General features: G+C 72.4%; 212 protein-coding genes, 3 pseudogenes and 2 riboswitches (2 of these 217 running past the window's edge). Of the genes and pseudogenes, 125 read left to right on the top strand and 90 right to left on the bottom strand.

The window, feature by feature from the left end; translation table 11 throughout:
• Both ACQPZK_RS29400 and ACQPZK_RS29395 read left to right on the top strand, forming a co-directional pair.
• Positions 1-2,217, top strand: partial view of a M4 family metallopeptidase gene (locus tag ACQPZK_RS29400; protein ID WP_433535994.1) — the 3' portion only. The gene continues 171 nt to the left of window position 1, outside the view; only the last 2,217 of its 2,388 coding nucleotides appear in the window; the start codon falls outside the window, past its left edge; its stop codon occupies positions 2,215-2,217.
• Positions 2,218-2,328: 111 nt separating this feature from the next.
• Positions 2,329-3,096, top strand: a complete 768-nt coding sequence (locus ACQPZK_RS29395) for an enoyl-CoA hydratase/isomerase family protein (RefSeq protein ID WP_433535993.1) — start codon at positions 2,329-2,331, stop codon at positions 3,094-3,096.
• A gap of 136 nt (positions 3,097-3,232) precedes the next feature.
• On the opposite strand, the gene ACQPZK_RS29390 is transcribed toward ACQPZK_RS29395, so the two are convergent.
• Positions 3,233-3,442, bottom strand: coding sequence for a helix-turn-helix transcriptional regulator (locus ACQPZK_RS29390; protein WP_433535992.1), 210 nt, complete (start codon positions 3,440-3,442; stop codon positions 3,233-3,235).
• A 133-nt stretch (positions 3,443-3,575) separates the two neighbouring features.
• Here ACQPZK_RS29390 and ACQPZK_RS29385 point away from each other — a divergent pair, with 133 nt between their 5' ends.
• The 3 genes from ACQPZK_RS29385 to ACQPZK_RS29375 all read left to right on the top strand — a co-directional run bounded on the left by ACQPZK_RS29385 (position 3,576) and on the right by ACQPZK_RS29375 (position 6,451).
• Positions 3,576-3,836: a hypothetical protein gene (locus ACQPZK_RS29385; protein ID WP_433535991.1), complete on the top strand. Its 261-nt coding sequence runs from the start codon at positions 3,576-3,578 to the stop codon at positions 3,834-3,836.
• 392 nt (positions 3,837-4,228) lie between these two features.
• Positions 4,229-4,801 (top strand): hypothetical protein, encoded by a 573-nt coding sequence (locus ACQPZK_RS29380; protein WP_433535990.1) that lies wholly within the window; start codon positions 4,229-4,231, stop codon positions 4,799-4,801.
• A gap of 78 nt (positions 4,802-4,879) precedes the next feature.
• Positions 4,880-6,451 (top strand): serine/threonine-protein kinase, encoded by a 1,572-nt coding sequence (locus ACQPZK_RS29375; protein ID WP_433535989.1) that lies wholly within the window; start codon positions 4,880-4,882, stop codon positions 6,449-6,451.
• A 68-nt stretch (positions 6,452-6,519) separates the two neighbouring features.
• Here ACQPZK_RS29375 and ACQPZK_RS29370 read toward each other — a convergent pair whose 3' ends face one another.
• The 4 genes from ACQPZK_RS29370 to ACQPZK_RS29355 form a co-directional block, all read right to left on the bottom strand.
• Positions 6,520-6,963, bottom strand: a complete 444-nt coding sequence (locus tag ACQPZK_RS29370; protein ID WP_433535988.1) for an HNH endonuclease — start codon at positions 6,961-6,963, stop codon at positions 6,520-6,522.
• Positions 6,964-7,202: 239 nt separating this feature from the next.
• Positions 7,203-8,459: a hypothetical protein gene (locus tag ACQPZK_RS29365; RefSeq protein WP_433535987.1), complete on the bottom strand. Its 1,257-nt coding sequence runs from the start codon at positions 8,457-8,459 to the stop codon at positions 7,203-7,205.
• A gap of 67 nt (positions 8,460-8,526) precedes the next feature.
• Complete coding sequence (locus ACQPZK_RS29360) at positions 8,527-10,080, bottom strand: FAD-dependent oxidoreductase (RefSeq protein WP_433535986.1); 1,554 nt, start codon at positions 10,078-10,080, stop codon at positions 8,527-8,529.
• A 30-nt stretch (positions 10,081-10,110) separates the two neighbouring features.
• Positions 10,111-10,593: an MSMEG_6728 family protein gene (locus ACQPZK_RS29355; RefSeq protein ID WP_433535985.1), complete on the bottom strand. Its 483-nt coding sequence runs from the start codon at positions 10,591-10,593 to the stop codon at positions 10,111-10,113.
• 95 nt (positions 10,594-10,688) lie between these two features.
• Between ACQPZK_RS29355 and ACQPZK_RS29350 the strand changes: the two are divergent.
• Positions 10,689-12,563, top strand: a pseudogene (locus tag ACQPZK_RS29350) (potassium channel family protein); the annotation flags it as partial.
• Here ACQPZK_RS29350 and ACQPZK_RS29345 read toward each other — a convergent pair.
• Both ACQPZK_RS29345 and ACQPZK_RS29340 read right to left on the bottom strand, forming a co-directional pair.
• Entirely contained in the window at positions 12,528-13,766 is a 1,239-nt protein-coding gene (locus tag ACQPZK_RS29345; RefSeq protein WP_433535984.1) for an APC family permease, read from the bottom strand. The pseudogene ACQPZK_RS29350 and the gene ACQPZK_RS29345 sit on opposite strands and share 36 nt — an antisense overlap.
• 11 nt (positions 13,767-13,777) lie before the next feature.
• A complete protein-coding gene (locus tag ACQPZK_RS29340; protein ID WP_433539352.1) occupies positions 13,778-14,494 on the bottom strand; it encodes a phosphatase PAP2 family protein in 717 nt (238 codons plus the stop codon).
• A 120-nt stretch (positions 14,495-14,614) separates the two neighbouring features.
• Between ACQPZK_RS29340 and ACQPZK_RS29335 the strand changes: the two genes are divergently transcribed.
• Positions 14,615-15,838 carry a DUF4032 domain-containing protein gene (locus ACQPZK_RS29335; RefSeq protein ID WP_433535983.1) on the top strand — a complete coding sequence of 408 codons (1,224 nt, stop codon included), beginning with the start codon at positions 14,615-14,617 and terminating at the stop codon, positions 15,836-15,838.
• Between the two features lie 265 nt (positions 15,839-16,103).
• Here the strand turns inward: ACQPZK_RS29335 and nagA are convergent, their stop codons facing one another.
• From nagA to ACQPZK_RS29320, 3 genes are read right to left on the bottom strand one after another with little or no spacing between them, the layout of a single operon-like run.
• On the bottom strand, positions 16,104-17,213 hold the full coding sequence (nagA, locus tag ACQPZK_RS29330; RefSeq protein WP_433535982.1) for an N-acetylglucosamine-6-phosphate deacetylase: 1,110 nt from the start codon (positions 17,211-17,213) through the stop codon (positions 16,104-16,106).
• Positions 17,214-17,231: 18 nt separating this feature from the next.
• On the bottom strand, positions 17,232-18,125 hold the full coding sequence (locus ACQPZK_RS29325; protein WP_433539351.1) for an ROK family protein: 894 nt from the start codon (positions 18,123-18,125) through the stop codon (positions 17,232-17,234).
• Positions 18,126-18,181: 56 nt separating this feature from the next.
• Positions 18,182-19,111 carry an SIS domain-containing protein gene (locus ACQPZK_RS29320; protein WP_433535981.1) on the bottom strand — a complete coding sequence of 310 codons (930 nt, stop codon included), beginning with the start codon at positions 19,109-19,111 and terminating at the stop codon, positions 18,182-18,184.
• Between the two features lie 202 nt (positions 19,112-19,313).
• Between ACQPZK_RS29320 and ACQPZK_RS29315 the strand changes: the two genes are divergently transcribed.
• The 16 genes from ACQPZK_RS29315 (at position 19,314) to ACQPZK_RS29240 (ending at position 29,918) form a co-directional block, all read left to right on the top strand.
• On the top strand, positions 19,314-20,099 hold the full coding sequence (locus ACQPZK_RS29315; protein WP_433535980.1) for a DeoR/GlpR family DNA-binding transcription regulator: 786 nt from the start codon (positions 19,314-19,316) through the stop codon (positions 20,097-20,099).
• Between the two features lie 207 nt (positions 20,100-20,306).
• A complete protein-coding gene (locus ACQPZK_RS29310) occupies positions 20,307-21,230 on the top strand; it encodes an ATP-binding cassette domain-containing protein (protein WP_433539350.1) in 924 nt (307 codons plus the stop codon).
• Positions 21,227-22,243 carry an ABC transporter permease subunit gene (locus ACQPZK_RS29305; protein ID WP_433535979.1) on the top strand — a complete coding sequence of 339 codons (1,017 nt, stop codon included), beginning with the start codon at positions 21,227-21,229 and terminating at the stop codon, positions 22,241-22,243. Before ACQPZK_RS29310 ends, ACQPZK_RS29305 begins: the two co-directional genes overlap by 4 nt.
• 111 nt (positions 22,244-22,354) lie before the next feature.
• Entirely contained in the window at positions 22,355-22,777 is a 423-nt protein-coding gene (locus tag ACQPZK_RS29300) for a DUF3263 domain-containing protein (protein WP_433535978.1), read from the top strand.
• Positions 22,778-22,955: 178 nt separating this feature from the next.
• Entirely contained in the window at positions 22,956-23,786 is an 831-nt protein-coding gene (locus ACQPZK_RS29295; RefSeq protein WP_433535977.1) for a hypothetical protein, read from the top strand.
• Between the two features lie 126 nt (positions 23,787-23,912).
• Entirely contained in the window at positions 23,913-24,422 is a 510-nt protein-coding gene (locus tag ACQPZK_RS29290; RefSeq protein ID WP_433535976.1) for a GNAT family N-acetyltransferase, read from the top strand.
• A gap of 274 nt (positions 24,423-24,696) precedes the next feature.
• Positions 24,697-25,188, top strand: coding sequence for a hypothetical protein (locus tag ACQPZK_RS29285; RefSeq protein WP_433535975.1), 492 nt, complete (start codon positions 24,697-24,699; stop codon positions 25,186-25,188).
• Between the two features lie 2 nt (positions 25,189-25,190).
• Entirely contained in the window at positions 25,191-26,402 is a 1,212-nt protein-coding gene (locus tag ACQPZK_RS29280) for an SRPBCC family protein (protein WP_433539349.1), read from the top strand.
• Positions 26,399-26,803 (top strand): gas vesicle protein GvpJ, encoded by a 405-nt coding sequence (gvpJ, locus tag ACQPZK_RS29275; protein WP_433535974.1) that lies wholly within the window; start codon positions 26,399-26,401, stop codon positions 26,801-26,803. Before ACQPZK_RS29280 ends, gvpJ (ACQPZK_RS29275) begins: the two co-directional genes overlap by 4 nt.
• 1 nt (position 26,804) lies before the next feature.
• Positions 26,805-27,560, top strand: a complete 756-nt coding sequence (locus ACQPZK_RS29270) for a GvpL/GvpF family gas vesicle protein (protein WP_433535973.1) — start codon at positions 26,805-26,807, stop codon at positions 27,558-27,560.
• Between the two features lie 2 nt (positions 27,561-27,562).
• A complete protein-coding gene (locus ACQPZK_RS29265; protein ID WP_433535972.1) occupies positions 27,563-27,892 on the top strand; it encodes a gas vesicle protein GvpG in 330 nt (109 codons plus the stop codon).
• Positions 27,861-28,175, top strand: coding sequence for a gas vesicle protein (locus ACQPZK_RS29260; RefSeq protein WP_433535971.1), 315 nt, complete (start codon positions 27,861-27,863; stop codon positions 28,173-28,175). Before ACQPZK_RS29265 ends, ACQPZK_RS29260 begins: the two co-directional genes overlap by 32 nt.
• Position 28,176: 1 nt before the next feature.
• The gene (gene gvpJ / locus ACQPZK_RS29255) at positions 28,177-28,560 is read left to right on the top strand and encodes a gas vesicle protein GvpJ (RefSeq protein WP_433535970.1); all 384 of its coding nucleotides are present in this window, start codon (positions 28,177-28,179) and stop codon (positions 28,558-28,560) included.
• Entirely contained in the window at positions 28,544-29,362 is an 819-nt protein-coding gene (locus ACQPZK_RS29250; RefSeq protein ID WP_433535969.1) for a GvpL/GvpF family gas vesicle protein, read from the top strand. Before gvpJ (ACQPZK_RS29255) ends, ACQPZK_RS29250 begins: the two co-directional genes overlap by 17 nt.
• Positions 29,359-29,568 carry a gas vesicle protein gene (locus ACQPZK_RS29245; protein ID WP_396800027.1) on the top strand — a complete coding sequence of 70 codons (210 nt, stop codon included), beginning with the start codon at positions 29,359-29,361 and terminating at the stop codon, positions 29,566-29,568. Before ACQPZK_RS29250 ends, ACQPZK_RS29245 begins: the two co-directional genes overlap by 4 nt.
• On the top strand, positions 29,565-29,918 hold the full coding sequence (locus ACQPZK_RS29240) for a gas vesicle protein K (protein ID WP_433535968.1): 354 nt from the start codon (positions 29,565-29,567) through the stop codon (positions 29,916-29,918). The genes ACQPZK_RS29245 and ACQPZK_RS29240 overlap by 4 nt, the downstream gene beginning before the upstream one ends.
• A gap of 41 nt (positions 29,919-29,959) precedes the next feature.
• Here ACQPZK_RS29240 and ACQPZK_RS29235 read toward each other — a convergent pair whose 3' ends face one another.
• The 8 genes and pseudogenes from ACQPZK_RS29235 to ACQPZK_RS29200 all read right to left on the bottom strand — a co-directional run bounded on the left by ACQPZK_RS29235 (position 29,960) and on the right by ACQPZK_RS29200 (position 39,324).
• Positions 29,960-30,901, bottom strand: a complete 942-nt coding sequence (locus ACQPZK_RS29235; RefSeq protein ID WP_433535967.1) for an SMP-30/gluconolactonase/LRE family protein — start codon at positions 30,899-30,901, stop codon at positions 29,960-29,962.
• A gap of 84 nt (positions 30,902-30,985) precedes the next feature.
• Positions 30,986-33,220: pseudogene (locus tag ACQPZK_RS29230) on the bottom strand (AAA family ATPase).
• Positions 33,221-33,256: 36 nt separating this feature from the next.
• Positions 33,257-33,751 (bottom strand): hypothetical protein, encoded by a 495-nt coding sequence (locus ACQPZK_RS29225; RefSeq protein WP_433535966.1) that lies wholly within the window; start codon positions 33,749-33,751, stop codon positions 33,257-33,259.
• Positions 33,752-33,789: 38 nt separating this feature from the next.
• A complete protein-coding gene (locus tag ACQPZK_RS29220; RefSeq protein ID WP_433535965.1) occupies positions 33,790-34,545 on the bottom strand; it encodes a GTP-binding protein in 756 nt (251 codons plus the stop codon).
• Positions 34,523-34,999, bottom strand: a complete 477-nt coding sequence (locus ACQPZK_RS29215; protein ID WP_433535964.1) for a DUF742 domain-containing protein — start codon at positions 34,997-34,999, stop codon at positions 34,523-34,525. The genes ACQPZK_RS29220 and ACQPZK_RS29215 overlap by 23 nt, the downstream gene beginning before the upstream one ends.
• Positions 34,996-35,472 (bottom strand): roadblock/LC7 domain-containing protein, encoded by a 477-nt coding sequence (locus ACQPZK_RS29210; RefSeq protein WP_433535963.1) that lies wholly within the window; start codon positions 35,470-35,472, stop codon positions 34,996-34,998. Before ACQPZK_RS29210 ends, ACQPZK_RS29215 begins: the two co-directional genes overlap by 4 nt.
• On the bottom strand, positions 35,469-38,165 hold the full coding sequence (locus ACQPZK_RS29205; protein ID WP_433535962.1) for a nitrate- and nitrite sensing domain-containing protein: 2,697 nt from the start codon (positions 38,163-38,165) through the stop codon (positions 35,469-35,471). The genes ACQPZK_RS29210 and ACQPZK_RS29205 overlap by 4 nt, the downstream gene beginning before the upstream one ends.
• The gene (locus tag ACQPZK_RS29200) at positions 38,152-39,324 is read right to left on the bottom strand and encodes a hypothetical protein (RefSeq protein WP_433535961.1); all 1,173 of its coding nucleotides are present in this window, start codon (positions 39,322-39,324) and stop codon (positions 38,152-38,154) included. The genes ACQPZK_RS29205 and ACQPZK_RS29200 overlap by 14 nt, the downstream gene beginning before the upstream one ends.
• Positions 39,325-39,700: 376 nt before the next feature.
• Here ACQPZK_RS29200 and ACQPZK_RS29195 point away from each other — a divergent pair, with 376 nt between their 5' ends.
• Complete coding sequence (locus ACQPZK_RS29195; protein ID WP_433535960.1) at positions 39,701-42,565, top strand: alpha/beta fold hydrolase; 2,865 nt, start codon at positions 39,701-39,703, stop codon at positions 42,563-42,565.
• Positions 42,565-43,431 carry an ABC transporter permease gene (locus tag ACQPZK_RS29190; protein WP_433535959.1) on the top strand — a complete coding sequence of 289 codons (867 nt, stop codon included), beginning with the start codon at positions 42,565-42,567 and terminating at the stop codon, positions 43,429-43,431. Before ACQPZK_RS29195 ends, ACQPZK_RS29190 begins: the two co-directional genes overlap by 1 nt.
• Here ACQPZK_RS29190 and ACQPZK_RS29185 read toward each other — a convergent pair.
• Complete coding sequence (locus ACQPZK_RS29185; protein ID WP_433535958.1) at positions 43,421-44,023, bottom strand: DUF4232 domain-containing protein; 603 nt, start codon at positions 44,021-44,023, stop codon at positions 43,421-43,423. The two genes, ACQPZK_RS29190 and ACQPZK_RS29185, sit on opposite strands and share 11 nt — an antisense overlap.
• Before the next feature lie 502 nt (positions 44,024-44,525).
• On the opposite strand from ACQPZK_RS29185, the gene ACQPZK_RS29180 reads away from it, so the two are divergent.
• Positions 44,526-44,975, top strand: a complete 450-nt coding sequence (locus tag ACQPZK_RS29180) for a DoxX family protein (protein ID WP_433535957.1) — start codon at positions 44,526-44,528, stop codon at positions 44,973-44,975.
• A 161-nt stretch (positions 44,976-45,136) separates the two neighbouring features.
• Here the strand turns inward: ACQPZK_RS29180 and ACQPZK_RS29175 are convergent, their stop codons facing one another.
• On the bottom strand, positions 45,137-45,442 hold the full coding sequence (locus ACQPZK_RS29175) for an ArsR/SmtB family transcription factor (protein ID WP_433535956.1): 306 nt from the start codon (positions 45,440-45,442) through the stop codon (positions 45,137-45,139).
• A 91-nt stretch (positions 45,443-45,533) separates the two neighbouring features.
• Here ACQPZK_RS29175 and ACQPZK_RS29170 point away from each other — a divergent pair, with 91 nt between their 5' ends.
• From ACQPZK_RS29170 to paaN, 4 genes are all read left to right on the top strand, one after another.
• Positions 45,534-46,502: a DMT family transporter gene (locus tag ACQPZK_RS29170; protein ID WP_433535955.1), complete on the top strand. Its 969-nt coding sequence runs from the start codon at positions 45,534-45,536 to the stop codon at positions 46,500-46,502.
• Between the two features lie 67 nt (positions 46,503-46,569).
• Positions 46,570-46,705: riboswitch (SAM riboswitch) on the top strand.
• A 10-nt stretch (positions 46,706-46,715) separates the two neighbouring features.
• On the top strand, positions 46,716-48,002 hold the full coding sequence (gene thrC, locus ACQPZK_RS29165) for a threonine synthase (RefSeq protein WP_433535954.1): 1,287 nt from the start codon (positions 46,716-46,718) through the stop codon (positions 48,000-48,002).
• 236 nt (positions 48,003-48,238) lie between these two features.
• Positions 48,239-49,258: an N-acetyltransferase family protein gene (locus ACQPZK_RS29160; protein ID WP_433535953.1), complete on the top strand. Its 1,020-nt coding sequence runs from the start codon at positions 48,239-48,241 to the stop codon at positions 49,256-49,258.
• 50 nt (positions 49,259-49,308) lie between these two features.
• Positions 49,309-50,982 carry a phenylacetic acid degradation protein PaaN gene (gene paaN, locus ACQPZK_RS29155; protein ID WP_433535952.1) on the top strand — a complete coding sequence of 558 codons (1,674 nt, stop codon included), beginning with the start codon at positions 49,309-49,311 and terminating at the stop codon, positions 50,980-50,982.
• A 171-nt stretch (positions 50,983-51,153) separates the two neighbouring features.
• Here paaN and ACQPZK_RS29150 read toward each other — a convergent pair whose 3' ends face one another.
• Positions 51,154-51,684 (bottom strand): N-acetyltransferase family protein, encoded by a 531-nt coding sequence (locus tag ACQPZK_RS29150; RefSeq protein ID WP_433535951.1) that lies wholly within the window; start codon positions 51,682-51,684, stop codon positions 51,154-51,156.
• Positions 51,685-51,968: 284 nt separating this feature from the next.
• Between ACQPZK_RS29150 and ACQPZK_RS29145 the strand changes: the two genes are divergently transcribed.
• The 3 genes from ACQPZK_RS29145 (at position 51,969) to groL (ending at position 55,505) form a co-directional block, all read left to right on the top strand.
• Complete coding sequence (locus ACQPZK_RS29145; protein WP_124815530.1) at positions 51,969-52,172, top strand: cold-shock protein; 204 nt, start codon at positions 51,969-51,971, stop codon at positions 52,170-52,172.
• A gap of 407 nt (positions 52,173-52,579) precedes the next feature.
• Entirely contained in the window at positions 52,580-53,611 is a 1,032-nt protein-coding gene (locus tag ACQPZK_RS29140) for a hypothetical protein (RefSeq protein ID WP_433535950.1), read from the top strand.
• A gap of 271 nt (positions 53,612-53,882) precedes the next feature.
• Positions 53,883-55,505, top strand: a complete 1,623-nt coding sequence (gene groL / locus ACQPZK_RS29135; protein ID WP_433535949.1) for a chaperonin GroEL — start codon at positions 53,883-53,885, stop codon at positions 55,503-55,505.
• 58 nt (positions 55,506-55,563) lie between these two features.
• On the opposite strand, the gene ACQPZK_RS29130 is transcribed toward groL, so the two are convergent.
• From ACQPZK_RS29130 to ACQPZK_RS29120, 3 genes are all read right to left on the bottom strand, one after another.
• Positions 55,564-55,809 carry a hypothetical protein gene (locus ACQPZK_RS29130; protein WP_433535948.1) on the bottom strand — a complete coding sequence of 82 codons (246 nt, stop codon included), beginning with the start codon at positions 55,807-55,809 and terminating at the stop codon, positions 55,564-55,566.
• A gap of 76 nt (positions 55,810-55,885) precedes the next feature.
• Positions 55,886-56,821, bottom strand: coding sequence for a GNAT family N-acetyltransferase (locus ACQPZK_RS29125; protein WP_433535947.1), 936 nt, complete (start codon positions 56,819-56,821; stop codon positions 55,886-55,888).
• Positions 56,822-56,860: 39 nt separating this feature from the next.
• Entirely contained in the window at positions 56,861-59,527 is a 2,667-nt protein-coding gene (locus ACQPZK_RS29120; RefSeq protein WP_433535946.1) for a S8 family serine peptidase, read from the bottom strand.
• 153 nt (positions 59,528-59,680) lie between these two features.
• Between ACQPZK_RS29120 and ACQPZK_RS29115 the strand changes: the two genes are divergently transcribed.
• Positions 59,681-61,510 (top strand): glycerol-3-phosphate dehydrogenase/oxidase, encoded by a 1,830-nt coding sequence (locus ACQPZK_RS29115; protein WP_433535945.1) that lies wholly within the window; start codon positions 59,681-59,683, stop codon positions 61,508-61,510.
• An 89-nt stretch (positions 61,511-61,599) separates the two neighbouring features.
• Positions 61,600-62,139, top strand: a complete 540-nt coding sequence (locus ACQPZK_RS29110) for a hypothetical protein (RefSeq protein ID WP_433535944.1) — start codon at positions 61,600-61,602, stop codon at positions 62,137-62,139.
• 9 nt (positions 62,140-62,148) lie between these two features.
• On the opposite strand, the gene ACQPZK_RS29105 is transcribed toward ACQPZK_RS29110, so the two are convergent.
• Positions 62,149-63,549, bottom strand: coding sequence for an FAD-binding oxidoreductase (locus tag ACQPZK_RS29105; protein WP_433535943.1), 1,401 nt, complete (start codon positions 63,547-63,549; stop codon positions 62,149-62,151).
• A gap of 56 nt (positions 63,550-63,605) precedes the next feature.
• On the opposite strand from ACQPZK_RS29105, the gene ACQPZK_RS29100 reads away from it, so the two are divergent.
• Complete coding sequence (locus ACQPZK_RS29100) at positions 63,606-63,881, top strand: DUF4031 domain-containing protein (protein ID WP_433535942.1); 276 nt, start codon at positions 63,606-63,608, stop codon at positions 63,879-63,881.
• On the opposite strand, the gene ACQPZK_RS29095 is transcribed toward ACQPZK_RS29100, so the two are convergent.
• Entirely contained in the window at positions 63,871-64,509 is a 639-nt protein-coding gene (locus tag ACQPZK_RS29095; protein WP_433535941.1) for an HD domain-containing protein, read from the bottom strand. The genes ACQPZK_RS29100 and ACQPZK_RS29095 overlap by 11 nt on opposite strands.
• Before the next feature lie 107 nt (positions 64,510-64,616).
• On the opposite strand from ACQPZK_RS29095, the gene ACQPZK_RS29090 reads away from it, so the two are divergent.
• Positions 64,617-65,852: an FUSC family protein gene (locus tag ACQPZK_RS29090; protein WP_433535940.1), complete on the top strand. Its 1,236-nt coding sequence runs from the start codon at positions 64,617-64,619 to the stop codon at positions 65,850-65,852.
• A gap of 9 nt (positions 65,853-65,861) precedes the next feature.
• Here ACQPZK_RS29090 and ACQPZK_RS29085 read toward each other — a convergent pair whose 3' ends face one another.
• Positions 65,862-67,097, bottom strand: coding sequence for an aminotransferase class V-fold PLP-dependent enzyme (locus tag ACQPZK_RS29085; RefSeq protein WP_433539348.1), 1,236 nt, complete (start codon positions 67,095-67,097; stop codon positions 65,862-65,864).
• A gap of 79 nt (positions 67,098-67,176) precedes the next feature.
• Positions 67,177-67,297, bottom strand: a riboswitch (SAM riboswitch).
• A 23-nt stretch (positions 67,298-67,320) separates the two neighbouring features.
• Between ACQPZK_RS29085 and ACQPZK_RS29080 the strand changes: the two genes are divergently transcribed.
• Positions 67,321-68,799 carry a PrsW family intramembrane metalloprotease gene (locus tag ACQPZK_RS29080; RefSeq protein WP_433535939.1) on the top strand — a complete coding sequence of 493 codons (1,479 nt, stop codon included), beginning with the start codon at positions 67,321-67,323 and terminating at the stop codon, positions 68,797-68,799.
• A gap of 31 nt (positions 68,800-68,830) precedes the next feature.
• Here ACQPZK_RS29080 and ACQPZK_RS29075 read toward each other — a convergent pair whose 3' ends face one another.
• The gene (locus ACQPZK_RS29075) at positions 68,831-68,998 is read right to left on the bottom strand and encodes a hypothetical protein (protein WP_234588321.1); all 168 of its coding nucleotides are present in this window, start codon (positions 68,996-68,998) and stop codon (positions 68,831-68,833) included.
• A gap of 80 nt (positions 68,999-69,078) precedes the next feature.
• Positions 69,079-69,417, bottom strand: a complete 339-nt coding sequence (locus ACQPZK_RS29070) for a GroES family chaperonin (RefSeq protein WP_425892494.1) — start codon at positions 69,415-69,417, stop codon at positions 69,079-69,081.
• 158 nt (positions 69,418-69,575) lie between these two features.
• Between ACQPZK_RS29070 and ACQPZK_RS29065 the strand changes: the two genes are divergently transcribed.
• Positions 69,576-70,874, top strand: coding sequence for an AI-2E family transporter (locus tag ACQPZK_RS29065; RefSeq protein ID WP_433535938.1), 1,299 nt, complete (start codon positions 69,576-69,578; stop codon positions 70,872-70,874).
• A gap of 117 nt (positions 70,875-70,991) precedes the next feature.
• On the opposite strand, the gene ACQPZK_RS29060 is transcribed toward ACQPZK_RS29065, so the two are convergent.
• On the bottom strand, positions 70,992-73,181 hold the full coding sequence (locus tag ACQPZK_RS29060) for an ATP-dependent DNA helicase (protein WP_433535937.1): 2,190 nt from the start codon (positions 73,179-73,181) through the stop codon (positions 70,992-70,994).
• Between the two features lie 101 nt (positions 73,182-73,282).
• On the opposite strand from ACQPZK_RS29060, the gene ACQPZK_RS29055 reads away from it, so the two are divergent.
• The 4 genes from ACQPZK_RS29055 (at position 73,283) to ACQPZK_RS29040 (ending at position 76,589) form a co-directional block, all read left to right on the top strand.
• On the top strand, positions 73,283-73,789 hold the full coding sequence (locus ACQPZK_RS29055) for a DUF402 domain-containing protein (protein ID WP_433535936.1): 507 nt from the start codon (positions 73,283-73,285) through the stop codon (positions 73,787-73,789).
• An 83-nt stretch (positions 73,790-73,872) separates the two neighbouring features.
• Positions 73,873-74,823, top strand: a complete 951-nt coding sequence (locus ACQPZK_RS29050; RefSeq protein ID WP_433535935.1) for a PPK2 family polyphosphate kinase — start codon at positions 73,873-73,875, stop codon at positions 74,821-74,823.
• Between the two features lie 127 nt (positions 74,824-74,950).
• On the top strand, positions 74,951-75,577 hold the full coding sequence (locus ACQPZK_RS29045) for a DUF47 domain-containing protein (protein ID WP_355050883.1): 627 nt from the start codon (positions 74,951-74,953) through the stop codon (positions 75,575-75,577).
• Positions 75,578-75,581: 4 nt separating this feature from the next.
• Positions 75,582-76,589, top strand: a complete 1,008-nt coding sequence (locus ACQPZK_RS29040; RefSeq protein ID WP_433535934.1) for an anion permease — start codon at positions 75,582-75,584, stop codon at positions 76,587-76,589.
• Between the two features lie 54 nt (positions 76,590-76,643).
• Here the strand turns inward: ACQPZK_RS29040 and ACQPZK_RS29035 are convergent, their stop codons facing one another.
• Positions 76,644-77,612 (bottom strand): Gfo/Idh/MocA family protein, encoded by a 969-nt coding sequence (locus ACQPZK_RS29035; protein ID WP_433535933.1) that lies wholly within the window; start codon positions 77,610-77,612, stop codon positions 76,644-76,646.
• A gap of 349 nt (positions 77,613-77,961) precedes the next feature.
• Between ACQPZK_RS29035 and ACQPZK_RS29030 the strand changes: the two genes are divergently transcribed.
• Positions 77,962-78,795 carry an NUDIX hydrolase gene (locus ACQPZK_RS29030; protein WP_433535932.1) on the top strand — a complete coding sequence of 278 codons (834 nt, stop codon included), beginning with the start codon at positions 77,962-77,964 and terminating at the stop codon, positions 78,793-78,795.
• A gap of 108 nt (positions 78,796-78,903) precedes the next feature.
• Here ACQPZK_RS29030 and pstB read toward each other — a convergent pair whose 3' ends face one another.
• From pstB to ACQPZK_RS28995, 7 genes are all read right to left on the bottom strand, one after another.
• The gene (gene pstB, locus ACQPZK_RS29025; RefSeq protein WP_421473411.1) at positions 78,904-79,680 is read right to left on the bottom strand and encodes a phosphate ABC transporter ATP-binding protein PstB; all 777 of its coding nucleotides are present in this window, start codon (positions 79,678-79,680) and stop codon (positions 78,904-78,906) included.
• A gap of 17 nt (positions 79,681-79,697) precedes the next feature.
• The gene (pstA, locus tag ACQPZK_RS29020) at positions 79,698-80,786 is read right to left on the bottom strand and encodes a phosphate ABC transporter permease PstA (protein WP_433535931.1); all 1,089 of its coding nucleotides are present in this window, start codon (positions 80,784-80,786) and stop codon (positions 79,698-79,700) included.
• Complete coding sequence (pstC, locus tag ACQPZK_RS29015; RefSeq protein WP_433535930.1) at positions 80,783-81,874, bottom strand: phosphate ABC transporter permease subunit PstC; 1,092 nt, start codon at positions 81,872-81,874, stop codon at positions 80,783-80,785. Before pstC ends, pstA begins: the two co-directional genes overlap by 4 nt.
• 39 nt (positions 81,875-81,913) lie before the next feature.
• Complete coding sequence (gene pstS, locus ACQPZK_RS29010; RefSeq protein WP_433535929.1) at positions 81,914-83,020, bottom strand: phosphate ABC transporter substrate-binding protein PstS; 1,107 nt, start codon at positions 83,018-83,020, stop codon at positions 81,914-81,916.
• A gap of 213 nt (positions 83,021-83,233) precedes the next feature.
• A complete protein-coding gene (mshD, locus tag ACQPZK_RS29005) occupies positions 83,234-84,160 on the bottom strand; it encodes a mycothiol synthase (RefSeq protein WP_433535928.1) in 927 nt (308 codons plus the stop codon).
• An 87-nt stretch (positions 84,161-84,247) separates the two neighbouring features.
• A complete protein-coding gene (locus tag ACQPZK_RS29000; protein WP_433535927.1) occupies positions 84,248-85,129 on the bottom strand; it encodes a polysaccharide deacetylase family protein in 882 nt (293 codons plus the stop codon).
• 134 nt (positions 85,130-85,263) lie between these two features.
• Positions 85,264-85,983 (bottom strand): winged helix-turn-helix transcriptional regulator, encoded by a 720-nt coding sequence (locus ACQPZK_RS28995; RefSeq protein WP_357129003.1) that lies wholly within the window; start codon positions 85,981-85,983, stop codon positions 85,264-85,266.
• 241 nt (positions 85,984-86,224) lie between these two features.
• Between ACQPZK_RS28995 and ACQPZK_RS28990 the strand changes: the two genes are divergently transcribed.
• From ACQPZK_RS28990 to ACQPZK_RS28970, 5 genes are all read left to right on the top strand, one after another.
• Positions 86,225-87,277: a hypothetical protein gene (locus ACQPZK_RS28990; protein WP_433535926.1), complete on the top strand. Its 1,053-nt coding sequence runs from the start codon at positions 86,225-86,227 to the stop codon at positions 87,275-87,277.
• Positions 87,278-87,382: 105 nt separating this feature from the next.
• Positions 87,383-88,171: an LmeA family phospholipid-binding protein gene (locus ACQPZK_RS28985; protein WP_433535925.1), complete on the top strand. Its 789-nt coding sequence runs from the start codon at positions 87,383-87,385 to the stop codon at positions 88,169-88,171.
• A 117-nt stretch (positions 88,172-88,288) separates the two neighbouring features.
• Entirely contained in the window at positions 88,289-88,366 is a 78-nt protein-coding gene (locus ACQPZK_RS28980) for an Ms5788A family Cys-rich leader peptide (RefSeq protein WP_433539347.1), read from the top strand.
• Positions 88,367-88,575: 209 nt separating this feature from the next.
• Positions 88,576-89,424, top strand: a complete 849-nt coding sequence (locus ACQPZK_RS28975) for a sulfurtransferase (RefSeq protein ID WP_433535924.1) — start codon at positions 88,576-88,578, stop codon at positions 89,422-89,424.
• A 2-nt stretch (positions 89,425-89,426) separates the two neighbouring features.
• Positions 89,427-89,756 (top strand): DUF1416 domain-containing protein, encoded by a 330-nt coding sequence (locus ACQPZK_RS28970; protein WP_355050871.1) that lies wholly within the window; start codon positions 89,427-89,429, stop codon positions 89,754-89,756.
• A gap of 68 nt (positions 89,757-89,824) precedes the next feature.
• Here the strand turns inward: ACQPZK_RS28970 and ACQPZK_RS28965 are convergent, their stop codons facing one another.
• The gene (locus tag ACQPZK_RS28965; protein ID WP_433535923.1) at positions 89,825-94,201 is read right to left on the bottom strand and encodes a S8 family serine peptidase; all 4,377 of its coding nucleotides are present in this window, start codon (positions 94,199-94,201) and stop codon (positions 89,825-89,827) included.
• Positions 94,202-94,367: 166 nt separating this feature from the next.
• Here ACQPZK_RS28965 and ACQPZK_RS28960 point away from each other — a divergent pair, with 166 nt between their 5' ends.
• Entirely contained in the window at positions 94,368-95,228 is an 861-nt protein-coding gene (locus ACQPZK_RS28960; RefSeq protein WP_433535922.1) for a hypothetical protein, read from the top strand.
• 9 nt (positions 95,229-95,237) lie between these two features.
• On the opposite strand, the gene ACQPZK_RS28955 is transcribed toward ACQPZK_RS28960, so the two are convergent.
• The 3 genes from ACQPZK_RS28955 to ACQPZK_RS28945 all read right to left on the bottom strand — a co-directional run bounded on the left by ACQPZK_RS28955 (position 95,238) and on the right by ACQPZK_RS28945 (position 98,112).
• A complete protein-coding gene (locus tag ACQPZK_RS28955; RefSeq protein WP_433535921.1) occupies positions 95,238-97,289 on the bottom strand; it encodes an amylo-alpha-1,6-glucosidase in 2,052 nt (683 codons plus the stop codon).
• Positions 97,286-97,666 carry an SCP2 sterol-binding domain-containing protein gene (locus ACQPZK_RS28950; protein WP_433535920.1) on the bottom strand — a complete coding sequence of 127 codons (381 nt, stop codon included), beginning with the start codon at positions 97,664-97,666 and terminating at the stop codon, positions 97,286-97,288. The genes ACQPZK_RS28955 and ACQPZK_RS28950 overlap by 4 nt, the downstream gene beginning before the upstream one ends.
• Before the next feature lie 71 nt (positions 97,667-97,737).
• Positions 97,738-98,112, bottom strand: a complete 375-nt coding sequence (locus ACQPZK_RS28945) for a DsrE family protein (RefSeq protein ID WP_355050866.1) — start codon at positions 98,110-98,112, stop codon at positions 97,738-97,740.
• A gap of 12 nt (positions 98,113-98,124) precedes the next feature.
• On the opposite strand from ACQPZK_RS28945, the gene mtfM reads away from it, so the two are divergent.
• The gene (gene mtfM, locus ACQPZK_RS28940) at positions 98,125-98,229 is read left to right on the top strand and encodes a small membrane protein MtfM (protein ID WP_305076120.1); all 105 of its coding nucleotides are present in this window, start codon (positions 98,125-98,127) and stop codon (positions 98,227-98,229) included.
• A gap of 58 nt (positions 98,230-98,287) precedes the next feature.
• Positions 98,288-98,878 carry an FABP family protein gene (locus ACQPZK_RS28935; RefSeq protein WP_433535919.1) on the top strand — a complete coding sequence of 197 codons (591 nt, stop codon included), beginning with the start codon at positions 98,288-98,290 and terminating at the stop codon, positions 98,876-98,878.
• A 4-nt stretch (positions 98,879-98,882) separates the two neighbouring features.
• Here the strand turns inward: ACQPZK_RS28935 and ACQPZK_RS28930 are convergent, their stop codons facing one another.
• The gene (locus tag ACQPZK_RS28930) at positions 98,883-99,764 is read right to left on the bottom strand and encodes an aminotransferase class IV (protein WP_433535918.1); all 882 of its coding nucleotides are present in this window, start codon (positions 99,762-99,764) and stop codon (positions 98,883-98,885) included.
• Positions 99,765-99,833: 69 nt separating this feature from the next.
• Here ACQPZK_RS28930 and ACQPZK_RS28925 point away from each other — a divergent pair, with 69 nt between their 5' ends.
• From ACQPZK_RS28925 to ACQPZK_RS28910, 4 genes are all read left to right on the top strand, one after another.
• Positions 99,834-100,262 (top strand): Fur family transcriptional regulator, encoded by a 429-nt coding sequence (locus ACQPZK_RS28925; protein ID WP_355050863.1) that lies wholly within the window; start codon positions 99,834-99,836, stop codon positions 100,260-100,262.
• Positions 100,259-101,371 carry a YgfZ/GcvT domain-containing protein gene (locus ACQPZK_RS28920; RefSeq protein WP_433535917.1) on the top strand — a complete coding sequence of 371 codons (1,113 nt, stop codon included), beginning with the start codon at positions 100,259-100,261 and terminating at the stop codon, positions 101,369-101,371. The genes ACQPZK_RS28925 and ACQPZK_RS28920 overlap by 4 nt, the downstream gene beginning before the upstream one ends.
• Positions 101,372-101,394: 23 nt before the next feature.
• Positions 101,395-102,222 carry a 3-keto-5-aminohexanoate cleavage protein gene (locus ACQPZK_RS28915; protein WP_433535916.1) on the top strand — a complete coding sequence of 276 codons (828 nt, stop codon included), beginning with the start codon at positions 101,395-101,397 and terminating at the stop codon, positions 102,220-102,222.
• A 94-nt stretch (positions 102,223-102,316) separates the two neighbouring features.
• The gene (locus tag ACQPZK_RS28910) at positions 102,317-103,276 is read left to right on the top strand and encodes an asparaginase (RefSeq protein ID WP_433535915.1); all 960 of its coding nucleotides are present in this window, start codon (positions 102,317-102,319) and stop codon (positions 103,274-103,276) included.
• A 311-nt stretch (positions 103,277-103,587) separates the two neighbouring features.
• Here the strand turns inward: ACQPZK_RS28910 and ACQPZK_RS28905 are convergent, their stop codons facing one another.
• Positions 103,588-104,385, bottom strand: a complete 798-nt coding sequence (locus ACQPZK_RS28905) for an alpha/beta fold hydrolase (RefSeq protein ID WP_433535914.1) — start codon at positions 104,383-104,385, stop codon at positions 103,588-103,590.
• 113 nt (positions 104,386-104,498) lie between these two features.
• Between ACQPZK_RS28905 and ACQPZK_RS28900 the strand changes: the two are divergent.
• From ACQPZK_RS28900 to ACQPZK_RS28875, 6 genes and pseudogenes are all read left to right on the top strand, one after another.
• A pseudogene (locus ACQPZK_RS28900) lies at positions 104,499-104,993 on the top strand (helix-turn-helix domain-containing protein); the annotation flags it as partial.
• Between the two features lie 215 nt (positions 104,994-105,208).
• A complete protein-coding gene (locus tag ACQPZK_RS28895) occupies positions 105,209-105,958 on the top strand; it encodes a hypothetical protein (protein ID WP_433535913.1) in 750 nt (249 codons plus the stop codon).
• Positions 105,959-106,029: 71 nt separating this feature from the next.
• Complete coding sequence (locus tag ACQPZK_RS28890) at positions 106,030-106,350, top strand: DUF2516 family protein (protein ID WP_355050857.1); 321 nt, start codon at positions 106,030-106,032, stop codon at positions 106,348-106,350.
• Positions 106,347-107,234 (top strand): alpha/beta fold hydrolase, encoded by an 888-nt coding sequence (locus ACQPZK_RS28885; protein WP_433535912.1) that lies wholly within the window; start codon positions 106,347-106,349, stop codon positions 107,232-107,234. The genes ACQPZK_RS28890 and ACQPZK_RS28885 overlap by 4 nt, the downstream gene beginning before the upstream one ends.
• Before the next feature lie 11 nt (positions 107,235-107,245).
• Positions 107,246-107,983, top strand: coding sequence for an alanyl-tRNA editing protein (locus tag ACQPZK_RS28880; protein WP_151488505.1), 738 nt, complete (start codon positions 107,246-107,248; stop codon positions 107,981-107,983).
• Between the two features lie 46 nt (positions 107,984-108,029).
• A complete protein-coding gene (locus ACQPZK_RS28875; protein ID WP_433535911.1) occupies positions 108,030-108,944 on the top strand; it encodes an SDR family oxidoreductase in 915 nt (304 codons plus the stop codon).
• Here ACQPZK_RS28875 and ACQPZK_RS28870 read toward each other — a convergent pair.
• Entirely contained in the window at positions 108,928-109,932 is a 1,005-nt protein-coding gene (locus ACQPZK_RS28870; protein ID WP_433535910.1) for a helix-turn-helix transcriptional regulator, read from the bottom strand. The genes ACQPZK_RS28875 and ACQPZK_RS28870 overlap by 17 nt on opposite strands.
• Before the next feature lie 68 nt (positions 109,933-110,000).
• On the opposite strand from ACQPZK_RS28870, the gene ACQPZK_RS28865 reads away from it, so the two are divergent.
• From ACQPZK_RS28865 to ACQPZK_RS28855, 3 genes are all read left to right on the top strand, one after another.
• Complete coding sequence (locus ACQPZK_RS28865; protein ID WP_433535909.1) at positions 110,001-110,792, top strand: EI24 domain-containing protein; 792 nt, start codon at positions 110,001-110,003, stop codon at positions 110,790-110,792.
• Between the two features lies 1 nt (position 110,793).
• The gene (locus tag ACQPZK_RS28860) at positions 110,794-111,309 is read left to right on the top strand and encodes an O-acetyl-ADP-ribose deacetylase (RefSeq protein ID WP_433535908.1); all 516 of its coding nucleotides are present in this window, start codon (positions 110,794-110,796) and stop codon (positions 111,307-111,309) included.
• Between the two features lie 285 nt (positions 111,310-111,594).
• Positions 111,595-112,014 (top strand): VOC family protein, encoded by a 420-nt coding sequence (locus ACQPZK_RS28855; protein ID WP_433535907.1) that lies wholly within the window; start codon positions 111,595-111,597, stop codon positions 112,012-112,014.
• 232 nt (positions 112,015-112,246) lie between these two features.
• On the opposite strand, the gene ACQPZK_RS28850 is transcribed toward ACQPZK_RS28855, so the two are convergent.
• The 9 genes from ACQPZK_RS28850 to ACQPZK_RS28810 form a co-directional block, all read right to left on the bottom strand.
• Positions 112,247-112,423, bottom strand: a complete 177-nt coding sequence (locus tag ACQPZK_RS28850; RefSeq protein WP_433535906.1) for a hypothetical protein — start codon at positions 112,421-112,423, stop codon at positions 112,247-112,249.
• 301 nt (positions 112,424-112,724) lie between these two features.
• Complete coding sequence (locus tag ACQPZK_RS28845) at positions 112,725-113,621, bottom strand: N-acetyltransferase family protein (RefSeq protein ID WP_433535905.1); 897 nt, start codon at positions 113,619-113,621, stop codon at positions 112,725-112,727.
• A gap of 1 nt (position 113,622) precedes the next feature.
• Positions 113,623-114,036, bottom strand: a complete 414-nt coding sequence (locus ACQPZK_RS28840; protein ID WP_433535904.1) for a RidA family protein — start codon at positions 114,034-114,036, stop codon at positions 113,623-113,625.
• A 137-nt stretch (positions 114,037-114,173) separates the two neighbouring features.
• Positions 114,174-115,181, bottom strand: a complete 1,008-nt coding sequence (locus ACQPZK_RS28835) for a LacI family DNA-binding transcriptional regulator (protein ID WP_433535903.1) — start codon at positions 115,179-115,181, stop codon at positions 114,174-114,176.
• Positions 115,182-115,200: 19 nt separating this feature from the next.
• Entirely contained in the window at positions 115,201-116,580 is a 1,380-nt protein-coding gene (locus ACQPZK_RS28830; protein ID WP_433535902.1) for a GH1 family beta-glucosidase, read from the bottom strand.
• Positions 116,577-117,410, bottom strand: coding sequence for a carbohydrate ABC transporter permease (locus ACQPZK_RS28825; RefSeq protein WP_433535901.1), 834 nt, complete (start codon positions 117,408-117,410; stop codon positions 116,577-116,579). Before ACQPZK_RS28825 ends, ACQPZK_RS28830 begins: the two co-directional genes overlap by 4 nt.
• Positions 117,407-118,447: a carbohydrate ABC transporter permease gene (locus ACQPZK_RS28820; RefSeq protein WP_433535900.1), complete on the bottom strand. Its 1,041-nt coding sequence runs from the start codon at positions 118,445-118,447 to the stop codon at positions 117,407-117,409. The genes ACQPZK_RS28825 and ACQPZK_RS28820 overlap by 4 nt, the downstream gene beginning before the upstream one ends.
• Positions 118,448-118,516: 69 nt before the next feature.
• Positions 118,517-119,824 carry an ABC transporter substrate-binding protein gene (locus tag ACQPZK_RS28815; protein WP_433535899.1) on the bottom strand — a complete coding sequence of 436 codons (1,308 nt, stop codon included), beginning with the start codon at positions 119,822-119,824 and terminating at the stop codon, positions 118,517-118,519.
• Between the two features lie 183 nt (positions 119,825-120,007).
• Entirely contained in the window at positions 120,008-120,766 is a 759-nt protein-coding gene (locus ACQPZK_RS28810) for a maleylpyruvate isomerase family mycothiol-dependent enzyme (protein ID WP_433535898.1), read from the bottom strand.
• A gap of 150 nt (positions 120,767-120,916) precedes the next feature.
• Between ACQPZK_RS28810 and ACQPZK_RS28805 the strand changes: the two genes are divergently transcribed.
• The gene (locus ACQPZK_RS28805) at positions 120,917-121,918 is read left to right on the top strand and encodes a UDP-N-acetylmuramate dehydrogenase (protein WP_433539346.1); all 1,002 of its coding nucleotides are present in this window, start codon (positions 120,917-120,919) and stop codon (positions 121,916-121,918) included.
• 106 nt (positions 121,919-122,024) lie between these two features.
• Here the strand turns inward: ACQPZK_RS28805 and ACQPZK_RS28800 are convergent, their stop codons facing one another.
• Both ACQPZK_RS28800 and ACQPZK_RS28795 read right to left on the bottom strand, forming a co-directional pair.
• Complete coding sequence (locus ACQPZK_RS28800) at positions 122,025-122,837, bottom strand: class I SAM-dependent methyltransferase (protein ID WP_433535897.1); 813 nt, start codon at positions 122,835-122,837, stop codon at positions 122,025-122,027.
• Between the two features lie 32 nt (positions 122,838-122,869).
• Entirely contained in the window at positions 122,870-123,634 is a 765-nt protein-coding gene (locus tag ACQPZK_RS28795; RefSeq protein WP_433535896.1) for an SDR family oxidoreductase, read from the bottom strand.
• A gap of 204 nt (positions 123,635-123,838) precedes the next feature.
• Between ACQPZK_RS28795 and mshA the strand changes: the two genes are divergently transcribed.
• From mshA to ACQPZK_RS28780, 3 genes are all read left to right on the top strand, one after another.
• Entirely contained in the window at positions 123,839-125,203 is a 1,365-nt protein-coding gene (gene mshA, locus ACQPZK_RS28790; protein WP_433535895.1) for a D-inositol-3-phosphate glycosyltransferase, read from the top strand.
• A 54-nt stretch (positions 125,204-125,257) separates the two neighbouring features.
• Positions 125,258-125,767 carry a YbjN domain-containing protein gene (locus ACQPZK_RS28785; protein ID WP_433535894.1) on the top strand — a complete coding sequence of 170 codons (510 nt, stop codon included), beginning with the start codon at positions 125,258-125,260 and terminating at the stop codon, positions 125,765-125,767.
• A 569-nt stretch (positions 125,768-126,336) separates the two neighbouring features.
• Positions 126,337-127,131 carry a hypothetical protein gene (locus ACQPZK_RS28780; RefSeq protein WP_433539345.1) on the top strand — a complete coding sequence of 265 codons (795 nt, stop codon included), beginning with the start codon at positions 126,337-126,339 and terminating at the stop codon, positions 127,129-127,131.
• A gap of 371 nt (positions 127,132-127,502) precedes the next feature.
• Here the strand turns inward: ACQPZK_RS28780 and ACQPZK_RS28775 are convergent, their stop codons facing one another.
• A complete protein-coding gene (locus ACQPZK_RS28775; RefSeq protein WP_433535893.1) occupies positions 127,503-128,765 on the bottom strand; it encodes an MFS transporter in 1,263 nt (420 codons plus the stop codon).
• A 77-nt stretch (positions 128,766-128,842) separates the two neighbouring features.
• Entirely contained in the window at positions 128,843-130,120 is a 1,278-nt protein-coding gene (locus ACQPZK_RS28770; protein ID WP_433535892.1) for an MDR family MFS transporter, read from the bottom strand.
• Between the two features lie 153 nt (positions 130,121-130,273).
• Here ACQPZK_RS28770 and ACQPZK_RS28765 point away from each other — a divergent pair, with 153 nt between their 5' ends.
• Positions 130,274-131,041, top strand: coding sequence for a phosphoglyceromutase (locus ACQPZK_RS28765; RefSeq protein WP_007465667.1), 768 nt, complete (start codon positions 130,274-130,276; stop codon positions 131,039-131,041).
• 50 nt (positions 131,042-131,091) lie between these two features.
• On the opposite strand, the gene phoU is transcribed toward ACQPZK_RS28765, so the two are convergent.
• Positions 131,092-131,745 carry a phosphate signaling complex protein PhoU gene (phoU, locus tag ACQPZK_RS28760; protein ID WP_433535891.1) on the bottom strand — a complete coding sequence of 218 codons (654 nt, stop codon included), beginning with the start codon at positions 131,743-131,745 and terminating at the stop codon, positions 131,092-131,094.
• 224 nt (positions 131,746-131,969) lie between these two features.
• On the opposite strand from phoU, the gene ACQPZK_RS28755 reads away from it, so the two are divergent.
• Together ACQPZK_RS28755 and ACQPZK_RS28750 are read left to right on the top strand one after the other, a co-directional pair.
• Positions 131,970-133,229 carry a sensor histidine kinase gene (locus ACQPZK_RS28755; RefSeq protein WP_433539344.1) on the top strand — a complete coding sequence of 420 codons (1,260 nt, stop codon included), beginning with the start codon at positions 131,970-131,972 and terminating at the stop codon, positions 133,227-133,229.
• Positions 133,230-133,252: 23 nt separating this feature from the next.
• Positions 133,253-133,936, top strand: a complete 684-nt coding sequence (locus tag ACQPZK_RS28750; protein ID WP_039906992.1) for a response regulator transcription factor — start codon at positions 133,253-133,255, stop codon at positions 133,934-133,936.
• Between the two features lie 61 nt (positions 133,937-133,997).
• Here the strand turns inward: ACQPZK_RS28750 and ACQPZK_RS28745 are convergent, their stop codons facing one another.
• On the bottom strand, positions 133,998-134,651 hold the full coding sequence (locus ACQPZK_RS28745; protein ID WP_433535890.1) for an NADPH-dependent F420 reductase: 654 nt from the start codon (positions 134,649-134,651) through the stop codon (positions 133,998-134,000).
• Positions 134,652-134,967: 316 nt separating this feature from the next.
• Here ACQPZK_RS28745 and ACQPZK_RS28740 point away from each other — a divergent pair, with 316 nt between their 5' ends.
• Entirely contained in the window at positions 134,968-135,546 is a 579-nt protein-coding gene (locus ACQPZK_RS28740; protein WP_433535889.1) for a TetR/AcrR family transcriptional regulator, read from the top strand.
• Positions 135,547-135,556: 10 nt separating this feature from the next.
• Here ACQPZK_RS28740 and ACQPZK_RS28735 read toward each other — a convergent pair whose 3' ends face one another.
• The 3 genes from ACQPZK_RS28735 to ACQPZK_RS28725 are packed head-to-tail and all read right to left on the bottom strand — an operon-like array spanning position 135,557 to position 136,972.
• Positions 135,557-135,943, bottom strand: a complete 387-nt coding sequence (locus ACQPZK_RS28735) for a type II toxin-antitoxin system death-on-curing family toxin (RefSeq protein ID WP_433535888.1) — start codon at positions 135,941-135,943, stop codon at positions 135,557-135,559.
• Positions 135,940-136,140, bottom strand: coding sequence for a hypothetical protein (locus tag ACQPZK_RS28730; RefSeq protein WP_355050827.1), 201 nt, complete (start codon positions 136,138-136,140; stop codon positions 135,940-135,942). The genes ACQPZK_RS28735 and ACQPZK_RS28730 overlap by 4 nt, the downstream gene beginning before the upstream one ends.
• Before the next feature lie 34 nt (positions 136,141-136,174).
• Positions 136,175-136,972 carry a hypothetical protein gene (locus tag ACQPZK_RS28725; RefSeq protein ID WP_355051020.1) on the bottom strand — a complete coding sequence of 266 codons (798 nt, stop codon included), beginning with the start codon at positions 136,970-136,972 and terminating at the stop codon, positions 136,175-136,177.
• 80 nt (positions 136,973-137,052) lie between these two features.
• Here ACQPZK_RS28725 and ACQPZK_RS28720 point away from each other — a divergent pair, with 80 nt between their 5' ends.
• On the top strand, positions 137,053-137,997 hold the full coding sequence (locus ACQPZK_RS28720) for a Ppx/GppA phosphatase family protein (protein WP_433535887.1): 945 nt from the start codon (positions 137,053-137,055) through the stop codon (positions 137,995-137,997).
• A 75-nt stretch (positions 137,998-138,072) separates the two neighbouring features.
• Positions 138,073-138,879 carry a sugar phosphate isomerase/epimerase family protein gene (locus ACQPZK_RS28715; RefSeq protein ID WP_433535886.1) on the top strand — a complete coding sequence of 269 codons (807 nt, stop codon included), beginning with the start codon at positions 138,073-138,075 and terminating at the stop codon, positions 138,877-138,879.
• A gap of 15 nt (positions 138,880-138,894) precedes the next feature.
• On the opposite strand, the gene ACQPZK_RS28710 is transcribed toward ACQPZK_RS28715, so the two are convergent.
• The 3 genes from ACQPZK_RS28710 to ACQPZK_RS28700 are packed head-to-tail and all read right to left on the bottom strand — an operon-like array spanning position 138,895 to position 141,025.
• Positions 138,895-139,482, bottom strand: coding sequence for a CGNR zinc finger domain-containing protein (locus ACQPZK_RS28710; RefSeq protein ID WP_433535885.1), 588 nt, complete (start codon positions 139,480-139,482; stop codon positions 138,895-138,897).
• Between the two features lie 18 nt (positions 139,483-139,500).
• A complete protein-coding gene (locus tag ACQPZK_RS28705; RefSeq protein WP_433535884.1) occupies positions 139,501-140,667 on the bottom strand; it encodes a glutathionylspermidine synthase family protein in 1,167 nt (388 codons plus the stop codon).
• A gap of 1 nt (position 140,668) precedes the next feature.
• Positions 140,669-141,025: a hypothetical protein gene (locus ACQPZK_RS28700; protein WP_433535883.1), complete on the bottom strand. Its 357-nt coding sequence runs from the start codon at positions 141,023-141,025 to the stop codon at positions 140,669-140,671.
• Between ACQPZK_RS28700 and ACQPZK_RS28695 the strand changes: the two genes are divergently transcribed.
• The 10 genes from ACQPZK_RS28695 (at position 141,024) to ACQPZK_RS28650 (ending at position 150,549) form a co-directional block, all read left to right on the top strand.
• Entirely contained in the window at positions 141,024-141,944 is a 921-nt protein-coding gene (locus tag ACQPZK_RS28695) for a proline dehydrogenase family protein (protein ID WP_433535882.1), read from the top strand. The two genes, ACQPZK_RS28700 and ACQPZK_RS28695, sit on opposite strands and share 2 nt — an antisense overlap.
• Positions 141,945-142,012: 68 nt before the next feature.
• Complete coding sequence (locus ACQPZK_RS28690) at positions 142,013-142,588, top strand: TetR/AcrR family transcriptional regulator (protein WP_433535881.1); 576 nt, start codon at positions 142,013-142,015, stop codon at positions 142,586-142,588.
• Positions 142,589-142,658: 70 nt separating this feature from the next.
• Positions 142,659-143,948 carry a hypothetical protein gene (locus ACQPZK_RS28685; RefSeq protein ID WP_433535880.1) on the top strand — a complete coding sequence of 430 codons (1,290 nt, stop codon included), beginning with the start codon at positions 142,659-142,661 and terminating at the stop codon, positions 143,946-143,948.
• A gap of 22 nt (positions 143,949-143,970) precedes the next feature.
• A complete protein-coding gene (locus ACQPZK_RS28680; RefSeq protein ID WP_433535879.1) occupies positions 143,971-145,353 on the top strand; it encodes an efflux RND transporter periplasmic adaptor subunit in 1,383 nt (460 codons plus the stop codon).
• Positions 145,350-146,282, top strand: a complete 933-nt coding sequence (locus ACQPZK_RS28675; protein WP_433535878.1) for an ABC transporter ATP-binding protein — start codon at positions 145,350-145,352, stop codon at positions 146,280-146,282. The genes ACQPZK_RS28680 and ACQPZK_RS28675 overlap by 4 nt, the downstream gene beginning before the upstream one ends.
• Entirely contained in the window at positions 146,279-147,463 is a 1,185-nt protein-coding gene (locus ACQPZK_RS28670) for an ABC transporter permease (protein ID WP_433535877.1), read from the top strand. The genes ACQPZK_RS28675 and ACQPZK_RS28670 overlap by 4 nt, the downstream gene beginning before the upstream one ends.
• A gap of 231 nt (positions 147,464-147,694) precedes the next feature.
• On the top strand, positions 147,695-147,904 hold the full coding sequence (locus ACQPZK_RS28665; protein WP_007465625.1) for a helix-turn-helix domain-containing protein: 210 nt from the start codon (positions 147,695-147,697) through the stop codon (positions 147,902-147,904).
• Between the two features lie 214 nt (positions 147,905-148,118).
• Positions 148,119-148,220, top strand: a complete 102-nt coding sequence (locus ACQPZK_RS28660) for a 30S ribosomal protein bS22 (RefSeq protein WP_007465623.1) — start codon at positions 148,119-148,121, stop codon at positions 148,218-148,220.
• A 119-nt stretch (positions 148,221-148,339) separates the two neighbouring features.
• A complete protein-coding gene (locus tag ACQPZK_RS28655) occupies positions 148,340-149,416 on the top strand; it encodes an NAD-dependent epimerase/dehydratase family protein (protein WP_433535876.1) in 1,077 nt (358 codons plus the stop codon).
• 275 nt (positions 149,417-149,691) lie between these two features.
• A complete protein-coding gene (locus ACQPZK_RS28650; RefSeq protein ID WP_433539343.1) occupies positions 149,692-150,549 on the top strand; it encodes a lysophospholipid acyltransferase family protein in 858 nt (285 codons plus the stop codon).
• Between the two features lie 3 nt (positions 150,550-150,552).
• On the opposite strand, the gene ACQPZK_RS28645 is transcribed toward ACQPZK_RS28650, so the two are convergent.
• The 3 genes from ACQPZK_RS28645 to ACQPZK_RS28635 form a co-directional block, all read right to left on the bottom strand.
• On the bottom strand, positions 150,553-151,428 hold the full coding sequence (locus tag ACQPZK_RS28645; protein WP_433535875.1) for an HAD family hydrolase: 876 nt from the start codon (positions 151,426-151,428) through the stop codon (positions 150,553-150,555).
• Between the two features lie 180 nt (positions 151,429-151,608).
• A complete protein-coding gene (locus ACQPZK_RS28640; RefSeq protein WP_433535874.1) occupies positions 151,609-152,475 on the bottom strand; it encodes a DUF5667 domain-containing protein in 867 nt (288 codons plus the stop codon).
• A 289-nt stretch (positions 152,476-152,764) separates the two neighbouring features.
• Positions 152,765-153,718 (bottom strand): ECF subfamily RNA polymerase sigma factor, BldN family, encoded by a 954-nt coding sequence (locus ACQPZK_RS28635; RefSeq protein WP_433535873.1) that lies wholly within the window; start codon positions 153,716-153,718, stop codon positions 152,765-152,767.
• Positions 153,719-154,305: 587 nt separating this feature from the next.
• Between ACQPZK_RS28635 and ACQPZK_RS28630 the strand changes: the two genes are divergently transcribed.
• From ACQPZK_RS28630 to ACQPZK_RS28620, 3 genes are read left to right on the top strand one after another with little or no spacing between them, the layout of a single operon-like run.
• Positions 154,306-155,937, top strand: coding sequence for an AMP-binding protein (locus tag ACQPZK_RS28630; RefSeq protein ID WP_433535872.1), 1,632 nt, complete (start codon positions 154,306-154,308; stop codon positions 155,935-155,937).
• Complete coding sequence (locus ACQPZK_RS28625) at positions 155,927-156,181, top strand: glutaredoxin family protein (protein ID WP_355050810.1); 255 nt, start codon at positions 155,927-155,929, stop codon at positions 156,179-156,181. Before ACQPZK_RS28630 ends, ACQPZK_RS28625 begins: the two co-directional genes overlap by 11 nt.
• 25 nt (positions 156,182-156,206) lie before the next feature.
• Entirely contained in the window at positions 156,207-156,872 is a 666-nt protein-coding gene (locus ACQPZK_RS28620) for an HAD family hydrolase (protein WP_433535871.1), read from the top strand.
• Here ACQPZK_RS28620 and ACQPZK_RS28615 read toward each other — a convergent pair.
• Both ACQPZK_RS28615 and ACQPZK_RS28610 read right to left on the bottom strand, forming a co-directional pair.
• Complete coding sequence (locus tag ACQPZK_RS28615; RefSeq protein WP_433535870.1) at positions 156,853-157,509, bottom strand: response regulator; 657 nt, start codon at positions 157,507-157,509, stop codon at positions 156,853-156,855. The genes ACQPZK_RS28620 and ACQPZK_RS28615 overlap by 20 nt on opposite strands.
• 41 nt (positions 157,510-157,550) lie before the next feature.
• On the bottom strand, positions 157,551-158,852 hold the full coding sequence (locus ACQPZK_RS28610) for a sensor histidine kinase (RefSeq protein WP_433535869.1): 1,302 nt from the start codon (positions 158,850-158,852) through the stop codon (positions 157,551-157,553).
• 567 nt (positions 158,853-159,419) lie between these two features.
• On the opposite strand from ACQPZK_RS28610, the gene ACQPZK_RS28605 reads away from it, so the two are divergent.
• The 5 genes from ACQPZK_RS28605 to hemB are packed head-to-tail and all read left to right on the top strand — an operon-like array spanning position 159,420 to position 165,133.
• A complete protein-coding gene (locus ACQPZK_RS28605; protein WP_433535868.1) occupies positions 159,420-160,190 on the top strand; it encodes a redox-sensing transcriptional repressor Rex in 771 nt (256 codons plus the stop codon).
• The gene (locus tag ACQPZK_RS28600; RefSeq protein WP_433535867.1) at positions 160,187-161,584 is read left to right on the top strand and encodes a glutamyl-tRNA reductase; all 1,398 of its coding nucleotides are present in this window, start codon (positions 160,187-160,189) and stop codon (positions 161,582-161,584) included. The genes ACQPZK_RS28605 and ACQPZK_RS28600 overlap by 4 nt, the downstream gene beginning before the upstream one ends.
• Entirely contained in the window at positions 161,581-162,549 is a 969-nt protein-coding gene (gene hemC, locus ACQPZK_RS28595) for a hydroxymethylbilane synthase (RefSeq protein ID WP_433535866.1), read from the top strand. The genes ACQPZK_RS28600 and hemC overlap by 4 nt, the downstream gene beginning before the upstream one ends.
• Positions 162,546-164,126 (top strand): uroporphyrinogen-III synthase, encoded by a 1,581-nt coding sequence (locus ACQPZK_RS28590; RefSeq protein WP_357129203.1) that lies wholly within the window; start codon positions 162,546-162,548, stop codon positions 164,124-164,126. Before hemC ends, ACQPZK_RS28590 begins: the two co-directional genes overlap by 4 nt.
• Positions 164,127-164,149: 23 nt before the next feature.
• Complete coding sequence (hemB, locus tag ACQPZK_RS28585) at positions 164,150-165,133, top strand: porphobilinogen synthase (RefSeq protein WP_433535865.1); 984 nt, start codon at positions 164,150-164,152, stop codon at positions 165,131-165,133.
• On the opposite strand, the gene ACQPZK_RS28580 is transcribed toward hemB, so the two are convergent.
• Entirely contained in the window at positions 165,084-166,610 is a 1,527-nt protein-coding gene (locus ACQPZK_RS28580; protein WP_433535864.1) for a DHA2 family efflux MFS transporter permease subunit, read from the bottom strand. The genes hemB and ACQPZK_RS28580 overlap by 50 nt on opposite strands.
• Positions 166,611-166,619: 9 nt before the next feature.
• Positions 166,620-167,192 (bottom strand): NADPH-dependent FMN reductase, encoded by a 573-nt coding sequence (locus ACQPZK_RS28575; RefSeq protein WP_433535863.1) that lies wholly within the window; start codon positions 167,190-167,192, stop codon positions 166,620-166,622.
• Between the two features lie 57 nt (positions 167,193-167,249).
• Between ACQPZK_RS28575 and ACQPZK_RS28570 the strand changes: the two genes are divergently transcribed.
• Together ACQPZK_RS28570 and ACQPZK_RS28565 are read left to right on the top strand one after the other, a co-directional pair.
• The gene (locus ACQPZK_RS28570) at positions 167,250-167,597 is read left to right on the top strand and encodes a MerR family transcriptional regulator (RefSeq protein ID WP_433535862.1); all 348 of its coding nucleotides are present in this window, start codon (positions 167,250-167,252) and stop codon (positions 167,595-167,597) included.
• Between the two features lie 349 nt (positions 167,598-167,946).
• A complete protein-coding gene (locus ACQPZK_RS28565; RefSeq protein WP_433535861.1) occupies positions 167,947-168,450 on the top strand; it encodes a helix-turn-helix domain-containing protein in 504 nt (167 codons plus the stop codon).
• 55 nt (positions 168,451-168,505) lie between these two features.
• On the opposite strand, the gene ACQPZK_RS28560 is transcribed toward ACQPZK_RS28565, so the two are convergent.
• The 3 genes from ACQPZK_RS28560 to ACQPZK_RS28550 form a co-directional block, all read right to left on the bottom strand.
• Complete coding sequence (locus ACQPZK_RS28560) at positions 168,506-171,784, bottom strand: lamin tail domain-containing protein (RefSeq protein ID WP_433535860.1); 3,279 nt, start codon at positions 171,782-171,784, stop codon at positions 168,506-168,508.
• A gap of 91 nt (positions 171,785-171,875) precedes the next feature.
• Positions 171,876-172,892 carry a GNAT family N-acetyltransferase gene (locus tag ACQPZK_RS28555; RefSeq protein WP_433539342.1) on the bottom strand — a complete coding sequence of 339 codons (1,017 nt, stop codon included), beginning with the start codon at positions 172,890-172,892 and terminating at the stop codon, positions 171,876-171,878.
• 67 nt (positions 172,893-172,959) lie between these two features.
• The gene (locus ACQPZK_RS28550; RefSeq protein WP_433539341.1) at positions 172,960-173,988 is read right to left on the bottom strand and encodes a lytic murein transglycosylase; all 1,029 of its coding nucleotides are present in this window, start codon (positions 173,986-173,988) and stop codon (positions 172,960-172,962) included.
• A 755-nt stretch (positions 173,989-174,743) separates the two neighbouring features.
• Here ACQPZK_RS28550 and ACQPZK_RS28545 point away from each other — a divergent pair.
• On the top strand, positions 174,744-174,956 hold the full coding sequence (locus ACQPZK_RS28545; RefSeq protein ID WP_433535859.1) for an FmdB family zinc ribbon protein: 213 nt from the start codon (positions 174,744-174,746) through the stop codon (positions 174,954-174,956).
• A 153-nt stretch (positions 174,957-175,109) separates the two neighbouring features.
• On the top strand, positions 175,110-177,932 hold the full coding sequence (locus ACQPZK_RS28540; protein ID WP_433535858.1) for an ATP-binding protein: 2,823 nt from the start codon (positions 175,110-175,112) through the stop codon (positions 177,930-177,932).
• 125 nt (positions 177,933-178,057) lie between these two features.
• Here the strand turns inward: ACQPZK_RS28540 and ACQPZK_RS28535 are convergent, their stop codons facing one another.
• The gene (locus tag ACQPZK_RS28535) at positions 178,058-178,597 is read right to left on the bottom strand and encodes a phospholipase (RefSeq protein WP_433535857.1); all 540 of its coding nucleotides are present in this window, start codon (positions 178,595-178,597) and stop codon (positions 178,058-178,060) included.
• Positions 178,598-178,774: 177 nt separating this feature from the next.
• Complete coding sequence (locus tag ACQPZK_RS28530; RefSeq protein ID WP_433535856.1) at positions 178,775-180,421, bottom strand: family 10 glycosylhydrolase; 1,647 nt, start codon at positions 180,419-180,421, stop codon at positions 178,775-178,777.
• 198 nt (positions 180,422-180,619) lie between these two features.
• Here ACQPZK_RS28530 and ACQPZK_RS28525 point away from each other — a divergent pair, with 198 nt between their 5' ends.
• On the top strand, positions 180,620-182,116 hold the full coding sequence (locus ACQPZK_RS28525) for an amino acid permease (RefSeq protein WP_433535855.1): 1,497 nt from the start codon (positions 180,620-180,622) through the stop codon (positions 182,114-182,116).
• Positions 182,117-182,235: 119 nt separating this feature from the next.
• The gene (locus ACQPZK_RS28520) at positions 182,236-183,243 is read left to right on the top strand and encodes a LacI family DNA-binding transcriptional regulator (RefSeq protein WP_433535854.1); all 1,008 of its coding nucleotides are present in this window, start codon (positions 182,236-182,238) and stop codon (positions 183,241-183,243) included.
• Here ACQPZK_RS28520 and ACQPZK_RS28515 read toward each other — a convergent pair.
• The 3 genes from ACQPZK_RS28515 to ACQPZK_RS28505 all read right to left on the bottom strand — a co-directional run bounded on the left by ACQPZK_RS28515 (position 183,240) and on the right by ACQPZK_RS28505 (position 186,441).
• Positions 183,240-183,965 carry a methyltransferase domain-containing protein gene (locus ACQPZK_RS28515; protein ID WP_433535853.1) on the bottom strand — a complete coding sequence of 242 codons (726 nt, stop codon included), beginning with the start codon at positions 183,963-183,965 and terminating at the stop codon, positions 183,240-183,242. The genes ACQPZK_RS28520 and ACQPZK_RS28515 overlap by 4 nt on opposite strands.
• Before the next feature lie 491 nt (positions 183,966-184,456).
• Entirely contained in the window at positions 184,457-184,804 is a 348-nt protein-coding gene (locus ACQPZK_RS28510) for a hypothetical protein (protein WP_421473319.1), read from the bottom strand.
• Positions 184,804-186,441, bottom strand: a complete 1,638-nt coding sequence (locus ACQPZK_RS28505) for an ABC-F family ATP-binding cassette domain-containing protein (protein WP_433535852.1) — start codon at positions 186,439-186,441, stop codon at positions 184,804-184,806. The genes ACQPZK_RS28510 and ACQPZK_RS28505 overlap by 1 nt, the downstream gene beginning before the upstream one ends.
• A gap of 62 nt (positions 186,442-186,503) precedes the next feature.
• Here ACQPZK_RS28505 and ACQPZK_RS28500 point away from each other — a divergent pair, with 62 nt between their 5' ends.
• From ACQPZK_RS28500 to ACQPZK_RS28480, 5 genes are all read left to right on the top strand, one after another.
• Positions 186,504-187,274: an ROK family protein gene (locus ACQPZK_RS28500; RefSeq protein ID WP_393215924.1), complete on the top strand. Its 771-nt coding sequence runs from the start codon at positions 186,504-186,506 to the stop codon at positions 187,272-187,274.
• Between the two features lie 89 nt (positions 187,275-187,363).
• On the top strand, positions 187,364-187,732 hold the full coding sequence (locus ACQPZK_RS28495; RefSeq protein ID WP_433535851.1) for a tetratricopeptide repeat protein: 369 nt from the start codon (positions 187,364-187,366) through the stop codon (positions 187,730-187,732).
• Between the two features lie 122 nt (positions 187,733-187,854).
• Positions 187,855-188,109, top strand: coding sequence for a Smr/MutS family protein (locus ACQPZK_RS28490; RefSeq protein ID WP_088987488.1), 255 nt, complete (start codon positions 187,855-187,857; stop codon positions 188,107-188,109).
• A gap of 63 nt (positions 188,110-188,172) precedes the next feature.
• A complete protein-coding gene (locus ACQPZK_RS28485; RefSeq protein WP_433535850.1) occupies positions 188,173-188,490 on the top strand; it encodes an ArsR/SmtB family transcription factor in 318 nt (105 codons plus the stop codon).
• Positions 188,490-188,972: an SRPBCC family protein gene (locus tag ACQPZK_RS28480; RefSeq protein WP_433535849.1), complete on the top strand. Its 483-nt coding sequence runs from the start codon at positions 188,490-188,492 to the stop codon at positions 188,970-188,972. Before ACQPZK_RS28485 ends, ACQPZK_RS28480 begins: the two co-directional genes overlap by 1 nt.
• Before the next feature lie 42 nt (positions 188,973-189,014).
• Here the strand turns inward: ACQPZK_RS28480 and ACQPZK_RS28475 are convergent, their stop codons facing one another.
• Positions 189,015-189,191, bottom strand: coding sequence for a hypothetical protein (locus ACQPZK_RS28475; RefSeq protein ID WP_433535848.1), 177 nt, complete (start codon positions 189,189-189,191; stop codon positions 189,015-189,017).
• A gap of 293 nt (positions 189,192-189,484) precedes the next feature.
• Between ACQPZK_RS28475 and ACQPZK_RS28470 the strand changes: the two genes are divergently transcribed.
• Positions 189,485-190,285 (top strand): 2OG-Fe(II)-dependent halogenase WelO5 family protein, encoded by an 801-nt coding sequence (locus ACQPZK_RS28470; protein ID WP_433535847.1) that lies wholly within the window; start codon positions 189,485-189,487, stop codon positions 190,283-190,285.
• A 16-nt stretch (positions 190,286-190,301) separates the two neighbouring features.
• Complete coding sequence (locus ACQPZK_RS28465) at positions 190,302-191,243, top strand: threonine/serine dehydratase (RefSeq protein ID WP_433535846.1); 942 nt, start codon at positions 190,302-190,304, stop codon at positions 191,241-191,243.
• Between the two features lie 4 nt (positions 191,244-191,247).
• On the opposite strand, the gene ACQPZK_RS28460 is transcribed toward ACQPZK_RS28465, so the two are convergent.
• A complete protein-coding gene (locus tag ACQPZK_RS28460; protein WP_433535845.1) occupies positions 191,248-193,395 on the bottom strand; it encodes a tetratricopeptide repeat protein in 2,148 nt (715 codons plus the stop codon).
• A gap of 284 nt (positions 193,396-193,679) precedes the next feature.
• On the opposite strand from ACQPZK_RS28460, the gene ACQPZK_RS28455 reads away from it, so the two are divergent.
• Positions 193,680-194,171: a hypothetical protein gene (locus ACQPZK_RS28455; protein WP_433535844.1), complete on the top strand. Its 492-nt coding sequence runs from the start codon at positions 193,680-193,682 to the stop codon at positions 194,169-194,171.
• 68 nt (positions 194,172-194,239) lie between these two features.
• Here ACQPZK_RS28455 and ACQPZK_RS28450 read toward each other — a convergent pair whose 3' ends face one another.
• Entirely contained in the window at positions 194,240-196,660 is a 2,421-nt protein-coding gene (locus ACQPZK_RS28450; protein WP_433535843.1) for a M28 family peptidase, read from the bottom strand.
• A gap of 160 nt (positions 196,661-196,820) precedes the next feature.
• Between ACQPZK_RS28450 and ACQPZK_RS28445 the strand changes: the two genes are divergently transcribed.
• The 7 genes from ACQPZK_RS28445 to ACQPZK_RS28415 all read left to right on the top strand — a co-directional run bounded on the left by ACQPZK_RS28445 (position 196,821) and on the right by ACQPZK_RS28415 (position 205,570).
• Positions 196,821-198,065, top strand: coding sequence for a PP2C family protein-serine/threonine phosphatase (locus tag ACQPZK_RS28445; protein WP_433535842.1), 1,245 nt, complete (start codon positions 196,821-196,823; stop codon positions 198,063-198,065).
• A 5-nt stretch (positions 198,066-198,070) separates the two neighbouring features.
• A complete protein-coding gene (locus tag ACQPZK_RS28440) occupies positions 198,071-199,795 on the top strand; it encodes a sensor histidine kinase (protein WP_433539340.1) in 1,725 nt (574 codons plus the stop codon).
• Positions 199,792-200,244: a response regulator gene (locus ACQPZK_RS28435; RefSeq protein WP_091594776.1), complete on the top strand. Its 453-nt coding sequence runs from the start codon at positions 199,792-199,794 to the stop codon at positions 200,242-200,244. Before ACQPZK_RS28440 ends, ACQPZK_RS28435 begins: the two co-directional genes overlap by 4 nt.
• On the top strand, positions 200,237-201,046 hold the full coding sequence (locus ACQPZK_RS28430; RefSeq protein ID WP_433535841.1) for an inositol monophosphatase family protein: 810 nt from the start codon (positions 200,237-200,239) through the stop codon (positions 201,044-201,046). Before ACQPZK_RS28435 ends, ACQPZK_RS28430 begins: the two co-directional genes overlap by 8 nt.
• Positions 201,047-201,209: 163 nt before the next feature.
• Positions 201,210-202,265, top strand: coding sequence for a coiled-coil domain-containing protein (locus ACQPZK_RS28425; protein WP_433535840.1), 1,056 nt, complete (start codon positions 201,210-201,212; stop codon positions 202,263-202,265).
• Positions 202,266-202,301: 36 nt separating this feature from the next.
• Complete coding sequence (locus tag ACQPZK_RS28420; RefSeq protein ID WP_433535839.1) at positions 202,302-203,855, top strand: fused MFS/spermidine synthase; 1,554 nt, start codon at positions 202,302-202,304, stop codon at positions 203,853-203,855.
• A 71-nt stretch (positions 203,856-203,926) separates the two neighbouring features.
• Entirely contained in the window at positions 203,927-205,570 is a 1,644-nt protein-coding gene (locus tag ACQPZK_RS28415) for a protein kinase domain-containing protein (protein ID WP_433535838.1), read from the top strand.
• A gap of 42 nt (positions 205,571-205,612) precedes the next feature.
• Here the strand turns inward: ACQPZK_RS28415 and ACQPZK_RS28410 are convergent, their stop codons facing one another.
• Together ACQPZK_RS28410 and ACQPZK_RS28405 are read right to left on the bottom strand one after the other, a co-directional pair.
• Positions 205,613-206,281 (bottom strand): potassium channel family protein, encoded by a 669-nt coding sequence (locus tag ACQPZK_RS28410; protein WP_433535837.1) that lies wholly within the window; start codon positions 206,279-206,281, stop codon positions 205,613-205,615.
• A 16-nt stretch (positions 206,282-206,297) separates the two neighbouring features.
• Positions 206,298-207,632: a TrkH family potassium uptake protein gene (locus tag ACQPZK_RS28405; RefSeq protein ID WP_433535836.1), complete on the bottom strand. Its 1,335-nt coding sequence runs from the start codon at positions 207,630-207,632 to the stop codon at positions 206,298-206,300.
• 142 nt (positions 207,633-207,774) lie between these two features.
• Between ACQPZK_RS28405 and ACQPZK_RS28400 the strand changes: the two genes are divergently transcribed.
• The 7 genes from ACQPZK_RS28400 to ACQPZK_RS28370 all read left to right on the top strand — a co-directional run bounded on the left by ACQPZK_RS28400 (position 207,775) and on the right by ACQPZK_RS28370 (position 215,495).
• On the top strand, positions 207,775-208,890 hold the full coding sequence (locus tag ACQPZK_RS28400) for a glycerophosphodiester phosphodiesterase (RefSeq protein WP_433535835.1): 1,116 nt from the start codon (positions 207,775-207,777) through the stop codon (positions 208,888-208,890).
• A 965-nt stretch (positions 208,891-209,855) separates the two neighbouring features.
• A complete protein-coding gene (locus ACQPZK_RS28395; protein ID WP_433535834.1) occupies positions 209,856-211,055 on the top strand; it encodes a substrate-binding domain-containing protein in 1,200 nt (399 codons plus the stop codon).
• Positions 211,056-211,058: 3 nt separating this feature from the next.
• Positions 211,059-211,802 carry an ABC transporter ATP-binding protein gene (locus ACQPZK_RS28390; protein WP_433535833.1) on the top strand — a complete coding sequence of 248 codons (744 nt, stop codon included), beginning with the start codon at positions 211,059-211,061 and terminating at the stop codon, positions 211,800-211,802.
• The gene (locus tag ACQPZK_RS28385) at positions 211,802-212,584 is read left to right on the top strand and encodes an ABC transporter ATP-binding protein (protein ID WP_433535832.1); all 783 of its coding nucleotides are present in this window, start codon (positions 211,802-211,804) and stop codon (positions 212,582-212,584) included. Before ACQPZK_RS28390 ends, ACQPZK_RS28385 begins: the two co-directional genes overlap by 1 nt.
• A complete protein-coding gene (locus ACQPZK_RS28380; RefSeq protein ID WP_357134380.1) occupies positions 212,581-213,471 on the top strand; it encodes a branched-chain amino acid ABC transporter permease in 891 nt (296 codons plus the stop codon). Before ACQPZK_RS28385 ends, ACQPZK_RS28380 begins: the two co-directional genes overlap by 4 nt.
• Entirely contained in the window at positions 213,468-214,577 is a 1,110-nt protein-coding gene (locus ACQPZK_RS28375) for a branched-chain amino acid ABC transporter permease (protein WP_433535831.1), read from the top strand. The genes ACQPZK_RS28380 and ACQPZK_RS28375 overlap by 4 nt, the downstream gene beginning before the upstream one ends.
• Before the next feature lie 171 nt (positions 214,578-214,748).
• On the top strand, positions 214,749-215,495 hold the full coding sequence (locus tag ACQPZK_RS28370) for an SDR family NAD(P)-dependent oxidoreductase (RefSeq protein WP_433535830.1): 747 nt from the start codon (positions 214,749-214,751) through the stop codon (positions 215,493-215,495).
• A 195-nt stretch (positions 215,496-215,690) separates the two neighbouring features.
• Here the strand turns inward: ACQPZK_RS28370 and ACQPZK_RS28365 are convergent, their stop codons facing one another.
• Positions 215,691-216,497, bottom strand: a complete 807-nt coding sequence (locus ACQPZK_RS28365; protein ID WP_433535829.1) for a hypothetical protein — start codon at positions 216,495-216,497, stop codon at positions 215,691-215,693.
• A 142-nt stretch (positions 216,498-216,639) separates the two neighbouring features.
• On the opposite strand from ACQPZK_RS28365, the gene ACQPZK_RS28360 reads away from it, so the two are divergent.
• The 3 genes from ACQPZK_RS28360 to ACQPZK_RS28350 all read left to right on the top strand — a co-directional run bounded on the left by ACQPZK_RS28360 (position 216,640) and on the right by ACQPZK_RS28350 (position 221,993).
• A complete protein-coding gene (locus tag ACQPZK_RS28360; RefSeq protein WP_433535828.1) occupies positions 216,640-218,580 on the top strand; it encodes a BTAD domain-containing putative transcriptional regulator in 1,941 nt (646 codons plus the stop codon).
• Positions 218,581-218,636: 56 nt separating this feature from the next.
• A complete protein-coding gene (locus ACQPZK_RS28355; RefSeq protein WP_433535827.1) occupies positions 218,637-220,775 on the top strand; it encodes a DEAD/DEAH box helicase in 2,139 nt (712 codons plus the stop codon).
• Between the two features lie 252 nt (positions 220,776-221,027).
• Positions 221,028-221,993, top strand: coding sequence for a hypothetical protein (locus ACQPZK_RS28350; RefSeq protein ID WP_433535826.1), 966 nt, complete (start codon positions 221,028-221,030; stop codon positions 221,991-221,993).
• 147 nt (positions 221,994-222,140) lie between these two features.
• Here ACQPZK_RS28350 and ACQPZK_RS28345 read toward each other — a convergent pair whose 3' ends face one another.
• Positions 222,141-222,557 carry a helix-turn-helix domain-containing protein gene (locus ACQPZK_RS28345; RefSeq protein WP_433535825.1) on the bottom strand — a complete coding sequence of 139 codons (417 nt, stop codon included), beginning with the start codon at positions 222,555-222,557 and terminating at the stop codon, positions 222,141-222,143.
• A 239-nt stretch (positions 222,558-222,796) separates the two neighbouring features.
• On the opposite strand from ACQPZK_RS28345, the gene ACQPZK_RS28340 reads away from it, so the two are divergent.
• Entirely contained in the window at positions 222,797-223,237 is a 441-nt protein-coding gene (locus ACQPZK_RS28340; protein ID WP_433535824.1) for a hypothetical protein, read from the top strand.
• A gap of 32 nt (positions 223,238-223,269) precedes the next feature.
• On the opposite strand, the gene ACQPZK_RS28335 is transcribed toward ACQPZK_RS28340, so the two are convergent.
• Both ACQPZK_RS28335 and ACQPZK_RS28330 read right to left on the bottom strand, forming a co-directional pair.
• Complete coding sequence (locus ACQPZK_RS28335) at positions 223,270-224,424, bottom strand: class I SAM-dependent methyltransferase (RefSeq protein WP_433535823.1); 1,155 nt, start codon at positions 224,422-224,424, stop codon at positions 223,270-223,272.
• 89 nt (positions 224,425-224,513) lie between these two features.
• On the bottom strand, positions 224,514-226,000 hold the 3' portion of the coding sequence (locus ACQPZK_RS28330) for a DEAD/DEAH box helicase (protein ID WP_433535822.1). 190 nt of this gene lie beyond the right edge of the window; the window shows 1,487 of its 1,677 coding nt (coding positions 191-1,677); its start codon lies beyond the right edge, outside the window; the stop codon is at positions 224,514-224,516.

Genomic DNA, 226,000 nt, shown 5'->3' with positions numbered 1-226,000 from the left:
AGCGCCGAGTCCTACCAGGTGCAGAGCACCCGGGTGGACGCCTCCGGCGCGGCGCACACCCGCTACACCCGCACCTACCAGGGCCTGCGGGTGTACGGCGGTGACTTCGTCATCCACACCGCGCCGAACGGCACCTACGCCGGCAGTTCGGTCGGACTCGCCGCACCGCTGACCCTCCTCACCACGGCCAAGGTCAGCGCCGACGCGGCGAAGAAGACGGCCCGCGCCGAGTTCACCGGCAAGGCCGAGACCGTGGGCGCTCCGGAACTGTTCGTCGACGCCAGCTCGGGCAAGGGCCGACTGGCCTGGGAGACGGTGGTCGGCGGCTGGCAGCCGGACGGGCAGACGCCGTCGCGGCTGCACGTCATCACCGACGCCACCTCCGGCGCGACGATCGGGTCGTACGACGAGATCGAATCGGTCACCGGCACCGGCCAGGGCATCTACACCGGCTCGGTGAGCATCGACACGACGCTCTCCGGCAGCACGTACCAGATGATCGATCCGGTGCGCGGCAACGGCCGTACCTGCGACATGAACAACGGCACGTCGTCCTGCACCACGTTCACCGACGCCGACAACGCGTGGGGCAACGGCGCCAACTCGAATCGGCAGTCGGCCGGCGTGGACGCGCACTTCGGCGCCGCCAAGACGTTCGACTACTTCAAGAACGTCCACGGCCGCAACGGGATCTTCGGCAACGGCCAGGGCGTTCCGAGCCGGGTCCACTACGGCAACAACTACGTCAACGCCTTCTGGGACGGCGCCCAGATGACCTACGGCGACGGCTCAAGCAACGCTCGCCCGCTGGTCGCGCTGGACGTGGCCGGGCACGAGATGAGCCACGGCGTCACCGAGGCGCTGGCCGGTCTGGTCTACTCGGGTGAGTCCGGTGGCCTCAACGAGTCCACCAGCGACATCTTCGGCAACATGGTGGAGTTCTACGCCGCCGCGCCGAGCGACCCGGGTGACTACCAGGTCGGTGAGAAGATCAACATCAACGGCAACAACACGCCGCTGCGCTACATGTACAACCCGTCGCTGGACGGCGCGTCCGACTCCTGCTGGTCCACCAGCACGAAGAACAAGGACGTGCACTACTCCTCCGGCGTCGGCAACCACTTCTACTTCAACCTCGCCGAGGGCACCGGCTCCACCTCGTACGGCACCTCGCCGGTCTGCGGCTCCGCCCCGGCGGTGACCGGCATCGGTCGTACCAAGGCGGAGAAGATCTGGTACCGGGCCCTGGACGTCTACTTCACCTCCAACACGTCGTACGTCAACACCAGCAACCCGGCGAACACCGCCCGCGCGTACACCCTGCGGGCGGCCACCGACCTGTACGGCAGCTGCTCGACCGAGTACAAGGCCGTGCAGGCCGCCTGGACGGCGGTCAACGTGGCCGGCAACGACTCCACCTGCTCCACCGGCAACGACTTCTCCGTGTCGCTGTCGCCGACCGCCGGCTCGGTGAACCCGGGCAGCGCGGTCTCCACCACCGTGTCGACCGCCACCACGAGCGGTTCGGCGCAGACCGTGACGTTCTCCGCGTCCGGCCTGCCCAGCGGCGCGAGCGCCGCGTTCAGCCCCGCCTCGGTGACCTCGGGCGGCTCGTCGACCCTCACCATCAGCACCTCGTCCAGCACCTCGCCGGGCACCTACTCGGTCACCGTGAACGGCGCGGGGTCGGTCACCCGCAGCGCCACCTACACGCTGACCGTGAACGGCTCCGGCGGCGGCTGCACCTCGCCGGGGCAGAAGCTGGCCAACCCGGGCTTCGAGTCCGGGTCGACCGGCTGGACGGCCACCTCCGGGGTGATCACCAGCTCCAGCGGGCAGGCGGCCCACGGCGGGTCGTACAAGGCCTGGCTGGACGGGTACGGCAGCACCCACACCGACACGCTCGCCCAGTCGGTGGCCCTCCCGGCCGGCTGCTCGTCGTACACGCTGAGCTTCTGGCTGCACATCGACTCGGCCGAGACCACCACCTCCGTGGCGTACGACAAGCTCAACGTGCAGGTGCTCAACTCGGGCGGGACGGTGCTGGCCACGCTGGCGACCTACTCCAACCTGAACAAGGCCTCCGGCTACAGCCAGAAGTCGTTCTCCCTGGCCGGGTACGCCGGTCAGACCGTCACCCTGAAGTTCACCGGCACCGAGGACTCCTCGCTCCAGACGTCCTTCGTGGTCGACGACACGGCGGTCAACGTCTCCTGACCTGACCGGCACCTCGGACCCGGCGGCCACCTGCACGGTGGTCGCCGGGTTCGCGTCCGGGCCGTTCTGGCAGTCTGGGTCGGCTCGGGTTGCGTGGGAAGAGGGGTTTGCGTGTCGGACGCGGAGTTGACTGTCGCGGTGGCCGGTCCGGTGGCGACCGTCGTGATCCACAATCCGGCTCGCCGGAACGCGATGACGGCGGCCATGTGGCGGCAGCTCCCCGAACTGCTCGACCGGCTGGAGCCCGACCCTGAGGTACGGGCCCTGGTGCTCACCGGCGCGGGCGACGCCTTCTGCGCGGGCGCCGACCTGGGTGATCTGGCCGAGCTGCTGGACGCCGGCGACACCAGCATCGCGGTCGCCGCCGAGGAGCGGCTGGCACGCTTCGCCAAGCCGACGATCGCCGCGATCCGGGGCGCCTGCGTCGGGGGCGGCGCGCAGCTCGCGGTCGCCTGTGACCTGCGGATCGCGTCGGACGACGCCCGGTTCGGCGTACCCCCGGCCCGGCTCGGGCTGGTCTACCCGGCGCCGACGACCCGCCGGCTGGCCCGGCTGGTCGGCCCGTCGGCGGCGAAGCACCTGCTGTTCACCGCCGAGCTGATCGACGCCGACCGCGCCCTGCGGATCGGCCTGGTCGACGAGGTGCTGCCGGGCGACCGGCTCGCCGCACGGGTGGACGACCTCACCGCGACGATCGCCCAACGGTCACCGCTGAGCGTCGTCGCCGCCAAGGAGATCGTCGACGATCGCGCCGGGCCGGCCCGGATCGCCTGGTGGCACCGGAAGGTGGTGGACAGCGGCGAGGCCCGCGAGGGCGTGGCCGCCATGGCCGAGCGCCGTACGCCCCGCTTCGCCTGGCGGCCGCCGACCGAAGGCTGAGGCTCGTGGCTTGATCCACTCGGCTTCCCGGAAGGCGGGGTGTCCGGTTCGCTGGGACACGCCGACTTCATGAAACTCGAGTCGATCTAGGCCACCTGCGTCCCGGCTGCCTGCCGCCTCCGAGGTGTCGCGTCGCCTACGCCTCGTCGTCGCCGTCGGTCGGGCGGGGCGGGCGGTTGTGCCGCGCCCACTCGTCCACCTCGTCCGCATCCCAGACGGTCATGCCGATGAGCCGGGCGAGTGGTTCGGGGAAGCCGGGCCGGCGAGTGATCTGCAAGACCCTCTGTCGCGACACGTTGAACAAGGCGGCCAGCTCGCCGGGTCCGTACAGGCGCGGTCGCCTCATGAAACCGAACGTATGCGCGTCGTAGCGTGTGCATTTGTCACTTACAGATTGACAACTAGGTCGAGCTGGGGTGGAGTAGTTGCAGCACTTCACACGGAGTGCCCGCACTCCATCCCCAAGCTCGGAGGTTGATGTGGAACCGGACAGCGAGTTGGAGCGGTTGCGTGAGCGGGTGTGCCGTCTGGAGGGATCGTTGTGGGCCGCCCGGCGCGAACTGTTCGACGCGCGGGTTCGTCTGGCCGCCATCGCACGCATCGCCGGGGACCTGGACCGGGCCCAGCGGGCGCCCGGGGTGATCTTCGGGATGGTCAACTCGGTGATCTACGGTCAGCCGTCCACCCTGCGTCGAGTGAGCCGGCGGTCGCCGGTCCGGCACCGGGGGATACGGCGGTGAGCGGCCAACGGCATGCACCGATCCGGCCGCTGTGGGGATGCGCGGCGTGCGCCCGGACCTGGCCGTGCGAGCAGGCTCGGGCCGAGTTGACCGCCGACTATGCCGACGAGCCGAGACTCCTCACGCTCGACATGGCCTCGTGCCTGTGTGAGGCGAGCGTCGATCTGGCCCTCCTTCTGCCAGCCCCACCCGACCCCGTCGAGCTGTACAGCCGTTTTATGGGCTTCGCTCGCCAATTCGCCCTGAACCCGTCCCGCAATCCGGGTCGCTCCCGCGACGACCAACCCAGACCCCCTGGCTTCGATCGGCGGCCTCCCGCCAAGGGTTAGGGGCGTTTCAGCCAGACCCGTCGATGGGTACCTCGCGGGGGTGTCGGCGACGAGGGGGCCACCGTGGACGAATCGGTGACGCGTTCGAACCGGGCGGGACGGAAGCCGCGCCACCGCATCCGATGGCTTTTGCTGCTGGGAGGCTTGTGCGGGGCGCTGACGGTAGGCGTGGCACTGGGCAGCGAGAACACGGGTGTCTTCGACGGTGACCCGCCATCGTGGGCGACCAACCTCGGTGGATTCCTGTTGCTCGCCGGGCTCGTGATCGAGATCGTCACCATCGTCTGGCTGGTGCGCCGTGGCGGTTCCCGCGCCGACCGTACGTCGACGTTGTGGCGATTGAGTTGGTCCCGACGCTGGACCCTGAGCCGACAGGTGCGACGAGATGATCCGGCGCCGGGTGAGGACGTTGTTCTGCTCGGGGAAACCGCGCGAGCGATGATCGAGCAGCGTCGGTCCTCGATGATCCTGATCGGCGTCATGATCATGAGCGTGGGGCAGGCGTTCCTGACCTTCGCGCCGTTCTTCACCGTGACCTTCGCGCTCCTGGCCCTGCTGGCCATCTGGCTGTACGTATTCGCGATACTCGCTGCGCGTCGGGCCGAGGTGTTCCTGCGAACTCATCCGGACCTGTAGTCGCCACGAGGTTCCACCCATTGCGAAACCTCGATCCCGGGTGGTGCCGAACCTGAGTCGTACGGCAGTCTGTCGGTCGTGCAGCGTGATCAGTTGCTCGCGGGCCGCTACCGGCTCCTGGAGCGTCTCGGCAGCGGTGGCATGTCCGCGGTGTACCGGGCGTACGACGAGGTGCTCGAACGGGACGTGGCGGTGAAGGTGCTCGTCGCCGCGGATCCGAACGCCCGGCAGCGGATCCGGGCCGAGGCCAAGGCTGCGGCCCGGTTGTCGCACCCGCACGTCACAAACGTCTACGACTTCGGCGAGTCGCCTCTCGACGGTGTCCAGGTGCCGTTCGTGGTGCTGGAACTGCTCAACGGCGACACCCTCGAGAGGCGGCTGGCCGTCGGGCCGTTGCCACCGCGCGCCGCGCTACGGGTCTGTGCCGAGGTGGCGTCGGCCATCTCGGCAGCACACGCCCAAGGGCTGGTGCACCGGGACGTGAAGCCGGGCAACGTGATGCTCACCCCCACCGGAGCGAAGGTGCTCGACTTCGGTATCGCGGCGGCCGCCGGTGACTCCGAGATCGATTTCGACGGTCGGCTGCTCGGTACGCCCGCGTACCTCGCCCCGGAGCGACTGGCGGCCGGCGAGGTCCTGCCGGCCTCCGACGTGTACGCACTCGGTCTGCTCCTGCACCGGACGCTCACCGGTCGGCTGCCGTGGGCCGCCGAGACGCAGACCGGGATGCTCCGCGCCCACGTCCACGTCGATCCGGACCCGCTACCCGAGATCGACCGGGTGCCCGCCGAGGTCCACCGGCTCTACCACTGGTGTCTGGCCCGCAACCCCGACGACCGGCCCCCGGCGGCCGAGGTGGCCCGCATCCTGCTCACGGTCGTCTCCGGACTGGCCGGCGAAACCGCCGCTTCCGGGTCGGTCGCCGCAGATGAGGCTGCGGCCCCGGAGCCTGAAGGCCCAGCCGCCCCGGAGCGTGTCGACGCAGCGGGTGCGGACCCGAAGGTGGGTGACGGCGCGTCGGCCCGGGAGACCGACGGCGTGAACCGCGCCAGCTCCGGCGTACCCCGGCGACGGTCCTGGCGTCGGCAACGGGTGGCGCTGGTGGTCGGCGGCGCGGTGATCGCCGCGGTGGCGGTGGCCGGGTCGCTCGGCGACTACGGAACGCGGCGGCACGAGGGAACGACCCCGCGAACCGGGATCGGGACGGGCGGCACCACCACGGTGGGCCTGCCGGAGACCGTCGCGCAGCCCGAACCGTCCACTGTGCGCCCACCCGCCGAACCGTCGGCGGGCGCCACGTCGGCGGCACCCCGCCCTGGTCCCGGGGCGGGCCCGGGTCGCCCGTCGGCCACGGTACAGCCCTCGCCGACGGTCGCGCCGACGGTCGGGCCCACTGGCGCGTCTCCGACTGCCGAATCCCCGGGTGTCCCGGTGCGCGCCCAGGGCGGGACGGTCACCGTCCGCTGTGTCGGAGGTTCGGCCGAACTGCTCACGGTCACCCCCGCGTCGGGTTATGAGGTGACGCCGTACGACGCGGGGCCGGCGAAGCAGGTGACTGTCGAGTTGACCTCACCCGAGCACAGCAGCGAGATCCGGGTGCACTGCGCCGCCGGGCGGCCGAAGCCGAAGGTCACCGAGCGCGACGCCTGACCGGGGCCGACGGGTGCCGCGCCGGGGCGTACCCCGGACGCGGCCCCCCGTTCCCGCCGGCCGGTCGGTCACCGCCCGGCCAGCGCCGACCAGCCCGGGTTGACCGGCTCGCGGCGCAGCGGCATGCCCGCCTCCGCCGGCGTCCGGTCGCCCTTGCGCTGGTTGCAGCCGTAGCAGGCGGCGGTGGTGTTTCGCCACGTGTTCCGGCCACCCCGGGAACGCGGCAGGACGTGGTCGATGGTCGACGCCGGGCCACCGCAGTACGCGCAGCAGCGCTCGTCGCGGCGCAGCACCCCGGCCCGGGACCAGGCCGGCCCGGAGTTGAACCGCCACCGGGTAACCACGAAGCGGACCAGCCGCACCACCCGGGGCAGCGGGAAGACACCGATCACCCGATCGGGCTCGGCCTCGTGGATCTCGGCCACCCGTCGGCAGAGCATCCGGACGGCGTGCTGAACGGTGACCCGGTGCAACGGGCCGAGGTCGGCGTTGACGACGAGGACGGCGTCCACCGGGACTCCTTTCGACAGTGGCGACGGACAGCGAAGAGCCGCCCGGTCCGGCGTTCGGACGGGCGGCTCGGCGCGTACGGGTACGCGTCAGTCGGGCCGGCCCGCCCGGGGGACTTCCGCAGGCCAACCGCGGCCGGCGAGCAGCAGACAACCGCCACCGGACAGCAGAGACGACAGCACGGTGGTGGCGTGCGACATCGTCATGACCTGCTCCCGCGGTGGTGGTTGACCTTGCGTGATCACGGTAGGTCCGCACGGGAGAGGGGGGCAACGTATTTCGATCGGCCGCCCGGCTCCTCGGGGGCGCGCTGACGCCGGGTGCGTGGTGTGCTCCCCGCCGTGCGGCGGGCGTTCGTCAGTGGCCGGTCCAGCCGCAGTGCCATCCGTACGGTGAGTTCGCTGTCCAGCAGCGGCCGGTTGACCTCGCCGGCCACCGCCAACGCCGGTCCCGAGACGGAGCGCCAGATGGCGGCCAGCCCGGCGCCCAGACCGAGGAGGGCCACGGCGGCCCGCGTGGTGGGCGAACCGGCGGCAGCTGCCGCGCTCACGCCGACCAGCGCGAAGAGCACCACCAGCAGGGGCACCAGCACCGGCCAGAAGATGCCCCGGGCGGCCTGGGCCACCAGCCGCCGATCCCTGATGATCAGGTTGCGGGCGACCACCGCGTAGTCCTCCTCGTCGAGCAGGTCCCGCGGGTGCAGGCCGCCGGTGAGGACGCCGCGCCACAGGTCGCCCTGGTTGCGTAGTTCGCGGCTCAACTCGGCGGGCTCCGGTTCGGTCGGGTCACCCCGGCCGACCCCTTCCACGGCCACCGCCCACGCGGCCAGCGAGCGGCGCACCACCGCGGCCGAGTACGGCGGCAGCACGCTGGCCAACTCGTCCAACCACCGGGTGATCTGGATCTGTCGGCCGTCGAAACGGCGCAGGAGTTGGGCGGCGTCTCCGGGCCGGACGGTGTCGGCCAGGGACCGGCCCAGCCGGTAGGCCAGTCCGACCCGGAGGTTGGTGGCCATCGCCCAGCGCAGCACGTCCACGTTGAGGTCGTCGAGGGCGAGCAGCAGCGGTTCGGTGTCGACCGGGTGCGGCTGTTCCAGGTCGGGACGGCGGTCCAGGTCGGGCAGGCGGTCCAGATCGGGGAGCCGATCCAGGTCAGGTAGCCGTGCGCGGGCGGCGGACGTGTCGGGCGGCGACCCGGTGTGTCGGGTGAGCGCCGAGATCTGGGCCAGCGCGACGTCGACGCCGTCGAGGTACATCCGCATCCGGCGGGGAAGTGACATCTCGGTCAGGTTGGAGAGCTTGGCCGGTGGGTGGACCGGCGTGGTCGGCCCCGGCTCGGCGTGCTGCCCGTGGTGGTAGGCGTCCGCCATCCACCAGCCCAGGCGCAGGGCGGTGACGACGCAGGCGCGCTCGTCGCGGATCAACGGGTACGCGTCGTCCCGGGTGGCCTCCTCGGCCGGTCGTACATCCGCTGCCCCGGCGCGGTGCAGTGGTGACATCGCCGCTGCCCTCCCGCCCGGTCGATCGAGGAGATGATCAACCGAGCGTACGGCAGCGTACCGTCGCTTATGTGGCTTTTTGTCGGTTTGAGGCGGATCGCCTGGCCAGCAGGCCCCGCGGGCGGACCGAGCGCACCGGCTCGGTCGCGGCGCCGTGCGCCCGCAGGATGTGGTTCGCCGCGACGATCCCGGTGGCCGCGGAGCGTTCCATCAGGGCGCTCGGGAAGTCCGTCGCGATGCCGTCGCCGGCCAGATAGACACCGGGTGCCTCGGTGCGGACCCCCGGACGCCAGGCGTGGCTGCCCGGCGTGAACGCGGGCGCCTGCGCCTCCACCCGTGCGCGCAGCTCGCGGACCCGCAGTGCCGCGGCCTCCGGCCAGAGCGCCACCAGCTCGCGGCGCATCCGTTCGGCCAACTCCTCGGCGGGCACACCGGGCTCGCAGGCGTACGCGTGCAACTCGATCACCGAACCGCCGGTCCTGCGCGCCCAGCGCCGCGGCTCGTTCTCCAACCGGTGGTACAGCGTCACCGAGTCCAGTGTGGGCTGCCGGGACACCCCGCTGAACACCGCCCGGTCGGCGGCGACGTCGCCGTCGCACCAGTACCGCGCCACCGCGTACGGCGGGCCTGGCCGGCCGAAGCGGGGCATCCGCTCCGCCAGCTCCGGTGCCCGCGCGACCAGGTCGGGGGAGGCCGCCACCAGCGCGGCGAGCGCCGGCGGGTCGACGGCCAGCACCACGTGGGCCGCCCGGTGTTCACCGCCGTCGGTGGTCGTCACCCGCCAATCGTCGCCGTCGCGGTGCACCCCCGTCACGCCGGAGCGGGTCAGCACGCGACCGCCGTGCTTCTCCACGTGCCGGGTCAGCGGCTGCCAGATCGCCGTCGCATAGTCCTCGTCCGGGCAGTCGAAGGCCAGCCCCTCCGGATTGCCGAGCAGGTAGAAGTGGAACTGGGCGACCATCTCGGCCGCCGACATCTCCGCCTCGTGGTTGAAGAACGAGTGGGAGAAGACCTCGAACAGCATCGCCCGCGCCCGGTCCGGCAGCCGCAGCGACGCCAGCAACTCGTCGGCGGTGGTGTCGTCCAGCTCGGCGTAGGTGCGGACCGGATCGTAGGTGAGCAGCGGCAACGCCGCGTCCCGGTCCATCGACCGCAGGTCCGCGAGGCGCAGGCTGGGACTGCGCAGCAGCAGCGCGAGCAGGTTCGCCGGCGGTGCGGGAGGCAGCCTCCCGAACTCCTCGGTCGGCCACTGTGCGCTCAGGATCGGATAGCCCGGGATCGGTTTGAGAAAGCCCAGGCCGGGCTCGACGCGGCGGAGGATGGACCGCCAGTTGTAGTACTGCCGGAAGAACGCGTGGAAGCCGTGCTCGTTCTGCTGCTCCCCGTCCGGCAGAGCCTCCGGCCAGGCGCCCAGCCGTCCACCGATGGTCGGCGCCGCCTCCAGCACGGTCACGTCCACGCCCCGCTCGGCGAGCACCACGGCCGCCGACATGCCGGCGATGCCACCGCCCACCACGACCGCCGCGACCGGTTGCGGCACGCGGGCGGCGCCACCGCCGCCGGGGTCCACCTCATGCTGGCGTACGCCGATGAGCCGACCCACCACACGCGACAGCGCCACGGGGCACCTCCCTCGTCTGCCGCCAGTCTCCTACGGCAGGCAGCGCCGCGCCCGGTCGGACGCGGGCCAGACGTACTCCAGGTCGTCCGGCGTGTCGACGCCGAAGATCGGGCCGTAGTGCGTCGGGTCCTTGCGCAGCAGGGAGGAACGGTGGCTCAGGTGCAGGTCGTCGCGGCCGAGCCAGGGCGGCAGGTCCCCGGCGTGGGCCAGCTCGTCCTGGGTGCGTACGACACCTGCGCCGCAGGCGGCGGCCAGGTCGACGGTGAGCGTGGTGGCGCAGGTGTCCGCCCGGCCCGGCTCGGTCCACACGGCGCACATGTCCAGCCCGTACCGGGTCAGCGCCTCCTCGTACCCGGCCCACATCTTCACGGCCGGGTGGTTGCGCCACCCGTACCCCGGCCAGGTGAGCCCGCGCAGCACCTGGATGGCCTCCACCCGCTGCTTGCCCAGCCGCTTCTGGTCGAGCGCGCGGGCGCTGGCCAGAAAGTCCGGGTACGGGAGGAAGGTCTGCATGGCAGGTGCTCTACCCACGGCCCGGGTCGCCATGCCTGCGGTGGGACGATCCGGGTCGGGTCGCCCAGGGTGATCGTGCTGGTTACGATCCGGGCATGGCGGAGCCGTGGCGGGACCGGGCGCGACGGGCGGTCGAGTGGAACTGGCGGCTCCGCTCCGCCGGCGACCCGCGCCCGCACTACGTGATCTGTGGCCGGGACGCCCTGGCCTACTACGTGGCCCGCGCGCTGCTCGAATCCGACCTTCCCGTCGGCGGCGCACGGGTGACGGTCGTGGTGCCGGAGCGCTACCGCAGCACCGGTCCGGACGTGGCGGGTCTGCGTGGCGTCCGCGTGATCCGCTCGGAACGCCTGGACGTGGCGACCTTCGAGGCCGCCGGGCTGGCCGGGGCGACCGGGCTGGCCCTGCTCCACCAGGACGACGTGGGCAACCTGCACGCCGCGCTCTGCGCGCAGGCCGTCGACCAGCGCGTCCGGCAGGTGCTGCGCATGTTCAACGGCACCCTCGCCGACGGCGTCCGCAAGCTGATCAAGGCGCCCGTCGAGGTGCTCTCCGACGCCGAGATGGCCGCCCCGGCGTTCGTGGCCGCCGCGCTCGGCGAGGTCGACCCCAGCTCGTTCCAACACCGGGACAAGACGTTGCGGGTGGCGCGGCGGGCCGACGTCCGGACGCAGGACGTGGTGTGCGCGCTGGCCCGCCCCGACGGGCGGCAGGGGATGGAGCTGCTCCCGGCCGAGCAGGCCGGCGCTGACCTGGTGCTCGCCGAGGCGACCGGTCAGCCGCCGGGCACCGAGGTCGCCGCGCGGCGGCTGGTCCGGGCCAGACGTCGACGCCGTCCGGTCGCGGTGCTGGTGCGGGCCGTACGGGGCTTCGCCACCAGAAAGATCGGCATCGCGGTGATGCTGGTGCTGGCCGTGATCGCGGTGCTGGGCGCGCTGATCTCGCGCGCCGAGAACGTCTCGCCGTTGGAGGCGCTGTACCTGACGCTGGTCACCACGCTCAGCGGCGCCGATCCGGACACCGGCAAGGCCGCCGACGCCCAGATCATGCAGGTGGTGCTCAACCTGGCCGGGCTCGCGCTGATCCCGTTGATCACCGCCGTCGTGGTGGACGGCATCGTCAACGCCCGCCTCGCCCTGCACACCGGTCTGCTGCAACCGGCCCGCGCCGGGCACGTCGTGGTGATCGGCCTCGGCAACGTCGGTACGCGGGTGATGGCCCAACTGCGCGAGTACGACGTCGAGGTCGTGGCGATCGACAAGGACCCGGCGCCACGTGGCGCGGCCCTGGCCCGCCAGTTGGAGGTGCCGCTGGTCGTCGGCGATGCCGCGCTGCCCGAGACCCTGGCCGCCGCGTCGGTGGCGAACTGTCAGGCGTTGGTGGTGGCGTCCACCGACGACGTCGCCAACCTGGAGGCGGCGTTGGCCGCCCGCGACCTCCGCGACGACCTGCGGGTGGTGCTGCGGCTCTTCGACGGTGACTTCGCCGAGCGGGTCGAGGAGACCTTCGCGCTCGGGGTGTCCCGATCGGTGTCCTACCTGGCTGCGCCGGCCTTCATCGGCGCGCTCACGGAACGCGCGGTCATCACCACCATCCCGGTCGACCGGCACGCGCTGCCGGTCGCCGAGGTGCCGGTCGCCGCCGGCTCCGAGCTGGACGGTCGGCCGCTGGACACCGTCAACCGGGACGGGCAGGTCCGGCTGATCGCCCGGACCCCGGCCGGCGCGGCGAAGACGATCTGGTGGAAGGACCTCGACCCCCGCCAGGTGATCTTCGCGGGCGACCGGCTGACGGTCGTCGCCCGCCGGCGCGGGTTGGACTGGCTGACCCGGCAGGCCGCCCCGCCCGCCGGCTCGCTCCCGATGCCACGGGGCGTCGGCGGCGAGTCGGCTCCGCCGATGGTGACCAGGTCGGTGCCGCGCTCCGGGGACCTCTCAGCGACCCCGCTGCCGCAGGCCGTGCCACCCGGCGCCGGCGGCGAGTACGCCGAGGCCGGCGAGGACACTGCCCAACGGCAGGTTGAGCGCGAGCAGCAGGCAACCGACCAGCCCGAGCCCGGCGAGCACCTGCACCGGTAGCCGTCGAGCCGGGTCCCGGCCCAACGTGAGCGCCGCCGCGTTGGTGATCGCGTAGTAGACCAGCACCGTGCAGCTCGAGAAGCCGATCGCCTGCCGTACGTCGCCGAGCAGCACCACCACGATCACCACGGCGGCGACGGCCAGCTCGGCGCGGTGCGGTACCCGGCGCACCGGGTGGACGGCGGCCAACGCACCGGGCAGGTCGCGTCGGCGGGCCATCGCGAGCGTGGTCCGGCCGACCCCGGCGACCAGGGAGAGCAGCACCCCGACGACGGCGATGGTCGCCCCGGCGCGGACCACCCAGGCGAGGCCGGGCAGCCCGGCGGCGGTCACCACGTCGACCAGGGGCGCTGCCGACCCGGCCAGCCGGTCGGCGCCCAGCACGCCGAGCGTGATCACGGCCAGGGCCAGGTAGATCGCGAGCACCGCCCCGAGCGCCAGCGGTACCGCCCGGGGGATGGTCCGCTCCGGGTCGCGGACCTCCTCGCCGAGCGTGGCGATCCGTGCATATCCGGCGAAGGCGAAGAACAGCAACCCGGCGGCGGTGAGCACACCCCGCGCGGAGCCGCCCGCATCGGTCAGCCGGTCCAGGTGCACCGGCCCGCCCACCAGACCGACGGCCGCGACGAGCACCAGCACGGCGAGCACCAGCGCGACGAGCGCCTTCGTGGCGGTGGCCGTCTTGCCGATGCCGCGCAGGTTCACGGCGGTCACCGCGAGCACTGCGCCGACGGCGACCAGGCGGGTCTGCCCCGGCCACAGGTACGCCCCGATGGTCAGCGCCATCGCCGCGCAGCTCGCCGTCTTGCCGACCACGAACCCCCAGCCCGCCACGAATCCCGCCAGCGGGCCGAGGCGTTCCCGCCCGTAGACGTAGGTGCCGCCGGACTCCGGGTAACGGGCCGCCAGTCGCGCGGAGCTGGTCGCGTTGCAGAAGGCGACGAAGCCCGCGAGCACCAGCGCGGGCAGCAGGCCCGCCCCGCCGGCCGCCGCCGCGGCCGGGGCGAAGACCACGAAGACGCCTGCGCCGAGCATCGAGCCCAACCCGATGACAACCGCATCGCGTACGCCCAACCGCCGCGCCAGTCGATCCATGAACCGAGACCCTAGGGGTACGACGTGAACGGGCGATCCCATTCCCGTAGCCGGCCGGGGAGGGGCAGATCGTCCCAGGGCACCCGGTGCAGCAGCCGGTCCAGGAAGAGGCCGAGCAGCAGGGCCGCGACGCCGTCGGTGAGCCAGTGGAAGTTCAGGTACGTCGTGGTGACCAGCAGGATCGCCGGCGGTGCGAAACGGATCAGGCGGTACACGCTCGGGTGCAGTCGCCCGGCCGTCAGCGCGGTGAGCAGCACGGCGATCACCCCGTACCAGACGATCGCGTTGGCGACGTGCCCCGACGGATAGGAGAGGTCGTACTCGGTGGGCGGCAGGTCGTTGAAGATCCGGACGGACTCGGCCGGCGGCAGGTCCGAGCTGGGCGCTGCCCGATCGGTCACGATCTTGAGCGGGCCGACCGTGAGGTACAGCAGCACGAACGCCGCCGCCAGCAGCAGCAGTGGCCGAACCGTGCGGGAACGCCACGCGACCGCCACCCCGAGCGCCCCGGCGATCGGCATCAGCAGCCAGCCGCCCTGCCCGAGGAAGTTCAACACCCGCGCCGTCCAGTAGATCGGCGCCGGGTGGTGGGCGTAGGCCCACTCCCGGACCGCGAGGTCCAGCCCGAGCAGCGCCCCGTTGGCCAGCGCCAGGGTCACCGCCCCGAAACCGACCAGCAGCAGCGCGTCGAACCACCAGCCGGCCGGGCGGACGGGCCGAAGCCGCAGGTCACGTCGTACACCCGTGGGTTTGAGCACGCGACCACGCTACCGGCCCGGCGCGAGACCGGGAGGTGCGGCGCTGTGGGCCCAGCCACGATGTGCGGCGGAGGCGGGGGGTTACCCGTCATGCTTGTCCCCGTGCGGATCACGTCTGCCCTCGTCGACCCGGCGCTGCTCGACCTGCCCTGGTCGACGCCGCTGGAGGAGTGGCCTGCCCAGCACCTGGTGGCGCTGCCGCAGGGCATCTCACGGCACATCGTCCGGTTCGTCCGGTTGGGCGACTACGTGTACGCCTTCAAGGAGACCCGCGAGCGGATCGCCGAGCGGGAGTACGACCTGCTGCGGGCGTTGGAGCGGATCGACTTCCCCTCGGTCGAGGCGGTGGCGGTCGTCGCCGACCGACAGACCGACGACGGGGAGCCCCTCGAATCGGTGCTGATCACCCGGCACCTCCAGTTCTCGCTGCCCTACCGGGCGCTCTTCTCGCACACCCTGCGGCCGGAGACGATGAGCCGCCTGCTCGACGCGCTCGCCGCGCTGATCGTGCGGATGCACCTGACCGGTTTCTTCTGGGGCGACTGCTCGCTGTCGAACACGCTGTTCCGCCGGGACGCGGGGGCCTTCGCCGCCTACCTGGTCGACGCGGAGACGGGCGCGCTGCACCAGTCGCTCTCCAACGGGCAGCGCGGCGAGGACCTGGAGATCGCCCGGGTGAACATCTTCGGGGAGGCGCTGGACCTGCAGGCCGCCGGCCTGCTGCACGAGTCCATCGACCCGGAGGTGGTCTGCGAGGAGGTCGTGCAGCGCTACGAGCGGCTGTGGCACGAGATCACCTACGAGCAGGCGATCGAGCGGCAGGCGCGGCACGACATCGAGGGCCGGATCCGTCGCCTCAACGACCTGGGGTTCGACGTGGCCGAGGTGGCCATGTCGAGCGCCGCGGACGGGCGTTACCTGGTCCGGCCGAAGGTCGTCGACGCCGGCTACCACACGCGGCGGCTGCTCCGGCTCACCGGCCTGGACGCCGAGGAGAACCAGGCCCGCAAGCTGCTCAACGACCTGGACGCCTACCGCGCGGAGAGCGATCTGACCGACGAGCAGCAGGCGGCGCACCGCTGGCTCACCGAGGTCTTCGAGCCGGTGGTCCGGGCCGTACCCGCCCACCTGCGGCGCAAGCTGGAACCGCAGGAGCTGTTCGCGCAGATCATCGAGCACAAGTGGCTGCTCTCCGAGCGGGCCGGTCGGGACGTGGGGATGCGCCACGCGGTCCAGTCGTACCTGACCGACGTGCTGGTGCACCGCCCCGACGAACAGGCCATCCTCGGCGTCGACGTTCCCGCCCTCGGCTGACGGACCGGCGGATCCCACGGGATGCCCGGACGCGGCGGCCGGTCCGTGCCGCCGTCGCCCGGGCGCGGTACTGGTGCGGTAGCCGCCCGACTGCGGTACTGGTGGCCGCATCCTTTGGAGTTGATGTCGTAAACGAATCGGCTCGTCCGAGCCAACGCTGCTGACTGTGCCGCGTCGAGTCCTCGGCTGGGAGGCCGATGTCGTAAACGATTCAGCTCCAAAGCGTCCGGGTGGCAATAGGCGGGTCGGGGTTGCGCGGGGTGTGTCACTCCACCCAGGAACCGCCGCGCAGCACCCGTACCACGTTGAGGTCGTCGTCGAGCACGACCAGATCGGAGCGCAGGCCCACCTGGAGGGCGCCGACGCGGTCGCCCAGGCCGATCGCGCGGGCCGGGGTGGTCGCCGCCATCCGGGCGGCGTCGGCCATCGGGATTCCGGCGTGCACAGCATGGCGAAGCGCCGCGTCCATGGTCAGCGTGCTGCCGGCGATCGCGCCGTCGCGGGCGAGCCGGGCCACCCCGTCGGTCACCGTGACGTCCTGACCGCCCAGCTCGTATGCGCCGTCGGCCATCCCGGCGGCGGCCATCGCGTCGGTGATCAGCGCGGCCCGGTCGGGCCCGGCGGTCGTGGTGGTGAAGGCCAGCATGCCGTCGTGCAGGTGTACGCCGTCGGCGACCAGTTCGCAGACCACGGTGGACGCGTCGAGCAGGGCCACCACCGGGCCCGGCTCGCGGTGGTGCACCGGGCGCATGCCGTTGAACAGGTGGGTACCCACGCTCGCCCCGGCGGCGATCGCGGCCTGGGTCTGCTCGAAGGTGGCGTCGGTGTGACCCACGGCGGCCACCACGCGCCGCGCGGTGAGCAGCTTGATCGCCTCCAGCGCGCCGTCGCGTTCCGGAGCGAGGGTGACCATGCGGACCGCGCCGCGGCCCAGCTCGATCAGCTCGGCCAGTTCGTCGGTGGAGGGGTCACGCAGGTACTCGGGGTTCTGCGCGCCGCAGCGGGCGGCGGAGAGGTAGGGGCCCTCGAAGTGGACCCCCGCCAGCACACCCTCGTCGACGAGCGGCGCGAACGCCTCGGTGGCCGAGCGCATCACCGCGAAGGGCGCGCTGACCAGGCTGGCCAGCAGCGTGGTGGTGCCGTGTCCCAGGTGGAAGGCGGCCGCCGCGCGGGCCTGGTCGGCGTCACCGGTGGTGAAGGTGTGCCCGCCGCCGCCGTGCGTGTGCATGTCGACGAAGCCCGGCAGGATCCAGTGCCCGTCGCGGACCGACGGATACTCGGCCACCGCGGTGATCCGATCACCGCCCCACTCGACGCAGCCCTGCCGGATGACACCGGTCGGGGTCACCACTCGGCCGTTCACCCGTTCGGTCATCGTTCCTCCTGTTGGTGGTCAAGCACGGTCGGCGGTCAGGGTGTCCAGCGCGAGCAGAGCGGCACCCAGGCAGCCCGCCTCGTCGCCGAGAGCTGCCGCGACGAGCTGCGGCTCACGGTGGAAGGTCATCCGCTCGTGCATCGCCTCCCGCAGGGGGACGAGCAGCAGGTCGCCCGCCTGGGCGAGACCGCCGCCGAGCACGATCGTCGTCACGTCGAACAGCGCCTGCCCGGTGGCCAGGCCGTCGGCGAGCGCCTCGACAGCCGACCGCCACACCTGGGCGGCGAGCGGTTCGCCGGCCGCCGCCCGTTCGGCCACGGCGGCAGCCGTCACGGGAGCGTCGAGCCGGACGTCGGCCAGCTCCGCGTAGCGCCGGCCGATCGCGGACGCCGACGCTATCGCCTCCAGGCAGCCGGGCCGCCCACATCCACAGCGCGGGCCGTCGGGCCGGACCATGATGTGGCCGATCTCGCCGGCCGCGCCGTGCGCGCCGACGGCGGCCCCGCCGTCGACGACGTGTGCGGCGGCGATGCCGGTGCCGATCGCCACGAAGAGCACGTGGTCGGCGCCGCGCCCGGCCCCGAGCCGGGCCTCGGCGAGACCACCGACGCGCACGTCGTGACCGAGCGCGGTGGGCAGTCCGAGCCGTCGCACCGCCAGGTCCCGCAGCGGTACGTCCCGGAAGCCCACGTTCGCCGACCACACCGCCACCCCGCGCGCCTCGTCCACCACCCCGGGGACCGCGATGCCGGTGGCGACCGGGGTGAGGCCGTCGGCGCGGGCCTTGGCGGCCAGCCCTTCGGCGATGCCGAGGATGGTGTCGACCACGGCGGCCGGCCCGCGCGCGGCGTCGGTGGGGTGTCGTTCGGTGCGTACGGCGACGCCGTCCGGCCGGACCAGGGCGCACTTCATGCCGGTGCCGCCGACGTCCAGCGCCACGACCACCTGGTCGTCGTGCACGGCACCGCTCACGCCAGTACCACTGACCGGGACAGGTGCCGGGGTGCGTCCGGGTCGAGGCCACGGCTGGTCGCCAGGGCGACCGCGAACCGCTGGGCCAGGATCAGGTCGGCCATCGGGTCGACCGGGGTACGACCGGCCGACCAGCTTCCGAGCACCGTGCGCCAACCGTGCGTGCGACTGTGCACGAAGGCGGCCCCGGTAGCGGCCACGTCCTCGGGCAGCCCGTCGGGCAGTTCGCCGAACGCCCAGACCAGCCGGCCCGGCGCGGCGACCGAGATCGGACCGTGTCGGTAGTCCATCGCCGGGTACGCCTCGGCCCAGAAGGTGGCCGCCTCCCGGCACTTGAGCGCGGCCTCCTGAGCGAGGCCGATCGTCCACCCGCGACCGAGGAAGGTGGCCTGCTCGATGGTGGCCGGGTCGATCGGCAGCGGGGAGCGCACCGCCACCTCGGCGTCGGCGGCGAGCGCGGTCACCGGGTCGCCGAGGTGCGCCCGGAGCAGGGCCAGCGCCGTCGTCGCGAAACGGGTCTGCACCACCGACCGCTCGTCGGCGAAGGCCAGGGTCACCGCGGCGGCGGCCAGGTCGACGGCGGGCGCCGCCGGGTCACCGACGATGACGGTGGTGGGCGTACGCCCGCGCAGCGCGGCGAGCAGTTCCAGCACCTCGGTCGTCGTGCCGGAGCGGGTGATGGCGATGAGCCGGTCGTAGTGGCGGCCGGTGGGGAACTCGGACGCCTGGAACGCGTCGGTCTCGCCCTGGCCGGCCTGCTCACGGCGGGCCGCGTACGCCATGGCCATGAACCACGACGTGCCGCAACCGACGACGGCGACCCGCTCGCCGGGGCGCGGAAGGTGGTCGCGTACGGCGGTGGACAGCGATGCGGCCTCCCGCCAACAGTCGGGTTGGCTCGCGATCTCCGCGTCCACGTACGCCATGGGCAACTCCTCGCAGGGCCGACCTGTCTGCGCAATACGGCTCGTAAGGGCCGTATTTCGCGCGTTATTCTGCGCGAACCGGGGTGGTCGTGGCAACCGGCCGGCCGATCGCGCAGGCCAGCCTTTTGCGCGAGCCTAGTTTCGCGCACTAGTGTGCACGCAATCAATCACCGAACGTGCAGTTACTGGGAGGGCCCCCGCGGTGGACCGGTACGCCAGATGGAACGCCCTGCTGGAGATGCTGACCGACAACGGTCGGGTCAGCGTCGAGGCGGCCGCCGAGCGGCTGGACGTCTCCCAGGCGACCATCCGGCGTGACTTCGACCAGCTCGCCCAGCAGCAGATGATCACCAGGACCCGGGGTGGCGCGGTCGCCAACGGTGTCTCGTACGACCTGCCGCTGCGCTACAAGACGGCCAAGCACTCGGCGGAGAAGCAGCGGATCGGCGCCGCCGCCGCCGCGCTCGTCACGCCCGGGACCGTGGTCGGCCTGAACGGCGGCACCACCAGCACGGAGGTTGCCCGGGCGCTGGCCGTCCGGCCGGACCTCAACACCAATGCCGAGGGTGCCCAGCTCACCGTGGTGACCAACGCGCTGAACATCGCCAACGAGCTTCTCGTGCGGTCCCGGATGAAGGTGGTGGTGGCCGGCGGGGTGGTGCGTCCGAAGTCGTTCGAGCTGGTCGGCCCGCTGGGCGGCGCGTTGCTGCGGGAGGTCACCCTGGACGTCGCCCTGCTCGGCGTGGACGCGATCGACCCGCAGCTCGGGGCCGCCGCCCACCACGAGGGGGAGGCGGCCATGAACAACCTCATGGTCGCCCGCGCCAAGCGGGTCGTGATCATCGCGGACTCGTCCAAGCTGGGCGGTCACGCCTTCGCCCGGATCTGCCCGGTCGAGCGGGTCGAGACGCTGGTGACCGACTCCGGGGCCGCTCCCGAGGTGGTGGAGGCCTTCCGGGCGGCCGGCGTGCAGGTCGTCTGCGCCTGAGCCGTCACGCTCTGTCGATGAAATGCATCGACCGGCGTGTCACTGCATACCGGGTATTGCGCACTGCTGCATACCGCGTATGGTGTCGGCTGTCACGCCCACCATCGGGGGAGGTGCAGCTTGCCAGCTGTCCTGGAGATCGAAGGTCTACGTAAGACGTACAAGAGTCGTCGACGCGGCACTCGCAACGCGCTCGACGGCTTCGACATGCGGGTCGACGCGGGGCAGGTGCACGGCTTCCTGGGCCCCAACGGGTCCGGCAAGACCACCACGCTGCGTACGCTTCTCGGTCTGATCCGGCCCGACGGCGGACGGATGACGCTGCTGGGGCACGAGGTTCCCGCGGCGCTGCCCAGCGTCGCCGGCCTGGTCGGCGCGATCGTCGAGAGCCCGCAGTTCTTTCCGCACTTCACCGCACGGGACACGCTGTCCCTGCTGGCCGGGGCGGGCGAGGTGCCCGCCACCCGGGTCGACGAGGTCCTGGAGCTCGTCGGGTTGCGCGACCGGGCCGGCGAGCGGGTCAAGACGTACTCGCTGGGCATGAAGCAGCGGCTCGCCGTCGCGTCCGCCCTGCTGAAGAACCCGACGCTGCTCATCCTCGACGAGCCGGCCAACGGCCTGGACCCGGGCGGCATCCGGGAGATGCGCACGCTGATGCGCACTCTCGCCGAGTCCGGGATGACCGTGGTGCTGTCCAGCCACATCCTCGGCGAGATCCAGCTCATCTGCGACTCCGTCACCATCATCTCGCTCGGCCGACGGGTCGCGTTCGGCCCGGTCGACGAGGTGCTCGCCCAGCACTCGTCCGGTGCGGTCCGCGTACGCCTGGAGGCCGTCAGCGACCTGCCGACCGCCACCGAGGCTCTCACCCGGGCCGGCATCCGCGTCACCGGGCACCCGGACCACCTGATGCTGACCGGAGTCGACAAGCCGGCTTCGGTGACCCGGCTGCTCGCCGAACAGAACCTGTACGTCAGCGAACTGGCTCCGATCGCGGTCGACCTGGAGAGTGTCTTCCTCGAACTGACCGCCACCGCGCCGGTCCCCGGCCAGCACCGGCAGGTCGACGAGTCCACGAAGGTCGGTGGGACGGGTCAGCCCGGCGCCACCGGAGGAGGGTGGGGCGCGTGAGCCTCTATCGGACGGAGCTGCGCCGGCTGACCAAGCGGCGCTTCACCCGCTACATGACGCTGCTCGGCCTGCTGGTGCTGGCCGCCGTCGTGGTCGGCGTCTTCTTCACCAACCAGAAGATCGACGCCGGTCAGCTCGCCAAGGCCGAGCGGCAGGCCGACCAGCAGTACCAGGAGCAGGTCCGCTGGAGCGAGCAGGAGCGGATCAACTGCCAGGAGGCCAAGAAGGCCGGCACCTCGAACGACGGCCGCTACCCCGACGACTGTTCGGTGATCACGCCGCCGCCGCGCGAGCAGATCGAGGCGGAGTGGTTCCTTCCGTCGACGTTCAACTTCCGTAAGACGTTCGACGAGACACTGGTCCCGTTCGCCGCGATCCTCGCCCTGGTCGGGTTCGTGATCGGCGCGTCCTTCGTCGGGGCCGAGTGGAGCACCGGCGGCATGATGAACCTGCTGCTCTGGCGGCCGAAGCGACTCACCGTACTGCTCACCAAGCTGGCCGCGCTGCTCACCGGCATCCTGGCGGTGACGCTGCCCGCCGCGGTGCTGTGGTTCGCCGGCTTCTGGGCGGTCGCCAGCTTCCGGGGCAGCACCGAGAAGATGACCTCGGGGGCCTGGCAGTCGTTCGTCCTGACCGGGATACGCGGCGTGGCGCTGGTGCTGGTCATCACCACGATCGGCTTCGCGCTGGCCTCGCTGGGCCGGCACACCGCGATGGCCCTCGGCGGCGTCGTGGCGCTGATGGTGGTCGGCCAGTTCGGCCTCGGCATCCTGCTGGCGATGGCGAACGTCAAGTTCGCCGAGGCGTGGCTGCTGCCCACGTACGCGCTGGCCTGGATGACGAAGACGGTCAAGTTGGAGAACTGGCAGTCCTGCGAGGCGACCTACTTCGGCGAGTGCAAGCCGGAGACGATGGACATCACCTGGCAGCAGTCCTCCGTGCTGTTCTCGGTCGGGCTCGTCGTGATCCTCGGCGCGGCGATCTGGGCGATGCGCCGCCGCGACATCTCCTGACCGACACCTCAGCGGCCCGGTGCGGCCGGCTTCGACCGTCGGAACTTTGACGGGCGGGGCCGGCCGCGCCGGCTGCTGCGACCATGGCCCGCCCTGACTAGGCTGAACGTCATGCCCGCCGACGCCACCCCGGCCGCCCCCGAGCCGTCCACCGACGCTCGTCGCGGCGAGGCGGCCGGCGGTGTCGCGCCGAGCGTGCCGACCCCGCGAGCGGCGCCCCTCGTCGAGAACACCGACGACGGCGAGCCGGACGACATCTCGGCGTCGCGCGACGCCACGGCCACCGCGTCGCCCCCGCCGGAGGCGGGCCTGACCGAACGCGAACGGGCGATCCTCGCCTTCGAGCAGCAGTGGTGGCGGCATGCCGGCGCCAAGGAGCAGGCCGTGCGGGACACCTTCGGCGTCTCCTCGACCCGGTACTACCAACTGCTCAACGGCCTGCTCGACAATCCGGCGGCGCTCGCCGCCGATCCGGTGCTGATCGGCCGGCTCCGCCGGCTGCGCTCGTCGCGGGCCCGCAACCGCCGCCGCTGACGGTGTCGCTGGCACCTTCGAGCCGACGGTCGCCGACGGGCGACTGGGCCGCCGCGACGCCCGGCAGCGCAGGAATGGAGCCCGGGCGCGCGGGTACGCGACGTCGGTCTCGCCACCGTGGCGCGGGTCGACGGAGGGAGCGGGCAATGAGGGGTACGACCGCGGCAGGACCCTGCTGATGATGCGGGTGTGTTCCGCGTCCACGCCGGCCCCCGGTCGGCCGGTCAACGAGGACCTGGTCTTCCAGTTCGGTCCGCTGGTCGGTGTCCTGGACGGCGCCACCGTGCCGGACGGGTTCGACACGGGCTGTGTCCACGGCCCGGAGTGGTACGTCCGACACCTGGCAGCCCGGCTCGCGGTGGCGGAGGCGGCCCGACCGGCGGCCCGCCTGACGAGCAACCTGGCCGCAGCCATCCTCGCCGTCCGCGCCGACCACGGCGGGCAGTGCGACCTCGACCACCCCGGCACCCCGTCGAGCACCGTCTGCCTGCTGCGCGACTGCGGCGATCAGGTCGACTACCTGGTGCTCTGCGACAGTCCCCTGGTGCTGGACGTGGACGGTCACATCAGTGTGGTGACCGACGACCGGCTGGACACGGCGATGGCCGAGCTGCGGCAGACCCTCGCCACCGTGCCGGCGGGCTCGTCGGACCCGGTCGCGCGCTTCCGGCACGCGGTGGGCGTCCAGCGGGAGCGGATGAACCGTACGCACGGCTACTGGGTCGCGGCTGCCGCCCCGGACGCGGCCTTCCACGCGGTGACCGGGACGGCGCCCCGGCGCGGTTCGGCGGCCCTGCGCCGTGCGGCGCTGCTCAGTGACGGCGCGTCCAGCGCGGTGGAGCAGTTCGGGCTGACCGACTGGGTGGGACTGCTCGACCTGTTGAGCGCCGAGGGGCCGACCGCACTGCTCGGCCGGGTGCGCGACGCCGAGCGCGATCATCCTGACCGGCTCCGCCGGCACAAGTCGACGGACGACGCCTCGGTGGTGTTCTGCGAGTTCGGACCATAGGCCAAATGACGACGGAGCGTGAGGAGAAACACGCGAACCGCCCGACCGGCCGGTACCCGTGGCCGGACCGCCATCCGCTGCCCAATGGGGTGGACTTCGGCCGATGAGGCCGGCAGACTGCGGCACGTGGCGAGTGCGGTCCGGCTGGAGCCGGTGGACGAGCGGAACCTGGAGCCGTTGCTCTCCGTAGCGGCTGCCGAGGCCGAGCCGGGTGAGGTGATGCCTCCGGTGGAGGCGCCCGCCGGCTGGTCGCTCGCCCGCCGGGAGGCCTTCCGCGAGTTCCACCGGGCGAGCTTCGCCGGCCTGGACGGCCCGACCGGCTCCCAGATGTACGCGATCCTCGTCGGCGGCGAGGTGGTCGGCATGATCCGGATGACCCGCTGTGACGAGCCGGGCACGGTGGAGACCGGCATGTGGCTCGGCCTCTCGGCGCGGGGCCAGGGCGTCGGCGCGGCCGCCCTGCGCGAGTTGCTCAACGTCGCCGCTCGCGCCGGAATGCGGGCCGTCGTCGCGGAGACGACGCCGGACAATGTCGGCGCGCTGGCCATCCTCGAGAAATGCGGTGCGAAACTGCGTGAGGATGGCGGAAAGGTGCACGCCGAAATCTGCTTGGATTCGACACCCCCGGCTCTCTGAGCCGCGATTCCGCCTTTTGGTTTCACAGGCGTTCTCCCTGCTCAAAACCGCCCCCCTGTCCCGTCTGTGCCGTCCAGCGTCGCTCTTTCCGAATAACTCTGGCCGCCGTCGACGGAAAATGTCCAGACGGTTTCGCGGCAATTCCGCCGGGTACTGCCCGCCGGGTCCGCAAATACGGGACGTCTGATCCAGGGCGTGGTGTGCGCTGTTCCCCGGTAGCCCTCTGCCCTGAGCCCGCAGACGTCCCGGACCCCCGGGGAGCGAGGGAGACCTGATGAAGACCGGAACACGAATCGGGCTGGCGGTCGGCTTCGGCTACCTGCTGGGCCGGCGTCGCAAACTGCGTACCGCGCTGACCCTGGCGGCCGCGGTGGCGGCCGGGCGCGCGAGCCGCGACCCGGGCGGCCTGCTGAAGCGGGGCGGTGACCTGCTCCAGTCGTCCCCACAGTTGAGCAACCTCAGCCGACTCGGCGGACCACTGGTCAACGCCGGTCGGTCCGCCGCGACCGCTGCGGCCGGCAGCGGCGTCGACGCGCTCACCGGCCGGCTGCGCGGCTCCGCCGACGCGCTGCGCCGCCGCAGCGGCAACAAGGGCGCCAACGGCGACCAGGGCGGCGATGGCGACCAGGGCGGCAGTGGCGACCAGGGCGGCGATCGCGACCAGGGCGGTAACGGCGACCAGCGCGCCAACCGCGACCAGGGCGGCGACCGTGATCGCGCAAGCGGTCGGGACGACGCGGCGGCCGGGCAGCGGCGGGGGCGGTGACCATGGCGGCAAACAGCAGCCCGGGCGGCCTCGGCGACAAGATCCGCGGCCAGTTGACGGACGAGGTGCGCAACCTCGCCGGTGCCATCGGCGAACGCGCGGTGAGCGTGGTGACGGAGCGGATCACCGGCGCGACCGGTCGCCTCAGCGAGTACGCGCGCCAGGGCGGTGGACCCGGCCTGGTCGCCGCCGCCACCGGAGCGCAGAAGCTGGCCGAGGGCGGCTCACCGATGAAGGCGATGCTGCACGCCGGAGTGGCCGGCGGTAAGGAGCGGGTGATGTCGGCTCTCGGCCGCGTGAGCGGTAAGGGCGGTAAGGGCGGCGGCAAGAACAAGGTCACCAACATCGTCGAGACGATCGAGGTCGGTGTCCCGGTGCGGGCCGCGTACAACCAGTGGACGCAGTTCGGCGACTTCCCGAGCTTCATGAAGAAGGTCGAGCAGGCCGACAACGACGAGGACGTCAAGATGACCTGGAAGGCGCAGGTCTTCTGGTCGCACCGGACGTGGGAGTCGACGATCGTCCGCCAGGTGCCGGACAAGCTCATCCACTGGCGGTCCAAGGGAGAGAAGGGGTCGGTCGACGGCACCGTCAGCTTCCACGAGCTGACCCCGGACCTGACCCGCATCCTGGTGGTGCTCGAGTACCACCCGCAGGGCCTCTTCGAGCACACCGGCAACCTGTGGCGGGCCCAGGGTCGGCGCGTACGGCTGGAGTTGAAGCACTTCGTCCGGCACGTGATGACCGAGGTGGCGCTCGACCCGGACCAGGTCGAGGGCTGGCGCGGCGAGATCCGCGACTCCCAGGTGGTCAAGGACCACGAGACCGGCCTGCGCGAGGAGCGGGAGCAGCGGGAGCAGCGGGAACGCGGCGGCCGCGAGCAGAACGAGCCCGAGGACGAGGAGTACGACGAGGAGCCCGCCGAGGAGCAGCCGCGCCGCCGGCCCGCCGGGCGACTGCGCCAGCGCCCGCCACGGCGACCGGCCGAGCCGGAGTACGACGAGGAGTACGAGGCGTACGAGGACGGCTACGACGAGGGGTACGAGGACGAGGCCGACGAGGAGCCGCCGCCCCCGCCGCGCCGTCGCGTTCCGGAGCGGGCACGCCGCTCCCAGCCCCGTGAGGAGCCGCAGCGGCCGCGACCGCCCGTCCGGCGGGGGTCGGAGCCGGCGCGACGGCCCGTGGTGCGCCGCCGTCGGGGGGAGGACGAGTGACGCTGGTTTCCGGTGGTGACGCCGTCGGTGGTGCCCTCGAGCAGGTCGGTTCCGGCGGCGGCCTGGCCGACGTGGTGGAGACGGTGCTCGACAAGGGCGTCGTGATCGACGCGCAGGTGTCGATCGGGGTCGTCGGCATCCCCCTCGTGGAGATCAACGCCCGGGTGGTGGTGGCGAGCATCGAGACGTACCTGCGGTTCGCCGAACTGGTGGACCGGCTCGACATCACCCCGGACGAGGGCGAGGGGTTGGCCGGTCTCGTCGGCGGTGTCACCGGCGCGGTCCGCGAGGTCACCGGTTCGGTCCGGGACGTCACCGGCACGGCGCGGGACGTCACCGGCTCCGTGCGGGACGTCACCGGCGATGCCACCGGCACGGTGCGGGACCTCGGGAGGGGCTGACATGGCGGACGAGACGGGACTGTTCATCTACGGGCTGGTGCCGTCGGACGTCGAGGCGACGCCCGACGCGGCCGGAGTGGGAGACCCTCCCGGGGAGGTGACGGTCGTCCGGCACGGCGACCTCGCGGCGCTGGTCAGCGAGGTGCCACTGGACGCGCCGCTGGGCCGCGCGGCGGACCTGCGGGCGTACCAGGAGCTGCTGGACGGTACCGCGGCCGTGGCCCCGGTGCTGCCGGTGCGCTTCGGCACCGTCGTCACCGGTCCGGATGCGGTGCTCGACCTGCTGCGGCCGCACCACGACCGGTTCGCGGCCGCGCTCGCGGAGTTCGAGGGTCGGGTGCAGTACGTGGTGCAGGGACGCTTCGACGAGCGGGCGTTGCTGCGCGCCGTCCTCGACGAGAACCCGGCTGCCGCCCAGCTCGCCGAGCAGGTCCGGGGGCGGGCCGAGGCGGCCAGCAGGGAGCCTCGGATCCGGCTCGGCGAGCTGATCAGCCAGGCGGTGGAGCTGCGCCGCGAGGCGGAGAACCGGCGGCTGCTCGATGTCACGGCCGAGTACGTGGTGACCACGCAACTGCGTCCGCCCACCCACGAGATGGACGCGGGGCACGTCGCGCTGCTGGTGGACACCGACCGCGAGGCCGACCTGGTCGACGTGCTGGAGCAGTACGCCCAGGACCGGCGAGGTCTGCTGCGGCTGCGGCTGCTCGGGCCCCTCGCCCCGTACGACTTCGTCTCCGCGCACCAGTTGGCGGGCTGACCGTGGACCTGCTCTGGGCGCTGTTGACCCTGCCGTACGCCCCCGTGCGGGGGTTGACCGCCGTGGTCGGGGTGGTGGCCCGGGAGGCCGAGGCGCGACAGCACAACCCGGTCAACGTCCGGCGCGAGCTGGAGGAGTTGGACGCCGCTGTGGCCGCCGGTGAGCTCAGCGCCGAGGAACGCGATCGGGCCGAGCAGCGGGTGCTGGACCGGCTAACCGGGGGTGCGGGGCGGCGTGCCGGTGGCACGCCGCCCACCACCGGGCGGTCTCGTGGTCCGGGTCGGGAGAGGGGAGTGCGTCATGACCGACGACGCGAGGGCCCGCGGGCGTGAGCAGGTCGACGAGGAGTACCTGGAGCCGGTGTCGGCGGCCGAGGCGGCGCGTGCGGGCCTGCGGCAGCTCGTCGAGTTGACCGGTCGCGAACCGTCGGTGACCACGTCGTTGGAGGCCACCCAGGACGGTTGGCTGGTCGGGGTGGAGGTGGTGGAGGCACGCCGGATCCCCGACTCGACGGACCTGCTCGGCCTCTACGAGGTGGAGTTGGACATCGAGGGGGGCCTGCTCGGCTATCGGCGGGTACGGCGCTACCAGCGCGGGAAGGGTGAGGTGGGCTGAGATGACCGTCGGGCAGCCGCCCTCGGTGGTGCAGAACTCGGGTCAGGTGCTGCCCGCTGGGCACGAGCCGGCCAATCTGGGCGACATCCTGGAGCGGGTGCTCGACCGGGGCATCGTGATCGCCGGTGACATCCGCGTCAGCCTGCTCGACATCGAGCTGCTGACGTTGAAGCTGCGCCTGGTCATCGCATCGGTGGACACCGCACGCCAGATCGGCATCGACTGGTGGGAGCACGACCCGTGGCTCAGCTCGCGGGCCCGCCCTCCGGTGGAGCCGGGGCCGCGCGACCCGGAGCAGGTCGAGGCGGAACGGCGTCCCCGGGTGGCGGCCCGGGCCCGCCGTCGCGACGCCGAGCGGGAGGAGTGGGATGAGTTCGACGGCTGAGGTCGCGCCCGAGGAGTCCGCCCCGGCGACCGGGGTGTGGCTGCACGGTGTGGTGCGCCACGTCGAGCCGGCGGCGCTGGCGGGGCTCGCCGGAATGGGTGGCGTCCCGGTCCGCGCGGTCGCGGCCGCCGGGCTGGTCGCCGTGGTCAGCCCCGCACCCCTCGACGAGTACGGCGAGGAGCCGTTGCGCCACAACCTGGAGGATCTGGCCTGGTTGGAGCGGGCCGCGCGGGCGCACCACGCCGTGGTGGACGCGCTCGCCCGACAGGGGCCGGTGGTGCCGGCCCGGCTCGCCACCGTGCACACCGACGACGAGCGGGTGGCGGTGTCGCTCGCCGACCGGCGGGCCGAACTGTCCGCGACCCTGGCGCGACTGAACGGACGTGGCGAGTGGGGCGTCAAGGGTTACCTGGTGCCGGGCGTGCCCGTCGAGAGCGTCGCCCAGGACGGCGGCGGGGTGGGCACGGCGTACCTGCGCCGCAGGCGCGCCCAGTTGACCGCCCGCGACGCACAACAGCAGGTGGCGAGCGTTGCCGCCGACGCCGTACACACCGCTCTCCGCGAGGCGGCCGTTGCGGGCCGGCGGCACGCTCCGCAGGACCGGCGGCTCTCCGGCGCGTCCGCACCGATGGCGCTCAACGGCGCGTACCTCGTCGACGTCGCGGCGCTGCCCCACTTCACCGAACTGGTCGACGCGTTGGGCGACCGTCATCCGAACCTCCGGTTGGAGCTGACCGGGCCGTGGCCGGCGTACTCCTTCGTGGCGGAACCGTCGGCCGACGTCGCCGGGGAGCCACGGTGACCACCGCGCTCGCGCCGAGCAGCGCGGATGATCCGCTGGCGTACCGGCCCGTCGCCCTGGTCGACCTGCTCGACCGGGTGCTCGCCACCGGCGTGGTGATCAGCGGTGACATCACCCTGGCCATCGCCGACGTCGACCTGGTCCGGATCTCGCTGCGCGCGCTGGTGGCGTCGGTCGGTGCGCTGGCGGCGGAGGACGCCGGATGACCGGCCGGGACGACGCCAGCGAGCTGGTCGCCGCGCTCGACGCGCGGTCCTGGCAGGCACCCCGGGTCACCCCGCTGGACGGTCGGATCTCGGTGGACCGTGACTCGGTCGAACGGGGGCTGGCCAGCCTGGTGCTGACCGTCGTCGAGCTGCTGCGCCAGCTCATGGAGCGGCAGGCGCTGCGTCGGGTCGACCTCGGCGACCTCACCGAGGAGCAGGTCGAACGCATCGGGGTCACGCTGATGGCGTTGGAGGAGCAGATGGCGGGGCTGCGGGAGCACTTCGGCCTGGCTCCGGAGGACCTGAACGTGGACCTCGGACCGCTCGGCCCGCTCCTGCCCACGGACTGAAGGTCGGCGGCGACGTGCCGGGGCCGCCGCCGACCGTCCGATCAGGCCGGGAGGCGTACGACGTCGTAGTCGATGGTGGGGCCGGGCTCGACGTCGAACCGGCCGTTCACCACGTAGAGCGCCGAGCCGAGCAGGTCCCCGGTCGCCGGCGATCGCAGCGCCGGGCTGGTGATCTCCCGCCGTACCACCCCGGCCGTTCCGCCGGCGTTCAGCTCGACGACCGCGACGACGTTCGTGAGGTTCCGGATCACGTAGAGGGTGCGGCCGCGCAGCACCAGCCCGTCCGCCCGGTCCACCGAGTAGCCGCCCAGGTCGACGACCCGGCTGGCGCCGGTGCGCGCGTCGACGCGTACCAGCCGGCCGGTCAACATCTGGGCGACGAGCAGGTCCCCGTCGGGAAGCGCCACGATCCCGTTGTTGAACGCGTCCGGCGTGGCGGCCGGACCGCTGAGCGGCAGCACCCGGGCAGCGGCGGCGGCGGGCAGCCGACCACCCGGAAGCAGCGGTACGACGTACAGCGCCGGCCGGGCCGAGTCGGTGAAGTAGACGGCGCGCGGGGTGATCACGAGGTCGTTGACGATGCTGCCCGGCTCGTCGGTGAACCGGTAGTGGGCCAGTTGCATGCCGGTCGCGCCGTCGTGGACGCTCGCCGATCCGGCCGAGAAGTCGGCGGTCCACAGCCGGCCCTGCGGGTCGAGCTTGAGACCTGCCTTCTGCCGGCCCGGAGCGCCGGGGATGAACACCGAACCGCGTCCGGTGCGGAGGTCGCCCCGCCAGACGGCCCCGTCGCCGACGGACCCGACGTAGACGGTGCTGCCCCGGCCGATCGTCAACCCTTCGGGGGCGTACCCGTCGGGCAGGGCGATCCGGGACGGGAACGACGTCGTCGGACGGGCGTTGGCGGGCGAGCCGACCGTGGCGAGGGTGGCCGCCGCGACCAGCGGCACGGCGAGTAGAGAGAGCAGCCTGCGCAAGAGGGTCACCGCCTGTCGTCGAGTGGATCTCTCCACTGGGGAACGTTTCGCTTCGACAACGCTCCTCGTACGGCAAAAGGTTGGACCCGGCGTTCAGGCCCGCTCGGCGGCGTACGCGGCCAGCCAGGCGACCTGGGCCGGGTCCAGCGACGGGCGGACCCGCTCGCGCGCGGCGGCCACGTGCGCGGCGGTGACGGTGGCCGCGGCCAGGGACTCCCGCATCGCCGCGAGCGCCGCCTCCCGGATCACCGCGGCGCAGTCCGCGGCCGAGAAGCCGGTGAGTTCCTCGCCGAGGGCGGCCAGGTCGACGTCCGACGCCAGCGGGACGTTCCGGGACGCGGCCCGCAGGATCTCCGCGCGCGCCGGACCGTCCGGTGGCGGCACGTAGACCAGCCGCCCCAGCCGGCCGGGCCGCAGCAGCGCCGGGTCGACCAGGTCCGGCCGGTTCGTGGCGCCGACGACCACCACGTTGCGCAGCGCCTCCACCCCGTCCAGCTCGGTGAGCAGCGCCGCGACGACCCGATCCGTGGTGCCGCCGTCGGTGGCCTGCCCGCGTACCGGCACCAACGCGTCGACCTCGTCCAGGAAGATCAGTGTCGGCGCGGCCTCCCGGGCCCGGCGGAACAGTTCGCGTACGGCGCGTTCGCTCTCGCCCACCCACTTGGAGAGCAGTTCCGCGCCCTTGACCGAGAGCACATTCGCCCGGCCCGAGCCCGCGAGCGCGGTGACCAGGTAGGTCTTGCCGCAGCCGGGCGGTCCGTAGAGCAGCACGCCGCGCGGTGGCTGCACGCCGAGGCGGGCGAAGGTGTCCGGGTAGGTCAACGGCCACAGCACCGACTCGGTCAACGTCTGCTTGACCTCGTCCAGTCCGCCGACGTCGTCGAGCGTCACCGACGCCAACTCCAGCGTCGACGCGGCCATCGTCGTGGGCCGGACCACCTCCAGCGCGGCGGTGAAGTCGGCCATCGACACCGTGGGCGTCGACGCGGACTTCTGCCGCAGCGCCGCGCGTACCCCGGCCTCCCGGACGAGCGCCGCCAGGTCCGCCGCGACGAACCCGGGGGTACGGCCGGCCACCTCGTCCAGCCGCACGTCGTCGGCGAGCGGGACCTGCCGGGTCAGCACGGTGAGCTGTTCGCGGCGCAGGGCCGCGTCGGGCAGCGGCACGCTGATCCGCAGCGACAGCAGGTCCGGAGCGCGCAGCGCCACGTCGACGGCCTCCGGCCGGCTGGTGGTGCAGACCACGGCGACCCCCGCCCGGACGACCTCCGCGAGCACCTGCCGGAACACCGTGGCCAGCGGGCCGGGTTCCTCCGCCGGGGCCAGTGCCTCCACATCGGTGACCAGCAGCACCGCCGGCCCGCCGGCCCGGGCCGCCCTCGCGGAGGCGCGCAGCCGGTCGGCGGCGGCCTGGTCGGCCAGCGCGGCCACCTCGGGCGCCCACAGCGGGTGTACGCGGGCACCCACCCGGGCCGCGACCGCCCGGACGAGCGCCGACTTCCCGGAGCCGGCCGGCCCGGAGAGCAGCACGCCCAGCGAGATGGTGGTGCCCAGCCGGCCCAGCACCTCCCGGTGGTGGAAGCCGAGGTCGAGGAGTTCGGTCAACTCGTCCGCCTGGGCGCGCAGCCCCGGCAGCTCGTCCACGTCCGGCGCGTCCGCCTCGGTGACGGCGTCGACCACCCCGGGCGCGTCCGCTTCGGTGACGGCGTCGACCGCCCCGGGCCGTCTGGCCGTTGGTGGCGCGCCGTGGGTAGCCGGGCCGTGCTCCCAGCCGACCACGGTGTCCATGGTGACCAGCGACCCGGCGGACTCCTCGACGGCGACCACGGTGAGCAGGGTGCTCGTCCAGGCGAAGCCGACGCTGGTGGCGAGGCTGCGCCGGGCCGCCTCGACGAGGCTGCGCGTCGACGCGTCCGGCAGCACGTCCTGCGGCAGCAGCGACACGTCGTCGCCCGCGGTGACCACCTTGCCGAGCAGGGCGAGCCGGAGCATCTCCGGGCTGACCGCCGCGATCACCTCCACCGGTCCGGCCAGGGTGACCCGGGCCGCCGGGGTCAGCGGTAGCGGCGACACGCGCACGGACGCGCCGTCCCGCACGCCCAGGTTGCCGAGCGTGAGGTCGTCGGCGTAGAGCAGGGCGCTGCTCGCGCCCGCCCCGGCCACCGCCGCGATCCCGGCGGTCTCCCGGCGGCCCGTCAGCCGCACCGGCGCGCCCGGGCGCAGGCCCAGCGCGGTCAGCGCCTCCGGGTGAAGTCGCACGATGCCCCGTCGGGCGTCCAGCGCGGCCGGCCGGAGGCTCGCCGTCAGGGTCAGGTCGGGTTGGGCCACCGACCGACCGTAGTACCCGTCAGCCGGTCACGGCGTTCAGCGCCGCGGATCCAACTCGTCCAGCAGCGACGGGTCGCGCCGGATCAACTCGGCGAGGCGGGCCGCCGGGTCCGGCGTCAACCCGTCCGGGCCGGGCGCCCACGCCGGCACCGTCCGCCCGGAGAGCGGCCAGGACGGCGGGGGTTCCACGGGGGCCGTCGGTGGCTCCGGGCCGACCGTCACGTCCGGGCCGTCCCAGGAAACCCGCAGCGGGTACGTCCGACCGTCGTGCTCGATGCGGACGGTCACCACCAGCCCGGGGTGGACGCCGACGACCTGGCGTACCGCCTCGGTCACCTCCTCGACCGGCCCCCACCCGGCGGTGTCGGCGGGGTCGTGCGGTTCCGCGTGCCGGGCCTGGCCGGCGTTGCGGGCCGGCGCGGCGGTCGGGCCCGGCGGCGGCAGGGAATCGTCACGGTCGTCGGCCCGCCGGCGCAGCGCCTCCTCGCGCCGGGCCAATCGGGCCAGCGTCTCGTCCAGGTCGCCCCTCACCAGATCACCCCTTCCCGCCACGGCCGGAGCCGGTCGGCTCAGGCCTTCCTGTCCCGGGTGGCCCGGTCCAACGCACGGTCCAGGACTACCAGCAGAGCGTCCCGCACCGAGAGTCGGTCCCGGGCGTCGAACTGCACCAGAGGTACGTGGTCGCCGATCGCCAGTGCCCAGCGGATCTCGCCGAGTTCCAGCGCGAGCCGCCCGTCGAACGCGTTCACCCCCACCACGAACGGCAACCCGGCCCGCTCGAAGAAGTCGATCGCCGGGAAGCAGTCGTCGAGTCGTGCGCTGTCGACGACCACCAGCGCGCCGAGCGCGCCCCGGGCGAGGTCGTCCCACATGAAGCCGAAGCGCGACTGCCCCGGTGTGCCGAAGAGGTAGAGCTTCAGGCTGCGGTCGATGGTCACACAACCGAAGTCCATCGCCACCGTGGTGGTGGTCTTGCTCGACCGTACGCCCGGGTCGTCCACGCCGATGCCGGCGCTGGTCATCTCGGCCTCGGTGGTCAGCGGCGCGATCTCCGAGATCGCGCCGACCGTGGTGGTCTTGCCCACCCCGAACCCACCGGCGACGAGGATCTTGACCGGTACGGGTGGCGCGGCCGACGGACGGCTGGTCGGTCCCGTGTCGGCCGGCGGCCGGTACGGAGGCGGTGGCGGGGCCGGCGGCGGCGCGCTGGCACGCCCGGACGTCGGACCGGTGCCCGGGGCCGCGCCGTAGCGGGCGGTGGCGCTGTTGCCGGCGAGACCCCCGATCGGGACGACCGGCCATTCAGGAGATCGCACGAAGTCCATCAATCACTCGCAGGATGAGGTCGGGGTCGTAGGCGTCGTTGACGTCGGTGACGTGCACGTCCAGGTGCCCGGCGGCCCGCAGGTCGCCCACCAGCACCCGGGTCACGCCGAACTGGAGCCGGGCCCGGGCGGAGATCTCGGCCACCGAGATCGGATCGGCGCAGAGCGCGATGATCGCCTGAAGCTCCGGCGCCAGCAGGGTGACCGGTGTGCCCGTCCACCGGCCACCGTCGGAGCGGGTCACCTGCGTCTCGAGCCCGATCGCCGGGTCGGCGCCGGCCACCCGCCCGGCGGTGAGCACGAACGGCCGCAGGCCGGCCGGGCCGCTGTCGTCCGGCGCCGACTCCGGCGCCGCCGGCGCGCCGCCCCCACCCGGGTGCGGCGTGCGCAGGTAGGGGCGGATCCGTACCCCGGGCTCCGGGTCCGGATCCTCGCCGGCGACGTCGGGAGTCACTGCTGAACGGCGTTCTTCAGCTCGGCGATGAGGCGCGGGGTGAGCGCGCCGCCGGCCCGGCCGGCGAAGAGCGTCATCTCGTACGCGACGGTGCCCAGGTTCGCCGATCGGTCGGCGACGACGCCCAGGACGGAACCGCTGCTGATGGCGCTGATCAACAGGTACCCGTCGGCCATGTCGACGATCACCCGGTTGAGGCCGCCGAGCGCGTACCAACTGGCCGCGCCCCCGGCGAGGCTGGTCATGCCGGAGACCACGGCGGCCAGACGCTCCGCGTTGGAGCGGTCCTTGATGGCCGACATGGCCATCAGCAGCCCGTCCGAGGAGACCGCGATCGCCTCCAACACCCCGGCGGTGCTGGAGGTGAAGGAGTCCAGCAGCCAGTTGAACGTGCGGGCCTCGGGGCTGAGGTCCCCGGCGGCTCCCGGCTGGGTCTGGTGGTCGACGTTGTCGTGCAGGAAGGGGCTGGTCACCGTGATGATCCTTCTTCGTTCCGACGATCTGGGCTGACTTCGCGGAGAGCACGGGCGACGCCCGCCTCGAACTCGGTGATGAGGCTGCGCACCTCGGCCGGATCGCCGAGCTGCGGGCTGACTGGTTGGCTGGGCGGTGAGACCGTCAGGTTCGCGCCGGGCACGCGCCGGCTCAGCCGGGGACGGCCCCGGTTGGAGCCGCCGGTGTCCGCCACGGTCGGGCCGAGGCCGCCCGGGGTGGTGGGCAGGTCGACGGTAGCGCCGGGATCCGCCACTGTGGGCCCCGCGCTGGCGGGCGGGTCGGTGACCGTCCGCATCGCCCAGTTCCCGCCGGGGCCATCGGCCCCAGGGGTGCTCGACTCGGCCCGGCGTACGCCCGACTGGAACGCCTCGACAAGTGCCCGGGCGGCATCCGGGTCGGCGCCGGTGGCGTCGACCGGCCGGGTGGGTGCGGCGGTGGCGGCGAGGCTCGCGCCGGGTACCCGCTGCCGGATCCGGGGACCGGTGGACGTCCCCGCCGTCGTGGCGCTCTGCGCGACGGCGGTGGGTTGCGGTGTCGTACGGGCGGTCCCGGCCGTGTCCGCCGACTCCCGAGCGCCGAAGGCGTCCCAGGACTCGCCGGCCTCGAGGCTGCGGGTGGCCCGGCTGAGCAGGTCCGTGTCGAAGCCGGCCGGTGCCACGACGGCGGCTGCCGCGGTGGCCGGTGTGGCCGCCGGTGCGGTGGCGGCCGGCGCGGCGGCGGCGCCCCGGGCACGTGCCCCCCCGGCGGAGTCGAGAGCCGGCCGTCGCCCGCGGTCCGGTACGGCGGCCCGGGCGACCGTCGCCCCGGCCCGATCAGCGCGGCGCAGCACCAGTGACCCCTGCGGGATCTCCACCTGGGCGGTCACTCCGCCGCCCACGGTGGCGGCGAGACTCACCTCCAGGCCATGGCGGCGGGCCAGCCGGCCCACCACGAACAGGCCGAGCACCTCGGTCGGCGCGAGGTCGAGACGTTCCCGCCGGGTGAGCCGGGCGTTCTCCTCGGCGAGGCGCTGCTCGCTCATGCCGATGCCGTGGTCCACCACGGTGATCCGGGCGCCCTGCCCGGAGGTCTCGCCGGTCACCACGACCCGGGTGTGCGGTGGAGAGAAGACCGTCGCGTTCTCCATCAGCTCGGCCAGTGCCAGGACGAGGTCGCCGACGATGGCCGGCGCGGCGGCGACACCCGCCGGCACCTGAACATCGACGCGGGTGTAGTCCTCGATCTCGCCGAGCGCCAACCGGACCACGTCGGCCAGCGGAACCGGCGCCGTGTGCGCGTCGGCGCCGGCCGAGCCGGAGAGGACCACGAGGCTGCCGGCGTTGCGCCGCAGGCGGCTGGAGATGTGGTCGAGCCGGTACAGGTGCTCCAACCGGCCCGCGTCGGCCTCCTGCTGCTCCAACCGGTCGATCAGCGCGAGCTGCCGGCTCACCAGGTTCTGGGTACGTCGTCCGACGTGCCCGAACATCTGCGCCACGTTGCGCCGGCCGGCGATCTGCCGCTCGACCAGCTGGGCAGCGGTGTTCTGCACCCGGTCGAACGCCCGGGCCAGATCACCGATCTCGTCGCTGGACCGGATGACCACCGGCTCCAACCGGACCGACTGGACGCTCTCCGCCTCGTCGTCGGTGACCCGGACCAGCTCCGCCTCCGCGACCCGGGCGACCCGGTCGGCGGAGCGGGTGAGCTGGGTCAGCGGTCGGGCCACCGTACGCGCCACCGCCGCGCTGAGCAGCACCACCAGCGCCAGGATCAGCGCCGCCGCGCCAGCCACCAGGTAGGCGGCGGTCAGCGCCCGCCGCTGGTCGGCCTTCACCTCGGCGAGAACGTCCGCGACGATCTTCTTCTCGACGAACTGGCCGAGCCGGATCATCGTGCGGACGGCCGGGAACAGCGCCTCCATCGGCACGTCGCGGACCGCTCCGGCCGGGTCCCGGGCGCTGGTGATCAGGAAGTCGGGGCTGGTACGCGCGGCCACGGCAGCGTCGTTGAGCTGCGCCACCTTGAGCTGCTCGGGCGTGATCAGGCTGCGGAAGCGCGCGTTGTCGACCTGGAGGGCGGCGATGCACGCCACGTAGCCGGCGGTGGTGTCCGGAGTGCCGATGGCCTTGACGAGGATGCTCAGGGTGGCGCAGGCGCCGATGCCCTCGTCGGCGCGGAGCAGCCCGTCCAGGGCGAGCACCTGGCGGCCGGGCAACGTTTCGGTGTCCACCGAGAAGACCAGCCGAAGCGATCCGATCAACTCCCTGTTGACCGGCCCGAAGGCGTCCATCACCTGGCCGGGGTTCGCGGTACGGGCCAGCACCGCCCTGCGCAGGTCGCCGAGGCGGGACACCCCGTTGAGCGCGTGGTCGACCTGCTCGGTCAGCGCGTCGCCGCCGTCAGCCCGCAGGTCGGCCACCCGGTCGTCGACGTCGGCTGCCTTGCGGGTCACCTCCGAGCGTTCGACCCGACCGAGCAGGAAGCCGATCGACAGGATGCGCTCCTGCTGGAGGTCCTGGACGAGGCTGCCGACCCGGCTGGCGAGCCGTACCTGGTCGGTGATGTCGGCGGCGCGCTGGGCGGCGGCCACCCGGTCGAGCACCACGGGCACCGCGAGACCGACCATGCTCAGCAGGGGAATCACCACGAGCAGCGCGAGCTTCCCACGGATCCGGAGCCTAGCGAGCAGCATCGAACGGCCCCCACTGCTCGACGACCGGCTCGTGGGCCGCTCCCACCGGTTGCAGCGGTCGGATGTCGGTCGCGGCCGGTGGCTGCCAGGGGTCGCTGGGCGGCGGGGCCGCAGGGGTCGCGACGTCCGGTGCGGCGGCGCGTCGACGTGCCCGTCGGTCGGCGGCGATCAGCAGCCCGGCGAGCCAGATCAGCACCAGCGCGGCCACCGTGGCCGCCCCGCCGGCCAGCCAACGGTCCCGAGCCAGCCCGTCGATCCGTTCGGTGAGCAGGGTGTCCAGTTCACCGAGGATGACGGGCTGGAGCTGCCGGGCGGCGTTGCGCGAGTTGAGCGCGGCGGCGGCCAGTTGGCCCTGGTCGACGACGCCGGAGGCGCTGGGCGTCGAGTACAGGGCCAGCGCCTCCACCGACCGCTGGTAGGAGTCGAGCGGGGTCAGCACGTTGGCGCCCAGGTCGGTGCTCTCGGAGTTGTCCACGGCGGAGCGCAGGTTGTCGACCACGTCGGTCGCGGGCGACAGGGCGGACACCCGCAGACCGGTCATCTCCATCAGGCTCCGGGGCCGTTCGGCGGCCGGTCGCCGACCGGCGAGCACACCCAGGTCGGCGAGCCGGCCGGCGGCCACCACCGCCTCGGGCAGCTCCTGGCCGGCGCTGTCCTGGAGGAAGAAGGAGTCGGCGCCCGGGTCACGAACCAGCCCCGAGCTCTCCCGGACCTTGCGGTGCAGGGCGAGCAGCAGGTCGGTGACCTCGCCGTACGCGGTGAAGGCGGCCTCCGGGTCGGCGGGGCTGCGCTCGCGCAGCGCCTCCAGCTTGGCCCGCAGCCCGGCCCACCGTTCCTGCGTGCGCAGTTGTCCGCCGATGCGGGCGTCCACCGCGGCGGCCTGCTCGACCGCGCGGGTCAGCGGCTCGCCGGGGACACCCCGGCCGGCGACGGCGTTGGACTGGGCCTCCACCAGCGCCTCGGTGATCGGGGCGAGGGCGCGGAGGTACTCCACGCCGAGTCGTTCGGAGTCGGCCAGGCTGCGATCGTCGCCGATCTGTCGCCAGGTGGACGCGAAGAGCGTCCCGACCGGCGCGAGCAGCGCGACGATGAGCAGCAGCGGCAGTGACCGGCCAAGAATGGACGTCCGTCGACGGGCCCGCGGCGCGGGGACTGTCATGGTGTTTCTCCTCCGGCGTCGGGCGGGGGATCGGCGCGGTGTCGGGTTCGCCGACAAGTCCCGTCCACCGGACCGGAAAACTAATCGAACCCCCCGGTGACCCGGCCGGTTGCGGCGAGTCAGGTTTGCGTCAGTTCGCGTGATGTCACCGTTCGTCAGGGTTCCGCGCACGCTCTGTCCCATTCGCTGGTGTGACATGAAGGCATCGAGGGTGATATCCGCGAAAGATCGGAATTCACGCGATCCGAACTCAACTCACTGGCCCGCCACCGGAGGATGCTCGGTCGCACCGGACCGGATCACCGATCGGAGCAACCGGACAGACGTACGGCGGATCTCAGCCAGCGCTCAGGCTGCGAGCCGTACCGTGTGCCGCATGAGATCGTCGTCGCCGGCCGCATGGTTCCGGCGTGTCCTGCCCACCCGCCGTCGCGTGATCGCCGCGGGGGTGGTCGTCGTGCTGGTGGCCGTCGCTGTCGGTTGGGCGGTGTGGCCGCAGGGATCGGACGTCCGCGCCCGGAGCGCGATGCTCACCGTCCGCTCCGGACCGTCCGGCGACGCGCCCGTGGACCTGGACACCACTCTGTACCTTCCGCCCGGCGCGTCGTCCGGCCGGAAGGTCCCCGCGGTCCTGCTGGCGCACGGCTTCGGCGGCACGAAGGAGTCGGTGCGCCCGGACGCCGAGGAGTTCGCCGGACGCGGGTACGCGGTGCTCACCTGGACCGCGCGGGGCTTCGGCCGCAGCGGCGGCGAGATCCACCTGGACAACCCGGACTACGAGGTACGCGACGCGCAGCGGCTGCTGGACTGGCTGGCCGCCCGCCCCGAGGTGCGGACCGACGCCCCCGGCGACCCGAAGGTCGGCGTGGTCGGCGGCTCGTACGGCGGCGGCCTGGCGCTGCTGCTGGCCGCGCAGGACCCCCGGGTGGACGCGATCGTCCCCATGATCACCTGGAACGACCTGTCCCGGGCCTTCCTGCCCGAGAGCACCGGCGGTGCGCCGACCGAGGGCGTGTTCAAGAAGGGTTGGGCCGGCCTCTTCTTCGGCGGGGGCGGCAACGTGGGCAGCGGCCCGGCCGGGCTCTCCGGTACGACCGCCGCCCAACCCGAGGGAGCGCCGGCGTCCGCGGGCCCACCGAGCCCGGGGCCGGGCGCGGGTCCCGGAACCGCGCCCGGTGGCCTCCCGGCCGGCGCCGCCGACCCGTCCTGCGGGCGGTTCGCGGCCGACGTCTGCGCCGCGTACCTGCGGATCGCCACCACGGGCCGGGCCGACCAGGCAGCCGTCGACCTGCTGCGCCGGTCCAGCCCGGCCGGCGTGCTGGACCGGATCAAGGCGCCCACCCTGCTGGTCCAGGGCGAGGCGGACACGCTCTTCCCGCTCGGTGAGGCGGACGCGAACGCCAGGGGGATCGCCGCCGCCGGCACCCCGGTACGGGTCGCCTGGTTCACCGGCGGGCACGACGGCGGCAGCGGACCGCGCTCGGACGAGGACCGGGTGAAGTTCCTGACCGTCCAGTGGCTCGACCACTACGTCAAGGGCGAGGGGGACGCGCCCGGCGACGACTTCACCTGGTCCCGGATCGCCGGATTCGACGCGCTCGACCGGGGTCTGGTCGCCACCGGTTTCCGCCGCGCCGACTACCCCGGCCTGGCCGGCAACGCCCGCCGGGAGGTGGCGGTCGCCGGTCCGGCGCAGCCGATCGCGAACCCGCCGAACGGCAACCCCGCAGCCATCTCCTCGGTGCCGTTCGCCGGTGGCCTCACCTCGCTGCTCGACGGGGTGGCCGGGGACGTGCCCGGCCAGCACGCGCGCTTCGAGTCGACGCCGCTGACCGAGGCCGTCGACGTGGCCGGCGCGCCCACCGTGACCGTACGGGCCGCCTCGCCGACCGGGGAGGCGGTGCTCTTCGTCAAGCTCTACGACGTCGACAAGGACGGTGCCGCCACCCTGCCGAACGGTCTGGTCGCGCCGATCCGCCTCACCGGCCTGCCGCAGCGGGTGCAGGACGCCCGCCCGGTCACCGTGACGCTGCCCGGGATCGTCCGCCGGATCGAGGCGGGGCACCGGCTGCGCCTGGTGGTGGCCAGCTCCGACCAGGCGTACACCACGCCCGCCGCGCCCACCGTCTACACGGTGGCCGCGGACGGCGCGGTCAGCCTGCCCACGGTCGACGGTGAGCCGATCCCCACGGCGGCGACCGTCTGGCGCTGGGTGCTCGCCGCCCTGCTCGCCGCCATCGTGATCGGGCTCGTCGTGGTCGTCGCCGTGGTCCGCCGCCGGCACCGCCGCCAGGACCGCTCGGTGCATCCGGAGTACGCGGACACGCCGCTGGCCGTGCGCGCGCTGCGCAAGGAGTACGCGGACGGGTTCGTGGCGGTGTCGAACGTGGACTTCGAGGTGCACCCGGGCCAGGTGGTGGGCCTGCTGGGGCCCAATGGCGCGGGCAAGACCACCACCCTGCGGGTCCTGATGGGGCTGACCCAGCCGACCGCCGGCGAGATCTACGTGTTCGGTCGTCGGCTGGTGCCCGGCTCCCCGGTGCTGTCCCGCATCGGCGCGCTGGTGGAGGGGCCGGGGTTCCTGCCGCACCTCTCCGGCCTGGCGAACCTGCGGGCGTACTGGCGGGCCACCGGCCGACCGGCCGAGGACGCGCACTTCGACGAGGCGTTGGAGATCGCCGGGCTGGGCGACTCGGTGCACCGGAAGATCAAGAACTACAGCCACGGCATGCGCCAGCGGCTCGCCATCGCCCAGGCCATGCTGGGCCTTCCCGAGCTGCTCGTGCTGGACGAGCCGACCGACGGGCTCGACCCGCCGCAGATCGCCGAGATGCGCCGGGTGCTCCAGCGGTACGCCACCGACGGCCGGGCGGTGCTGGTCTCCAGTCACCTGCTGGCCGAGGTGGAGCAGACCTGCACGCACGCGGTGGTGGTCAACAAGGGCCGGATCGTCGCCTCCGGGCCGGTCCAGGAGATCGTGGGCGAGTCGCCGAGCGTGCTGTTCGACGTCACCGATCCGGAGGCGGCGCGCGCCGTGCTGGACCGGCTGCACGGCGTACGGGTACTGCCGGAGAGCGACGGGCAACTGGTGGTGGACACCAACGGCACGGCGCGCAGCGAGGTGGTGGCCGAGCTGGTGCGGGCCGGCATCGGGGTGGACCGGGTGGTGCCCCGGCGACGCCTGGAAGACGCGTTCCTCGCCCTGGTGGGCGAGAACTCTCGGGGAAGCGGTGACCGGTGATGGCAGTTGTCGACGCGGGCGAGGCCCAGGGCTACCGGCCGTCGGCCACCCTGCCCTTCGCGGCGGAGTTCCGCCGGCAGGCGTCCCGGCGGCGGACCCAGCTGGCGCTCGGGTTCATGGTGCTGCTCCCGCTGATCATCCTGATCGCCTTCCAGTTCAACTCCGGCGGCGACGACGACAACGGCAACAACGAGTTCGCCAGCCTTGTCGACCTGGCCACCTCGGGCGGGCTCAACTTCACCCTCTTCTCGATCTTCGTGTCGGCGTCGTTCCTGCTGGTGGTGGTCGTCGCGCTGTTCTGCGGCGACACGGTCGCCAGCGAGGCGAGCTGGGGGAGCCTGCGCTACCTGCTGGCGATCCCGGTGCCCCGGGCGCGGCTGTTGACGGTGAAGCTGGTGGTCGCGCTCGCGTACTCGGCTCTGGCCCTGGTCCTGTTGGCCGGTACCGCCCTGCTCGCGGGCACCCTGCGCTACGGCTGGTCGCCGCTGCGCAGCACGGTGGCCGCCGAGCTGGAGCCGGGCGAGGGGCTGCTCCGGTTGCTGGCGGTGCTCGGCTACCTGGCGGTCGTACTCCTGGTGGTGGCCGGCCTGGCGTTCCTGCTGTCGGTGACGACGGACGCCGCGCTGGGCGCGGTGGGCGGCGCGGTTCTGCTGTGGATCCTGTCCAGCATCCTGGACCAGATCACCGCCCTGGGCGTGCTGCGGGACTTCCTGCCCACCCACTTCAGCACCGCCTGGCTGGGACTGCTGTCCACGCCGGTGCAGACCGACGACGTGGTACGCGGCACCATCTCGGCGATCAGCTACGCGACGCTGTTCTGGGGGTTGGCGTTCTGGCGCTTCACCCGCAAGGACATCACGTCGTAGGCATCCGCCAGGCGCTGACGCCGATCCGCCCGGTGTTGCCCACGTCGACCGGACCCTGCGGGTCGACCTCCTCGGCGGGTTGACCGGCGGCGGGCGCCACCGACAGGTACGCGCCGTCGGTGGCGACCACCGTCGAGTCGGTGACCAGGTTGCGCCAGAGGATGGTGGCGACGGCCCGCTCGCCGGGTGCGAGGGTGATCTCGCGAGGCGGCTGGTCGAAGCCCGACGTGATGTCCTTCGCCCCGTTCTGCACCGCCAGGATGATCGGCTTGCGCTGCTCGTCGAGGACCCACACCGTCGGGTACCCGTTGAGCCGGTACGGGCGGTCACCGCAGTTGAGCAGCTCCAGGCCGAGGGCGCGCAGCCCCATCGCCGCGTCCCCTCCGGTCGAGCGGATCCGGACGCCGGACGCCGGGCACGTGGGCGCGGGCTCGGCGCTCGCGGACGCGCTGGGTGCGGTTGTGACCTTGGGCGGCGGGCCGCTCGGGTCGCCGCCCTGCCCCGCGTGATCGCGGGGCACGCAGGCGCTGAGCGCGAGAACCAGCATGGCCGCCGCGCCGACCCGTAGCCCGCTGACGTTCCGGAAGATCATCTCCCGATCCTCGCGCACCGACCCGGCCCCTGGGTGCCCGGCCTCCCGCCGGATCGCCGATATGAGGGCTTGCCGTACACCTTCTGCCCCGCGCCCCGCGCCCCGCGCCCCGTACCCCGCGCCAAGATCCGCGCAACTTCCCTGTTGTTGCTGCATGCGGCGCGCGGGAGGCAGCAATAACCCTGATGTTGCGCAGATCTTCGGGCGCGAAGGGAGTCGCCGTCGTCCCGGCTCGCAGCTCGGATGCGGCCTCCTGCCCCGTGTGTGGGGCAGCTCGACAGGGTGTACGGGCACTGCGCCAGCCGGTACGTTGAGGGTTCGGGAGCGCTCCCAACGCGCGCGAGCTACTGCCGGGTGTGCATCAAATCAGGACAAGCCGCAGCTCCCGCACTGCGCACCGGGTGCTCCCGCCGGGGATTTTCCCACTGGCAAGGAATTTATTAACATCGATGGCTTGAGGCCCCACCATGGAAGAGATCTGTTCCCTTCGATGGAGGTCTCCATGAACGTCTCTCGGCTCGGCGGGCCGACCCTGTCCCTGTTCCGCATCGTGATCGGCCTGCTGTTCACGCTGCACGGCCTCTCCTCGGTCTTCGGGTTGTTCGGCGGCAACCCGATGACCGGCAAGGCGGTACCGCTCGGCACCTGGCCGGGCTGGTGGGCCGCCCTGATCCAGCTCATCTGCGGCGCGCTGGTGCTGGTCGGGCTCTTCGCTCGGCCCGCCGCGCTTCTCGCGTCCGGCTCGATGGCGTACGCGTACTTCGTCGTGCACCAGCCGGACGGCCTGCTGCCGCTGCACAACGGCGGTGAGCTGGCAGCCCTCTTCTGCTGGTCGTTCCTGCTGGTCGCGGCGCTCGGATCGGGCCCGTGGGCGCTCGACGCGCTGCTCTTCAAGCGTCGCGCCGACGCGCCGTCGTCGTCGATGCCCGAGCCCAGTCCGGTGAACGCCTGACCGCACCCGTGACGCGCGTCGCCGGAGCCTCGGCGTGTCGGCTCCGGCGACGCGTGCGTTCGGGGTGGCGTTGCATCGGGTGATGCCGTGAACGATTCAGCTCCAAAGGATGCGAGGGAGAGGGGTTGCCCCTGGCCCCCGGCATCGACTCGGAGGCGGGGTCAGGCTGGCGGGCGGGGAGTGAGGACCGCGTCCAGCAGGCCCGGGTAGCGCGCCTCCACCTCGTCGCGGCGCAGTCGGACCAGGCGGCTCGTGCCGGCGGCCCGGGTGCGGGTCAGGCCGGCCTCGCGCAGCACCTTGAGGTGGTGGCTGCGGGTCGCCTTCGAGACGCCGAAGTCGAAGCTGCCGCAGGCCGCCTCGCCGCTCTCGGCGAGCGCCCGGACGATCTGCAACCGCACGTCGTCGGCGAGTGCGGCCAGCACGGCGGTGACCGGTACGTCGGTCAGGTCGGGTTCGTGCAGCTCCATGTGACCAGTCTAACCCTTGTTCGACAATCATCGAACAACACCCTATGGTCGGTGTCGTTGGTTCGAAGATACTCGAACATTGGAGCTGACGATGCGATCCCGCGCCGCCGCCTACCCGCTGCTCGCCGTGCTCGCCTGGGGCGCGATGTTTCCGATCCTGGCCACTGCGCTGGCTCGGGTCGACCCGCTCAACCTGACCACCGCCCGCTACGTCGTCGCCGCCGTCATCCTGGTCGGCATCCTGCTGCTCCGCGAGGGCACGGCCGCGCTGCGGCTCGGCGGTCGGGGAGTCGAGGTGGTGGTGCTCGGCGTCGTCGGCTTCGCCGGCTTCAACCTGCTCACCAACCTGGCGCTCGAACACGCTGCCCCGCAGCAGGTGTCCCTGTTCGTGGCGACCACCCCGATCATCACCCAACTCGTCCGGTGGGCCCGCGACGGCGTACGGCCGAAGCCTCTGCTTCTGGTCCTCTCCCTGGTGGCGCTCCTCGGCGTCGGTCTGGTGATCACGCGCGGGAGCCTGGCCGGGCTCGGCCAGTTCGGTCTCGGCGGCCTCATGATGATCGGAGCGGTGCTCGGCTGGGCCGTCTACACCCACGGCGCGACCCGGTTCGGCGCCTGGTCACCGCTGCGCTTCACCACCCTGACCGCGCTCGCCGGAACGGCCGCCATGCTGGCCGCGAGCATCGGCGCCGACGCCGTCGGGTGGCAGCACGCGCCGGCTGGCGCCGACCTCGTGGCGGTCACTCCACAACTGGCGTACGCCGTGCTCGTCGCCGCCGTCGTCGCGGTGCTGGCCTGGAACACCGGTGTGCAGCGCCTGGGCGCGGCCAACGCCGCCCTGTTCATGAACCTCGTCCCGGTGACCACCTTCGTCGTGCAGATCGCCCGTGGCTACCGGCCGGAGGGCATCGAACTGGTCGGAGCGGCGATCACCATCGCCGCCCTGGTCGCCGCGAACCTCGCGGCGCGCACCCGCCCCCGGCCCTCGACGTCGCCCCAGCCGACCGCGGTCACCGATCCCGTCGCGGTGGTCGACCCGGTGGCGGTGGCAGCCCGCTGACCCACTGGCTGGGATGCCCGGTGGAGGCGCCGGGCAACGTTGCCTAGACTCGGTGGCACAACTGCATACCTCATCCAGAGGGGCTGAGGGATACGGCCCGACGACGCCCCGGCAACCACCCCGCGCGCTCACCGCTGAGCGACCCGCGGGGCAGGTGCCAATTCCGTCCCCGCCGCACCGTGCGATGCGGGGAAAGATGAGAGGACTCTCGACATGACGTCGACGCTCGCCGCCTCCGGCATCGACACCTCCGCCAGCCCCGCCCGCGCCCTCGTCTGCCGTGCCTGTTCGGCCCGCTACCCGCTCGCCGCCCAGCACGCCTGTTACGAGTGTTTCGGTCCTCTGGAGGTCGACTACGACACCGCGGCCCTCGCCACGGTCACCCGGGAGCAGATCGAGGCCGGCCCCGACAACATCTGGCGGTACGCCGCGCTGCTGCCCGCCGGGCAGGACCCGGCCACCCGGGTCACCCTCGACCCGGGTCTGACCCCGCTGGTGGCGGCTCCGCACCTCGCCGCCGAGCTGGGCATCACCGCGCCGCTCTGGGTCAAGGACGACAGCGCCAATCCGACCCACTCGTTCAAGGACCGCGTCGTCTCGGTGGCGCTGACCGCCGCCAAGGCGCTCGGGTTCAGCCGGTTCGCCTGCGCCTCCACCGGCAACCTGGCCAACTCGGTGGCCGCGCACGCCGCCCGTGCCGGTGTGCCCTCGATCGTCTTCATCCCGTGCGACCTGGAGCAGGGCAAGGTCATCACCACGGCCGTCTACGGCGGTGAGCTGGTCGCCATCGACGGCTCGTACGACGACGTCAACCGGCTCTGCGGTGAGCTGGTGGAGACCGACGAGTTCGAGGACACGGCGTTCGTCAACGTGAACGTCCGGCCGTACTACGCGGAAGGGTCCAAGACCCTCGGGTACGAGGTGGCCGAGCAGCTCGGCTGGCGGATTCCCGCCCAGGTGGTCATCCCGATGGCCAGCGGCGAACTGCTCACCAAGATTGACAAGGCGTTCTCCGAGCTGGTCGAGATCGGCCTGGTCGAGGCCCCGGCGGGCGGCTGGAAGGTCTTCGGGGCGCAGTCGGCCGGCTGCAACCCGATCGCCGCCGCGCTGCACGCCGACACCGACACCATCACCCCGGTCAAGCCCACCGGCATCGCCAAGTCGCTCAACATCGGCGACCCGGCCGCCGGCCTCTACGCGCTGGAGGCGGTGCGCCGCACCGGCGGTTGGATGGAGTACGCCGACGACGACGAGATCCGCGCCGGCATCCGCGACCTGGCCCGTACCACCGGCGTGTTCGCCGAGACTGCCGGCGGAGTCACCGCCGCGGTGCTGCGCAAGCTGGTCGAGTCCGGCCGGCTCGATCCCACGGCGGAGACGGTCATCTTCAACACCGGCGAAGGTCTGAAGACCATCGACGCCGTGGCCGCCCAGGTCGGCCCGACCCACCAGATCAAGCCGTCCCTGCGTGCGGCCCGGGACGCCGGTCTGCTCGGCTGAATCCACCGGGTGACTGGATTTTCGCTGTGAGTGTGGAAAACCTGCCCCTCGGGACTTGACGGCAGGAACCGGACGGCGCAAGATGCTCCGTGCGGGAGGGCATTTCGCCGAAGACTTTTGAAGTTCTTGCGACCCAACGCCGGAGGCGTTGTGCGAGTGTCCCTCCCGACCACGTTCGACAGGGCCAGCGAATAATCGCTGGCCCTGTCGCTTTTGCTCCTGCCAGGCTCACCCGCATGAGCATCACGATCGCGCCGTTCGACGGCACCGACCGGGCCGCGGTCGACGAGGCGTACCGCATCGGAGCGGCGGCCATCGAGGCCGACCTGCCCGACTTCCCGCCGTCCTGCCGGCAACGCTTCGACGCCCTCTTCCACACCCCGATGCCCGGCACCCGCTCCCTCTGGGCGCTGGCCCGGCTGGACGGGGTGCCCGCCGGCTACCTTCAGCTCGACCTGCCGCAGCTCGACAACCCCGAAAACGCCACCGCCGAGCTGACGGTCCGTCCGGACCTGCGCCGCCGGGGCGTCGGCCGGGCCCTGCACGAGTACGGGGTACGCCTCCTCCGTCAACACGACCGCAAACGGGTCGTCGCCATGGCCGTCGCCGCGCTGCCCGACGGCCCGACCCGACCGGTGGCGGGCGCCGCGTTCGCCACCGCGCTGGGCGCGCACTCCGCGCTGGTCGAGGTGCGTCGCCGCCTGGAGATCGAGCGCATCGACCGGCTCGCGCTGCGGGCCGCCCTGGCCGAGGCCCGGCCCCGCGCCGAGGGCTACCGGTCCGTCACCTGGCAGGGCGCCACCCCACCGGAGTACGTGGCGGACATCGCCTACCTGGACGGCCGGCTGCTCATGGACGCGCCCATGGGCGACGTGCAGTGGGAACCCGAGCAGGTCGACGCCGAGCGCATCCGGGGCAACGAGCGCGCCCTGGACGCCCGGGGTCGGCGGCGCTACCACCTCGCCATGCGACACGAGGCGTCCGGCCGGCTGGTGGCCTGGACCCTGCTCGACGTGGCCGCCTCGACCGACTGGCACGCGTACCAGCAGATCACCCTCGTCGACCCGGCCCACCGTGGTCACCGGCTGGGCCTCATCGCCAAGGCCGAGAACCTGCACCACCTGCTCACCCACGAGCCCGCCGTACGCGTCATCGACACCTGGAACGCGGCGAGCAACAGCTACATGGTGGCGATCAACGAGCAGCTCGGGTTCCGCCCGGTGGACGCCTGGGACAACTGGCAGCTCACCCTCTGACGGGTGTCCGCCGCTACTGTTCGCGGAGCTCCGTCATGCATGATGGCGGCATGACGGAGACCCCGCATCCCCTGTACGACAGGCACGCCGACACCCTCAACCGTGCGCTGACCGCGATCACGGAGCGGGGCTACTGGTCCGCCTATCCCGAGTCCCCCAGCCCTCGCGTGTACGGCGAGACCGCCGCCGCCGACGGCAAGGCCGCCTTCGAGGCGTACCTCGGTGGTGACTTTCCGCTCGACCAGCCCGGCGCCGGCGAGCGGACCGCCACCGAGACGAGCCCGTTCGGTGTCGACCTGGCGGTGCGGTACCCGCACGCCGGCCCGGACGAGTTGGTCGCCGCCGCGTCCGCCGCGCTGCCGGCCTGGCGCGACGCCGGTCCGCAGGCCCGGGTGGGCGTCTGCCTGGAGATCCTCGACCGGCTGCACAGGCACATCTTCGAGCTGGCCAACGCGGTGCAGTTCACCAGCGGGCAGGCGTTCGTGATGGCCTTCCAGGCGGGTGGGGCGCACGCGCTGGACCGGGCGCTGGAGGCGCTGGCGTACGCGTACGCCGAGATGACCCGGCACCCCGGCACGGCCGGCTGGGAGAAGGCCGCCGGCAAGGGCGACCCGCTGCGGATGACCAAGACGTTCCACGTGGTCCCGCGTGGCGTGGCGCTGGTGATCGGGTGCAACACCTTCCCGACCTGGAACTCGTACCCCGGACTGTTCGCGTCGCTGGTCACCGGGAACCCGGTGATCGTGAAGCCGCACCCGCGCGCGGTGCTGCCGCTGGCGATCACCGTGAGGTACGCCCGGGAGGTGCTGGCCGAGGCCGGCTTCGACCCGAACCTGGTCCTGCTGGCGGCCGAGGCCCCCGGTGAGAAGCTCGCCAGCGACCTGGCCCTGCACCAGGCCGTCAAGATCGTCGACTTCACCGGTTCCACCGAGTACGGCGACTGGCTGGAGACGCACGCCCGGCAGGCTTCGGTCTACACCGAGAAGGCCGGCCTGAACACGGTCGTCATCGACTCCAGCGACGACTTCGCCGGCATGTGCCGCAACCTCGGGTTCACGCTGACCCTCTACAGCGGACAGATGTGCACCACATCGCAGAACATCCTCATCCCGGCCGGCGGCATCGAGACCGACCAGGGGCACAAGAGCTTCGACGAGGTGGCCGGCGGGATCGCGGCGGCGATCGGCAAGCTGACCGCCGACCCGGCCCGGGGTGTCGAGCTGACCGGCGCGATCGTCAACGACGGGGTGCTGGAGCGACTGGCCGAGGTCACCAAGGTCGGGGAGCCGGTGCTGGAGTCGCGGACCGTGGCCCACCCGTCGTACGCCGACGCGGTGGTGCGTACCCCGACGATCGTCAAGCTGACCGCGGACGACGCCCAGGCGTACGGCCGGGAGTGGTTCGGGCCGATCTCGTTCGCCATCGCGACCGACTCCACCGCGCACAGCCTGGAACTGATGCGTCGGACCGTCGGCGAGAAGGGCGCGCTGACCGCCGGGGTCTACTCGACCGACGAGGCGGTGCTGGACGCCGCCGAGGCGGTCGCGGTCGAGGTCGGCGTGCACCTCTCCTGCAACCTCACCGGCGGTGTCTTCGTGAACCAGTCGGCGGCCTTCTCCGACTTCCACGGCAGCGGCGCCAACGCGGCGGCCAACTCGGCGCTGACCGACGGGGCTTACGTTGCTAACCGGTTCCGGATCGTGCAGTCGCGGCGTCCTGCTTGATCTTTGCTTGCGGTGGGGGTTTCCGGGGCAGCCCACCCCGCTCCGGGCGGTCAGGCTTGATCCCTGCGCGGGGCGGGCTGCCCCGGAAACCCTTTCGTCGGCACGGTTTGTCGCCTGGGCGTCCGGCTTTTGGTGGGACATCTTGGTGGTTCTGCCCTGGGAAGGGTTTCTTTAGGCGGGGCGGCGCATCTGGAGTTCTTTCAGGGCGGGGATCGTGGGGTGGGGGACGCGTACGCCCGTGTCCTTGAAGCCCAGCCGCTGGTAGGCCCGGTAGGCGCGGTCGTTGCCGACCACCACCTCCAGCAGCAGCTCCGGCCGGCCGCAGGCCCGTGACCAGGCGGCCACCCCGTCGATCAGTTCGCCGAGCAGCCCGGTGCCCCGCCAGGCCGGCGTGACGTACACGGCGTAGATCACGGTGAGGCCCGGCTCGTTCGGGGCGACCGTCCCGCCGGCGTGCCCGACGAGCCGGCCGCCCGGGTCCGCCACGAACTGCGCGTTGTGGGGGCCGGTCGAGGTGAACGCGACCCGGGCGGCGAACTCGTTGTGCGGCCGGGCCGCGGCGTCGGCCAGGGTCTCCAGGAAGGCCAACGGCGCGTCGGCGAGCATCTCCAGGCGCAGCGCCCGCATCCGGGCGGCGTCCTGCGGTCGTACGCGGTGGATCCGCGCCTGCCGCAGGGCCCCGGCGCCCGTGGTGGTGGTCATGTCCGCATGCCTACCACAGGGGCGGACGCGCGCCGGCGACCCTGCCGCCAGATCTCCTCCATCCGGCCCAAAGGCAACCATCGTCATGAATCCGACGGACCCTCGAATCGCCATGAAATATGCCCGATTTGTGGTCGTGCGCTCCCGTCACTCCTCGTGTAGCGTGCGATTTCGATCACCTCTTTCAGCGGTCGTCGTCGATTGCTGGGGCGGGTGGTCCGCGGGTGTCCGGCCGTGCCGGACGTCCGGGCAGGCAACGCCGCGCAGAGTGAGGGAAGTGCACCGTGGCACAGGGTTCCGTGAAGTGGTTCAACGCCGAGAAGGGTTACGGCTTCATCGCCGTCGACGGCGGTCAGGACGTGTTCGTCCACTTCTCCGCGATCGAGATGGACGGTTACAAGGCGCTCGACGACGGTCAGCGGGTCGAGTTCGAGATCGCCCAGGGTCAGAAGGGCCCGCAGGCGGAGCACGTCCGCGTCATCGGCTGACCGATCCCGATCTGCTCGCCGGCGGTTCACCCCGATCGGCTGGCGAGTCGGGGCTGCGGCGCGGACGCCCGCCCGGGAAGATCGTGAACCGTTCCAGCCGATGCTGAGGAGGGTTCATGACCGACCAGTCGCCGCCACCCGCCACGCCCTCCGGGCCGGGTGAGCCGGGCCCGTCCACCGAAGGCTCCGGCGCGTCACCCGTCCCGGGTACGCCGCCCGTGTCCGGCGCAGGGATTCCGCCCGTGTCCGGCGCAGGTTCGCCGCCTGGCGGGGCCGTTGAGCCGCCGCCTGCCGGGCCGCCCGCTGCTGAGCCGCCGCCTGCCGCTGGGATGCCCCCTGCCGTTGAGCCGCCGCCCGCCGTTGAGCTGCCGCCCGCCGCTGGCATGCCGCCTGGCGGGACCGCGGGGATGCCCCCTGCCGGGCCGCCGCCCGTCTGGGACCCCGCGCGCGGCGCCTGGGTCCCGGCCGGCCCGCCCCCGAAGGGCTGGGCGGCTCCCCCCGTCGGCGGCTACCCGCCCGGGGGCGGTCCCTACGGCGGGCAGCCGTGGTATCCGGGGGCGCCGGGCGGCTGGTACCCGCCGGGTTACGGCCTCGACCCGAACGACGCCCTGGTCACGCCGCCCGGCGCCGGCATCGGAGGCTGGTTCGACCGGTTCTGGGGCGCGCTGCGTCGGGGTTGGCGGCAGTTGGTGCCGATCATGCTGCTCACGCAGGTCCTGCCGGCGGCGGTGCTCTCGGTCATCTCGTTCGGTCTGGACCCGTCACCCGCGTGGGAGGCCCAGGCCGAGGCGGACCCGTCGGCCGGGCTGCCGGACAACTTCGCCACCAGCCTGTTGACCCTCGTCGTCGTGCTGGTCGGCGGCAGCCTGCTGATCGGCCTGGTGCAGGCGCTGGGCTGGGCCGCCGGCAGCTGGGTGATCACTCAACAGGCGACCGGCCGGCCCGCCCGCCTCGACGCGGCACTGCGGTACGGACTGCGCCGGGCGCTCGGCGTGTGGGGCTGGACGCTGCTGGTCAGCCTGCTCATCGGCATCGGAGTCTGCTTCTGCGTGCTGCCGGGCATCTACCTGGCGTTCGCGCTGAGCATGGCCGGCCCGGTCTACCTGTTCGAGCGGGACAACCCGATCGGCCGGTCGTTCCGGATGTTCCACGACCGGCTCGGCATGTTGCTCGGCCGGGTGGCCCTCGTGGCGGCGGCGGTGATCATCGGAACGGTGGTGCCCGGCCTTCTGGAGTCGGCCGGCACCGTCGCGTTCGGCGAGGACCCGTTCGCGTCGCCGGGCGGCGCGGTCGGGGTGGTGGCCGTCATCGCCGTCACGGCGGTGCTGGCCCTTCCGGCCCACCTGGCCCAGCTGGTCGGTCTGCTGATCACGTACGCCGAGCAACGCGCTCATGAGGGGCCCGTGAACGGGGCCACACTGGCTGCGGAACTCGGCTGACCGGGCTCATCGTGCTTGCACTCGGCAGGTGAGAGTGCTAAACAAGTCATTGGCACTCGCATACCGTGAGTGCCAATGGTCGGGACGGTGGGGCCTGGTTGCGCCGGTGTGGAGACGCCGGGGCAGCACATGGCCGGTCGTCGCGGGCTATCCGGCCCGGCCGAAGGACGTCGTCGTCGCCAGGTGGCGACGTCCCAAGGTGCGTACACCAGGCGGCCCATCCGGGGACACATCTCGGGTGGCCCGTGAGTGTCCAGGAGGACAACGCCGTATGGCCAAGATGATCGCGTTCGACGAAGAGGCGCGCCGCGGCCTCGAGCGGGGCATGAACCAGCTCGCCGACGCCGTAAAGGTGACCCTCGGCCCGAAGGGCCGCAACGTCGTGCTCGAGAAGAAGTGGGGTGCCCCCACCATCACCAACGATGGTGTGAGCATCGCCAAGGAGATCGAGCTCGAGGACCCGTACGAGAAGATCGGCGCCGAGCTGGTCAAGGAGGTCGCCAAGAAGACCGACGACGTCGCCGGTGACGGCACGACGACGGCGACCGTCCTGGCCCAGGCCCTGGTTCGCGAGGGCCTGCGCAACGTGGCCGCCGGCGCCAACCCGATGGCCCTGAAGCGGGGCATCGAGGCCGCGGTCGCGAGCGTCTCGGAGGGGCTGTCCAAGCTCGCCAAGGACGTCGAGACCAAGGAGCAGATCGCCTCCACCGCCTCCATCTCCGCTGGTGACAGCAGCGTCGGCGAGATCATCGCCGAGGCGATGGACAAGGTCGGCAAGGAAGGCGTCATCACCGTCGAGGAGAGCAACACCTTCGGGCTGGAGCTGGAGCTCACCGAGGGTATGCGCTTCGACAAGGGCTACATCTCGGCCTACTTCATGACCGACCCGGAGCGTATGGAGGCCGTCTTCGACGACCCGTACATCCTGATCGTCAACAGCAAGATCTCGTCGGTGAAGGACCTGCTCCCGATCCTGGAGAAGGTCATGCAGGGCGGCAAGCCGCTGCTGATCATCGCCGAGGACCTGGAGGGCGAGGCCCTGGCCACCCTGGTGGTCAACAAGGTCCGTGGCACCTTCAAGTCGGTCGCCGTCAAGGCGCCGGGCTTCGGTGACCGCCGCAAGGCCATGCTGACCGACATCGCCATCCTCACCGGTGGCCAGGTCATCAGCGAGGAGGTCGGCCTGAAGCTCGACGCCGTCGGCGTCGACATGCTGGGCCGCGCCCGCAAGGTCGTCGTCACCAAGGACGAGACCACCATCGTCGATGGTGCCGGTGACGCCGAGCAGATCCAGGGCCGGGTCAACCAGATCCGGGCCGAGATCGACAAGAGCGACTCCGACTACGACCGCGAGAAGCTGCAGGAGCGGCTGGCCAAGCTGGCCGGCGGCGTTGCGGTCATCAAGGTCGGCGCGGCCACCGAGGTCGAGCTGAAGGAGCGCAAGCACCGCATCGAGGACGCCGTTCGCAACGCGAAGGCGGCCGTCGAGGAGGGCATCGTCCCGGGTGGTGGCGTCGCGCTGGTGCAGGCCGGCAAGACCGCCTTCGACAAGCTGGACCTGGTCGGCGACGAGGCGACCGGTGCCAACATCGTCAAGGTCGCGCTGGACGCCCCGCTGCGGCAGATCGCCGTCAACGCCGGCCTCGAGGGCGGCGTCGTGGTGGAGAAGGTCCGTAACCTCGAAGCGGGTCACGGCCTCAACGCCGCCAACGGCGAGTACGTCGACCTGCTGGCCGCGGGCATCATCGACCCGGCCAAGGTGACCCGTTCGGCGCTGCAGAACGCGTCGTCGATCGCCGCGCTGTTCCTCACCACCGAGGCCGTCGTCGCGGACAAGCCGGAGAAGACCCCGGCTGCCCCGGCTGGCCCGGGTGGCGGGGACATGGACTTCTGAGTCCAGTTCCGACACACCGAACGGGGCGGGCCGCTGACGCGGTCCGCCCCGTTCGTCGTCAGGTGGGCAGTGGGCGCTGGTTGCGGCGCTTCTGCGCCCGGTCGTACGGCGGCAGCAACTGGATCGGCGCGTCCACCATCTCCTGCGGTTCCTCGGTCGCCGCCCGGCCGTCGGTGCTCATCTCGGCCAGCTGTTCGGCGTCGCCGTAGTCCAGCCGGTCGAACGGCAGTTGGCCGGGCAGGTCGTCGACCGGTTTCCAGGTGATCGGCGGGCCGTCCTCGGTCTGGTCGTCATCCGCGGTCATGGCTGCCTCCTCTACCAAGACGGTAGGGGGCGTCGATGCCCGACGCGGACGAATGGATCAATGTCCCATTTGACCGCTATTGCGCGGCGAGGCGTCGCCGGTACAGGAAGAAGACCCGTTCGATCCGCGCACCCGCGCTGCCCGAGTAGAACGGCACCGGCCCCACCCAGCCGATCTCCGCCCGGTCCAGCCCCGCCGCCCGCTGGTCCCGCAGGCAGCGTCGCAGCAGCACACCGCCGATGCCCGAGCCCTCGGCGGCCGGGGCCGTGCCCATCGGCCCGAACCAGCTCGGCCGGGACGACCCGTAGGCGGCAAAACCGAGCACCTCGCCGGCCCGCTCCGCCAGGTGGCAGCCGGCCCCCTCGCGGCCCACCGATCCGATCAGCTCACCGTCCCAGGCGCCGCCGAAGGTCGACCGGGCGAACGCGGTCAGCGCCGGCAGGTCCGCGGGCTCGGCCCGCCGTACCGTGATGCCCTGCCCGGCCAGCCGCCGCTCGGCGGCCTCCGTCGACCGCAGGGCCGGCGACTCGTCGTACGACAGGTCCGCGGTCATGTTCCAGGCGGTCCGGTCCTGCTGGTACCCGAGCGCCAGGGCCGCGCAGACCGCCGGCGTGTACCGCACGTCGATGCCGGGCCAGGCGTAGTACGGCGGGTTCCCGGCCAGCAGCACCTCGCTGACGCCGCGCCCGGCGAGCGCCCGCTCGGCCTGGGCGAGCAGCGCGCGGCCCACGCCCCGGCGGCGTTGCCCCGGCAGTACGGCGACCAGGTCCACGTGCCCGATGCCCGGCTCGGTCGGCGACACCGAGCAGAGCAGCACCCCGACCAGATCGTCGGCCCGGTACGCCCCCAGCGCGATCACCGGTCGGTCGACGGCGGCCCGGGGCCAGAGGACGTCCACGATGGCGTCCGCCTCGGCGGCGTCCTCCGGCAGATCGAGTGCCTGCGCGCAGAGCCGCGCCACGGCGGGCGCGAGATCGAGGGCCAGCTCGGTGACGGTGATCTCGGCGTCCATGGGTGCCGACCCTAGATCACCCGCCGCCTCCCGCCCTGCTCACCCCCGGGCTGCGCGGACGGCGGCGTACGCGTCGACCTGGCCGGCGCCGGTGACGTTCGCCGGGGAGCCGCAGTCATCGCTGGGATTGCGGGAGCGGTAGGTCGGCTCGGCCGGCGTGGCGGTGTCCCGCAGGATCTGCCGGGTCCGGGCCAGGTCGCCGATCAGCGCCGGGTTCGCCGACCACATGAGCGCGACCACTCCCGCCACCTGCGGGGTCGCCATCGACGTGCCGTCCAGAGCCGCGTACCCGCCGCCGGGCATCGCCGACACCACGCCCACCCCGGGGGCCAGTACGTCCGGCTTGCCCGCGCCGCCCGGCACCGGCCCGCGCGAGGAGAACTCCGCCACGCGTCGCTGCGCGTCCACCGCGCCCACGGTCAGCACGGTCGCGTACGGCGCGGGCGGGTCGTCGATCGACGCGCACCACGGCCCGGTGTTCCCGGCGGCGGCGACCACGAAGATCCCGGCCGCGTCCAGCGCCGTGGCCGCCGGCAGCAACGCGTCCCGGTCGCAGCCCTCGATCGTCGGGCAGCCCCACGAGTTGGTCAGCACCTGTGGCGCGCGCTCGGGCCGTCCGTCGGTGAACGGGTCACCCCCGGCGGGGAAGGGGGCCAGCATGAACTGGAGGCAGTCCAGGTAGTGCCCCGGGCTGCCCAGGTTGCGGTCCAGGTTGACGCAGCCCACCCACTGCGCGTCCGGGGCCACGCCGATGCCGTTCCGCCCGACCGCGCTGCCCACGGTGTGGGTGCCGTGCCCGCCCTGGTCGGTGGGCGTCCGAGTGTCGTCCCACGGGTCGTACCAGGAGTCGTCGCCGCCCCGGAACCCGGCCCGCAGCGCCGGATGGCCGCCGTCAACGCCGGAGTCGGAGCTGCCGACCACGATCCCCGCGCCGGTCACCCCGAGTTGGGACCAGACCCGGTCCGCGCCGAGTTGGCGGATGTTCCACTCCGGACCGGTCGGTGCCGGCGCGGTGCCCCGGTTCTGTCCCGCCGGGGCGGGCAGTGGCCGCAGACGCTGGCTGACCAGCACCCGGCCCACCTCGGGCCGCCGCGCCAGCCAGGCTCGCACGGCCGGACCGCCGTCCACCTCGACCGCGTTGACCAGGTAGTACGGCACCGGGTCGAGCCGTAGCCGCCCCGCCGTGCGACGCAGGTCGGCCTGCGTACGGTCGGCGGTCGCCACCAACCGCCGGTAGACCTCCGCCGCCCGGGCGTTCCGCCCGGCCTGTCCGGGGGCGCCGACCGGGATGCCGCTCAGGTCGGCCTGCTCGCGCAGCACCACCAGCAGTCGCTCGCCGTACAGGCCGGGTTGACCGGGCCCGACGTCGACCACGCCCACCGTCAGCAGCAGGACCGTCGCCGCCAGCGCGGCGACCCGGCGACTCGGGGTACGTGCCGCTGGGCGGGCCAGCAGCACCCCGTACCCGATGGCGAGGACGACCGCGACGGCGAGGCCGACGCCGGCGGCGGTCGCCACCCAGAACGGCACGTCGCGGGTACCGACCAGCAGCAGGGTGATCTCCTCCGGGTCGGTGAACGCCAGCGGCCCGAGGACGGCCAGGCCCACCAGCCAGCCGGTCGCGGCCCGGCCGGCACGGACCGGATCGGTCGCGCCGACGCCGGGCTGCGAGGTCGTGACCGGGTCGGCGGCCGGTGCCCCGGCGGTTGTCGGGTCGGCGGCCGACCGCCAGGTCGTGGCCCAGAGCGCGGCGAGCACGAAGCCGGTCGGCGGCAGCGTCAGCAGGGCGGGCAACTGCGCGCCGGACTGGCCGGTCCCGGCGGCGAGCAGCAGCAGCGCCACCCCGGCGACGAGGCCGCCGACCAGCACCAGACGGGCCGGGCGGGGTGGCCGGCCGACCGCGAACCGGGACCAGAAGGTGGCGTCCAGCAGCGTGGCCGCCAGCACACCCAGCGCGGCGGCCGCCAGGACCGCGAGGGCGGTCTCCAGCAGGCCGCCGAGCGCGCCCAGCCAGGCCCACGGCAGCACCAGGGCCAGCCCGGCGGCCACCGCGAGCAGCGGCGCCGCGCCCGGCCGCCACGCGCCGCGCCGCGCCCGCTCGGCGTCACCGGTGGCGTCGTTCCGTGCGGCGTCGGTCCGTGCGGCGTCGGTCCGTGCGGTGTCGGTCCGTGCGGCGTCGTTCCGCGCCGCGACGGCCTGCGCGGCGTCGTTCCGCGCGGCGTGTCCCTCGTCGTCGGGTGCCGGGCCGTCGACGAGGCGTGCCGGGCCGTCGATCAGGCCAGCCGGCCCGGGGTACGTCCGCCGACGCCCCGCCCACCCGACGGCGAACGCGCCGAGCAGCGCCGTCGCGGCCAGCACGGCCAGGTACGCCTCGTGGTGCACGGGCGGCACCACCCGCAGCACGGTGAGTACACCGAGGGCCAGCGCACCGAGCAGCCAGAGGTGTCCGGTGGCCCGGACGGCGGCCGAGCGGGGCAGCACGGCCAGCAGCAGGGCGGGCGTGCCGACCAGCACGACGGCGGCCAGGCCGAGCACCGGCCAGAGCCAGCCCACCCGGTCGCGTCCGAAGTTCAACAGCACCTGATCGGTCAGCCAGCCACCGGTCTGGGTGGCCACCGTGACCGCGACGGTCCAGCAGCCGACGAACACGGCCGCGACCACCGGCCACGGGGAGTTGCGGTCGTCGACTCCGGGTTGACCATGCATCCGAGAACCCTACGGCCACCCGGAAAATCTTGGACACTTTCCGTTGGCGCCAACGGCAACTGTCCGAGATCTGCGGCTGGTCGAGGTGGACGGCGAGCGGGGTGGAGCGGGCGGCGCATGTCGACCGGCTCGGTCGACGGTTACGGTGGTTGAGTGCGTGATCCCAATGTCTCCCGGTCCGTGGCCGGGCAGCTCTCGCCGGTCCGTCGTGCGGCAGACCTGCGCCGACTCCGCGCCGAACGCTTCGACGTCCTGGTCATCGGGGGTGGGGTGACCGGTGCCGGCGCGGCCCTGGACGCGGCGTCCCGAGGGCTGAAGGTGGCCCTGGTCGAGGCGCGCGATCTCGCCTCCGGCACGTCGAGTCGATCCAGCAAGCTGATCCACGGTGGGCTGCGTTACCTGGAGCAGTTGGAGTTCCACCTGGTCCACGAGGCGCTGACCGAGCGCGGCCTGCTGGCGACCCGGCTCGCGCCGCACCTCGTCCGCCCGGTGCCGTTCCTCGTGCCGCTGCCCGCCGGCCGGGGGCTGCGGGATCTGCCGGCGCGGATCTTCCGCCGTTCGTACTACGGCGCGGGCGTGGCGGCGTACGACGTCTTCGCCGGTCTCTTCGGCGCCGGCCGGGGGATGCCACTGCACCGGCACCTCACCCGGGAGGGCGCCCGGCGGATCTTCCCGAGTCTGCGCGCCGACGCCCTGGCCGGCGCGATCCGCTACTACGACGGGCAGGTCGACGACGCCCGGCTGGTCGTCACCCTGGCCCGCACCGCCGCCAGCCTCGGCGCGACCGTGGTGAGCAGCGCCCGCGCCGTCGGGCTGATCCGGCAGGCGCGGGAGGTCACCGGCGTCCGTGTCCGCGACCTGGAGGCCCCGGCCGGCTCACCGGACGCGGAGTTCGAGGTGCAGGCCCGCACCGTCATCGCGGCCACCGGCGTGTGGAGCGACGACATGTCCCGGATGCTCAACGACGTGGGCCTGCGGCCCGGCATCCGGGTGCGTGCCTCGAAGGGGGTGCACCTGGTGGTGCCCCGCTCGGCGATCACCGGGGAGACCGGGCTCATCCTGCGTACGGCGACGTCGGTGCTCTTCGTCATCCCCTGGGGCGGGCACTGGATCATCGGCACGACGGACACGGACTGGCGGCTGGACCGGTCCCACCCGGCGGCGTCGGCACGCGACATCGACTACCTGTTGCAGCAGGTGAACACCGTGTTGGACCGGCCGCTGACCACCGCCGACATCGAGGGCGTCTACGCCGGGCTGCGCCCCCTGCTGGCGGGCGAGGCCGACTCCACCTCGAAGCTGTCCCGGGAGCACGCGGTGTTCGAGCCGATGCTCGGGCTGCTGCTGGTGGCCGGTGGCAAGTACACGACGTACCGGGTGATGGCCTCCGACGTGGTCGACCGGGCCGTACGACGGTTGGGGGGTGGCCGTGCCTCGCGGACCGCCGACCTGCCGCTGCTCGGCGCCGACGGGTACGCGGCGCTGTGGCGGGACCGGGCCGACCTGGCCCGCCGGCACGGGGTTCCGGTGGGCGTGGTGGAGCACCTGCTGGAGCGGTACGGCAGCCTCACCCTCGACCTGCTGGCGTTGGTCGACGCCGAGCCGCTGCTCGCGTCGCCGCTGGCCGGCGCTCCGGAGTACCTGGCGGCGGAGGTTGCCTACGCGGCCCGGGCGGAGGGGGCGCTGCACCTGGAGGACGTGCTGACGCGGCGTACCCGGATCTCGTTCGAGACCAGCCACCGTGGCCTGGAGTCGGCGGAACACGCGGCCGAGTTGATGGGCGCGGTGCTGGGGTGGGACGCGACGACCCGGGCCCGCGAGGTCGAGCACTACCGCGCCCGGGTCGAGGCGGAGCGCCGGTCCCAACTCATGCCGGACGACGCCGGGGCGGACGCGGCGCGACTCGGCGTGCCGGACGCACGCGGGTACGCCGCGGACCGGGGTGGCGACGATCAGGCGGAGCTGCGACCGACGGCGAGATGACCGGTATGTAACGCTACCGAGTGGTAACAATCGATAGCTGCCCGGATGGTGGTATCGGACGCTACCTACGGTGGGGTAGGTTTCCGCGCGTGCTGTACCGCGCGCGCCCTCGTCTGCTCGCCCCTGCCCTCGCCGTGGTGCTCGTCGGTGCCCTGACCGGGTGCTCGCTGCTCGGCCGCGACAAGGACGCCGACACACCGGCCGCCCCACCCCCGGCCGGCACGGCGGCGGGCGGCGCGACCCCCGAGATCCCGACGACCGTCGCCGTGGGCCAGGTCAGCCTGCTCCAGCGGCTCGGCGCCGACGCCCCGCTGCGCACCCTGAAGGTCGAGCAGGACGGCTCGTGGCAGTGCCTCGACTGTGCCGGCGACGGGGTCACCTCCCGGGGCCGGCTGGCACCGGAGCAGACCGAGCGTCTTCAGGTGCTCCTCGCCGACCCCCGACTCGCCGAGGAGACCGACCAGGTCCGGCGGTACCGGACCACCTGCATCGACGCGCTGACGTCGAGCCTGCTCACCTCGTCCGGGCTGATCAGCTCGCAGGACTGCCCGGGTGAGGAACGCCCGCCGGTGGCCGGCGAGATCCTGTTGCTGCTCACCCAGGCCACGCCCGCCGAGGTCAAGGGCTGAGCGCAGCTGTCAGAGCACCTTGCCGGGATTGAGCAGGCCGGTCGGGTCCAGGGCCGACTTGATCGCCTGGTGCACCCGGACACCGACCGGACCGATCTCCCGCGCCAGCCAGTCCCGCTTGAGCAGGCCCACGCCGTGCTCACCGGTGCAGGTGCCGCCCAGGTCCAGGCCGAGCCGCATGATCTCGTCGAACGCCCGTCGACCCCGCTCCACGCTCGCCGGGTCGGCCCGGTCGACGACGATGTTCGGGTGCATGTTGCCGTCCCCGGCGTGCCCCACCACGCCGATCGGCACCTCGCACTCCGCCGCGATCCGGGTCACCCCGTCGAGCAGCGCGGCCAGCGCAGCGCGCGGGACCGCCACGTCGTCGATCACCAGGCCGCCGTTGCCGCCCGGGTGGACGTCGGCCGCGAACTTTTCCATCGCCGGGTGGGCCAGCCGGCGGGCCTGCAACAGCGCCGCCGCCTCCAGCGCGTCGGTGGCCGCGTAGACCTCCTCGGCGCCGGCGGCCTCGCACACCTGCGCCACGGCGGCCAGGTCGTCGGCCGCCCGGTCACCGGTGTCGGCGGCGGCCAGCAGCAGGGCCTGCGCGTCGGTCCGCAGACCCATCGGCCGGTACGCCTCGATCGCCCGCAGGTGGGTCTGGTCGAGCAGCTCCAACAGGCTGGGCCGGAGGCCCCGCGCGGCGATCTGCGCCACCGCCGTACCCGCCGCCGCGGTGGACCCGAAGACCGCCACCAGGGTCAGCGAGTCGGCCGGGGCGGGCCGCAGCGCCACGGTCACCTCGGTGATCACGCCGAGGGTGCCCTCCGAGCCGACGAAGAGCCGCGTCAGGTCGTACCCCGCCACCCCCTTCGCGGTGCGACGCCCCGTGCGCAGCACCTCGCCGGAGGCGAGCACCACCTCCAGGCCCAGCACGTACTCGGTGGTCACGCCGTACTTCACGCAGCACATGCCGCCCGCGTTGGTGGCCACGTTGCCGCCGATCGTGGACGACTCCCAGGAGCCGGGGTCCGGCGGGTACCAGAGACCCTGCTTCGCGACCGCCTGGGCCAGCGCGGCGTTGACCACGCCCGGCTGGACGACGGCGATCCGGCCCACCGGGTCGATCTCCCGGATCTCGTCCATCGCGACGGTGCTGAGCACCACCGAACCGTCCACCGCGTTCGCCGCGCCGGCCAGCCCGGTGCGCGCGCCCTGCGGAACCACCGGTACGCCGTGTCGTGCCGCCGCCCGGATCACCGCGACCACCTGCTCGGTGGTCCGGGGACGGGTCACCACGAGAGGTACGCCGGCGGCACAGAGGTCGGCCTCGTCGCGCTGGTGCACGCGCAGCAGGTCCGGGTCGGTGAGCACGGCGTTCTCGCCCAGGGCCGCGCGCAGATCATCGAGGAGTCCGGTGGGGGCCATGCCGCCGAGGCTAGGCCGACGACCACCGATCATCAACGCGGGCTAGCTTTGGCGACATGCTCTACCTGGACCGGCCTGCCTGGCCGTGGCGCGGTCGGCTCTGGTCGCACCTGATCAGCGACGTCTCCTACGCCGAGTTGCACGCCTTCGCCGAGGCGCTGGGCGCACCCCGGCGCGGCTTCGACCGGGACCACTACGACATCCCGGCCGACCGGTTCGCGGCGGCGGTGTGGCTCGGCGCGCAGGTGGTGCCGAGCCGGGAACTGGTCCGGCTGCTCCGCGACGCCGGCCTGCGCCGCCCGAAGCACCTCAGCGGTTCGCTCAGCCGGTGAGAGCGGCCAGCTCGCGGCGCAGATTGTCGCGGGCCGGCGTCTCCCACCGTTGTGCCAGAGGCGGCAGCCGGAACAGGGCGGGCAGGCCCAGCAAGCCGGTGAGGACGCTGGCCCGACCGGTGCGGAAGGCCGGCTCGGGCACGTGCGCGTACTCCCGCCGGATGGCCGCCGCGTAGCGGTCGTAGGCGACCGGCGGACCGGCCAGCACGGCAAGGTCCGCGTCGCAGAGCAGCGCGCCGTCGGGGTCGTCCGCCGTCACCTGGTGCCCGGCGGTGAGCAGGACCAGCCGGCGGACCTCGGCCACCGCGGGTTCGGACACCCCGAGGCCGGTGAGCAGGCCCCCGGCCAGCGCCGCGCTGTCCCGCTCGTTGGCGTCACCGGCGGCCCGGGGGTCATAGATCGCGTCGTGGCACCAGGCCGCCAACCGCACCAGGTCGGGCCGCTCGGCCAGCCCGGCATGGCGGTCCACCACGTCGAGTACGGCGGCGAGGTGCGCGACGGTGTGGTAGTGCCGGTGCGGCTCCCGCCAGCGGGCGAGCAGCCGCTCACCGGCCAGAGTCGAGTGCTCGTCCGGACTCGCACCGGCGGCGCGGGCCGCCGCCCGCCACCGTTCCAGCAGATCGGCCACCGTCCGAGTCTGCCGCACTCGTGCGCACCGCGCGCCTGCGGGAGGATTCAGCGGGTCTGCCACGGGTAGTCGCGCCCATGGCGGCGGCCCGGGACAAGAGACCTCCGATGGTGCGGCGTGCGCCGCTGCGCGACGGACTGGTGGACGTCGACGGTGCGCGCATCGCCGAGGCCACCGAGCAGCTCAGGCACCGCGGCCGGGCCACCCTGCACGACCGGCTGCACCGGGTTCGCATGGCCGGTGGGCTGGCGGTCCAGGCCGGGTTGGCGGCCGGCCTGGCGTACCTCGTCTCGCACAAGGTGCTCGGCAACCCGCAACCGGTCTTCGCGCCCATCTCCGCGGTCGGCACCCTGGCCGCGTCGGTGGGCCAGCGGTTCCGCCGGACCGTGGAGCTGATCGTCGGCGTGGGCGTCGGGGTGTTCGTCGGCGACCTGCTGATCTACTTCCTCGGCACCGGCGCGTGGCAGCTCGGCCTGGTGGTCACGGTGGCGATCCTGCTCACCATCTTCGCCGGGGCCAGCGTGGCCATCGTCATCCAGGCGGCGGCCACGGCGGTGCTGATCGTGACGTTGAGCCCGTCCACCCAGAACCTGGAGATCCCCCGCTTCGTCGACGCGTTCCTGGGCGGCGGGATCGCGTTGCTGGTGACGGCGGTGCTGCTGCCGCTGAACCCGCTCCGGGTGATCAACCGGGCCGCCCGGCCCGCGTTGGACCTGCTCGCGGCGCAGCTCGACGCCACCGCCGACGGCCTGCGCGCCCGGGACCGCGCCGGTATCCAGCGGGCGCTGGAACGGCTGCGCAACAACAAGGACGAGCTGGCCACCCTGGCCGAGGCGATCGAGGGCGCGAAGGAGACGGCCACCCTCTCGCCGGCCCGCTGGCACCGCCGCGACGAACTCGTCCACTACGCGGAGGCGGCCGACCCGATCGACCGTGCGATGCGCAACTCCGGCACCCTGATCCGCCGGTCCGTCACCCTGATCGAGGACGACGAACCGGTGCCCGGTCCCATGCCGGACGCGATCGGCCACCTCGCCGAGTCGGTCCGACTGCTCAAACACGAGTTCGCGGTGGGGGAGGAGCCGCAGAAGGCGCGGGAGCGGTCGCTGCGGGCCGTCAGCGAGGCCGGCCGGGCGTACGGGGAGGGGGTCGGTTTCTCCGGCAGCGTCGTGATCGCCCAGATCCGTACCACGGCCAGTGACCTGCTGGTGGCCTCCGGCATCGAGCAGGAGGAGGCGAACCGCTGCATCCGGACCTCGTTCGGGGACCAGGAGCGGCCGGTGGGTGAACCCGCCGAGCCGGGCGACGCGCCGAAGCCTCCCACCGCCCCGCCGGTCGGCTGAGAACGCGCCTCAGGCCAGCTCGGCGAGCGCCGCGAGCAGCCGGTCCACCTGCGCGGCGGTGCTGCCCAGGCCGATGCTGGCACGCAGCGCGGTCGGCGGAAGATCCCGCCGGCCGGTACGCGTGGCAGCCTCACCGAGCAGCCGCCGGGCCAGCGGGTGGGCACAGAACAGGCCGTCCCGTACGCCGATCCGGTGGTCCGCGGCGAGCTGGGCGGCCACCGCGGTGGAGTCCCGCCCGGCGACCACGAACGAGACGATGCCCACCCGGGGCGCGTCCGGGCCGAAGGTCCGCAACTCCACGACGTGCGGCAGGGCGGCGAGGCCGGCGCGCAGCCGAGCCAGGAGTGCCTGCTCCTGGGCGGCGAGCGCCACCCGGTCGGCGTCGGTCAGCGCTGCGCACACCGCCGCCAGCGCCACCGCGCCCAGCAGGTTGGGGGTGCCACCCTCGTGGCGGGCCGGGCCGGTCGCCCAGGTCACGTCGTGGGTTGCCGGTCCGACGTGGCTGGTGGCCCCGCCGCCGGCCAGGTACGGCGGAGCGGCGTCCAGCCAGTCCGCCCGGCCGACGAGCACACCCGCACCGAACGGGGCGTACAGCTTGTGGCCGGAGACGGCCAGATAGTCCACGCCGAGCGTGCGCACGTCGACCGGGGCGTGCGGGGCGAGCTGCGCCGCGTCCAGGACGATCCGGGCACCGTGCCGGTGCGCCACCCGGGCCAGCTCGGCGACGGGCCACAACTCGCCGGTCACGTTGCTCGCCCCGGTGACGGCTACCAGCACCGGCAGCGCGGGGTTGCTGTCGCGGCGCAGCTCGGTCAGCGCGGCGGCGAGATCGCGTACCGCCCCGGCCGGATCGGACGGCACCGGCAGGCGTACCGAACCGCGCGGCCAGGGCAGCAGGTTCGCGTGGTGCTCGCCGGCGAAGGTGACCACGGTCGTGCCGGCCGGCAGGGAGCGGGCCAGCAGGTTGAGCGCGTCCGTGGTGTTCCGCGTGAAGATCACGTGGTCGTCCGCGCGGGCGCCGAAGAAGTCGCCGATCGTCTGCCGGGCGCGCTCGTAGGCCAACGTGCAGCGCCGCGACAGCGCTCCCGCGCCCCGGTGCACGCTGGCGTACCAGGGCAGCAGTTCGGTCACCGCGTCGGCCGCGGCCCGCGCGCACGGCGCGGTGGCCGCGTAGTCCAGATTGATCTCGCCGGGTACGCCGAGCACGTCGAGCGCCGCCGACGGCGGGGACACGACGGCGGGCAGGGCGGGCAGCGAGGGTACGAGGGTGACGGGCACGCCGGAACCTCCGGGGTCAGGGACCCCGGGTGTGGCCTCGGGACGGGGTCCGCGCTTGCCCAGCACGCCGATCGGGCTGGGCCCGGTCATCACCCGGGGCACCCCACCGCGAACTCGACGAGGGTTGCCGGCCAGCAAGCCGGGGCTTGACGCTGGCGCTCGTGACCTGCCGGCAGCATAGCGGCTGTGGATGCGACCGGACCAGTCGGCGGCGGATGGCTACGCTGACCGCATGGCCGACACCCCGCCCGGTGCACCCCTGCCGTCGCCGCCGCACCCGCCTGCGGCCCCGCCCGCCGGCACGTCTCCCGGGATGCCGCCGCGCCGCTTCGGCTGGCTGCGGTTCCTGGTGCTGGCCGGGGTGGTGCTGCTCATCGCCGCGTGCGCGGTCTTCATGGTCATCACTCTCGGTCAGTCGCTGGGCCTCGACGCCCTGCTCATCGGGGTCGGTGCCGCCATCCTGCCGGTGCCGGTGCTGGTCGCCTGCTTCCTCTGGCTCGACCGGTACGAGCCGGAGCCTCTGAAGTACCTGATCTTTTGCTTCACCTGGGGCGCGTTCGTCTCCACCGCCGCCTCGCTGAAGGTGAACGAGTTCGCCGCCGGGCGGTTCGCCGACTGGGGGCTGCCGGACGCGCTCACCGCCGTGCTGGTGGCGCCGTTCATCGAGGAGTTGACCAAGGCGCTCGGGCCCATCCTGCTGCTGGTGTTCCGGCGTCGGGAATGGTCCGGGATCACCGACGGCCTGGTCTACTGCGGGCTCTCCGCGGTCGGCTTCGCCATGGTGGAGAACATCCTCTACCTGGGCGGGTACGGCTACGCGGCCGGCGCCGACCGGTACGGCCCGGCGACCGGCACCCAGCAGGTGATCGCCATCTTCATCGTGCGGATCCTCCTGTTCGGGTTCGCCCATCCCCTCTTCACCTCGATGACCGGTGTCGGGCTCGGCGTGGCCTCCCGTACCGCCGACAAGCGGGTCCGGGTGCTGGCCCCGATCGCCGGCCTGCTGCTGGCGATGATGCTGCACGGCACCTGGAACCTGCTGCCCACGCTGACGCAGGCCACCGGCGAGGCCGTGATCATGCTGTACGGCTTCCTGGGCCTGATGGTGCCGGTGTTCTTCGGCGTGGTCGGGCTCGCCGTGTGGCTGCGCGCCTGGGAGGGGCGGCTCACCGAACGGAGGCTGCCGGACTACGTACGCGCCGGCTGGTTGACCCCGCCCGAAGTGGCTGCCCTGAGCAGCCTGGGCCGCCGGCACGCCGCCCGGAGCTGGGCACGCCGCGTGGGCGGCGACGCCGGTGCGCGTGCCATGCGCGGATACCAGCTCGCCGCGACCCGGCTGGCCCTGCTGCGGGACGGGACGCTGCGCGGTCTGGACCGCAAACCGGCCGACCAGGAGCGGACCGCCGTCGAGGAACGGCAGCTCCTGGAGGCGATCACCGGGTACCGGTCGTACTTCGTGGGCCGTGACCCGCAGGCCCCGGCCGGCGTCTGGGACGGCAGCCAGTACCACCTGCGCTTCCCGGACGGTACGCAGCGATCCGTGACCGCGCCCGACGAGCCGGTGGTGCCCATCCCGGTGGTGCTCGCCCCGCCGCCCCCCGTCGGCTACCCGCCGGCCGGCTGGCACGGCCTGCGCCCGGCAGCGCCGTGGCCGCCCGGTAACGCCTGAGCGCGGGTGGCGCGCGGCACGGCCGACGGTGTCAGGTCATCAGGGTGGTGAGGAAGTCGCCGAGCCCCTGGGCCATGGCGATCAACGCCGCCCCGATCGCCTTGAACATCTGCGCCGCGCCGTCCGGCCGGAACGCCATGAAGTAGATCAGGAACGCGACGCTGCCCCAGGTCAGCAGCTTCTTCACGAATACCGGCATCGTCCCTCCCCAGGGCCACGGTCGCCGGCTGGCTTCCCGTCGTACGGTCCGACAAACGGCGCGGCCGGGCCCGGGGAGGTCTACAGGTAGAGGCCGGTGGAGTCGTTCTCCACCCGTTCGGCGGCGACGGCGTGCACGTCGCGCTCGCGCAGCAGCACGTACCCGCGGCCGTGCAACTCGACCTCGGAGCGGTCGTCGGGATCGAAGAGCACCCGGTCACCGGAGACGATGGCGCGGACGTTCGGCCCCACACCCACGGCGGTGGCCCACGCGAGGCGCTTGCCGACCGCTGCGGTCGCCGGAATGACGATGCCAGCGGTGGAGCGACGCTCGCCCTCGCTGCCGTCCATCCGCACCAGCACGCGGTCGTGCAGCAGGCGGATCGGCAGGCCGGAGTCGAGATCCTGGTCGGCGGTCACGGGGCAGACGCTACCGTGTCGCAGGTGACCGGCCGTCGGTGGTTACGCCCATGGCCGTGCGGGCAATGTGTGGCGGAACTGCCCTACGGTGTCGGGAACGGACGTATGCTGTCCGACCTGTCGCCGTGGGCGGACGACTCTTCTGCCAGGAGGTGCGCTTGAGCCGCTTCGAGCGGGTACGCGGGCGGCTGCGCCGCGCCTACCAGTCAGAACAGCAGTCGGTACACGCCGCCCAGGAGACGCCGAGCGACGCCCCGGAGTCGCCCGGGATCGCCTCGCCGGCCGTCCCCGGTCCCGCCGCCCCGGCGAAGGCGACGGTCGTCGGCGCGGAGCCGCCGGTGGACCTGCACAGCTCCACGTCCAGCCGGGACGACGCGGACGTGCCGCACGGCCTGCGGATCGCCGCCGCCTGGTGCTGGCGGTTGATCGTGATCGGTGTGGTGGCCTGGGCGCTGCTCCGGATCGTCGGCACGGTCCGGATCGTGATCATCCCGTTGGCCATCGCGTTGCTGCTCTCGGCCCTGCTCGCGCCGGCCGTGGGTTGGCTGCTGCGGGCCCGGCTGCCCCGTTCGATGGCGACGGCCGTGGTGCTGGTCGGCGGTCTGGCGGCCGTCATCGGCACGTTGACCCTGGTGGTCAACGAGTTCATCCAGGGTGTTCCGGAGCTGAGCGAGAAGTCGTCGCAGGGCGTACGGCAGATCCAGAACTGGCTCAAGACGGGCCCGTTGCACCTGTCCGACACCCAGCTCGACCGCTACATCGACGAGGCGCAGGGCTGGATCAACGACAACACCTCGAAGTTCACCAGCGGCGCGCTGAGCACCGCGGCGACGCTGGCGGAGGTGCTGACCGGCACGCTGCTGGTGCTGTTCGCGACGTTCTTCTTCCTGCGCGACGGCAACCGGATCTGGCGTTTCCTCGTACGCCTGCTGCCGGTGGCCGCCCGGTGGAAGGTCGACGACGCCGGGCGCGCCGCCTGGCAGACCCTCGTCGCGTACGTCCGCGCGACCGTGCTGGTCGCCTTCATCGACGCCGTCGGCATCGGCATCTTCCTGGTCATCTTCGACGTGCCGTTCGCCTTCCCGCTGGCCGCGCTGGTGTTCCTCGGCGCGTTCATCCCGATCGTCGGTGCGGCGCTCTCCGGCGGTGTCGCCGTGCTGGTGGCACTTGTCGACAGCGGCCCGGTCACCGCGCTGATCATCCTGGGCGCCGTGATCGGTGTGCAGCAGGTCGAGGGGCACGTGCTCCAGCCCCTCATCATGGGCCGGGCGGTGGCCATCCACCCACTCGCGGTGATCATCGGGATCGCGGCCGGCGTGGTGCTCGCGGGCATCACCGGCGCCCTGGTCTCCGTGCCCCTGATCGCGGTGCTGAACACCGCGGTACGCCGCCTGGCCGCCCGTACGGTCCCCGACACCCCACCCGACGCCGTGGTAGTAGCCTCCCAAGCCCCCTGAAGGGCCCACCCCACCCCGCGCCGATCTTGCACTTTCGGTGGCGACAAATTGGGGCCAACCACCCCAAGTCGACAACCGAAACTGCAAGATTGGCGAGGAGAGGGGTGCGGGGTGCGGTCAGGTTTTGGCTAGGCGGGTTAGGGCGCCTCGGGCTACCTCGGGGCGGGTCGTGTACCAGAACGGGGGCAGGGACCGGCGCAGGAACGGTCCGTAGCCCCGGGCCGTCTCCAGGCGCGAGTCGAGCACCGCGACGACCCCCTTGTCGCCCGTGGCCCGGATCAGTCGGCCCACGCCCTGCGCCAGCCGTACCGCGGCGATCGGCACGCTGACCGCCGCGAAGCCGGAGCCGCCGCCCGCGTCCACGGCCGCGGCGCGGGCCGCGGCGAGTGGTTCGTCGGGCCGGGGAAAGGGCAGCCGGTCGATGACCACGAGCTGGCAGGCGTCGCCCGGCACGTCCACGCCCTGCCAGAGCGACATCACCCCGAACAGGCAGCTCGACCGCTCCTCGCGGAACCGGCGGACCAGCAGCGGCAGCGCCTCCTCGCCCTGCAACAACACCGGCAGGTCGGTCCGCGCGCGCAGCAGCTCCGCCGCCTGCGTCGCGGCCCGCCGGGAGGAGAAGAGCCCGAGGGTACGACCACCGAGCGCCTCGACGAGCCCGAGCAGCTCCTCACCGGCCGCGTCGGGCAGCCCGGAGACGCTGGGCCGGGGCAGGTGCGCGGCGACGTACAGGATGCCCTGCCGCGCGTAGTCGAACGGCGAGCCCACGTCCAGCGAGCGCCAGCCCGGGCCCTCGGTCGCCGGGACGGTGGCGGCGTCGGCCAGCCGGCGGCCCGGTGTCTCGGCGGCTGGGCGACCCGCGCCGGTGCGGGCGGCCAGCGAGGCGGCGGCCGGCGACGCGGGGACCGGCGGCGCGTCCAGGCCGAGGGCGCGGGCCACCGTGTCGAACCGGCCGCCGAGCGCCAGGGTCGCCGAGGTGGCGACCACGGTGCGTTCGTCGTACAGGTGGGCGGCGAGGGTGCCGGCGACCGACAGGGGCGCGACCACCAGCGCCCGGCGGTTGCCGCTGTCGTTCTTCTCCACCCACGCCACGTCGTGGTCGGCCTCTTCGAGGAGCCGTTGCGCGGTGGTGGAGAGGTCGTCCATCGCGGCCTTGGCCTGCTGCTTGCGGACCGGGTCGGGATCGTCGGACTTGATGTCGCCGATCGCGTCCAGGGCGGCGCGGGTGGCCGAGTCGAGCAGGGTGCACGCCTCGCGCAACGGTGTCGGCAGACCGGCCGTGAGTCGACCGGCCGGCGCCTCGGCCAGCCCGACGGCGAGGGCGTCACCGGCGGCGGTGAGCGCGTCGGCCGTCTCCGGGCGCAGCAGCGGGCGGGCACGCCGGGTGGACCGGTCGATCATCTCCGGCACCAGTTCGGCCTGGGCGGCCGAGGAGACGCGGTCGGCCAGCTCGTGCGCCTCGTCGACGATCAGCAGCTTGTGGGGCGGGACGATGTGCCGCTCGGCCAGCATGTCCACCGCGAGGAGACTGTGGTTGGTCACCACGATGTCGGCCTCGCGGGCGCGGGCCCGGGACGCCTCGGCGAAGCACTCCGCCCCGAACGGGCAACGGGTCGCGCCCACGCACTCCCGCGAGGGCATGGAGACCAGCCGCCACGCCTGGTCGTCGACGCCCGGGTCCAGCTCGTCGCGGTCGCCGGTGTCGGTCTTCTCGGCCCAGTTCCGCAGACGCTCGATCTGCTTGCCGATCCGGCCGGCCTCGCCGAGCCACTTCGTGCCGCCGCCGGGGCGGGCGGCGGGGGCGTCGAAGAGGGTGTCCTCCGGCTCGTCGGCGGTGGAATTGTCCAGTCGGGCCAGGCAGAGATAGTGGTGGCGACCCTTGAGCACCGCGAAGGTGGGGCGGCGGCCGAGCAGCGGCTCGACCGCGTCGGCCAGCCGGGGCAGGTCGTGGTCGACGAGTTGGGACTGCAACGCCAGCGTGGCCGTGGAGACCACCACCGGGCCGTCCACGGTGAGGGCGGGCGCGAGATAGGCCAGCGACTTTCCGGTGCCGGTGCCCGCCTGCACGAGCAGGTGCTCGCCGCTGGTCACGCACTCCTCGATGGCGGTGGTCATCTGCTGCTGCCCGGGCCGCGCCGTGCCGCCGGGGACCGCGCCGACCGCCGCCGCGAGCAGCTCCGTGCCGCTGGGCCGGGCGCCCCGCCGCCGGCCTGAGCCACGGGCCGAGGGGGTGGCGGAACCGGTGGCGGTGCGGGGCGGAGTCACCGTGCGACGGTACCCGCCGCCGCCGACACCGCCCGCGCCCATCCGCCCGCGTGGCGCGTACCCATCCGTCGACCTCGCTGGCCGGTGCCGTCCGGTTACGGCTGCACTACGACGTGTGGGCGCTATCGGTTAGGGTGCGAATCATGCCGAGCGACGTGGTCCGAGTGATCTACCGCAAGTACGACGGCAGCGCCCACCGCGATTACCCGGCCCGCCGCCTCACCGAGGACGACCTCGGCGTCTGGCTCGGCGTTCCGTTCGGCACCGAGTCGGTCTACCACGGCCGGCCGTCGGTGGAGAAGATCCCCTTCGTCCTGCTGGTGCCGCACCACGCCTGGTGGACGTGCATGTTCAACCCGCCCCCGCGCACCAGCGAGGTCTACTGCGACATCGCCACGCCGGCCCGTTGGGAGTCCGAGGACACCGTCCATCTGATCGACCTCGACCTGGACGTGGTCCGCCGGCGGGCCACCGGTGTGGTGGAGCTGCTGGACGAGGACGAGTTCGCCGAGCACCGGGCCCGCTTCGGCTACCCGGACGACGTGGTGGTCGAGGCCGAGGCGGCGGCCCGGTGGCTGTACGGCGCGCTCGGCGACGGCACCGAACCGTTCGCCACCTCGTACCGCAAGTGGCTGGCCCTGGTGGTCTGAGCCGGCACGGGCTCCTTCGGGGGCGCCCGGCGCACGGTGCGCCTCGACGGGCGGATGGCGCCCTCGTGGGCGATGATCCTCAGATGAGCGAAGCCGGGCAGAAGCAGGGCGGTCAGATCGTGACGCCGCACGGCGGGTCCGTGCGGGACCTGTTGCGGGTCACCGCGCCGGTGGACCTCGCCGCGATCGATCCCCGGTCCACGCCCGGCCTGCCGGCCGCCGAGGAGATCGGCGAGCACCGCAAGACCTGGGCTCGTGCGCAGGTGGAGCTGATCGGCGAGGAGTTGGGCCGCCAGCAGGAGATGCTGTTCGCGATGGCCAAGGCCGGGTCGACCCGCCCGGCGCACCGGGTGCTGCTGGTGCTCCAGGCCATGGACTGTGGCGGCAAGGACGGCACGATCAAGCGGGTGGCGGGCGCGATGAACCCGCTGGGCCTGCACATCCGCTCGTTCGGGCCGCCGACCGAGGAGGAGTTGCAACACGACTTCCTCTGGCGGATCCGCCGGGAACTGCCGCCTGCCGGGTACGTGGGCATGTTCAACCGCTCGCACTACGAGGACGTGCTGATCGCCCGGGTCGGCGGGTTGGTGCCGGAGGCGATCTGGCGGGCCCGCTACGACGAGATCAACTCCTTCGAGCGGGAGTTGACCGAGGACGGCGTGACCGTGATCAAGGTGATGCTGCACATCTCGTACGCCGAGCAGGGCGAGCGGCTGCTGGAACGACTCACGGACCCGCGTAAGCACTGGAAGTACAACCCGTCGGACGTCGACTCCCGGTCGCACTGGGACGACTACCAGGCCGCGTACGCCGAGGCCCTGAGCCGGTGCGGCACGGACGCCGCGCCGTGGTTCGTGGTGCCGGCGGACCGCAAGTGGTACCGGGACTGGGCGGTGGCCCATCTGCTCCGGGAGACGTTCGACACGCTCCGGCTGGGGTATCCGCCTGCCGATTTCGACGTGGCGCACGAACGCGAGCGGTTGGCTGCTGGGGGAGCGGGGACGGTTGGGACGCGCGAGATGAACACTAGGTGAACGGGTGGTGAATGTGGCCCGACCAGGGGTGGGCCGGCGAATTCGCGGTTCTGGCGTTTCCTAGCATTCACCGAGCGGACGCCCACGGACGCCGCCACCCTTCCACCGACGCGACGAGGTCTGTGCTGTGAAGTTTTCCTTCCGCCCCACCGAGGGCGCCTTCTACGAGCTCTTCACCAGGGCCGCGCAGAACCTGGTCCGGGGCACCACGCTGCTGAACGAGCTGGCTCTGCCCGGTGTCGACGTGCAGTCGGTCAGCGAGCGTCTGACCGAGGTCGAGCACGACAGCGACCAGATCACGCACGATCTCTACAAGAAGATCAACTCGACCTTCATCACGCCGTTCGACCGGGAGGACATCTACCGGCTGGGCTCGCTGCTCGACGACGTGATGGACCACCTGGAGGCGGTCGGCGACCTGCTCTACCTGTACGGGCTGACCGAGCTGCCGGCGCTTCCCCGCGAGCTGCACGAGATGGTCAACGTGCTCGACCAGCAGGCCAAGCTGACCGCCGAGGCGATGCCCCGGCTCCAGTCGATGAAGGACCTCGAGGACTACTGGATCGAGTGCAACCGGCTGGAGAACGAGGGCGACCGGATCAACCGGCAGCTCCTCGTCCGGCTCTTCTCGGGCGAGTACGACGCGTTGACGGTGCTGAAGATGAAGGAGGTGGCCGACGAGTTGGAGGCCGCCTGCGACGCCTTCGAGCACGTGGCCAACACCGTCGAGACCATCGCGGTCAAGGAGTCCTGAACCGGTGTCTACCGAACTCATCGCCGTCCTGGCGGTGATCGCGGTCGCCTTGGCGTTCGACTACACCAACGGTTTCCACGACGCCGCCAACGCGATCGCGACAAGCGTCTCCACCCGCGCGCTGACACCCCGGATCGCCCTCGGCCTCGCCGCGGTCGGCAACTTCATCGGCGCCCACTTCGGCGCCGGTGTCGCGAAGACCGTCGGCGACGGCCTGGTCACCCTGCCCACGGGGGTGAGCAGCCTCGGGGTGGTCTTCGCCGGTGTGCTGGGGGCCATCGCCTGGAACCTGATCACCTGGTACTTCGGCCTGCCGTCGTCGTCCTCGCACGCGCTCTTCGGCGGCCTGGTCGGCGCGACCCTGCTGTCCACCGGTGGCATCGTGCAGTGGGGCAACATCGGCGAGAAGGTCATCCTGCCGATGGTGCTCTCGCCGATCGTCGGCCTCACCCTCGGTTACGTGCTGATGCTGGCGATCCTCTGGCTGTTCCGCAAGGGCCAGCCGGGCAAGCTCAACCGGGGTTTCCGCCACGCGCAGACCGTCTCCGCCGCCGCCATGTCGGTCGGCCACGGCATGCAGGACGCCGCCAAGACGATGGGCATCGTGGTGCTGGCGCTCTACACGGGCGGTTTCCAGGAGAGCAAGACACACATCCCGGGCTGGGTCTTCTGGACGTCGGCCACCATGCTGGCCCTCGGCACGTACGCCGGTGGTTGGCGGATCATCCGTACCCTCGGTCGTAAGATCATCGACCTCGGGCCGCCGGAGGGTTTCGCCGCCGAGACGGTGGCCAGCGCGGTGCTCTACTTCAACGCCCTGGTGCTCAAGGCTCCGATCTCCACGACCCACACGATCACCTCGGCGATCATGGGCGTGGGCGCGACGAAGCGACTCTCCGCGGTCCGCTGGAACGTCGCGGGCAACATCGTGATCGCCTGGATCATCACGTTCCCGGCGGCCGCGCTGATCGCCTGCGTCACCTACCTGCTGGTCCGGCCGCTGTTCGGCTGACCGGTTCCGGTGCACGAGAACGGCCCCCGGGACACCCGGGGGCCGTTTCGCGTCTCATTCGTAGCGCACGCCGATCTGCTCGCGGACCGTGTCCAGCAGGGCCATCACCTCGAGGGTTGTGGTGTGCGGCACCAGCGGGCTCTCGGTCAGCCCGGCGGCCAGGCAGCGCTGCACCTCGATCGCCTCGTACTGGTAGCCGTTGCCGGCCTCCTCGCCGGTGATGGTCTCGGGCTCGACGCCGTCCCGGTGCAGGGTCAGCGAGGCCGGCCGGAAGAACGGCTCCGGCAGGTCGATGCGGCCGGTGCTGCCGGTGATCGAGGCGGCCAACGTGCTCGCACCGACCATGCCGCAGCTCAGCGTGGCCACCGCCCCGCTGTCGTACCCGAGGAGGATGCCGGTGTTCTCGTCCGTACCCTCCGGGCCCAGGTGCGCCCAGGACCGGACGTGCTGCGGGGCGCCCAGCAGCAGGTGCGCCAGGCTGATCGGGTAGATCCCCAGGTCCAGCAGCGCGCCTCCACCCAGTGCCGGGTTGCGCATCCGGTGCTCCGGCGGGAACGGCCCGGCCACCCCGAAGTCGGCCCGCACGTTGCGGACCGTGCCGATCGCACCGTCCGCGACGAGCTGAACCATCCGCTGGATGATCGGGTTGGTCCGCATCCACATGGCCTCCATGAGGAATACCCCCGCGGCGCGGGCGGTGTCCACCAGCTCGGTGCTGGTGGCCAGGTCCAGGGTGAACGGCTTCTCCAGCAGCACCGCGCGGCCGGCGGTCAGGCAGGTCAGGGCCGCCTCGTGGTGCGCGGCGTGCGGAGTGGCCACGTAGATCACGTCGACGTCCGGGTCGGCGGCCAGCTCCACCCAGGAGCCGTACGCCCGCTGCGCGCCGTACGTGTCCGCGAACCGCTGGGCGCTGTCGGCGGAGCGGGAGCCGACCGCGACCAGTTCGGCGTCCGGCACCAGCCGGAGGTCTTCGGCGAAACGGCTGGCGATGTGGCCGGTGGCCAGGATGCCCCAACGAGTCATGCCGGAACGCTAACCCCTGCGGCCGCCGGGCAGACGCCGCCCCTCGCCGGACGGCGCACCGGCTCGTCGGCCGTGCCGGCGGCTCGTCGGCGGTGCCGGCGGCTCGTCAGCGGTGCCGGCGGCGTCGCCACCCTGGTGTTGTCCTTTGCTCTGCTTCACCCCAGGCAACACTGAGGGGCCTCTCCTGTCGCCTCCGCTGAAGCAGAGCAAAGGGGCCGACCGGTAGGTCCGGTGGCCCGGCGGGTGGCCCGGCACGGCGGGTGGCCCGGCACGGCGGGTGGCGCGGCACGGCGAGACCCGGCACTGCGGTGGTCGGCACCGTGCCGGCGTGGCGAACTAGGCTCGCGGCATGACGATCGACAGCGACGGCTTCCCCGCCCCGGCCGCCCTGGTCGAGCACGCCCGCCGGTTCCAGGCCGAGGGCGCCAGCCCGGCGACGCCGCGGGTCGCGGCCACCGTGCTGCTGCTGCGTCCGACCGACACCGACTTCGAGGTGTACGTCATCCGCCGGGTCGCGGCGATGACCTTCGGGGGGATGTACGCCTTCCCGGGCGGGGGCGTCGACCGCTCCGACTCCGACGCGCACCTCGACTGGGCCGGCCCGACGCCGACCGACTGGGCGGGGCGGCTCGGAGTAGGTGCGGACGCCGCCCAGGCGGTGGTCTGCGCCGCCGCCCGGGAGGTCTTCGAGGAGGCGGGTGTGCTGCTCGCCGGACCCGACCCGACGACGGTGGTGGGTGACGTCAGCGGCGACGACTGGGAGGCGGCGCGGCAGGATCTGGAGGGACGCCGGCTGGGCTTCGCCGCGCTGCTCGCCGACCGCCGACTCACCCTTCGGTCGGACCTGCTGCTGCCGTGGAGCCGGTGGATCACCCCGGAGTTCGAGCCACGCCGCTTCGACACGTACTTCTTCGTGGCCCTGCTGCCGGCGGGGCAGCGGACCCGCGACGTCTCCGGCGAGGCCGACCACACGCTGTGGATCCGACCGGCGGACGCGTTGGCCCGGGCGCGGGCCGGCGAGCTGACCATGCTCCCGCCGACCCTGGTCACGCTGGCCGAGGTGGCAGCGGCCGGCGACCTGGCCGCGGTGGCCCGCGCGGCGGCGGACCGCGACGCCGCCACCCCGATCACCCCACGCCTGGACGTCCCCCCGAACGGCGAACCCCGCTTCGTCCTCGCCTGACCCCCGCCCAGCCCTGTCGATCATGGAGTTGTGGTGGGGACGAAAGTGTCCTGGTGTCCCTTGTCGGGCACCACAACTCCATGATCGACGACTGTCCGTCGGGGCGGCTCAGCCGAAGCGGCCGGTGATGTAGTCCTCGGTCTTCTTGACGCTCGGGTTGCTGAAGATCTTCTGGGTGTTGTCGTACTCGATGAGGCGGCCCGGGTCGCCGGTCTTCTCGATCGAGAAGAAGGCGGTCCGGTCCGACACGCGAGCGGCCTGCTGCATGTTGTGCGTCACGATGATGATCGTGAACTTGTCCTTGAGCTGGAACATCAGGTCCTCGATGGCCAGCGTGGAGATCGGGTCCAGGGCCGAGCAGGGCTCGTCCATCAGCACGACCTGCGGCTCGACCGCGATGGTCCGGGCGATGCAGAGCCGCTGCTGCTGACCGCCGGAGAGGCCCGCGCCGGGCTTGCCGAGGCGGTCCTTGACCTCGTCCCACAGGTTCGCCGAGCGCAGAGCCTTCTCGGCGGCCTCGTCCAGGATCGACTTCTTCCGGACGCCGTTGAGCTTCAGCCCGGCCACCACGTTCTCGAAGATGCTCATGGTGGGGAACGGGTTCGGCCGCTGGAAGACCATGCCGATCATGCGCCGGACCGCGGTGACGTCCACGTCCCGGTCGTAGATGTCCTGGTCGTCGACGGTCAGGCTGCCCTCGACGCGAGCGCCCGGCAGCACCTCGTGCATCCGGTTGATCGACCGCAGGAAGGTGGACTTGCCGCAACCGGACGGGCCGATCAGGGCGGTGACCGTCTTCGGCTCGACGGTCAGGTTGATGTTCTCGATCGCCTTGAAACCGCCGTAGTAGGCGGTGACGTTCGAGGCTTCGACGCGCTTGGCCATGGTGGTACCTCCGGGGTTCATCGGCTGAGCCGGTTGCGACGGGCCAGCAACTTCGCCGCGATCGTCAGGATGAGCACGAGGGCGACCAGGGTGAGTGCCGCGGTCCACGCCCGTGCCGGTGCGTACTTCGACGCGTCACCGGCCTGCTGGTAGACGAAGAGGGACAACGACGACTGGTTGTTCTCGAATGGGTTGGTGTTGATGGCGGCGCCGCCGCCGGCGACGAGCAGGACCGGCGCGGTCTCGCCGGCCGCGCGGGCGATGGCGAGCATGACGCCGGTGACGATGCCGGGCAGCGCCGTCGGCAGCACCACCCGCAGGATGGTCTTCCACTTGGGTACGCCGAGCGCGTACGCGCCCTCGCGCAGCGGCGGCGGGACGAGGCGGAGCATCTCCTCGGTGGACCGCACGATGGTCGGGAGCATGAGCACGCTCAGCGCGAGCGCGGCGGCAAAGCCGGAGAAGCTCGGCCGGCCGTCGTTGAACCACGGCGACACGATCAGCACCCAGAACGCCAGCACGAAGAGGCCGGAGACGATCGACGGGATGCCCGTCATGACGTCCACGAAGAACCGGATCGCGAAGGCGAACCGGCCCCGCCCGTACTCGACGATGTAGATGGCGCAGAGGATGCCGAGCGGGACGGTGATCAGGGTGGCGATGCCGACCTGCTCCAGCGTGCCGACGATCGCGTGGTACGCGCCACCGTTCGCGTCGCGGGCCCCGATGTTGTTCATCGAGGTCTGGAAGAAGTTGCCGTCGAACCGCTCGGTGCCCTTGCTGACGAGCGTCCAGACGACCGAGACGAGCGGCAGCACCGCGAGTACGAACGCGGAGTGGATCAGCGCGCTCCAGGTGCGGTTGCGGGCCGACCGACGCCCCTCGACCGCGTTGGCGGCGGCGAAGAGCCCGGCCAGGTAGAGGATCGCGCCGAGGACGACGACGAGGACCGGGCCGCCGATGCCGGCGCCGTAGACGATCACGGCGGAGAGCGCGAGGGCCGCCACGGCGATGGCCGGTGCGGCGTACCAGGGCAGCCGCCTGGCCCGCAGCGAGGCGGGCTGGGCCGGCGGCCGGGTGCGGTGGGAGGTGACGGTTGTGGTCATGCGGCCGACTCCGTGAACTCCCGGCGGCGGTAGATGATCGCCCGCGCCGTGATGTTGACGATCAGCGTGATGGTGAAGAGCACCAGGCCGGAGGCGATGAGCGCGCCCCGGCCGGTCTCGTTCGCCTCGCCGAACGCGTTGGCGATGTTGGCGGCGATGGTGTTGCCGCCGTTCTGGATGAGGTTGAACGAGATGCCGAAGGTGATGCCGAGGGTCAGCGCCAGCGCGATGGTCTCGCCGAGCGCCCGACCGAGGCCGAGCATCACCGCGGCGATGATGCCGGGGCGACCGTAGGGGAGTACCGCGGTGCGGAGCATCTCCCAGCGGGTGGCGCCCAGGGCGAGGGCGGCCTCCTCGTTGGCGGTCGGCGTCTGGAGGAACACCTCGCGGGAGAGCGAGGTGATGATCGGTAGCACCATGATGGCCAGCACCAGGGCACCCAGCATGATCGACTTACCGAACGGGCCGTCGCCGCCGAAGATCGGGATCCAGCCGAAGTACTCGTTGAGCCAGACCGAGAAGTCCCGGACCGGGTTGCTGAAGATGTCCCGACCCCAGAGGCCGAAGACCACGCTCGGTACGGCGGCCAGCAGGTCGACCAGGAATCCGAGGGCGGTGCCCAGCCGCCGCGGCGCGTAGTGCGACAGGTAGAGCGCGATGCCCAGCGCCACCGGCACCGCGATGAGCAGCGCGAGTGCGGAGCTGAGCACAGTGCCGAAGGCGAGTGTGCCGATGCCGAACTTCGGTTCGGTCTCGTTGGGGGACCAGCCCTCGTAGGACCAGAAGTTCTCGGTGTTGGCGCGCAGGGCCGGCACCGCCTTGGCGACCAGGAAGATCGCGATGGCGGCGATGATGACCAGAACGGCGGTGCCGGCGGCCAGTGTGAGGCCGCGGAAGGCCCGCTCGGCGCCGAACTTGCGGCTGCGCGGCAGCGCGCCGCCGCCGCCCAGCCCGGCGTCGCCCGGGGAACGGGTGCTGACTGGTGCCTCGGCCACACGCGCCGAGGCACCGGCGGGCCACTCGTGACTCTCGGTCACGCGCGTCCCGCCGGTGCCGGCGTCGGCCGAGCGGTGAGGGGTTTCACCCATCTGCTCGCTCGATTCGGTTGCGGAGGTGTGGGGGTCGGATCAGGAGAGGTTCTTGACCGCGGTCTCGACCTTGGTGCGGACCGTCTCCGGCAGCGGGGCGTAGCCCAGGTCGGTCAGGGAGTTCTGGCCCTCGGCGCTGGCGGCGTAGCCCAGCAGGCCCTTGACCAGCTTGAGCTTGTCGGCCGCGAGGCCCTTGCTGCAGACGATCTCGTACGTCGCCAGGACGATCGGGTAGGCCCCGGCCTCCTTGGTGTTGTAGTCGATCTTCAGCTTGAGGTCGTCGCCCTGGCCCTCGACGGCCGCGCCGGCGATGGTCTTGCCAGCCGCCTCGGCGGTCAGCGCGGCGAACTCGCCGTTGCCGTTACCGATCTTGGCCATCTTCAGGCCGGCGTTCTCGGCGAACGACCACTCCATGTAGCCGATGGAGCCGTCGGCGCCCTTGACCGAGCTGGCCACGCCGTCCGAGCCCTTGGCGCCGGTGCCGCCCGGGGCCTTCCAGGCCTTGGCGTTGCTGAAGGTCCAGTCCGCCTCGGAGGTCTTCGAGAGGAACTTGGTGAAGTTGTCGGTGGTGCCCGACTCGTCCGAGCGGTGGACGGTCTGGATGGTGGTCGCCGGGAGCTTCGCGTCCGGGTTGTCGGCCTTGATGGCCGCGTCGTCCCACTTGGTCACCTTGCCGGCGAAGATCTTCGCCAGGGTGGCCGGCTTGAGCTGGAGGTTGTCCACGCCGCTGACGTTGTAGGCGACGGCCACCGGGCCGATGACCATCGGCAGGTGAATGGCCTTGCCGCCCGCGCACTTGGCGTCGGCCTGCGGCTGCTCCTCCGGCTTGAGCGCCGAGTCGGAACCCGCGAAGTCGGCGGTGCCGGCGATGAACGCCTGGATGCCGGCGCCCGAGCCGGAAGCCTCGTAGTTGATGGTGGTGCCAGCACACTTCTGCTGGTACGCCTTGATCCACTCGGCCATGGCGTTCTTCTGGGCCGACGAGCCCTGGGCGTTGACCGTGCCGGTACCGCAGTCGACCGCGGCGGCGGAGCCCGAGGCGCTGGCGCCGGAAGTGGGCTCGTTGTTGTCCGAGCCGCATGCACTGAGGCCGAGCGTCGCGGCAAGAGCGAGGCAGGCAATAGTGCCGTACCGCTGGAGCTTCACCTGAGGGGTTTCCCTTCGCGTCTGACTTGGCGCCCCGATCCCGGGGCCCGAGGACCGGCACTGACCGGCTGACACGAAAGTTAGAAGTGCCAGGTAGCCGGTTCGCCGGTCGCAAGTGAACGCAGGGTGAACAGGTACGGCCCCCGAGGTGACCGCTCGCTGAGGGTGAGTTGTCCGTTAAGTGAACCGGGGCACTTCAGTGCCCGTTCCCGCTCAGCCCAGGTGGTAGTTGATGTGCGCGGACCACCGGGCGAAGCCCAGCCGCTCGTACAGGGCGACGGCCCCGGTGTTCGAGTCGTCCACGTAGAGCATCACCCGGTTCAGGCCTCGCTTGTCCCGCAGGTACGCGAGCCCCGCCGTGGTCAGCGCCCGGCCCAGACCACCGCCGTGCGCCGTCGGCTCCACCCCGAGCACGTACACCTCGCCGATCCGGGCCGACCCGGGCCGTTCGTGCACCTTCGTCCAGTGGAAACCGAGCAGCCGACCGGTCGAGGTCTCCTCGGCGAGCAGGAAGCCGGCCGGGTCGAACCACGGCTCGGCGAGGCGGACCCGGAGGTCGTCCGGGGTCCACCGGCCCTGCTCGGGGTGCTCGGCGAAGGCCCGCGCGTTCAGGGCCAGCCACGCCGCGTCGTCCGCCCCCGGCCGGAACGCGCGCAGCGCCACCCCGTCGGGCAGGCGCGGCTCGCCCAGTGGGGCCGCCAACGGTCGGCGGAGCTGCCAGAGCACCCGCGCCCGCGTGAACCCCAGGTCCACGGCGAGCGCCGCCGCCGACGGGTGGTCGCCGTGCGCCCACGCCCGCAGCGGTCCGGTCGCCGAGGCGAGGACGCCCCGGGCCAGCGCCCGGCCGGTGCCACGCCGCCGGTACGCCGGGTGCACCACCAGCTCCACACCGATCCCGTCCACCGGGTCGGTGGTGTCCAGGTGCGCGTACCCGGTCAGCGTGCCGTCGTCGGCGCGGGCGAGCAGGTGTAGGGCCGCGGCGTCCGGGTCGCGCAGGCGGAGCAGGACGTGCTCGTCCAGCGGGTCCGCGCCGTCGGTGTCGCCCGCCGTGCGGGCCAGGGCCAGTACGCCGGCGATCTCCGTCGGGGACAGTCGGTCGGTCCGGGTGACCTGGTCGCTGGTCGGTTCCGCGCTGCTCATCCCGTCACCGTAGCCGTTGCCTCAGGCGCGTCCCGGACTGTCGCCCGAGTAGCGTCCCGGACCCGTCGCCCAGGGCGGGTGGCCGGCTCACGTCGGGTCGGTGGGCAGCGCCTCCAACTCGAAGCGGCTGGTCAGCTCGGGCAGGATCCGGCGCAGCGCGTCGACTGTGCCCTGCCGGTCACCGCCCGCGTCGTGCAGGAGGACGACCGCCCCGGGCTGCGCCTGCGTGAGCACCGTCGTGGCGATCTTGTTGGCGCCGGGCACCTGCCAGTCCGACGGGTCCACCGACCAGTGCAGCGGGGTCATGCCGAGTTGCCGGGACACCGACACCACCGGGTAGGTCCAGGCGCCCCCAGGTTGGCGGTACCAGACGATCGGGACATCCGGGACCGCTGCCCGGATGGCCTCGTTGGTGCGGATCAGGTCGGCGCGGATCTGGTCGGCGGACCGGTTGCCCAGCGAGACGTCGTGGTGCCAGGAGTGGTTGCAGAGCGTGTGGCCGTCCGCCACGATCGCCTGGACCAGGTCCGGGTGGTCCTGGGCGTTCTCGCCCACCACGCAGAACGTGGCCTTGACGTCGTACTCGCGCAGCGTCGCGAGGACCTGCGGGGTGTAGCGCGGGTCCGGTCCGTCGTCGAAGGTCAGCGCGAGGCGGGCGGTGCCGGTGTCGGTGTGGGCGCCGAACAGCTGGTCGCCGCCGGCGTCCCGGCCCGTGCCGTCCTGGCCGGCCTCGGCGGGGCCGGCGGCGCTCTGGCTGGCGCTCGGGTGGCCGGTCGACGGTTGCTCGGGAGGCTGGTCGGCGTAGTGGGGGCCGTTGGCGTCGGTGGTGACTCCCGTGGCGTGCTGCCGGGTCTGGTCCGGGACGAGGCTGCGGCCCAGCACGTACGCGGAGCCGAGCAGCGCCGCCACCACCACTGTCACGATCCCTGCCGCTCGCGCGGTCGAGTTGACCCGCGTCACGGCTTCCACCCGATCGGCCGGAACCGCCGGCCCGTCGCCCCCGTGTTACCTGCGCGCACCCTTGCCCCCTTTTGCGACAAACCCGGCAGTCAGAATAGGACTGCCAAGCTGCGCAAAAGGGGCATATGGGGAATCGGGCGGAGCTAGACGGGCAGCGGCGCGTGCTCCGTCTCGGGCAGGGAACGCGACGGCGGTACGACGAACTTGTAACCCACCTGGCGGACCGTGCCGATCATCGACTCGTACTCCGAGCCGAGCTTGGCGCGCAGGCGTCGGACGTGCACGTCCACCGTCCGGGTGCCGCCGAAGTAGTCGTACCCCCAGACCTCGCGCAGCAGCTGGTCGCGCGTGAACACCCGGCCCGGGTGCTGGGCCAGGAACTTCAGCAGCTCGAACTCCTTGTACGTGAGGTCGAGCGGGCGGCCCTTCAGCTTCGCCGCGTACGTGTCCGGGTCGATGGTGAGTTCCCCGGCCCGGATCGAGCCGCCGGCGCCGGCGGTCGCGTTGCTCAGGCGGCCGACCGCGAGCCGCAGCCGGGCCTCGACCTCGGCGGGGCCGGCCGAGGCGAGAATGACGTCGTCGACGCCCCAGTCCGCGTTCAGCGCGATCAGGCCGGCCTCGGTGACGACCGCGACCAGCGGCACTCCCAGCCCGGTGGCGTGCAGCATCCGGCAGGTCGCCCGGGCCTCGCTCAACTCCGACCGGGCGTCCACCAGCACCGCGTCGGGGCTGGGCCCGGCAACCAGGGTGCGGACGTCGCGCGGCGCGGTGCGCACCGAATGTGGCAGCAGGTCGAGAGCCGGCAGCACAGCCGACGGTTCGCCTGCGCGCGCGGTCACCAGCAGCAGGATCTCCACGATCACCTCCGTCCCGGCGGCGCATCGCCGCACGCGACCAGACACACTCGTGAGGGAGTGCGCTGAGAAATTGCGTGGTCCCGGCGTCGCTGACGGGCGGGTAACGCGTTGAGCGTAACCGATCGCCTCGGCTGCACCGTCAGGCCATTTCCCGTTTGTCTAGCTTGCCCCTGATCGTGGCACAGGTTTTAACGTTGCTGAAACCCGCGACCGCCGCGCCGGGCGGTCGATCTGGCACGATCGGGGCGTGTTTCCCTCCACCTCGCCCGACGCCGGCCGCGACTCGTGGACCGACGGACCCCGTCCGGGTCCGGCCGCTCCGACCCGTGGCCACCCACCCGCGCCGCGCACCGGACCGGCTGTCGCCGACGCCGAGCGCCGCGAACGTGGGCCGCGCCGGGCGCGCCGTGCCGGAGAACCGGCCCGCCGTACCGAGGACGAGATCGACGAGCCGGAGGAGGAGGTCGTCCCTCCGGTCGAGGTGCACCGCCCGCTGGCGCTGACCATCGCCGGCTTCGCCGCGCTGCTCGGCGTGGGACTGGTGCTCGGCGCGCAGACGTCGGGCCCGGGCCACCGCCTGCCGTTCGCCGCCATCGTCTTCGGCGTCCAACTGCTGTTCGTGCTCGCCTGGACGATGGCCATGCGCCCACCGGCGCTGCTGCTGGTCGGCGGGATCAGCGCCGCCGTCGCCGCGGCCGCCGACGTCGCCGCCGTCCGGAGCGACATCGCCGGCCTCGCGCCGCTGGGCTACCTGGCCGTCGGCGGCTTCCTCGCCGCCGTGCTCGGCCAACTGGTCCGCCGCGTCGACCGGGTCCGGGTCACCGACTCCCTCGGCGCCACCCTGCTCATCGTGGTCGGTGTCGTGGCCTTCGGCACCCTGATCGTCCTCAGCCGCATCCCCGCCGGTACCCAGGCGATCACCGTCTGCCTGACCGCGAGCGGGGTCGCGCTCACCGTCGCCCGGCTCACCGACGCGGTGCTGCCGTGGCCCCGGCTGGCCCCGCAGGTGCCCCGGGGCGCGGCCGGCGTCGTCGGTGGCGCGATGGTGGGCACGCTGGGCAGCGCGCTGCTCGGCGGCTATCTGGTGGCACCCTTCACCCCGACCAGGGCCGCGGTGATCGGCCTGGTCGCGGCCGTCACCGCCGTCCTCACCGACCTCGCCGTGGGGTACGCGGAGGCGGGGCGCCTCATGGCCGGGGAGCCACCCACCATGTGGGTCGCCCGGCACATGCAGGGTCCGCTCGGCGGGTTCGCCCTGGCTGCGCCTGCCGCCTACGCCATGTGCATGCTCTTCCTCTGAGCCCACGGTTGAGCTCGGGGCCCCTCGGGTACCTACGGGAGCGCCGCGCTGCGGCATCGGATCGGACGACCCGCCACGTCGTGGCGGGCGGAGACAGGAGGCGGCGTGGCCCAGGATCATCCGGTCGACGAGGCCCGGCCCCGACGGCGCGGACGCAAGCTGCTCATCGGCCTGGTCGTCCTGCTCCTCGTGGTGGCGGGCCTGCTGGTGGTCGCCGACCGGGTGGCGGTCGGGGTCGCCGAGCGGCTCATCGCCGAACGGGTCAGCCAGGAGATCGGCAAGCAGGGCGCGCAGTCCTCGGCGCCCGACGTCGAGGTCGGTGGGGTGCCGTTCCTCACCCAGGTGCTCGACGGACGGTACGAACGGATCTCCATCTCGCTGCGCGACGTGCAGGCCTCGGTCGAGGGTGACGCCGTACGGCTGCCGGTGCTGGACGTCGACGCCCGGAACGTGCGGGCGTCGCTGGACACGCTGCGGTCCGGGCAGGGCGACGTCGTGGCCGACACGGTCGACGGCACCGGCACGATCAGCTACGAGAGTCTCGCCGCGCTGCTGAACCGGCCCGGCCTCACTCTCGGCGAGCAGGGTGGCAAGCTGGCCGTCAGCGCTCCGGTCGACATCCTCGGCCAGAAGTTCACGGTCGCCGGCACCGCCGACATCACCGTCGCCAAGAACGGCGCGGTCGCCCTGCGCTTCAGCAACCTCGACGCCGCCGGCCTGCCGAACCTGCCGCTGGCCCGCACGATCCTCAACAACTACGCCAAGGGCATCTCGATCGACGTGCCGCTGCCCGACCTGCCGTTTCAGCTCGCGGTCCGCAAGGTCCAGCCGTTGCCCGAAGGGCTGGCGGTCACCGCCGACGCCAAGAACGTACCGATCAACTCCGTCAGCTGAGTGGTGCGTCAACGATCCGGGTCACTGGGACGCCACAGTGGCCCGGGTAGCGGGACGATTCCCGGATGGTGGTCGGCACGGTGGCAGCCCTCCGGATCGCTGGTAGGCTGCCTGACCATGGGGACCCACCTCACCAAACGGCGCGCGGTCGACCTGTGCCGCGTGGCCACCTGCCTGTGTCGCCCTGCCATCTGACGGCGGGGCTGTTTTCGGCCGCCTGACGGCGGCCACCGGCACGCAGGGTCCTCGACCCTCTGCGGTGATCCCACCGAACGCCCGGCAGCGGCGCCGTCGCACGAACCCGTGATCCCGTCCTTCCGCTGGGTCCCGCGCGCGGTGCGACAGTTCAACCCATCGATATTCGCGCGTTGGCTCACCATCCATCCTCACCAGGGAGTGATTCGATGAGTCGCGACACCGCACTCGTCTCGGCCGAGTGGGCCGAGAAGAACCTCGACGCCCCGGGCGTCGTCTTCGTCGAGGTCGACGAGGACACCTCGGCCTACGAGACCGGCCACATCGCCGGCGCCATCAAGATCGACTGGAAGACCGACCTCCAGGACCAGGTCCGCCGGGACTTCGTCAACAAGACCCAGTTCGAGGCGCTGCTGTCCGAGCGGGGCATCAGCAACGACGACACCGTGATCCTCTACGGCGGCAACAACAACTGGTTCGCGGCGTACGCGTACTGGTACTTCAAGCTCTACGGCCACCGCGACGTCAAGCTGCTCGACGGCGGCCGCAAGAAGTGGGAGCTGGACGCCCGCCCGCTCGTCACCGAGACGGCGACCCGTCCGGCGACCCAGTACGTCGCGCAGGAGCCGGACACCTCCATCCGGGCCTTCCGCGACGAGGTCGTCGCCGCGATCGGCACCAAGAACCTGGTCGACGTGCGCAGCCCCGACGAGTTCGCCGGCCGGCTGCTGGCCCCCGCCCACCTGCCCCAGGAGCAGGCGCAGCGGGCCGGTCACATCCCGACCGCGATCAGCGTTCCGTGGTCCAAGGCGGCCAACGAGGACGGCACCTTCCGGTCCGACGACGAGCTGCGCAAGATCTACGGCGACGCCGGGCTGGACGACAGCAAGGAGACCATCGCGTACTGCCGGATCGGCGAGCGGTCGTCGCACACCTGGTTCGTGCTGCAGGAGCTGCTCGGTCACGGCAACGTGAAGAACTACGACGGCTCCTGGACCGAGTACGGCTCGCTGGTCGGCGTGCCGGTCGCGCTCGGCGATGAGCCAGGGGAGGCCTGACGATGACCGCTCCCACCGCTGCCACCGCTGCGGGTTGCGCCGCACCTGACCAGGCCGCGCCCCTGCCGGCCAGCCTGGACCTCGAGAAGGAGACCGTCATCACCGGCATCGTCCGGTCGGCGGCGGACGAGGTCGTCCCGGGCGCGTACGTCCGGCTGCTCGACTCGACCGGTGAGTTCACCGCCGAGGTGGTCACCTCGGCGGCCGGTCAGTTCCGGTTCTTCGCCGCGCCGGGCTCCTGGACGTTGCGGGCGCTGTCCCGGCACGGCAACGGCGACACCGCCGTCACCGCGGGCCGGGGCATCAACGAGGTGTCCGTCACCGTCGCCTGACCCACCGCTCTGATCGACCGGGGCCGGTCACCCAGCAGGGTGGCCGGCCCCGGTCGTCGTCACCGTGGTCAGATGCCGGTGGTTCTCGTGCAGGGCGAGACCGGGTCGAGGACGACGTCGAGGGTGTCGACGACGCGCGCCCGGACGCGGGTGCGGTGGGTCTGCGGTGTCCACCCGTCCCGGGCGACGATCACCTCGTAGCGACCCTTCGGCAGCCACCAGACGTACCGGCCCTGGGCGTTCGCGGTCAGGGTCCAGCCGGTCGTCGTACCCACCCGGTTCACCCGGACCGTCGCCGCGACCGCCACGGTGGCCCCGGCGCAGGTGACCCCGGTGACGGTGCCCTGGATCCTGCCCCAGCTCGCCGGTGGCGACACGGTCATCCGCAGCGGCACCGCCGGGACCCGGTACGGCGTGTCGGACGCGATACCCAGTTCGCCGGAGTAGGCGCCCGGCTGGGCCACACCGGCGGCGGCCGTGGCGCGCATCTTGACGGTGACCGTCCGGGAGGCCCCCGGCGCGAGGGTGAACGCGGCCGGCTTGGCGGTCAGCCAGGGCAGGTCCGCCTCCCCGGCGCACAGCTCCAGGCCGCTGAGCCGTTCCGCCTCGACGGAGCCGACGAAGGAGGACGGCGTACCACCGATCTTGTACGCCCCGCAGGCGGCAGCGCCCCGGTACCGGCCGAACTGGACGTTCGGCAGGTCACGCCAACTCCCCGCCACCGGGTCGTACGCGATGGTCCGGTTCGTCACCGTGGTGGACGCCGCCGTGACCCCACCAGCCAGCACCAGGAGGTCACCGGCCGCCGCGTACTGGGCGCCCCAGAGGTCCACCGGCAGGTCCGGCAGGGGATGCCACGCGTCGGCTGCCGGGTCGTACCGGTAGGCGTCGGTGTAGTCGGCGTCGCCGGTGCCACCGGCGCAGTAGACCGCGCTGCCGATCCCGCCGCAGGAGAGCCAGGAGACCGGGTGCGGGTACGCCGCGCCGGTGTGGAACGTGCCGGTGGTCGGGTCGAGGACGACGAGCCGGTCCGATTCCGCGCAGTCGTTGTCCTGGCAGCCACCGACCAGGTAGATCTTTCCGCCGGTGACCGCCCCGCCGGCCGCCGCCACGGGGAACGGGTTGCCCGGCCCGGCCAGCGTGCTCCACGTGTCCGTGGCCGGGTCGAACACGTCCACGGAGGCAACGGTGTTGTCGTCGGCGCCCCAGCCGCCGAGGACGTACAGCTTGCCGCCGACGGCCGCCGCGACCGGCTTGGCCCGGGCGCTCGGCAGGTCGGGCAGCGCCGCCCAGGTGTCCGTGTCGGGGTCGTAGCGCCAGGCCTTGCGTTCCAGGCCGCTGCCGCCACCGCCGCCGACGGAGTAGACCTTGCCGTCGAGGGTGGCCGCCGCGTTGTCGTAGACCGCCGCCGGAAGGGTGGCGACAGCGGTCCAGGCGTCCTGCGTCCGGGACGCGGTTCCGGTCCCGGACGCGCCGTACGCGGTGCCCGCGCGGGCCTTGCTGATCCCCTTGATCCGTTGCTCCCGCAGGGGTGCCCCCGGCCTGGACGACAGGTCGAACCGCCCGTTGCGCTCCACCAGGTCGACGGCGGCCGGCGCGCTGCCGGTGTTGCGTACCGTCAGCTTCGCGGTCCGGGTGCTGCCGTACGGCTGGGACGACTTGACGGTCGTCGGTGTGACGGTGAGCCGACCGGCGGCCAGCGCCACGTCCAGGCGGCGGACACCGTCGGCCGGCACGCTCGCCGTCCGGGCGGCCACCTGGTACGGCGTACGGCTGGCGGTGAACCGGTGTGCCCCGGTCAGCCCGGAGAACAGCCAGTAGAAGCCGTCCGGCACGTTCGGGTCGTCCGGCGTCGACGCTGACCGGCCGCGGTCCTGCGGGCGGTCGGCGCTGGCGACGGTGACTCCGTCGAGCGGCCCGTTGGTGTTGCGGTCGGTGGTCACCCCGAGCACCAGCCCACCCGGAGCGGGTACGCAGTCGCGGTTGACCACCTGCACGTCGTCCACCTGCCACCACCAGGCGAAGCTGCCGTGGAAGCGGAACCGGACCCGTACCGCGGAGGCCCCGGCCGCCGGGTCGAGTGGCACCTCCTCGACGACCGGCCCGCGCCGGCTGGTGGTCTGGTGCCAGACGGTGGTCCAGGTGGTGCCGCCGTCGGTGGAGACGTCCACGTCGGCGGTGTCGCTCACGCCGACCGCCCGCCAGTCGCTGTGGAAGCGCAGCACCGGCGCGGGTGTGCCGCGCAGGTCGACGCTCGGTGTCACCAGGTCGGTGTCCTGGGTGCGGCCGGAGCCGAGACGGTCGCTGTCGGCGATGGCGAAGGCGCCGCTGCCGCCGGTGAGGTTGCCGCGCTCGCCCGCGTCGGTGAAGGTCCAGCCGCCGTCGTCGGTGCGGTTGCGTACCGACCAGCCGTCCGGCGTCGCGGCGCTGTCGAAGCTCTCATTCAGCAGGGGAGCCCCGAAGCTGCCGGTGTAGCCGGCCGCCGTGCATCCGGTCTCGACCGGTACGGCGATGTCGGCCGTCACCGGGTCGCCGCCGGTGGCCACGTCCCGGTTGACCGTGCGGTAGCCGGGGTAGCGGGCGGTGACGGTGAGCCGGTACGTCGTGTTGCCCGGCACGGTGAACGAGTACCGGCCGGTGGCCGGGTCGGTGAACACCGGTCCACCGGGTCGGCCCGCGACCTCGATCCGGGCGTAGAGCGGCCAGCCGTGCCCCGATCCGTCGGTGATCCGGCCGGCCACGGTGACCGTCGGGTTGGCCACCAGGGCGAAGTCCCGGGTGACCGCCCCGCCCTCGGTGACGGTGACGGTGGCGCTCTGTCCGGCGTACCCGTAGGCGCTGACGGTGACCGTCGCCTCGCCGGCCGGCACGGTGAGCGCGTACCGGCCGTCCGCGCCGGTGGTGACGCTGCGGGTGCCGTCGCCGACGGTCGCGCCCGCGATCGGGTCGTCGCCGCCGGCCGTGGTGACGGTGCCGGTGATCCGTCCGACGGCGCCGCGCGGTGCGGCCCGCGCCGCCGCGTACGCGTCCAGCCGACCTTCGCCGAAGACGTTGTTGTCGGCGGCGGTGCCTCCGCAGGCGGTGGCGTCGACGTCGCGGGCGGTCCGGTCCAACAGTTCCTCGGTGCCGGCGACATCGCCCCGAAGGCGCGGTGCGGCCGACCAGAGCAGCGCCACCGTGCCGGAGACGTGCGGCGCGGCCATCGAGGTGCCGTCGAACGCGGCGTAGGAGTCGCCGGGAACGCTGGAGCGCACGTTGCTGCCGGGCGCGGCCACGTTCGGCTTGTACGACCGCGCGTCGGTGCCGGCGCCCCGACCGGAGAAGTCGGAGATGGTGTTCTCCACGTCGTACGCGCCGACGGCGTACGCGTTGGCGTTGTCCCCGGGTGAGCCGGCGCTGCCGCAGGCCGGCCCGTCGTTGCCGGCGGAGAAGACTCCGAAGATGCCGGCGGCGCGCCAGGCCGCGATGGTCTGCTCGAACCAGGGGTCGCCCCCGGCGCCGCCCCAGGAGTTGTTGACCACGTCGGGGCGCAGGTCGGGGCGGGGGTTCCGCCCGTTCAGGTCGGTGGGGGCCAGCACCCACTGGCCGGCCGCGAGCAGCGAGGCGTCGGTGCAGGAGTCGGTCTCGCAGCCCTTCGCGGCGATCCACTTCGCGCCGGGAGCGACACCGATCTGGTTGCCCGCGCCGTCGTCGCCGACCATCGTGCCCGTGGTGTGTGTGCCGTGGCCGGCGTTGTCGCAGGGCGCTGCGCTCGGGCACACGCCGGCCGGGTCGTACCAGTTGTGGTCGTGGTCGAAGACGCCACCGCCGAGGTTGCCGCGGTACGCCCGGACCAGCGCCGGGTGGTCGTACTGGGCGCCGCTGTCGATCGTGGCGACGACCACGCCGTCGCCCCGGTCGCCGAGTTCGCTCCACACCTGCGGGGCGTTGATGTTGGTGAGCCCCCACTCCGGCCCGTTCGCGTCCGCGTGGCTGCCGGTGGCCGGGGTCGGCCGCAGCAGGGGATAGCTGCGGCTGGGCTCGATCCTCGCCACCTCCGGCCGCTTGGCGATCTCGTCGAGCAGCGCGCGGTTCCCGGTGACGCGTACCGCGTTGGCGATCCAGTACGCGGTGTGTGGCGCCTTGCGGGTCTTGAGCAGCGTGCGCAGACCCTTCTGGGTGCGCGTGGCGGTCGTGGTGAGCAGCCGGTGCACCTCGCGGGCCCGGTCGTCCGGGTCACGCAGCTTCGCGGTCCGCGCCACCGGCGCGGTGCTGCGCAGGTAGACGAGGAAGCTGCCGTTGCCCGTCGTGCCGAGCTGGCTGAGCAGCCGCTGGTCGACGCGGGCGGGCGTGGGCGCGGGTCGGGCGGCGACGGCGGGCTGGGCGGTGAGGACCAGCAGGGCCGCGCCGCACGCCAAGGCCGTTCGCCAGAGGACGGATCTCGCGTTCGGTGGTGGTTGGAGCACTGTTCCTCCCCACATGGGGTCCCGCTGGGTTCGGGACCTGCTCGGACGGTGCTCAATGCCTAACGATCGGCCGGTGACCTGGCGTTATTCCGGTCGGGAGGCGGGCTGTCGGGTCGTCGACCACGGCCTTTCGAATGCGAAGGACAGCCCGTGACACCATGGCCGGGTGAGCGGTGCTGTTCAGACGGGTTGGCCATCGTCGAGCGATCCCGCCCCGCCGGCGCCTGCCCGGCGTGGGCGGCGTTGGCTGCTGGTCGCGACCGTGCTGTGGGCCCTCCTGCTGGCTGGGCTCACCTGGATGTCGGTCCGCGACGACCCGCCGACGGTCCGCGAACAGCGCACCCTGACCGAGGCCGCCCCGGTGGTCGAGCGTGCGGTCGGCGAGTTGGCCCGGGCCGCTGGCACGGCCGGGCTGCTGGAGCTGGGACCGCCCCGGGTCAGCTCGGGCTGCCGCGTCACCCCGCTCGTCGACGGCGCGAGGCTGCTTCGCGACATCGGCGTGTTGGCGCCGGTCGGCACCGAGCGGGCCGTGCTGACCGGCATCGCCGACCGGCTGCCGGCGAGCTGGCGGGCCGGGGTCGGTCCTGGCCTGGACGGTCCCGAACTGCGCGCCGACGCCGGGGAGTTCGTCGCCGTCGCCGGACGGCCGACCGGCGACGGCCGGCTGCGGTTGACCGTCGACACGGGCTGCCGGCCGCCGGGCGCCGGTTGGGACCCCACGCCGGCCACCGCCGTCGGCCCGGAGGCGGCCGCGCTCACGGCCGCCCTGACCGCGCTGGGCCGGCCGACCGGCAGCGCGCCGGACCTGGTCACCGCGCTGTGCCCGGACGGCACGCTGGCCCGTACCGCACGGTCCGCCGCCGGTGCCGGCCCGGCCGAGACCGGCGCCCTCGCCGCGCTGGCCGGCGGCACCCCGCTGCTGGACAACCCTCCGGTGTACGCCTACCGCGCCGGTGACGTCACCGTGCTGGCCGAACTCGGCCCGGACGCCGCACGGGTGGCCGCCACCGTCGGCTGCCCCGGCTGACCGGCCGGGTCAGCCGCCCGATCCCCGATCGTCCGGATCGCGGCTGCGCCCCAACGCGTCGATCAGACCCCAGCGGCCGGGGATGTCCAGCAGTTCCACCCGGCCCATGCCCGGCGGCACGGCCGGGTCGATGATCAGGTGCTCGCCCTGCGGTTCCAGCCCGAGCATCACCCGCAGCAACAGCAGCGGGGTGCCGCTCGACCAGGCCTGCGGGCTGCACGCGGTGGGGTACTCCACCGGGTAGCCGGTGCGGCTGCGGGCGTAGCCGGCGAACGCCTCCGGCAGCCGCCCGTCGAAGTACGCGGACGCGGCCAGCATGGCGTCGCAGATGACCCCGGCCTCCTCCCGGTAGCCGTACCGGGCCAGGCCCCAGGCGATGATCGAGTTGTCGAACGGCCAGACGGTGCCCACGTGGTAGCCGATGGGGTTGTACCGGCCCTCGCCCTCGGCCAGGGTCCGCACCCCCCAACCGGAGAAGAGCCGCGGCCCGAGCAGGTGCTCGACCACCTTGCCGGCCCGGGGCTCGTCCACGATCCCGCTCCACAGCAGGTGCCCGATGTTCGACGTCAGCGCGTCGACCTGCTGACCGTCGGCGTCCAGGGCGAGCGCGTAGTACTCGCGGTCGGCGATCCAGAAGTCGCGGTTGAACCGCTGCTTGAGCTCGGCCGCCTCCCGTTCCAGCCGGTCCGCGTACGCCGGGTCGTCCCAGATCTCGCGGGCGAGCCGGGCGGCACGGACCTTCGCGTCGTACGCGTAGCCCTGCAACTCACAGGTGGCCCGGGGGAAGCCGGGCAGCCGGCCGTCGGCGTACGAGATGCTGTCCCAGGAGTCCTTCCAGCACTGGTTCTGCAGGCCGGTCTCCGGGTTGCGGGTGCGGTACCAGAGGTAGCCGGTGCCGAGCAGGTCGCCGTAGGTGTCGATCCAGTCCAACGCGGCGCGGACCTGCGGCTCCAACTGTCGGACCAGCGCGGTGTCGCCGGTCCAGCGCTCGTACTCGTCGACCAGGACGACGAACAGCGGCGTCGAGTCGGCCGATCCGTAGTACGGCGAGTGGGGTTGTTCCTCGAATCCGGCCGTCTCGCCGTACCGCAGCTCGTGCAGGATCTTGCCGGGCTCCTCGTCCCGGAAGTCGTCCACCCGGTGCCCCTGGAGGCCGCCAAGCATCTGGATGGTCGGCGTGATCAGCTCCGGCAGGAACGGCAGCACCTGCAACGAGGTGATGATGCTGTCCCGACCGAAGAGGGTCATGAACCACGGCAGACCGGCGGCGATCAGCCGTACGCCCAGGGCGATCGACTCGTAGCGGAGCGCGGCCAGGTCGTTGAGGCTGCGCCGGTACGCCCCGGCCAGCGGCTGGCAGTCGCAGCCGAGCTTCGGCGCCCGGTCGATCAGCTCCCGGTGCTCGGCGCGGATGGCGTCCCCGCCGCGGCCGCCCGCGTACGGCAGGGTCGTGCGGATGTCCTCCCCCCGCGCGCCGAAGACGGTGGTGGAGACGTGCAGCCGGGTCGTCCACTCGCCGTTGCTGTCGATCCGGATCCGGAACGTCATCCCGGCGGCGTCGACCTGTGCCGGTGCCGTGGAGCGGATCAGGGTTTCCCGGTGGAAGGCCTCCCGTCGGTACGTCAGGCGCAGCTCGTCGGTGACCGCGACGGTGGTCCGGCCCACCTTCTGCTGGGCGTGCTTGATCTCGAACAGGTCGGCGAAGTCGCTGCCCATCTCGACCCGGATGGTGAACTCGGCCTCCTCGCCGGAGTGGTTGAGGACGGTCAGCTCCTCGTCGAAGCCGCTTCCGATCTCGCGGCTGCGGATGACCGACGCCTTGGCGTCCAGGTAGTGGGTGGGTTCGCCGGGCGCGAGGAAGAACCTGGTCCGGTACGACTCGCTGGTGTCCACGGAGAGGGCGTGCAACCGCTGCCCGTCGAGGGTGAGCACCCAGCTCGACAGGAAGCGGGTGTCGAATGAGAAAAGCCCGGTCGGGAAGTCGAAGGATGGCTCGATGTCCCCGCTGTGGTCGGTGACCAGGAAGGTGTTGCCGTCCAGGATGCTGACCAGGTCCTTCACGAACGCCGCCCGACTGCCTCGCGGGCGACCTCGCGCGGGTCCCTCGTCCCCGGTGGGTTCGGGAAGAAACGGCGGAAGGCCAGGAAGAGCACCACGTCACCGCTGAAGGTGCTCTCGTTGCGCAGCACGGCGGCGAGCGCCTGCGCCTCGCCGGCGACCAACCTGTCGAACAGGGCCGAGCTGCTGTACCAGATGGCGTCGGCCGGACCTCGCTCACGGGTGACCCGCGCCGCTCCCGGCCGCATCCGGACCAGCCAGTGCTCGGTCTGGTGGTCGGTGCCGAGGTCGATCTGGAGGGTTCCGGCGGCCAGGCCGCGCAGGACCATCGGTGCCCGCGCCGGCAGGGATTCGAAGAACCGCTGGGTCGCCTCGGTCACATCCGAATCGTAGGCAGCGCTTCGGGGTGCCGGGTCGGTATCCGAACTCCGCTACCCGGCTGAGTCAGGGGTCAGTACACGAGTGCCTGTGCGCCCTCGGCCAACGCCTCCTCGACGAAGACCGCGGCGCCCGCGATCCGCACACCGGGCAGTACGTCCTCCGGGCCGATCTCCCGACGGGCCGCGCACTGGGTGCAGGCGGTCACCCGACCGCTGGTCAGGATGACGTGCAGCAGCTCGGCCAGCGGCGCGGAGTGCGGCAGCTCGAATTCCTGGGCGCGGCCGGGCAGCGCGAACCAGGTCGACTCCCCGGTCAGCCAGAGAGAGACGTCCACGCCGGCCGCGACCGCCGTGGCGGCGACCGTGAACGCCTGCGCGCACCGCTCCGGGGCGTCCGCCCCGGCGGTGACCTTGACGACGAGAGAGCGGGCCATGGGGCCCAGCATAGGATGGTCGGGATGGTTACCGAGATCGGGTTCGTCAGCCTGCTGGTCGCCGGCCTGGGCGGACTCGCCGGTGGCCTGGTCTATCTGGCAGTGAAGATTTCGAGGGGACGCTGGTGAGCGCGAGGAGTGAGCCGGGTTTGCGAGCCCCGCAGTCGCGAACGAAAGGTGGCTCCGCGTGAGCGACGAGAATCCGCTGCAACCGCCGTGGCTCAACGCGCCGCCGGTCGAGGAGTACCCGTACGAGGAGAGCTACGACCTGCGCGTCGGGCCGAAGCTGCACCCGGCGCTGGACGGTCTGCTGCCGTACATCGGCCGGTGGCGTGGTCGGGGCAAGGGCGGCTTCCCCACCATCGAGGACTTCGACTACGCGCAGGAAATCAAGATCAGCCACGACGGCCGGCCGTTCCTGCACTACGAGTCGCGGGCCTGGATCCTCGACGAGCAGAGCCGGCCCGTACGCCCGGCCGGGCGTGAGGTCGGCTGGTGGCGGCCGGTCCTGGTGGACGGCCGGGCCACCGACGAGCTGGAGGCCCTGCTCACGACCCCCACCGGCGTCATGGAGCTGCACCTCGGCAAGCGCACCGGCACCCAGGTCGAGTTCGCCACCGACGCCGTGGTGCGGACGGCGACCGCCAAGGAGGTCACCGGGGGCCACCGCCTCTTCGGCATCGTGGAGGGCGCGTTGCTGTACGCCCAGGAGATGGCCGCGATGGGTCACCCGCTCAGCCCGCACCTGTCCGCGCGGCTCGTCCGGGTCGGCGGCTGACGGGTCAGTCCACGGGGAATCCCAGCAGTTCGTGCAGGGCAGGGGTACGCGGGCAGGGGTCCCGGCGTACCCCGTCCAGCATCCGGACCTCGGTGAGTCCGCGTACCGAGGAGCTGAACCAGACGCCGTCGGCGGCGTGCAGCTCCGCCGGCGTCACCATCCGTTCGGCGCCGTCCAGACCGAGCTCGTGCGCGTGGGCGAGCAGCCAGGCGATGGTCGTGCCGGGCAGGATGCCGGTGGTGGTGGCGGGCACCGTGCAGATCGTGTCGCCGGTGAGCCACACCACGTTCGCGGTCGGCCCCTCCAGGGCGTACCCGTCGGACGAGACCCAGAGCACGTCGTCCACCCCGGCCCGCCCCGCCCAGCGGCGGGCGGCGGTGTTGACCGCGTACGAGGTGGATTTGATCCCCGCCGGCAGCCAGTCCAGTCCGGTACGCGCGTCGGCGGGCACCCCCAGCGGCAGGACGGCCACGGTTATCCCGTTCCGTCGCGCCGCCAGGGACGACGCCGGGACCGCGGTCAGCATGGCGTAGACGGTCGGCGGACCGCCGGTCTCCGAGCCCCGGGTGCAGACCAGCCGCAACGCGCCCTCCACCTCCGCCGGCCAGCCCACGAGCACCGAGTCGAGCAGGTCGGTCAGCGCGTCGGTCGGCGGTAGGTCCAGGTCGACGGCCGCCGCCGCCGTGACCAGCCGGGCCAGGTGCTCGTCGCGGAGCCAGGGTCGACCCTGGCGCAGGTGCATCGACTCGAAGAGCCCATCACCGCGCAGGACGCCCAGGTCGTCGCCGCGGAGCACGGGTTCGTCCGGCGGGATCAGGCCCCGACCCAGGACGGCGATCCGCCTGCTCGGGTTGGCCGGGGCATCACCGACGGACGACGTCACCATGACCGCCGAGCGTAGCGGCGGCCGGGCGCGCGCAGGGGGACGGCGCGATCGTCGAACTATGATCGGACGGTGTCCGAATCCTCCCTCGCGGAAATGCTCCGGGCCCGTGGGCTGCGGCTGACGGCCCAACGGCAGCTCGTCCTGCAGGCGGTGCTCGATCTGGGCCACGCCACTCCGGAGCGGGTGCACGCCGCGGTCCGTGAGGTCGCCGCCGGGGTCAACATCACCACCATCTACCGCACTCTGGAGCTGCTGGAACGGCTCGGCCTGGTGACGCACACCCACCTGTCGCACGGTTCGCCGACCTACCACGCGGCGGGTGAGCACCAACACGTCCACCTGGTGTGCCGGGAGTGCGGCGCGATCGACGAGATCGATCCGGAGCTGCTGCGCCCGCTCGCCGACCAGTTGGAGGCGCAGCGGGGCTTCCGGGTGGACATCGGGCACGTGTCACTCTTCGGCGTCTGCGGCCGGTGCGAGAACGGGGACCACAAATGATCGACATCGCGGGCGCGGTGGCCGTCGAGAGCATCGACGAGGCCAGCCGCGACCAGCCCGACCCGGCGCACGTCGCCGCGGGCGTGCGGGGGGTGGCCGCGCACTACGGCGACCCGCTGCGCGAGCAGCGCGTGCTGGACACCGAGGTCGGCCTGGTCGACCGCTCACACCGGGGGGTCATCGCGGTGCCCGGCGAGGAGCGTGCCGGTTGGCTGCACACGATCACCTCGCAGCACCTCTCGACGCTGTCCGCCGGTGAGGGCACCGAGCTGCTGGTGCTCTCCCCGCACGGGCACGTCGAGCAGCACGCCCTGGTCGCCGAGGACGGCGAGACCACCTGGCTGGACACCGAGCCGGGTGCGACCGACGGTCTGCTGGCGTACCTGGAGAAGATGCGGTTCTTCAGCAGGGTCGACCCCCGCGACGCCACCGCCGAACGGGCGCTGCTGTCGCTTGTCGGTCCGGCGGCGGTGGAGGCCGTGGGCACGCTCGGCGTGACCGGGCTGGCCGCACCGGACCTGCTGCCGGTGCCGGGTCCGAAGTTCGCGGCCGGGGCCGTGCCACCCCGGGCGGGCATCCGGTACGACGTCCGCCCGCTGCCCGCCGGCGGCTGGGCGCGACGCGGCCTCCTCGGGGTGGACCTGCTGGTGCCCCGCTCGGCGATGGAGCAGGTGGCCGCGGAGCTGCGCGGCGCGGGTGTGCCGGTCGCCGGCCTCTGGGCGTACGAGGCGATCCGGGTGGCCGCCCGGCAGCCCCGGGTGGGGGTGGACACCGACCACCGGACGATCCCCGCCGAGGTGGACCTGATCGGCCCGGCCGTGCACCTGGACAAGGGCTGTTACCGGGGCCAGGAGACGGTCGCCCGCGTACACAACCTGGGCCGGCCGCCGCGTCGGCTGGTGCTGCTGCACCTCGACGGGGTGACCACCGACCAGCCGCCGACGGCCGGTACGCCGGTGACCCTCGACGGTCGGGCGGTGGGTTTCGTGGGCACCGCCGTGCTGCACCACGAACTGGGTCAGGTCGCGCTCGCCGTTCTGAAGCGGAACGTCCCGGACGACGCCGCCCTCATGATCGGCGAGACCGCGGCGGCGATCGACCCGTCCTGACCGGCACGTCTAGGATCGCCGGCATGACGACAGGGACGTTGATCACGGTGGCCCCGACCGGGGCGGAGTCGGCCAAGGCGGAGGTTCCGGCGCTGCCGGTGACCCTGGACGAGCTGCTGCTCACCGCCAAGGAGTGCGAGGCGCTCGGCGCCGCCGTGATCCACGTCCACATCCGGGACGACGAGGCCCGGCCGACCCTCGACCCGGTGCGGCTGGCCGACACCGTCGCGGCGCTGCGGGAGAGCACCGACCTGATCGTGCAGCTCTCGTCCGGCGGCGCGGTGACCGACCCGGAGGCGTCCCGGCTCGCCGTGCTCGACGCACGCCCCGACATGGCCTCCTGCACGATGGGCACCGTCAACTTCGGCGACGACGTGTTCCTGAACCGCTGGGAGTTCATCGTCGACCTGCACACCCGGATGCAGGAGCGCGGGATCGTGCCGGAGTACGAGATCTTCGACCTCGGCCACCTGTCCGCGTTGCAGCGGCTGCTCGGCAAGTACGGGCTGCCGGCGGGCGGGCACGTGCACGTGGACTTCGTCATGGGTGTGCCGGGCGGGATGCCGGGCACCACCGAGACGCTCGTCGCCGCCCACCGGATGCTGCGGGACCTGCCCGAGGGCACCACGTTCTCGGCCACCGGCATCGGCCGTAGCACGATTCCGGTGCTGCTGGCCTCGCTCTCGGCGGGCGGGCACCTGCGGGTCGGCATGGAGGACACGGTGACGTACGCCAAGGGCCGTCCGGTCGAGTCCAACATGCAGCTGGTCGCCCGCGCGGTCGGCTTCGCCCAGCTCGCCCAGCGGCCGCCGCTGACCACGACCGAAGCCCGCGCGCTGCTCGCACTGTAAGGCCACGGGCATCCCGCACCCCTGTCACCCGCACGGTTGACGACCTGGTCACCCCGTCGACGGGCGGCCCGACCCGCTGGGTACCGTCCAGCACGTGGGAAAGACGTACGAGGGCGGCGTGCCGCTCGCCGAGGTGGTCCGGTCCGGGTTCGTGGAGGGCGGACACCGAGGCTCGGTGGTGGTGCTGGACGCTTCCGGAGCGCTGCTGGCCGCCGCCGGGGACGTGACCGCGCCGATCTTCCCACGTTCGGCCAGCAAGCCGATGCAGACGATCGGGATGCTCCGCGCCGGTCTGCCCCTCACCGACCCGGCCGACCTTGCGCTGGTGTCGGCCAGCCACGCGGGGGAGGACTTCCACCTGGCCCGGGTCGGTGCGCTGCTCGACCGGGCCGGGCTGGACGCCTCGGCGCTGCACTGCCCACCCGACCTGCCGGCCGGGATGGCGGCCCGGGAGGCGGTGCTGCGCGCCGGCGGCGGGCCGGACCGGGTGCAGATGAACTGCTCCGGCAAGCACAGCGGGATGCTGCTGACCTGCGAGGCCGCTGGATGGCCGCGCGACGGCTACTGGCGGCCCGAGCACCCGTTGCAGCAGGTGCTGCGAGCCGCCGTCGAGGAGTTCACCGGTGAGACGGTGGCGGCGGTGGGCGTGGACGGCTGCGGCGCGCCGGTGCTCGCGGTGTCGCTGACCGGCCTGGCCGGTGCGTACCTCCGGCTCGTCGACGCCGAGCCCGGCTCGGCGCCGCGCCGGGTGGCCGACGCGATGCGGGCCCACCCGGAGATCGTGGGCGGTACCCAGGCCGACGACACGCGGCTGATGCGCGGCGTGCCGGGCCTCCTGGCCAAGATCGGTGCCGAGGGTGTGTTCGCGGTCGGTCTGCCGGGCGTCGGCGCGGTGGCCCTGAAGATCGACGACGGGGCCGACCGGGCACGGATGCCGGTGCTGGTCTCGGCGCTGCGGCGGCTGGGCGTGGACGCGCCGGTGCTGGCCGAGTTCGCGGAGGTGCCCCTGTTCGGCGGCGGCCTCCCAGTCGGAGCAGTCCGCCCTCTCTGGTAGGCCGCCCTTCCGGTCGTCGCTGAGCCACCAGGCCTCCAGTCGTCCGGCCGCCGGTGTCCACCCGGACGCGTGGCGGCTTCGGCGGTGCGGCGGCTCTGGCGGTATGCGGCCGGGTGCTTGCCGGGTGGCCCGCTCGCCGATGAGCGTGATGCCCGAGAGTCATCAAGATGACTCTCAGGCATCACGCTCATCCCAGCGCCAGCGCCAGCCCGAGCCCCGAGCCCCGAGCCCCGAGCCCCGAGCGCCGAGTACCGAGGACCGCGCGCCAGCGGCGTCGGGCGGCGAGTGTCGAGGCGTCGGGTGCGGGTTGCTCAGGTCAGGAAGTCGAGGAGTGCGGCGTTGACCTGGTCTGGGCGCTCCAGGGGGAGCAGGTGTGCGGCGTTCGCCACGTCCGGCAGGCGTACTGCGTTCGGAACCTCGGCGGCGATCCGGTCGGCGAGCCGGCGGATGTCCGGCACGTCCGCCGCGCCGGCGGTGACCAGCACGGGGATCTTCAGCTCGCCGAGACGGCCGATCGCCGGCGGTGTCAGCTCTCCCACCTCGACCGCGCCGAGTGCCAGCTCGGCGGCCAGGGCGCGCTGGTCCATCTCCTGCGCGAACGCCAGCAGTTCGGGGTCGACGTCGGTCGGCTGGCGGGCCGGGCCGACCACCCAGAACCGCACCTCGCCGGCCGCGCCCGCCACGAAGTCGTCCGGGTCCACCTCGCCGACCAGCTCGTCCCAGAGGTCGTTGGCCTCATCCGACCACTCGTTGCCGGAGACCGCCGTGCCGAACAGGGCGAGTGCGCTCACCCGGTCCGGATGGGCGAGGGCGGTGTCGACGGCGACCGACCCACCGAAGGAGCAGCCGACCAGGGCGGCCTGCGGCAGGTCCAGGGCGTCCAGCAGGCCGGCCACGTCGTCGTGGTGCGCGAACGGCGTCGGCGGCAGCTCCGAGTCTCCGTACCCGCGCAGGTCCGGGACGATCACCCGGTGGCGGGTGGCGAGCGCGGGTACGACGCTCCGCCACATGCGCCGGTCGGCGATGCCGGCGTGCAGCAGGACGACGGGCGAACCGCTACCGGCCTCGTCGTACGCGAGGACTGCTCCATTGACTGTGATCTTGTGCACCACCGGACCGTACGGACCGGGCGGGGCGGCGCGCAAACGGGACGCTGAGACCTTGCTAACTCTGGCTAGCGTTTTGCTTGCAGGAGTTAGCGGATCCGATTAGCGTCGGCACCATGGCGACACCAAAGGACCTTCCCGACGTCGGCGGGTTCATCCGCGATCTGCGTCGTAACGCCAAGATCTCGCTGCGGCAGCTCGCCGAGCAGGCGGGGGTCAGCAACCCGTACCTGAGCCAGATCGAGCGCGGTCTGCGCAAGCCCAGCGCCGAGGTGCTCCAGCAACTGGCCAGCGCGCTGCGGGTGTCGACCCCGGCCATGTACCTGCGGGCCGGGCTGCTCGACGACAAGGAGGGCCACGGCGTGCTCGCCGCCATCGCGGTGGACCCCGACCTGACGATGGCCCAGAAGCAGTCGCTCAGCCAGATCTACGAGACCTTCCGCCGGGAGAACGCCCGGCTGTCCGAGGCCCAGGCCGCGGCCGGGACGACCACCCCGACAGAGGCCCAGGCCGCAGCCGCGGCGACCACCCCCACCGACGTCGCCGACGCGCCCGCCGACGTGGCCAACCTGGCCGCGACCGGTCCCACCACCGGGGGCGGCACCCCGACCGAGGCGGTGCTCGAGTCGGTCGCCGTGACCGAGGCGGGCCCCGCGCCCGCCCCGAGCGGCACCCCCACCAAGACCGCCCCCAGCGGCACCCCCACCAAGAACGCCCCGAGCGGCACCCCCGCTCAGAACACCCCGAGCGGCACCCCCGCTCAGCACGCCCCCAGCAGCACCCCCGAGAAGAAGAGGGCCGTCGAGACGGCCGAGGAGGAGACGTCATGACCGAGCCGAAGACCAGCCGCATCCCCGCTCCCATCTACGCCGCCGCCGGTGCGGCCGAGCTGGCCCTTGAGCAGCTGCGCAAGCTGCCCGGAGCCGTCGGTGTGCACGGCACCCGGGTCGTCGCCGACCTGGGCGGCCGGGCGGTGCTGACCGGCTTCGAGCTGCGCCAGAAGGCCACCGAGACGCTGCGTACGGCCAACGAGACCGCCGGCACCCTGCGCGACCGCGCGCAGGCCGAGCTGGACCTGGCCAAGCTGCGCGAGTCGGCCGACCTGGCCAAGCTGCGCGAGGTCGCCGACATGGACAAGCTGCGCGCCGCCGCCACCCGCAACGCGGCAGTGGTGGTCACCGCTGCCCAGGCGGCCCAGGAGCGGGCGTTCGCCGCGTACGGCGCGCTGGTGGCTCGCGGCGAGCGGGTCGTCGGCGCCGGCGTGCTGGAGGCCGCCGAGACGGTCAACGCGGACATCGAGGCCACCGAGGCGACGGCCACGACGACCCAGGCCGCAACCACGGCCACGACGACGACCCAGGCCACGACGACGACCCAGGCCGCCACGACGACCCCGGCCGCCACGCCGGCGCCGGCCCCGGCGGAGGTGCCGAGCCCGGCCGAGGTCGCCGAGATCGCGGAGGCCAAGCCGGCCGCCGTCAAGAAGGCCACCCGTGCGAAGGCCGCGAAGGCGGCCGAGACCCCGTCGGCCAAGCTGCCCCGGGCCACCAAGCGGACCCGCCCGGCGGCCGAGTAGTTCGTCCTGTCGGCGATCCCGACGGCGTCCTTGACGGACGTAGTCGGGGTCGTCGACATAAACTTGCCGGCATGGCCACCGCCGCGCCGATCTTCGCGTTCGAAGTCCGTTACGTGATCGAGCTGATCCTGCTCGTCTTCGCGTTGATCATTCAGGGTGTCGCGCTGGTGCATGCCATCACGCAGCGGTCCGACGCCTTCGCCGCCATCGGCACGCTGCCCAAGGGCGGCTGGATCGCGATCCTCGCGGTCTGTCTCGTCCTGATCCTGCTCAGCCGCGGTCCGATCAGCCTCTTCGGACTGATCGGCATCGCCGCCGCGCTCATCTACCTGCTCGACGTGCGCGTCGGTCTCCGCGACCTCAGTGACGGCAACGGCAAAGGGTTCTGGTGAGAGGTTTCCGCTGGCCTCCGCCACCGGACAGCGGCCCCCGCACCTTCGGTCCCGGCCCGGGCGGGCCGCGTACCGGCCGTCCCGCGATCCCCGATCCGGAGACCGACCTCGTCGCCACGCCGCACGGGGTGCAGTTGGAACGACTGGTCACCGGCATCGGTGATCCGGTCACCGTGTTCGCGCACGGGCTGGGCAACGGGATAGCCACCACACGACCGTTCGGCAGTGGGGTGGCCGGTCGCCGGCTGTTCTTCCAGTTCCGGGGGCACGGCCGCTCGGATGCGCCGCCCGGCTCGTGGACCTACCTCGACCTCGCCCGTGACCTGCGGGCGATCGCGGATCTCGGCGGCGCCAGCCGGGCGTTCGGGGCGAGCCTCGGCGCGGGGGCGCTCTGCCGCCTGCTGGCCGAGAGTCCGGAGCGCTTCGAGAAGCTGGTGTTCTTCCTGCCGGCGGCGCTCGACCAGCCGCGTGCTCCGGCCGCCTGGGAACGCGTCGGCGCCCTGGTGGATGCCGTGTCCAGCGGTGACGCGGGGGCCGTCGCGGACGTCGTCTCGCTGGAGCTGCCGGCGGCGGTCCGCAACACGCCGGCCGGCTGGGCGTACCTGCGGCAGCGGCTGGACCAGTTGCTGCGTGACGGCCTGGACGTGGGCCTGGCCACCCTGGCGGGTCGGGTGCCGTTGGACGACGCCGCGGTGCTGTCGGCCGTCACCGCGCCGGCTTTGGTGATCGGGTGCGTGGGCGACGACCTGCACCCGGTCGAGGTCGCCGAGCAGCTCGCCGCCGCGCTGCCCCGGGCCACCCTGCACGTGTACGACCGCCCCGGGTTCCTCTGGTCGGAACGCGCGGACCTGCGGGGGCGCATCTCCGGGTTCCTCAACGAGTAACGTGCCCTGTCATGGGCGTCACACAGCACGGCCGGACGCACCGGCTGGATCTCGCCGACCCGACCCTGCGCGAGTGGACCTGCACGGTCCTGCACGCCGACCCGGAGCAGGGCATCGTGCTCGACCGCTCGGCGTTCTACCCGGGTGGCGGCGGCCAACCGCCGGATCACGGTGTGCTGCTCTGGCAGGGCGTGCAGACCCGGATCGTCGGCACCCGCAAGGGCGACGACCCGTACCTGATCCCCGCCGAGGGTGACCCGTTGCCGCCGGTCGGCACCGAGGTCGTCGGCGCGGTGGAGGACGAGCGCCGCACCCGGCTGATGCGTACCCATTCGGGGTTGCACGTGCTCTGCGGCGTGGTGTTCCGCGACTTCGGCGCGCTCGTGACCGGCAACTCCATGGAACCGGGCGAGGCTCGGATGGACTTCAACCTCCCCGAGGTGCCGCCGGACTTCAAGAGCCGCATCGAGGAGCTGGTCAACGCCGAGGTGGCTGCCGACCGTTCGGTCGCCACCCGGGTGCTGCCGCGTACCGAGGCGTTGGCTCTGCCGGACATCATCCGCACCCAGTCCAACCTCATCCCGCCTGACGAGCAGGAGGTGCGGATCGTCGACATCGTCGGTCTGGACGTCCAGGCGGACGGCGGCACCCACGTCGCGTCCACCGCCCAGATCGGCAAGGTGCAGGTGGTCAAGGTGGAGAGCAAGGGTCGGGCCAACCGTCGGGTCCGCGTCCGGCTGGTGGATTGACGAATTCGGACGTCGGCTGTCAGGTATCGCTGGCAGCCTCGCAGGCATGACACAACCGCTCGCAGGGAAGGTCGCGCTCGTCGCCGGTGCCACGCGGGGCGCCGGGCGACAGATCGCGGTCCAGTTGGGCGCGGCCGGCGCCACCGTGTACGCCACCGGTCGCAGCAGCCGTGCCGGTCGTTCCGAGATGGACCGGCCGGAGACCATCGAGGAGACCGCCGAACTGGTCACGGCGGCCGGCGGCACCGGTATCGCCGTACAGGTCGACCATCTGGTGCCGGAGCAGGTCCGCGACCTGGTCGCCCGGATCGACGCCGAGCAGGGCGGCCTCGACGTGCTGGTGAACGACATCTGGGGCGGCGACCCGCTCGTCACCTGGGACAAGCCGGTCTGGGAGCAACCACTCGACAAGGGCTTCCGGACGCTGCGGCTGGCCGTGGACACGCACATCATCACCAGCCACTTCGCCCTGCCGCTGCTGATCCGTAAGCCCGGTGGCCTGGTCGTCGAGATCGGCGACGGCACCACGGCGTACAACGACGAGAACTACCGCCTCTCGGTCTTCTACGACCTCGCCAAGGTCTCGGTCAACCGGCTCGCCTTCAGCCAGGCGCACGAGCTGAAGCCGCACGGCTGTACGGCCGTCGCGCTCACCCCGGGCTGGCTGCGCTCCGAGGCGATGCTGGAGCACTTCGGGGTCACCGAGGAGACCTGGCGCGACGGCGCCGCCACCGACCCGCACTTCCTCATCTCCGAGACACCGGCCTTCGTGGGCCGCGCGGTGGCCGCGCTCGCCGCCGACGAGGACAGGGCCCGCTGGAACGGCAAGTCCGTCGACGCGGGCGCGCTGTCCAAGGTGTACGGCTTCACCGACGTGGACGGGAGCCAACCGGAGGCCATCCGCTACATCGTCGAGGTGGTCGAGGCGGGCAAGCCGGCCGACGTCACCGGCTACCGCTGACGTCGCCCCGAACCGCCGGGCCGTCGTAGCGTGCGGCGGCCCGGCGAGCCGCGTCCGCCAGACGTCCGCGCAGCTCCGGCGGGTCGAGCGCCTCCACCTCCGGGCCCAGCGCCAGCAGTTGGGCGTACGCGACGTCGACCGTCTCCACGGGCAGTCGCGCCACCACCCAGCCCTGCCCGTCCGGTTCGCCGAGGGTGGTGACGACCTCGTCGTACACCTCGGGGGCGTCGACCACGTGCCGGAGCCGGCGCAGGCCGGCGGGGCTCAGCCGGACGGTGACCTCGGCCCGCAGCATCGTCCGCAGGAACGACCCGGCCTGCTCGCGCCAGTGCCCGGCCAGGTCGAAGCCCTCGTTGCGGGCGAACTGCTCCTCGCCCACCTCGACGTCGGTCACCCGGTCCACCCGGTAGGTGCGCATGTCGTCGCCGACCCTGGCGACCAGGTACCAGGTCGCGTTCTTGAGCACGAGCCCGTACGGCTGAAGGTGCCGGGTCACCTCGTCGCCGCCCCGCCGGTAGCGCAGCCGTACCACCCGATCGCCCCAGACCGCCCGCGCCAGCTCGGTGAGCCAGGGCGGCGGCGGCGTCTCCTGGAACCAACCCGGCACGTCCAGGTGGAACCGTTGGCCCGTGCGTACGGGCGCGTCGCGAAGGGCCGGCGGCAGTGCGGCGAGCACCTTCAACTCGGCGGCGGCGACCGCGTCGGCCAGGCCCATGTCCCCGGCCGGGCCGGGCAGACCGGCGAGGAAGAGCGCCTCCGCCTCGTCGCGGGTCAGGCCGGTCAGCCTGGTCCGGTAGCCACCGAGCAGCCGGTACCCGCCGGCCCGACCACGGTCCGCGTACACCGGCACCCCGGCGGCGGACAGCGCCAGCACGTCCCGGTAGACGGTCCGCTCGGAGACCTCCAGCTCGCGCGCCAGCTCACCGGCCGTCATCGAACCGCGCGCCTGCAACAGCAGCAGCAACGAGATCAGTCGGGAGGCGCGCACCCGCCCATCCTGCCCGGTGCCGCTCGCCGTCCGGCGGATTCGATCACCGGTCGTTAGGCTGCTCGATCGTGGACGCCAGCAGAATCGCCAGCCCGGTCACCGGGGCCGTCGGACGTTTCCTCCTCGGGGTGCGGCTGCTCCTGCGCGGGCTGGGCCTCTACGTGCGCAGCCCGAAGCTGATGCTGCTCGGTATCGTGCCCGCGCTGATCTCCGGCGTGCTCTTCGTGGCCGCGTACGCCACCCTCGTCTACTTCGTGGACGACCTCGCCGCCCTGGTCACTCCGTTCGCCGACGACTGGTCGAGCACCGGCCGCAGCCTGGTCCGGGTGATCGCCGGGTTGGCCTTCCTCGGGATCGGCGGCCTGCTCGCGGTGATCAGCTTCACGGCGGTCACCCTGGTCATCGGCGACCCGTTCTACGAGAAGATCTCCGAGAAGGTGGAGGAGCGGCTTGGCGGCACCCCGGACGCCGTGGACGTGCCGTTCTGGTCGTCGCTGCGCCGCAGCACCGCCGACTCGGTACGACTGGTGGCCCTCACCGCGCTGGTCGGCATCCCCCTCTTCCTCGCCGGCTTCATCCCGGTGGTCGGCCAGACGGTCGTACCGGTGATCGGGGCGGCCGTGGGCGGCTGGTTCCTCGCCGTCGAGCTGGTCGGAGCGCCGTTCTACCGGCGTGGCATGCGGCTGCCGCAGCGCCGGACGATCCTCAAGGCGGACCGGCCCACCGCGCTCGGCTTCGGAGTGGCGGTCTTCCTGTGCTTCCTCATCCCACTCGGCGCCGTGCTGGTCATGCCGGCCGCCGTCGCCGGCGCGACCCTGCTGGCCCGCCGGTCGTTGGGCCAGTCGATCGAGGAGGGCTGACGTGGAGATCACCCTGATCCAGGGCGACATCACCGAACAGCGGGTCGACGCCATCGTGAACGCCGCGAACTCGTCCCTGCTCGGCGGCGGTGGCGTGGACGGCGCGATCCACCGACGCGGCGGGCCGGCCATCCTCGCCGACTGCCGGGCGCTGCGCGCCTCCCGGTACGGCAGAGGGCTGCCCACCGGGCAGGCGGTGGCGACCACGGCCGGGAACCTGCCGGCCCGCTGGGTCATCCACACGGTCGGCCCGGTCTTCTCGGCCACCGAGGACCGGTCCGGGCTGCTGCGCGACTGCTACGCCAACAGCCTGCGGGTGGCCGACGAGCTGGGCGCGTCCACGGTCGCGTTCCCGCTGATCTCCGCCGGCATCTACGGCTGGCCGGTCGACGACGCGGTTCGGCAGGCGCTGACGGTGCTCCGCGCGGCCACGCCCGCAACGGTCACGGAGGCCCGCCTGGTGCTCTTCGGGTCGGACACCCACGCCACAGCCCGCGAGGTCTTCGAGGCGGCGTGAGCCGTTTTTCCGGCTCTCGGCTTGATCACTTGATGCTGACCAGTTCGAAATCGCTTCTGGCAACTGGTCACCATCAAGTGATCACCCGTAGACGCCGCGCGCCGCCGCGAAGTCGACGAACAGCAGCTCGGCGTGCATCGCGAAGGCCACCACAAATGCTGGGTCATCGTCGGCTGCGAACTACGCCCTTGATCGACATCTGGACCAACGCGCACGATGGAGGCGTCCAACGGGTCCACGGGCTGTGCGCCGGGGCCACAAGTCCCACCTCTTGGAGGGGTAGGCATGCAATTCGCACTCATCGGCATGGCCGTTGCGGCGCAGAATCCGACCGAGAGCGCCGCCTGGTTCGCCGATCACTTCTCCTTCAAGGTTGGCATCGACCTGGGTTGGTACGTCAACACGCAGCACCCGGACCACCCCAGCCTGAGTCTGGACTTCGTCCAGCGCGATCACGAGTCCTGGCCGGAAGCGACGCGTGGCAAGGAGATCGCCGGCACCCTGCTGGCTTTCCTCGTGGAAGACGTCGAGGCCGAGTACGCCCGGCTGACAGCGGCCGGGCTCTCGGTGGTCATGCCCTTGGTGACCGAGCCGTGGGGGCAGCGCCGATTCCAGGTGGCGGGTCCGGACGGGCTGCTGGTTGAGGTCCTGCAGAGGGTCGCCCCGGACCCACGCTGGCTGGCGGAGAACGGGTTGGCGGGATGAGTGACGTGATGACCGGTGCGTTCGTGATCGAGGTGCGCTCGGACGAAAGGCTGCGCTACTACGAGCTCGCGCCCATCCCACATCACTCCGTCAGAAGCTCTTAGTCGACGTGGTGGCTCAGAGGGCGGCGGTCTTCACCGATGGTGTGGCGGCGTGGGATGGGCAACGTGCCTTGATCACTTGATGCTGACCAGTTGGAAATCGCCTCTGGGAACTGGTCACCATCAAGTGATCAACGCGAGCCAGTCGGGACCGCGTCATTCCACAGGGACTCGAAGTGCTCCACGTAGCGATCGAACGGGCCACCCGCCTCGCGGCGCCGGAGGTGCATGGTCACCGAATCCTGCCCGAGGCCTGCGCCGATGTGGGTGGCTACGATCGCCTCGTCGTCGAAGATCCAGACAGACATGGCGGCGTGCGTACATGCCGACCAGTTCGCGGTCTGAACCGACTTTGATCGCGCGACGGGCTACTTCTGGCCATAACACCTCTACATCCTTGCCCAACACGCCAGCAGCGCGCATCCGGGAGCGGGGATGAGGTATGCGGCCCCTGCTGATCCATCACTCAACGGTCTTTGCGTCCACATCGCACTTTGTGGCGAGGTCGGCAACGGTCATGCCCGCCGACCTCAGTGCGATCCCGAGGACGTCGTTTCGCGTCATCGCAAGGGGATCCTGGAATGGACGCGCCCACGCAGCGACAGCTAGTCAGGTGAGGTCGGCCAGGCAGGTCCACTGCGACGCCACCGGGCGGTAGCCCAGCCGGGCGTTGATGGCCAGCATCGGCGCGTTCGACTCGTCGTTCGACGTGTACGCGATCCGTACGCCGTTCGCCGCGGCCTGGTTCAGGGCCGCCGTCTTGGCGAGCCGGGCCAGCCCTCGTCCCCGGTACGCCGGCACCGAGCAGGTGTAATCGGACCACATCCGCTCACCGTCCCGCTTGACCAGGCTGAACGCGGCCACGTCGCCGTCGACTTCGGCGGCGGTGCTGGCGAACTTGTCGAGGCCGAGGTTGTCCCAGACGTCGTACCGCCAGCTCTCGAAGGTGACCGCGTCGACGGGCACGTCGCCGGGTTCGTCGACGGCCGAGGCGACGTCGGCCGCGTAGAGCAGGTGCGGGTCCAGCTCGGCGATCGGGCGCAGTCGTACGCCCGCAGGCGGCTCAGACAGCGCGGGCGGCGGGTTCAGGTCCAGCGCGGAGTAGCGCACCTCGCGGCTGGGCGTGAAGCCGTGCCGGCTGGCGAAGGGCAGCGAGTCGGGCGTGGCCATGGTGCGGACGCGGCGAACCCCGAGAGGGCGGAGGTGGTCGGTCGCGGCGGTCAGCAGTGCCGTGCCGATGCCTCGACGACGGTGGTCGGGGTGGACGTGCAGCGTGTTGACGTCGCCGAAGCCCTGCACCGAGGTCGAGGTGTTGGGCTCGGCGGACGTCCAGCCGACCACCTGGCCGTCGACCTCGGCCACGAGCGCGATCCAGCCGTCGACCGGCGGCGGATCGGTGATCATTTTTCGGGTCGACTCGACTCCGCGCACCAGGTACGGGTGGACGATGGCCCGGAGCGCCACCACGTCGGCGGCGTCGTCGGGCTGAGCTGGGCGGATACGCATGTCAGGCCCCCGTCCGTACGGCGGCGACGGCCTCGACCTCGACGAGCTGATCGGAGTAGCCGAGCACGGCCACGCCCAGCAGAGTGCTGGGCGGATCGTGGTCGCCGAAGAAGTCCCGGACCACCTCCCAGACGGTCACCAGGTCCGCCTGCCGCGACGATGCCACGTACACGGTGGTCTTGACGACGTCGGTGAGCCGCGCGCCGGCCGCGCCGAGAGCGGTCTCCAGGTTCGCCATCACCTGCCGGGCCTGCGCGGCGTGGTCGCCCGGCGCGACGGTACGACCCTCGGTGTCGAGCGGGCACGCGCCGGCGGCGAACACCAGCCGGGCGGGCGGTTCGACGGTGGCCGCGTAGGCGTACTCGGCTACGTCGGAGAGAGCGGGCACGTGCAGCAGCGCGACAGGATCCGGCATGCCGGCGAGGCTAACGACGATCGCGCACGGCGGCGACGCATTAACGCGTCGGGTAGCAACTTCAGGGTTGTTGCTGCCTCCCGACGCCGGGAAGCAGCAACAACACCGAAGTTGCGCGGATCATGAAGCGAAACCGGTCACGCCGACGCGCGGATGATCAGCTCGGTGTCGAGCATGACCGCCGATTCGATCGCCTCGCCGGCCGCCAGCCGGAGCAGTTGTCGGGTCATCCGTCGGCCCAGTTCCACGATCGGCTGCCGGACGGTGGTCAGCGGCGGTTCGGTGTAGGCGGCGGTCTCGATGTCGTCGAAGCCGACCACCGCCACGTCCTCGGGCACCCGCCGGCCGGCCTCGCGCAGCGTCCGCAGGGCGGCGTGCGCCATCAGGTCGGAGGCGGCGAACACCCCGTCCAGGTCGGGGTGCTCGGTGAGGAGTTGGTGCATCGCCGCCGCGCCGGACTCCCGGGTGAAGTCGCCGACGGCGACCAGCTCGGGTAGTCCGGCGGCGGTGACCGCATCCCGGTAGCCGTTGAGCCGCTCGATGCCGGCCACCATGTCCTGTGGGCCGGCGATGGTGGCGATCCGGCGGCGACCGGTGTCGATCATGTGCCGGACGGCGGCGGTGACCCCGCCGACGTGGTCGACGTCGACGTACGGCACGGGTACGTCGCCGAGCGGCCGGCCGCTGACCACGACGGGGATACCGAGGCGGGCCAGCGTGCCGGGCAGCGGGTCGGCGCCGTGCAGCGAGGCGAAGAGCACCCCGTCGACGTGCCGGCCGGTCGTGTACCGCTCGACCCGCTGGTGCCCGGCCGGTGAGCCGGCCAGCATGAGCACCAACTGCTTGTCGGCGGCCTCCAACTCCTGGCTGACGCCCCGGATGATGCCGGGGAAGACCTGGTCGTCGGAGAAGACCCGGGTGGCCGCCTCCGGCATGACCAGGGCGATCGAGTCGGTGCGCTGGGTGACGAGGCTGCGGGCGGCGAGGTTGGGCACGTACCCCAGCTCGGCGACCGCCCGCTTGACGGCCTCCCGGATCGGCTCGGCGACGGTGGTGGAGCCGTTGACCACCCGGGAGACGGTGGCTCTGGACACCCCGGCCCGTGCCGCCACCGCCTCCAACGTCGGCCGGTGCGCCGTCGTCATCGTGACTGTCCCCCGCTCGTCACAGCCCGTTCCGGGAGATCACCTCCTGGTACCACCGGGCGCTGGCCTTCGGTGTGCGCCGCTGGGTCAGGTAGTCGACGTGCACGATCCCGAACCGCTTGCGGTAACCCTCCGCCCACTCGAAGTTGTCCAACAATGACCATACGAGATACCCGCGCAGATCAACGCCCCGGGAGATCGCCTCGTGGGCGGCCCGCAGGTGCCCGTCGAGGTAGGCGATCCGGTCGTTGTCGATCACCTGTCCCAGCCCGTCGGACGACTCGGCGCCCGCCTTGTCGGGGAACGCCGCGCCGTTCTCGGTGATCAGCAGCGGCACACCGGGATAGTCGGCGGCGATCCGTTCCAACAGCCGCGTCAGCCCGGCCGGCTCGATCATCCAGCCCATGTCGGTGAGCGGTCCGCTCGGCGGCAGGAAGTGCACGGCGCCCTCGGTGCCCGGGTACGCCTCGTTGCCGTCGCCGTCGGGCCGCCCCGCGACGTAGGTGGGCGCGTAGTAGTTGAGCCCGAGTAGGTCGATCGGGGCGGCGATCAGTTTCTCGTCGCCGTCGTGGATGAACGTCGGCTCGACGATGCGCGCCACGTGCTCGCGTACGTCGTCGGGGTAGCCGCCGGCCAGCATCGGGTCCAGGAAGATCCGGTTGTGCAGGCCGTCCACCAGCCGGACGGCGGCGGCGTCGGCCGCGCTCTGCGGGTCGGCCGGTCGTACATCTGCCGGGTTGATGGTGATGCCGACGCTGCGCGCGCCGGCCGCGCGCAGCGCCCGCGCGGCCAGGCCGTGCGCCAACAGCAGATGGTGTACGGCGGTGAAGGCGGCCGCCCCGTCCCGCTCACCCGGGGCGTGCACACCGTTGCCGTACCCGAGGTAGGCCGAGCACCACGGCTCGTTGAGGGTGGTCCAGGTGTCGATCCGGTCGCCGAGGCGGGCGTGGACGGCGGTGGCGTACGTGGCGAAGTGCTCGGCGGTCTCCCGGTTGGTCCAGCCGCCCCGGTCCTGGAGGCTCTGCGGCAGGTCCCAGTGGTAGAGGGTGACGATCGGGTCGATGCCCCGGGCGAGCAGGGTGTCGGTGAGCCGGTCGTAGAAGTCGAGCCCGCGCGGGTTGACCGGGCCGCTGCCGTCGGGCTGGATCCGGGGCCAGGCGACCGAGAACCGGTACGACCTCAGGCCCAGCTCGGCCATCAACGCCACGTCGTCGGCGTACCGGTGGTAGTGGTCGCAGGCGACGTCGCCGGTGTGGCCCTGGTAGACCTTTCCCGGCGTACGACAGAAGGTGTCCCAGATGGACGGACCGCGACCGTCGTCGCGGGCCGCGCCCTCGATCTGGTACGCGGCGGTGGCCGCTCCCCAGAGGAAGTGTTCGGGAAATCGGATCTCGTTCACGCCTTGACCGCACCTTCCATGATCCCGCCGATGATCTGGCGACCGAACAGCACGAAGACCAGCAACAGGGGCAGCGTCGCGATGGCCGTGCCGGTGAACACCTGTGACATGTCCTGGTAGTACCCGTCGGACAGCGCCCGCAGGGAGAGCTGAACGGTCGGATTGGCCGGGTCGTTCAACACAGCGTACGGCCACAGGAAGTCGTTCCAGGTGGTCATGAACGTGAGCAGACCGAGCACGGCGGCGGCCGGACGCAGCGCCGGCAGCACGACGTGCCACCAGATGCGCGCGGTGCCGCAGCCGTCCATCCGGGCGGCCTCGATCAGCTCGTCGCTGATGGCCTGGCCGGCGTACTGCCGCATCATGAACACCCCGAACCCGGTGACCAGCACGGGAACGATCACCGCGGGCAGCCGGTCGTTCCACTGCAACTTCGTCATGAGTAGGTAGAGCGGGATCACGCCGAGCTGCGTCGGCACCATCATCGTCGCGATGATCACCAACAGCAGCGCGTTGCGCCCCCGGAAGCGCAGCTTTGCGAAGGCGAAACCGGCCAGGCTGGAGAAGAAGACCACCGAGACGGTGACCGTGGTCGCCACGATCACGGAGTTAATCAGGCCGGTCAGGAAGTAGGCGTCGGTGTTGTCGAACAGCCGGGAGATGTTCGCGCCCAGGTTGTTGCCCGGCGTGATCGGGGGCGGCAGTTGGCCCATGGCGTCGCTGGTGCGGCTGGCGACGACGAACATCCACCAGATCGGGAAGATCGACAGGACGGCGGCGCCGACCAGGGCGAAGTAGGTGAGCGGGCTGGCCCGCCAGAGCCGGCTCATCGGGTTCCCTTCCTGCCGGTGCCGGCTGAGCGGCTTCTGCCGGTGCCGGATGAGCGGCTTTTGCCGATGCCGGCTGTGCCGCCGAGGCGGCGCAGGACCAGCACGTTGACGGCCGCGACGAGGGCGATGAGCGCGAACAGCAGCCACGCCACCGCCGAGCCGTACCCGAAGTTGTAGTGCGGCGCGAAGGCGTTCTCGAACATGTACATGGTCAGGGTCTGCGACTCGCGCAGCGGTCCGCCGCGAATCGGGTTGGTGCCGGAGTGGAACATCCGGGGCTCGGTGAAGAGCTGAAGGCCGCCGATGGTGGCGATGATCGTGCAGAAGATGATCGTCGGTTTGAGCAGCGGCACGGTGACCGACCAGAACTGTCGGGCCCGGCTCGCGCCGTCGATCGCCGCCGCCTCGTACAGGTCGCGGGGGATGGCCTGCATCGCGGCCAGGAGGATCAGGGCGTTGTAGCCGGTCCACCGCCAGTCGACCATGGCGGAGATCGCCACCCAGGAGGCGACCCGGTTGGACTTCCACTCGATCGCGTCCAGACCCACCAGGTCGAGCAGCCAGTTGACCATGCCGAAGTCACGGCCGAAGAGCACCCCGAAGACGATCGCCACGGCGGCCGTGGAGGTGACGTTGGGGACGAGCACCGCCATCCGCCAGCCCGTACGCCCGCGCAGCCCTCGGTTCAGCAGGTTGGCCAACCAGAGCGCGGCGAGCAACTGCGGCACGGTCGAGATGACGAAGATGCCGAGCGTGTTGACCAGCGCGTGCCAGAAGTCCACGTCGGCGAGCAGCCGGGTGTAGTTCTCCGCGCCCACGAACGGGTGGTCGGTGCCGAGCAGGTCCCAGTCGTGCAGCGAAACCCAGAAGGTGTACGCCAGCGGGTAGACCCCGAACACCGCGAAGAGCAGGAAGAACGGGGCGATGTACAGGTACGGCGAGTAGCGGGTGTCGAGGCGGCTGAGCCGACCCGACGATGGTCGGCGGGGTCCGGCCGCCGGTGCGACCGGTGGGCGGGCGTCGAGCTGGACGGTCATGCCCGGAGACTCCTTTCCGTCGTACGGGCGGGAACCGGGGTCCGGCACCCGCCCGTACGCTGGCTCGGGCTACTTGGCGGCGGCCTTCTTCGCGTTGGTCACCGCGTCCGTCCAGCCCTGCGCGGGGCTGCGCTGGCCCAGCTCCACGGTCCGTACGGCGTTCTCCACCTCGGTGCGCACGGCCTGGTTCTTGGGGCCCATGTAGACCGGCTTCAGGCTCTTCGCTCCGGTGCCGAAGATGTTCCCGACGGGCGCGCCGGAGAAGTACTCGTTGGTCGACTGGGCGATGGCCGGGTCGTCGAGCGCCTGCGGGGACGACGGCAGCGGCCCCTTGGCCTTGAACGCGCCGATCTGGCCCTTGGCGCTGGTCAGGAACTTGGCCAGCTCGATCGCCTGGGCCTGGTGCTTGCTCTGCTTCGGTACGGCGAGGTGCGACCCGCCCCAGTTGCCGCCGTTGCCGGGCACCCGGGCGATGTCCCACTTGCCCTTGGCGGCCGGGCCGGCGTTGCCCTCGATGACCCCGGTCATCCACGCGGGGCAGGCGATGGTGGCGAACTTCGTCTGCTTGAAGGCGGAAACCCACTCCTCGGACCACGAGCCGTACCTGCCGGAGAGGCCCGAGTCGATGATGTCCATCGTGGTGTCCCAGGCCTGTCGTACGGCCGGGTTGCTGTCGACCACGACGTTGCCGCTGGTGTCGTAGTAGCTGTAGCCGGTGCTGTTGCCGGCGGTCTGCAACAGGATCGTGTTGAACGTGTTGGTGGCCGCGTCGAGGAAGGACGCCCCGGTCTTGGCCGCGACGAACTTCTCCCCGGTGGCGATGTAGTCCTGCCACGTGGGCCAGAGCTTGGACACCTCGTCCCGCTCGGTGGGCAGGCCGGCCTTTTCGAAGAGGTCCTTGCGATAGCACATGGCGATGCCGCCGACGTCGGTGCCGAGGCCGATGAGCTGCTTGCCGTCGGCGGTCAGGCCGGCGTTCCACTTCCACTCCAGGAAGTTGCCCTTGAGATCGGCGGCGCCGTGGTCGAGCAGGTTGACGAAGTTGTTGGGATTCGCCTTGTACTCGACGAGCAGGCCCTCCTCGATGGCCACGATGTCGCCGGCGCCCCGGCCGGCGGCGAGCCACTGGGTCAGCTTCGGTGAGTACTCGTCGAGGTTGCTGCCGGTGCCCCGCTCGACGATCTTCACGTCGGGGTGGGCGGCCATGTACTCCTGGTAGAGCTGGTCGTAGCCGAACTGGCCGAAGACGTCGACGGTCAGCGTGATCGGCCCGCCCGAGTCGGCGTCGTCACCGCCGCCGCAGCCGGCGGTGACGAGCAGGGCGGTCGTTGCGGCGAGGGCCACCGCGGCGAGGCGGCGGCGCGGAAGGACAGCCATCGTATGGACCTCTCTCAGGGTGATGAGGTGGTGGTAGAAGGCCAAGAGAGCGCTCTCACGCCAGGGTGGTGTCTGTCCTGGCGCCCTGTCAAGAGAGCGCTCTCACGAATCTGTGCATCGATGAGCGACGAGGGCGTCACCCCAACCGGGGTGACGCCCTCGTAGACGTGCGGTGGCGTGAGATCAGCCGGTGCGCAGACCGTCCAGCAGCGCGCGGTCGCCCGTGACGTCGAGCGTCTCGAAGCTGACCCGGCCCCAGAGGGCCAGCAACAGGTCGCTCGCGGTGCCGCTGACCTGCACACGAGCATGGTGGTCGTCGTGGTCGAAGATGGTCGCCGTGTCGAGCAGCGCCACCCCCTCGCCGCGCAGCCGCAGATACCACTCCTGGTCCGCGTCAGTCGCGGCGAGCTGAACCACCCCGTGCCAGTCGCCCTTCACCTGCCGCCGGCCGGCCGGCAACCAGGTGTCCAGCACCTCGCTCACCCCGTCGGCGGCGAGCTTCGCCTCGACCGGCTCACCGGCCGCGATGGCGAGTTGGGCGTCCCAGCGGTGCACCGCCGTCTCGTGCGCCATCCGGCGCGGCCAGAAACCGGCCTTCTTCGGCTGCGGGGCCCAGTTCCAGGCCGGCGCCTCCGGGTCGAGCCCGTCGAACAGGGTCATCAACTTGTCGTACCCCTGCTGCCAGAGCTGGAGCGCGCTCACGTCGGACGGCAGTGCGGACGCGTCCCGTCGGGGCGGCGCCTCCGTGCTCCCCGATCCGGCGAACGAATAAACCCAGTGGTAGAGGCCCGCGAGGTGCAGGGTGAGATCATTGACCGTCCAGCCGGGACAGGACAGCACGGGTGTCTCCGGCGGCGCCTCGGCAGCCGCCGCGGCGAACGCCGGACCCTCGGCCCGGAGTGCCCCAATCCAGAAATCCTTGCTGCCCTGCACTCTGCTCATCGCCATCCTCCCGGGGGTGCCGGGCCACCAGTAGGTGCCACGGCTGCCCATCAGCCTAAGGTGAAAGACGTGTCAGACGCCTACGCCCAGCCGACAACCGAAGCCGATCGTGCCATCCCGGGTCCACTGGCCGGCTACACCACGCTACGGATGGGCGGGCCCGCCGGGCGGATCGTGGCCGCGACCAGCGCCGACGAGATCATCCAGGCGGTGCGGGCCACTCACGAGCCGGTCCTCGTCCTGGCCGGCGGAAGCAACGTGGTCATCGGTGACGCCGGCTTCCCCGGGACGGTCGTGCTGGTGCGCTCGGGGGGCCTGCGGGTCCTCGCCGAGGACGCCGAGTCGGTCACCGTCCGTGTCGAGGCCGGCGAGCCGTGGGACGACCTGGTCGCCGCTACCGTCCGTAACGGCTGGGCCGGCCTGGAATGCCTCTCCGGCATCCCCGGCTCGACCGGCGCCACCCCGATCCAGAACGTCGGCGCGTACGGCCAGGAGGTCGCCGAGACGATCACCGGAGTCGAGGTGTACGACCGCCTCGACGGCACCCGCCAGAGCATCCCCGCCGCCGAGTGCGGATTCGCCTACCGGGGCAGCATCTTCAAGTACCAGGACCGCTGGATCGTGCTCTCGGTCGACTTCCGGCTCGCCCGCTCGCCGCTGTCCGGCCCGGTGCGTTACGCCGAACTGGCCCGGGCGCTCGGCGTCGAGGTCGGCGACCAGGTGCCGCTGGCCGACGCTCGGGCAGCGGTGCTGCGACTGCGCGCCGGCAAGGGCATGGTGCTCGACGCCGCCGACCCGGACACCCGCTCGGTCGGCTCCTTCTTCACCAATCCGGTCCTCGACCAGGCGACGTACGAGCTGCTCCGCGAGCGCACCGCCGAACTGGGTGAGCCGCCGGCCTGGCCCGGAGTGGACGGCCTGGTCAAGGTGAGCGCGGCCTGGCTGATCGACAAGGCGGGCTTCGCCAAGGGCCACCCCGGCCCCGGCGGCGTGGCCATCTCCGGCAAGCACACCCTCGCCCTGACCAACCGCAGCGGCACCGCCAGCACCGGCGATCTGCTGACGCTGGCCAACACCATCCGCGACGAGGTCCACGACCGCTTCGGCGTGACCCTGCACCCCGAACCAGTCCTGATCAACTGCACCCTCTAACCCCCCCGAGCCGGCCCCGCGCCCCCGTGCCCCCGCGCTACCGCCCCCCGCTCCCGTCGATCTTGCAGTTTCGGTGGCGACATAAGCGGCGTAAGGGTGCAAATCGTCAACCGAAAGTGCAAGATCGCGGGGGTTGGGCCGGCCAGGGGACCGTCAGTTCGCCCTGGCGCCAGCGTTTCGGGGTGGACAGCACGGGCCAGCCCTCAGCCTTGAGATGGGTCACCGCCCTCACCCAGCGTTGGCGGGGGCCGAACGTGGCGTACGGGGCGGCGGTCCGCCAGGCGTCCTCCAACGCCTGGATCAGGTCGTGGATCGCCTCGCCCGGAACGTTGCGGTGGATCAGCGCCTTCGGTAGCCGCTCGGCCAGCTCGGCGGGGCTGCCCAGCGTGGTGAGCTTCGCGGCCAGGGTGAGTGTCCGTGGGCCGTCCGCGTCGATGAGCAGCCAGCTCGCCAGACGCCCCAGCTCGTCACAGGTGCCCTCCACGAGCACCCCACCCGGGGCGAGCGCGACGGTCATCGTGCGCCAGGCGTCGTGCACGTCGCTCTCGTCGTACTGTCGCAGGACGTTGAACGCGCGGACCAGCACCGGCCGGAGCCCGGCCAGCTCGAAGCCACCCCGGGCGAAGGTCAGGCCGGGCGGGTCGGCGGCCGGCGTCGCGGCGGCCACCCGCGCCGGGTCGATCTCCAGCCCGACCAGGCGTACGTCCCGACGGACCCCCGCCGCCAGCCGGGCCCGCAGCTCCACGGCGGTGACCGGCGTCGCGCCGTACCCCAGGTCCACCACCAGCGGATCGGCCGCGGCCCGCAGCCGGTCGGCGCAGGTCTCCACGATCCAGTTGTCGACCCGGCGGAGGCGGTTCGGGTTGGTGGTGCCCCGGGTGACCACCCCGAGGGGTCGGCGTCGTGGCGCCCCGCTCATGCGTCCGGTCCCGAGTCCGTCCGGTCCCCGGGTCAGGAGACCCGGTGCACCTTGTGCTGTGCGGCCTGCGCGCGCGGCCGGACCACCAGCCGGTCGACGTTGACGTGCTCGGGGCGGGTGGCGCACCAGGCGATGCAGTCCGCGACGTCCTCGGCGACCAGCGGCCCGGGCACCCCGGCGTAGACGGCGGCGGCCCGCTCGGCGTCCCCGTCGAAGCGGACCAGACCGAACTCGTCGGTCTTCACCATCCCCGGGTCGATCTCGATGACCCGCAGCGGCCGGCCGCACAGCTCCAACCGCAGCGTGCCGGCGATGGCCGTCTGCGCGTGCTTCGCCGCCGTGTAGCCGCCGCCGCCCTCGTAGACGGTCAGCCCGGCCGTGGAGGAGACCACCACGATGGTCCCCGAGCCGGACGCCTCCAACGCCGGCAGCAGCGCCTGGGTCACCCGCAGCGTGCCGAGCACGTTCACGTCGTACATCCACTGCCAGTCGTCGAGCGAGCCGGACTCCACCGGGTCCAGGCCGCGCGCGCCGCCGGCGTTGTTGACCAGCAGGGTGACCGGCCCGGGGGCCTGCGCGGCGGCCTCGGCGAGCCCGGCCACCGACTCGTCCGAGGTGACGTCGCAGGTCACCGCGGTTGCCTGCCCACCCGCGGCGGTGATCTCGGCGACGAGATCGGCGAGACGGTCGGCGCGGCGGGCGGCGGCGAGTACGTGGAAGCCCTCGGCGGCGAGCCGGCGTGCGGTGGCCGCGCCGATCCCGCTGGACGCTCCGGTGACGATGGCGACAGAGGTCATCGGGTCATTGTCACCCGCGCCGTACGGCCGAATTCGACCGGGCTTCGGCCTGCGCCGGCGTCCGTCGGTGATGAGGTCCGTCACGCCGGGCGGCCGTGCCGACGCATTTCCGTAGCCCGATGGGGAAGATGACATCCGGCGTACAGGTTGACCGAGAAGCGCCGGTCGTGCGTGACGGCATCCCCCGTGACAGAAGGAGCGGACGTGGCGGAACTGCACACCGGTGTCGGTCGTCAGCGAGGTGCCCAACCGTGGCCCCGGCCCCGCCGCATCGCCACCCTCTCCGTACACACATCCCCACTGCACCAGCCCGGAACGGGCGACGCCGGGGGGATGAACGTCTACATCCTCGAAATCGCCCGGCGGCTCGCCGAGGCCGACGTCGAGGTGGAGATCTTCACCCGGGCCACCTCGGGTGACCTTCCTCCGGTGGTCGAGATGGCCCCCGGCGTGCAGGTGCGGCACATCATGTCCGGCCCGCTCGAGGGGCTGACCAAGGAGGAGCTGCCCGGCCAGCTCTGCGCCTTCACCGCCGGGGTGCTGCGTGCCGAGGCGTCCCGCCCGCCCGGGCACTACGACCTGATCCACTCCCACTACTGGCTTTCCGGCCAGGTCGGGTGGCTGGCCAAGGAGCGCTGGGGCGTGCCGCTCGTGCACACCGCGCACACCCTCGCGAAGGTCAAGAACGCCCAGCTCGCCGCCGACGACCGGCCGGAACCGAAGGCCCGGGTGATCGGCGAGGAGCAGGTGGTCGCCGAGGCGGACCAACTGGTCGCGAACACGCGGGTCGAGGCCCGCGACCTGGTCGAGCGGTACGACGCCGACCCGGCCCACGTCACGGTCGTGCAGCCGGGCGTCGACCTGGCCCGGTTCCGGCCCGCACCGGGCGACCGCCACCTGGCCGCCCGTGCCGCCCGCCGCCGGCTGGGGCTGCCGGTCGACGGGTACGTGGTGGCCTTCGTCGGCCGGATCCAACCACTGAAGGCGCCGGACGTGCTGATCCGCGCCGTCGCGGCGTTGCGCGAGCGTGACCCCGCCCTGGCCGACGAGGTGACCGTGGTGATCTGCGGCGGGCCCAGCGGCAGCGGCCTGGACCGGCCGACCGCCCTGATCGAGCTGGCCGCCACGCTGGGGGTCACCGACCGGGTCGTCTTCCTGCCGCCGCGCACCGGCGACGACCTGTCGGCCCTCTACCGGGCCGCCGACCTGGTCGCGGTGCCGTCGCACAACGAATCCTTCGGGCTCGTCGCGCTGGAGGCCCAGGCCTGCGGTACGCCGGTGCTGGCCGCCGCCGTCGGGGGCCTGGTGACCGCCGTACGGGACCACGTGAGCGGGGTGCTGATCGACGGGCACGACCCGGTGGACTGGGCCCGCGCGCTGGGTCGCCTGCTGCCGGACAGCGCCCTGCGGGCCACCCTGTCCCGGGGCGCCGCGCAGCACGCCCGGCACTTCTCCTGGGACCGTACGGTGTCGGGTCTGCTCGACGTCTACGGCGAGGCGATCGCCGCCCGCCGGGCCCGGCTCGCCGCTGACCTGGCCGGCGACGCCGCGCTCTCCTGCTCCTGGTGAGCCCGGGCGCTCGCCACCGGGTGCGGGCACCGGGTCGGTCGTAGAGTGGGTCCGATGAGCCCGAAGAGCGACCTCGCGACCCTCATCGAGTCGGTCTGTACCGAACGTGACCTGGCCTGGGAGTCGACCGGTCCCGGCTCGTACGCGGTGACCCTGCCGGGCACCCACAAGCTCAAGACGGTCTGCAACCTGATCGTCGGCGAGCACGCCCTGCGGATCGAGGCGTTCGTGATGCGCCAGCCCGACGAGCGCCGCGAGGAGCTGTGGGCGTGGCTGTTGCAGCGCAACGCCCGGATGTACGGCGTCTCCTTCTCCATCGACGCGGTCGGCGACATCTACCTGACCGGGCGGGTCAATCCGGCCGGCGTGGACGCCGACGAACTCGACCGGCTGCTCGGCTCGGTGCTCACCTACTCGGACGAGTCCTTCGACACGATGTTGGAGATCGGCTTCGGCAGTTCGATCCGGCGCGAGTACGAGTGGCGCGTCAAGCGCGGCGAGTCGACCGCCAACCTGGCTGCCTTCGCCCACCTCTTCGAGCCCTCCACCCCCACCTCACCCTGACCCCGCTCCTACCCTCCCCACCCCCCTCCTCTCCCCGCGATCTTGCAGTTTCTGTGGCGACTTATGGGGTCTATCCCCACAAAACGACCACCGAAAGTGCAAGATCGGCGCGGTTGGGGGCGGGGTTGCGCCGTGACTTGCCTGGAGGGTTCGGGGCGCTTCTGCGGGGTATGCCGCGGCGCGCGGTGCGGCACAGGGACCCCCGCGCGCCGAGGACGGAGTGTCGAGGAGCGGAGCGTCCCATGGCTCAGCGGAACAGCTCAGGTCGCGGCGGGACTGCGACCCGGACCAAACGACAGGCCGGCAACCAGACTCCGGGTACGCCGGGGATCTCGGAGTCGGCGATCTCGCAGATGCGGGTGGACGACATCCGCGGGCAACTGCGCAAGCGCGGGGTCTCCGGTATCTCCGCGATGCGCAAGCCCGACCTGGTGAAACAGTTGGTGCGCTCGCTGCGTTCGGACGCCGGGGGCGCGGGTCGGCGCAGCACCGGGCCGGCCGGCCGGGCATCCGGCAGCAGGGCGTCGGCGGGTCGGGCCGCCGCGACGAAGAAGTCGGCGGCGCGGGCGGTGCCGAGTCGCGCGAAGGCCGCGCCCGCGAACAAGAGCGCCCCGGCGAAGCGGGCCGCCGCGAAGAAGACAGCCGCCGCGAAGAGAGCCACCCCGGCGCGGAAGACGGCGGCTGCGAAGAAGACGACGACCGCGCGGACGTCGACGGCGGCCCGTAAGTCGGCCGCCGCGAAGAAGACGACGGCGGCGAAGTCGACGGCGACGAAGTCGACGGCTACGCGCCGGACCTCAACGACCGCTCGTACCGCTCCGGGGCGGAAGGCGCCCGCGAAGAAGGCGCCGGCCCGACCGGCCGCCAAGCGCGCGGCTCCGACCAAACGCGCCACGGCGAAGAGCGCGGCTCCGACCAAACGCGCCACGGCGAAGCGCGCGGCTCCGGCGAAGCGGGCGACGGCGAGCCGGTCGACGGGCACGGCGGCCGGTGGGATCCGGACCGGGCGGGGTAGCGGACGGTCGGTCCGCAGCTCGCAGGTGATCGCGTCGATCGCCGACCGGCCGGAGCGGCCCGGTCGGAGTCTGATCACCGCGAACCACGAGGTCATCCAGCGTTGGGCGCGGGCGCGGGGGGCGAAGCCGGCCACCATCGCGGGTACCGAGCGGGAGGGCCGGGCGGGTGTTCTGACCTTCAACATCCCCGGATACCGGGAAAGCAGCCGGATTCGTGAGATCACCTGGGATGAGTGGTTCCACACATTCGATCTGCGCCGGCTCAATTTGATCTACCAGGAGCAGATGCGCGACGGTCGGCAGAGCAACTTCTTCCGGACCGAGTCACCCGATCGTGAGGACGGGTGAGGTGTTTGCGGGAATGCTCGGCGGGTAGTCGGCTGTTGCCACAGACCGAGGCCAGAGCTGGGGATACTCGTCAGTTGTGACCGGCGAGACAGCCCATTCGGGTTGAATCCAGAATCCGGCCGAACTAGCTTTATTGGGCCGCGCCACGCTTGGAAACGTTCGGGGGAGCGGCGGATCGATCAGATCCGTGCACCAAGCGAGGTGCGAGGGGACGGGTGGATCAACCGTTGGGGGACGGTGCCCACCTGTTTGGACCGGCGGCGCGAGCGGGCGATGCTTACGGGGGTGAGTTTTGCCCGCCGCCGCCGGCCCCACCGGCGAGCGCCCACCAGTGACCTTCGGGTCGTGGTGGGCGCTTTGCCGTCGTCCGGTCAGCTTGTCGGGACCGGGTCTGCCGGCTCCCGGTCGACGGTCCGGCCCAGGGCGTCGACGTGCCGCTCGCGGGCCGGCCCGGCCAGCAGGTGGCCGAGGGCGGCCAGCAGGCCCAGTCCGCCCACGATCAGCCAGTGCCGGTCGCCGAGGTACTGCAGGCTCACCCCGCCCAGCACGGGCGCGACGAAGGCCGCGGCGGGGAACGTCAGATAGAAGACCGACTGGTACCGCGCGCGCAGGTCCGGCGGCGCGAGATCCGCGTTGATCTGCGCGTTGGGCGGGGCGGCGAGCATCGAGCCGACCGTCCAGACCACCGCCGCGCCCAGGTAGACGGCGAGGTCGTCGGCGACCGCGAGCACTCCGAAGCCGACCGCCAGCAGGGCGGTGGAGGCGGCCAGTACGACAGCCTTGCGGCGTCCGTCGATCAGGCGGGGCACGAACAGCTGCCCCAGCACGATCAGCGCGCCGCCGAGTGCCACGACCACGCCGTACGCCGAGGGTCCGAGGCCGTCCGCGCGCATCGCCAGCGGCATGATCGTCGAGGTCTGCAGGGTGAGGACGGCCAGCACGAAGGTGAGCCCGACGAAGACCAGGAAGATCCGGTCGGAGAGTACGGTGAGCAGTCCGGGCCGGCGGGGCCGGACGGCCGCCGGGTGGCCGGCCGGGACGGCCCGTCGCAGGGTCTCCGGGACCTTCCAGCCGATGACGGCGGCGGCCGTGAGCGTGGCACCCGCGTCGACCAGGAACAGCGCGGTGAAGCTCGCCTCGGCCACCAGCCCGGCGAGCAGCGAGGCGACCGCCATCCCGAGGTTCAACGCCCAGAACTCCAGGTTGAACGCGCGCGAGCGCCGGTCCGCGGGCACCACGTCGACGATCGCCGCCACGAACGCCGGGCCGGGCATGGAGTGCGCGACGCCGACCAGCGCGGCGAACACCGCGATCAGCAGCAGGGGCCGGCTGAAGGCCAGCGCCACCATCAGGGCGGCGGTGGCCAGGTGGGCGGCGAGCAGGGTTGACCGGCGGCCCCACCGGTCGGCCAGCACTCCACCGAAGAGCACGCCGGCCGCCCCACCGGCTCCGTACGCGCCGACGACGACGCCGGCCAGCGCTTCGCTGGCACCCCGGGCGTCGGTGAGGTAGAGCGACAGGAAGAGCATGGCGAACGCGCCCGCGCGATTGATCAGCAGACCTGCCCAGAGGTACCAGAAGGAGCCGGGAAGCCCGCCCGCGGTGTCGTGCCACCAGCGCCGCAGGGCGTGCATGCGACCTCCTGACAGTTCAGTTTCTTAACCGTTCCCGTGAACGGTAGTCGGGCCTTTGCGCGGTGGTCGTACCGGACTCAGGCCGTGACCTCGGCGGGCTGCGGCGAACGGGTGCGCACCGGCGCCGCGACCTCGGCGGCGTGCCGCAGGGCGATGGCGCGCCGCTCACGGGCAGGGCCGGACGCCAGGTGGGCCACCGCCGTCAGCACGCCGATCGCGGCGCAGCCGAGCCACAGCGCCGCGTTGCCGATGTGCTCCCGCACCAGACCGCCCAGGATGGGCGCGCTCGCGCCGGCGATCTGCCAGGAGAGGCCGAACACGCCCTGGTAGCGCCCGCGCAGTTCGGCCGGGGAGAGCTCGGCGATCAGCGTGGAGTTCGACGGCGAGTTCAACATCTCGCCGACCGTCCAGATCAACACCGTCAGCCCGTAGAACCAGGCGCTGCCCGCGAACGCGGTCAGCCCGAAGCCGACGCCCATCACCACGGCGGCGAGGGCCAGCACCTGCGAGCGGTTACGCCCTCGGATCAGCCGGGGCACGAAGAGCTGGCCGACGACGATGAGGAAACCGTTGAGGGCGATCACCGAGCCGTACGTGGCCGGGCTCAGACCGGAGTCGCCCATGGCGATCGGCAGCATCGAGATGTGCTGGAGGAAGACCAGCGCGGCGAACAGGTTCAGCGTCACGAAGCCGAGAAAGACCCGGTCGGTGAGGATCGTGCGCAGGGCGCCGCGCGGGGTGGTGGTCGCCGCGACGGGAAATCCGCCGTGGCGCGTCTCCGGCACCCGAACAAAGATGATCAGTGCGGTGATCAGCATCGTGCCCGCGTCGACCACGAACAGCAGCAGGTAGTCGGCCTGCGCGGCGAGGCCGGCGAGGATGGCGGCACAGGCGAAGCCGAGGTTGATGGCCCAGTAGTTGAGCGAGAAGGCGCGTAGGCGGTCCCTCGCCGGCACCACGTCGATCATCATGGCCCCGAACGCCGGCCGGGCGGCCTCGGCGAACATGCCGAGCAGCAGGGCGCCCAGCGCCACCGCCCAGAGGTCCCGGGCCAGCCCGAGGGCGAGCATCATGGTCGCCGCGCCGACATGCGCGGTGAGCAGCGTCGGCCGGCGACCCCACCGGTCCGCGAGGGCCCCGCCGGCGGTGGTGCCGACCGCGCCGCCGACGCCCCAGAGGCCGAGCACCAGGCCGGCCTGGGAGGGGGAGAAGCCACGTTCCTGGGTCAGGTAGATGGCAAGGAACACGAGAACGAACGAGCCGAGCCGGTTGATCAGGGTGCCGGACCACAGGTACCAGAAGGTCCTCGGCAGGCCTCCGGTGGTGTCCCGGAACCAGCTCTGCATCGTCCGCACGTCGCGCCCCCGCTTACAAGTAATGACCGATCTAACTACCGCGCCTTACGACCCTAGTGCTGGCCGGATTCGCAGGTCACTCGCTTTTTCACGTGGTGGTCGTCACGACGGGTGCCCGCGTGTCCGCGATCCGGTTGAGGCAGGATGATCCGCATGACTGCGAGCGAGGGGCCCACCGTCGGGACGCTGGTCCTGCTGCGGCACGGCGAGAGCGACTGGAACGCCAAGAACCTCTTCACCGGCTGGGTGGACGTCGACCTGACCGAGAAGGGCGAGGGCGAGGCACGACGCGGCGGCGAGCTGCTGCGCGAGCACAGCCTGCTGCCGGACGTCGTCCACACCAGCGTGATGCGCCGGGCGATCCGCACCGCCGAGCTGGCGCTCAACGCCGCCGACCGGCACTGGATCGCGGTGCGCCGGTCGTGGCGGCTCAACGAGCGGCACTACGGCGCCCTACAGGGCAAGAACAAGAAGCAGACCCTTGACGAGTACGGCGAGGAGCAGTTCATGCTCTGGCGGCGCTCGTACGACACCCCGCCGCCGCCCATCGCGGACGACGACGAGTGGTCGCAGGTCGGCGACCCGCGGTACGCGCTGCTGCCGACCGAGCTGATGCCGCGTACCGAGTGCCTCAAGGACGTCGTCGAGCGGATGCTCCCGTACTGGTACGACTCGATCGTGCCCGACATCCTGGCCGGCCGGACGGTGCTGGTGGCCGCGCACGGCAACTCGCTGCGCGCCCTGGTGAAGCACCTCGATCAGATCTCCGACGAGGCGATCGCCAAGCTGAACATCCCGACCGGTATCCCGCTGCGCTACGACCTCGACCCGCAGCTGCGCCCGCTCACCCTGGGCGGCACCTACCTCGACCCGACGGCAGCGAAGGAAGCCGCCGCCGCGGTCGCCAACCAGGGCCGCTGAGCACAGGAAAAGGGGCTCCCGCGCGCTGCGGGGGCCCCTTTTCGGGTACGTCAGCTGGCGGTCGGGCTGTTCTCTCCGGTGATCAGGTAGATCACGTGCTCGCCGGCGTTCACCGCGTGGTCGGCGAAACGCTCGTAGAAGCGGCCCAGCAGGGTGGCGTCGATCGCGGTCTCCACCCCGTACGGCCAGTCGTCGCCGAGGAGTACGGCGAACAGGCTCTTGTGCAGCTCGTCCATGGCGTCGTCGTCGCGGTCCAGCTCGGAGGCGAGGTCGACGTCGGGCTTCGCCAGCACGGAACCGATCTTCGCGGCCATCCGGTCGGCGATCTCGGACATCTCGGTGAAGACCGTCCGCAGCTCGGCCGGAACGGCCGGGGAGGGGTGCCGACGCAGCGCGGTCTTCGCCACGTGCTCGGCGAGGTCGCCCATCCGCTCCAGATCAGCCGCCACGTGCAGCGCGGTGATCATCGCCCGGAGGTCGGAGGCGACCGGCGCCTGTCGGGCGAGCAGGTCACAGACCCGCTCCTCGACGTGCCGGTAGAGGTCGTCGATCTCGGCGTCCCGCTCGATGACCGTCTCGGCGGCCTGCCGGTCGGCGGTGAGCAGGGCCCGGGTGGCCTGGCGCATGGCGGCGCGGATGCCCTCCGCCATGTCCACCAGCAGTTGGCTGACGATCTGAAGGTCGGCCCGGAACTCGTCGCGCATCATCACGTCCTGTGGTCGGTCGCCGCCGACGGGTGTCGGCGCAGGGGTTGAGCAGGTGCGACGCCAACGGTAGGGGGCGTTGACGGACCCCGGATGAACGACGGTGAACGACGCCAGACGTGGGGGTGAACACTTCTCGAAGTGAGGGTGGTTCGTCCCGTTCTGTGTGGTAGCCAGGTTAACAATGACCCTACGATCGCCGGGTGGAGTGGGCAGTGGCGGTCGTGGTGGCCGTGGCGTTGGCGGCCGGACTGGTCGCCGGTCTCCTGCTGCCCCGGTTCCTGCCGGCAGGCGGCCGCTCCACGTCGACGGGTAGCGCGAGCTCCCGCTGGAGCAGGGGGAGGCCCGCGATAGCCGACTTGCAGCAGGCCGGGCTCGGCCGTCGGACGATCGACTCGCTCCGGGCCGGCGTCGTGGTGCTGGACGACGACGACGTACCCGTCCTGATCAACCCGGCCGCCCGCGCCATGGGGCTCCTGCGCACCGGTACCACACCGGGTTCGATCGCCGCGCACCCGTTGATCCGTACCCTCGCGGGTCAGGTGCGGCGCACCGGCGTGCGGCGCGAGATCGAGCTGGATCTGCCCCGTGGCCGCGACAGCGCGGGCGAGAACCCGCTGGGCGTGCACCTGCGGGCCATGGGTCTCGGGAACGGCTTCATCGCCGTCGAGGCCGTCGACGTGACCGAGTCACACCGTCTGACCCGGGTCCGGCGCGACTTCGTGGCGAACGTCAGCCACGAGCTGAAGACCCCGATCGGGGCGCTGCAACTGCTCGCCGAGGCACTGCTGGACGCCACCGAGCCGGCCGACGCCGCGGCGCCCGACCTGTCCGAGGACCTGGTCGCCGCCCGTCGGTTCGCGGAGCGGATCCAGCACGAGTCCACCCGGCTGGGCCGGCTGGTGCAGGAGTTGCTGGAGCTGACCCGACTCCAGGGCGCCGAGCCGCAGCCGCCGCCGGAGCCGGTCGCGCTGGACTGGGTGATCGCCGAGGTGGTCGACCGCACCCGGACCACGGCCGCCGCCCGGGGCGTCGAGGTGACGGTCGACGGCGCGCGTGGCCTCACCGCCTACGGCAGCGACAGCCAGCTCGCCACGGCGGTGGCGAACCTGGTCGAGAACGCCATCAACTACTCCGGCGAGGACACCGCGGTGCGGGTCACCCTCCGGGGTGACGAGGAGCACGTCGAGATCGCCGTCGCCGACCAGGGCATCGGCATCGCCCCGACGGACGTGGAGCGGATCTTCGAGCGGTTCTACCGAGCGGACCAGGCCCGGTCCCGCGCCACCGGTGGCACCGGGCTCGGCCTGGCCATCGTGAAACACATCGCGAGCAACCATGGCGGTCGGGTGGAGGTGTCGAGCACTCTTGGTGGTGGGTCGACGTTCACCCTCCGGTTGCCCGCCAGCCCACCGGACGACCTACTGGCGACACTGCCGCCGGTTGGGATCGAGGCCGGTCCGGCCGAGCTACGGCAGGTCTGACAGCAATGGAAAGGAAATCCCCGTTGAGCCGCGTTCTGGTGGTCGAGGACGAGGAGTCGTTCTCCGACGCCCTGTCGTACATGCTCCGTAAGGAGGGTTTCGAGGTATCGGTCGCCGCGACCGGAACCGACGCCCTCACCGAGTTCGACCGGACCGGCGCCGACATCGTGCTGCTCGACCTCATGTTGCCCGAGATGTCGGGGACCGAGGTGTGCCGGCAGCTCCGGCAGCGGTCGGCCGTGCCGATCATCATGGTCACCGCGCGGGACAGCGAGATCGACAAGGTGGTCGGCCTGGAGATCGGTGCCGACGACTACGTCACCAAGCCGTACTCCCCCCGGGAGCTGGTCGCCCGAATCCGGGCGGTGCTGCGGCGGCAGAGCCCGGAGGTCGCCGAGGCGGGCGCCCCGACGCTGGCCGCCGGCCCGGTGCGGATGGACATCGAGCGGCATGTCGTGACGGTCGAGGGCGGGGCCGTGCAGCTGCCGCTCAAGGAGTTCGAGCTGCTGGAGCTGCTGCTCCGCAACGCGGGCCGGGTGTTGACCCGTGGCCAGCTCATCGACCGGGTCTGGGGCGCCGACTACGTCGGCGACACCAAGACGCTGGACGTGCACGTCAAGCGGCTGCGTTCCAAGATCGAGCCGGAGCCGTCGGCGCCGCGGTTCATCGTCACCGTCCGGGGCCTGGGTTACAAGTTCGAGCCGTGATCGGCCGACCCGAAGGGGGTCCACGCCCGGCGTGGACCCCCTTCGGGCTGTCGGTGTCCGCTCAGCGGACGACCTTGAGGTTGAAGATGGCGGTGTCGAGCCCGCCGTAGAGCCGCAGCCAGAGGGGCATCAGCATCTCGACGCCCCGGGCGGTGGAGAGGTCACCGAGGTCGATCACGTCGGTGTGCCCGAAGCTGACGAGCAGGCCGGTGACGATCCGCTTCGCCTCCGCGTCGTCGCCGGAGACGAAGACGCTGTGGTCGCCGTCGGCGAGCTGACGCGGGCGCACCATCAGCTCGGCGGTGAGCGTGTTGAGGGACTTGACGACCCTGGCCTCCGGGAACTCCCGTTGGATCCGCTCGGCCAGGGATTCGGTGTCGTCCACGGTCAGGGTGGGTGGGAAGCCCGCGCCGAAGTCGAGCGGGTTGGCGATGTCGAGCAGGACCTTGCCGGCCAGGTTCGCCGCGCCGGCCGCGGAGAGCGCCGGCAGCGATCCGGTGCCGCTGGTGGCGTTGACGACCAGTTCGGCGTCGGCTGCCGCCGCGGCCATGGTCTCCAGGCCGACCCCGGGGTGCTCGGCGGACCAGGCGGCGAACGCCCCGGCCCGGGTGGCCGCGACGTCCCGGGTGCCGATGGTGACCTGATGGCCCAGCTCCGCCGTACGGGCCGCGATGGCCTGTCCCACCGAGCCGGTGCCGAGAACTGCGATGCGCATGTCGATCGATCCTCCACTGGGGCGCGGTGGCCTCGCGCCGCTTGCCGGCAGACTAACAGACAGGTCTGTCTATCCGCTGCCCTGTTTGAACGCCCGAACGAGGCCGGCGCGATGCCCGGGGCGGGGTAGGGACTCTGTTGCGGCGGCTTTGGAGCTGATGTCGTGAACGAGTCATCCGCTGATGCCGCAAACGATTCAGCTCCAAAGGCTCCTCCGACACCTACCTCGCCCGCTCCTCGACGAGCGTGCGGATGCGGTCGTAGACGGAGCTGTCTGTAAAATCGTGCCCGTCACCAGCAACGACGAGGGAGTGCCGATGTCCGCGCAGCGCACGCCGGCCGGGTCGGCCCGGGACCGGATCCTGGACACCGCGTTCCGGCTCTTCTACGCGCACGGGCCACGCGGGGTGGGGGTGGACACGGTCATCGCCGAGTCGGGCGTGGCCAAGGCGACGCTCTACAAGCACTTCCCGCGCAAGGACGACCTGGTGCTGGCGTACCTGGACCGGGTCGACCAGGCCTGGTTCGGCGCGCTACGGGCGGCCGCCCGCGATGCCGGCGACGAGCCGCGCGACCAGCTCGTCGGAATGTTCGACGCCCTCGTCAGCGCCTGTCGCCGGGACGGCTACCACGGCTGCGCGTTCATCAACACCGCCGCCGAGTCGCCCGCCGGCGGTCCGGTGCACGCCCGGACGGTCGAGCACAAGACCGTCGTCCGGGCGTGGGTGACCGAGCTGGCCCGCAAGGCCGGCGCGGCCGACCCGGAGATGCTCGCCCGGCAGCTCACCCTGCTGCTCGACGGTGGGCTCGCCAGCGGCGTACTGGACGGCGATCCGGCGATCGCCGAGGCGGCCCGTCAGAGCGCCCACACCCTCGTCGAGGCCGCCCTCGACTGACTCCGAGCGCTCAGAACAGTTTGCGTAGGGCGGCGGCGATTTCGGCAACTTCCGTCAGTCGACTCTCCGCCACGCCGATGACGAGGTCGTACGCCACGTCCTGATCGGTCTCGTCGAGCTGGTCGATGCTGACCGCGCGGTTCTGCAACAGGAAGGCGACAGTGACGATCCAGCTAATCCGTTTGTTGCCGTCCACGAACGGATGGTTGTTCGCTAGTGAGTGCAGCAGCGCCGCCGCTTTGGTCCACAGATCGGGGTAGGCGTCTTCGCCGAAGACGCTGGTTCTCGGCCGAGCCACCGCCGACTCCACGAGGCCGGCGTCTCTGATCCCCACCCCGAGCTTGCGGGCGATGCCGGCCACATCGGCGAGCGTGGGGTATCGGACCTCGGCCATCATTCGGCCAGGCGCGCGAGCAGCGTGGCGTGTCGTTCGATGATCTCGTCGGCGAGGTCGCCGAACTCTTTGGCGTTTCGTCGCGCCAGGTAGTCGTCGATGGCGGTGACCACGACGGCGTGCATGGATCGGTCCTCCTCGTCCGCGACGAGACGGAGTCGCCGTTCGCGTTCGTCATCCAGCCGGAGGGTCATTGCCATACGAATATGGTAGCAAGACCGCTACCAAGATCGACTAGAGTTCGTCGGCGGGGTGGGGGGCGACGAGGCCCTGCCGTACCCGGGCCGCGCACAGCTCGGCCAGCCGCTCGTACGCGGCGGCGCCGATCAGCGCGGTCAGCTCCGGGCCGTACGACAGGTACATCGGCTCGGTCCCGACGTGCGCGTCGGTCGACGAGGTGCACCACCAGTCGAGGTCGTGCCCACCGGCGCCCCAGCCCCGCCGGTCGAACTCGGACAGGGTGGACACCAGCACCTTGGTGTTGTCCGGACGCTTCACCCAGTCCTGGTCCCGCCGGATGGGGAGCTGCCAGCAGACGTCCGGCTTGTATTCGAGCGGGTGCACGCCGTCGCGCAGCGCCTGGGCGTGCAGCGCGCAGCCACCCCCACCGACGAAGTCGGCGTCGTTGAGGAAGACGCACGGCCCGTCGGCGCCCTGGGTGGCGGTGCGGCGAGCCGGGTTCTTGCCGTCGATGGTGTCCTCGTCGGTCCAGTTCTTGAACCCACGCTGGAAGTGCTGCCAGGTCGACGGGGTGAGCAGCTTGACGGCACGACGGACCCGCTTCTCGTCGTCCGAGTCGGTGAAGAACGCCCCGTGCGAGCAGCAGCCGTCGGCGGCCCGGCCGGCGATGATGCCGTGGCAGCCCTGGCCGAAGATGCAGGTCCAGCGGGAGAGCAGCCAGGTCAGGTCGGCCCGGATCAGGTGGGTCTCGTCCGCCGGGTCGGCGAACTCGATCCACTCCCGGGGAAAGTCCAGCGGCACCTCGCGGCTGCGCGGGTCACCCGGGTCGTCCACCAGCACGCGGAGCTCCATCGTCACCCGGACCAGCGTACGCGTGGTGCCGTCCGCGGGCCGACGAGCCGCACGAACGTGTTGCACCTAGTGTCTTCACCATGCGACTGGGTGTCCTCGACGTCGGTTCCAACACGGTGCACCTGCTGGTGGTCGACGCGCATCACGGCGCGCACCCCTGGCCGGCCCACTCGGAGAAGGTCGTCCTGCGTCTCGCCGAACAGATCGGCCCCGACGGAGCGTTGACCGAGGTGGGTGCGGACAGCCTGGTCAAGGCGGTCGGCATGGCCCGCGCGGCGGCCACCGGACTGGAGGCCGACGACCTCATCGCGTTCGCCACCTCCGCGGTCCGCGACGCCACCAACGCCGCCGACGTGCTCGCCCGGGTCCGTGACGAGACCGGCGTACGCCTGGAAGTGCTCTCCGGCGCGGACGAGGCACGGATGACGTTCCTGGCGGTGCGGCGCTGGTTCGGCTGGTCGGCGGGGCGTCTGCTGGTGCTCGACATCGGCGGCGGCTCGCTGGAGATCGCCGCCGGGATCGACGAGGACCCGGATGTCGCGGTCTCGCTTCCGCTCGGCGCCGGGCGTCTCACCCGCGAGCAACTGCGGGTCGACCCGGCCAGCACCACGCCGCCGTCCGCCGAGGCCGTCGACAAGCTACGGGAGTACGTCGACAGCCGGCTGGACAAGGTCGTCGAGCAGATGACCGAGGTGGGCTGGGACCGGGTGGCGGCCACCTCGAAGACGTTCCGCACCCTGGCACGACTGGCCGGCGCGGCGCCGTCCGGCGCGGGACTGTGGGTGCACCGGAGGCTGACCCGTGCCGGTCTGCGGCAGATCATCGGCTTCATCCGGCACATGACGCCCGCCCAGTTGACGGAGTTGGAGGGGGTCGGCGCGGGCCGGGCCCACCAACTGTTGGCGGGCGCGGTCGTCGCGGAGGCGGTGATGCGTCGGCTCGACCTGGATGCGCTGGACATCTGTCCGTGGGCGCTGCGGGAGGGGGTCATCCTCCGTCGGCTGGATCAACTCGAACCGATGTGACCGGTCCCCGGCTGCCCACGGGTTTGCCGGTGCTCGTCCTGATGACCCCGTGACAGCCGGGCTACGCTGGCTGGTGTGACGTCCCGAGTACCCGTACTCCTGTCCAGCTCGTCGGTCTTCCCCGAGCCGACCGCCGCGGCGTTCCAACTGGCCGCGGCCCTCGGCTACGACGGCGTCGAGGTGATGGTCTGGACCGACGTGGTCAGCCAGGACGCGGGCGCGTTGCGCGGCCTGTCGACGCACTACGGCGTTCCGGTGCTCTCGGTGCACGCGCCCTGCCTGCTGGTCACCCAGCGGGTGTGGAGCCCGGACCCGTGGCAGCGGCTGCGCAAGGCCGCCGAGCTGGCCGAGACTCTCGGTGCGCCGACAGTGGTGGTGCACCCGCCGTTCACCTGGCAGCGCGACTACGCGCGCGGGTTCGCCGAAGGGCTGGCCGGAGTCGAGGAGCGCTTCTCCGGGCTCCGCTTCGGGGTGGAGAACATGTACCCGGTGCGCATGGCGGGCCGGCAGTTCGTCCCGTACGTCCCGGGGTGGGATCCCACCGACACCGGCTACCCGTCGTACACCCTGGATCTCTCACACTGCGCGGCCTCGCACAGTGACCCCCTCGCGATGGCCGACCGGATGGGCGCGGGGCTTGCCCACGTGCACCTGGGCGACGGCACCGGCGGAGGCCGCGACGAGCACCTGGTGCCCGGGCGCGGCACCCAGCCCTGCGGCGAGCTGCTCTCCTCGCTGGCCGGCCGGGGCTTCACCGGGGCGGTGGCCGTCGAGGTGGCGACCCGGGGCGCGAAGAGCCGCGCGGTGCGCGAGGCGGACCTGCGGACCGCGCTCGAATTCGCCCGCGAGCACCTCACCGCGCCGTCACCGGTCGACGTCTGACCGGTGACCGCCGGGTCAGCTGACCGGCGTCAGCGACTCGGTCGTCGGGGTCGGCTGCGGGGCGACCGTCGCCTGCTCGCCGACGGCGGCACGCTTGCGGGCCCGGTGCGCCGCCACGTGCGAGCGGGTGGCGCAGCGCTCGGAGCAGAACCGCCGGCAGCAGTTGGACGACGTGTCCAGGTAGACGTTGCCGCACCGCTCGTCGGCGCAGACCCCGAAGCGGGCGCTGCCGTACTCGCAGAGCCAGACCGAGAGCCCCCAGACCGCGCCGGCCAGGTATTCGGCGCTGACCGAGGCGCCCCGGCTGGTCACGTGCATGTGCCAGTCGCTGGAGTCGTGCCCGGAGATGCGCGGCTGGACCGGGAACGCCTCCAACAGGGCGTTCAGCTCGGTCACCGCCTGGGCGTCGCGCCCCGAGGTGCCGTACTCGAAGACGTCGCGCAACCGCTTCTGAGCCCGCCGGAAAATCGCGACGTCCCGGTCGGCGACCTCGTCGCGCATCCAGGCGTTGTCGTCGGGGAAGAGGGCCCGCAGGTCGTCGAGGTCGTCCAGGCGGGCGTTGACCAGGTCAACGCCGGTCCGGGCGTACGCGTCGAAGTTCACACCCCAACGGTAGACGACTCACGGGGCGCGCGGCGCGTCGATGTAGTGCGGCAGGAACCGCGCGTAGCCGTCGGTGATCAGACTCGCGCTCTCCCGGACCCCCAGTCCGGCCGACTCGCCGTCCACGATCCAGCTACCCAACACCGTCCGGTTGCCGTCGAACTGCGGCAGCGCCCGGAACTCCTGGTAGCACCAGCCCTCGTCGCCGTAGATCCCCGGATTGGTGATCTCCTCGCCGGGGGTGACGATGCGTACCGAGCCGCCCTCGCGGCCGAGCAGGGGCTTGGCCACGTACTCGGGCATGCCGCGCGGTGAGTCGAGGTACGCCGGCAGCAGGTACTCGTGACCGGGGTACAGCTCCCAGAGGATCGCGAGCAGCGCCTTGTTGGACAGCAGCAGCTTCCAGGCCGGCTCGATCCAGGTGGTCGGGGTGCCCGGGGCCAGCGCGGGCGGCCCGTACGGCTCGGCGAGCATCCACTCCCACGGGTAGAGCTTGAAGCAGGTGGTCACCGGGTGGTCGGCGGCGTCGACGAAGCGCCGGCCGTCCCAGCCGATCTCCTGGATGGGTTGCAGCTTGACGTCGAGGCCGGCCTGCCGGGCGGTCTCGGCGAGGTAGCCGGCGGTCATGTGGTCCTCGCCCGACTCCTCCTCGTTCGACCAGAGCACGTGCACCCGGGGGTCGTGCAGCCCGGCGCCGATCTTGGCCCAGGCGCCGACCAGCCGCTCGTGCAGGCTGTTCCACTGGTCCAGGTCGGGGCGGGTCTGCTCCAGCCAGTACCACTGGATGATGCTCGCCTCGACCAGCGCCGTCGGGGTGTCCGCGTTGTACTCCAGCATCTTCGGCGGCCAGGTGCCGTCGTACGCCAGGTCGAAGCGCCCGTAGAGGGTGGGCGGCGTCTCGCGCAGGGACCGGGCCACCGCGTCGGTGGCCCATTCCGGGATGCCGAACTCGGCGTACCGGCCCTGGGCCACCACGTGCTCGGCGGCGGCCACGCACATCCGGTGCAACTCCTCGGTGGCCTCCTCCAGCCGCAGCACCTCGTCGAGGTCGAAGGCGTACGCGGCGGTCTCGTCCCAGTACGACATGATCCCGCCGTCGGGCAGTTCGGTGTCGACGTAGACCAGCCCCTGCACCCGGATGGTGGCGTCCCAGTCGGCCCGGGGGGTGACGGACTCCCGGCGCACGTCAGCCGCCGCAGGAGGCGAGGTGGGTGCCGAACCCGCCGCGCTCGGGCAGGGCGGCGCTCGTCGGCTCGCCCGCTGCCCGCCCCGCGGTGGGGGCGGACACCCGCATGGCCAGCGCGACCGTGTCACCGCCACCGACCGGTCCGAGGGCGCAGTCGTCATCGTCGTCGTCGGAGGTCATGTTGCAGCCGGAGAGGGCGAGCGCGAGAGCGGTGAGCGCGCCGAGTTGCACGGAGGCCGACCGGAGCCGGCGGCGGGGGCTTTGGTCCACGGCATCGTTGTAGCCGATCGACGCCAGCGCCGCAGCCCCAGCCGCCGCCGGGCGGGGGTCCTGGCAGGGGCGATACGCTCGGCTCATGCTCCGTTCCGTCATCCTCGCCGCCTCCCGGTCATCCCAGGTCGAGCGGCTCGTCGCGACAGCCCCGTACACCCGGGACGTCGTCCGCCGGTTCGTCGCCGGCGCCGCCACCGACGACGCGTTGCGCGCGACCCGCGGGCTCGTCGACGACGGTCTGGCCGTCACCCTCGACCACCTAGGCGAGGACACCGTCACCCCCGAGCAGGCCACGGCCACCCGGGACGAGTACCTGAAGCTGCTGTCGATGCTCTCCGGGGCCGGGCTCACCCCGGCCGCCGAGGTGAGTGTGAAGCTCTCCGCGCTCGGCCAGATGTTCGACGAGCAGTTGGCGTACGACAACGCGCGTGCGATCTGCGCGGCCGCCGACTCCGCGGGCACCACGGTCACGCTGGACATGGAGGACCACACCACCACCGACTCGACGCTGGAGGTGCTGGCGAAGCTGCGCAAGGACTTCCCGTCGACGGGGGCGGTGCTCCAGGCGTACCTGCGGCGGACCGAGTCCGACTGCCGGGAGCTGTCCTCGGCCGGGTCGCGGGTGCGCCTGTGCAAGGGCGCCTACAAGGAGCCGGAGTCGGTGGCCTACCAGTCGGCCCGCGAGGTGGACAAGTCCTACGTCCGCTGCATGAACATCCTGATGTCCGGTGACGGTTACCCGATGCTGGCGACGCACGACCCGCGGATGATCTCGATCGGTGAGGACCGGGCCCGCTGGTTCGACCGGGGGCCGGAGCGCTTCGAGTTCCAGATGCTCTACGGCATCCGTCCCGAGGAGCAGGCCCGGCTGGCCGGCGAGGGCTACACGGTGCGCACCTACGTCCCGTACGGCGACGAGTGGTACGGCTACCTGATGCGTCGGCTCGCCGAGCGCCCGGCGAACATGGTCTTCTTCGGCCGCGCCCTGATCTCCAAGAAGTGACGATCGCTTGACGCGCCCGGCTAGCGGAGTTAGCTTTCGGGCTATGACAGCTAGCCGGGTGTGTGTCGGTGCCTAGGGCCGGGCTCAACCAGCAGGCCGTGGTACGCGAGGCCGCCCGCCTCGCCGACGAGGTCGGATACGAACAACTCACCCTCGCCGCGCTCGCCAGCCGACTCGGTGTGGCCCTGCCCAGCCTCTACAAGCACATCCGCGGGGCCGACGCGCTGGGTCAGAAGCTCTCCGCGCTCGCCACCGCCGAGCTGGCCACCGAGCTGACCACTGCCGCCGCCGGGCGGGCCGGCGGCGACGCCCTGCGCGCGATGGCCGACGCCTACCGGGCGTACGCCCGCCGGCACCCCGGGCGCTACCCGACCACCCAGCGGGTGCCCGACCCGTCCGACCCGGAGCACGTCGAGGCGGGCGAACGCGCGGTGGGCGCCATCTTCGCAGTGCTGCGCGGCTACGGGCTGACCGGCGACGACGCGGTGGACGCCACCCGCGCCCTGCGCAGCGCCCTGCACGGCTTCGTCGCCCTGGAGGCCGCCGGCGGCTTCGGTCTGCCGCGCGAGGTCGACCGCTCGTACCACCAGTTGGTCGCCGGGCTGGACACCGCGTTCCGCTCGTGGCCGGCTCGCGGGGCCTGACCCGGCCGATGGGGCCGATCGGGCCGGGTCGGCCTCGCCCGATTCGCCGATTGGTCGTACCCTTCGGCGGGTGACTGACGGGGTGCAGCAGCCAGCACCGCGGCCGCTCTGGCCGCTGTGGACCGTACTCGTCGTTGTCGTCCTGCTGCTCGGCTGCGGCCTTCCGGCGGCGCTGGTGGTCGGGGCCATCCGTGAGGCCGGCGGCCGAGCCACGCTCAGCCGGGCCGGCGCCACCGCCCCCGACGACCCGGCCACCGCCGTCGCGCGAGGGCTGTCCGACCGGATGACCGCGCAGCTCCGACGACAGTCCACGGCGCTGCTCGGCGGCGACCGCACCGCCTTCCTCGCCATCGCCGACCCGGGCGCGCACGCCGACCTGCGCCGTCGATTCGCCTCCCTGCGGGCCCTCAGGGTGACCGTCTGGCGGGCCGAGCCGAGCGGTCTGCCCACGCCGGTCGTCGGCCGGGCGGGGGAGTGGCGGCTGCTGGTCCGCTTCCAGTACTGCTTCGTCGCGGCGGACTGCCGACCGAGCCCGGTGCTGATCGGCACCCGCTGGCGGGAGAACGGCGACCAGCCCCGACTGGTCGCCGTCGAGGAGTCCAGGTCCGCGGAGACCGGCACCCGGCCGTGGGAGATCAGCGAACTGGTCGTGGCGGTCGGCGCGCGGACCGTCGTCGCCACCACACCGGCGCTGCGCGGCAAACTGCCCGCTCTGCTGACCCAGGCCGAGGCGGCGGCCAAGGTCGCCGACACGTACGTCGTGGCGGGCTCACCCCCGGACCGCTACCGGATCTTCTACGCCGGCCGTGCCGAGTGGCAGCGCTGGTACGGCGGCGGACGGCCACAGTGGACGGGCGGCTACGCGGTGACGGTCGGCGGCGGCCACCACGAGGTGGTGCTCAACGCCGAGGGGTTGCCCGCCAGCGGCGCCGACGAACTGCTCCGGCACGAGCTGACCCACGCCGCCTCGCTGCCCGAACGCGGATATCCGGGCAAGACGACCTGGTGGCTCGTCGAAGGGCTGGCCGAGTTCTCGGGTTCCGGAGGTCGGCCGGTCGACCGGTACGAAGGGCTCGCGGAGGTGCGCAAACTGGTCCGCGGCGGCTGGGACGGTCGGTTGGAGGGGGTCACGCCCACCGACGACGCGCCCGCCGACCGGGTCGGCGGCAGCTACGGCGTCGGCTACCTCGCCGTCCGCCACCTCGTCGACCGGTTCGGGCCGGAGCGGCTGCTGACGTTCTTCAAGGCCGTGGTGCACGACCGCGCGACCCTCGCCGCCGCCGCCGACGAGGCGTTCGGCGAGGACTGGTCGGCGTTGCACGACGAGTGCGTGGCGTACGTCCGCGCCACCGCCGCGTGACGGTGACCCGTACCATCGATGGGTGCGCCGCCCCGACCTGCCGAGGCCCGCAAGCGCCACGCGGCCCCGCCTGCTCATCGCCCTGACCGCCGTCGCCGTCCTCACCGCCACCACCGCGGCCTCCTGCGGTGACGACCAACCGCCGGTCGCGCTCGCCTCGGCGGCCCGCAACCCGGTCAGCGAGGTGATCGACGCCCCGGCGACCGTGACGGCCCGCGCGGCCGCCAGCCTCACCTCGCCCGCCGACGGCACCCTGGCCAGCCTTCGGGTCCAGCCTGGACAGCGGGTGAAGCGGGGCCAGGTGCTCGCCGTGGTCGCGTCCCCGTCGGCCCAGGCCCGCCTGCGTCAGGCGAAGGAGGCGCTGGACGCGGCCAAGCGCGCCGGCCGGGGTGTCTCCACCGGCAACCTGACCAGCAGTCGGCGGGGCACCGACAAGGCCGCCGACGAGGCGTTCGACGCCGCCCGCAAGGCCGCCGAGAAGATCGCCGACCAGCAGTTGCGGGATGCGCTGCTGGCCCAGGTGACGTCCGCCCAGCGGCAGTACGCCGCCGCCGCGCGCAGCGCCGACGCCGCCGTCCGCGCGGTGCAACGGGGGATCAGCGGGTTGAACTCCGCCGTCGGCTCGCTGTCCGCGGCGCAACGGCTCCAGGCCCAGCAGGCGTACGACCTGGCGAAGGCGACCGTCGACGCGCTGACCCTGCGCGCCCCGATCGCCGGGGTGGTGCAGCCGGGTGGCACCCGGGCCGGCGGCGGCACGAACGGCGGCCTGGCCGGGCTCCTGGAACAGGCCGGCGGTGCCGGTCTCGCCCCGTCCGCGCTCAGTCCCGCCCAGGCCGGTCCCCCGGCCGGGGTCGACGACGCCGTCGTGGTCGGCGGTCAGGTCACCGCCGGCACGCCGGTGCTGACCATCGTGGACACCGGGCAACTCGGGCTGCTCGCCGACGTGGACGAGACCGACGTGCTGCTGGTCAAGCCCGGCGTGACGGCCTCCGTCGAGTTGGACGCCGTGACCGGTGCCAGCTACGACGCCACGGTGCGCTCGGTCGACGTGCTCCCCACCAGCTCGGCGCAGGGCGGTGTCACCTACCGCGTACGCCTCGCGCTGGGCGCGGGGAAGCTGGCCGAGGACGAGCCCGCCCCCACCCCCCGCCCCGGCATGAACGCGATCGTGCACCTGCGCGTACGCGAGGCGGCCGACGCGGTGACCGTTCCCGCCTCGGCCGTCTTCACCGCCGACGGCCGGGACGCCGTGTGGGTGGTCCGCGACGGTAGGGCGGACCGCGCGCCGGTGACCGTGGGCGTCCAGGGGTCCGACCTGGTGCAGATCCTCAACGGCGTCCAGGCCGGTGACCGGATCGTGGTACGGGGCACCGACCAGGTGCGCGACGGCCAGGAGGTGCGGTGAGCGACACCCCGCCGGCCATCGAGGCGGTGGACGTGTCGCGCACGTACCAGCTCGACGGGGTGTCGGTCGAGGCGCTGCGCGGGGTGTCGTTGACCGTGCAGGCGGGGGACTACGTGGCGCTGGTCGGGCCGTCCGGCTCCGGCAAGTCCACGTTGATGCACCTGCTGGGCGGTCTGGACCGGCCGACCGGTGGTCGGCTGGTGCTGGGCGGGCGGGACGTCAACGCCCTCTCCCCACCGGAGATGGCCACCCTGCGCAACGAGACGATCGGCTTCGTCTTCCAGGCGTTCCACCTGCTGCCGCGTACGTCGGCCGTGGAGAACGTGGCGTTGCCGCTGGTCTATCGGGGGGTGTCGGCCCGGCAGCGCCGGGAGCGCGCGGCGGCGATGCTCGGCCGGGTCGGTCTCGGGCACCGGCTCGACCACCGGCCCAACCAGATGTCCGGTGGCGAGCAGCAGCGGGTCGCCATCGCCCGCGCGCTGGTCACCGAGCCGACGGTGCTGCTGGCCGACGAGCCGACCGGCAACCTGGACAGTGTGACCGGCGCGGCGGTCCTGGAACTGTTGGAGCGGCTGAACGCGGAGTCCGGGGTGGCGTTGGTGATGGTCACCCACGACCAGGAGGTCGCGGCGCGGGCCGCGCGCCGGATCGCCATGCGCGACGGTGTGGTGGTGGCGGACAGCGCCAGCGGAGCCCATGATCGACCGCCGTCCGTCGATCACGGTCGACCTGAGACACTGGTGCCCGCTCCCAGCGCGGAGCCCCGGTCCGTGTCCGGACGCGGCCCGGGGCACCCGTCCGGTGGCTCCGGTGGCGCCGCCGGAGCCACCGGACGCCTTCCGCGCGACCCCGCGGAGGCCGACGCGCGGGTGTCCGGCCGGCGGCGCGTCGAGGCCGACGTGCGCGAGCCCGGGGACGGTACGACGTGAGGGTCGCCGAGGCGTGGCGGGTCGCGCTCGACGCGTTGCGGGCCAACCGACTGCGCAGTGCGCTCACCATGCTCGGCGTGATCATCGGTGTCGCGTCGGTGGTGTTGCTGGTCGCCATCGGCACCGGCACGAAACAGAAGGTGGAGCAGCAGGTCGAAGGGCTCGGCTCCAACCTGCTGCTGGTGGTCCCCGGCAAGATCGAGGTGGGCAACGCGCCGGTGGTTTCGCCGTTGACGCTCAAGGACGCGGACGCGGTCTCCCGCGTCGTCGGCGATCCCCAGCGGGTCGCGGTCACCGTCGCCTCGGGGGCGACCGCGCGGGCCGGCGCGCGCTCCGACTTCACCACCGTCCAGGGTGTGCTGGAGACCACGCCAACGGTGTTCACCCGGTCGCTGGCCCGGGGCCGCTACCTCACCGGCACGGACGTCGACACCAGCCGGCGGGTCGCGGTGCTCGGCGACTCGGTGGCCCGCGCGTTGTTTCCCGACCGCGATCCGCTGGGCCAGCAGGTGACGCTCGCCGGCGTACGGTTCCGGGTCATCGGCGTGTTCGCGCCCCTCGGGCAGAGCCTCGGCGTCGACCGGGACGACGAGGTGCACGTGCCGGTGACCGCCGCGCAGCGCCTCTGGGGCACCCAGCGGGTGGACGGCATCGCCGTCAAGGCGCCCGACCGGGAACGGATCGACGAGCTGGGCGAACGCATCGTCGCCGAGCTGAACCGCCGACACCCGGACACCGAGTTCAGCGCGGTCACGCAGCAGCAGATCCTCGGTGTGCTCGGCGACATCCTCGGCGTACTCACCGGTGTGCTCGCCGCCATCGCCGGCATCTCGCTGCTCGTCGGCGGCGTCGGCGTCTCCAACATCATGCTGGTGAGCGTCCGCGAGCGGACCCGCGAGATCGGGTTGCGCAAGGCGGTCGGCGCGCGGCCACGCGACATCGGCGTGCAGTTCCTGCTGGAGGCGGTGCTGCTCACCACCATCGGCGGGCTGACCGGGATGGCGTTGGGCGTCGGAACCGCTCTGCTGGTGGACGCGTTGTCACCGATCCCCGCGGCGATCACGTGGTGGTCGTTGGCGCTGGCCTTCGGTGTGTCGGCGGCGGTGGGGATCGTCTTCGGCGTGGTCCCCGCGCAGCGCGCCGGCCGGCTCGACCCGGTGGTGGCCCTGCGCGCCGAGTGAGCAGCCCGTGGTCGCCCTGCGCGCCGAGTGAGCAACCGGACGACGGACCCAGCCGGGCAGATAACGGCGGGCCGGATCGGGTGAACCGGCCACCGAAACATGATCAGTTGTACGAAGGGATCGCGCCGGTCACAGCCGCCCCGCTACCGTACTGGTAACACGCGCGTCGCCGCCCGGCCCGGAGCATCCGTCGGGTTGGCACGCGCCGGGCATGGGATGGGTCGGTGAGCCATGGCCGGGTCGCAGTCCGACGGACGGCTGTCGGAGGTCAAGTTCCTGACCGTCGCGGAGGTGGCGACGGTCATGCGGGTGTCGAAGATGACGGTCTATCGCCTCGTGCACAGCGGTGAGCTCACCGCGGTCCGGGTGGGCCGGTCGTTCCGGGTGCCCGAGCACGCGGTGCACGAATACCTGCGGGGCGCGTTTCAGGAAACCGCCTGAGCCACCGCACGGCCGATCGAGCGCCGGGTAGGCGTCATTGACGGGGGCGCGTTGGTCCTGCTGACGCTCTCCGGCTACCCTGGAGCGCGACCGAGACCCCGCCGGTGCGCCCCGCCGCCCAGACTGGTCCGGTCCGTTGTCCGCATGCGGTCTCCGTCGCCACCTGCGTGGTGTCATCCGGTCCGCCCCGCACGTTGTATCGAAAGGCTGTCGTATGGGCTCGGTGGTCAAGAAGCGCCGTAAGCGCATGGCTAAGAAGAAGCACCGCAAGCTGCTGCGCAAGACCCGCGTCCAGCGTCGCCGTCTCGGCAAGTGACCGTCGCCGGGCTCAGCCCGGCACCCGCGTCACTTGCCAAACTGTCGACCTCCGGAGGCTCAGGTGATCAGGCCGTGGTCGTCCCGGCTCGATCCCGCCTGTCGGGGTAGGTGCGTCAGATGACCCCCGGTAGCACCCCAGGTGCTCCGGGGGTCGTCGTCGTGACCGGCGTCGGTCGGTACCTGGGTGCCCACGTGGCGGCCCGACTGGCCGCCGATCCGCGTATCGAGCGGGTCATCGGCGTCGACGCGCCGGAGCCGGCGGCCGAGTTCACCGACCTGCTGGACCGGGTCGAGCGGATCCGCGTCGACCCGGGCTCGCTCGGTGGGCTCCTCGCCGACCTGGACGTCGACGCGGTGGTCCACCTCGCGTTGGTCAGCTCCCCCGACCCGCAGCACGGTGGCCGGTCGGCCATGAAGGACCAGAACGTGATCGGCACCATGCAGCTCCTCGCCGCCTGCCAGCGGGCGCCCCGCCTGCGCAAGCTCGTGGTCCGCTCGTCGACCGCCGCGTACGGGGTGTCGTTCCGCGACCCGGCGGTGTTCACCGAGGAGACCGAGCCGCGCGAGGTGCCGCGCGGCGGGTTCGGCCGCGACATCCTCGACGTCGAGGGGTACGTCCGAGGTTTCCGCCGCCGTCGGGCCGACGTGACCGCGACGGTGCTGCGCTTCGCCCCGTTCATCGGCTCGACCGCCGACACGACCCTGACGCGCTACTTCGCGCAGCCGTTCGTGCCGACCGTCTTCGGCCGCGATCCCCGGTTGCAGTTCCTGCACTTCGACGACGCGTTGGAGGTGCTGCACCGGTCGATCGTGGAAGACCATCCGGGCACCTACAACGTCGCCGGTCCGGGTGTGCTGTCGCTGTCCCAGGCGATCCGGCGGGCCGGCCGGGTGGCCGTGCCGGTGTTCGAGCCCGGTCTCTCCGGCGCCGCGGCGCTGGCCCGCAGCATGGGGTTCGGCCGATACGGCCTCGACCAGGTCGATCTCTTCGTGCACGGCCGGGTCGTCGACACCACGCGCCTCGAGCAGGAGTACGGCTTCACGCCGCGTTCCACGGCCGAGGCGTTCGAGGACTTCATCCGCGCCCACCACGGTAGGGCGGTGCTCAGCCGGAGCCAATTGGCCGCCGCCGAACAGGTGGTCCTGGACGGGATCCGGCAGGTCCGTGCCGCGGTGCGGGAGCGGACGTCATGACCGGGCAGGGGCAGGAGCCGCAGGGGATCGGGCGGTTCGACGTACCGCCGGTTCCGCCCGTGCCGGACGCGGAGCCGGCGCGGCGCAACGGCCACCGCCCGACGGCCCGGCTCGCGCCCGCCGCGACACCCGGCGACGAGGTCGACACCCCGACCGACGATCCGGCGGGTAAGACCGCCGACGCGGTCGACGCCACGGCCACCGACGAGCCGGCGAGCGTGCCGGCGTCCGGCGGCGCGAGCGTGCCGGCCGCGGGCGGTGGTACCGCCCCGGAGGTGGCGGATCGGCCGGGGGACCAGTGGGACCGCCGGGTCGCCAACGGCCTGGCGTTCCTGCGTCGGCGGTTGGCCGGGGACTACGAGGTCGACGAGTTCGGCTTCGATCCGGAGCTGACCGACGCGGTCTTCCATCCGTTGCTGCGGCTGCTCTATCGGGAATGGTTCCGTACCGAGGTCAGCGGGGTGGAGCACGTACCCGTCGAAGGGCCCGCCCTGGTGGTCGGCAACCACTCGGGCACCGTGGCGCTGGACGCGTTGATCCTGTCGGCGGCCCTGCACGACAGGCACCCGGCCCACCGCTACCTGCGCCTGCTCGGCGCCGACCTGGTGTTCCGGATGCCGGTGGTGTCGGAGATCGCCCGCAAGACCGGCGGCACGGTGGCCTGCAATCCGGACGCCGAGCGGCTGCTCGGCGGTGGCGACCTGGTCGGCGTGTTCCCGGAGGGGTTCAAGGGCATCGGCAAGCTCTACGCCGACCGGTACAAGCTGCAACGGTTCGGCCGGGGCGGCTTCGTCTCGGCGGCGCTGCGTACCGGCACCCCGATCGTCCCGGTCGCCATCGTCGGGGGCGAGGAGATCTATCCGATGCTCGCCGACATCAAGCCCCTCGCGCGACTGCTCAAGCTGCCGTATTTTCCGGTGACGCCGACCTTCCCGTGGCTCGGGCCGCTGGGGATGGTGCCGCTGCCCAGCAAGTGGCTGATCGAGTTCTGCCCGCCGATCCCCACCGCGCACCTCACCGACTCGGCGGACGATCCGCTGGTCGTCTTCAACCTCGCCGACCAGGTGCGGGAGACCATCCAGCAGACCCTGCACACACTGCTGGAACGGCGACCCGATCCGTTCGGCCCGTGACCCTCAGCCGGGCCGGCGGCGACGCTGGAGGGCCAGGCCGGCGGTGACCGCGCCGGCCACGAGCCCGGCCGCCGCCGTCGACGGTACGGCGATCTTGACGGCTCGGCGGCCGGTTCGGAAGTCGCGTACCTCCCAACCGCGCTGGCGGGCCTGCCGCAGCAGTGTGCCGTCCGGGTTCACCGCCACCGCCCGGCCCACCGCGGAGAGCAGCGGCAGGTCGTTGGACGAGTCGCTGTACGCCGCGCAGCGGGTCAGGTCCAGCCCTTCCACGGTGGCGAGCTGGGCGACCGCCTCGGCCTTCGCCGGCCCGTGCATGAGGTCACCCACCAACCGACCGGTGTACGCCCCGTCCCGCACCTCGGCCACTGTGCCGATCGCACCCGTCAGGCCGAGGCGGGCGGCGATCACCCGGCCGATCTCCACCGGGGCGGCGCTGACCAGCCACACGCGCTGGCCGGCGTCCAGGTGGCGTTGGGCGAGCTGGCGGGTACCGGCCCAGATCCTCGGGGCCATCAGCTCGTCGAAGATCTCCTCCGAGAGGCGTTCCACGTCGTCGACCCGCCACCCCTCGACGAAGGCCAGCGCGGCATCCTTCGCCTGGGACATGTCGCCCACGTGTTCCCGCGCGAGCAGCCGGAACCGGAGCTGCTGCCAGGCGAAGCGGGCCAGGTCGGCCGTCGTGAAGTAGTTCCGGGCGGCGAGTCCCCGGGCGAACCAGTAGATCGACGCGCCCTGCATCATCGTGTTGTCGACGTCGAAGAAGGCGGCGGCGGTCGGGTCCGGTGCCGGCGGGGTGACCGACGCGAGGTCGGTCTCCGCCCAACCGGCGGTGTGTCCCCGGACGTCGGTGCTGACCGTCACCTTGCGGCTGCGCGCCACGCGACGTGCCCTCCTTCCGCAGCTACGACGATGCCTCCAGCGAGGGTATCCGGAGCAGACGGTCGACCGGCCGGGCACAGGAAACTGTGCCACGACCGGTCGGTCGTGCGGTCTCGCTTGGTGGTCAGCGCGTGGCGGCTTCGCCCGGCGGGCCGGCGTGTGCCGGTTTCGCCCTGCGGGTCAGCGCGCGCCGGGGCAGGTGGTCGGGGTGGGGCCGAGCGTGTCGCTGCCGGTCGGGGCCGGCAGGCCACACGCGATGGCGGCGCGTACCGCGTCCGACCGCTCCCGGATGCTGTCCAGCAGGGCCAGCGACCGCCGGGTCCGTTCCCGGTCGGCCCGACCGGCGCCGTCGAGCAGGTTGCTCACCGCCCGTCGCTGGCTGGCGACGAACGTGTTGACGGCGTCGAGACTGGCCGGCTCGGCGCGCTGCACGGCGGCGGCGGTGAGCAGGCGGATGCCCTGCCGGGTGTCGGCGTCCATGTCGTCGAGGACGGCGCTGTAGCCGATGCGGTCGCCGCGCAGTTCGGCCGCCTCGCCGAGCCGGGTCCGGGCGAAGTCCAGGAAGAGCTGGCCACGGCTGATGTCCGAGCTGGCCAGGGCGAGCTGCGCCCGCTCGGTGGATCGCTTCATCCCGTAGAGCGCGTCGCCGGGAACGGCGTTCTCGCTCGCGGCGGAGATGCCGGAGACGGCGATGGCGCCGGCGGCGATGCCGACCAGGATGGCGCCCCGGGCCCGGGCCCGCCGGGCGGTGACCGCCGGCAGCAACGAGCCACGGCTCGTGGTCGCGGCCGGCTCGGCGGTCGCCGGGGTCGTGCCGATGCCCTCGCGCTCGGCGGTGGCGAGCAGCATCGCTCGCAGGCCGGTGCGGAAGTCGGGATCCACCTCGACAGCGGGGGGATCGACGCTGATCCGCTGGCCCACCGCGACGAGCGGCGCCAACTGGCCGTCCACCCGGGACCGCACGTGGTGCCGCCGGCCGCCGTTGGCCTCGTCGAGAAGTTGCGCGAAGCGCTCGGCACGCCGGCGGGAGAAGAGGTCGTTGTCCACCGCAGGCACCTCCTCTCGCTGGTCACGGCCGGTCGGCCGCCGTGGTCTACGGCGACCGGGCGGCGTTTGTGACACCACGGAGGTGAGGCGCCGTCCGGCCTGCCGGGCGGACCTCGGTGCCCCGGTCCTGCCGGGACATCCACCGGTCGCACCCGGAGAAACGCGGCGGACCGGGCACGGGTTACGGGCCGGGCGGGGCGGAAATCACAGAAAGTGATCGGCGTCACCGAGTGAGAACCGCCCTGAGCTGCGCAGACAGTGATCGACGCTCGTCGGTGCGGCTAGTGAATCACGGTTGGAAACCGTCGGGCAGCAGCCGTGCCAGCGCACGGACGGCCCGGTACTGCAAGGCCTTGATGGCACCCTCGTTCTTGCCCATGGCACGGGCCGTCTCAGCCACCGAGAAGCCCTGCAGGAACCGGAGCACGATGCACTCCTGCTGCTCCGGGTTGAGCTGCTTCACGGCGGTGAGCAGGGCGACGTTGGTGATGTGTTCGACCACCGCCGCCTCTGGGCTGCCCTCGGGGCCGCGATCCTCGCGGTCGGCGTCGAGCACGTCGCCGGTGGTGACCTCCAGCCGGTACCGGCCGGACTTGAAGTGGTCCGCGACCAGGTTGCGGGCGATGGTCACCAGCCAGGCGCCGAGATCGCGGCCCTGCCACGTGAAGCTGCCGATCCGCTTGAGGGCGCGCAGGAAGGTGTCGGACGTCAGGTCCTCGGCGAGCTGACGGTTACCGACCCGGAAGTAGACGAACCGGAAGACGGTGTCCACGTACCTGTCGTAGATGAGACCGAACGCCTCGGACTCGCCGGCCTGCGCCCGCTCGACAAGCGTCCAGACCTCGGTGGCCGGGTCGGACGGGTCCGGGCGGCTCGGGAAGCCGGTCGGCGTGGTCGGCGTGGCGGCCGGAACCGCCGGGATCACCGCCGTCTCGCCCGCCGCCGGGTCGGTGGCCGCGGCCGGGGCGTCGCCGGCGCGGCGGCCCTGCGACGGCATGGTCGGTCGGGTCGGCGCGGCGACCCGACCGCCGGTGGGCATCGCGTTGCCACCGGGGACCGCCGGTCTCGGTGGAGGCTCGTTGGTGTGCGGACGGTTCCGGGTCCGCTGCGCGGGGCCCTCGCCGCGCAGCGCGGCGTGCGGATCGCCCAGCGGCGCGCGGGTTGCCGGGCGTTCGTTGACCTGCGAGCGGGGCGTCTGGCCGGTCAGGCCGGCGGGGCGTTCCGCGTATCCGAAGGTGGTCATCGCGCCGCCCCCGTCCCAGTGGTCGCCGGGCGGGCCGGTTTGCGGGTCGTCGGTGCGGACCGGCCGGGCAGCCGGTCGGGCAGGACTGTTCCGGGGTGTGCCGACGGGCGGCAGTTCCCCTTGAGGTGCTGGTCCAATGCGCTCACAGGCACGGGGGCCTCCTCGGGCTGAGGGGTGTCGACTCACGGCAAATGGGGTGAGCCGACCCGAGTGATAATAGGGCCAACGTCACCCGCGCGTGGCAAGTCCGTTACACAGGGCGGAAGTATTTCCCGCTGTGTCACACCGGTGCCGGACCGGTTGTCCGTCGTGTGCGTTTGACTTTCCGCCGACCCGTTGTTCCAGGATGGATCGCCAGGTCGGACGGCAGATTGGCCGATCAGGTGAGCGGCACTCGCCACCCGCCGTGCCGGCTCGGCCGAACCGCCGACCGGGCGCGCCGGTCGTCCCATCAGCCGGACTCGATCGGTGCGTCGGTGGCACGGTGAGCGTCCCGTTGACGGGACGCCGTCCGGTCCTCGCCCGGCGCTCGTCGGAGCGTCGTCGGGCGTGGTCAGTCGACCACCGCTGTGCCAGACTCGACCACCGTGCAGGACTTCCCGGCAGATGCGCCGCCGAACCTCGCCGACCGCGTCCACCGGGCGGCTCTCGACCACGGTGATCGGACCGCGCTGCACTGGCGGGACCGTAGGGTGAGCTGGTCCGAACTGGACGCCGCCGTGACCGCCGCCGCCTACGGCCTGGCTTCCGCCGTACCGGCCACCGAGCCGGGCGACACGCCGCCCCGGGTGGCGATCGCCCTGCCGAACACTCCCGACTTCGTGATCGGGTGGCTCGGCGCGCTGCGGGCCGGGCTGGTCGCGGTGCCGGTCAACCCCGGCTTCACCGCCCCGGAGTTGCGACACGTGCTGGCCGACTCCGGCGCGTCACTGCTGATCGGCACCGACCGGGTCCGCGGCCTGGTCGCCGAGGTGGCCGCCGACCTGCCCGCGCTCACCGCCGTGCACGACACCCCGCCGACCGCCGCGCAGCCCGGGCCGCGCCCCCGGGCCCGCCGCGGCGGGGACGACCTCGCCGTACTGCTCTACACCTCCGGCACCGCCGGCCGGCCGAAGGGCGCGATGCTCTCCCACCGCGCGCTGCTGGCCAACCACGAGCAGGTCGACGCCATCGAGCCGCCGGTGGTCGGCCCGGACGACACGGTGCTGCTGGCCCTGCCGCTGTTCCACGCGTACGGGCTCAACACGGGGCTCGGCGCCGTCGTCCACCATGGCGCCACCGGCGTGCTGCTCGACGAGGCGGGCCCGACGGCGGGACTCGCCGAGATCGCCCGGCACCGGGTCAGCGTGCTGGTCGGCGTACCGTCGATGTTCCTGGCCTGGGCCGACGCCGACGCGGTCCGCGCGGCGACCGCGTCGGTGCGGGTGGCGGTGTGCGGCGCGGCGCCCCTGGAACCCGGGGTCGCGGCGCGCTTCACCGCCGCGTCCGGCCACCCCGTGCACATCGGGTACGGCCTCACCGAGACCGCGCCGGTGCTCACCTCCACCCTGGTCGGCGACGTGGCCAAGACCGGCTCGATCGGCCGACCACTACCCGGCGTCCACCTGCGCCTGGTCGGCCCGGACTCGGTCGACCTGTGGCGCGACGGCCAGGCGGTCCCGGACGACGACACGGACGAGCTGGACATCTCCGACGCCGGCCCCGGCACCGACCCGGGGCAGATCGTCGTACGTGGCCCCAACCTCTTCGACGGCTACTGGCCGGACGGCCGCGACGGTCCGGACGCCGACGGCTGGTGGGGCACCGGCGACATCGCCTACGCCGACTCCGACGGAGACCTGTTCCTGGTGGACCGACTCGGCGACCTGATCCTGGTCAACGGCTTCAACGTCTATCCGCACGAGGTCGAGCTGGTGCTCGCCGGCCACCCCGGGGTGGCCGAGTCGGCGGTACTGGGTGTGCCGCACCCGCGGACCGGCGAGACTGTGCGGGCGTACGTCGTGCCGGCGCAGGGGCGGTCGGTCAGCGGCGAGGAGTTGCTCGCACACTGCGCACGGAACCTGGCCCGGTTCAAGTGCCCGACCGCCGTCGAGTTCGTCGACGCACTGCCCCACTCGGCGATCGGCAAGGTACGAAAGACCCAGCTCCGGTCGGCGACCTCGGCCGGTCCGCCCGCATCCGCCGACGACGTTCGCACGGAGGTACCCCATGGCCACTGACGCCCGGCTCGCCCTGATCACCCGACCCGGCTGCCACCTGTGCGACGACGCCAAGGCCGCGCTCGACCGGGTGGTGGCGGTCACCGGCGACAAGTGGGTCGAGTGGGACGTCACCGGCGACGAGGAGCTGGAACGGGAGTACGGGGACCGGCTGCCGGTGGTGATGCTCGACGGCAAGGAGCACGGTTACTGGCGGGTGGAGGAGGATCGGCTGCTGCGGGACCTGACCACGCCGCAGCTCTGACCGGCCGCCTGCCTAAGGTGCTCGGGTGACCTCTGCGCACCCCCACCTGGTCTGGGACTGGAACGGCACCCTGCTCAACGACCTCAGCCTGGTGGTGGCCGCCACCAACGTCGCGTTCGCCAGCGTGGGCGGCCCGGTCGTCACCGCCGACGAGCACCGGACGCGCTTTCGCCGGCCCATCGCCGACTACTACGCCGAGGTGCTCGGGCAGGCCGTGGACGACGAGGCGTTCGGTCAGCTGGACCGGATCTTCCACGACGCGTACCGCGACGGGTTGACCACCTGCGAGCTGGCCGCCGACGCGCGGACCGCGATGGCCGCCTGGGAGGGCAGCCAGAGCCTGCTCTCCATGTGGTTCCACGAGGAGCTGGTGCCCACGGTGCACACGTACGGGTTGACCGGCCACTTCACCCGCGTCGACGGACTGCGGGCGACGGTCGGCGGCGACCGCAAGGTCGAGTCGCTCCGGCGGCACCTGGCCGAGCTGGGCGTGGACGGCAGCGCTGTCGTACTCATCGGTGATTCCATCGACGACGCGGACGCTGCCCTCGCCGTCGGCGGCCGGGCGGTGCTCTACACCGGCGGGTTCACCGACCCGGCCCGACTGCGCGACTCCGGTCACCCGGTGGCCGACACCCTCACCGACGCGGTGGCCCTGGCCGCCCGGGTGGTCAGTTCCGCAGGTAGGTGAGGACGGCCAGCACCCGCCGGTGCTGCTCGGTGTCCGGCGGGAGGGTGAGCTTGGTGAAGATGTTGCGGACGTGCTTCTCCACCGCGCCGTCGCTGACCACCAGGGTGCGGGCGATGGCCGTGTTCGACCGGCCCTCGGCCATCAGCGCGAGCACCTCCCGCTCGCGCGGCGTCAACTCGCGCAGCGGGTCGTCGCGGCGGCGTCGGGCGAAGAGCTGACCGACCACCTCCGGGTCGAGCACCGTGCCGCCGGCCGCCACCCGCCGCAGCGCGTCCAGGAACTCGTCGATCGCCGCCACCCGGTCCTTGAGCAGGTAGCCGATCCCGCCGCCGCCGGCGCCGCCGGTGGTGGCGAGCAGATCATCGGCGTACGACACCTCGACGTACTGGGAGAGCACCAGGATCGGCGTACGCGGCACCAGTTGCCGTGCCCGCACCGCCGCCCGCAGCCCCTCGTCGGTGTGGCTCGGTGGCATCCGGACGTCGACGATCGACACGTCGGGCCGGTGCTCGACCACCGCCTCGACGAGCGCGTCGCCGTCCCCGACCGCGGCCACCACCTGGTGCCCGCTCTCGGTCAGCAGTCGTACCAGCCCTTCCCGGAGCAGGACGGCGTCGTCGGCGATCACGATGCGCATGGGTGTGGTGTCTACCACGTCGGGGCCGTCATCGCGGTGGTTCACAGCGGCAGTTCGGCGCGGATCTCGGTGGGGCCGCCGTTCGGGCTGACCACGGTCAGCTCACCGCCGGCCGCCCGCACCCGGTCGGCGATGCCGGCCAGCCCGTGCCCCTTCGCCAGGTGTGCGCCGCCCTGCCCGTCGTCGCCCACCCGTACCTGCAGGTGGGTGCCCTGGCGGGCCACGGCGACCGTGGCCTCGGTGGCCCGGCTGTGTTTGGCGATGTTGGTCAGCGCCTCGGCCACCACGAAGTACGCGGTGTTCTCCACCGCCGGGTCGAGCCGGCCGTCCCGGGTGCCCAACTGCCGGTCGACCTCCAGTTCGATGGGGATGAGCCCGCGACCGGCGAGCGCGGCCAACGCGCTGGGCAGACCCCGGTCGACCAGGATCGGTGGGGCGATACCGCGGGACAGCGCCCGCAGCTCGGCAAGCGTCTCCCGGGTCTGGGTGACCGCCTCGTCGATGGTCCGGCCGGCCTCCTCCGGGTCGGAGGCGAGCTGCATGCGGGCCCGGTTCAGGTCCATCGCGAGGCGGACCAGCCGCTGCTGCGGGCCGTCGTGGATGTCACGTTCCAGCCGGCGCAGCGCGGACGCCTCGGCGGACACCGCCGCCCGCTTCTGCTCCTCCAGCACGGTGATCCGGTCCCGCATCTCGGCCACGCCGGTCAACAGGGCCCGGGCGAAGCTGGCCTGGAGCAGCGCGCAGCCCCGCACCACGATCGGCAGGGTGATCAGGAAGAACACGCCGACCGCGGTGTTCAGCCCGATTCGGGCGGTGGTCGAGTCACCCAGCCCGAGGAGTTGCGCCAGGTCCTGATCGCCGTCGGACGGGCGGGGCAGGGCCCAGTCGTACGCCCAGTAGAGCGAGCCGGCGAGCGCGATCCCCCACCAGACGACGGTCACCACGAAGGTGGCCAGCGCCACGATCAACCGCAGGATCCCGTGCGCCAGGTCGAGCCACGACTGCGCGTCGCGCATCGGCAGGAAGATCCGCCGCCAGGCGCTCGCGCCCGCCTCCGGCAGCCGGTAGCGCGGTCGGACCCGGGGCTGCCGGAGCACGGCGGGCAGCCGCAGCCGCTCGATGTCGGCCAGCCCGCGTGCGGCGTACAGGGTGCCGCTGAGGATCGGCAGGCCGATCACGGTGACCATCAGGCCGATGCCCGCCGAGAGGCCGGCGATGAGGACGACGAAGCTGGCCACTCCCAGTGGCAGGCCGAGCAGCACGTACCCGGAGTCGACGAAGAGTTGGCGGGGGATGCTCCGTGCCAGCGGCTGCCGGTCGCTGGTGGCGGCAAGGGCGGTCATGGCTCAAAGGCTAGGCAGCCGCCGCCCCACCCCCCATCCCGAAGCCTGGCCTCTCCCCGGTAGTGCTGCCCCCACCCCGCCCGCGCCTCCCGCGGGCCCCGCGCCTCCCGCGCGCCCCGCGCCTCCCGCGCGCCCCGCGCGCCCCGCGCCCCCACCCCCCGCGTCGATCTTGCAGTTTCTGTTGACGGTTTGTGCAGGTGCGGGCGATATGGGACGACAGAAAGTGCAAGATCGCGGGGGGTTGGGGCGGGGTGCGGGGCGGGGTTGGGGCGGGGTGCGGGCCGGGGGTGGGTGGCGCGGGGTGGGGGTGGCGCGGGATTGGTCAGAGAAGTCGGGATTGAGCAATAATCGCGCGGGCGGCGGACGCTCAATCGATCTTGTGGAATGGAGGGGCAGGTGGGGTCGCGTACGGGAGCGGCAAGATCGCGATTTGTGCACGTCTTCACAAGCGCCTACTCTGTGATTCCGACGCGCCCTGCTAGCACAGCCGGCAACCTCGGTCGCCAGCGGGAGTCCATAAGCGGCCGACCAGCGGAGTTGGCCGAGGATCGCACCGCACGGAGTCTCATGAGTCAGCACCGTCAGCCAGGTGCGCCCGGCCGCGCCGGTGCCGTACCGGCGCTTCCGGACCTTCCCGAGGCGACCGTCGCTCGGCTCCCGGAATACCTGCGCGCGCTGCACAACCTCGCCGACGCCGGCCACGAAACGGTCTCCAGCGAGGGTCTCTCGGCGGCCGCCGGAGTCAACTCCGCCAAGCTCCGCAAGGACCTCTCCCACCTCGGCTCGTACGGCACCCGGGGCGTCGGCTACGACGTCGCGCTGCTGATCGAGCAGATCGAGTACGTGCTGGGGCTCACACAGCGTCGCGCTGTCGCCCTGGTCGGCGTGGGTAATCTCGGTCACGCTCTGGCCGGCTACGACGGGTTCGCCAGCCGGGGCTTCCGGATCGCCGCACTGCTCGACGCCGATCCCTCCCGCGTCGGTGAGGAGATCAACGGCCTGGTTGTCCGGCATGTCGACGATCTGCCCGCGGTCGCCGAGGAGGAGTCCATCGCGATCGGCGTGATCGCCACCCCGGCTCCCGCCGCCCAGCGCGTCGCCGATCAGCTGGTCGCGGTCGGCGTGACGAGCATCCTCAACTTCGCGCCGTGCGTACTCTCTGTTCCGGAGGGCGTCGACGTTCGCAAGGTCGACCTCGCCATCGAGCTGCAGATTCTGTCTTTCCACGAGCACCGTAAGGCGTCGCTGACCGCGCTGCCCGCCACCGGCGGGTCCGCTCTCACCGCCCTGCCCGGCGGTCTCGCGGGCACCGACACCCAGGAGGCGATCGGCACGTGAAACTGCTCGTCGTCGGCGCGTCCTACCGGACCGCCCCGGTCGCCACGCTGGAGCAGCTGGCCGTGCCCCCCGCCGACCTCACCCGCACCCTGGACCGCCTGGTCGCCCAGCCGTACGTGAGCGAGGCGGTGCTCGTCTCCACCTGCAACCGGGTGGAGGTGTACGCCGCCGTGTCCGGTTTCCACGGTGGGCTCGGCGACATCTGCGCCGTCCTCGGCGAGCAGGCCGACAGCACCCCGGCGGCGCTCGCCAACCACCTGTACGTCCACTACGACACCGCCGCCGTGGACCACGTCTTCCGCGTCGCCACGGGGCTCGACTCCATGGTCGTGGGCGAGGCGCAGATCCTCGGCCAGCTGCGCGACGCGTACCACTGGGCCACCGGCGCCGATTCGGCCGGTCGCCTGCTGCACGAGCTCATGCAGCAGGCGCTGCGGGTCGGAAAGCGGGCCCACGCCGAGACCGGCATCGACCGGGCCGGCCAGAGCGTCGTCACGGCCGCGCTGGAGTTGGCGGCCGGGCACCTCGACGGTGACCTCGCCGGCCGTCCGGCCCTGGTGATCGGGGCTGGCGCGATGGGCTCGCTCGGGGTGGCCACGCTGTCCCGCCTGGGCGCGGGGCCGCTCACGGTCACCAACCGTGGCATCGACCGGGCCGTCCGGCTCGCCGAGTCGTACGGTGCGGGCGCCGCGCCGATGACCGAGCTGGCCGCCACGCTCTCCACAGTGGACATCGTAGTGGCCGCCACCGCGTCCACCGAACCGGTCCTCACCCGGACGGTCGTCGAGGCCGCGCTCGCCGAGCGCGACCCGGCCCGAGGCCCGTTGGTCCTGCTCGACCTGGCCGTCCCGCGTGACGTCGAGGAGGGCGTCGCCGAGCTGGCCGGCGTCGAGGTGATCGACATCGACCGGATGGCGGCACTGCTCGCCGACGGTCCGGTCGCGGCGGACGCCGCCGCCGTCGAAGGAATCGTGACCGGCGAGGTGGAGGGCTTCCTCACCTGGCTGCGCGGCGCCGACGTGGCGCCCACCGTGGCGGCGCTGCGTGGTCGCGCCGACGACGTCGTCGCCACCGAGCTGCGTCGCCTGGCCCAGCGTCGTCCCGACCTCGGCGACGACCTGCGCGCCGAGGTGGCCCGTACGGTGCACCGCGTGGTGCAGCGGCTGCTGCACCAGCCCACCGTCAAGGTCCGCCAACTCGCCGCCGAGCCCGGTGGCGACCAGTACGCCGCCCTGCTGCGTGAGCTGTTCGACCTGCAGGTGCCGCAGACCTCGCCGGTGGACACCGTCCCCGACGTGCTGAGCCCCGACCTGGGCATGCTGTCCGCCGACAGCGACCCGCTGCCCGGCTCGGACGCCACCGACACCGTCCCGCCCACCGGAGGTGCGCGATGACCGCCCCCCTGCGCCTCGGCACCCGGGGCAGCACCCTGGCCCTGGCCCAGTCCGGCCACGTCGCCGAGGCGGTGATCGCCGCCACCGGCCGCCCGGTCGAGCTGGTCGAGGTGGTCACCGCAGGTGACCGCTCCAGCGCGCCGGTGCACCGGCTCGGCGTCGGAGTGTTCGTCTCCGCGCTGCGCGACGCGCTGACCGCCGGGACGATCGACTTCGCGGTGCACTCGTACAAGGACCTGCCCACGGCCGCCGCCGGCGGGCTGCACATCGCGGCGGTGCCGCCCCGGCAGGATCCGCGCGACGCGCTGGTCGCCCGTGGCGGCCGGACGCTCGCCGAACTGCCGTCCGGCGCCACGGTCGGCACCGGCGCGCTGCGCCGTATCGCCCAGTTGCACGCGCTCGGCCTGCAACTGGAGGTCACCCCGATCCGCGGCAACATCGACACCCGCCTGGCGCGGGTGCTCGGCCCCGATGCCGACCTCGACGCGGTCGTCCTGGCCCGGGCCGGGCTGGCCCGGATCGGTCGGGCCGACGTGATCACCGAGACGCTGGACCCGATGCTGATGCTGCCCGCGCCCGCCCAGGGCGCGCTGGCCGTGGAGTGCCGGGTCGACGACCAGGACCTGGTCGAGCTGCTCGGAACGCTCGACCACGCACCGTCGCACGCCGCGGTCATCGCGGAGCGCGCGTTGCTGGCCACCCTGGAGGCCGGGTGCAGCGCACCCGTCGCCGCCTACGCCGAGCTCGCCGAAGGCGAGAACGGTGACGAGATCTACCTGCGCGGGGCGGTGATCAGCCCGGACGGCACTCGTGACCTCCGGCTGTCCCGCACCGGAACGCCCGCCGACGCTGCGGAGATCGGTAAGGCGCTCGCCGCCGAACTCCTCGACCTCGGCGCCGACTCGATCCTCGGCCACGAAGGACACACCGGCCCGGGGACCCAGCAATTTGGGAGCACAGAATGACCCGCACCCGTAAGCCCGTCGGCCGTATCGCGTTCGTCGGGGCGGGCCCCGGCGACCCAGGTCTGCTGACCCGCCGGGCGCACGACGCCCTGGTCGACGCCGATCAGGTGATCTACGACCGGGGAGTCCCGGAGTCGCTGCTCGCCGCCGTCCGTGCCGAGGCCAGGGACGACGCCGAGTTCACCCCGGCCGAAGGTGCCCCGGGGGACGTGGCGAAGGTGCTGATCTCCGCGGCCCGGTCCGGGCTGAACGCGGTGCACCTGGTCGCCGGCGACCCGTTCGGCCACGACTCGGTGGTCAAGGAGGTGCAGGCCGTCGCCCGTACCGCCGCCCACTTCGAGGTGGTGCCCGGCGTCGGTCAGGCCGAGGGTGTGGCCACCTACGCGGGCGTTCCGCTGCCGGGTGTGCGTACCGCCGCCGACGTCGAGGACGTCAGCGCGCTGGACTTCGAGGCGCTGGCCGCCGCCGTCGGCCGGGGTTCACTCGCGCTCGCGGTCGACGCCGGTGACCTCGCCGCCGTCCGGGACGGGCTGCTGGCCGCCGGGGTCGACGGCACCACGGGTGTCGGGGTGACCGGTGACGGCACCGGCGAGACCCAGTACACGACCACGTCGACCGTGGACAGCTTTGTGGCCGCGGCGCTCGGCTTCACCGGCCGGGTGGTGCTCACCGTCGGCGTCGGGGTGGGGCAGCGCGACAAGCTGAGCTGGTGGGAGAACCGCCCGCTGTACGGCTGGAAGGTGCTCGTTCCCCGTACCAAGGAGCAGGCCGGCGTGATGAGCGCACGGCTGCGCGCGTACGGGGCGATCCCGTGCGAGGTGCCGACCATCGCCGTCGAGCCGCCGCGTACCCCGGCGCAGATGGAGCGGGCGGTCAAGGGCCTGGTCGACGGCCGGTACGCCTGGGTGATCTTCACTTCGGTGAACGCGGTCCGCGCGGTCTGGGAGAAGTTCGCCGAGCACGGCCTGGACGCCCGGCACTTCGGCGGCGTCAAGATCGCCTGTATCGGCGAGGCGACCGCCGACGCGGTGCGCGCGTTCGGTATCCAGCCGGAGCTGATCCCCGCCGGGGAGCAGTCCTCCGAGGGGCTGCTGGCCGAGTTCTCGCCGCACGACGAGATCCTCGACCCGGTCGGCCGGGTGCTGCTGCCGCGCGCCGACATCGCCACCGAGACGCTCGCCGCCGGGCTCACCGAGCGCGGCTGGGAGGTCGACGACGTGACCGCGTACCGGACGGTGCGGGCTGCGCCGCCGCCGGCCGAGATCCGGGACGCGATCAAGTCGGGCGGGTTCGACGCGGTGCTCTTCACGTCCTCGTCGACCGTGCGGAACCTCGTCGGCATCGCCGGGAAGCCGCATGCGCGCACGGTTGTTGCCGTGATCGGGCCCAAGACGGCGGAGACCGCGACGGAGTTCGGCCTTCGGGTCGACGTCCAGCCACCGCACGCCTCGGTGCCCGACCTGGTGGAGGCGCTCGCCGCCTACGCCGTCGAGCTGCGCGAGAAGCTGGCCGCCATGCCGGCCAAGCAACGCCGCGGCTCGAAGGTGCAGGGGCCGACCGCCCTGCGCTTCCGGTAGTCGTCGTTCAGGAGGACCCTTCCATGTCGTACCCCGAGATCCGGCCCCGCCGCCTGCGCCGCACCCCTGCGATCCGCCGGCTGGTGTCCGAGACCCGGGTCGACCCGGCCGAGCTGGTCGTGCCGATGTTCGTCAAGGAAGGGCTGACCGAGCCACGGGCCATCGCGTCGCTCCCGGGGGTGCTTCAGCACTCCCGGGACTCGCTGCGCAAGGCGGCGGCCGAGGCCGTCCAGGCCGGGGTCGGCGGGATCATGCTCTTCGGGGTCCCCGAGCAGCGGGACCCGACGGGGTCCGGCGGCATCGACCCGAACGGCATCCTGAACGTCGCCATCCGCGACGTGGTCTCCGAGGTGGGCGACAGCACGGTCGTGATGAGCGACCTGTGCCTGGACGAGTTCACCTCGCACGGGCACTGCGGGGTGCTCGCCCCCGACGGCGACGTCGACAACGACGCCACCCTGGCCGCCTACGCCGAGATGGCGGTGGCCCAGGCCGCCGCCGGGGTCGACGTGGTCGGGCCGTCCGGGATGATGGACGGCCAGGTCGGCGTGGTACGCCGGGCGCTCGACGCCGCCGGGCACCAGGACGTGGCGGTGCTGGCGTACGCCGTGAAGTACGCCTCGGCGTTCTTCGGCCCGTTCCGGGATGCGGTGGAGTCGGCGCTGGAGGGTGACCGCCGCAGCTACCAGCAGGATCCGGCGAACGTCCGCGAGTCGCTGCGCGAGGTGGCGCTCGACGTCGCCGAGGGCGCCGACATGGTGATGGTCAAGCCGGCGCTGCCCTACCTCGACGTGGTGTCGGCGGTCCGGGCCGCGGTGGACGTCCCGGTCGCCGCCTACCAGGTCTCCGGTGAGTACGCGATGGTCGAGGCGGCCGCCGCGAACGGCTGGATCGACCGGGAGCGGGTCATGATGGAGACCCTCACCTCGATCAAGCGGGCCGGCGCGCAGATCATCCTCACCTACTGGGCGGTCGAGGCCGCCGGTCTGCTCCGCCAGCGCTACTGACCGACTCCGAGGCTCCCGCCGGGGTCACCGCCTCGTCGGCAGCCGCGACGGCGGCCGGAAGCCGCCGGCTGGTCAGCCAGGCGAGCGCCAACAGCACGGCCGAGACCGCCATCGTCAGCCGGGTGGCCTGTGCCAGTTCCGGCGCGAGCCCGAGCCGGCTGGCCGGGTCGAGCCGGCCGGCGGCCGTGATGCCCCCGCCACCCAGGCTCGGGGCCGCCCGGTCCGCGAGGAAGGACAGGACGGCGGCGATCAGCGCCGTGCCGGTCGCGACCGAGGTGTGTGACACCGTGGTGAGCAGCGTGGAGCCGGACGGCACGTCATCGGGCGGAAGCGACCGGCTGGCCGCTGTCATCGTCGGCATCAGCGTCGCACCCATGCCCAGACCGATGACCGCGCCCAACGCGGCCAGCAACGGGTACGACGTGTCGGCGTCGAGCACCAGCACCCGGGCCACCGTGCCGGCCACGGCGGTGCAGATGCCCAGCCCGACCACCCGCCGCGCCGAGACGCGATCGACGAGCCGGGTCGCGACCTGGAGCGTCAGCCCGGTGGTCAGCGCCTGCGGGATGCCGATCACCCCGGCCAGGGTGGCCGAGTCGCCGCGTACCACCTGCACGTAGGCCGGGATGATCAGGAACGAGCCGAAGTACCCCGCGGCGAAGAGAGCCACCGTCGCGGCGCCGGGGGTCATTCCCGGCGCACGCAGCACGGCCAGGCGCAGCAACGGCTGTCGCACCCGGCCGGCCCGCACGGCGAAGATGACCACCAGCAGGGCGCCGAGCGTGAACGGCAGCAGCACGGACGCGGTGACAACGCCGCCCCGCTCACCGGTGACGCTGAGGCCGTACACCGCCAGCGCCAGACCGGGGCAGAGCAGCAGCAGCCCGACGACGTCCAGCCGGACCGGTGGTCGTCGCGTGTCGGCGACCGGCAGCACCGACCGACCGAGCGCCAGCGCCAACAGCCCCACCGGCAGGTTGATCCAGAAGATCCACCGCCAGGACGCGTGATCGAGCAGCAGCCCACCCAGCACCGGTCCGATCAGGGGCCCGACCAGCACCGGAAGACCGAGCAGGCTCATCATCCGTCCGCGCCGCCCGGGCGGAACCGCGGCGAGCGCGACGGCCATCCCGACCGGGTTCAGCAGTCCGCCACCCAGCCCTTGGAGCACCCGGAACGCGATGAGCGACCCGACGTTCCAGGCGGCCCCGGCCAACACCGAGCCGGCGGTGAACAGCAGCAGCGCGGTCAGGTAGGTGCGGCGGGCGCCGAAGCGGCCGATCGACCAGGCGGCAGTGGGCATCACCGCGACCAGGGCGAGCGCATAGCCGCTGGTGACCCAGCCGATCGTGGCGAGGTCGGTGTCGAGGTCGTCGACCAGCCTCGGCAGGGCCACCACGGTGACCGTCGTGTCGATCACCGCGAGCAGACCACCCAGGGTCAGGTACCAGCCGAGCCTTCGCGCAGACGCGTCCATGTCGTCTGCTCAGGGCCGAGCCCGGCGCGCGGTCCGCAGCGCCTCGGCCCACCAGGCCAGCTCGCTCAGCGTGGCGTCGGCCGCCTGCCGCAGCGGCTCGTCGTCGATCAGCCGACCCTCGACGTCGAGTCGTTCCCAGGGTGCCCGGAGCACCACCCCGGAGCGGGTCGTGGCGGCCTGCACCTCGGCGAAGACCAGCCGGAGCTGCTCCACCGCGCGGATGCCGCCGGAGCTGGCGCCGTACGACACGAAGGCCACCGGCTTGCGGGCCCACTCCCGGTAGTGCCAGTCGATGGCGTTCTTCAGGGCGGCCGGGAAGCTGTGGTTGTATTCGGGCGTCACCACCACGAACGCGTCGGCGGCGGCCAACCGGGCGCTGATCGGGCTGGCCGAGTTGCCTCCGGGCGGGGTGTCGGCGAACGGCAGCGCCACCTCGGCGAGGTCGACGAGGTCCATGTCCAGGTCCGCACGGCGGCTCCCGTGCGCGACGAACCAGTCGGCGATCGAGCGGCCCACCCGAGGTTGCCGGACGCTCCCGACGAGCACGGCGACGGTCGGCGGGGTGTCCTCTTGCGTAGTCATGCCTCGGACGCTAGGACTTGAAGTAATGGTGAAGTCAATGGCGGCGGGGGACTGGCGATGGGCACGTTGACGGTCGGCGAGGTGGCCCGGGAGAGCGGGGTCAGCGGCTCAGCCGTGCGGTTCTACGAGCGGCAGGGCCTGATCACGGCCGCTCGCACCGGCGGCAACCAGCGGCGCTTCGACACCGACGCGGCCTGCCGGATCAGGGTGGCGCGCGTGGCCCAGCGCGTCGGACTGACCGTCAACGAGATCCGCGATCTGCTCGCGGCCCTGCCACCCGATCCCCAGCCGGCGGACTGGCAGGGACTGCACGATCGGCTGACCGCCGAGGCCGAGCGGCGCATCCGCGACCTGCACGCGGCGCTTGACGATATCGGCTCCGGTCGCCGCCTCTGCGAACTCTGACACCGCCCGGTCCGCGCCGTCGGTCTGCGCCGTCGGTCTGCGCCGTCGGTCTGCTCCGCCAGGGCTGCTGCGCGGCCCTCTCCTGCGGCGTGCCCTGCGGGCGCGCGTGCCCCTGACCCACCCGGCCGCAGTTCAACGGGTGGCTCAGCGGCACGGGCCCAAGCACCAAGGGACCGCTTGACCTCCTTTGCTCTGCTTCAGCGGAGGCAACACTCAGAGCCCTGCACTGTCGCGTCCGTGGAAGCAGAGCAAAGGACGCGGGGGATGCGGTCGGCCCTGCGCGGGCCGGCCTTCCACAGGGTTATCCACAGGGGTTGAGTCGTGGGTTTCGGGCGAGAATGGTTGTCGGATGGCTTCCGCGCTCGTTCCACCTTCGCCACCCGGCCCGACCGTCGGCCGGTTCCCCATCACCGGCCTGGTCCGGCGGGCCCGTCGGATGAAGGGGTTGGGCCAACGCCAGATGGCCCGCTTTGCCAGGGTCTCACCGTCGACCGTTGGCAAGGTCGAGGCCGGCAGTCTGACCCCGAGTCTGGCGGTGCTGGAGCGCCTGCTCGGCGCGGCCGGGCTCTATCTGGTCGTGGTGGACCAGGAGGGCCGGGTGGTGCAACCGATGGCCGACCGCGACGATGTTCACGACGGCGCCGGACGCCGCTACCCCGCCCACCTGGACACGATCCTCGATCCCGGGCCGGGGGAGTGGTGGGGGGACATCTACGGGCTGGCGCGACCGCCGGAGACCTACCACCGCAGCTCGGCGGACCGCGAGGCGCGACGCCGACGCAGCCAGTGGGAGGTGCGGGTCGCGCAGCATCGGCACCTGCCACCGCCGCCGATCATCGACGAATATTACTGACACGCGAACGGCCCACCCTCCGGGAAACCGGACGGTGGGCCGTCAGCGCCGTCGTTCAGTCGTCGTTGGTGATGGTGCCCGTGCCGAGCGGGTCGGCCAGCCGCAGGCCGGGCACGCCCGCCACCAGCAGGGTCAGCTTCTCGTCCGACTCGCGCCGCCGGTCACCCCGCACGGTCACCGGGAAGGCGACCGAGGTCTCCCCGGCGGCCAACACCTTGCAGCCGGCGTACGCGTCGAAGTCCGAGCCCGCCTGGGCCGTGAGACCGACGGTCGCGGCACACAGCAGCACGGGCTGCGACAACGGCCGGGATACGGTGGCGGTGAACACCATCTGTCGGGTGCCCTGGTCGCCCTCGACGACGCTGGTGTCGGCGACGGTCAGCGACGCCCGCGAACGGAACCTCGCCACCTGCGGGTCGTGGTCGCTGGAACCCCGTGACCCGTCACCGGTGAACTCCGCCGGCCAGTCGGCGTTGACGTGCGCCGCCCGCACCTGCACGAGGTCGCCGTAGAGCGCGTCGTTGACGAACAGGTGGTCGAGCGTCTGCGCCTGACCCTCGAAGCTGTACGAGTACGCCGAGGCCGGCACGTCCGCCACCAGGTTGTCCCACAGGTTGTGCAGGCCGGCCTCGTACAGCGGAGCGAGCTGGTCCGACGGTGTGGGCTGGGCGGCCGTGGCGATGGGATCGTCCGGGCGGGGGAAGACGTTCAGGTCACCGCCGTACACGACCCGGGCGCTCTGGTCGGCCGCCTCGATCGCGGTGACGATCGCCGCCCCGTACGCCGCCTGCTCCCGCCGCTGCCCGACCCGGCTGTCCGGACCGGAGGAGTAGTGGTTGCTGAGCGCGTACAGGGTGAACCGCTCGGTTGAGCCCGGCGCCGCGGCCACGGTGAACTTGCCCAGCTGGGGTGCCCGGGTGAAAACGTTGTTCCCGTCCTTACCCGTCGACGTGTCCACGTCGGACGGCAACACCGCGTTGAGCGCCTTGGGGTTCTGCACGTCGGCGTTGCTCGGCAGGCCGGCGGCGCGGTACTGGACGGTCGGCGTCGCGCCCAGCAGCGGGTCGCTCGCCGTCGCGGACGCCAGGGACAGCCGGTCGGTGCGGTACAGGAACGCGGCGGTGATCCCGCGGGCGTCCGCACCGGTCCGGTCGTAGGCAGCGGCGTACGCGGGCCCGCCGGCCGCCGCCACCGCGAGCGCCAACTCCTGGATGCTGTCCGGAGCGCCGTCGGCGTTGTTGGTGTCGCCGCAGGCCAGCGCGGTGCCGGAGACCGTGCAGATGTCCTGGTCCTCGGCCTCCTGCACCAGGATCAGATCCGGTGCGTGCAGGTCCTTGACGATCTGGTCGGCGAGCGACGTCAGGTGCTGGCGGTAGTCCGCCTCGCTGCTCGGCACGTAGTCGAACGGCGGGCTGACACCGGTGCAGCCGGCGTTGCCGGTGAAGTCGCAACCGTCGAACGGGTCGTCGCGGTAGTCGTACAGGTTCTCCACGTTGTAGGTCGCGACCGCGATCTCCTGGGACCGGTCGGCGGGCTTCGGCGGGTTGTTCTTCGACGGGTCGGCCCCGGCGTCGAACTCGGCCCGCTCGACCTGCACGCCGTACTTCTCGAACGAGTAGTAGACGCCGCCCACCGCGTCGGCGCGCAGCGTGTCGAAGGTGTGCGCCGGCGGGAGCAGCGCGGTGCTGTCACCGGCGGTGGCCTTCACGCCCATGCTGCCGAGCAGCACGCGCTGCCCGTTTCCGTCGTCGAAGCGCAGGGTCGGGTCGTTGTCCAGCGGGTGCGAGTCCCGGAAGACCCGTCGGGCGTACGGGTCGGCACGGTCCAGCAGCGGATCGTCCCGGTCGACGACCCACAGCTCCGCGTCCGCGGTGGACGAGAAGACGTCGCGGCCGCTCACCGCGCCGCTGCCCGCGCGTACCCGCAGCCGGGCGCCCTCGTGCCGCTCCCACCAGCGCTGCGCCTCCGTCAACTCGACCGGAGGCACCGCGTCGGCGACCGTGACCGTCGTGTCCACGTCCAGGCCGGTGGCGATCCGGCGGACCAGCGAGGCACCGGAGAGCTGGGTGAAGTTGTAGTACTCCGAGACCCGCGCCCGGAGTACGACCTCGTCACCGACCGTCGGCACGTAGCCGCCGATCAGCGACGTGAACGTGCCCATGAAGACGAAGATCCCATCGGAGCTGGTCGGGTCGCCGTCGGTGTCGCCGCTGCGGCTCTGCAGGAAGAACCCGTTCTGCTCCGCACCGGCCGACGTACGGGCCAGCGTCCGCTGGGTGATCACGCCACGGACGTCGTACATCGTGCTGCTCGTGCCGTTGCCGCTCGCCGGTGCGAGCGGTGACCGGTCGGCGGGGCCGGACTCGGCGTCGGTGGTCGGACCCTGCACCTCGCCGACGGTCAGCTCCCGGGTCACCTGCACGGCCAGCGCGCAGGTGGCGGTGCCGCCGCCCGCGTCGGTCGCGGTCACGGTCACGGTGTACGCCCCGGCCGTGAGGTCGGCGCTCACGCCGACCGTGGCGTGGGCCGTGCCGCCCACCGCGCCGGCGGGGGTGAACGCGGTACGGGCGATCGAGCCGCTGGCCGGCGTCGGGCTGACCCCGGTCACCGCCAGCTCGACGATCTCATCGTCCGGGTCGGTGGCGGTGATCTCCCGGCTCGCCGCCGTTCCCGAGGCGGTGACCAGCGGGCCGCCGCAGGTCACCGTCGCCGGGACGTCGACCGGCCCGCCGCCGTCCACGGTGTGCGAGCCGAGCCCGTCGAAGGTGTCGACCGGAAAGCCGGCCCACTGGGCGGCAGGGTCGAACGCGTCCGACGGGTCGGTGTCGCCGGTGGTCACCGAGGGCAGCCGGCGCAGCGTGTTGTCCGCCGTGCTGGTCGTGCCCGTGCCCCACTCGGTGCCCGGGTCGACACCCACCTGGCCGATCGAGTCCAGCACGGTCGTGCCCCGGCGCAGCACGATCGCGTCGTCGCCGTTGAACAGGCTCGCCCCGGTGGTCTGGTCCGCCTCGGCGAGGATGGCCGCCCCGGCCGAGGCGCTGGCGAAGACGAAGGCGTCCCCGGCGGCGACCGTCCCGGTCAGCGCGATCGTGGTCGCCGTCGTGGAGCCGTTGAAGTAGAGCTGGAGCTGGTAGCCGCCAGCGGTGAGGTCGACGGGAGCGCCGGTGCCGTTGAACAGCTCGATCGCCTTGTTGTTCGACGAGCCTTCGACGTACTCGGAGATGAACAGGTCGGTGGGCGCGGCGCTGGCCGCGCCGGGGGTGACGCCGAGGGCCGTGACGGTCACTGCGGCGGTGGCGATCGCGAGCGCGGCTGTTGTGCGGCGCGGGCGCATAGGGCCTCCACGATGGGTGGACGGGGTCAACGCACGTTAAGGTGCCCCACTGTCCACCGTCCATCCCCTAGTGGACACTTTCGTGAATTCCTCAGCGCGGCGGGTCGAGGCGGTGCACCAGCTCGGCGACGTCGACGCTGTACTCGCACCAGTCCCGGTCGGGCCGGTAGCCCAGCTCCGCGTTGACCTTGAGCATCGCCTCGTTGGCCTGCGCGTTCCAGGTCTGCACCTCGGCCAGCTCCGGCTCGGCGGAGCGCAGCTCCAGCAGCATCCGAGCCTTGATCGCCCGGTCGATGCCGTAACCCCGGTGGTCCTGCGCGACGATCGTGTCGTACTGGTCGGCGCGCGTCGGGTGCTGTGCCGGCACCACGACCTCGGTCAGGCCGGCCACCTCACCGCTCTGCTCGTGCCGGGCCAGCACGATGTACGGCTTCATGCCGCGCCGGTGCAGGGTGTCCAGGCTGTCCCGCAGACGCTCCGGATCGTAGGAGCTGGGACGTAGCTCGCCGTCCTCGACGTCGCGCACCTCGGCCTTGGCCCGCGCGTACGACTCCATCAGGTCGTCCGGTGGCCCGCCCGGGTAGAACTCCAGGTGGTAGCCCGCCCCGATCCCGGTGGACATCTCGGTCAACTCGGCCCAGTCCACCGAGGTCAGGTCGAGCACGCTGCGCGTCTCCACGTACTCCCGGGTGAAGCCGAGCGACTCGTAGAAGGCCACGGCCGGCGTCTCACCGACCACCTCGACGCCGATCGACCGGAAGCCCTCCTGGTAGACCCGCCGGGCCGCGCGCAGGACCAGGTCACGACCGAGACCGCTGCGTCGTACGGAGGGGTGGACCAGCACCTCGAGCACACCGATGTCGCCGAGCAGCAGCACGTGGACCTGCCCGAGCACCGCACCGACCTCGCCGGCAGCGCCCGGTTCGGCCTGGGCGAGCCAGGAGATGCGCCGCTCGCCGGGCATCACCTCGGCCAGATACTCCCGCAGGGAGGTCTCCCGCCACGGCGGGTCCTGCGGCAGGTCGGCCGCCAGCACCGCGTTCAACGTGGTCAACAGCGACGCGATCTCGGCGGACGACGCGGTCCTAGGGTCCCACTCGCGCACCATCACCCGTCTAGCTTGCCGCTAACGGCTGCCCGGGGGAAGTGTCCGGTTCTCCAATGTACGCGGACGATCACATCTGGCGGCTGGCCCGTCCGTACCGGTCAGCGTTGTTGTAGACGGCCTGGGCGTACCGCCGCACGTCGTTGTACGACAGGATCGCGTTCCACCAGTCGCCGGGGATGCTGAGGTTGCGGCCACCCTTGCAGAGGTAGTTGCCGGCCGCCAGCGCCGCGTCGTCCAGGTCGTGCGGGTCCTTGACCCCGTCCTGGTCGGCGTCGGCTCCGATCTCCTGCCAGGTGGTCGGGATGAACTGCATCGGGCCGATCGCCCGGTCGTAGGTGCTGTCGTTGTCGAGCGACCCGCGGTCGGTGTCGATGATCCGCATCCGGCCACCCTTGCCGTCCAGCGGCAGCCCGATGATCTGCGGCAGCGCCTTGCCGTCGGCGCCCAACCGCGCGCCGTTGGCCGAACCGTGCCCGGACTCGACCTGACCGATCGCGGCCAGCGTCGTCCAGCTCAACGCGCAGCTACGGTTCGTCTGGGCGAGCATCAGCTCCGCGTACCCGTACGCCTGCATGGCGGTGGGTGGGATGCCGACCTTGGCCCCGACCTGCTGCGCCCAGCCGGCCAGCGCGTCCGACGGACGACCGCCGATCGGCGGAGCGATTGCCGGCCCGGTCGGCACAACGCCGGTGGGGAACGCCCCGGTGGGCAGCGGGCCGGTCGGCAACGCGCCCGTCGGCACCGCCCCGGTGGGCAGCGGACCGGTCGGCTGTGGGTCGATCGGCAGGGCCGGCGGCACGGCCACGGTCGGCGCTGCCGAGGCGTCGACGGCCACGGGCTTGGACCCGCGGATGGTCGCCGGGACGAGCAGCGCTCCCGCGGCGGCGGTCGCCGCGACCAGGGCCAGCAGGAACACTCCGGGCACAGTGAGCCGCCCGCTGGGCCTACGGGACCAGTCGCGGGTCGCCCGGGCGGCGGTCACCGCGGCCTGGCGCGGCGGGGGCAGACGTACGGCGTGTGCGAACGGCACCCGCCGCCGCCGGCCAGGCGTGACCGCCGGTACGGCAGCGACGCCCTCCACCTTGGTCGCCGTCAGGTCGGTGGCGCTGCCGCCCGCCGCGACCGTTCCGTCGCCGGCCTTGGCGGTGTCGGCCTTGGCGTCGTCCGTCTTAGCCGGGTCGGCGGTCGTGGTGCTGGCCTTCGCCGGCTCGGCGGTCGTGGTGTCAGCCGTCGCCGGGTCGGCGGCCGCAATGTCAGCCGTCGCCGGCTCGGCAGCCGTGGTGCTGGCCGTCGCCGGTTCGGCGGCTGCGACGTCAGCTGTCGCCGGGTCGGCGGCCGTCTTCGCCGGGTCGGCGGTCGTGGTGCCGGCGGTCGTGGTGCCGGCGGTCGTCGCTTCAGCGCCTTCGGTGCTGTCGCCCGCCGGGCTGTCGGTGGGCCCTCCGGCCTGCCCTGCGGCGGCGGTGGCCGTGCTGGCGGTGTCCGCGTCGGCGGTGGGGGTGGGGGTGGTCGACAGGGTGGCGGCGGTGGCCGGGACCACCGTCGCGGCGGTGGCGTCGGCGGTGGCGCCCTCGTGCCGATCAGCAGCCGGGGCGTCGACTGTCGAGGGAGGAGCGGCGTCGGCCGAGGCCGGGGGTGTGGCCTTCGGGTCGGTCGTGCCGTCACTCAGCCAGGGCCGCCGAGGGCGGGGCACGACCGGAGGCGCCGGATCCGGCGCGGCGCCCGACTCCGCCAGCGGCCCGTCCAGCGGCGCGGCCGGTCGAAGCGGTTGCACACGCGTCTTGTCCTCGCCGTCCACCACCCGTCGAGTATCACTCATGTCCCGACCGGCGTCAGGCCACGTACCCTTGTGGCATGCCCCGGTACGAGTTCCGATGCCGCGCCTGCGGCGACACTTTCGAGGTCAACCGTCCAATGGCGGAGGCCGGAGCGCCGGCCACCTGCCCGCAGGGCCATGCCGACACGGTCAAGTTGCTCTCGGCGGTGTCGGTCACCGGTCGCGGCACCGGCGCCGCGCCGGCGTCCGGCGGGGGTGGCGGCTGCTGCGGTGGCGCCTGCGGCTGCTGATCCGGCGGTTTCGGCGGCAGACTCGTGAACCGGCCTTGCCGGGACCGGGTTCGAGTGGCACCTTGAGGCGGCACGTGCCCGGCCGTTCTCACGATGCGTGACCGCTCGGACTCAGGCAGCATGAACCCGACGTCACGGGCGGAGGTTCCACGCATGTCGCCACGGATCCAGCTCCCGAGCGGTTGGGTGACCTTCGTGTTCACCGACATCGAGGGCTCGACCCGGCTGGCCCAGTTGCTCGGCGCGGACTACCGCCCGGTGCTCGCCGAGCATCGACGGTTGCTGCGCCGTACCCTGGCCGCCACCGGTGGTGCCGAACTGTTGACCGAGGGCGACTCGTTCTTCCTGGCGTTCGACGACGCGGCGGCGGCGCTGACGGCCTGCCTGACCGCCCAGCGGGCCCTGGCGAACCACGACTGGCCGACCGAGGAGGCCGCGCCCCGGGTGCGGATGGGCCTGCACACCGGCTACGCCGAACCCCGCGACGGCGAGTACGCCAGCCCCGAGGTGCACCGCGCCGCCCGGGTGGCCGCGGCGGCCCACGGTGGCCAGGTGCTCTGCTCGGCGTCCACGGCCCGTCGGGCCGAGCCGCTGCCACCGGGCGCCACCCTGCTGGACCTGGGCCTGCACCGGCTGCGCGGCTTCGACGACCGGGAGCGACTGTTCCAACTGGTCGCTCCCGGGCTGGAACGGCAGTTCCCCCGCCCGCGTACCGCCGAGGCGGTGGCGCACAACCTGCCGACCCAGGTGACCTCGTTCGTCGGGCGGCAGATCGAGCGCGCCGAGCTGAGCGCGCTGGTGGAGCGGCACCGGTTGGTCACGGTGCTGGGCGCGGGCGGCGCGGGGAAGACCCGACTGGCCGTGGAGCTGGCCGGCGGCGTGGTCGAGGCGTACCCCGACGGGGTCTGGTTCGTCGACATCGCCGCGGTGACCGACCCGGGGTTGGTGGCGTTCGCGATCGCGGCGGTGCTCGGGCTGCGGCCCGAGCCGGGCCGCCCGATGCTGGACACGCTCGTCGAGTACGCCGCGGCCCGCCGGATGCTGGTCGTGCTGGACACCTGCGACACGCAACCGGCCGCCTGCGGCGAGGTCATCTCGCGGCTGCTCTCCGGTGGGGGTGGCGTGCGGGTGCTGGCGACCAGCCGCGAGTCGTTCAGCCTGCCCGGCGAGGTGGTGTGGCGGATCCCGCCGCTCTCGGTCGACAGGCGTGCCGACGGCGCGGAGAGCGACGCGGTCGCGCTGCTGCTGGACCGTACGGCGGCGGCCCGTGGCGGCCGTCAGCCGGACCCGGCCGAGTCGGCCGACCTGCGGCGGGTGGTGCAGCGGTTGGACGGGCTGCCCCTCGCCATCGAGTTGGCGGCCGCCCGGCTGCGGGTGCTCTCCGTGGGTCAGCTCGCCGAACGGCTGGACGACGTCCTCGGCACCCTGGACGCCGGCCGGGAGGACCCGGAACCGCCGCCGGTGGAGCGGGGCTGGTCGGGCAACCAGCAGGACACCGTGGACCTGGTGGCCGCGGCGATCGGCACCCCGCCGCCGACCCCGGCGACCCGGGCCGTGCAGCGGTCGGCCACCGAACGGCACCTCACCATGCAGGCCACCGTCACCTGGTCGTACCGGACGTTGGGGCCACGGGCCGCGCGGCTGTTGCGCTGGATGGCCGTCTTCGCCGGACCGGTGGACCTGCCGACGGTGGAGTGGCTGCTGGGCGACGACCCGCTGGATCCGCTGTCGGTGCTGGTGGACAAGTCGATGGTCTTGGCCGAGCCCCGGGCTGCCGGCAGCTCGTACCGGATGCTCGACCCGATCCGGGCGTACGCGGCGCGGCGGCTGGCCGAGGCGGGTGAGGAGCAGGCCGCCCGGGACCGACACGTGGCGTGGTCGGCGCACGCCCTGGAACGGGCGCACCTCGGCCCGGACGGGCGACCCGTGACGCTGTCGCTCTACACCCTCGATCCGCTGGCCGACGAGTTGCGGGCCGCGCTGCGCTGGTGCGCCACCGGGGGCAGCGCCCGTGCCGGTCTGCGTCTCACCGGCGGGCTGGACCAGTGGTGGCGTGAGCGAGGGCTGGCGCGGGAGGGTCGACTCTGGCTGTTCCGGCTGTACGGACGGATCGCCGAGACGGGCGAGCGCATTCCGGACGCGGAGCTGGCGGCGGCGTACCACATGCACTCGCTGCACGCCGGCGCCGACGGCGAGTTCGCAGAGGAGTTGCGGTACTCGCAGCGGGCGGAGGCCGCCGCCCGGCAGGCCGGTGACGCCGGTCTGCTGGCCCGGGTGCTCGCCGGGCGGGCCGCGCCCCTTGTGGACATGGGCCAGTTCTTCGAGGCCGAGCGGGTCTGCCGAGAGGTCATCGACTGGGCGCACGGGCAGGACGTGGTGGGCGAGGCGCTGTTCGCGGTGTTCAGCCTGGCCGAGCTGCTCTGGCGGCGGGGCGCGCTGGCAGAGGCGGCGGACCTGCTGGGCGCGGCGCGTCCGGTGGAGGCCGCCCGTCCGGTCGAGCGGGGTCGGCGTTCGGTGGACATGCTGCTCGGGATGGTCGCGCTGGCCCGGGGCGACGTGATCGCCGCGCACGAGCACCTGCTCGTGGCGTTGCGGTCCCGGATGGGGCACGGCTACCACGGCCGGGCCTGCGACACCCTGAACGCGATAGCGGTGCGGTGCGCGCTCGGTGGGAACCGGTTGACCGCCGCGCGGCTGTTCGGGGCGGCGCAGGTGACCCGGGCGAGCATGCGGGCGACACCGGGCATCTACGGCGGTTACTGGGCCGATCAGCAGGCGGAACTGCGGGCGATGATGGGCGACGGGGCGTTCGACGACGCGTACGCGGAGGGCGCCGAGTTGAGCCTGGACGAGGCGGTCGCGCTCGCGCTCGACGTGGAACATCCGGACCTGGCTGCGGACTCGACCCGCTTCAGCACCGAACTCTCCCAACCCGCCCCACCCCAACACCCGGCCACAAAAACCGAACACGCCTAACCCCCCCACCCCCGCCTCGCCCCCACCCCTCAGCCTTGTTGATCAAGAGGTTGGCGTCAGATTTCGGGCGTCCGCTGACGCCAACCTCTTGATCACCGCTGAAAGGGGGGTGGGGTGGGGTGGGGTCAGGCCTGGGTGCGGGCTTGGGATTCGGCTTTCGCCTTCATTTGGGCGGCTCGGTCGATGTCGGCCTGTTGGACGGCGGCGACCGAGCCGAAGACGTGGACCGCCTGGTAGTAGGTCCAGGCCAGGCTGTAGCAGGCCGGGCGGACGACCGCGTTGTACGTGGCGCAGACCCGCTTCAGGTCCGCGTAGAAGGCGCTGTCGAGGCGGGCCTTGTTGGCGGAGAACTGGCCGACCGCCTTGTAGTTGCGGTAGCCGAAGTCGTGCCGGTAGCAGCCCAGGTTGAAGGTGAAGCCGAGCGGGTTGTCCGGGCTGGACGAGCAGTAGTCGGTGGACCAGACGAAGTTGTACTCGGCCCAGGGGGCCCGGTTGAGGCGGGCGCTGTTCCAGGAGTTGTAGCTGGACGCGCTGGTCTGGGTCCAGCTCGACAGCACGGACAGCTTCTCGGCGGGGGTGACGGCGGCGGCGGGGGAGGCGATGACGAGGGTGGCGAGCAGCGCGAGCGAGCCTGAGGCGAGCAGGGTGGCGAGACGTCGGGGCACGGTTTACCTCCGCGGGGTGTGCGGTGGGACGGAAGTTACCGGCTGGTCACCGGATGTCGACAAGTTTCGATCAACTGATCAACTGACCGGTATGCGCCTCGCCAACTATTGGTGACATGCGTTGAAACAGACCAATGCCCCGGGCGCTGGTGCGCCCGGGGCAGTCATCGGACCTGGTCAGCGCAGCAGGAACGCCGGCGGGCTGGTCGGGCTCTCGTTGGCCGTCCGGTCCAGCGCGGTCAGCTGGTACGTGTAACGGCGGCCGGGTTCGGCCGACGTGTCCACCCAGGACTGGGTGCCGCCGGAGGCGGCCCGGACGGTGTCGACCAGGTGTGTGGCGTCCGCCGTGGCGCACTGGCCGGGCAGCGTGGTCCCGTCGAACCGGTAGATCGCGTACGAGGTGGCCGTGCCCAGGGGGCCCTTGCCGTCGGCGGGCTGACGCCAGGTCAGCCGTACCCCGTCGGCCTGCCGGGCGACCCGGGTGACGACCGGCGGGAGCAGCGGCTTCGCCGGCAGGTGCGGCATGGCCGGCACGAGCGCGGGACGCGAGTAGTGCTCGGCCGCGTAGATGTCGGTGGCGCCGAGCCGGTTGGCCCGTACCTGAACGGCGGAAAAGTGCACGTTGCCCTGCACCTCCGGGTACGACCGGTTGAGCGTCAGGTGGTCGGACAGCTCACGCGGGTTCTGCCAGTACGGCCCGTACGCCGGATCGCCGCTCTTGTAGTCGGCCTGGCCGATGTAGAGCTGTACCCGGGTGCCGCGGACCGTCTCGGCCCACCACGGCACGAGTCGCGCGTAGTCGGCCGCCGGGTACTGACCGATGTACCAGTAGAGCTGCGGCACGACGTAGTCGATCCACTCCTGCTTGATCCACTTCCGGGTGTCGGCGGAGATGATGTCGTACGACTGGCTGCCGGTGGTGTCCGAGCCGAGCGGGTCGGCGCTGGCGTTGCGCCAGATGCCGAACGGGCTCACCCCGAACTTCACCCACGGCTTCGCCGCCTTGATCTTGCTGTTCATCTCCTGGATCAGCAGGTTGATGTTGTCCCGCCGCCAGTCGGCCCGATCGGTGAAGCCCCGGTTGTACGTCGCGAAGGTGGCGTCGTCGGGTACCTGGTGGGTGCCGCTGGGATAGGGGTAGAAGTAGTCGTCGAAGTGGACGCCGTCGATGTCGTACCGCTGGACCGCGTCCATCATCGCGGTCTGGACGAACTCGCGGACCTCGGGGATCCCGGGGTTGTAGTAGAGCCGGCTGCCGGCGACGCCGGCCGGCGGATAGGCGAAGGTCCAGTCAGGGTGCTGCCGGGCCGGGTGCCCGGGCGCGAGCTGGCCGAGGTCGGCGCCGGCGCCGCCGGGCGCCGGCATGGAGACGCGGTACGGGTTGAACCAGGCGTGGAATTCGAGGTTGCGCCGGTGCGACTCCTCGACGAGGAAGGCCAGCGGGTCCCAGCCGGGGTCCTGGCCGCGCACCCCGGTGAGGTACTCCGACCACGGCTCGTACGCCGACGGCCAGAGCGCGTCCGCCGTGGGGCGGACCTGCACGACGACCGCGTTGTGGTGCAGTCGTTCGGCGAGGTCCAGCAGCCCGCGGTACTCGGCCTGCTGGGCGGCGACCCGGTCCGGGCTGGTCTGGGAGGCCTTGCTGGGCCAGTCGATGTTGACCACCGACGAGATCCACATGGCCCGGAACTGTCGCTTGGGGGTGGCCGGGTTGGTGGCACAGGCGGCAGCGGAGGGGGTGGTGGCGTTCGCGGGGGTGGCGGCGGCGAGTGAGCCGAGCAGAATCGCGGCCAGGCCGGCGGCGGTGAGGCGGAGTGCTTTCATGCGGTATGTCCCTTCGTTGGGGCTCCCGGTGCAGTCCGGACGCGGCAAGATTCGCCGCTACCTATCTGAGTACAGAAGGAAATTTTCACAATCGCGCCGCCGCCGCAAGTGTTCGTGGTTGACCATTCGTCCCGCTGGGTAGCAACGGCGGTCACCGGCCGCCACGGTGGTGGTCACACGGTGTGAAGGGGTGAGCGCATGTCCGTGCTGCGAACCAAACCGATCAAGGACGTCATAGCCCAGGGCGAGGCGGACGGCAGCGACGGCGGAATCGGCCTCAAGAGGCGACTCGGCGCCCTCGACCTCACCGGCTTCGGCATCGGCATCGTGATCGGCACCGGCATCTTCACGCTCACCGGCATCGAGGCCCGCGACAGCGCCGGACCAGGCGTGGTGATCTCCTTCGGCATCGCCGGCGTGGTGGCCCTGCTCGCCGCCCTCTGCTACGCCGAGTTGGCCTCCAGCGTGCCGACCGCCGGCAGCGCCTACACCTACGCGTACGCCACGATGGGCGAGATCGTCGCCTGGATCATCGGCTGGGACCTGCTCCTGGAGTTCGCGCTCGGCGCGGCGGTGGTGGCCCGCGGCTGGTCCGGTTACCTGGCCGAACTGCTCGACCTGCCGACTCGGTGGTTCGGCGAGGAGGGCAGCGTCGTCAACGTCGGCGCCATCGCCATCGTGCTGATCCTCGGCATCGTCGCCATCGTCGGCATCCGGGAATCGGCCCGGATCACCAACCTGCTGGTGCTGGTCAAGGTCGCCATCTGCGTCTTCGTGGTGGTCGCCGGCCTGTTCTTCGTCAAGGCCGCCAACCTCACCCCGTTCATCCCGCCGGCCGAGCCCGCCGGCAGCGGCGACGACGGCATCAAACAGCCGGTGACGCAGGCGCTGTTCGGGTTGGAGCCGTCGGTCTTCGGCTTCGTCGGGGTGCTCAGCGCCGCCGCGGTGGTCTTCTTCGCGTACACCGGCTTCGAGGCCGTCGCCAACCTGGGGGAGGAGACCCGCAAGCCCAAGCGGGACCTCACCCTGGGCCTGCTCGGTACGCTGCTGATCTCCACCGTGCTCTACATCGGCGTCTCGCTGGTGGTCGTCGGCATGGTGCCCTACACCGAGATCGACCGGGGCGCCCCGATCGCGTCGGCCTTCGAGTCGGTCGGCGCGGGCTGGGCGGCCGTACTCGTCTCCATCGCGGCGGTCGCCGGCCTGACCAGCGTCATCCTGGTCGACCTGGTGGCGATGGGCCGGATCGGCTTCGCCATCGCCCGGGACGGGCTGATCCCGCCCTCGATCGCGGCCGTGCACCCGCGCTGGGGCACCCCGTACCGGATCTCGGCGATCATGACGGTGGCGGTCGCGCTGCTGGCCGGCTTCCTGCCGCTCTCCGCTCTGGCCGACCTGGTCAGCATCGGCGCGCTCTGCGCGTTCGTGCTGGTCTCGATCGCCGTGCCGATCCTGCGCCGCAAGCGTCCGGACCTGGACCGGCCGTTCCGGGTGCCGTTCTCGCCGGTGCTGCCGATCGTCTCGGCGGTCGCCTGCCTCTACCTGATGCTCAACCTGTCCGTGGAGACCTGGCTGCGGTTCCTGGCCTGGATGCTGCTCGGCGCGATCATCTACTTCGGCTACGGCTACCGCCGCAACCGCCTCGCCCGCCACGAACCGGCCGTCGCGCCGGAGCAGCGCGAGCCGAGCGCCTGACCCCTCCGGCACGCCTCAGGGCCCTCGCCTCGCGGGGGCCCTTTCGCGTGTGCCGGGCCTCTTCTGCAACGTTGTAGAGCGAGGTAGGGTGCGCTGGGTCACATCGGGGAGGTTGCGGGGTGCGACACAGGCTCAAGGACGTGGCCGAGCGGGCCGGCGTCTCGGTGAAGACCGTCTCCAACGTGGTGAACGGCTACGTGCACGTCCGTCCGGACACCCGCGCCCGTGTCGAGGAGGCCATCGCCGAGCTGAACTACCGGCCCAACCTCTCGGCCCGTCACCTGCGCAAGGGGCGGACCGGGGTGATCGCCCTGGCGGTGCCGGAACTCGACATCCCGTACTTCGCCGAACTCGCCCGGCACGTCGTCACCGCCGCCGCCGAGTACGGCTGGACCGTGCTCATCGACCAGACCGGCGGCCGGCGTGAGCAGGAGCGGGTCGTCGCCTCCGGCATCACCGACCACCTGATCGACGGGCTCATCGTCAGCCCGCTGGGGCTCACGGCGGAGGATCTGGCCAGCCTCGACGGCACCCCGATGGTGCTGCTCGGCGAGCGCGTCGACCACGGCCCCGCCGACCGCGTGGTGATCGACAACGTCACCGCCGCCCGGGAGATCACCGACCACCTGATCCGGCTCGGCCGCCGCCGCATCGCGGCGGTCGGCGCGCAGCGCACCGACGAGGGCGCCAGCGCCCGCCTCCGGCTGGCCGGCTACATCGAGGCGCTGCGCGCTGCCGGCCTGGCCTACGACGAAGCCCTCGTGGCGTCCGCGACGGCCTGGCACCGCGCCGACGGCGCGGCCGCGATGCGCGGCCTGCTCACCACGGGGGTACGCCCCGACGCCGTGTTCTGCTTCAACGACACGCTCGCCCTCGGTGCCCTGCGTGCCCTGCACGAGGCGGGCCTGCGCGTGCCCGAGGACGTGGCGGTGGTCGGCTTCGACGACATCGAGGACGGGCGTTTCGCGGTCCCCACGCTGAGCACCGTCGCCCCCGACAAGGAGCAGATCGCCCGGCTGGCCGTCGAACTCCTCGCCGGTCGCCTCGACGGCGATAGCGCCGCCCCCGCCCGCGCGCTGAAAGCTTCGTACCACCTGGAAATCCGCGAATCCTCCACCAGGGTCTAGTCGAAGAAGCGGGCCAGGTGGGGGTTCGATGCGGGCTCGGCATTGGCGGGGAGAGGCGTCAGGTCGGCGAAGATCGACGCGCCGTCGCACCCGGCGTGCAGCGGGTACCACCGCGGGGTGCCCGGCGGTCGGAGCTGGCAGATCCCCTTGAAGGTCTGCACGTCCATCAGTCGGACGTGCGTCGGATCGGCCACCGCGTTGACATGCCCCCACCAGGGGCTCATCACATGCAGGACACCACCCGGCCGGAGTACGCGGTGACACTCGTCCACCAGGGGCAGGAAATCGATCAGGTGCTCCAGGATGTGCACCGCGAACAGGACGTCCACCGAGTTGTCGGCCAGCGGCAGCGAGCCGGAGAGGTCCGCCACCGCGTCCACCCCCGGTGCGGGATAAATGTCCAGCCCGAGGTTGCCCGACCACTGCTTGGTCGGCCCGCAGCCGAGGTCGACCACCACCGGCGCCCGTCCGCCGACACCGACCCTGCACCAGACGCCGTAGACGCCGGCCAGCCGCCCCACCAGGTCCCGTACCAGCCGTAGGTCCGCCGGCTCGGCCACCTCCCCGCTGAGGTGGGCGACCCCCCGGTCGAACCGGACCTCGACGGCCAGGCTCCGGAGCCGGTCATCGTGCCGGACCTGGTCCGCCCACGCCTGCGCGAGGAATTCGTCGATCAACCGCAGCCGGTCGGCCGAGGGCGGAGTTTGTGCCAAAGCGACCATTCGGGCCACCTCCCGCCGCGCGTTACCCGCCTACGCGCCCGGTATTCCCGTTTCGCCGTCGCGCGACTGCCGAGGGGCGTGTCGCCGTATCCCGAAGTACCTACCCGTTGAGCCTGATGACTGTGCGGCATCAAGATGCCGCACAGTCATCACTCTCACTGGAGTGCCGCGCTTCGGTCCGGGCCCGCGCTTCGGTCCGGGCCCGCGCTTCGGTCCGGGCCCGCGCTTCGGTCCGGGCCCGCGCTTCGGTCCGGGCCCGCGCTTCGGTCCGGGCCCGCGCTTCGGTCCGGGCCCGCGCTTCGGTCCGGGCCCGCGCTTCGGTCCGGGCCCGCGCTTCGGTCCGGGCCCGCGCTTCGGTCCGGGCCCGCGCTTCGGGTCCGAGGCCCGGCGCTCCGGTCCGGGCCCGCGCTTCGGGTCCGAGGCCCGGCGCTCCGGTCCGGGCCCGCGCTTCGGGTCCGAGGCCCGGCGCTCCGGTCCAACGCCGTCGGGGGTCAGCCCGACAGGGTGCGGCGGCCTCCCCGCATCCGCTGGCGGGGCGGGGGAGCGGCGGGCTTCGGCCGCTTGAGGTGGTAGCGGTGCAGTTCGTGGTTGCCGGGCAGCGACGGGTCCTCGCTCATCGCGACCAGCTCCCAGCCCTGGTCGCCGGCCCGGTTGAGGTGGGCCAGCGACGTGTCGCCGTACGGCGTCACGTCGACCATCGAGCCGTCCGGGCCGTACCAGACGAAGACGACCTCCCAGCCGAGGTCGTTGGTCGCCGCCTGGCGGCGGCGGACCAGCAGGGCGTACTCCCACTTGAGCATGGCGTCATTCTCACCCCGCGCCGGCCCGCGGGCCCGCATCAATCCTCGGCGATCCGCCCGGCCTCGACCCGCAGCCGCCGGTTGGTCTCGACGGCGGCCAGCATCCGCCGGTCGTGGGTGACCAGCAGCAGCGTTCCGGGGTAGCTGGCCAGCGCCGATTCGAGCTGTTCGATGGCGGGCAGGTCCAGGTGGTTGGTCGGCTCGTCCAGCACGAGCAGGTTGACCCCACGGCCCTGGAGCAGGGCCAACGCCGCCCGGGTCCGCTCGCCGGGCGAGAGGGTCGCCGCCGGCCGAGGGACGTGCGCCGCGCGTAGACCGAACTTGGCCAGCAGGGTCCGTGCGTCCGCCGGCGACAGGTGCGGTACGGCGGCCTGGAACGCGTCGATCAGCGGCGCGTCGCCGAGGAACAACCCCCGGGCCTGGTCCACCTCACCGATCACCACGCCCGGACCGAGCGAGGCGGTCCCCTCGTCCAGCGGGAGCCGCCCCAGCAGCGCGGCCAGCAGGGTGGACTTGCCGGAGCCGTTCGCCCCGGTCACCGCCACCCGGTCCGCCCAGCCGATCTGGAGGTCGACCGGCCCGAGCGTGAAGTCGCCCCGGCGTACCACCGCGTTGCGCAGCGTGGCCACGACCGCGCCGGCGCGGGGCGCGGCGGCGATCTCCATCCGCAGCTCCCACTCCTTGCGGGGCTCCTCGACCACCTCGAGTCGTTCGATCAGCCGGTCGGTCTGCTTGGCCTTGGCGGCCTGCTTCTCGCTCGACTCGGCTCGCAGTTTGCGGCCGATCTTGTCGTTGTCGGTGGCCTTGCGGCGGGCGTTCTTCACGCCCTTCTCCATCCAGCCGCGCTGGGTACGGGCGCGCGCCTCCAGCCCGGCCTTCGTCTCGGCGTACTCCTCGTAGTCCGCGCGGGCGTGCCGACGCGCCACCTCGCGCTCCTCCAGATAGGCCGCGTAACCGCCGCCGTAGTGGTTGACCTGCTGCTGCGGCAGGTCCAGCTCCAGCACCCGGGTCACCGTGCGGGTCAGGAACTCCCGGTCGTGGCTGACCAGCACCGTGCCGGCCCGCAGCCCGGTGACGAACTCCTCCAGCCGCTCCAGGCCGGCCAGGTCCAGGTCGTTGGTCGGCTCGTCGAGCAGGAAGACGTCGTACCGGCTGAGCAGCAGCGACGCCAACCCCGCCCGAGCCGCCTGCCCGCCGGAGAGCCCGGTCATCAGGTGGTCCAGGTCGACCGTGAGCCCCAGATCGGCGCTCACCTGGTCCGCGCGTTCGTCGAGGTCCGCGCCGCCGAGGGCGAGCCAGCGCTCCAGCGCGTCGCCGTACGCGTCGTCGGCGCCCGCCGCCCCGGCCGTCAGCGCCTCGGTCGCCGCGTCCAGCGCCGCCTGCGCGCCGGTCACCCCGGTCCGGCGGGCCAGGAACTCCCGTACCGTCTCGCCCGGCCGCCGCTCCGGCTCCTGCGGCAGGTGCCCGACGCTCGCGGTGGGCGGGCTGAGTCGCACGCTGCCGGCCTCGACCGGCAACAACCCGGCGAGGGTACGCAGCAGCGTCGACTTCCCGGCCCCGTTCGGCCCGACCAGGCCGACCACGTCGCCCGGGGCGACCACCAGGTCCAGCCCGGAGAAGAGGGGGCGGTCGCCGTGCCCGGCGGCCAGGTCCTTGACGATCATCGTGGCGCTCATCAGGACGGCAGCCTATCGGGCCGCCCGCATGAGAACGGCCGCCAGCGGGCAGACTCCATGACGTGGTGACCACACTGGCGATCGACTGCGGCGGCGGCGGCATCAAGGCGTCGGTGCTCGACGAGGCCGGCACGATGCGCGCCCGACCGCTGCGGGTGCCGACCCCGTACCCGCTGCCGCCCGCCCTGTTCGTGCGGACCCTGCTCGACCTCGGTGGCCGGCTGCCCACGGCCGACCGGCTGACCGTCGGCGTCCCCGGGATGATCCGGCACGGCGTCGTGGTGGCCACCCCGCACTACGTCACCCGCAGCGGGCCCCGGTCCCGGGTCGACCCGGACCTGCTGGCCGAGTGGTCCGGCTGGGACGCGCGGGGCGCGCTGGCCGACGCGTTCGGGGTGCCGGCGCTCGTGCTCAACGACGCCGAGGTGCACGGCGCGGGTGTGGTGGCGGGCACGGGGTGTGAACTCGTGTTGACGTTGGGGACGGGATTGGGCAGCGCCCTCTTCGACGGCGGTGTCCTCGCGCCGCACCTGGAGTTGTCCCACGCGCCGGTGCGCTGGGGCACGACCTATGACACGTACGTGGGCGAGCCGGAGCGGCGACGGCTCGGCGACGCCTTCTGGTCTCGCCGCATCCGACAGGTGGTCGACGGGCTGCGTCCGGTGTTCCGGTGGGACCGGCTCTACCTGGGCGGGGGCAACTCCCGACTGATCCGGCCGGAGCAGCTCGCCCGCATGGGCGACGACGTGGTGGTGGTGCCCAACACGGCCGGAATCGTCGGTGGCGTCCGGGCCTGGGAGCTGTCCGCCGGACGTCGCGACGCCCGCGCCTGACCCTGTTTGGACCCGGGGAACAGTCGCCAAACGCCGAGTGTTGTGCCAGCGTCGGAACAGGTGACGGCGCGACCCGAGGAGGTGGGCAGATGGATCTTCTGGCGGACTACCGGCGGGCGACCATGTTCTTCGAGACCGGTGACCCGAGCGGAGCGGCCCGACTGCTGGAGCCGATCGTGGACGTCGAGCCCGGCAACGCGGCCGTCCGGCAGCTGCTGGCCCGGGCGTACTTCCAGTCGGCCCAGCTCAACCGGGCCGAGGAGCAGTTGCGGGAACTGATCGACCGGGACCCGAGCGACCACTATGCGCACCACGTGCTGGGCCGGACGCTGGAGCGGCTGAACCGGCACACCGACGCGCTGCGGCACCTGCGGATCGCCGCGGCGATGTACGCGGCCAACGACGACTACCGGATCGCGCTCCAGCGGGTGGAGAGCCGCGTCGGCGGCACACGCTGAGCGCGGAACTGGCGACGAGGAAGGGGCGGTCCTACGGGCCGCCCCTTCGTTCGTCCGGTGGGTGGGCCGACGGGCGTGCCTAGGATGGCGGACATGGGACCTGACCGGCCGGGGGCTGCGGCATGAAGCTCAAGCTGGACCTGCACGACATCTTCAACAAGGGCCAGGACATCGACCGCGCGCTGCGCGGGATCATGGACGAGGCGGTGGCGAAGAAGGCCACCCTCGTCGAGATCATCCCGGGCAAGGGTTCGGGGCAGCTCAAGAAGCGGGTGCTGCGGTTCCTCGACCAGAAGGACGTCAAGCAGCTCTACCACCGGGTCGAGAAGGACTCCAAGAACTTCGGCCGCCTCTTCGTCCACTTCCGCTGGAAGTAGCCGCAGGGGGTCGTTTCAGCGGTCCGCCTTGACGACCGGATCAGTAAGCCGTAGCTTACGTTCGTGGCGACTTACGGAGTGCACCCGGGCTGGGAGGCGCTGGGTGATCCCAGCCGGCTCGCCATCGTCCAACGACTGGCCGAGCGGCCCCGTGCCGTCGGCGAGCTGGCCGACGACCTGCCGATCAGCCGGCCGGCCGTGTCCCAACACCTCAAGGTGCTCAAGGGCGCGGGCCTGGTCGTCGACCACTCGGAGGGCACCCGCCGGGTCTACCGGCTCAGCCCGGTCGGGCTGGCCGCTCTGCGGGACCAGCTCGACACCTTCTGGCGCCGGGCGCTGGACGGCTATCAGGCCGTCGTCGAGGAGACCGAGGAGAACTGATGACGCACGCAGCTACAGCGGTGGTTCGTCGGGAGGTCGTCGTCAACGCGCCGATCGACAAGGCATTCGCCGTGTTCACCGAGCGGTTCGGCGACGTCAAGCCGCGCGAACACAACCTGCTTCAGGTCCCGATCGTCGAGACCGTCTTCGAGCCCAGGGTCGGCGGCCACATCTACGACCGGGGCGCTGACGGCAGCGAATGCCGATGGGCGCGGATTCTCGCGTACGAGCCGCCGACCCGAGTGGTCTTCAGCTGGGACATCGGACCGACCTGGCAGGTCGAGAGCGACCCGGACCTCACCAGCGAGGTCGAGGTCGTCTTCGTGGCCGAGACCCCGAGCCGGACCAGGGTCGAGCTGGAGCACCGGCACCTTGACCGGCATGGCCCCGGCTGGGAGTCCGTCCGTGACGGGGTCGACGCCGACGAAGGTTGGCCGCTGTACCTCGACCGGTACCGCTCGCTCTTCGGCGAGGACAGCTAGTCGCGCCAGGGCCGGCGGGTGAGGTGCGGGTCGGCCTGGGAGCTAAACGTCGGTGCGGGAGGCGTGCACGACCGGGCGCCGCGACCAGCACTGCGGGCGCTGCCGCACCGCCAGCTCCAGCGCGAGGTGGTCGGACTCGATCATTTCCCGGGCTATTCGACGCGCCATCTCGAGGCGGTCGACGTACGCGTCAAGATCGGTCGGGCCGGCGCCAGCCATAATCGAACTCCTCGTCCGCATTCGAACTAGTCGCATCATCCACCGTGCCGGGGAGCCGCCACCATTCTCCGATCGGTGGAATTGGTTCGCCGTACGGCTCCGGGTGTCGTACCCCCGGTTGGGCCGATGGTAACGGCGCCTCCACCACCTGGCCCGGGAACTGCCAAAAGTGTCCACTGGATACGCCACGATCAATGGTGACGATCGGTTGCCGGCGCTCGCTACATTGCACGGTGCGCGGATCGGGAGGCGCGACCGGTCCGCTGAGGGATCTTCGATACGAGAGGACCGCCGTGCGACAACCGAGCAGGACCGATCCGTTGTTCGTGGCCGTCGAGTCCGAAGCGATCACCCGCGCGGACGTCGCCGGTCTGGTGGCCGGGCGGATCGCCGCCGTCCGGGTGCCGGGTCTGCTGCCGGCCGCCCGCTGCCACGCCATCACCGCCGCGCTCGCCGACGCGGAGATGGACCGCTACGACGAGAGTCGCGTGTTCCCCGTCGTCGCCAAGTTCGGCCCGGCCATCAACGACCACCGCGATGGTGGTGACCTGCGCGAGGACTACTGGGCGGCGGCCGACGTCGCCGAGAAGGGCTGGTCCACGCTGGGCCTGCCGGATTCGCCCCGCGAGCTGTGCCTGGCCGCGTTCCGGGCCGCCTGGCCGGACGTGTCGCCCGGGCGGCGGCTGGGCCGGCAGATGCACGTCGGCATCGTCCGTGAGATCAACGCCGGCCTTCAGGTGCACTTCGACGACGCGGTCCGGGAGTACGCCGGTCGGCTGCTCGACGCCGAGGTGGTGGCCCAGTTGGCGTTCAACATCTACGTCCAGGTGCCGCCGGCCGGCGGAGAGACGGTGCTGTGGCGTCGCCGGTGGCAGCCGAGCGACGAGGACCTCCGGATCCCCGGCGGGTACGGCTATCGGGAGTCGGTGGCCGACGACGCGCAGTCGTTGACGTTGCGGCCCTCGTTGGGAGAAGGATTCCTCTTCGACCCGCGCCACTATCACACGGTGCGTCCGGCGACGGATGGCCGGCGAATCTCCATAGGATGCTTTGTCGGGCTCACCGACGACGGTCGACTGGCTCTCTGGTCGTAGCGAAGGGCGTTTCCCCATGGTGGACAGAAGCGACGTCGAGGCGGCCGCCACGCGGGTCGAGGGGCGGGTCCGTGAGACGCCGGTCATTACGGTCGACGGGGCCGATCTGGGCGTTCCCGGGATGCTCAGCCTCAAGCTGGAGCTGCACCAGCACACCGGCTCGTTCAAACCGCGGGGCGCCTTCAACCGGATGCTTCAGGGGCCGCTTCCGTCGGCCGGCGTGATCGCCGCCTCCGGGGGCAACCACGGTCTCGCCGTCGCGTACGCGGCCCGCTCGCTGGGCGTACCGGCGGAGGTCTTCGTGCCGGTCACCGCCTCGCCGGTGAAGGTGCAGCGACTGGCCGGCCTGGGCGCGCAGGTACGGCAGGTGGGCCAGCACTACGCCGAGGCGTTGGCGGCCAGCACCGAGCGGGCCGCCGAGACCGGGGCGCTCGTGGTGCACGCCTACGACCAGCCGGAGGTGGTGGCCGGGCAGGGCACCGTGGGCCGGGAGTTGGAACGCCAGCTCGGCGGGGTCGACACCGTGCTGGTCGCGGTCGGTGGCGGTGGACTGGTGTCGGGCATCGCCACCTGGTTCGACGGGTCGGTGCGTGTCGTCGCGGTCGAGCCGGAGCAGATCCCCACGCTCAACGCCGCCCTGAAGGCGGGCCGGCCCGTCGACATCGAGGTGGGCGGTATCGCCACGGACTCGCTGGGCGCCCGCCGGATCGGCGAGATCGCCTTGGACACCGCCCGTCGTACCGGCGTGGTCTCGGTTTTGGTACGCGACGACGACCTGGTGCGCGCGCGTCGCCTGCTCTGGTCGGAGCTGCGGGTCGCCGCGGAGCTGGGTGGCGCGGCCGCGTTGGCCGCGCTCGTCGGCGGGGCGTACGTGCCCCGGGCGGGGGAGCGGGTCGCGGTGATCGTCTGCGGCGGCAACACCGACCCGAGCGACCTGGGCCCGTCAGCGCCCCACTGACCGGTCACTCGCCGTTGCGCAGGCGGCGCAGGGCATGTTCCACCTGGAGGGTGTCCAGGTGGAAGTCCCCGAGCAGCCGCCGCCGGTCGGCCAGCAGGCGCTCGTACACGTCGATCGCCTCGTCGACCCTCCCGTCGAGCAGGAGCACCACGGCGAGGGTGGCCCGGATGGCGAGCACCTCGCTGCGGTCGGCGTGCCGGGGCTCCACGGTGGCCAGGGTCGCTCGCAGCTCCGCCTCCGCCTCGCCGAGGCGGCCCTGTTCCTGCATGCACCGGGCCAGCGTGTGCCGGGCCTGCCACGTCTCCGGCTGGTTCAGCGGCCACAGCCGGTACCGGACCTCCAGGATCGCGTGCAGCATCTCCTCTGCCTCGGGGGCGCGGTGCTGGGCGAGGACGGCCAGCGCGAGACTGTGCCGCACGACCATCGTGTCCCAGTGCTCGGGTCCGCGTACCTGGTGCTCCGCGGTGACGATCTGTCGTAGTTCCGACTCGGCCTCCGGCCACTGGCGCTGCGCCATGATGGCCTTGGTGAGCTTGTGCCGGCTGGCGAGGGTGTCGGGATCGTCGCTGCCCAGTACGCGGGTGCGGTCGGCGATCACGTCGCGCAGCACCCGGTCGGCCATCTCCGGCTGGTTGCGCTCCAGCCAGGTACGGCCCAGCTCGTGGCGCAGCGCCAGCACCTCGGGCCGGTCCAGGTCGTGGTCGTACGTGGCGCTGCCGCGCACGATCGGGTCGAGGATGTCGAAGGCCGAGCCGGGCAGGCCGACCGCGATGAGGTAGCGGGCGGTCAGTCGGGCCAGTTCCAGCGCCCGGCGTACCGTCTCGGGGTCGTGCTTGTGTTTCGGCACCAGGTATTCGCGGACGGCCTCGACCAGGTGCGGGACCAGCACGTCCCAGTTGGACCAGACGGCCGGGTCGTCCGGATTCTGGCCCTCGGTGGCGGCGAGCAGCAGCTTCATGACGACGCCGTGGTACTCGGCGATCTGCTCGCGAACCTCGTCGCGGTCGCGGAACATCGCGTGCACAAGCGGGTGCAGCGACAGCACGTGCGCGAAGGCCGGGTCGGTGACGTCCTCCTGGACGTCGAAGTCGACCAGGGCGAGGTCGCCGATGCCCTCCAGCACCTTCACCCGCTGCCGGGCGGTCATGCCCTCGAACAGGGGTGACCCGGCCAGGATGGCCGGCTTGAGGACCACCTCGTAGGGCACCGGGGAGATGCTCAGGCAGGCCAGCACGTTGAGCAGCGGCCGGCTCTGCTCGAGCCCACGGCGGGCCAGCAGGTCCAGGGAGATGTCGTCGACCTCGCGGACGATCTCCAGGCCGAGTGATTCGTCGAGGTCGACGTCGGGGGCGTCGAGCGGCGAGCGGAAACGCCGTTCCACCGCCCTGCGGTATTCGGCGAAGGTGGTGATGGTGGAGGAGCCGCGCCACACCGGGCTGGCGTTGACCGAGCGCAGGTAGTTGCCGGCGGCGCGCAGGGCCAGTGGCAACCCGCCCAGTTCACGGGCCAGTTCACGGGCGTCGTCGAGGCCGCCGGCCTGCGCGCCGGCACGGTCGATGAGCACCTGCGCCCCGGCGTCGGCGTCGAGCGGACGCACCTGGTGCAGGGTCGACCAGGTGCCCCAGGTGGCACGGTTGCCGTCCCGGGTGGTCACGAGGACCATGCCGTCCTCGGCCTCCGGCCTGCGTAACCAACCGGTGCCGTCGGCGAGCACCCCGTCGGTGGGGCCGAGCGTGGCGGGCTCGTCGGCGCTGTCGAAGATCAGCAACCACGGCTGTCGGGCCTGGTTGAGGTAGCGCCAGACCAGGTCGGTGGCGCTGATCATGCCGGACCAGGCCTGGTCGACCTGGCTCTCCGACGCGCCGAGCTGGCTGACCACCTCGCGCATCCCGGAGTTGAGCCGGCCGGCCTGCACCCACCAGACGGTACGGCCGTCCGCGCGGGCTCGACGTGCGATCTCCAGAGCTACGTGACTCTTGCCGGAGCCACCCATGCCGCACAGGATGTGCACCGACGGCTCTTCCCCGCCGGTGTCCGCCGGATGCATGATCTCGTCGATCAGGTCGTCGCGGCCGTGCAGTGGGCTGTCCAGGCGCCCGAGTGGCGGGTCGACGGAGACGCGACTCGGTCGGTCGTAGGCCGGCCGGCGCACGCCCGCATCCTCGGGTGGAACGTCCGCAGTCAATGCGGTCCCCCTTCGGTGGCGAAATTGCGGCGCGGCGGGTGGCAGAAGAGATCATGTCCACTGAGTGGACATTCGGAGGGGTCGTCACCCGCCCTACGTCAACCGCAAGGGTATCCACCGCCGTACCGACTTGCACACTCTCCGTTTAGGTCGCCAGGCCGACCGGAATCGACACCGCCATTTACAATTCGTCGGTCATTCGGACCGATCCGCCGTCCTCGGCGTTCGCGCGGCGCATCCACGATGGACACATGAACTGGTTGCCGTACGACGATGTGGCCGACTGGGGTTCGGTGCCGGACTGGTTCGGCGCGCTCGGCTCGATCGCGAGTGTGCTCTTCGTGTACCTCGGCCTGCGCCGGGAAATCCGCGCCCGTCGCGTCGACGAGATGCGGGTCCGGGCAACCCAGGCCCGACTGGTCTCCGCGGTCACCGAGATCCGCGGTAGCGCGGTGCTGCGGGTGACCGTGACCAACGAGAGTGACGCGCCGGTGCTCGATGTGACGGTACTGCCGCGACTGCTGTCGTCCGAGGATCCGGACGACCCGCCCGTCGAGCTCGCCGGAGCGAAACAGATCGGACGCATTCACGGCCGGAAAAGCGCGGATCTGTTCGTCACGGTCACCGCCGACCATCGGCTGCACGCGGCGACCGACACCGTTCTGGTGGAGCTGACCTTCACCGATCACGACGGAAACCGCTGGCGGCGTATCGGATCCGGTCAACCGGAGTCAGTCAACTGACGGAAACACGATTCAGCTGAACCGGTGGGCCGGCAGACAGGGGCTGCCGGACCACCGGTTCGTCTCTTTCAGACGGGATACGTGCGGGCGACGGCCAGCATCTCGGAGCTGTGCGACCCGACGACACCCACGGCCGGCGGCCGGGGCCGGAAGCCGGGCAGCGCGTCCAGCCCGTCGCTGGCGTCCATCGCCCGCAGCGCCACCTGCGCGGCGATCGGTCGCAGCGTCAGCGTGACCTCGACCCCCTCCGGTGGCGGGGCGTGGAAGACCAGACCGAACCCCCACTTGCCCGCGCGCGGCTCCACTGGCGCCGCGCGCCCGGCGACCTCGGCGCGCAGCACGGTGGCGGTCGTCGTGTCGACGTGCAGGGTGGCGAGCCGGACCGCCCGCTGCGGAGTGAGGCGTAGCCGCAGCGTGCGTTCACCGCCGGCGCTGGTGTCGGCCAGCACGTCGAGCTTCGGCGCCGGCAGGCTCGCCGCCTGGGCCGGGCCGACCCGCAGCTCGCCGTCGCCGAGGCCGGGGAAGTCGTCCGCCACGCTGGCCACCCCGTTCACGTAGCCGTCCGTCCACGGCTGCGGGTCGCTCTCGTGGCTCAGCCAGCGGGCCTGCCCGGTGCCGGCGTCCATGGCGTACATGAGATGGGTGGGCGCGGGGTGGGCGGCGTCGAACCGGTCCACGGCCAGCCCGACCCCGGCGAGCACCACCGCCGCCACGGCGGCGGCTCCCGCCGGCAGCGCCGCGCGTCGCCGGGCCCGCAGCGCCACCAGGCCGCGCTGCCCGCCGGCCTGCGGGTGCAGCAGGTCGACCACCGGCAGCGCGGTCAGGCCGAGCAGCACCGCGACCAGCGCGGCCACCCCGCCCATCGCCATCCCCAGCGCGGGAAAGAGCAGCACCACGGTCGGCAGCAGGATCACGACGCCGACCGCCGCGGCGGCGGTCACCGCCACCACCGGCCAGGGCCCGGTCTGCCGGGTAAGCAGCGCCACTAGGCCGCCGAGGGCGCCGGCCAACGCCGGCAGGGTGGTGAGGTACGCCCCGCCGGGCACCGCCACGGCGAGCAGCACCCCGAGCAGGGCCAGCCAGGCCAGACCGCCGACGGCCAGCGCGGCCGGGCCGATCCGGCGACGGGCCAGCGCGTACCAGGTGAACACGATGGCCGTGGCGAGCGCCAACACGGCCATCCGGTACCAGATCGGGCGGTACGGGTCGAGCAGCTCCGCGTAGCCCGGCCGGATGGTGGTGATCGCCCACCAGAGCAGTTGCGCGGCTACCGGTGCGGCCACGATCGGCACGAGGGCGAGGCCGAAACCGGCGACCAGCCGAGCGGTGCTCGCCCGTCCGCTGCGGCGGGTCAGCCAACCCAGCGCCGCGACCGCGAGCACCGCGAGCAGGGCCAGCGGCAGGACGAGCCAGCCCGGGTAGCGGGCCAACCCGCCCGGCAGTGGGAAGTAGGTGGCGTCGTGCCCGGAGCGCAGGTCGGTCAGGTCGACCGCGCCGAACTCCCGGGCCAGACCCAGCGCGTTGTCCCCGTGCTGCTGGAGGCTGCCCCGGTCCATGGCGGCCGGCGTGTCCAGCGGCGTGTGGTAGATCGCGCCACCGTCGATGTACGCCGAGTTCAGCCCGACGAACTTCCGGTCGAGGAACGCGGTGAAGTCGGTGTCGTTGGGCAACGCCCGGTAGATCTCCACCGCGAACGAGGTGCCCACGGGGTGGGGTGCGGCCCGGCCGAAGACGTCCACCAGCTTCGCGTTGTTCTTCGAGGTCTCGAACATGATCACCGGGCCGGTGGAGCCGCGCGCCTCCAGGTTGAGCACCACACCGCCGTCGGCGGCGAGCGGGTGACTCGTGGCGAACGCCGCCGCGCCGCAGAGGCACGCCTCCTCGGCGTCCGTCAACACGAAGACGACGTCGTTGCGGGGCCGTGGGCCGGTGGACAGCGCGCGGGCGACCTCGAGGATGGCCGAGGTGCCGGCCGCGTCGTCGTTGCCGCCCGGCCCGGTCTGCACCGAGTCGTAGTGGGCGACCAGGAACACCCGACCCGTCGAATCGGTGCCGGGCAGCCGGGCCACCACGTTGCGGACCCGGGCGAAGGTCGCGCCACCGGCCGCCCCGCTGAGCTGGCCGGCCTCCGGCGCGACGGTGTCCTGCACCTGCGTCTCCAGGCCCAGGCCGCGCAGCTTCTGCTCGACGTGCGCACGTACCTGCTCGTTGGCCGGGCTCCCGGCGACGTGCGACCGGGCCGCGATCACCTCGACGTCCGCGTACGCCCGGGCGGCGCTGAACTCGCCCGCCGGCGCGTCGGCCGGCCGTGGCGCCGGGGTCCGCAGGTCGAGCAGGCTGCCGGCGCCGACGGCCGCCAGCGCGGCCAGCGCCGCCGCGGCGGCCGCAAGGCGCCGTCGCGGTCGGGTCAGTGCACGGTCGGCGGGGGGTACGACCGGCGGTGGCCGGAGCGGTACGTCCGCCGGAACGGGGGTGGGGGGTGCGCCCATCCGAACTCCTCGAGGGTAGTGGGGCCGACGGGCAGTGATCCTGCCCATCCCTGCCCCGTGCCGCGGCCATCGTGTTGTGTGCGACCGTTGTCTAATACAGGATCAGCAGGGCACTCGGAAGGAGCCCGACATCACCAGCGAACTCCCGCGTCTCGCGGCGGTGACCCGGCCGCACCGGGGAGGCGGCCTGGCCGGCTCCCCCGTCGTGCCGTACCCGCACGGCGGGCTGGCGCGGCACGGCAACCTGCCGCCCGGCGAGCGGCTGCGGGTGCTGCTGGTGGAGGACGACGAGGGCGACGCCTTCCTGGTCGGCGAACTGCTCGCCGAGACGAACTCGATGATCGATCTGGTGGTCGCCACCAGCCTCAGCGAGGCCCGGCAGCGGATCATCGGTGTCGACTGCGTCCTGCTCGACCTGGGCCTGCCGGACGCCCAGGGGCTGGACGGGCTGCGCCAGGTGCTGGAGATGTCCAGCGGCGCCGCCGTCTGCGTCCTGACCGGCCGCTCGGACGAGCACATGGGCATCGTGGCGGTCGCCGAGGGCGCGCAGGACTACCTGGTCAAGGGTCAGGTCGACGGGGTGCTGCTGACCCGGGCGCTGCGCTACGCGGTCGAGCGTAAGCGCGCCGACGAGAACGCGCGCCGGCTGCGCGAGGTCGAGCTGCGCCAGGCCGAGTCGGCCCGCCTCGAACGCGGCCTGCTGCCGCAGCCGTTGATGACGACCGACCAGGTGGCGGTGCACACCTTCTACCGGCCGGGTCGACACGCCGCGCTGATCGGCGGGGACTTCTTCGACGTGGTGCAGACCCGTCCGGACCGGCTCGACCTGATCGTCGGCGACGTCTGCGGGCACGGGGTGGACGAGGCCGCGCTCGGTGTGGAACTTCGGGTGGCCTGGCGGGCCCTCGTGCTCGCCGGGGTGCCCGACGACGAGGTGCTGCCCGCCCTGGAGCAGGTGCTGATGAGTGAGCGCCGCCTCCAGGAGATCTTCGCGACGGTGGCCACCACCCGACTCGACCTGGACGCCAACCGGGCCACCGTCCGACTCGCCGGGCATCCGCCGCCGTTGCTGCTCTCCGGCGGCCGGGTCGTCCCGGTGCCTGCCCCCGGCGGCCTGCTGCTGGGCGTACGACCCCGCCGGCCGATCGCCTTCGACCTGGAGTTCGACACCGATGACTGGTCCCTGCTGATGTACACCGACGGCCTGATCGAAGGACGGGTGGGCGCGGGCAACGAACGGCTCGACGTGCCGGGCCTGAGCGGGCTGCTCGACGAGCCCGCCAACCGGGAGGTGTCGCTGCCCGAGCTGCCCGCCTGGCTGGTGGGCCGGGCCGAGCAGATCAACGGTGGCCCGCTGGCCGACGACGTGGCGATGCTGCTGGTCAGCCGCGGTGGTGGCCGGTGACGCCGATGGTTGGCGGCTGGAGTCTGCGCCGCCGGGTCATCACGCTGCTCACCGTCGTGGGTGTGCTGCTGATCGGCCTGGCCGTCGCCGAGGCGGCCGTCGCCGCCCGCAACCGCACCCAGATCGACGCCATCCTGAACCAGACCGGGCCGCTGCGGGTGCAGTCGCAGGAACTGCTCAACGCGGTGCTCGACCAGGAGACGGCCGTTCGCGGGTACGCGGTCAGCGGTGACCCGGCCGACCTGGGTCCGTACGACGCGGGACTCGGGCAGGAGAAGGCGACCGTCGCCGCGATGCGGGCCCTGCTGCACGACTACCCGCAGATCGGTCAGGAACTGCGGACCGTCGAGGAGCGCTCGGCGCAGTGGCGGGAGACCGTCGCCGAGCCGGTGATCACCACGACGGAGCGCGAGGGCACCCGAGCCGGCCAGGCGTTGGTCACCGAGCAGGCCCGGCAGCGGTTCGACGAGGTCCGGTCGGCGGTCGACGCCCTGCAGAAGGAGATCCTGGACGCCCGGGAGCAGGCCGCCGCGAACGTCCGCAGCAGCAGCAACGTGCTCGTCGTGCTGCTGATCGTCGCGGCCCTGGTGGTCGTCGTGGCCGGCGCGGTGCTGCTGCTCTCGCTGGACCGCATGGTGGTCCGGCCACTGACCGCGCTCGCCGACCAGGTCCGCGAGGTCGCCGAGGGCGACTACCAGCACCGCGTCGCCACCGTCGGCCCACCGGAGTTCATCCAGTTGGGCGACGACGTGGACGCGATGCGCCAGAAGATCGCCTCCGACCTGGCCGAGGTGCGGGAGGCCCGCGAACGCATCGAGTGGGTCAACAGCCAGCTTCAGAAGCAGGCCGAGGAGCTGACCCGGTCCAACCGTGACCTGGAGCAGTTCGCGTACGTGGCGTCCCACGACCTGCAGGAGCCGCTGCGCAAGGTGGCCAGCTTCTGCCAGCTGCTTCAGCGCCGCTACGCCGGGCAGCTCGACGAGCGGGCCGACCAGTACATCGCGTTCGCGGTGGACGGCGCACAGCGGATGCAGCGTCTGATCAACGACCTGCTCGCGTTCTCCCGGATCGGCCGGCTCACCACCGGCTTCGTCGACGTCGACCTGAACAAGGTGATGGGCGACGTGGCGGGCCAGACCGAGGCCGCCCGGCAGTACGCCGACGCGGAGCTGACCTGGACCGACCTGCCGGTGATCCGTGGCGAGGAGCCGCTGCTCACCAACCTGCTGGCCAACCTGGTCAGCAACTCGATCAAGTTCCGCCGGCCGGACGTACCGCCGAAGGTGCACATCTCGGCCCGGCTGGTCGACGCCGAGTGGGAGATCAGCTGTCAGGACAACGGCATCGGTATCGAGCCGGAGTTCGCCGACAAGATCTTCGTGATCTTCCAGCGGCTGCACTCGAAGGACGCGTACCCGGGCACCGGCATCGGGTTGGCGATCGTCAAGAAGATCGTGGAATATCACGGCGGCCGGGTGTGGGTGGACACCGACGTACCGGAGGGCACCGCCATCCGGTTCACGCTTCCGGCGCGTCCCGAGGACGTGGAGGCGGCTGCCGCCGGCGAATCGGTCGGGGAGCCGCAGGAGGTCTCGGCCGGCGACGCGACGCCCGCGGAAGAGGCTTCTCCCGCGCTGCCGGAGCACTCCGGCGAGGCGGACCAGGCGGACCGGGCCGACGGACCGCCGGAAGGCGGTAGAACGGGTGACATGAGGGAGACGGTGGGATGACCGCGCCGGCGGACGGCAAGAGCCCGATCGAGGTCCTGCTCGTCGAGGACGACCCGGGTGACGTGTTGATGACCCAGGAGGCGTTCGAGGAGCACAAGCTGCGGAACCGGCTGACCGTCGTCTCCGACGGCGCGGAGGCGCTGGCCTACCTGCGGCGGGAGGGCCAGTACGCGGACGCGGTGGTGCCCGACCTGATCCTGCTCGACCTCAACCTGCCCCGCCGCGACGGGCGGGAGGTGCTGGAAGAGATCAAGAAGGACGAGGAGTTGCGCCGGATCCCGGTGGTCGTCCTCACCACCTCCCAGGCCGACGAGGACATCCTGCGCAGCTATCAGTTGCACGCCAACGCCTACGTGACCAAGCCGGTCGACTTCGAACGCTTCATCTCGGTGGTCCGGCAGATCGACGAGTTCTTCGTCAGCGTGGTCAAGTTGCCGCCGCGTGGCTGACACCCTGCTCGACGACGTCGGCGACCTCCTGTCCGAGGCCGCCGACCAGGTCGTGCTGCCGCTGTTCCGCAAGCTCGACGACGACGACGTGTCGGAGAAGGCGCCCGGCGAGGTGGTCACCGTCGCCGACCGTCGCGCCGAAGAGTTGATCTCCGCCGGGCTGCGTCGGCTCCGGCCGGGCTCGCTGGTGGTGGGCGAGGAGGGCGTCGCCGACGACCCGGGGCTGTTGGACCACCTGCGCGACGGCGGGGACGTGTGGCTGGTCGATCCGGTCGACGGCACCGCCAACTTCGCCGCCGGTCGCCGGCCGTTCGCCCTGATGGTCGCCCTGCTGACCGATGGGCAGCCGATGGCGGGATGGATCCTCGACCCGCTGGCGGGGACGCTGGCCGCCGGTCGCGCCGACGAGGGCACCCTGCTCAACGGCCAGCCGGTCGGCACCGCCGACGTCGTGTCGTCGCTGGGCGACATTCGCGGCGTGGCGATGACGCGTTTCCTGCCGCCGGAGGCCCGCGACCGGGTCCGTGCCGGTGGTCGCCGGCTCGGCGAGCTGCTGCCCGGCCAGCACTGCGCCGGCCGGGAGTACCTGGACATCCTCACCGGCGAGCAGCAGTTCGCCCTCTTCTGGCGCACCCTGCCGTGGGATCACGCGCCGGGCACCCTGCTGGTGCGCGCGGCGGGTGGGGTGGCGCGCCGGTTCGACGGCGTCGACTACCACCCGGCCGACGAGGGTAGCGGGCTGCTCGTCGCGGCCAACGAAGAGATCTGGGCCGAGGTCCACGAGGCGCTGCTCAGCTCCTGAAGCGGAGCTCTCGCGTGCGGCGCGCGACGACGCTGGCACGCTGCGTCGACACCGGGGCCGGCGGGGAGTCAGGGGGCTGGTCACCGGCGCGCGTTCCGGTATCGTGACCGGCGGTCTCCGCCAGCAGGCCGCCGCCCGGCGCCGGCGGGGACGCCGCCGCGCGATGTCATCCGGGGGGCCCGGCGGTCGACGGAAGGACGCTTTCGTGCCCAGGACCAGGCTCAGTCAGCCGCGCGTTCGACGCGTACTGCTTCCTCTGCTCGCCGCCCTGGCGCTGGTGCTCGCTCCAGGCGCGCCCGCGTCCGCGGAGCCGGACGAGGGTGGCACCAAGAAGTTGCGGGACGCGCTGGAGCTGACCGCCAAGGGCCACATCGAGGCCAAGGCGAAGCTCGACAACTCCAAGCGCCGGCAGACGGCGTTGACCGGTGAGCTGAAGACGGTCGAGGTTCGGCTGGTCGGGTTGACCGCCCAGGTCGGCGAGGTGGCCGCGCAGTCGTACCGGGCCGGTCGCCTCACCCCGACGTCGATGCTGCTCAACACGGCGACTCCGCAGGCGTTTCTCCAACGGGCAGCCGACCTGGACCTGATGGCCCAGCGGGACAGCAAGCGGTTGCGCGACCTGACCGAGGCCCGGCAACAGGCCCAGCAGGCCAAGATCGCCATCGACGCCGAGGTCCGTGAGCAGCAGAAGCAGCTCGCCGTCATGGCCAAGAAGAAGAAGGAGGCCGAGGCTGCGCTGGCCGAGGTCAGCTCGGGTGGCAGCAACGGCTTCAGTGGTGGCAACTCGTCTTCGGCGAAGCCGGCGCCACGGAACTCCGACGGCTCGTGGCCGTCGGAGTCCTGCTCCGTGAAGGACCCGACCACCTCGGGGTGCATCACCCCGCGCACCCTGCACGCCCTCAAGGAGACCCAGGCGGCCGGCTACAAGCGGCACGTCTCCTGCAAGCGCAGCGGTGGCGGCGGCGAGCATCCGAAGGGTCGGGCCTGCGACTTCTCGGCCGCCGCGAACGGCTTCGAGGACAAGAACGCCACCGGCGGCGACAAGGCGTACGGGGACAGCCTGGCCGCCTGGCACGTCCGCAACGCCGACCGTCTGGGTGTGCTCTACGTGATCTGGTACCGGCAGATCTGGCATCCCGGCACCGGGTGGCGTGCCTACAGTGGCAGCGGCAGTCCCGCCGCGTCGCACACGAACCATGTTCATCTCTCGATGTACTGACCCGGAGCGGCGACTTCGCTGCGTACCATCGCGACGATGAGTTCCCCATCGTCCGACGTAGCGGCTCCCGACGCTCCGCCCGTGCCGGTCACCGGCCGGGCGCTGCCCAACGGCCTGGCCGCCTTCCTGGTCTTCTTCTCCAGCGGCGCCGTGCTGGTGCTGGAGACGGTTGCGCTGCGCCTGGTCGGCCCGTACGTCGGGGTGACCCTCCAGGTGACCAGCTCGGTCATCGGCATCGCGCTCGCCGCGATCGCGTACGGCGCGTGGTCCGGCGGCTGGCTGGCCGACCGGCGCGACCCCCGCGGCCTGCTGGCGCCCGCTCTGGTGCTGGCCGGGATCGCCACCGCGATCACCCTGCCCGTGGTGCGCTACGCCGGCGAGGTGCTCCGCGGTGGGGCGGCCAGCGCCATCCTGCTGCTCGTGGCGCTCGCCGTGTTCGTGCCGGCGGCGCTGCTGGCCGCGGTCACCCCGCTGGTGGTGAAGCTCCAGCTCGCCGACCTGCGCCGGACCGGCCAGGTGGTCGGTCGGCTGTCCGGCATCGGCACCCTGGGCGGCATCACCGCCACGCTGCTCACCGGGTTCGTGCTGGTCGCCGCGCTGCCCAGCACGGTCATCCTGCTGGCGCTGGCGATCTCCCTCGGGCTGGTCGGTATCGGTCTCGGCTGGTACCTGCGCCGGCAGGCGCGTACCGACCTGCCCGGTCCGGCCCGGGCCCGCGCCGCGCTGGCCGTCCTCGGCCTGCTCGGGGCGGGACTGAGCACCATCGCGCCGAACCCGTGCGACATCGAGACGGCGTACCACTGCGCCCGTGTCACCACCGACCCGAACCGGCCCAGCGGCCGGACGCTGCTGCTCAACTCGGCCCAGCACTCGTACGTCGACCTGGCCGACCCGAGGCACCTGGAGTACGCGTACACCAAGTGGATCGGCGCGGTCGCGGACGTGGCCGCGCCGGCCGGCCAGCGGTTGGACGCGCTGCACCTGGGCGGTGGCGGCTTCACCGTGCCGACGTACCTGACCGCCACCCGGCCGGGCACCGACAACGTGGTGTTCGAGATCGACGGTGGGCTGGTCGAGCTGGGCGAACGGGAGCTCGGCGTACGCCCGGGCCAAGGGCTGCGGGCGGTGGTGGGCGACGCCCGGATGCTGGTCGCCGGTGAGCCGGCGGACAGCCGCGACCTGGTCGTCGGCGACGCGTTCGGCCACCTGGTGGTGCCCTGGCACCTGGCGACCCGGGAGATGGCCGCCGAGATCCGGCGCGTGGCCCGCCCCGGCGGGGTGTACGTGCAGAACGTCATCGACTACCCGCCGCTGCGGTTCATCCGCGCCGAGCTGGCGACGGTCGCCGCCGAGTTCACGAACGTCGCGTTGATCGCCCCGCCGGAGGCCCTCGCCGAGGAGCGGGGCAGCAACTTCCTCATCGTCGCCTCCGACGCGCCGCTGCCGCTGACCGCCGTCCGCGCCCGCCTCGACGTGGTCGACGCGAGCGTCAGCCTGCTCTCCGGCGCGGACCTCACGGATTTCATCGGCAGGGCGATGGTGCTGACCGACGACTACGCCCCGGTGGACCAACTGCTGGCGACCGCCTGATCGGGTGATATTCCTGACCGATTCCGATCCTTCAGGTGTAGGTCGGCCCGTGGTGGGCAACAACGGCCACCATGGGCGGTGGGGACCGTAAGAGCGCGCAACTCCTGGACGAGCGGTATCGGCTCGTCGAGCAGCTCGGCGCCGGTGGCATGTCGGTGGTCTGGCGTGGTTACGACGAGGTGCTGGGTCGTCAGGTCGCGGTGAAGGTGTTGGCGTCACGGCTGGCCACCGACCGGGCCTTCCGGCACCGTATCCGCGTCGAGGCGCAGGCCGCCGCGCGGCTCTGCCACCCCAACATCACCAACGTGTACGACTACGGCGAGTCCCACCAGGTCGGCCTGACCGTGCCGTACGTCGTGATGGAACTGGTCGACGGCGGTTCGCTGGCCGCCCGGCTCGGCCGCGAGGTGCGGCTGCCGTGGCGTGAGGCGGTGACGATCGGCGCGGAGGTCAGTTCGGCGCTGGCCACCGCGCACAGCCGCGGGGTCGTGCACCGCGACGTCACCCCGGGCAACGTCATGCTCACCTCGACCGGGGTGAAGGTGGTCGACTTCGGGATCTCCGCGTTGGTGGGGGAGAGCGAGAAGGGACCGGACGGCGCGCTGCTGGGCACGCCCGCGTACCTCGCGCCGGAGCGGCTGGACAACGGCCAGGTGTCCCCGGCCACCGATGTGTACGCCGTCGGGCTGCTGCTCTACCGGATGCTCACCGGCCGGTTGCCGTGGGAGGCGACCACGACCACGCAGATGCTGCGGGCGCACATGTACAGCGATCCGGAGCCGATGTCCGCGGTGCCCGGTCTGCCGGACGAGGTGACCGACCTGGTGCGGCGCTGCCTCGCCAAGCGACCCGCCGACCGGCCGGCCACCGCCGAGCTGGCCCGGACCCTCGCCGAGGCGGCGGGAATGCTGGCGGCGGTACCGGTCTCACCGGCGACCGGAACGCTGGACCCCGCTGAGCTGGCCAACGCCGGCACCACGATCCTGCCCTGGTCGGCGGAGACGGACGCCCTTCCGCTGTCGCGAACCCGGCGTGGCCGTATCCGGCAGGCGAATCGGCGTCGGCGGGTGGAGGCCGGGGTGGCAGCCGTCGGGCTGATCGCCGTCACCGGGGCGATGTGGGGGCTCACGTCCCGCAGCCCGGCCAGCGGCCAGGACCGGCCCACCACCGAGGCGCGGATGGGCCTGCCGGAGAAGGCGCCCTGCGAGGTGGCGTACGCGCTGCGCACGGACTCCGGCAAGGACTTCACGGCGGAGCTGACCCTGACCAACACCGGCGACCGGCCGCTGAGCGACTGGACGATGAACTTCACGTTCCCCGGCCAGCAGAAGGTGACCAAGGCCGAGCCCGCCCCGGCGCAGCAGCAGGGCGGCGCCGTGCAGATCCGCCCCGCGGCGCAGGGGAAGACGCTGGCACCCGGCGCGGCCGAGAAGGTGACGCTGGCCGGTACGTACACCGGAGCGAACCCGCTGCCGGTGGAGTTCCGGCTCGGCGACGCGACCTGCGGGGCACGCGTCTCGGGGGTGGCCGGGTCGGTCCCGTCCACCGCCCCGGCCGTCAAGGCCGCCCCGACCAAGGCCGCACCGAAGAAGACGACGAAGACCACCACCAAGGTCGCTCCCAAGGCTCCGGCGCCGCCCAAGGCACCCGAGAAGGCGAAGGCGCCGAAGAAGCCTTCCGAGGCCAAGGGGCCGGGTGGTCCGGGAAAAGGGTGAAAGCGCCTGAGGGGCACGCGCACCACCCCAAGAAGTGAGGTGTCAGCGCCGCCCCGCGAAGCGCTGCACCTGGTCGATCCCGCCCTCCACGACCAGCACTCCGCCGTCCACGAGCGCCGTGTCGTCCGAGGCGTACCGGAAACGCTCGCCCGGCACCTTCGCGCCGATCACCCGGACCCCGTCGCGCTCGTGCGGACGCAGGTCGTGCAGCGTACGACCGACCAGGGACGGCGGAACCCGGACGGTGGCGATCGCGAAGTCGTCGTCGAACTCGATGAAGTCGAGCAGCCGACTGACGATCAGGTGCGCCACCCGATCACCGGTCTCCGCCTCCGGAAAGATCACGTGATGCGCGCCCACCGACGACAGGATCTTGGCGTGCTTCTGCGACGTGGCGCGGGCCCAGATCTGCGGTAGGCCCAGCTCGACCAGCGCCAGCACGGTGAGCACACTCGCCTCCACCGACGCCCCGATGGCCACCACCGCCCGACCGAAGCTCGCCACGCCGAGCTGCCGCAGCGCCCCCTCCTCGGTCGCGTCCGCCTGCACCACCCGGTCGAACTGGGCCGAGAAGCGCTGCACCTGATCCGGGTTGCGATCGACGGCCAACACCTCGCGCTCCATCCGGGCGAGTGACCCGGCCAGGTGGCAGCCGAACCGGCCCAGCCCGATCACGACGACGCCACCGCCGTCCGCTCGTCTCGTCGACACCTCGACCTCCTCGTCGCTAGCCGACAATCGGCTGTTCCTGCGCGTAGCGGTAGAGCCTGCGCCGGGTGTTCAGGGCGATCGCCGACCCGAGGGTGAGCGGCCCGACCCGGCCGATGAACATCAACACCGTCAGCACCACCTGACCGCTGCTCGGAAGCTCGCCGGCCAGGCCGATGGTCAGCCCGGTGGTGCTGAACGCGGACGTGACCTCGAACAGCACCGCGACGAACCGCACGCCCTCGGTGAGCAGCAGCAGGAGCATCGTCCCGGCCGTGACCAGCGCGACGCTCAGCAGAGCGACCGTGACGGCCTGCCGCTGACTGGCGGTGGCCACCCGGCGGTGCCCGACCGTCACGTCGGGCTCCCCGCGCAGCTCCGCCCAGATGGTGAATGCCAGCAGGAAGAACGTGGACACCTTGATGCCGCCGGCCGTGCTGGCGCTCCCGCCACCGATGAACATCAGCACGATGAGCAGCGGGTAGCTCTCCTCCTGGAGGTTGGCGATGTCCAGCACACTGAACCCGCCGGTACGGCTCAACGCGATCTGCGTGAACGACGCGAGCATCTTTCCCCCGGCGTCGTACGGGCCGATGGTGCTGGCGTTGGTCCACTCGGCGGCGAGCAGGCCGACGAAGCCGAGCAGCAGCAGCGCCACGCTGCCCCAGATCGTCAGCTTGGTGGCCACCGCCCAGCCCGCCGGCCTGCGCCACTCGCGCACCGCCTCGAACAGCGCGGGGAACCCGAGACCGCCGACGATGGCGCCGAACGCCAACGGCAGCGACACCCACGGGTCGCGGTCGAAGGCCAGCAGGCCGTCCGAGTAGAGCGCGAAGCCACCGTTGTTGAACGCCTGGATCGCGTGGAACACCGCCGACCAGAGCGCCCGGCCGGGCGCATAGTCGTACGCCCCCCAGAGGCGGCCCGCGACCAGCGCGGTCATCACCGCCTCGCAGGCGAAGACGGTCACCGCGATCCGGCTCAGCAGCCGGGTCACGTCGCCGATGCCGAACTCCGCCGTCTCGGCCTGCACGAGCAGCCGGTTGCGCAGGCCGAGCTGGCGGGAGACCACGAGGATGACCAGCGCCGCGACGGTGAGGATGCCGAGGCCGCCGAGCTGCGTGAGCAGGGTGATCACCACAAGGCCCCCGCCGGACCAGTAGTTGGGGGTGTCGGTGACCGCCATGCCGGTGACGGACACCGCCGAGGTGGCGGTGAACAGCGCGGTGACCACGGGTGGCCGCTGGTGCTCGACGGTCGACCAGCGCGCCATCAGCAGCCCGGTGCCGAGCAGGATCGGCACCAGGAACCCCAGCGGCACCAGCCGCACGGGGTTGCGGAGTAACCGGCGCACCAGACAATCTTCCTTTTCCGGGTACGTGATGGAGTGGGAACGCCCATTCCGGAGATTCACCTGCCGGTCAGTCCTCGACCAACTCCCCGTCAACCACAGCCGGTCTGCTGTCTGCGACACCCCTCGATGACAGGAGACGGCGTTGCGACGTACCCTCTCGACCTTCGGCGTGGCCGGCGTGCTGCTCGCCGCCGCCGCCGTGGCCGTGCCCACCATGGCCGCCGCCGGCCCCACGGCCGACGCGGACCGCGCCCGGACCACCGATCGGCCGATCGTCATCGGCCACCGCGGGGCCAGCGGATACCGGCCGGAGCACACCCTTGAGGCGTACCGGCTGGCGATCCGGATGGGTGCCGACTACATCGAGCCGGACCTGGTGTCCACCTCCGACGGCGTGCTGGTCGCCCGGCACGAGAACGAGATCTCCGGCACCACCGACGTGTCGGCCCACCCGGAGTTCGCGGCCCGCAAGGCGACGAAGACCATCGACGGTGTCGCCGTGACCGGCTGGTTCACCGAGGACTTCACCCTCACCGAGCTCAAGACGCTGCGGGCCAAGGAGCGGCTGCCGCAGGTACGCGTGGCGAACACGGCCTTCGACGGTCGTTTCGAGGTGCCCACCCTCCAGGAGGTCATCGACCTGGCCCGTACCGAAGGGCGGGCACGGGGCCGCACCATCGGCATCTACCCGGAGACGAAGCACCCGAGCTACTTCACGTCCATCGGCAAGCCGCTGGAGGAGCCGTTGCTGGCGGCGCTGCGGCGCAACAAGCTGGACCGGAAGAACTCGCCGGTCTTCATCCAGTCGTTCGAGACGGCCAACCTGCGCCGGCTGAGCCGACTCACCGAGGTGAAGCTGATCCAGCTCCTCGACGCGACCGGCCGCCCGTACGACTTCACCGCCGCCGGTGACACCCGTACCTACCAGGACCTCGCCTCGGCCGCGGGCCTGAAGTGGATCGCCGGGTACGCCGACGGCATCGGCGCGAACAAGAACCTGATCGTGCCCCGCGACGCCGCCGGCAACCTGCTCGCCCCGACGAACGTGGTCCGGGACGCGCACCGCGAGCGGCTGCTCGTGCACTCGTGGACGTTCCGCGCGGAGAACCAGTTCCTCCCCGTGGACTTCCGCATCGGCACCGACCCGAACGCGCGCGGCGACATCACGGCCGAGTACGAACTCTTCTTCGGCCTCGGTCTGGACGGCGTCTTCAGCGACCACCCCGACACGGCAGTCGCCGCCCGCGCCGGCATCTGACCGGCTGGGAGCTGCCGACCCCTCGCGAGCCTCGGCTCGGCCGTTGATGCCTCGCGAGCTCGGCGGGGCCGCTGATGCCTCGCGAGCTCGGCGGGGCTGCGGATCCATCGCGAGCCTCGACTCGGAGCTGACCCGCCCTGAGTCGACCACCGGGCCGAGCACGCCCGGCCCCACCCGCTGGCCCGTCGTCCGTCACCTCGGACGCCGGGCCAGCGGCGTCTCCGACACAACCCGCAGGCCCATGGCCCGCGGGCCTCTGTGCGGGACGCTCCACCCGACCGGAGCCACTTGCTCTGTTGAGGGATATACCTGTGAGTCATCAAGATGACTCACAGGTATATCGCCCAACAGGAGATGGCTCGCCCAGTGGCGACACTCCCCAAGATCGCGCTCGATCCAGGAAGTAGTGGCCTCGCCCTGCCTCCGAGGCCACTACGTCAACGATCGAGCACGATCTTGCGGCGCGAAGGCAGCAACTTCCCTGTTGTTGCTGCTTCCGCCGCCTCCGAAGCAGCAACAACAGGGAAGTTGCGCGGATCTTCACCTGCTCGACCTCGCCGGGTGCACCTGCCGGGGGCGTTGCGGTTCGCGCGGGCGATCACACGGGCGCTGGGTTTCCTCGCCGACGTGGACCGGGCGGAGACGACGGTGTCGGAGGAGGACGCTCAGTGCGTACGACATCGGGTTTTTCTGTGACCGCCTGCTCGGCGGTCGGCGGCGGTGCCCGCGCCCGGCGGACCACGCCGGGCCGTGCGGCTGACGGTGGTTCGGGGCGACACACCTGTCGATCCCTCCGTGGCGCTTCGGCCTATCGGGAGATCCGGGTTGGGGGTGGTAGTGCGGCCCGCTGTAACCCTGGGCCACCCCCCTGGCGTTACTTGTGTGTTTCCGCCACATAGCCCGTGGGTGACGTCACTTCTAGCGTGAGCCGACAACCAAGCATCCTGTCCTCACCTGGAGTCGCGATGACGGTCCGGCACACGCGGCGGGCGTTCCTCTCCGCCGCCACGATGATGGCTGCGGCGCTGGCCGCCACGGCCTGCGGTAGCCCGCAGGACACCGCCACCGGCGGCGGCGACAGTGCCGCCCCGGTCAAGGTCGGCCTGGTGTACTCCCAGTCGGGAGCCCTGGCCAGCTACGGCAAGCAGTACATCGAGGGTTTCAAGGCGGGGCTCGACTTCGCCACCAAGGGCACCGGCAAGGTCGGTGACCGGAAGATCGAGCTGACCGAGGTCGACGACGCCGGGGACCCGGCGAAGGCGGTCTCGGCCGCGAAGGACCTGATCGGCAAGGGTACGAAGATCATTGCCGGCTCGACCGCGTCCGGGGTGGCGTTGCAGGTCGCGCCGATCGCGGCGCAGAACAAGGTCCTGTTCATCTCCGGCCCGGCCGCCACGGACGCGGTGACCGGCGCGAACAAGTACACGTTCCGGTCCGGTCGGCAGTCCTACCAGGACGTGGTGACGGCCAAGTCCTTCATCGGCGACCCGACCGGCAAGAAGGTCGTGGTCTTCGCCCAGGACGGCGCGTTCGGCGACGCCAACGAGGCCGCCGTCAAGACCGTCATCGGTGGCGCGGGCGCCACCGTGAGCAGTGTGCGGGCGCCGGCCAGCGCCACCGAGTTCACGCCGTTCGCCAGCCAGATCAAGGCCGCCAAGCCGGACCTGCTCTTCGTCGCCTGGGCCGGTACGACCGCCCCGGCCATGTGGCAGACCCTCGACCAGCAGGGCGTGCTGTCGTCCACCACGGTCGTCACCGGCCTGGACATCCGGGCGTCGTGGCCGACGTTCGGCGCGGCTGGCGCGAAGATCTCCTTCCTGTCGCACTACTTCGACGGGGCGTCCGACACCGAGGCCAGCAAGGCGCTCAAGGCCAAGGTGAACACCATCGACCTGTTCCACCCGGACGGCTTCGCCGCCGCCCAGATGGTGGTGCGGGGCGTGCAGGAGGGCGGCGACGACGTCGACAAGATGGTCAAGGCTCTCGAGGACTGGAGCTTCGACGGGGTCAAGGGCAAGATGACCATCCGCGCCGCTGACCACGCGCTGCTCCAGCCGATGTTCCAGGCCAAGCTGACCGGCAGCGGCACCGCGTTCACCGCGACCGCCCAGAAGAGCCTCACCGGCGACGAGACCGCGCCACCGGCCGTGGCCATGAAGGGCTGACACATGCTCGCCACCCGCGGTCTGACCTGGCGGATCGGTGAGGTCGCCATCGTCGACAGCGTCTACCTCGACCTGGCGCCGGGAGAGTTCCTGGGCGTGATCGGGCCGAACGGCGCCGGCAAGACCTCACTGTTCAACCTGATCACCGGCCTGCGCCGGGCCACGGAGGGCCGGATCACCCTGGACGGACAGGACATCGGAGGGCTGCCGCCGCACCGGCGGGCCCGCCTCGGTCTGGGCCGTACCTTCCAGGCGTCCTCGGTCTTCGGCTCGCTCAGCGTGCGGGAGAACGTCCGGCTCGCCGTGCAGGCGCACCGCGGGGGCTCGATGGCGCTGTGGCGGAGGGCGGCGGCCGACCGGGAGGTCGCCGCCGCCGCCGACGCGGCGCTCGACCGGGTCGGGCTCGCCCACCGGGGTACGGCGCTCGCCGGCACCCTGGCCCACGGCGAGAAGCGCAAGTTGGAGATCGCCCTGCTGCTCGCCGGTGAGCCGCGGGTGATGCTGCTGGACGAGCCGATGGCCGGGGTCAGCGCCGAGGACGTTCCCGAGCTGGTGACCGTCATCAAGTCGTTGACCGGCGACAGCGGCCGGTCGGTGCTGATGGTCGAGCACCACATGGACGTCATCCTGGAGCTGGCCGACCGGATCGCCGTCATGCACCACGGCGCGCTGCTGGCCTGCGACACCCCGGAGACGGTGATGGCCAACCCCACCGTGCAAGAGGCGTATCTCGGGGAGGCGCTCTGATGGAACCGATCCTCACCGTGGAGGACCTGTCGGTCCGGATCTCCGGGCTGCACATCCTCCAGGGCGTGTCCTTCACGGTCGCCCCGACCGGCGTGACCGTCCTGCTCGGGCGCAACGGCGTCGGCAAGACCACCACCTTGCGCGCGATCGTGGGCCTCACCCCGCCCGCCGGGGAGGTGCGCGGCACCATCCGGATGGGCGCGCAGAGCCTGCTGGCCCGGCCCACCCACCGGCTGGTCCGCGGTGGGCTCGGATACGTGCCGGAGGACCGGTGCGTGTTCGCCGGCCTCACCGTCGCCGAGAACCTGCGGCTCGCCGAACGGCGCGGCACCACCCCGGCGTACGACAAGGTCTTTGCTCTCTTCCCCGAGCTGGACCGGCGCGGACGCCAACGGGCGGGCTCGCTCTCCGGCGGGCAGCAGCAGATGCTCGCGATCGGACGGGTGCTGCTCAACGACAACCGACTGTTGCTGGTCGACGAGCCGACCAAGGGGTTGGCGCCGAAGGTGGTGACCGAGGTGGCCGAGGTGTTGGAGCGGGTCGCGGAGTCGGTGCCGGTGCTGCTGGTCGAGCAGAACCTCGCCGTCGTGCGCCGACTGGCCCGCGACGCGGTCGTGCTCTCCGCTGGCCGCGTGGCCTGGACCGGCGACGCGCAGGACCTGCTGCTGGAGACGGCGCTGACCAAGTCGTTGCTGGGCGTCGGCTCGGAGGTTCCGGTGAGCGCGAGGAGTGAGCCGGGTTTGCGAGCCCCGCAGTCGCGAACGAAGGGTGGCTCGGCATGAGTACGGTCATCCTGCTGGCGTTGACCGGGCTGGGCCTGGCGGCGCTGTACTTCCTGGTCGCGTCGGGCCTGTCGCTGGTCTTCGGCCTTGCCGACGTGCTCAACTTCGCGCACGGGCTGTTCCTCGGCGTCGGCGCGTACGGCACCTGGTGGGCGGCGGGCAACCTGCCGGGTGCCGGCCCGGACGGGTTCGGCTTCGTGCTCGCGGTCGCCTTCGGGGTGGCCGCCGGCACGCTCGTCGCGGTGCTCGTCGAGTTGGTGCTGATCCGGCCGCTCTACTCGCGCACCATCGAGCAGGTGCTGGTCACCGTCGGTCTGTCGCTGGCCGGGGTGGCGCTGCTCCAGGCCACCTGGGGCGCCGACGCGCGGCCGTTCCCGCGCCCCGACTGGACCCGACAGGTGACCGGGATCCTCGGCGCGCAGGTGCCCAACGGCGGTCTGCTGCTGATCATCGCGGCGGTGCTGGTGCTCGGCGCGATCCTGGCGTTCCTGCGGTGGACCCGGTACGGCCTGGTGATCCGGGCCGGGGTGGAGAACCGGGAGATGGTGACGGCGCTCGGCATCGACGTCCGCAAGGCGTTCACGCTGGTCTTCGCCATCGGCGGGGCGGCAGCCGCGCTCGCCGGCGCGCTCGGTGGCGTCTACTTCGGCACGGTGTCACCCGGTCAGGGCGGCTCACTGCTGATCTTCGCGTTCATCGTGGTCGTGATCGGCGGGATGGGCTCGGTCGTCGGCTCCGCGTACGCGGCGGTCGTGGTCGGGCTGGTGCAGCAGTTCGTCAACTACTACGGCACGTCCGGGCTGGGCGACATCTGCGTGGTCGGGCTGCTGGCCGTGGTGCTGCTGCTGCGTCCGCAGGGCATCGCCGGAAAGGTGGCAACGGCATGACGGTGATCGACGCTCCTCCCGCGCAGGTGCCCGACGAACTGACCCCGCAGCGGGGGCGGTGGCACCTGGTCCGCCCGTTCCTGCCGCTCGTCGCGCTCGCCGTGATGGCGATCCTGCCGTACTCGACGATCTCCCTGCCGGGAATCTTCGAGGGGCCGGTCAACTCGCCGGGCACCCTGCAACTGCTCGCCATCTGCCTGATCTTCGGTGGGCTGGCGGCCGGGTACGACCTGCTCTTCGGCCGGACCGGGATGCTCTCGTTCGGGCACGCGCTCTACTTCGCGGCCGGTGTGTACGGCACCGACATCCTCGTCACCCGGGCCGGACTGCCGCTGTGGCAGGCGGCGCTGCTCACGATCACCGGCGGCACGATCCTCGCCGCGCTGCTCGGCGCGGTGGCCCTGCGGACCGTGGGCATCGCGTTCGCCATGGTCACGTTGGCGTTCGCGCAGGTCGGGGCGATCCTGGTGGCCCGGGACTTCGGCGGGCTCACCGGCGGTGAGGAGGGCCTGCCGCTGGACGTGTCCGGGCTGCCGGCCGGGCTGGTCGGGGTGACCAACACGGTCAACCTGTACTGGCTGGCGCTCGCGTACCTGACCCTGGTGGTCTTCGTGGTCCACCGCGTCAGCGCGTCGCCGACCGGACGGGTGCTCGCCGGGCTGCGCGACGACGAACGGCGGATCGGCGTCCTCGGGCTGGACCCGTACCGCTACAAACTGGTGGCGTTCACCCTGGCCGGCGGGTTGGCGTCGGCGGGCGGCGTGGTCTACGTCCTGATCGTCGGCGGCGCGTCACCGCACATCACGTCCTCCGAGCTGACCCTGTCACTGCTCGTCATGGTGGTGCTCGGTGGACCGGGCACCCGGTGGGGTCCCGTGCTCGGCGGCGTCCTCTACATGTACCTGGACCACCGGCTGACCGCCTTCGGCACAAGCGACGCTGTCGACAACCTGCCGGCCGTCCTCAGCCACCCGCTGAGCCAGCCCCTGTTCGTCCTCGGCACGGTCTTCATCCTGGCCGTGTACTTCTTCCCCGGAGGCCTGACGAGCCTGGCCCCCCGCCTGACCCACCTAACCAGAGCCCTCCGCCCCACCCCCCGCCGCTAACGGCCTCCCCCCCTTCCCCCCCCCGGCCGGCTCCCGGCCTCCCCCCCGGCCGGCTCCCGGCCCGACCCCGCTGATCATGGAGTTATCGTCACGACACGCCGTGTTGGATGGCGATAACTTCATGATCGGCGGGGTTCTGGGATGGGGTTCTGCGGATGGGGAGGTTGGTGGATGGATTCGCGGCTTGCGGTGGTCAGCGGGGGTGGGACCGGGATCGGGGCGGCCGTCGCGGGGTCGCTCGCCCGGGACGGGTACGACGTTGTCGTAGTCGGGCGGCGGGCGGACGTGTTGGCGGCGGCGGCCGAACGCATCGACGTCGACTGTGGACGGTCGGGAGCGGCCATCCCGGTGGCCGCCGACCTGACCGATCCGGAGCAGCTCGACCGGGTCCTGGCTGCCGTCGACGGTCGGCCGGTCGACGCGGTGGTCAACAATGCGGGCGGCTACCTGGGCGGGAAGACCGACACGCTGGCCGGGACCGCCGCACACTGGCGAGCCAACCTGGACGCCAACGTGCTCACGGCAGTGCTGTTGACCGAGGCGCTACGGCCGGCGCTGCGTCGACCCGGCGGGCGGGTGATCCTGGTCAGCTCGATCGCCGCGCAGCGGGGCGGCGCTGACGCGTACGCGGCGGCGAAGGCGGCGCTGCACGGCTGGGCGTACACGTTGGCGGCGCAGCTCGGTCCGGAGCAGGTCACGGTCAACGTGGTGAGCCCGGGCTACGTCGCCGAGACCGAGTTCTTCGGCGACCGGATGACCCCCGAGGGGTACGCGAAGCGGGTCGCGGAGACCCTCGTCAAGCGTCCCGGGCTGCCGGACGACATCGCCGAGGCGGTCCGCTACCTGGCCAGCCCGGCCGCCGGCTACGTGACCGGCCAGGTCCTCGGCGTAAACGGCGGCTCAGTCCTAGGCCGCTAACCCCCACCCCCACCCCCACCCCCACCTCCACCCCACCCCACCCCACAACCGCGTTGATCAAGAGGTCCGCGTCAGGGATAGGCCGAATTCTGACGCGAACCTCTTGATCAACCCGGGTGGGCGGGTGGGGGTTGGGGAGGAGAGGGGTGGGGGCGGTGGGCGGCGGCCCCCCGTGTGGCCGCCGCCCGGTGTGGATCAGCCGTTCAGCAGTTCGTACGCCGTTGCCGGGGCCTTCGTGGCGGCGGCGCCGGTCGGCGCGGTGATCTTCGGCGCGCTGCCGTAGTCGGTGTACTTGACGACGTAGTCGTACGCCTTGGTCTTACCGGCGGCCGGGATCCTCAGCGTCAGCGACGCCAGGTGCTTGTCCGCACCGACCACAGCCGTGAACGGCACCTTCTTGCCGGCTTCGCCGAGGGCCGCCGCCTCGCCGTCCTCCAACGCCTTCGCGGCCTCCCCGGCGCTCACGTCGATGAACCCGACGTACTGGCCGGGGCTCTTCTCCTCGACCTCGGTGGCCGCCTGGATGAGCGGACCCGTGTTGCCCTGGTCCACGCCGTCGTACGCCGGGATGCTCGCGGCGTCGGTCAGCTTCGTGGGGTCCAGCTTCATCCACTTGTCGGGGAACTTCGGCAGGCCGGGACGGCCGCTGAACTTCGCCTTCACCCAGTTCTGGTTCTTGATCACCAGGAACGACATCTTCACCACGACGCCGTCGTCCGGCGGCATGACCATGTTGAGTTCGAATGCGTTCGCTGCCGGGTCGATCCGGCCGTCGATCGTGCTCGACGCGTCCTTGCCGCTGAACCGGAACGCCCCCTCGGTGCCGTCCGGAACGGCGGCGAGGAGCGCGTCCTTCGGGCTGGCGGACGGGCTGCTCTGTGGCGCCGCGGCGGGTTCGCTCTCCGTTCCGCAACCCGCGAGCAGGGTGGTCGCGGCCAGCACGGCGGCGACCGTACCGACCGTCCGTCGGATGGTGCCGGCGGTGCCCGTTGCCTGTGTCATCGCATGTCTCTTTCTCGCTGCGTGGCTTCTGCCGACGAGGATGCTGCCGGCCGGCACGGCGGTTCGGCTGCCGATATGCTGCCGTCCGGCTGCCGGGCACTGCCGTCCGGCCGTCCCGGGGGTGTCAGGAGCGAGAACGCGCATGTCAGGCCAACTGCGTTTCGAGATTCTCGGGCCTCAGCGGGCCTGGTACGCCGACCGGGAGATCGACCTCGGTGCGGCCAAGCAACGCGCGGTGCTCGCCGTACTGCTGCTCGCCGCCGGCCGTCCGGTGTCCACCGGGCAGATCGTCGACGCGGTCTGGCCGGAGGACCCGCCCGCGAACGGTCCCAACGTCGTGCAGAAGTACGTGGCCGGGCTGCGCCGGGTGCTGGAACCGGACCGGTCTCCCCGTACGCCGGGACAGGTGCTCAGCCTGACCGACGCCGGCTATTCGCTACGGGTGGATCCCGAGGCGGTGGACGCGGTCCGCTTCGAACGGGGCGTGCAGGCTGCCCGTCGGCGACACACGGCCGGGCGTACGGACGAGGCGCTGGCCGAGCTGGCCGCCGCCCTGGAGCTGTGGCAGGGGGAGCCGTTCACCGGTTTCGCCGGATCGATCTTCGAGGCGGCCCGGCAGCGGCTGGTGGAGTTGCGGGCCGTGGCGTTGGAGACCCGGTCCGAGTTGACGCTGGACCTCGGACGGCACCGCGAGACGGTCGGTGAGCTGGTGGAGTTGGTCGCCGAGTTTCCCGTCCGGGAACGGCTGCGACACCAACTCATGCTCGCGCTCTATCGCAGCGGCCGGCAGGCGGAGGCGCTCGCGGCCTACCGGGAGTTCGGCGACCTGCTCCGCGAGGAGTACGGCATCGAGCCGGGCGAGGCGTTGCAGGAACTGCACCGTCGCATCCTGCGCTCCGACCCGACCCTGGCGGCGCCGCAGCCCGCCGCCGAACCGGCTCCGCAGCACAGCACCGAACCGTCGCCGCAGCGCAGCGTCGCACCGGTGGCACAGCCCGCCGTCGAACCGTCGCCGCAGCCCGCCGCCGAACCGTCGCCGCAGCCCGCCGCCGAACCGGCGCCGCAGCACAGCGCCGCACCGATGGCGCAGCCCGTCGCCGGACCGGCGCCGCAGCCCGTCGCCGGACCGGTGGCGCAGCCCATTGCCACACCGGCGGCGTCACGCAGCGCCGGACCGCCGACACCGCGACCGGCAGCGACGGTGCCCGAACCGCAGGCGCTGCCGCCAGCGGTCACGGCGCCCGGACCGGAGACGTCGGGGGTCGCGCCCGTGGGTCTCGTCTCCGCTCCGCCGGGACCGGCATCGCCGGCCCCCGTGTTCGCGCCGCCTCCTCCGGCGCTCCTGCCCCTGCCGCCTCCGGCGGCCCCCACGAAGCCCGCCCGGCGGCCGACGCCGCGCTGGGCGAGCAGGACCGTCACGATCCTCGGGACTGTGCTCGTCCTGCTCTCGTTCGGGTGCCTGACCTGGCTGGTGATCCTGGCCTACGCGGGGTGGCGGCGGAGTTGGCGTCTCGCGGTCGCCGGTCTCGTCTACCTGGCGCTGGTCGTCGTCGAGGTGACCATGCTCGACGTCGAGAGTCCGGACGCCGAGGTGCCCGGACCGCAGGCGGTGACGTTCCTCGGCCTGGCCCTCATCACCTGGCTCGCCGGGGCCGTGCACGTGGTGCTGCTCAGCCGTGGACTCTGGGCGGCGATCACCGGACGGCCGGACAGCGCCCGGGGGCGCGCCGACGAGGAGCGGCGCATCCGGCGCGAGCACGCCCGCTACCTGCTCTACCACTACCCGGCGGCCCGTGCCGAGTTGGGACTCGGCCGACCCGATCTGCCCCGCACCTTCGACGACGGCGGTCTGGTCGACGTCAACGCGGTGCCGGAGCAGGTGCTCACGGCCCTGCCCGGCCTGACATCCGAGCAGGGCCGGCAGATCGTGGTGGACCGCTGGCTGCGCGGGCCGTACGCCTCGATGGAAGAGTTCGCGGCGCGCTGCCTGCTGCCTCCCAGCGTGACCGAGCCCCTCCGCGACCTGTTGCTCTTCCTGCCCCCGGCGTCCCGGCCCGACGAGGCGCGTACGGGCGGATCGTGACCGGCACCTCCCGCGCGGGCCGGGGTTCTGACGCACGTCGCTGGTAGAAATGCCGGATGGGCGACGAGCGGGTGGCGGTACGGGAGCGGGCCGAGGCGGTGCTGCGTCGGCTGGCGGGTGAGCACGCCCGGCTGCGCGAGGACCAGTGGCGGGCCATCGAGGCGTTGGTCGTCGACCGGCGTCGGGTGCTCTGCGTGCAGCGCACCGGCTGGGGCAAGTCGGCGGTCTACTTCGTGGCGACCGCGCTGCTGCGCGCCCACGAGCAGAGCGGCGAGAACGGCGGGCACGGCCCGACCGTCATCGTGTCGCCGCTGCTGGCGCTCATGCGCAACCAGGTGGAGGCGGCGGCCCGCGCCGGCATCCGGGCCCGCACGATCAACTCGGCGAACCTCGACGAGTGGGACGAGATCACCGCCGAGATCCAGGCCGGGGCGGTGGACGTCCTCCTGATCAGCCCGGAGCGCCTCAACAACCCGGACTTCCGCGACGGCGTCCTGCCGAAGCTGGCCGCGACGACCGGTCTGCTGGTGGTCGACGAGGCCCACTGCGTCTCCGACTGGGGGCACGACTTCCGGCCGGACTACCGGCGGTTGCGTACCTTCCTCGCCGAACTGCCCGAGCGCACGCCCGTGCTGGCCACCACCGCCACCGCCAACGCCCGCGTCACCCAGGACGTCGCCGAGCAACTGGGCGACGCGCTCGTCCTGCGCGGGACGCTGGACCGTGAGTCGCTGCGGCTCGGCGTGCTCGACCTGCCCAGCCCGGCGCACCGACTGGCGTGGCTCGCCGACCACCTGGACGAGCTGCCCGGCTCCGGCATCGTCTACACGCTGACCGTCGCGGCGGCGGGGGAGACCACCGAGTTCCTGCGCTCCCGGGGCTACCCGGTCGCGTCGTACACCGGGCAGGCCGACGACGCCGACCGACGCGCCGCCGAACAGGACCTTCTCGACAACAAGATCAAGGCGTTGGTCGCCACCAGCGCGCTCGGCATGGGCTTCGACAAACCCGACCTGGGCTTCGTCGTCCACCTCGGCGCGCCGCCGTCGCCGATCGCGTACTACCAGCAGGTCGGCCGCGCCGGCCGCGCCGTCGAACACGCCGAGGTGCTGCTGCTGCCCGGCGTCGAGGACGCCGCCATCTGGCGCTACTTCGCCTCGCTGGCGTTCCCACCGGAGGAGCAGGTCCGCGCGGTGCTGGCCGCCCTGCACACCGACCGGCCGCTCTCCACCCAGGCCCTCGAACCCCTCGTCGACCTGCGCCGGGCCCGTCTGGAGCTGATGCTCAAGGTGCTCGACGTGGACGGCGCGGTCCGCCGGGTGCGCGGTGGCTGGCTCGCCACGGGCGAGCCCTGGGTCTACGACGAGGCCCGCTTGCGCCGCGTCGCCCAGGCGCGCACCGTCGAGCAACAGGCCATGCGGGAGTACGCGTCGACGAACGACTGCCGAATGCGATACCTACGGGAGCGCCTGGACGATACCGGTGCGACCGACTGCGGCCGGTGCGACAGGTGTGCCGGCCCCCTGTTCGCCGCGGACGTGTCGACGGCCGCGCTCGCCGCCGCGCAGACGTTCCTGGGCCGCCCCGGCGTGGAGATCGCCCCCAAGAAGCTGTGGCCGACCGGGTTGGACGCGGTGGGCGTACCCCTCAAGGGCCGGATCTCTCCGGCGGACCAGGCACTTTCCGGCCGCGCGGTCGGTCGCCTCTCCGACCTGGGGTGGGGCGGTCGACTGCGGGACCTGGTCGGCCCGGAGGCCCCCGACGCGCCGGTGCCGGACGACGTGGCCGGCGCGGTGGTGGAGGTGCTGAAGGCCTGGGCGCACGGCGACGACCCGTGGCCCCGCCGCCCGGTGGCGGTGGTCGCGGTCTCCTCCCGCCGGCGGCCCCAGCTGGTCGGCTCGCTGGCCGAGCGGATCGCCGCCGTGGGCCGGCTGCCGCTGCTCGGCGCGGTCGCGGCGAGCGGTCCGGCCGGTCCCGGCGGGCCGCGCGGCAACAGTGCCCAGCGGGTACGCGCGCTGCACGACGCCTTCTCCGTGCCGCCCGACCTGGCCGACGCGCTGGCCGCGCTGGACGGGCCGGTGCTGCTCGTCGACGACCTGGTCGACTCGGGCTGGACGATGACGATGGTGGCCCGTGAACTACGGCGGGCCGGCGCTCCCGATGTGCTCCCGCTCGCGCTCGCCGTGGCCGGCTGAGCTGTTGCCGGCTGAGCCGTCCACGGCTGGGGTGCGGGAAAGTTCCCGAGCCGGGCGGATTGCGACGGTCGCCACGCTGACCCGGCGTCGGCCGGCGCCGACCGGGCACGACGGTACGGTGGCGGGATGAGCGGGACTCCGGCGGTGCCTGACCAGGCAGGCATGGTCATGTCGGACGGAAGCACCGTCGCCTCGGACCAGGCTTGCGCGACTCCGTCGGACGGGAGCGCCGTCGCCTCGGACCAGGCTGGCGTGCCTTCGCCGGACGGGCCGGTCGCCGCGCCCGGGGGTGTCGCGGGCGCGCCCGACCGGAGCACGGTCCGGTTGGCGCTGGTGGTGGGTGGTCTGGTGCTCGCCGTCCTGCTCGGCTTCGGCCTCGGTCGTCTGAATGGCAGCACCAGCGTCAGCGACGGCACCACCGGCGGCGCGGCGCTGACTCCCGACCACACCCACCCGGCCGGCACCGCGGCCCACGACCACGGCTCTGTCACGGGCACCGACCAGGGCGGCGCCACCGAGCCCGGCGGTCTGTCGGTCAGCTCGGGCGGATACACCCTCGTGCCGCTGGGCACCGAGTTCCCGGCCGGCCGCGCCGGGCAACTGCGCTTTCAGGTACGCGACGCGCAACGTCGGCCGGTCACCCGCTTCGCCGTCGTGCACGACAAGCCGATGCACGTCATCGTGGTCCGTCGGGACCTGACCGGCTACCAGCACCTGCACCCGACCATGACGCCGGACGGCATCTGGTCGGTGCCGATGACCCTCGCGCAGCCCGGCGTCTGGCGTGCGTACACGGACTTCACCGCGGTCGCCGACAACGGCGGCCAGAGCGCCGTGACCCTCGGCGTCGACCTGGTCGTGCCGGGCGCGTACCAGCCGCGTCCACTGCCCGCGCCGGCGACCTCGACGACGGTGGACGGGTTCACGGTCGGCTACCAGGGGAGCCCGCAGGCAGGGGTGACGGTGCCACTGACCTTCCGGATCGACGGCCCGGGCGGTGGCGCGGCGCTGGAGCGCTACCTCGGCGCGTACGGGCACCTCGTGGCGCTGCGCGAAGGCGACCTCGGCTACCTGCACGTGCACCCCGAACCGGAGTTGGCCGACGGCCAGGTCAAGTTCTGGCTGACCGTCCCCAGCCCCGGCCGCTACCGCCTCTACCTGGACTTCCAGGTAGCCACCAAGGTCCACACCGCCGAACTAACCCTGACAGTCCCCTAACCCGCCTCCCGACCCTGCCCCGCACCCTCGCCTGCCCCCGGTGATCATGAAGTTATTGCCGCTCGCATCGGCGTGTCGTGGCAATAACTTCATGATCACCGCGCGGAGAGGGTGGGGTGGGGGCGCGCGGCGGGGTGGGGGCGGGGGTTAGCCGGCGCGGCGGGTGGGGCGGCGGGCCAGGTAGCGGAGCAGGTCGCGGATGTGGTGCTTCTCCTCGGCCGGGACGGTGGGGTCGGCCAGCCGGTCCAGGATGGCGCGGACGTCGGCGTCGACCGGGCCGTCGTCGCTGCGCCGGCGGGGCGCCGGACCGGCGTCGGGCAGTCCGAGGGCCCGGAACGCGGCCGCCACCGGCAGATCCAGTGCGGCACAGAAGCCGCGCACCTTGGCCAGTTCGGGGTAGTCCTGCCAGTCACCGGCGAGCCAACGGAACACGGTCGACCGGCCCACACCCGTGTGCGCGGCGAGATCGGTCACGGTCCACCCACGCTCGTCCCGGGCGTCGTCGATGGCCCGCCGGACGAAGCGGGCGAACGCCATCTGCGGTGTTACGTCTGCGGAACCCATCCGGTATGTCTTTCCCTCCCGGCCGAACACTGGGAAGATCCGCCTCCGAGCGTAGTACGCCGAGGATCGGAAACCACTGACTGACCGCACAAACTGTCCCACCGATGAGACTCCGTCTCGGGCAGTATTCGGACCGGTACCGAGCGATCACCATCGTTCTTCCACTAAGCTCGGTGCCCGTCCCGGCACGGCGCACGCGCGCCCTGCCGCGTTCGTCCGGACCACCGCCGAGGAGCACCATGGCCGATTCGCGCCGTCCGCAGCCGTACCAGCCCGGTGCGGTGAGCCTCTTCTTCGTCGTCAAGGCCGGCGTCTTCGCCGCCGGGTTCTGGACCTGGTTGCTGGTCCTGGTGCTTAGCACCGACGCGGCGACCGGTGCCCACGTGCTGGCCGCCACCGGCGCGATCACCACCACGCTGGTCTCCGTGGTGCTGGGTGCCCGGATGGCGCTGCAGCAGAACGCGGCCGTTCGGCACGCCGAGACGAAGAAGCTGCTCGTCGACATCTCCTGGAACGCGTTCACGGCCGCCGGCAACGCCGAGAGCTCGGGAAAGGTGGTGCCCTTCCCGAGCAGCCCGGTCGACGACGAACGTTCGACGCGCAACGGCGGGGACCGGGTGTCGGTCTTCGACCGTTCCGGCAACCGGGACCGGGGCAGCAGCGCCGACCGTCGACGCTAGGGCCGTGAGGGCCGGCCCAGACGGCGGCACCTCTAGCCGACGGACTCCGCGTCGGCGGCCAGGAGGACCTCCAGCCGGGGCGTGACCTGCCACTGGTCGACCAGTTCGCGGTACTCCGTGTGCCGGGGGTCGGCGACACCGGTGCGGCGGGCGCGGATCAGCAGGTTGCGGGGCGTGTGCTGGGAGTCGACGAACTCCACCACCTCGGCCCGGTAACCGTGCGTCCGCAGCAGCCCGGCGCGCAGCGCGTCGGTGAGCACGTCGGCGAAGCGCTCGCGCAGGATGCCCTGCCGGGTCAGCAACTCGTACGGCGCCGGGGTGGGCTGCGCGCGTAGCTGCTTGGCGAGGTCGTGGTGACAGCAGGGCGCGGCGAGCACCCAGCGGGCCTGCCAGCGCACCGCGCGAGCCAGTGCCTCGTCGGTGGCGGTGTCGCAGGCGTGCAGCGCCAGCACCAGGTCCGGGGCGGGTTCGACGACGGCCTCGGCGATCGTGCCGGCGACGAAGCTGACCTTGTCGGCCCAGCCCAGTCGCTGCGCCAGCTCGGTGTTGCGCCGGCGCTGGTCCTCGCGGACGTCCACGCCGACCAGCTCGACATCGAGCCCTCGGCTCGCGAGGTAGCGGTAGGCGGCGAAGGTCAGGTAGGCGTTGCCGCAGCCGAGGTCGACCACGCGCAGCGAACCGGTCAGGTCGTCGGGCAGGGTCGCGGCCAGGGCCCGCAGGAACGCGTCGACCTGGCGGCGTTTCGCCGCCGAGCCGCCGATCTCGGCGAAGATCGGGTCGCCGGGATCGAGCAGGTAGTCCTTCGTACGATCGTTGCCACCCGGTGTCGTCGCCGGTCGGGCCGTCACCGCGCGGTGCACCTGCGCCTCGCCGGACTTGGTCACCCGGAGTTGAAGGGTCGCGTCGGCCGTCTCCACGTGCCAGTTGCCGAAAGGCTCGGCCAGGAGCTCGTCGACCGCCGCGTCGGCCTCGGGGCCGGGAGCGACATTGCGGGTGTACGGGCGTACGCCGTCGGAGGTGGCGATCTGCAGCCGTGCGCCGGCCTTGAGCGTCACCGGCCGCAGCTCGGCCCGTACGACGGTGGGACGGTGACCGCGGCGACGCCCGGCGGCCACCGCCCGGGTCAGCGCGGGGTCGAGCAGCAGGGCACGGACCTCGGTGAGAGCGGCATCCAGTGGTTCCGGCATCGTTCCATCTTCGGCAGGTGGGTGGGCAGAAGGCGACATCCCCCGTACCGCTTCTGCGGTGCGGGGGATGTCGGATCGATCTCGCTGTGTCAGTCCGCGGTTGCCTCGGCCGGCGTACCCTCGCCGGAACCGCCACCACGACGGCGTCGGCGGCGGCGCGGCTTCGACGGCTCGCCCTCGGCGGCGGCGGCCGGCTCGGCCGGCGTCGCGTCGGCCGCGATCACCGCCGTCGGCTCACCGGTCACCGTCTCGCCGGCCCGGCGACGACGCCGGCGGCGGGGGGTACGACTGCCTTCGTCGCCAGCGGCGTCCGCAGGTGCTGCGGCGTCGGCCGGCGCGCCGGCGTCGGTACGGTCGCGGCGACCGTCGCCCCGACCACGGCGCTCGCCACGACTCTCACCGCGCCGGCCGCCCCGGCCACCGCCGTCGCCCCGGCGGGAGCGGGTGGTGCCACCGAGGTCCTCCTCGATCTCGGCGGACAGCCCGGCGCGAGTCCGCTCGGCCGTGGGCAGCGTGCCGGTGACCTCGGTCGAGATGTGCAGGTCGCGGTAAAGGTGCGGGGAGGTGTGGTACGTCTCCGGCGGCTCGGGCATCTCCAGACCGAGGGTCTTGTCGATGATCCGCCAGCGCGGCATGTCGTCCCAGTCGACGAAGGTCACCGCGACGCCGGTCGCCCCCGCCCGGCCGGTACGACCGATGCGGTGGGTGTACGTGTCCTGGTCTTCCGGGCAGTCGTAGTTGATGACGTGGGTGACGCCGGTGACGTCCAGGCCCCGGGCCGCGACGTCGGTGGCGACCAGGATGTCGATCTTGCCGGCGCGGAAGGCCCGCAGGGCCCGCTCCCGGGCGCCCTGGCCCAGGTCACCGTGGACCGCGGCGACCGCGAACCCCCGGAAATCGAGATCCTCGGCGACCCGGTCGGCGGCCCGCTTGGTGCGGGTGAAGATCATGGTGAGCCCGCGACCCTCGGCCTGGAGGATGCGTGCCACCACCTCGAGCTTGTTCATCGAGTGGGTGCGGTAGACCAGTTGCTGGGTCTGCGGCGACGGCCCGGTCTCGGCGGTGTGCCCGGCGTGGATCGTCATCGGCTGGCGCAGGAAGCGCCGGGACAGGGTGACGATCGGGTCCGGCATGGTCGCCGAGAAGAGCATCGTCTGCCGGTCTTCCGGAAGCATCGCCAGGATCTTCTCGACGTCGTCGAGGAAGCCCAGGTCGAGCATGCGGTCGGCCTCGTCCAGGACGAGCGCCCGCACCCGGTCGAGGCGGAGGTGCTTCTGCTTCTGCAGGTCCATCAGTCGGCCGGGGGTGCCGACCAGGATCTCGACGCCCTTGCGCAGCGCGTCGATCTGCGGCTCGTACGCCACGCCGCCGTAGATCGGCAGCACCCGGACGCCGCGCGTCCGGCCGGCGGCGGCCAGGTCCTTGGCGACCTGGATGCCCAGCTCACGGGTGGGGACGACGACGAGCGCCTGGGGGACGCCGTCGCCACCCTCGCTCGGCGCGAAGACCCGCTCCAGCAGCGGTACGCCGAAGCCGAGGGTCTTGCCGGTGCCGGTGGGCGCCTGGCCGATGAGGT

Source organism: Micromonospora sp. CA-249363 (genome assembly GCF_050950185.1).
Classification (GTDB): domain Bacteria; phylum Actinomycetota; class Actinomycetes; order Mycobacteriales; family Micromonosporaceae; genus Micromonospora.
Note: the sequence above shows the minus strand (reverse complement) of the source record. Positions and strands in the feature narration are given on the sequence as shown.

Coding starts and splice junctions, on each gene's coding strand:
- ACQPZK_RS28385 (WP_433535832.1), top strand. CDS start 211,802: ATGGAACCGATCCTCACCGTGGAGGACCTGTCGGTCCGGATCTCCGGG.
- ACQPZK_RS28845 (WP_433535905.1), bottom strand. CDS start 113,621: ATGCGTATCCGCCCAGCTCAGCCCGACGACGCCGCCGACGTGGTGGCG.
- ACQPZK_RS28555 (WP_433539342.1), bottom strand. CDS start 172,892: ATGGTGCGCGAGTGGGACCCTAGGACCGCGTCGTCCGCCGAGATCGCG.
- ACQPZK_RS28810 (WP_433535898.1), bottom strand. CDS start 120,766: ATGAGCAGAGTGCAGGGCAGCAAGGATTTCTGGATTGGGGCACTCCGG.
- nagA (WP_433535982.1), bottom strand. CDS start 17,213: ATGACCGAACGGGTGAACGGCCGAGTGGTGACCCCGACCGGTGTCATC.
- ACQPZK_RS28785 (WP_433535894.1), top strand. CDS start 125,258: ATGAGCCCGAAGAGCGACCTCGCGACCCTCATCGAGTCGGTCTGTACC.
- ACQPZK_RS28425 (WP_433535840.1), top strand. CDS start 201,210: ATGTCATCCGGGGGGCCCGGCGGTCGACGGAAGGACGCTTTCGTGCCC.
- ACQPZK_RS29270 (WP_433535973.1), top strand. CDS start 26,805: ATGGCGGACGAGACGGGACTGTTCATCTACGGGCTGGTGCCGTCGGAC.
- ACQPZK_RS28975 (WP_433535924.1), top strand. CDS start 88,576: ATGAGTCGCGACACCGCACTCGTCTCGGCCGAGTGGGCCGAGAAGAAC.
- ACQPZK_RS28560 (WP_433535860.1), bottom strand. CDS start 171,784: ATGCGCCCGCGCCGCACAACAGCCGCGCTCGCGATCGCCACCGCCGCA.
- ACQPZK_RS28510 (WP_421473319.1), bottom strand. CDS start 184,804: ATGCGGGCCCGCGGGCCGGCGCGGGGTGAGAATGACGCCATGCTCAAG.
- ACQPZK_RS28695 (WP_433535882.1), top strand. CDS start 141,024: ATGCTCCGTTCCGTCATCCTCGCCGCCTCCCGGTCATCCCAGGTCGAG.
- ACQPZK_RS28465 (WP_433535846.1), top strand. CDS start 190,302: ATGGTGGACAGAAGCGACGTCGAGGCGGCCGCCACGCGGGTCGAGGGG.
- ACQPZK_RS28435 (WP_091594776.1), top strand. CDS start 199,792: ATGACCGCGCCGGCGGACGGCAAGAGCCCGATCGAGGTCCTGCTCGTC.
- ACQPZK_RS29365 (WP_433535987.1), bottom strand. CDS start 8,459: ATGTCACCACTGCACCGCGCCGGGGCAGCGGATGTACGACCGGCCGAG.
- ACQPZK_RS28420 (WP_433535839.1), top strand. CDS start 202,302: ATGAGTTCCCCATCGTCCGACGTAGCGGCTCCCGACGCTCCGCCCGTG.
- ACQPZK_RS28880 (WP_151488505.1), top strand. CDS start 107,246: ATGGGCGTCACACAGCACGGCCGGACGCACCGGCTGGATCTCGCCGAC.
- ACQPZK_RS29260 (WP_433535971.1), top strand. CDS start 27,861: ATGACCGACGACGCGAGGGCCCGCGGGCGTGAGCAGGTCGACGAGGAG.
- ACQPZK_RS29170 (WP_433535955.1), top strand. CDS start 45,534: ATGCGATCCCGCGCCGCCGCCTACCCGCTGCTCGCCGTGCTCGCCTGG.
- pstC (WP_433535930.1), bottom strand. CDS start 81,874: ATGGGTGAAACCCCTCACCGCTCGGCCGACGCCGGCACCGGCGGGACG.
- ACQPZK_RS29125 (WP_433535947.1), bottom strand. CDS start 56,821: ATGGACGCCGAGATCACCGTCACCGAGCTGGCCCTCGATCTCGCGCCC.
- pstB (WP_421473411.1), bottom strand. CDS start 79,680: ATGGCCAAGCGCGTCGAAGCCTCGAACGTCACCGCCTACTACGGCGGT.
- mtfM (WP_305076120.1), top strand. CDS start 98,125: ATGGTTACCGAGATCGGGTTCGTCAGCCTGCTGGTCGCCGGCCTGGGC.
- ACQPZK_RS28655 (WP_433535876.1), top strand. CDS start 148,340: ATGACCCCCGGTAGCACCCCAGGTGCTCCGGGGGTCGTCGTCGTGACC.
- paaN (WP_433535952.1), top strand. CDS start 49,309: ATGACGGAGACCCCGCATCCCCTGTACGACAGGCACGCCGACACCCTC.
- ACQPZK_RS28795 (WP_433535896.1), bottom strand. CDS start 123,634: ATGACCTCTGTCGCCATCGTCACCGGAGCGTCCAGCGGGATCGGCGCG.
- pstA (WP_433535931.1), bottom strand. CDS start 80,786: ATGACCACAACCGTCACCTCCCACCGCACCCGGCCGCCGGCCCAGCCC.
- ACQPZK_RS28765 (WP_007465667.1), top strand. CDS start 130,274: ATGACTGCGAGCGAGGGGCCCACCGTCGGGACGCTGGTCCTGCTGCGG.
- ACQPZK_RS28345 (WP_433535825.1), bottom strand. CDS start 222,557: ATGGGTTCCGCAGACGTAACACCGCAGATGGCGTTCGCCCGCTTCGTC.
- ACQPZK_RS28805 (WP_433539346.1), top strand. CDS start 120,917: ATGGGCGGGCCCGCCGGGCGGATCGTGGCCGCGACCAGCGCCGACGAG.
- ACQPZK_RS29190 (WP_433535959.1), top strand. CDS start 42,565: ATGGCAGTTGTCGACGCGGGCGAGGCCCAGGGCTACCGGCCGTCGGCC.
- ACQPZK_RS29150 (WP_433535951.1), bottom strand. CDS start 51,684: ATGACCACCACCACGGGCGCCGGGGCCCTGCGGCAGGCGCGGATCCAC.
- ACQPZK_RS29055 (WP_433535936.1), top strand. CDS start 73,283: ATGCCGAGCGACGTGGTCCGAGTGATCTACCGCAAGTACGACGGCAGC.
- ACQPZK_RS28545 (WP_433535859.1), top strand. CDS start 174,744: ATGCCCCGGTACGAGTTCCGATGCCGCGCCTGCGGCGACACTTTCGAG.
- ACQPZK_RS29355 (WP_433535985.1), bottom strand. CDS start 10,593: ATGCAGACCTTCCTCCCGTACCCGGACTTTCTGGCCAGCGCCCGCGCG.
- ACQPZK_RS28415 (WP_433535838.1), top strand. CDS start 203,927: ATGGGCGGTGGGGACCGTAAGAGCGCGCAACTCCTGGACGAGCGGTAT.
- ACQPZK_RS28820 (WP_433535900.1), bottom strand. CDS start 118,447: ATGACCGTCCAGCTCGACGCCCGCCCACCGGTCGCACCGGCGGCCGGA.
- ACQPZK_RS29080 (WP_433535939.1), top strand. CDS start 67,321: ATGCGACCGGACCAGTCGGCGGCGGATGGCTACGCTGACCGCATGGCC.
- gvpJ (WP_433535970.1), top strand. CDS start 28,177: ATGACCGTCGGGCAGCCGCCCTCGGTGGTGCAGAACTCGGGTCAGGTG.
- ACQPZK_RS28515 (WP_433535853.1), bottom strand. CDS start 183,965: ATGGTCGCTTTGGCACAAACTCCGCCCTCGGCCGACCGGCTGCGGTTG.
- ACQPZK_RS28490 (WP_088987488.1), top strand. CDS start 187,855: ATGAAGCTCAAGCTGGACCTGCACGACATCTTCAACAAGGGCCAGGAC.
- ACQPZK_RS29220 (WP_433535965.1), bottom strand. CDS start 34,545: ATGGACTTCGTGCGATCTCCTGAATGGCCGGTCGTCCCGATCGGGGGT.
- ACQPZK_RS28775 (WP_433535893.1), bottom strand. CDS start 128,765: ATGCACGCCCTGCGGCGCTGGTGGCACGACACCGCGGGCGGGCTTCCC.
- ACQPZK_RS29240 (WP_433535968.1), top strand. CDS start 29,565: ATGACCGGCCGGGACGACGCCAGCGAGCTGGTCGCCGCGCTCGACGCG.
- ACQPZK_RS28580 (WP_433535864.1), bottom strand. CDS start 166,610: ATGGACGCGTCTGCGCGAAGGCTCGGCTGGTACCTGACCCTGGGTGGT.
- ACQPZK_RS28450 (WP_433535843.1), bottom strand. CDS start 196,660: ATGGGCGCACCCCCCACCCCCGTTCCGGCGGACGTACCGCTCCGGCCA.
- ACQPZK_RS29160 (WP_433535953.1), top strand. CDS start 48,239: ATGAGCATCACGATCGCGCCGTTCGACGGCACCGACCGGGCCGCGGTC.
- ACQPZK_RS29200 (WP_433535961.1), bottom strand. CDS start 39,324: ATGACAGTCCCCGCGCCGCGGGCCCGTCGACGGACGTCCATTCTTGGC.
- hemC (WP_433535866.1), top strand. CDS start 161,581: ATGACCGCCCCCCTGCGCCTCGGCACCCGGGGCAGCACCCTGGCCCTG.
- ACQPZK_RS29105 (WP_433535943.1), bottom strand. CDS start 63,549: ATGGCCCCCACCGGACTCCTCGATGATCTGCGCGCGGCCCTGGGCGAG.
- ACQPZK_RS29060 (WP_433535937.1), bottom strand. CDS start 73,181: ATGGGCGCGGGCGGTGTCGGCGGCGGCGGGTACCGTCGCACGGTGACT.
- ACQPZK_RS29335 (WP_433535983.1), top strand. CDS start 14,615: ATGCTTGTCCCCGTGCGGATCACGTCTGCCCTCGTCGACCCGGCGCTG.
- ACQPZK_RS29195 (WP_433535960.1), top strand. CDS start 39,701: ATGAGATCGTCGTCGCCGGCCGCATGGTTCCGGCGTGTCCTGCCCACC.
- ACQPZK_RS28625 (WP_355050810.1), top strand. CDS start 155,927: ATGGCCACTGACGCCCGGCTCGCCCTGATCACCCGACCCGGCTGCCAC.
- ACQPZK_RS29035 (WP_433535933.1), bottom strand. CDS start 77,612: ATGACTCGTTGGGGCATCCTGGCCACCGGCCACATCGCCAGCCGTTTC.
- ACQPZK_RS29320 (WP_433535981.1), bottom strand. CDS start 19,111: ATGGCGTACGTGGACGCGGAGATCGCGAGCCAACCCGACTGTTGGCGG.
- ACQPZK_RS28355 (WP_433535827.1), top strand. CDS start 218,637: ATGGGCGACGAGCGGGTGGCGGTACGGGAGCGGGCCGAGGCGGTGCTG.
- ACQPZK_RS28495 (WP_433535851.1), top strand. CDS start 187,364: ATGGATCTTCTGGCGGACTACCGGCGGGCGACCATGTTCTTCGAGACC.
- ACQPZK_RS28725 (WP_355051020.1), bottom strand. CDS start 136,972: ATGGAGCTCCGCGTGCTGGTGGACGACCCGGGTGACCCGCGCAGCCGC.
- ACQPZK_RS29285 (WP_433535975.1), top strand. CDS start 24,697: ATGAAGACCGGAACACGAATCGGGCTGGCGGTCGGCTTCGGCTACCTG.
- ACQPZK_RS28980 (WP_433539347.1), top strand. CDS start 88,289: ATGGGGACCCACCTCACCAAACGGCGCGCGGTCGACCTGTGCCGCGTG.
- ACQPZK_RS28615 (WP_433535870.1), bottom strand. CDS start 157,509: ATGCGCATCGTGATCGCCGACGACGCCGTCCTGCTCCGGGAAGGGCTG.
- ACQPZK_RS29185 (WP_433535958.1), bottom strand. CDS start 44,023: ATGATCTTCCGGAACGTCAGCGGGCTACGGGTCGGCGCGGCGGCCATG.
- ACQPZK_RS28565 (WP_433535861.1), top strand. CDS start 167,947: ATGGCTTCCGCGCTCGTTCCACCTTCGCCACCCGGCCCGACCGTCGGC.
- ACQPZK_RS28815 (WP_433535899.1), bottom strand. CDS start 119,824: ATGGCTGTCCTTCCGCGCCGCCGCCTCGCCGCGGTGGCCCTCGCCGCA.
- ACQPZK_RS28890 (WP_355050857.1), top strand. CDS start 106,030: ATGGCCACCGCCGCGCCGATCTTCGCGTTCGAAGTCCGTTACGTGATC.
- ACQPZK_RS28440 (WP_433539340.1), top strand. CDS start 198,071: ATGGTTGGCGGCTGGAGTCTGCGCCGCCGGGTCATCACGCTGCTCACC.
- ACQPZK_RS28375 (WP_433535831.1), top strand. CDS start 213,468: ATGACGGTGATCGACGCTCCTCCCGCGCAGGTGCCCGACGAACTGACC.
- ACQPZK_RS28505 (WP_433535852.1), bottom strand. CDS start 186,441: ATGAGCGCCACGATGATCGTCAAGGACCTGGCCGCCGGGCACGGCGAC.
- ACQPZK_RS29300 (WP_433535978.1), top strand. CDS start 22,355: ATGCCCGCCGACGCCACCCCGGCCGCCCCCGAGCCGTCCACCGACGCT.
- ACQPZK_RS29250 (WP_433535969.1), top strand. CDS start 28,544: ATGAGTTCGACGGCTGAGGTCGCGCCCGAGGAGTCCGCCCCGGCGACC.
- ACQPZK_RS29175 (WP_433535956.1), bottom strand. CDS start 45,442: ATGGAGCTGCACGAACCCGACCTGACCGACGTACCGGTCACCGCCGTG.
- ACQPZK_RS28395 (WP_433535834.1), top strand. CDS start 209,856: ATGACGGTCCGGCACACGCGGCGGGCGTTCCTCTCCGCCGCCACGATG.
- ACQPZK_RS29090 (WP_433535940.1), top strand. CDS start 64,617: ATGGTGCGGCGTGCGCCGCTGCGCGACGGACTGGTGGACGTCGACGGT.
- ACQPZK_RS29205 (WP_433535962.1), bottom strand. CDS start 38,165: ATGCTGCTCGCTAGGCTCCGGATCCGTGGGAAGCTCGCGCTGCTCGTG.
- ACQPZK_RS29100 (WP_433535942.1), top strand. CDS start 63,606: ATGCTCTACCTGGACCGGCCTGCCTGGCCGTGGCGCGGTCGGCTCTGG.
- ACQPZK_RS28835 (WP_433535903.1), bottom strand. CDS start 115,181: ATGACGACGGCGCACCGGCCGACGTTGGAGGCGGTGGCGGCACGGGCC.
- ACQPZK_RS28945 (WP_355050866.1), bottom strand. CDS start 98,112: ATGCTGGGCCCCATGGCCCGCTCTCTCGTCGTCAAGGTCACCGCCGGG.
- ACQPZK_RS28825 (WP_433535901.1), bottom strand. CDS start 117,410: ATGAGCCGGCTCTGGCGGGCCAGCCCGCTCACCTACTTCGCCCTGGTC.
- ACQPZK_RS28530 (WP_433535856.1), bottom strand. CDS start 180,421: ATGAAAGCACTCCGCCTCACCGCCGCCGGCCTGGCCGCGATTCTGCTC.
- ACQPZK_RS29130 (WP_433535948.1), bottom strand. CDS start 55,809: ATGACCGCGGATGACGACCAGACCGAGGACGGCCCGCCGATCACCTGG.
- ACQPZK_RS29325 (WP_433539351.1), bottom strand. CDS start 18,125: ATGAAGTGCGCCCTGGTCCGGCCGGACGGCGTCGCCGTACGCACCGAA.
- ACQPZK_RS28970 (WP_355050871.1), top strand. CDS start 89,427: ATGACCGCTCCCACCGCTGCCACCGCTGCGGGTTGCGCCGCACCTGAC.
- ACQPZK_RS28340 (WP_433535824.1), top strand. CDS start 222,797: ATGGCCGATTCGCGCCGTCCGCAGCCGTACCAGCCCGGTGCGGTGAGC.
- ACQPZK_RS29030 (WP_433535932.1), top strand. CDS start 77,962: ATGACGATCGACAGCGACGGCTTCCCCGCCCCGGCCGCCCTGGTCGAG.
- ACQPZK_RS29180 (WP_433535957.1), top strand. CDS start 44,526: ATGAACGTCTCTCGGCTCGGCGGGCCGACCCTGTCCCTGTTCCGCATC.
- ACQPZK_RS28380 (WP_357134380.1), top strand. CDS start 212,581: ATGAGTACGGTCATCCTGCTGGCGTTGACCGGGCTGGGCCTGGCGGCG.
- ACQPZK_RS29120 (WP_433535946.1), bottom strand. CDS start 59,527: ATGCATGGTCAACCCGGAGTCGACGACCGCAACTCCCCGTGGCCGGTG.
- ACQPZK_RS29280 (WP_433539349.1), top strand. CDS start 25,191: ATGGCGGCAAACAGCAGCCCGGGCGGCCTCGGCGACAAGATCCGCGGC.
- ACQPZK_RS28875 (WP_433535911.1), top strand. CDS start 108,030: ATGACACAACCGCTCGCAGGGAAGGTCGCGCTCGTCGCCGGTGCCACG.
- ACQPZK_RS28840 (WP_433535904.1), bottom strand. CDS start 114,036: ATGCCGGATCCTGTCGCGCTGCTGCACGTGCCCGCTCTCTCCGACGTA.
- ACQPZK_RS28475 (WP_433535848.1), bottom strand. CDS start 189,191: ATGGCTGGCGCCGGCCCGACCGATCTTGACGCGTACGTCGACCGCCTC.
- ACQPZK_RS28855 (WP_433535907.1), top strand. CDS start 111,595: ATGCAATTCGCACTCATCGGCATGGCCGTTGCGGCGCAGAATCCGACC.
- ACQPZK_RS29390 (WP_433535992.1), bottom strand. CDS start 3,442: ATGAGGCGACCGCGCCTGTACGGACCCGGCGAGCTGGCCGCCTTGTTC.
- ACQPZK_RS28635 (WP_433535873.1), bottom strand. CDS start 153,718: ATGACCACCTTCGGATACGCGGAACGCCCCGCCGGCCTGACCGGCCAG.
- groL (WP_433535949.1), top strand. CDS start 53,883: ATGGCCAAGATGATCGCGTTCGACGAAGAGGCGCGCCGCGGCCTCGAG.
- mshD (WP_433535928.1), bottom strand. CDS start 84,160: ATGAGCAGCGCGGAACCGACCAGCGACCAGGTCACCCGGACCGACCGA.
- ACQPZK_RS29310 (WP_433539350.1), top strand. CDS start 20,307: ATGCGGGTCGACGCGGGGCAGGTGCACGGCTTCCTGGGCCCCAACGGG.
- ACQPZK_RS28740 (WP_433535889.1), top strand. CDS start 134,968: ATGTCCGCGCAGCGCACGCCGGCCGGGTCGGCCCGGGACCGGATCCTG.
- ACQPZK_RS28665 (WP_007465625.1), top strand. CDS start 147,695: ATGGCCGGGTCGCAGTCCGACGGACGGCTGTCGGAGGTCAAGTTCCTG.
- ACQPZK_RS28365 (WP_433535829.1), bottom strand. CDS start 216,497: ATGACACAGGCAACGGGCACCGCCGGCACCATCCGACGGACGGTCGGT.
- ACQPZK_RS29140 (WP_433535950.1), top strand. CDS start 52,580: ATGCCCCCTGCCGGGCCGCCGCCCGTCTGGGACCCCGCGCGCGGCGCC.
- ACQPZK_RS28390 (WP_433535833.1), top strand. CDS start 211,059: ATGCTCGCCACCCGCGGTCTGACCTGGCGGATCGGTGAGGTCGCCATC.
- hemB (WP_433535865.1), top strand. CDS start 164,150: ATGTCGTACCCCGAGATCCGGCCCCGCCGCCTGCGCCGCACCCCTGCG.
- ACQPZK_RS28730 (WP_355050827.1), bottom strand. CDS start 136,140: ATGGCAATGACCCTCCGGCTGGATGACGAACGCGAACGGCGACTCCGT.
- ACQPZK_RS28660 (WP_007465623.1), top strand. CDS start 148,119: ATGGGCTCGGTGGTCAAGAAGCGCCGTAAGCGCATGGCTAAGAAGAAG.
- ACQPZK_RS28800 (WP_433535897.1), bottom strand. CDS start 122,837: ATGAGCGGGGCGCCACGACGCCGACCCCTCGGGGTGGTCACCCGGGGC.
- ACQPZK_RS28480 (WP_433535849.1), top strand. CDS start 188,490: ATGACGCACGCAGCTACAGCGGTGGTTCGTCGGGAGGTCGTCGTCAAC.
- ACQPZK_RS28850 (WP_433535906.1), bottom strand. CDS start 112,423: ATGTCTGTCTGGATCTTCGACGACGAGGCGATCGTAGCCACCCACATC.
- ACQPZK_RS28605 (WP_433535868.1), top strand. CDS start 159,420: ATGAGTCAGCACCGTCAGCCAGGTGCGCCCGGCCGCGCCGGTGCCGTA.
- ACQPZK_RS28370 (WP_433535830.1), top strand. CDS start 214,749: ATGGATTCGCGGCTTGCGGTGGTCAGCGGGGGTGGGACCGGGATCGGG.
- ACQPZK_RS28590 (WP_357129203.1), top strand. CDS start 162,546: ATGACCCGCACCCGTAAGCCCGTCGGCCGTATCGCGTTCGTCGGGGCG.
- ACQPZK_RS28570 (WP_433535862.1), top strand. CDS start 167,250: ATGGGCACGTTGACGGTCGGCGAGGTGGCCCGGGAGAGCGGGGTCAGC.
- ACQPZK_RS29295 (WP_433535977.1), top strand. CDS start 22,956: ATGATGCGGGTGTGTTCCGCGTCCACGCCGGCCCCCGGTCGGCCGGTC.
- ACQPZK_RS28455 (WP_433535844.1), top strand. CDS start 193,680: ATGAACTGGTTGCCGTACGACGATGTGGCCGACTGGGGTTCGGTGCCG.
- ACQPZK_RS28360 (WP_433535828.1), top strand. CDS start 216,640: ATGTCAGGCCAACTGCGTTTCGAGATTCTCGGGCCTCAGCGGGCCTGG.
- ACQPZK_RS28895 (WP_433535913.1), top strand. CDS start 105,209: ATGACCGAGCCGAAGACCAGCCGCATCCCCGCTCCCATCTACGCCGCC.
- ACQPZK_RS28735 (WP_433535888.1), bottom strand. CDS start 135,943: ATGATGGCCGAGGTCCGATACCCCACGCTCGCCGATGTGGCCGGCATC.
- ACQPZK_RS28930 (WP_433535918.1), bottom strand. CDS start 99,764: ATGGTGACGTCGTCCGTCGGTGATGCCCCGGCCAACCCGAGCAGGCGG.
- ACQPZK_RS28720 (WP_433535887.1), top strand. CDS start 137,053: ATGCGACTGGGTGTCCTCGACGTCGGTTCCAACACGGTGCACCTGCTG.
- ACQPZK_RS28335 (WP_433535823.1), bottom strand. CDS start 224,424: ATGCCGGAACCACTGGATGCCGCTCTCACCGAGGTCCGTGCCCTGCTG.
- ACQPZK_RS29050 (WP_433535935.1), top strand. CDS start 73,873: ATGAGCGAAGCCGGGCAGAAGCAGGGCGGTCAGATCGTGACGCCGCAC.
- ACQPZK_RS28700 (WP_433535883.1), bottom strand. CDS start 141,025: ATGAGCCGAGCGTATCGCCCCTGCCAGGACCCCCGCCCGGCGGCGGCT.
- ACQPZK_RS28575 (WP_433535863.1), bottom strand. CDS start 167,192: ATGACTACGCAAGAGGACACCCCGCCGACCGTCGCCGTGCTCGTCGGG.
- ACQPZK_RS28745 (WP_433535890.1), bottom strand. CDS start 134,651: ATGCGCATCGCAGTTCTCGGCACCGGCTCGGTGGGACAGGCCATCGCG.
- ACQPZK_RS28610 (WP_433535869.1), bottom strand. CDS start 158,852: ATGACCGCCCTTGCCGCCACCAGCGACCGGCAGCCGCTGGCACGGAGC.
- ACQPZK_RS29075 (WP_234588321.1), bottom strand. CDS start 68,998: ATGCCGGTATTCGTGAAGAAGCTGCTGACCTGGGGCAGCGTCGCGTTC.
- ACQPZK_RS28525 (WP_433535855.1), top strand. CDS start 180,620: ATGTCCGTGCTGCGAACCAAACCGATCAAGGACGTCATAGCCCAGGGC.
- ACQPZK_RS28540 (WP_433535858.1), top strand. CDS start 175,110: ATGTCGCCACGGATCCAGCTCCCGAGCGGTTGGGTGACCTTCGTGTTC.
- ACQPZK_RS28915 (WP_433535916.1), top strand. CDS start 101,395: ATGACGACAGGGACGTTGATCACGGTGGCCCCGACCGGGGCGGAGTCG.
- ACQPZK_RS29345 (WP_433535984.1), bottom strand. CDS start 13,766: ATGGATCGACTGGCGCGGCGGTTGGGCGTACGCGATGCGGTTGTCATC.
- thrC (WP_433535954.1), top strand. CDS start 46,716: ATGACGTCGACGCTCGCCGCCTCCGGCATCGACACCTCCGCCAGCCCC.
- ACQPZK_RS28920 (WP_433535917.1), top strand. CDS start 100,259: ATGATCGACATCGCGGGCGCGGTGGCCGTCGAGAGCATCGACGAGGCC.
- phoU (WP_433535891.1), bottom strand. CDS start 131,745: ATGCGCGACGAGTTCCGGGCCGACCTTCAGATCGTCAGCCAACTGCTG.